The following is a 204829-nucleotide window of genomic DNA, read 5'->3' as shown; positions in this document are numbered from 1 at the left end:
TACTCGTGTTGAGAATACTCTTGAGTTTCTGAAATTCTAAATCAGCGTGAGGCATAGATATTCTGTCAATACTACAGGAATTACGAGGTTCGTCAAGGGTTTGGGAATATTCTAGGATCTGAAAATGGCAAAGTATAACTTGACATCGAAAGGAATTGAATCTGAAAAGAAACTTCCCGCGTTTTTTCCGGTCTTATTTAAGTAATGGAAAATCAGTTGTCTCGTTTTCTTATCTTTCTTTCCGTATTTACCCTCATCATCGCGTTGGGTTACACGTATACGGGTTTTCGTTTGATTCCGGCTTTAGGGACTCAAGCTTGGATTTCTTGGCTCGCCTGGGGTTTGATCTTATTATTCACCTTGAGCATTCCGGTCAGTTATTACATCAGCTTGACTTCGCGTCAGGAATCGGTTCAAACCGCGTTTTCCTATCTCGCCTTTACGGGGTTAGGTTTTTTTACGATCTTATTCAGTCTCGTTTTGTTGAAGGATATAACCGCAGCATCGATCGGAGGAATCACGACATTCCTTCCTATGTCCGAATCCGGAACGGAAGCGACCGGGGTCGACCTAATCGAAAGAAAAGAATTTTTAAACCGACTTCTCAGTTTTTCCGTGATCGGGCTTGCGGGCGGATTGACGGGGATCGGATTTTATCAGGCGCATCGCAAACTGAAGGTGATTTCCGTCGACGTCGTAGAGGAGAATCTGCATTCTTCCTTGGACGGTTTTCGGATCGTCCAAATCTCGGACATTCATATCGGACCTACGATCAAAAAGGGATTTCTCGAATCGGTGGTAAGAAGGGTCAACGAACTCGAACCGGATCTTGTCGCGATTACGGGGGATTTGGTCGACGGACCTGTGAGCAAACTCGGGCATCATATCACTCCGCTCGCGGATCTGAAATCCAAACACGGAACCTTCTTCGTAACCGGAAATCACGAATACTATTCGGGCGCTCTTTCCTGGATCCGAGAATTGCAGAAACACGGCATTCAAGTTTTGTTAAACGAAAATCAAATTCTCGAACATGGAAAGGCGAACGTGACTCTCGCGGGTGTGACCGATCTCAAAGCGGGAACGATCATCGCAGAACATAAAACCGATCCGCATCAAGCGATGAGAGGCGGAGAACGATCGGACTATAAGATTCTTCTTGCACACCAGCCGAACAGCGTCTTTGAAGGAGCGGCCGCCGGATTCAATCTTCAGCTTTCCGGTCATACGCACGGCGGACAATATTTTCCGGGAAATCTTCTGATCTATCTCGCGCAGAAGTTCGTCGCCGGTTTGCATAAGCACAAGGACACTTGGATTTACGTGAGCCGAGGCACCGGATATTGGGGACCGCCGATTCGACTCGGCGCACCATCCGAAATCAGCGTAATTCATTTGAAGAAGAATGCGTAACCGATTCTTTTTCCACTCGTAGTAAGATCGAAAAAAAACGAAACGCCGGGAAGGAATCCGATTCGGAAACTTTTCCGGAAGGCGTCTTCATCCGATATTCTAAACAAGAGCTTAGAATGGAGGGCGATGATGGTTTCGGGGCGAACCGGACAACAAAGAATTCTAACGTTAGGAATCGTTCTCCTTTTCGTCTTCACGTCCGTTGCCTGCGGAAAGAAGAATAAGAACGCTCCTAAAAAGGAAACTTCCAAAACGATCGGTTCCAAAAAGAAAGAAGATCTGGACTTGGAACCGGAATTGAAGGAAAGAAAGTTCTTTCAAGAAGACGCACAGGGGCAGCCGAAAAAATACGTCGAGTCCGAAGAATCGCACTCGGACGAAAATCACCCCTCATCTCCCAAAAAGGAAACGAAATCATTATCCGCATATGTAGGTTCGTCCCCCGGATGCAAAAGCGGCAATTGTAAGGACGGAAGCGGGATTTACGTCTACGATTCGGGCGAAGCGTATTCCGGAAGTTTCAAAAATGATAAGCGACATGGTTTCGGGAATATACACTACCGCGACGGCGACAAATATTCCGGTTATTTTCAAAATGACAAGAAGGTAGGGACCGGAACGTATCGATTCGCAAACGGCGCCGTTTTTAGCGGAAGGTTTTTCGACGACGGAGAAAGCGCCGAAGGTTTTTTAACGATCGGTAAAAAGAAAAAGGAATGTTCCATCATCCGCAATAAGATGAATTGCAATAGATAGAAAATATTCAGTTTTTATAAAGTTCTGAGTCCGAAATACGGTTAGGTCTGCTTTTTCCGCAGTTCGCAGATTTTGACGGTGAAGTGGCGTATATTTCTCTCCTCTGCCGAGTTTGTTGAACCTTAGGCTCGGCAAAGAGGAGAGAACGTCGAGATGTTATCCGAGTTGGTTTTGAAATTCCAATGCCATCGATTGTGAATCTGCGGCTCCTGTGAGAGCAGCCTTTTGAAGAATATGATTTCTGAATTCTTTTGGAGGTTTTCCCGCAAATTTCAAACAAGCTCTTCGAAAAGAGGAAGGCGAATTGAAACCGCTTGCGAGAGCTACTTCCAAAAGATTGATTTCAGGCCGTTGCTGGATCATTTTTCCGGCTTCTTCCAAACGATGAAAACTCAAGAAGTCCGTAAAGCTGAGATCCTTATAATTGTTCAGATAATAGGAAGCTTGATGAAGAGAAACTCCGATATACGCGGAAAAATCGGACAAACGAATTTCTTCGTCTAAATATTCGCGGTCTTCCACGAATTTCTGAATTCTAGTTTCGATTCGATCGATGTCGAGACGTTCCACTAAATTCTTAGAACCGGGCGTTTGCAGAGTTTGTGCCTTTGAATCCTCGGATTTAGCTTCCATCAACTCGCTGGAAAAGCCCACCTTCCAGAAATCGGGATGATTGTATTCCAGAATAAAGAAATAAACCACGAAGAATCCCGTAAATGAAAGCGCGGTCATCATCACCAAAGGAGATTGAATCGCCATTCCGTATGTGTGAATGAGAAGCGCGGTGCATAATATAAAGTTCTGAATCGGATAATTGAGATAAATCCGTTTCATCTTGTTTTTGATGATAAAGCTCAAAGTCAAAATTCCCGCGGACATCTGAAGAAGAAAAAGAACGGTTTTTCCGAAATAGACGATCGAAAGTATATCTCCCATCATAAACGAAGTAAGAAAGACGATCGGAAAAGACGCGAATGTAAAGAGGCAATAACGGAGAGGATTCCGGAGAACTCCGAAAAGATGCATCACATACAATGTGGAAACGATCGAAGCAGTTACCGCAAATCCGTAATAATAGGAGAAAAATATCCGATATTCGAGGTTGAGCGGACTGTTGATGAAGGTAGTCATCAGCGTAATCGCTTTGCCGTGACCTATAATCAAAAAACAAACACAGGTCAAAAAGATCCCGCGCACGAGGTTTAAACGATCCTTCTGGGCTTTGTAAATACCCTTGTAAAAACCGGAAAGTCCGGTTAAAAAGCTGATTACGATACTGGCTGAATACAGATATTCTAAATAGCGGTTAAAACCGTCCTTTAACAAAGTAATATAGACTAAAAGATTCGAATCTGCGAAAAAAATCATCCCTCACTCCTGCTCATCCTCTTCCTAATACCCAGATTTATTTGGACGTTTAGAAAGCTATTTCTAATGTGGTACGCTTAAAAATTTATTTCTTCATTTAGAAGCGACGCAACGAATTCCGAATGTGCCTGAATTTTGCCGATTTGGATTCGCAAGATTTGAACGACAAAGGAATAAGTTGTTGATAAGAAGTTACTTCGTTATAAAGCAAAAGTCTTTTCATGATATAAGTTGAATTAAATAGAAAAATCGGAATGTATATCGTATAAAATGTTATTTTAAAGAACGAAATAAATCATGAATTTTTTATGTCAAATTTTGTTAAACGAAATGGCTCCGCTTTCAAAAAGTCTTGTTTCAGTCCGATCTATAATCGTTCTAATCTTTAATAAAGAAGAAAAAGTCGCGTTGTGTGAAACCGTAACTCGAATTCTATTTTTATCGAATTCTTATTTTAAAAAAAATTTAATATCTATATTTAATATATTCGAAGTTATAAAAAAAGAAAATGGAAAATCCGGTCAAATTGACGGGTCCATTCTGCGGCAATCTTTGCCTGGTTTCGAGGATTTTGTTTCAATTTGACAATAAAAAGAAATGATCCGATGACATGTTTCCTCCGCCATCGGAAGCAGATGCCACTTTCAAAAAGCTGAATGTGTTTTTCGGCCAAAGCCTGAAAACAACCTCGTGAATATCTCGCAATCTATAGACTGAAAGGATGTTCAACATATATTCTGGTATTCTTTTTTTAACGAAGTCGTTGATCGATTCCGTAAAGAAGTCATGTAAGATCTTTATGATTATAGATCGAATACTGAATTCGGTTAACAATTTTAGCAAAAAATTATTTCGGGAGAAGCGATCCTTAAAAAGATGACCGTAGAATCAAGAAACGAACGTATCTATAAAAATAAACGTTCGTTCAAAATACAAACGGCGGTTTCTTATACGAAAAAAATCTCCCGGGGAATGAGTTCCCGCTAAAAAGCCGAATTCTCGGAAAAGTTGGAACATTTAAACAAAGATATTGGGCGCAAATCGTATCTCTTCATGTGAAAAGAATCCTTTCGACGATCGAAGTGAAATGTCGGAACACTGTGTGTTTCCAAGTAAAAATAAAACTATAGAAAGTTTGGATTTTAGAGTTTGTGCAGATGGATGTGTTTATGATGTTGTTTGACCTATTTAGGGATTTCGTTTTATTCAGCGATCAGGCTTCTCCGTATTTAATTTGTATCCACGCGGGTTCGATCGCTCTGAGTTTTATCACCGGTGTCTCCGAGATTTATAGATTCAAAAAGAGTGAAATGAATCTGACTCGCGGCCTTGTCGCGCTGAGTGTTTGCGGTTGTCTCATTTTAAACACGGCCGCTATCAACTTTCTTGTCTCTCCCGCTTTAGTAAATCCCGCCTTTTATCATCGTATTTATTTCGGTTTTTATTACGGAATCAACGTGCTTCCTTGTCTTTGGGGGATGTTTTATACGATCTATCTTTTGGGGCTTTTGAAAAAACCGGAAGTATATTGTATCCGTGCTACGATCAGTTTGCCGATCGTTTTGATTCTCGCTTTCGTTTTTCCCGATATGGATTCCTATACACGTTTTGGCGACATCCTCGGTTTCGCGATTCAAGGAACCACCGGTGTTTGGGGTCTTTATGCGATCTTCCGTTTAAAAAAATCAAAAATTTATTTCAATTACCCGGCTATGAACGCGATGATGTGTGTCACTTTCCTGCTCCACTATTACGGCGTTTCCATACGTTCGGCGGATCTGATGCTGATCGCTTGTATGATTCCAGGGCATATCGTGGTTTACTTCTTCGTTTTGGAATATAATTTCCCCGGATTTACCTGGAGAGAACAAGATCAACTCCGTAGTTTCGGTCTTAAGTCGTTTTCAAACGATCCGAGCGAAGAGATTATCGAAGAAAAGATTCAAAGAAGGAATCTGATGGAAGGCGTGAATCTACAAGTGATCGAAAACCGGATCGAAAAGTTTATTAAAGAAAGGGAATATACGGACGAGGATCTACGTCTACCCGATTTCGCGGCATATCTGGGTCTGACTGTCCATCAGACCTCCTTCTATCTGAATCAATACAGGAAACTCAATTTTCCCGAATTTATCAATTATCACCGTATGGAGGAGGCAAAGAAGATGATTCTCGATCAGACTCATTTGAATCTTTTGGAGATTGCGTTGGCCTGCGGATTTAATTCTCCTTCTTCGTTTCACCGTGCTTCGATTAAGTTTACGGGAATTCCTCCGCGGGATTTAAAAAAGGAAATTCAAAGAAAGGCTTTGACGGAAGTCGCGTTCGAACTTCAGGAAAACACCGGTTAAAATAGATTGGGATCGGGGAAGCTATGACTGTGATAGAATTTCTAAAAGGCTTCGTATGATTGCACGAAGCGGCGCCGACTTATTTGATCCGCGTTCACGCGACGCGATCGTTATGAGTTTTTTCGGGGGAATTTCCGATTTTATCGTTTCGAAGTAGCGAAACGAATGTTAGGGGAGACGGTGATTTAAGTTTGTTGGAAATCGTTTTGATGTGCGGTTTTAATTCCACCGCTTCCTTTCATCGAGCTTCGTTGAAGTTTGCCGGAATTACTCCGAAAGAACCGGGAAAGAAAGTCAAAAATCGATTGGAAACCGTTTCCGGATGATCTTTAAGAAAAATCAGGGAGAATTCAGATGCAAGTGATTTTACCGTTATGGGATACGTTTGAACGCATCATATTTTTAGATGCGAATGTATCCCCTTTCTCAGCTTCCATGCAGGCGGCCGCATTGATTTTGACGCTTTTTTCGGGTTTCTCCGATTTATACAGACATAGAAAGGTTCGCATGAATCTGGCGCGAGCCGCCACTTCTTTGAGCGTGTTTGCGACTTTGGTTTGTTATAATGTAGCGACTTATTTTATAATTTCCCCGGCTCTTTACGAGCCGAGTTTGGGACATCGGATTTTTTTCGGAATATACTTAAGTATTTCATTATATAACATCATCTCTAGTTTATTCTATTATTTGCATGTGGCGGATATGTTCGAAAAACCGGAAAAATATTCGAACCTTCTTTTAATAGTGTTTCCCGTTTTATTTTCCGTAACTTATTTCTCGAAAAATCTTGTCTTCCCTATCTGTTTTACGAATGTTTTGATCATTGTCGCTCTCGGGGTAATGTCCTATTTCGTGGTTCGAACCGTTTATTTAAAAAAGGTTTCTAAAATCAATCTGAATTACGTCCTTTTTTGTTCGGTTCTAATAGGCGCGTACGGTTCTCGAATTTACGGAATCCAGGTTTTTTCCAGTGATATTTTAGTATTCGCTTATATGGCGTGTGTTTACGCTTTAATATACTTGTTTTTTTTGCAGTTTTATTTTCCGGGATTTAGTTGGAAGAGTTCTTCATTTCACAATGGAGAAGCAAAATTTGATTCGATTATTTTAACCGAAGAGAGCTACGACGATCATCTTGAAGCCAAGAGTTTACAGAAAAAAAATCTGCTCGAAGGCGTGAATTTGCAAATGATCGAAAATCGCGTAGAAAGATTTCTACAGGAAAAAGTTTTTCTGGATGATGAAATTCGTTTGCCGGATTTTGCGGCGTATCTGGGTCTTACGGTGCATCAGACTTCTTACTTTATGAATCAGTATAAGAAGTCGAATTTTCCGGAATTCATCAACTATCATCGGTTTGAAGAAGCGAAGAATATGATTCTTAAGGAATCGAATTTGAATCTTCTGGAAATCGCGTTAGCCTGCGGGTTTAATTCCCCTTCTTCTTTTCATCGGGCTTCGGTCAAGTTTGCCGGCGTTCCTCCGCGTGATTTAAAAAAACAAATTTATAAAACTGAATTAGATATTTCTTATGAACTTACGGAAAGACTTAGCGATTAAAGACGTATACGGCTCCGGCTTTCGTTTTCGCATTGTCTCCGGTCGGTGCAAGCGGGGAGGAAACCGTTTGTGAGCCTTTTTCTTCCGCCGCGCCGAGCGCGATGAGATCTCCGTACATCGCTAGGCTTCCGTATTCTCCGATGGGAGTACTTGGCCCGCCAGTGGCGTTGGAAACTTGATCACTTGGATCCGCATTGGAAGTTTTGATAAAAGAGCGATACATCCAATTCGTATCTTTTTGAAAGACGTAAACCGCTCCCGAATTCAAGGAACCGTTGTCGAGCGGATCGGGAAGAACGCCCTTGTTTAGGATCGTTTGGCCGGAGTTCGATTCGCGAGGAGAGGCGATTGCCACGGTATCGCCGTAAATGGCGACGGCTTTTCCGAACTGATCGTTCGCTTCCGCGTTAGGCGCCTTTAAGATTGCGATTTCCGACCAGTTGTTACCCGTTCGTTCAAATATATAAGCGGCGCCTTCGTTAGCGGATTGCCCGAACGCTCCGACAATCACCGTGTTTCCTGAAATTCCGACGGAAACACCAAACTGATCGCTCGCGTTCGCGTTCGACGCCTTGAGAAAGGCTTCGCGGGTCCATGTAGTTCCGACTCGTGTGAAAATTTGGGCGGCTCCTGAATTCGCAAATCCCGCATCGTCTTGACTGATTCCTACGATGATCGTATCGCCGGAGATTCCGATTTCAGATCCGAATCGATCGTTTGCGGCGGGATTTTGTGCTTTGAGATACGCTTCCTGGGACCATGTAGTTCCGACTCTTCTGAAAACGTAAGCCGCTCCGACGTTTGTTCCGCTGTTATCGGAACTCGCGTTCGAACCGCTTTGAATTGTCGGATCCAAACTTGCTTCGCGCGGAGATCCGACTACGATTGTGTCTCCGTCAATCGCGACAAAACGACCGAAGGAATCGTTTGCGTCCGCGTTGGAAGGTTTGAGAAACGCTTCAAAATTCCAAGTCGCTCCCGATCTGCGAAAAACGTAGGCTGCTCCGGAGGAAACCAGGGATTCGTTGGAGGAGGCTGTCGTAGAAATGAAATTCTGATTACTGTCTTCAAGAGGCGCGCCGATTACGATTGTATCTCCGGAAATAGCGACGCTAATTCCGAATACGTCGCTATTCGTACGCAACGGGGCGGTTAGATACGCTTCTTGTGACCATGTAGTTCCGACTTTTCGAAAAACGTATGCGGCGCCAGAAAACGCCGTGTCTCCGTATGCACCCGCAACGATGGTATCGTTGGAGATTCCTACGCTTACGCCGAGCGAGTGATTGAGAAGAAGATTGGAACCTTTCAGAAAATACTGATTCTCCCAATTCAAAGCCTGAACTTCCAGAGCGAGAGAAATTGAAGAAGAATTTCCCTGAGAGTTATAGGCCGTGATTTGATACGAGGTCGGAGCTACGGAGGAGGAGGGAGTTCCCGCGATTTCACCGTTCAACGGATTGAAACTCATTCCGTTCGGCAGAGCCGGAGAAATTGAATAATGATCGATGAGATCCGACGTGGTCGGCGTAAAACTCGTGATCGCTTCATTCTTAACAAACCGAAACGAAGGGGAAGAATATTGAAATGCCGGCCCGGTTCCATTTGATGGGTTTGGCGTTCCAACGGAAAGATTAGTATTCAACAAAGGAAGAACGTAGGAACTACCACGATCTCCGGTTAAACAACCGGTAACGAACGTAAGCAGTAGGATCAATGGAGAATAGAATTTAACAATCAACCGCTTTTTCATTGATCCTCCTACAAATTTACGATAGGTTTTTCTTGAATTCTCTTGAGCCGCAAGGTTCAAGATTCGAATTTCCTTTCAAAGAAACAAATCGTTAAAAGAAGATACGCAAATCGGAAGGATTATTCTCCATGATTTATAATTGAGGAATTGCCTACTTACAATTATATAAACCAAGAGATGCTGGGGCGGAGAATCGCTTTTGTTTTTGGATTCTAAGAAAAGAAATCACATTCTCGAAACTAACTGCAATGATGCGATGCGGGATCAAATCTCAGGCAAATCCGATTCGTATTTAGCCTGAGATTTTCGGATCTCTCTTACGGAGCGGGGATCAATTTATCGCCGGAATAGATATATTTTCCCGAAATCAAATACTGATCGACGCTTCGGTAGAAATTCTCCACAAAGAGCGGGTAACCGCCAAAGTAATTATTACAATAGGATCTTCCCGTTTCTATCGTTACTCCGTGAATGATACAAGGGTTTGCCTCGTCCACGATGACCACCGCTGCGCCAAATATAAAGATCCTTTTTTGAATGTAAGTTCCTAACTGTGTCGGTCCTTTCTTGAGAATCTGCTCCCACACCTTAAATTCGGCGTTTTTGACCGCAGCAGGTTCCGGCGTCGGCTTTAAGTTATTCGGAACGTTATTCGGGTTTAACGTTGTGTCGTTGTAAGTAAAGGAGATCTGCATCGTTTCTTTTTTTCTTACCGGAATTTCCACAGAATCACGAGCGATCAAAGTCCCTCTACAGGGAGCCGAACCTTGCGTGAAACTCGATTCGAGAATCAGAGTCGCCGCGCTACTCGGCGCCTTGAGTTTTTGAGCGTTCGTAATCGTCGTATCGGAAGTGATCGCCAAAGGTTGAGGGGGAATTCCGTAATTCCCGGTCGCAGCAGCGGTTACGTTCGAGATTCCGGCAATTGGAGAACCGGCAACACAATCATTCCCGTCCGAGTCGTAGTAATTGTGTCGGAAAATCAAGTCCGAGTTTGCGGGGAAAAATCCGTATTTTAGATAATCAATATATCCTAAACTATCCAAAACGCGGATTTTGGAATAGCCGCCCACATTTCCGATTCCTTTTTCCTCCGATTTTGCGATCGAAAGTTGTAAATCGAATGATGGGCTCGAATTGAATGCGTTTCCTAAGTAAATAGGACCGTCGTCGCCGTTAATAAAAAGATTCACACTGGAATTTCCGTTCATCTTTCCAAAAAGATAACGTCCTGAAGAATCGATCTCGATCGATTGATATTCTCCGTAAGTTAAATCGGATGCATTGTTGAATGTTGCGACGGGAATTCCGGACGTCATGTCGATCTTAAAATTAAGCAGCCTGGTCAAAGGGCTTGTCGGATTGTTTCTCCCGAAAATTGAAAGACGATACTCCGGCTGACCCGACCAATTTAAGTACGAATAAAATTTAAGATCCTTTCCGACGAACGTGGCCGGAATCCCCGTCAATAAAAACGAATTGAGTTCTTTTCTTCCCGATTTTCGATAGAAAATTCTTACGGAAGTGGAAGTGGAAGTGGAAACGGAAAGCGTTGCAAAAACTTCTGCTTCTCCCTGCGGGTTATACCGGCTTAAGAAGGAACTTGCAATCGCGCCGCTTAAATCCGAATTCGTCGTAGCGCTGGTCACATGTTTATACAATGCGTTCGAATAACTATCCAACAGAAAGGTTTCCAATGCGGTTCCGACCACGATGCCTAAACTTTGTCCGTAATCAAAGGGGAGAATCGCGGAAGGAAAAACCCCCGTAGCTAAAGAAGAAAAAGTCGCGGTGTCTTTTGTTAAAACCCCCGTAGAAGTTTTAAAAACGTTACTTTGAGTTTTGCTTCCGTTAAAGGAAACCGCTCCCATCGCTTGATCCGTTCCAATTTTGATCGGGAACACTACCGGTTTTGGTCCGCTGGGCGAAGGAGAATATTCGATCCCCACTTCGTTGACCTTTGTAACGCCGAGGGTAGATCCTTGTTGGGAATAGAATGTCGCTTTGTTTTTGGAGAGGCTGAGAAAGCTCGGAATTCGAGTTATGCTTGATTCCAATTCTCCTTGTTCCGTTAGAAGAATGTGGGTAGATCCGCTTAAATCCACATCGCTTCCCGGAAAGATGGGGTAATAGTTACTAGTCAATTTTCCGTTGTTCCAATCCGGATTCGTTTTGATCGATCGAATCGCTTTCATCTGATGAACCGGATTATTGGAAGCATATGAGAAAGCATTGCCGGAAATCGTCTTTGTTTTTTTCGATTCCCACATTTTGAATTCAAAAACGGAAGGTCCCGTTATATTTCCCGCGTCATCTCTTCCCCAAACCGCAAATCTATCCGGAAGGTTGGAACCGGATTTTCCCAATTCGAAAGTTCCATAATTTGGAAAACATGCTCTCCAGCCGTCGCTCATCAAAGGACGATTCAAAGAATGAAAGACGCCGAAAGGTTTTTTTAGAAACTCTTCTTCAGTCATTCCGGGGTTGAATTGCCGTAAAAAGCAATATCTTTCGGAACCGGAAGCATCATCCACTTGAACTTGATAATCTAAATAACCCGAACTTGCGTTGTTGGCAAGAGGTCTGAATTGAAAAGTAGGAGGAATCGTATCCGGTTTTGTCGGGTCGGTTCCATTTGCAAGTTCTTGCATGTCGGCGGTTCCGTCTCCGTCCGTATCCGGGTTCATTTCGTCGGTTCGATAAAACGCCGCAGGATTTTCGAAAAGATTTCCTACGTTAAAGTTGATTTCAAAATCGTCGGTAAGACCGTCGCCGTCCGAGTCTTGCCCCGTGGTAACCATACCGATCGTTATTGAGTTGTAATATCCGTCTTTGTTAAGCGCAAAAACGGAATAATAGTATGTATGACCCTGAACTAATCCCGTGTCGATGAAGGAATAAGGAGTGACCTCCGTACCGGAAGGCGGTTCTCCCAACGCAGGCGACATCGGAGGTGCGATCTCGCTTCTTCGAATCACAATTTGTTTTGGCGAATTCGTATCCGGATAGAATAGATACAAAAGCGCCTTGTCCGCTCCCGGATAAACGGAGCCGACTACCGGTTGCGGAAAGTTCGGATCCGGACCGGAAGCACATAACGTGGACGAAGGCAATACGCTTCCTTCGGTGTTTGCGGGTTTTACGAGAACCCAATAATTCGAAGAAATGCCGGAAGCCGAAGTCCCTTTTTTGTTTCCACCCAAGACTACGCGCGATCCCTGCGTGTAACTTCGCTTATAAATTTTATAACCGGATGCTCCCGGTGTTTGCGACGGATCCAAACCCGGATCGGTAGTATAAATATATTTACCGCTTAAAAGAGTGAAATCACTTTGCAGCCAATCCGCGTCCTGCGAAGAATCCGCCGGAAGAGCGGCTCCTCTCGAATCATACATTACGTATACGTCGATATCCTTCACCGCGTTGAATGAAAGATATTCCGAAGTATTGGAGTCCGTGTGAAGCAAAGAGTTTCCGCAGGTTCCCGCACCGCCTTGACACGTTGGAAAAAGAAGGGACAGTTCCAATCCCAATTCGCGAAACGCGCCTTCATTGACCTTAACGAAATAGGGACGATCCTGCAAGTATTGATACCCTTCTCCAATGGTTCCGAACTTTGCGCGCGATGCCGAAGCGTCGTCCAAAATTCCTTGAGGATTCCAAGAAGCAGATTCGTTCGTAAAACAAGCAGGGGCGCCGGCAATACCCGTATCGGGTAGAACGGGCAGAGCCGTCAGAAGAAAGGGTGTGAAATGTCTCGTTTCAACCGAAACCGAAGATGAGATTTCGTCTAACGCTCCTTTTTGCAGAATTTTCCATTTCTGATCGGTAAAATCCCTATACCAAACGTAGAATTCTTTGGTAAAACCCTTAGCCTCTAATGCTTGCAAATCGACCGGAAATTCGAGCCGAACCGGTTTGGAAAAATATAAACTCTGATACGATAGTTTTTTACCGTCCTTTTTATCGGTGAGTTCGAGATGGATGTCGTAAATCTTACCGATCGGGACTTGGGATTTTCCCAAAAGTTGCGGAACGGAAGAATTTTCTTGAATTCGAAGCGATTCCGAAGGGATTTCCTGAGGGAGAATCACCTTTGGAATTCCGCTGACAAGAATCGGAAGCGGAAATGTATTTTGATTTTTATCGGAAAAATGAGAAAGAAAACCGTTGGAACAGCCAACAAACAATTGAATGCAAAAAATGAAAAAAATCAATCTACGCATCGAAAAACTCCAAAGTGCTATGGTATTTAGTTAATTTGTCATATCCGACTCCGCTTACACAAAAGTCATGAGATTTAAAAAAGAAATGAAAAAATTTGGAAATGGAGATGGCGAATGACGCAGAATCGAAAAGGAATGAACGGTTCGAGTTGAAACCTGAAACGTACGGCGGGTGTTGCCGCTTCAGCGGGTTTTAAAGAGAATCGAATGGAATATTGCTCCCGAAGTTCTTTCCGTAAAAAATAATCAAGGCAGCAGATAATTGATTCCTCCCGCCTCGATAAAGAAGCGCGGAATTGCGACGAGAATTGTACAGGAAAGGGCAAGAAATACGAAGTAAGCCGTCTTTCGATTCTTAAATTCTTCCGGTTCCGTTCGGAAAAAATACAACCAGAGAAAGAACCAAGAAGGATAAAAAAGATGAACGAACACCCGCGTGGTATCGTAAGTAAAAAATGTTACAAGCGCGGCTACGCTTGTCGGAATCAAAATCAAGTATTTCCGTTTAAAAAGTCTTTCTGCTAATAGGACAATGTTCCCGTTGAAAAAGGAAAAAAGCGCAAGATGAGGAACGATCGTATTGATCTCGATCCATTTGGAGAACGGGACTTCCGTTATCGTTGTAAGACGGGAATCTTCGTGAACGATTCCTTTCCATTGAAAAAGGAGAATCGAAAGGATTCGCGCAATCAAAAGAGTCCCGCCGATCGTAACAACCAGAGGAACGTCGAATTTCTTTTCCTGAATCGTTTGAACTAGAATCAATAACAATACGATCACAGAGAACTGATAAAAATGATTCCAAGCTCCTAAAAACAAAACGGGAACGAGGGATAAAATCCACATTCGTTTTTTTAGAATCGAATCCAATAGTATGACCGTTGCCGAAGAAAAGAAAAATGTAAGATGATCCGGAAACCCGATCCATGTTTTTTGAATCAGCACAATCGGAGAAAGTAAAATAAAAAATCCGATAAAGGTTCCCGCCCAAAGTCCGAATCGAACCGTATAGTAAGCAACTAACAAAAGACCGGCAAGAATCCAGATGGTTGAACAAAGACGTGAAAAATTCTCGGGCGATAAGTCGGCATCGAGTTTGTATAAAACGTAAGGAAATAAAAAAGAATCCGATTGGTGTTTTGGGGAAAGGTCTGTCTTTGTGAGAAAGTAAAGTCCCGTGTTATAGACTCGAACTTCTTCTTTGGATTTATAGAGGAGATTGGAGCCTTCTCTCAATATGAAGAAGAACGCGATCGTGAGGATGAGGGCGGGGAGATATTTTTTCACGGTAGGATGGTTGTAAGGAAACGGGTGGGGAAGTCAAGGAATTTGGACGGATGGATTGGCTATTGCAGCTTATGCGTCCGAGTGAACCGTATTTAGTTTCGGGGCGGCTTTCGGAGAAATGTCGTTTTGTCGTTTAGGGTTTGATTGTATTCTATTTCGTTCTTTTTGTCGCGTTTCTCCGAAACCGGGCTCTCCGCTTCAATCTGCAAAGCAACATGGAGTAATATCGTACATATTATGATCTTCTTAAGCGCATGTTGCATTGCAGTATTTCCGCTGCGATCCCTGCCGCGGTGAAAAAGTCGCTTCTGTGGTTTGAGCGCATTTTTCGTTTTTATTTAGTTTTTGCGAGGCTCAGTTAGACTTTTAACATCATTAATAAGTTTTCTATTGTTTGATGATAGAATTCTTTGTTACATAGGATGTTGATTGATTCGTTATTTCCATTATCTGCTGCATGGTATTTAATAAAGGCAGTTGTTTTTAATAAAGGCAAGTTTTGCATGACGATACTATAATCTAATCCTATTATTGAATTGTAATCTTTGGATAGCAATTGCTTGGCTATCTTAATTAGCTGGAAGTCGTCGAGATTCGTAAAAATTAATATGCTACTCCATCGATTTAAAATCCATTTTTCAGAATGATTAAACTGAAATTCTTTTAAATTAACGAGGGCGCCAAGGCGAGAATACCCACTATCGCTCATAATTTCGAATTCAGTGACGATTGATGTGCGTAATAATTCACTTCCCCATAAAACCCCTTTTTTTGAACGAACTCTTGTTGGAAGGGACATGTCTGGACTGGAAACCAATAAAAACAATTTGAATGCTGGTATACTAAATGTGCTAAAATATTTGAGTGCTGTTTTACTTGGGTCAGTATCCGAATCATATTGGGTTTCAGATCTTGTTTCTAATCGGGCAATAATTAACCCATCTTCTAAATTTAAATCAAAGATGGATATATAATCTGAGATAGTATGAGTATTGTTTTGATATATAATTATTTTCTGCATTATTTATCATAATAAAAATGTTCTTTCAGTTTGCTGTCACTTGCTTTTCCGCTATTAAAGTGTTCTGTTTGGTCTCCTTTTCCACCTTGTGAATATTTTGCTGCTTTATCTTGTCTTATATGTATTTTTTCTCCTTCTCTATTTGTATAAACATGTAGTTTTTTGTTTCTATCATCAAGCCCGTATTTTTCGCCCTCTTTAGTGTTTGGTTTTACTGTTTTATCCGGCTGTTGACTTCTGGGTATTTTATGGAATTCTTTCGCATCTTTTAATGCCTTGTTTTCGGTCTTTCCACTACCATTGTCATTGTTGTTCTTTCCATTTTTTGTTGTATTTCCTGATCCTTTAGAATCTCCTTGTCGAGAACGATTACTACTGGTTGAACCTGTATTCCCATTCGAACGGCTAGAGTTACCCATTCCGCTTCGAATAGGGCCTCCACCTCCTCCGGTCATAAGCTCAGTTTGAGTTTGGTGCTTTAAAAGTGCGTCAGAGATATGCCCGGTTGGATCCTTGTATTGGATCGGATTCCCCTTCACATACGAGAACCGGTTCCAGCCTTGCGTATCCGACTCGCCGTCGATGATCGCATCCGCGCTTGTAAATCTCGCGATCCCCGGATCATAGTAACGCGCGTTGTAAAAGTAAAACCCGGACTCGCGATCCAACTCTTGCGAATTGTATTTCGGAGCGAAGTTCGTATCTCCCTTGTGAACAAAGGTTTCCCCATACGGAAGATACTGCATTCTGGAAAGAGTCTTTCCTTCGTCGTCTAACACGTGTGAAACGGAATCGACTTGGTCTGTGAGGAAGTAGGCGAGTGCTCCCGCTTCGTTCAACGCAGCGATCCGCACACCGTTCAGATATACGTTGTTCACGCTTGTGATTACGTTCTCACTTTCGATGTATTCGAGTCCGTAGAATTTGCTTGGATACAGAATTTCTAAGTTTGTAAACTGATTGTTCTTTTGTTCGAGTGCGGATCTGCGGACTCGGAATCCGCCTTCGTCATACCAATACGTCCCGAGAGTGGCCCCGTTTCCGTCTTGGATGTTTCTGATTCTGCCTTGAGAATCTACGCCGATGTTTTTGGTGAGGTTGTTTTGGCTGGGGGAAGTCTCCCCCTCGCTTCAGCCACTTCGTGTCTTCCGCTACCCCCTCGCCGGGAAACTCGTTTCGTTTTCAAGCCCGGACCCCGGTTCTTTGAGTGTTGGAATATTAGGGCTTTGTTGTGTCTTTGCGAGGCTCAGTTAGATTTGTGAGGAAACGGGTGGGAATTTGGACGGATGGATTGGCTATTACACGTTATATTACTCAAATCCTTTGCAAGGTTCACCATATAATTGGAGGCTTTCCTTTCTGGTATAACTCCATCGCTTCAGGGCCATTATAATCTTTGTCGAGAAGGCTGATCGTAATTGTTAAATTATTCTTAAAATTTAAATCGATTTTCAAATTATTTTCAAAAATAGAAATTAACTCCTCGTGCTTTATGGAGTTTATATTGTCTCCATTAAATTTAAAATTATTATTAATATTGATAATGGTTTCATCGGTAAACTTAATTTGTAAATAATCTTCTACAAGATCAATTTCCTTCACTATACTTCCAACAAGTTGCTCTAATGGATTCATATTATTAATTTATCCCGAAATGACTTTGAGCATTTGGTAATGTTTTACCTGTATAAGGATCTACTCCTTGTTTAGCGTTATTCATATATTTAATATATCCGTTTGGATAACCGGGACTATTTCCCTTGGGCAATGTTGGATCCATTATTCTCATTGTACTTACCTGCCCATTTGCACCACCTTTTCCTCCAGTGTACGCTGAGCCAGTTATATTACCTGCTTTATTACTTACTGGTGTTGGTCCAGTCGCACCTTTCGGAACTGGGAATGTTGTGCCATCAGGAGAAACAATAAAGTCTGGCCTGTTACTTACTATCTTCCGATTAACTGGCGTACACTGACACCCATTCCCCGTGCTAATCCCAGTCTTGCCACCTGTATTGTATCCTGCACTTGTTTTTGTAAATGTTTTAGAAGTTTTTGGTCCACCTGCACCGTTTGAAACGGTAGGATTTGACTGTGTGTTTGGATGTGATTTCGGCGTAGATCCCTTTGCATTTGCAGCGCTCTTTGAAGAGATTTTACCTCCTACGATAGCGGTAACGACGCTTAGTAATACTCCTGCATGAAAACTTCCCGCGCGACTGGAAAATTCTTCTTTTGAAATCTCTCTTCCCTTAGAATCCTTTCCCGTAACTTCGATAATTGAAAGTTCTCTGTTTTCATCTGTTAATGAGATAACGCCCACAACGGCAATAGGAATTGCACAAGGTGGACAAGCTAAAGCGAGTAGTACTCCTTGTAATACGCTTGGTAAAGCCTGGGATACCGTATCATTGGCTCCTTGCCTGTATGCCTCTCCGTCGATTCCTCCGTAAGCGTTGTGCCCCGTCGGATCCTTGTATCGGATCGGATTCCCCTTCACATACGAGAACCGGTTCCAACCTTGCGTATCGTATTCCCCATCGATCACCGTATCGGCGCTTGTAAATCTCGCGATCCCCGGATCGTAGTAACGCGCGTTGTAAAAGTAAAACCCTGACTCGCGATCCAACTCTTGCGAATTGTATTTCGGAGCGAAGTTCGTGTCGCCCTTGTGAACAAAGGTTTCCCCATACGGAAGATACTGCATTCTGGAAAGAGTCTTTCCTTCGTCGTCTAACACATGTGAAACGGAATCGACTTGGTCTGTGAGGAAGTAGGCCATCGAACCGTTTTCGGCAACGGCAGCGATCCGAACACCGTTCAGATATACGTTGTTCACGCTTGTGATTACGTTCTCACTTTCGATGTATTCGAGACCGTAAAACTTGCTTGGATACAGAATTTCTACGTTTGTAAATTGATTGTTCTTTTGTTCGAGTGCGGATTTGCGGACTCGGAATCCGCCTTCGTCATACCAATACGTCCCGAGAGTGGCCCCGTTTCCGTCTTGGATGTTTCTGATTCTATCTTGAGAATCTACGCCGATTCTTTTTGTTAAATCTTTTGCGTTGTCGCGCTGACGAGTTAGGTTTCCGTTTGCGTCGTACTGTAAAGTAAACGTATCGGTTCCGGTTTTAGAAGAATCGATATTCGTGACTTGGTGGTTCGTGTATTGATACGTCCATTCGTCTTGAATTGCGCCGTTTGTCGGATCATGAATCCGTTTTGCGATCAAGTTCCCATTCTTCGCATAGGAATAACTTTGTTGAAAACGTTTGCTGAGGTTGTCTGCGGTGTCGACGTAACTTCCGATCGCGTTTGTTAAGCGACCGATTCCGTCATAGTCGTAATCGTATTGCGAGTTGAATTCGTTGGTCGCGTTTGTGATTCCGACAATATCGTTTTTATTGTTAAACGAATAGACCGCGTCTTGTAGAACTTTCGCCGACCCGTCAACGTTTCCGGAAGAATGGATTCTCACCATTCTCCCTTTGATATCGTAAATATAACTCGTACCGATTCCGTTCCCGAGAGTAAAACCTGCGGTTTGTCCGAACTCGTTGTAAGTGATGTTTTCTACGATGTCCTTGTTGCAATAGCCGGGTAGAATTCCGTTTGTATCCACCTGCACGGAAATATCCGTGATGTAACCGGCGGTTCCGTAGTTGTAACAAGCCCGCATTCTCGCATGAGAAATAGGATGTTCGGGATAATCGATGCGCGAAACTCTTCCCAATAAATCATATTTTGTTTCCGTAATATACGGACCTTGCGTTTCCGACACGGGCGAGCTGAGAATCATTCGGGTTTCTTTTTTGATTCTCCCCAACTTATCGTAGCTGAAGGTTTTGTTCTGAACCCCGTCTTCGATCCGAACGATTTTGCCGAACGCGTTTTCGCTTCCCGAATATGAATCGTATGTATAATGAATGTCTCCTTCGGGAATTTGTTTTACGGTAATTCTACCGATGGAGTCGTAGGCGAGATTCGTCGTGATCCCTCTCGCATTTGTGCTGGAAGTCAGATCGCCGAATGAATTGTAGGTGTAGGAACTCACACCGAGATCCGGGTCGCTTTCTCCCCGAAGTTTTCCGAATGCGTCGTAACTCCAGTAGGCTTGGTTGTTTCCGGAAACGTCTTTTGCGGGAACTCCAGCAGAAACATTCGGACAAGACAGCAGAGTTCCGTCATTTAGGTCGGACTTTTTGATTCTTTGCCCCGAGATGTCGTAACAAAAACCGATCTTGGCCTGAACTCCGTCCGAAGCAAAATCTTCCACATACAGAATTTGTCCTCTCGCGTCCTTGACGATCCGTTTGCTCTGGCCGCTTGAGTGATTTTCCGTGCTTTCGAACGGATCGTTGTAAACTGTCGTGATCGTTGTCGGTGAAGTTTCTCCTTGCGCCAAAGGAAGAATCGTCTTTTTGATTCTTCCGATCGGATCGTATTCGAACGATGTCGGATTTATTTCTTCTAAATGAAGAATAAACCTATCCATCTCTCCGGAAGTCGCCCAATTCGATTGGCTTTTTCGGATCAGTTTTCCGTTCCCATCGTAAACCAATCTTCCCGTAAGCACATAATTGCCGTTCGATGCAGTCTTAACCGTGTAGATGTTCCGACCGGTTCCGTCTGAGTACGTTTTGGAAGCGAAGTCCGGATCTCCAGTGCCCGACGGAAAAACAGTCTTTGCGCTCAGAGGAAAGGACGTGTTGAAAGAATATGTGGAGATCGTACGAGTTCCGTCATCGGTATCCGCGCTGGAACGGGTCATTCTTCCGTAAGAATCATATTCAAAATAACTTTTATTTCCGTTCGCATCCGTCTCTTCAGTCGGAGATCCGAAAGCCGAAGAATAGTCGATCTTGTACTGAGTCGGAAACTGGATCGAACCGCCGAACGAAACTTTTTGTATTACAAATTGGTTGAGTTCGTTGTCAAAAGTGTAGGATGTACCACGCGCAGGACTTCCGCTTGTATCCTTTTCAACCGTTTTGTTTCCAAAATTGTCATATTCAAACTCGGTTGTATGAGCTCCCGCGGCGGGAAGACCGCTTCCGGTGTAGGAACTCCCACGTTTTGTGAGATTTCCTTTTGTGTCGTACGAAAGAAGTGACGTAATCTCGTGGGAACTCCCACTGTTTGTCACAGAACGGGTTACTCTTCTCTGATTTGTAGTATCATCGGTTTCAAAATCCGTACTATTTGAAATCGTAACAGAACCGTGTGAAACATCGCTGAAATGATCGATCGTACTCTCCGTTCTTCCTGAAATCTTATAGCCGTGGAGGGTGGTATTAAAATTCTGAGTGGAAACCCGAGAACCATTTAGGAATTTCTCCACTTTTTTGGGAAGCGTGAGATAACTGACAATGCCCGAAGCGTTTTCTATTTTGTTGATTTCGTACGAGTTTTGGATGATTCCGTATTCTCGGTTGTCGCTTCCGATAATCCGGGTTTCTTTTATCGCGCCTCCGAGGGCACGATTCATTAGAAAATCAGAATATGGATTCGTATGATGCGTATGGATCGTTCTCGCACCGTACGCTTCTTTGATCGTAAATTCGGAAAACCCGAAAAAGTCGGTTTCCTTTTTGCCGTTGATAAAAGCGGAGAATGCGAAGCCGCTTTTGTATTCGTAATCTTTGCGAATCCGATTTGAGAAACCGTCGTCTACGGTAACCGATGTACAAACTCTGTAACTCGTCGGAAGATCGGGAACACCGTCTCCTCCCGTGTTATCGAACTTAGTCGAATGTTCGTATGTGAGTTCGTAAAAACCGCCGATCCCGTTCTTGATTCTTTCGATTACGTCCGGAACGGCACCGGTAGAAAGCGCGAAATACCAAGTGGGTTCTTTGAGATGAAAGATTCCTACGTCAGTGAGGCCGTCTCCGTTGTAATCGCCTTGAATCCATTGAAAAACGTAAACTTTGGAAATCAGGTCGGGTCTTTCCAAAGTTTTCACAAGAACGTTGGAAGGAAGAGAAACGATTTTGCTTTGAGAAAGATCGTAGAGTTTGTCTTCTCCGCCGGAAATGATAAGAGGGTTCCCGCCCGAATCAAAACGATCGCTAAAGCCGATCGTTCCCGCGTTGTAAATCGTTCTCGAAACCGAAGTCGCATTAATTTTAATTTTGTAAAATGAAGTTCCGTTATCGAGAATTTTTCCGAAAACGATCGAACCGTCGCTTGTCAATGCGTATTGAATTCCCGCGCTGCTCGCTGAGTTGTATTCGGAAGTCGTGAACGGAAGGGGAATGTCTCCCGTTAATCGTTTAAATTGGATCTGAGTTCCGCTGATCGTTCCCAAATACCATTTGTGCGTTGTGGCTCTTCGATCTACTAACGCGAGCTGGGCTTGGGTCGTTGTAAACTTACCGGAGAATAAGCTGAATTCTTTTCTGCGTTGACGATTTTCTCCCGTGCCCGCTTGAAAAAGATCGTTTAGATCGGTCACGTTCAAATCGCCGCTCGGAGTTAAAACCTTGACTCCGCCCAACCCGCTCAAAATAAAACGCGCGTTTCCGGACGAAGTTTGATCGTCTAAGATCAACGCCGATTGAGAACTGTTGGTTTCGAAATGATCGACCACATAACCGCTGTTCTTCGGGTCAAAGTTGGTTACGTCCGTATCGGAAAAGGTTGCTAAATTAGAAAGATCGAATGTAGTTCCGCTCGTGTTTTTGAGAACGAAGAATTGATTTATGTTTCCCTGTTTTTTGTGAAAAAGAACCTCGTCCTTAATCGCGTTTGTATATCGATCCGGCTTTCCGCCGAATAAGATCGAAACACCGGAAGCTTCCGGATTGACGGTCGTATTGACTCTTTCCGTAAAAGAGTTTCCTTGTCTGAGATCGAACGCGTTGTCCTCCTTACGATCGTAGATCAAGAGTTCGGGAGAAGACGAACAATCGTCTGTTGTAAAACAACCTGCGAAGGCGAGTTCACCTTTGCCTGCGTTTAAATTTCCGTCGTATTTGTATTTGAGTAGAATCGATTTCGTATTGGAAGCTGCGATAAAATTGGCAGCCGCTTGTTCGAGTTTCACCTCGTCCTTGGGAAGAGGGGTTTTCATGATTCTGTCCTGATCGGGGCCGTAGCTCATGTCGCTGTAAATTTTATAACGGAATCCGCTCTGCGTCGCTTCTCCGATCCAAAACTTACCGTCGTTCGCCGAAAAGAATCCGATGTCGCTTCTTCCGTCTCCGTTGAAATCGCCTTGAAGCCAGCGAGTGATCGGTTTGAACTGAGGCGTTTTGGACCAGATTCGAAAGTTGATCGTTCCGTCGCCGGTTTCGCCTAACGTCCATTCTCCCGACGAGCGATCGAATATTAGAAAATCCGAAAATCCATCCCCGTTGAAGTCTCCCGAAAAACGATCGTGTGAGAAAATTCCCTGTTCGGGCGCGGTAAAAACCTTATACAATTTCCATTGCATCTTGAAGTAGATCGGGTCGGTTTTGTTGTCGTTGCGATAATTCTCTCCAACGAGCCATTTCCCCGAACGCGAATCGTAAAGGGAAATATCGGTTCTTCCGTCTCCGTTGTAATCGCCGACTAAAAAGTTGATCTTATCGCGGTCCTTTCCTTGTTTGGAAGAATCGTTCGTAGACGCGCTGTCTAAGTTTCCATCGGGAGAATAATCTCCTCTGAAAACGTTTTGAAATTTTTTGGCAAAGCGGAGAAATTCGAAACTTCCTCCCTTGCTGAGCATGAGAGTCCATTGGCCTGTAGGCTCGTCGAATAAAACCGAATCGGAAAGACCGTTGCCGTCATAGTCGCCGGGAAACCATTCCATACGAAAGATGTCGGGAATACCGGCCATCAATCTTCCGTAAGACTTGAATTGAAAAACTCTCCCGTCGTGTTCTGCGACGACGAAGTCTCTTGTTTCGGGAAGATAAAATGCGATGTCAGAACGTCCGTCTCCGTTGTAATCGCCGCTGACGTTTCCCTTAAAAAATCGGATTTTTTCCGCGTTATCGTACCCTTGATAACGGTTCGCATAGATTTTAAAATTGTATCCGCCTTCTTTTCTTCCTTCCGCGGCTTTCCAGTTCCCGGACTTCGGATTAAAAAATAGAAGATCCGAAATCCCGTCACCGTTGAAGTCGCCTTCGAAGTATTGTGTTGATTCGGGATTGTCTTCCGATTCGGAGGAGGCTTGATTGACGACGTTCTGCCAAGTCAGAAGTCTACTCGAAGTCTGATATTGAAATTCGGGCGCAGTCGTATGTCTGCTGGATTGGATCGATTTGAGGATCGGTCTTCCCGAATCGGGAGAATTTTCATAGATCGGAACATAGTCCCAGAGTTTACCGCTTCCGTCCCAACCGACTTCGATGCGCTCGAGAATCTTATCCATTTTCATAAGAAATCCAGGAGTGTTGGAAACGTAAAAATCGTCTCTCTGTTTCGTATAAAAACGAACATATTGACGTGCGGATGCTCCGGTTCTGGAATTTCCCGTATAACGGATCTCTTTTAGATATAAATTTCGTTTATTATAATATTCGGAATTATCGTATTGGACTTGGAGATAGTTCCCATTTCTATCCTCCGTTTTTGAAAGATACCAGCTATACGTCTGGCTTGGATTTGCAGGATCGTAGATTCTACTCGCATTGCTTTCGCCGAAAGTGTTTTTCGTTCCGGAAGAATCCAGAACTTCCCAAACACCGCCGCTTTCTATATTCGTAAGTCTTAATACTACTAAGTCTTCGCCTGTGATTTCGGGTCTGTAGGTTCCATTTTCGTTTGTGGTGCTTCCCGAAACTTTTACGAGTCTCGTTCCATTCCAAGTGAACGAATCCCGATTGTCATAGTAGAGTGCCCCGTATTCCGGCGTTCGAGTGATGGAACCAAGTCCGAGATTCCAGCCAACCCCAAGCCATCCGTCTCCTCCCGTGGAAGAATAAGAAATTGCTAATTTAGGTTCGACGCCCGCTCGTCCTGACGGAGTTTCGATCGGATATGAAAGTGATACACCGCCGAAGTGGTTCGGTTCCGGCGGTGCGATAAAAACGGCGCCTTCTAAAGGATCCGCTTTGGTGGATGGATCGTCGATTGCGCTGCTGTAATTTGTGGAGATAGAGAAAAGGTCGCTGCCTTCTGGTGCAGGTGCAGATCCCGGTCCTATGCTTGAACCGGAAGAGGGTAGTCCAGCGCCGGAAGGGAGACCTAATAAAGCCCAAAGCCAATTTCCGTTCTTGCCTTTGCCTCCTCCGAAAAGTTTACAGGAGGATGAGGTTGTAAGAAAGAATGCGGTCATGAGTATGACCGCGATGGTTCTACCTTTCATTCTTTATCTCTATCTTTGCGAAAGATCAGTATTTGATTCGCGCACGAACCGTGTAATCTCTTTCGATCAGAGGAGCGACGAAAAAGTTGTTGAGCCCGTATTGGAGTGCGCCTGGGTTGTTGAGATCGATCTTTGCGCCTCGGATTCTCTGTTGGGTTTTGTCTTGCGAAACCCAAGTAGCAAATCCGATTCCGTTATTCACAACCGAAGTCGGATTGAATTGAATTCCTTCATTCGTTGTGCTTAATTGAAATTCTTTCGGACCGTCCACAGTGAAGGTGCTCAGATCGCTGATTCTTCCCCAAATGGTCTTTTTGGTTCCGTTTGTTTGATCCCAAGTGGTAAGAATTTTATTACCCGCTAAGATCGAAGATCCAGGTTTTCTCATATCCGCGCTTGCAATACCGAGATTGAGGGAACCCGGATAAAGAAGCTGGGAGGTTTGCAGATTGATTGCCTTCAAACGAATGTCTTTCACGTTCATTCGATATGTTAAAAGACTCGTATCACCGAATGTCGAAAGTTTCAGAAAATCAACTCCCCCTGATTCTAAGATTATGCTGTCGGTTCCGAGTAGATTTGAATTTGTCATATCGATTCCCCTACCCAATACAACTCCGTCGTTTCGACGCCAAACCAGCATTCCTTTGGCATTCGTAACTCCTACTTGTAAGAAATCCGTTGGGCGGGTGGTTTCATTCAACACCATTTTTTTCGATCCGATAATCGTCGCAGTATTTAAATCATAGACCGCGCTCTCAATCATATGCACTTCCGAATTCCTATGTTGATAAATCCAACCTATAACGGCTTGGTTGTTATCGTTTACATCGATAGCGGGTGTTACATTATAATAGGATATTTGATCATGTTGGTGCGTGAAAATATCCCAGACGCTTTCTTGCGTGGAATATACTCCGACGTTGAAACTGGAATTGATTGTAGCGCCCGTATCCAATCGAATTACTTTTGCATCGACCCTATAATTTCTTACGTCGTACCAAAGACAAGCGCCGCCTATCGCACAGACAGCTGCATATGTCGGATCCTGACTTGTTGTAGTATAAAGTTCAGACCAAACGATCATTGCTCGGTTATTTCCGATACCGATGTCAATGATAGAATCAAAATTATTTTTAGGAAATGGTGTGTAACGGTTTCCAAGGAACATTTCAGATACGAGAGTTCCGAACGTTGCGATATCTCGGATTGAAACATACAAACTTTGACCATTTTCCCAAACAATGACTGCTTTTCCGTTCTTTGCCTTAACCACATATTTCCCCGAAGTAGGGGCTGTAATCGTCGGGTTGATCGTAAACGGATTTCCGAGCGGTTGCCCGGTGCTGATCGCATAATATCTTCCTAATATGGTTGATCCTTGTCTCCAGACTGAAAGTGCGACATCTCCGTAACTAACGGTAGTCACATCACCCAAAGTCGGAGCATTGACGTCCGCACTCACGGTAAAATCCGTATTCGCACTTTCTAAACGGTACGTTTTTCCGGTTAAAGCGGTAAGACGAGAAAGGCCATTGTAAAGAAAATTCGTAAAATCTCCTCCATCGGCCCAAGAATTCCATAGGGCGACGCCTTCGTTATAGACTCCCATCCAGTTGATAGCATTCATATCGGGACTAAATCCTAAACAGGAAGCGGGATGAAACGGATTGGTAGAGCAACTCACGGAAGAGCTTTGTAAGAATGGGCGATACTGAACCTGATCGAAAGCGGTCGAATTGAAAGACGATGCCACAAAGTTATTCCAATCCGTGAGAAATCCTGTATCGTAAATCAGTTTTACATCCGGTGCGGTCAGGGTTCCAGAGATATAAAGAGGAGTGGTTTTTTGTGCGTTTGTCAAAACTGCGTTCTCTAACTGCACATCAAATGATCCGTCGCTCTGTGGAGAGAATACTTGGAGAATTCGATACGAAGAAGGATCTCCTTGAATGTAAAGTCGATCGCCCACGTTCGTGGGACCGTAAGAATTTGCGATCCGTATGGTGGTTGTTCCGGAGACAATCGGTAGGCCCGCTTCTCCTCTCATTTTTCTGACTTGAGAAAAGTGAAGAGGCCATACTGTTTTACGGTACGCGTTATTCAATGAAGGCCGAATATACAATTTTACTAAACTGATGGCGGGATCCACGTTCGCGCTGAGCGTAGGTAACTGGACGCAAAGATTGTATACTTGGTTGATGAAGTCGAGTGTCGTTCCACAATTTTTGAGTTTATACGGATCGCTCGTACTCAGGTCTTTTACTACATGAAACCAATCCGTGCGAGTTCCGCCGAATCCCATGCTGATTTCGAAATCGGCCGCTTGATTGATATTGTATCGATCTGTGGTTGTTTGTGGATTGTAATTGAAGTTTGTAAAATACTGATAAGTACCGGTGTCAGCGCTCGTACCAAAATTTGGATTTAAGTATTTCGTTTTATTTAATTGTATTTTTAATTCGATTTTTTCCCCAAATCCAACTTCTCCTAAGAAAAGCGAATTTGTGTCGGGATAATAAGGATGATTCCCTAAGGATTTAATATCCCATTGAGTATTAAAGGGATATCCGTTTCCTGTTTCCAAAGGATTTGTACCGAACTTTTGTTCAGCTTTAATAAAATCTTTGAAGGAAATGTAAACGATATCATAAAAATCGCCCGGCCAAATAATGGAATCCAAGCTTTTTAACATGTAAGCTGCTGATTGTCCTCTTTGAGGATCAAACCTTCGCGCTACATTTGAATCCTTCCAATAAGAATTGGGGCTAAAAAATCTTCCTTTAGAAAAGACTGCCCAGACACCGGATCTTTCCTTTTGGTCGTCTGTCCATTGGCTGTATGGTATTTGTATGCAGGCCGTTCTGGATATTCCGTCGCTTCCGACGCTCGTTTCCATATTACAGGGAAGCGATGTTTGAACTGCCCCGAAGGATTTTATCCCTTTAATGTGAACTCTAGATTCCGCTAGCGTCGGAGCCACTTCTGTAAAATCTAATACATAATCCCCGAATTCTATATTATTTCCTGAACAAGCAATTCTCTCTAACGCTTTTTTTAACGAGATGCCGGGAACAAACGTATCAGTGCTTTGAGTATTACAAGGATTTGATACGTTTGGAGTATCAAATGCGGCTACTCTGAACATCTCACGCACGTTTGGGGCAAAGAGTTTGAGTAAGGCGGTTCTTCCCTTTGCATTCTCTTCAATAATCTTAAGATTGTTTCCCGAAAAGTTAAGAAGGTTGGATTTATAATTAGAATCGGGAACATGAGTCATCGCGTAATCCACGATCATAATTTTCGGAGTATACCCGGCCGCGATTGCTTTTTCCACTTCTGCGGTATTCAAATTTGTTAATTCGACAACATAAGGACCGAAATCTGAACCTCCATAAACCTCTACTTCAAAAAGACTGTAATCATCGTTCCTAAGGCGAAACGATGATATCGGTACAAGTTCTCCGGCCGGGGTTTCGAACATCAATGAACAAAGAATGTTTGAGATTTTTACTGGCATATTGACGGACAGATTTTTGATATAAAGCGCCGCTCTCACTATGCCGGCATTCGGTTCAACAATCGATGTTTCGTTGATTCTTGCGGATTTGTCTAAGCGATATTTTCTTGCTTTATTGGTAGAGGTATCCGATTTTAAATTCCAAGCATCTCTATCTAAATTATTTTTGAAAGGTTTCGTATCCCATTTGGTAACGGTCTCGGAATAACCGTTTTTTTTACCCCAACTGTTGGAAGCGCTATCGCTTACATTAAAACCGGTGCTGTATAAACCCAAAATGTAACTTTGATTCATTCCGAAACTATGCGACGCAGATGTCGAAGTCGTATCTTCATCTTGTTTGCTGTATGAATCTTGGAACTGAACGGTTCTTTCATTCAACTCATTCTGATGAATTTTTTCAGAGCCTTCGTTTTTAGAAGCTTCGAAATCATTCGAATTGATTTCACTTACGATCTGATCGCTTTGATTGCTGGAATTCTTAAGAATTTGGATCTTTAACGTAACAGGCGGAGCGATCGTCGTTTCAATCTGCGGATAATCGGCGACCCAAACGTTGGACAACGTTTCATTCTGATTTAGAATCCCGTCTCCATCAAAGTCGTTTACGATCGTTGTTCCGGTTGGATCGATCGTTCCCATCAACGCCGTAGCCGCTACAGGTTTACCCGGAGGAAGATTGAAGAGTCCGCTCACGGGCGTGATTGGGGCAGAGGAGGAAGAACCTGGTTTTACCGGAACTCCTTCTTGGTTCACTTGTGTTTTCATTTGTTCCGCTACTAACCAAGTCGCGGCAGCGAGATCAACGTTATCCATGGTTCCTTGATCTTTACCGAACCAGCCGCAAGTAAATAATAATGGAAAAACTAAAAATACAATTCCATAAAACCGAATCTTACTGAATATCCAACTACTCTGAAACATGACCCACCTCTTCATTTTAGCTTTTGTTTTTAAAATCATGAAATCCGCATGTTATCTAAATGGATGCAAACTTAGCACGTTATACATCTTCGTTTAACAAAATAGACGCAATTCGTTCAAAATACAAAAGTTCAGTTCGACTATGAAAAAAATGAACGCTATTGTGGCGCTAGAAAAACTTGAAAAAAATATTTTTTTGGCTTAAGGATGGTTTGTTAAACGAAATTGTATTCGGATTCAATTGATTTTTCATCGAATCAAGGGTGTTATTTAAAATTAGTTTAAACAGTCATTATATTCTATATTTTTGAACTAATATAGTTCGAAAGGGCGCAACGAGAATTTATTTATAAATCGCAAATGATTTTAATGAATGAAAATAAAAACAACTAAGGCGCAATAAATAAAAGAAACTTGGAAATTATAAATCGGAAGGATTCTCAAGTGATGAATTTTGAGTGAGTTTATTGCCATCCATGCGTTTATTTTTGAGTAAGGTTGGATCGGCGGTCTACTTTATTGCCTTTTTGAAATAGAGAGTGGATCTTACGGTTGAATGAGGCTTTAGGTATATTACTGTTTTATGGTTAAGATTGCCGAGCCTTGCGGTTCTAGGGTTCTGAATGAAACTATTTCGCCTTTCTTTTCGTTAAGCAATCAAACATTTCAGTTTTTGAATTGACGCTGTGCCTTCCCTTAAAAAACGATTTTTTCAAAAGGAGAATTTAGTTTTTAATGACGACTAACGTTCGTAAATACGGAATGATTTTTGCTTTCATTTTGATCGCACTGTTTAACGTAACAAACTGTGTTACTGCATTGGGTAATGTGACGATTACAGGAAAGAATTACCCGCCTCTTGCCGAAACGGATCCTATCGACGTAATAATGAGGGCGGTTCCCGATTATAGAGTAGAACAAATCGGAATCGTAGAAGTTCGTTGCGGTCAGTTGAATCACTGTATCGAATATGTTAAGGGAAAGGCGAGAGAAAGTGGAGCGGATGTGATTATTCTCGCGGAATCCGGGAGCGTAACTTCGGTCAATTATCATGCCGGAACTCAGGCTGGTAATACTTCCACACCGGGACGTCTTTCGTCCAACACCCATCAAGTTCAAACTTGGGAACTTGCAAAAAAGATAAAGCCCGCGGCACCTTCACCCGCTTCTAAGGGCAAAAAGTCGGTTTCGGACGAAGTTTAAATAGTTCGAATACAATGGATCACTTATGAAAGTTTTTTCTAAGTGATCCGCGCACCGTAAAAAACATTCTTCTCGGTCGATTCTTTTTCAGTCCTTCGTATTTGGTCCGACAAACGACTTCTTGTTAAAAATTGCTTGAAAGAAAGCAGAACTTTGTCGATCCCCCGTCAACGGGCCGCACAAAGGTAGAAACGAATTTTGTGATAAAGTCGTCCGTTCGCTTCGGATAATAAAGAATATTCTTTTATTCTAATGTCGGATTGATTCTTTCGAAAACTCAAACGTATTCCAGCAGATAGTTCTTTCCTTTTAAATGACTCGGAAAGAAGATCGGGAATTTTTTTCCGGTTTTCGCACGGGATCTGCGATACGATTTGGATGAGTTCCAAAAGGTTTCGTATTCGGAATCCAAGCGAAACAGAAGTTTTTCCCAAAAAATAAAATGGGAGTCCACGAATTCCTGACGAATGTCTTTCGCTCGCAACGTCAACGGACATTTGCCGGTGAATTCTTTCATGAAAACTAAACCGATCAAAACCCCTCTCGTATCCAAGTAAGGTTCCAGCGGAAAGGTTCTGCAGCTGATGGAACGATTGTCTCTTTCACAAAATTGAATTCCTTTGCATTCGCAAAAGAGCGTTTCTTTGGAATCGTATTCCGCGAGCATCTTTTTGTCGACTTCCGTTTCGGGTTTCCACACTTTCCAGAGATCGGTTCTTTTTTTCAACATGGAGAATTCGGATCGATACAAGGTCGGAACTGCGTTATCCGCAATGCAGCAGAACGGAACTCCGTCGTTGTCGGGCTTACACAATTCTCCGCAATCAAAGTTCGTTAATTCTTCTTGAAGAAGGGAATAGTAGTAGGAGATTTCCTCTTCGGCGAGATGTTTCGGATCGTTCTTTTTCGGTGATGTTTTCAATGGATAGGTTCCCGACGTTTTTCGATTCTGTTCTTCTTCGGCGACAGGATCTTACGAAAGACCGCGTATCCCGAAAAGAGAATTCCCGCAGAACAAAGAATTCCCCACTTTCTGTAGAACAACTCGACGCCGGGCGAGAGAAAACCATTTTTCTGAGCCAAGGCCATTAAAAGGGCGAAAATCGTTAAGAGCGAAAATGCGCTTAAAAAGAATAACACAGTGATCCGAAGATTCTTCAACGTATTTTCCAAATCCTTTTTGAATTCTAAAAATCGTGAGTAGAATTCTCTGGTTTCTTCCCCTTCGGATAACTTTTGCACGTTATAAAACGATTCGAATTCTTCCGGAATCTTGGTCGTGTCCAAAAGTAGGAACTCATAGTCCAGGGTCTTATCGTATTCTTCTCTGGATTTGGGGGAACTGAGTATGAGATAAGCCCGTGTTCCTTCTTCCCGGTCCAATTCTCGGGAAGGATTCCATGGATCGGATTCCAGTTTTTCCAAATAATCCCGGTATGCGGTCTCGATTTTTCTCAGGTCGGAATTCCGAGAAACATCCAAAAGCCTATAATAATCCGGTTTGGTATTCACTGCCATAGGGCTCTTCCTATCTATGGAAAACCCCTTTACAGCCCGTCCTGCAAGCAGAAATTCAGTCCTATGAGCGTTCTGGAACTGGAAAAAAAGGCAGGAAAAGTCTATATCGAGACCTACGGCTGCCAGATGAATGAATATGATTCCGGTATTGTATCCAGTTTGATGAAAGACGCTGAATATTCCTCCTCCGTTGACCCCGAGGATTCCGACATCATCTTCTTAAATACCTGCGCGATCCGCGAAAACGCCCACGCAAAGATCTACAACCGTCTTCAATCTCTCGGTTATCTGAAAAAAAGGAATCCGAATCTCGTGATCGGCGTCCTCGGTTGTATGGCTCAGAATCTCGGAGACGATTTGTTCCATCAGGAACTTCCTCTAGACTTGGTCGTAGGACCGGACAATTACAGAAGTCTTCCCGAACTCATTCAAAGAATTCGAGGCGGTGAAAATTCCATCGCTCTCACCCGTCTTTCCAAGATCGAAACCTACGACGAAATCGAACCGAGGGTCGTCAACGGAATCCAAGCCTTCGTGACGATCATGAGAGGTTGCAATAATTTCTGCACTTTTTGTGTCGTACCTTATACGCGGGGAAGAGAACGCAGCCGCGATCCGAAAAGTATCGTGCGCGAAGTGCAGGATCTTGCGGAAAAGGGAATCCGTCAGGTAACGCTTCTTGGACAAAACGTAAATTCCTACAAAGAACAAGGAACCGACTTTGCCGGTCTGATCAAAATGCTTCTCGATGAAACGACCATCGAAAGAATCCGTTTTACTTCTCCGCACCCGAAGGATTTTCCGGTGCATCTCCTTCGGTTGATGGCGGAGAATCCCCGTTTTTGTCCGAACATTCATCTTCCTCTGCAAGCGGGAAACACGAGAGTTTTGGAAGAGATGAAACGTTCTTATTCCAAGGAAGAATTTTTGGATGTCGTCAAAGAAATCCGCAGCATCGTTCCCGATGTGGGAATTACGACCGATATCATCGTAGGATTTCCGAACGAAACCGACGAAGAATTCGAAGACACTCTCGCGGTCGTTCGCGAAGTTCAGTTCGACATGGCGTTCATGTTCAAGTATTCCGAGCGCGAAGGAACGATGGCGCAGAGAAAACTTCCGGACAACGTTCCCGAAGAAACGAAGTCCGCTCGGCTAACCAAACTCGTAGACTTACAAACTTCGATTTCTCACGAACAAAACCGCGCTCGTATCGGAAGAGTATATTCCATTTTGGTTGAGAACACTTCGCGTAAGTCGGAAAAACAACTCTGCGGAAGAACTCCTTGCGGAAGAATGACCGTGTTTCCCCTTCCGGAAGGAAAGAACGCGGCCGATCTAATCGGTACTACGGTTTCCGTTCAAATCGAGAGCGCGACCAGCGCGACTCTGAAAGGAAGGATCCTTGCTTGAAGAGTGGCGACAATCGGAAAAAGGCGTCCGCTAAGAAGTCCGCACGCGCGTCTTCGGGCCCGTCTGATTCTCAAAACGCCGAGTCGAAGTCAAAAAAATCTTCGTTGAACCAAAAGACTTCCTCTTCTCGAAAGAACACGGATTCTTCTTCTACGAAAAAAAACGCAAAGTTCGAAAGCGATCCATTCGATGCGCGGGAGAATTCTCCCTCTAAAAAGGGCGGTGCGCGTTCGGGTTCCGAATCGACGGCCGCATCCGATCGCGCGGGTTCCGGTTCCGGCGGAGCTTCGACGACTTCTTCGAGAGTTTCGAATTCGGGTAAGGATTTAAGGACCGTTCGTCTGAGTAGCGTCGAAGATCTTCCGCCGGACTTCAAGGTTCACACCGATAAACGTAAATTTTATATGATCATTCCGATCCTGGATCGGTATATCTTGAAGGAGATTCTTTCTCCGTTTTTGGTCGCGCTCGCGTTTTTCACCATGGTTTATATGGTTCTCGCGCTTCAAAAGATGATCGGTCTTTTTGTGGGGAAGGGGGTCGATCCTCTTCGTCTTCTGGATTACTTCGGTTATCTTCTCGCCAATACGCTTCCGATGACGATCCCCATGGCTTGTTTGATGAGCGGGATCATGGCCGCGGGAAGACTTTCCGGGGATTCGGAAATCACCGCGATCCGATCGGCGGGCGTAAGTTTTCCTCGAATCTATATTAACTTTCTTGCATTCGGTTTCGTGATGGCCCTGACGGTCGGATATCTGAACTTCTATCTTTCTCCCGAAAATACGAGAAAGATGAACGAGTTCAACAAATGGGTGCTCGCGTACAATCCTCTTCTCGCGATTACGCCCGGTCAATTCAGCGGAGATAAAACCCAAGACCTGTTTGAAAAACGCGCCCGCACGATGTACACGGAAGGAATGAATTCCGACACGGGCGAACTTCGAGGAGTTCAGATCCGGGAATGGGAAATCTTTCTCGAAGGAAACGAATACTTTCATATCGGCGGAAAGATGATTCCTATGGGCGGCTCGAGAATCATCCAAATCATCAACGCGGGCAAGGGAAACCTCGTAGAAAAACAAGGGCCGGACGGGGATTATGAAAAATCCATCCGTCTCAAAGACGGTTGGATCTTGGAATGGAGCGACGATCGTAAAAGTTTTTCCGTAACCGACTTTCGTAACGGAGAAATGGATTACAACATTCCCAAAGGAAAGGAAAAGAAAACTCTCGAGTTGAACGTGAAACCCGAAACCTTCTCCATGCCCGTGCTCTTTCAGATTCGCAACAACATGGAAAGCGAAGGTCTTGAAAAGATTCCCGGTTTGGAAACTCTCAAAGAGATGGGAGTCGAGATAAAAGGTTTAGTTGGACTAAAGCAAATGGTGGAGCAGATGAAGATCGATCTCGCCATGGGTGCTGCCAACGGAACTCTTACACCCGATCAGATGACTCAATCGTATTCGGTTTTAACGCAGCTGATGGCTTTGATGCAACAAGGGAAGAAAGTTTTAACGGATTTTAATGTGGAAATTCACAGAAGAATCGCGATGCCGATTTCCTGTCTGATTTTCTTCTTCATTTCATTCCCTCTGGGACTTGTGGTAAAGCGTTCCGGAAAAGGAATGAGTTTTACGCTTGCAGTCGTTTTCCTAATGATCTACTTTACATTTTTTACCCTGGGAAGTACGATTTCCTACAATGATAAGGTTCCGGATTGGATCGGTCCTTGGAGTGCGAACATACTTATCGCCCTTTTGAGTATCAATATCATGATCAAAAGAACCGATATGGATTTACCGAAACCCGTTCAAAAGGTTCTGGATAAGATCTCCGATCAAAAAGAAAAATTGACAGAGAGATTAGAAAGTTTAAATATATGGGGAAAAATAAAAAAGATCACGAAAAGAGGTTCCTGACCCGGGAAAATCCGCTGGTTAGTGTTACAATAAATACGATGAGTCAAAAAAACGCGATCATTTGGCATCTCACTTCAGGAAAGGAATTCCCGATTCAAATCTGGAAGCACCCTCGTGTAAACATCGAGCTGAGCAAGGTGTCACTCGACGGACTCGGGGCGATCGACCTTATGAAGGCCGATATTCATATTTTCTTTCTTTCCGTGAGTTTGCAGGAATGGAATCAAATCCGCGAATTCATCCGTAAATTCGAACTTCATCCCTATGTCAGTTTAATCATGGTTTATTCGGACGACGCCGAAAAGATCAACGGAATCGTTCCCGAAAGCGGTAAAATCGAAGTCCTCGAACATCCTGTTCATCCTAGAAATTTAAGACTCATTCTGGATAGAACGATCCAATCCGAATTTTATAAACTCGCCGCGAACGAAATCGGAAATAGTTGTCTGACCAATATCGGATTTTTCGAGGGAGTGTTCGAACTGGCCCAAAAGGAATACAAGGACGCAACCAAAGCGAACGAAGCCTTACAAGCCATTTTGGAATTCGAATCTAAGGTCAAAAAGAACAACGAAGAAATCAACAAGGCTCTCGAAAGAGTCAACGAACTCAAGAACAAGGAATTGCTCGCGTTGCACGAACGACTGAAGGTTTCCGAAATTCTCGATTCGATGAAAACGCAGGAATTGAAGGATGCGTTGGATTTCAAAAAGGCGACCGAACAAGCTCTGAACTATTCCCATATCGAAGAGATTCAACTCGATAAGATTCTCGAGGCGCAGGATCGCCTGTTCGCTTATACGGAAAAAGAGATCAAGGATCTGATCGAAGAAAACCGCAGTCTGAAAAAACGTCTCGGAATCTAATCAACCGCCGCGCTCCGCGTAAACGATTCGAATTTTGAAACCGGCATTTGCCGTGTTTGAAAATTCGATTTCGTTTAATCTTTAAAAAGTTCTCTGGAGAATTCCTTATAATCCGGAGAGTTCTTCCCGAACTTATACTCCGCATACAACAAACCGTGTTTCTTCCGGAGAATATCGTATTTCTCCCGAGCTTGATCGTCCCGATTCTTTTTGGAAAGACGATAGGCCCGTTCGTAACAGTTCGCGAGAAAACCCTGAGCCTCCGCATCTTCGTAATACTTGTTCCCGATTTGGATGTATCTTTCCAAAAGATCCATCGCTTGCATAAAATTTTTGAGAGCGAGTTGATGCTTGATGTATTCACGATAAATCCCGGCTTGCAATTCGCGGAACTGATCGCCATCTCTCACCTTCTCGTTCTGAATTTTTTCCAAAGAATATATCGCAGCGACGAGAAGATGAATCGCGTCCGACCTTGACTTGTTTAAGTCCCTTGCAAGAGCGCGTTCGAAATTCTCGCGTCGATTTTGTTTCTGCCAATCGTAACGATCCGCTTCGAACGTCCGTTGATCGAATTCTTTTCGTTTTGCGTCGGCGAGATCGCTCGATTTGCGAAAACGATCCACGGAACTTAAGAAACCTTCTTTTGCTTTTTCAAAAAGACTTTTGGAATTCTCCTCGCTTGCGTCTCCCAAAAGATCGATGTCCTCGAAGGGGAGAACGTCCTTTCCCCAATTTGAATCGCCGCTCGTGCCGTCGGGGATGAGAATCTCGATCTTCTTTTCGTTCGACGTTTGTCCGCTTTGCGGAGTCAAGGGAGAATGGAGAATAAAAAATGAAATCGTAAAGCACGCGAATCGAAAGTAAAACGAGGAAGGGTTCATTCGGATTATGCTCGAAACAAAGACGAACACGAAGAAACGCCGGTCCGACTTTGAAAAAAAATATCTTAGGTCAATTTAGGATTGGTCGCAGATGCCCGTCATCAAAAAATTAGATTGAAATCAACGAGAAAGAGTAACGAAGAATGAAAGAAGTTTCGGTTCCCGCGACAAAAAGAATCGCACTCGTCGCACACGACAATCGCAAAGAGGATTTGGTCGCATGGGTCAAAACCCATCGTGAGATATTATCCAGACATCATCTATTCGGAACGGGGACGACCGGAAAATTGATAAACGAAGAGGCCGAATTGCCCGTATATCGATTTCTTTCGGGACCGTTAGGAGGGGATCAGCAAATCGGGGCGAAAATCGCGGAAGGGGATTTGGATATCGTGATCTTCTTTTGGGACCCTTTGACCGCGCAGCCGCACGACCCGGATGTAAAAGCACTCTTAAGAATTGCAGTACTTTATAATATACCCATGGCTTGCAATCGATCGACCGCGGATTACATGATCAGTTCTCCCCAGTTCATCACATCGTATCAGAAAGTTCTGATGGACTACGGCACGAGAATTCGCAGGGATTAAACGAAGACGAATTTTGAATCGAGACGATTTTGCCCAAATACGAAATTTGCATCGGAATTTATTCGCATAATGCGAACGCTTTTGTTTGCATGAATCTCGTTTCGGATGTCTTGCATTAAATCGTAGTCTAATGCGATGAGAAAACCTTTTTTTGCTTTGATAAAGAGCGTTTAAAGCAAGAATTTTTTTGAATTCTTGTCGGGACAAAAAGAAATAGCGTTTATTTTGGAAGCGAAGACCGGTTTTGATTTCTATTTTTGCAGTAGTTCCTACAGATTTTGTCGTATTCCGTAGTTCCGACTTTTATAAAAGTGTTGTTCCCGGCTTTCTTGTATGAGTTCCTACACATGTTTACCGGTAAAATAAGCAACGATGAGATCGATTCTTAGTATTTTTAAAAAGATTCCCGGCAAAATTCTTCCCTTGCAGTTTTCGAAAGAAGCGGTCGCGGCGATCCGAGCGCATTTGGCGCATCGCCCGGAATCCGCGTTCCAGGTAAGAATCGAAAGGAAGGGAAAACATTCCAACGTTCAGGTCGGATACGATCGTAAGAAAAACATAAAAACCGCATATTCTTATCCGATTCCCGTCGAAATCGAAGCGGACGACGAGGTTTGTCTGGAAGGATCTCGGATGGAATGGGACGCGGAAGCCCGGGAATTTCGGATTCATCCGGATGTGGATTTGGATCTGGAATACGGAATTCTTTTCAACCGATTTACGATCCACGTCAATCGAAACACGTTCAAAAGCGATTCCGCTCGAATCTATCAAAAACAGTCCGATTATCCGACTTGGTTTCCGATCGAACCGGAAAGATTCATTCTTTCTAAAACGAAAATCCAAGGAAGAGTCTGGACTTTCGATTTGAAAGAACGATACGACGCCGAGGAAATTCTCAGATTGGAGCAGGGAATTGCCGAAGAGATTTTGGATTATTTCAGCGAGTTTCCGCGACTTCGCGATTGAGGTTTAAAGTTAACGATAAATTCGATCGTCTTCGGAAGATTCTGTTTCGTCTAACGTTTCCAGAGGACTCGATCGCCTTCGGAGATAGTTTTGAGTCCGTTGTTCCCGTTGTCCGGAACGGCTCTCGAAAGAAAGTAATCCGTTTCTACGATCGTAGCCTCTCCCGATTTCCCGGCGGTGTTGTAGATCTGGACCTTACTTCCTTTTTTTAAGCCGTCGAGAGTTCCCACATTGAGAATGATGTCTTCGTCTTTCACCTTTAAGACGGAACCGGAAGGCGGAATCGCCGCGAGAATTTTAGAAGCCGATCTTGCGGCCGCTTCGGGAAGAAAATCTCTTCCTTTCGCAAAAACGCGGAACGTTGAAAGAACTTTTTCGTGTTTCGAGTCCTTGATCGTCCAATCGATGTTTAAAGAATGATTTTCGTATTTTAGGGAACCGTAAATTAGGAATCTCGGTTTGATCCCGTTCTTGGCCGAATCCTTCACTTTCAAAAAGGTTGTTTCGTTATAAGGCACGATCCCCGTATATGCCTCCGAATTGATGTCGAAAGAACTTGGATTGTTTCGTGCCGTTTCCAAAACCCCGGAAAGGGCGATCGTAGGATTTAACGAAAGAATTTTCCGCACGGAAGAGGAAACTAAAAGCGCGAGATCGGGATAATCTCCTAAATAGGATTTGTCCGAAAGATCGAACATCAAAAGAACGGGCGGAGTTCTTCCGTAATTTTCCGAAAGATTGTCTCCGGTGATTTCCACCAAACCTTCTTTATATGCGATCGATTGTTTCATCGAACCTAAAAGATTCTCGATTTCGTACTGATACTTTTCGTTTTCCGGATATTTCTTTCTTAAAAATAAAAGAAGGTTCAAATATCGAGGGAAGAATGATGTTCGTTTGTATTCGGACAAGGTTTGAAACTGAACTTCGGGTTGCGCGGGAATCAATTCTCTCGCAGTCGCAAGATGATGGGACGCCATATCGTATAGAAGAGAATTTTTCGCGGATCGAAACCGCTGCATTCTGTAATCACCGAGTTTTCTTCGGAAAGAATGATTCTCGGGAAAATGATTCAGCGCCGCCGACTCCGCTTTTTGTCTCGAGACGGAATCTAAATCATCTAATTTTAATATTTCAACGAGGTCGTTTTTGAGCGCGTCTTTTAGGTTAGAATCTTTGTTCGCTTCTTTCTCTTCCGCAAACGCTTTGAGATACAGATAAGAAGGATTTTGAGGATATAAAGAAACGAGCTTTCGGGCGAGCGTAACCGCAGATGAATGGTCGCCTTGCCAAATTCGGATTCTTACGAGCGAATCGATCGCTTCCTCGAAATCCGGATACAGAGAAATCGCTCTTTCGAGTTTTTCGGAGGCCATCTCGAGCTTTTGTTTTCTTTCCTGGTGCGAACTTTTTTCGGACCAATCGATCAACAAAGAAGCCATATTAAAAAATAACTCCGGATCATCGGAGGAAGACGCGAGGACCGAGTTCCAAAGATGATAGGATTTGGAAAAGTTTCCCGTTTTACCGTTTACTTTCGCTTCCAAGATTTGAACTTCTTTCGAGCTTTGAAATTTTGTGCGCGAGGCTTCCAGCTTTTTCAGAGCGGATTCGTAACTTCCCATTTCCAGGAGGATTTGGATTTGGACGGGGGCTAAGACCGGATCGAACGGATCCGTTTCGAGAGACGGCTTCAGAAGCTTTAGAGAATTCTGATATTCTTTCTTGCGAACGTAAGCGAGGGCGGCTCCTTTGATTGCGGTCTTATTTTCCGGTTCGAGAGCGAGCGCTTTGTTATACGCTTCGAAGGATTCGTTATACTTATGCAGATGTTTTGCCGCTTCCGCCAATCCGAGGAGCGACCGAACGGACATCGAGTTCGCTCTCGATGCTTCGGAAAAAGATTGATATGCTGCGGCGTAATTTCTGTCTTTGAGAAAGGATTCTCCCTCTTGTATCTTTCGAATCGTTTCCTGCGATGAAATCGGTCTTAAGCAAAGTAGGATTGCTAAGAAGATTAAGGAGCGTTTTTGAATAAGGTCGAATTTCATTTTGTGAAGAATCCCGCTTCCGCTTTTCCTGAAGTGTTTCTGAAATTCGCTTCGACTGTCAGCGGAATATAGAAATCTTTTTTGTCAGCATCCATTCTGCTTTTGAAGGATACAATATATCTGCGGTCTTTATGTGTTAGAAAAGAATCATAGAGATTTTTTTCTAATCCTTCTCCCGGAACTAAGATGTATTTGCCGCCGGTCGATGCAGCGATCGTTTTGTAGGTTTCTACGGCCGGTCCGTTATCCGACAAGGATAGAAAATAAACCGGGATGGAGTGGGCTTTGGAGTAACGGATGATCTTTTCCGGAGAAATCTGCGTAAACGAGTCTGCGTGCGAATTTCCGGAAACCAAAATCAAAACGATCCGAGGACCGAGCCGGTCAAGTAGGTCGGATATCCCTCTGTAAATCGCCTTGCCGGTTTTCGAGGAGCTTTCGCTCGGAGAGGTTCTTAAGATTCGAAAGATTTCATGCATTGAGTAGTTGAAATCGGAAGCTTTGATGAGTTCCGACCCTGAACGGAGAACTTCAACGCCGTCGTATTGTCTCAAGGAGGTCAGAAGAGGTTTGAGCGATTTTTCGAATACAGGATAGGCCGCTTTTACTTCGGGAGTGTTCTCATAAACGAGGGAGACTGAAATTCGATTGTTGAATTGCTGCATATCGGCGAGCCCGATCAAGGGGGCCAAGTTGCCGTACTCGTAAACACGGAAAGAGTTCCTCGGTATTGCTTTGATGTCCCGGCCGGATCGATCACGGACTCGCATAAATACGGAAATATCCGGATATTCTCTGTTTAAAACCTTTTCAACTACGATGTCCAGGTTGGAAGACATCTGGTTGGAGGGGCTGAAAATCTCGACTCGATGGCGGTTGAAATCGGCAATATAATGAGTCCCGGTGTAATCGAATGCAGAAGAGAATGGTTGGTTTAACTTTCGAACCATATTCTTCGAATCTCGGAATGAATCGAGGGCTTTCCAAGTATTTTCGAGAGTGTTGTAGATGATGAGTCCCGACTTTTCATCCGAGATATAAAGTTCGTTCTTTCGAATCGTGAGATTTCGAGGTGACGATAATGTATTCGGGTTTGTAATTTCTCGAAGAAAGTTTCCTTCCGCATCGAATACTGCGATTCTTGAATTTCCGCGATCGGCTACGTAGATTTCTCCTTTGGAATTTACTTTGAGTCCGGATGGATTTCGCAGAATTCCGACTCCAATTTCCTGAATAAATGTGCCGTCCGTTTTTAGTTTTTGAACGCGATTGTTTCCGGAGTCAGAAACATACAGAAATCCGCTTTTTGTTAAAAATATTCCCGTCGGACCGTGAAATTCACCGTTCCCTTTTCCGGATATTCCGAAGCGATTTCTATATTCACCCCGTGTATTGAATTCATAGATCTTGTCAGACTTAAAATCAGCTACGAAAATCGAGGTTCCTCTCAAAGAGAAGAATAGAGGACCCGATAAATTCCGACCTAAGGATCCTTTGAAGTTATCAACGGGATTGCCATTGGGATCAAATTTTACTATATTCGCTGTATCAAAAGAGAGAACGTAGAGAAATCCATCATCGTCAATTGCTACGTCGGATGGATTTCGAAACCGAAAACGCCGAAGGTCGTCGCCTATAATTGCAGAGTAGTAACGAGGGGCAGAATCTTGGCTGCCACCAGCGAGGTTGATTCTGAGAGCATCGAGTCTTGCTTTTTGAATTTGATTTAGGCCGGTCGTACCCTCGATTTGTTCTAATTCCGACATGCTCTCTGGCCAATCACCGGACAAGTAGTAAGAATTGGAAAGTAAGAGTCTTGCTAAAGTAAAATCCGATTTAATAGAGAGTGCCTTTAAAAAGTTCTCCCGAGCGGAAGAATATCGAGAATTATTAAAATACGAAAAACCTCTCGAAAACTGGGTTCGAGCTTCTTTTTCTTGGATAGAAAAATTTGGAAGTCCGTCGGAATTCAACGTGAAAGTAATGAAAAGGAGGGGCAATAAAATTAAGAATCGATAGAAATACATAATTAGTCCGGAATTGAACCCCGATCTCTCTATGAGGGCCAAAAAGAGACATAATTTCAAGAATTTTTTAATCAAAGGAATTAATTACAGAAACCGAAGCGACGAGTTTGAAACTCGGAAATTCTAATCGTTAAAAGGAAGGGGTCGGAATTCCTGAATCGCGAAATTGTTTTTTAAAATCGATTTGTTCTCGTTGCTCGGAATCGGCCGAAAGGGGAGCGAAGTTCTCAGAAGAGAAGGTGATTCGATATTCTGAATCAGGTTCTGAAAGCTATTATTTTCAGGATGAACATGATGCAACTTCCAATTTTCGTTACGTTTATACCATGTTTCCCGCTTTGCACGATTCTGCGAGAGCTCGGTCCTCGTTTCGCGAAGAAGAAAATCTAAGATAAGAATATATTTTCTAAATCTCTTTTCTATATGATTTAACTCTTCCAAAGAGGTTTCCATTTCCTTATAAATATCGGATTATCCCGATAAAAAATCTGAAAATTATGCACTGTTCAACTCGAAATTTTTTCCTCGCACAAGTTTCTTCAAAATGAATTTTCGATTGGAAATAATCGTGAAATAAAAGTGCAAAGGACCGATTTCAATTTTTGTTAATTTTATGAGTTCCTCCCTTAAATTTTTACTTTGAGAATCGTCTTCTATATCCAAATCGACTAATCGAGAAAAAAATTTACACACCGATATTCCGAAGTAAAAACCGGCGAACTTGGCCTCATACCAATCTTGATGATCAGGACGGAAGGAATATCGAATCAATTGTAGATGTTTTGATTGATAGAGAGTTTTTCTAAAAGCAGTATCTGAAAACTTTGAAAAAAGATTTTCCTTCTGAAATTTAACAATTAAAAAATGAAAATAATTTCTTAGATTCTTGTGTTTCTTTATTTGTTTTAATACGTGACTTTCTAAATGCAGCGGAATCAATAAATCCGAGGGGCCCATGTTACGGTGTGATTGACCTTTATATTCGGTGAAACTTCTGATCGTTTGCTCTTGCATCGTAATCTCCATGCCATTTACGGTTCCGGAGAATTCTGGAAGAGTTACTCAAGCAAAAAAAATTAAGAAAAAGAATTCATAACGGCTAAGTGTGCTTCAACGGATTCTGACAATGCGGTTAAGTCGTAACCCCCTTCTAAGAAAGATAAAACTTTTCCTTGGCAGATTTTGTTGGCGCTTTCAAGTGTGATTCGAGTTAATTCCTCAAAGCCAGTTGTCGTAATATTCATACCTCCAAGGGGGTCATCTTTATGAGCGTCAAATCCGGCTGATATTAAGAGGATATCTGGTTCATAACTTTCTATTGTCGGAATTACTATTTCTTTGAATTTTCGAACGTAAGTTTGATTGTCTGAATTCGCTTGCATTGGAATATTTTTCGTTACACCAACACCAGGACCCTCGCCCATCTCGGACAATGAACCCGTCATCGGATAGAATGGGAACTGATGTATAGATAGGTAGTAAACTGTTGGATCTCTATAAAAGATTTCCTGAGTTCCATTTCCATGATGAACGTCCCAGTCGAGAATGAATATTTTTTTAAAACCGTTCTTCTGTAGGTAACGAGCTGCGATAGCAACATTGTTTAACATGCAAAATCCCATAATACGATTATGTTCTGCATGGTGTCCGGGAGGTCTTAAAAGAGAGAAACCATTTCGAATTTGACCGGAGATGATTGCATCGGCCAGGGCCAGGCCCGAATTTGCTGCCGAATATGCAGCAAGCCACGATTTTTCCGTGAATGGAGTATCGGAATCAAAGTATCCTCTCCGTTCTTTGGAATCTTCAATTTTTTGCAAGTGATAACTTGAATGAACTTCCTTTAGAAGGTCTTGAGGAAAGCCTTTCATTTCCGGCCTGAATAGAGAAGAAAAATAGCTGGTTTGATGCAATCGATTCAAGCATGCAAGAAGTCGGTCTGAATTCTCGAAATGTGAAATTCGAGGTCCTGAATTATGCTGCAGAAAATCTTCTGAAAAGATAAAACCCGTAGACATCACGCCTCCTAACCCTTTGCAAATGACATTTAAGTCATTTTTCGATATAACATTTCAAAAAGAATTTGATTATCAATCCGAATTCCAAACAGTTTCTTTTAGTTCGCCGGATTGAACTCCGACATTTAGTAAAGAACTGAAAAATATCTTTGAACTTTCCGAACATTTAAAACCTGTGAAAACGATTATTCCTTTTATATTTCTATTTTTCTTCTGGACTCCATCTTTATTTTCTGACTTCGATCTGCCTTTTCCAAAAAGGAATAATAAAAAACAAATACCGGAAGTGACTTTCCGCGAAACTATTGATTTAGAAGTCGGATCTACGCGAATTGAAAAGAAAAAAGTTGAAGATTCGAACGCTACGAATTCGGAAAGACTCCCAACTTCCGAGATATTATCAAAATCAAAAATCCGAAAGCCAGAACCGGATTTAAGAGCGAAGGTGGAAGTCGGAATCCCCCAGCAAAATGTCGAGAATTCGGTTAGAAACCCTGAGCCAAGAGCAATTTTGAGCGCTAAAGTTCCTGAATTCTCTCGGGGAATTTATATATCCCAAAGGACTTTAAAGAAGGAAAAGGAATTTCGGGACTTAAGAAGAAAAGGTAAAGAACATGGCGTGAATTTGCTTGTGATTGATGTGCAACCGTCGGCACCTTCCAAACGGGTTTTAGAAGGATTGGTCGAAGAGGGCTTCTATCCGGTTGCAAGAGTTGTTAATTTTGACGGAGGACTCCCGACCGAAAAACCCTCTAATCAAAGGATTACTTCTATTCTTAAATCAATTCGATCCGCCTGCGAATCCGGATTTCCGGAAATTCAATTAGATTACATTCGATATGCCGACAATCTTCAATTAAAATTAACATACGAGACGCGTTATAAGAATATCTCAGGCATTATAAAAGACATAAGAAATGAAACACTCAAATGCGAAAATCTTCCTTATATAGGAGCAGATATTTTTGGTCGGATCCCATTCAATCAGAACGATATGATCGGTCAGAAAGTGGAAGTCTTTGCACAAGTAGTCGATGTCATTTATCCTATGTTGTACCCTTCCCATTTTTATGGGATGCCTGCTCGCATCAAAGATCCTTATCAAACCGTTTATGACGGAACTCTTCTTACATTAAAACGATCGTTAAAGACGACACGCGTTATCCCATATATCCAAGGATTTAACATGTCCGTTGGAAAGTCGGGACTCACACTTCCCGATTATATTAAGGCACAAGTAAAAGCGTCGTACGATAGCGGCGGCCATGGGTTTGTGGTCTGGAATGCCTGGAATGATTACGAATCAACTTTCCAGGCCTTGAAGGATTACGATAAAGAGACAAAAAAGGACTAGTTATAAACCTTTAAAAACTGGTTTCCGTTTCTGTTCGATCGCCTTGATGGTTTCTTTAAAGTCCGCGGATATAAAGTTCCTTGCTTGAGATTCAGCTTCTTTTTTTAGAGCGGCTTCCAGTTTATCTTTGTCGTAAGTATTCTTTTTCAATTCAGCGAGCGCCAAAGGAGCGCTTTCGGATAAGGCGATCGCGATTTCTGTTGCTCTTCCCAGGACTTCTTTTTGAGGAACGGAATCGTTGCAAAGTCCAAGTCGGAACGCCTCTTCTCCGTTTAACGTTTCGGCCAAAAATAAAAGCCTGTTTGCGATATGAGTTCCGAACAATTCTTTAACGATATAACTGGAACCCATTCCAGGATGAATTCCGAGTTTTACAAAGTTGAATTGATATTTTGATTCGTTGGCAAATACGCGAATGTCGCACGCAAAAGCCAGAGAAAATCCGGCTCCGATTGCGTGACCGTTGGCCGCGCAGATAACCGGGATATCCAATCTTCTTACCGATAAAAATAGATTATAAAATTCGAACATAGTTTTCTTGTTCGTCTCGTAATCTTTTGTTGAGAAGGACTTAAGCAGTTCGAAATTTCCGCCCGCGGAAAAAATGTTATTTTTTCCGGTCAGAATGACAACTCTCGGCTTGTGTTTTTCCGAGGTTTCAATCAATCCATCGATGATCTTTTTGAATTCCAGTCCCATTTCGCGAGTCATAGAATTTCTAGTTTCCGGGTTGTTGAGGCTTAAAGTCAGGATTTTGTTTCCTGAACCCAGGTCGATTGTGTCTTGATCTATGAATCCCATTAAACTGCTTTTTTCTCCAAATCAAAACTTTCATACCAGATTCGATCGGATACGGTCAACGGTTTTTCTCCGATTCCCATCTGCGTATAATACTCGAGCAGTGTTTCTAAATGAACGGCTTCTTCATCTTCTAAGGTCCAAAAGGAAGAATCAATTGATTTCGAGATCAACGCTTGTCCTCTTACTGAATCTTGAAAATATTCCGGTTTTCCGGAGAAGATTAGGTGGGCTGATATTAAGTCGAAACGAATCGTTTCCATGATTTTTTTAAAATCGGCTTCGTTTTTTTCGAAATATCGGGAAGCGATTTCGGTTTGAAAGTAGTCGCCCCAAGTCAAAATGTCCGGTTCTACTCCGGTTTTCACTTTGATCTCTGCAAGTTTCTCCTCTTCTAAGAACGGAGTAACGGCAAATCTATCAACGAGTTCCTTTAGAGAGATCAAATCCAGGATTTTTCCGGCTGATAGCTTTCCCTGTTTCATCATATCGAACAATTCCGGGTTGAGTTCCGACTTTCTTGTATCCATACATTCTTTTTCGGGTTAATTCCAAACCTTCAGCGGGATTTTTTTTGGAGATTTCCGTTTCTCGATATTGTTCGTTACAAGGATCGCGACAAACTTCCGTTTAAAAAGTCGGATCTCCGTGTGCTTCTCCGATTCACAGAAAGAATGTCGAATCACGATTCATTCTCTTTTTTCTCGATCTTATGTCTCATAAGTTAACGCGACTGAATTCCGACTTCCCCCGAACCGATATTTACTATACACTTCTCCCTTACGCAAAAACGAAACAATGGCAGTCGGAAGATCGGACAGTTTACAGGAACTTATCACCATCCTCGAAACGATGTTTGGCGAAACGATCATCGGAACCGACATCAATCTCGTAAAACATCTATTCTACTATCTCAAGGCGGACGATGTGGAGTTTCCGTTCGACTACGACGGGCAAAGGTTTTTTGCCATCGTAGAGGACATCGAAGAAACCAGCGTAAAGCTGAGGATCCCCGGAGCGACACAAGGCTTGACCCTCCGCGCAAAAATCAGTTTTGAAATTATGAATATTCTCTATCAATTCGAGGTCGTAATTCTCGAATTTTTGGACGATTCCATCATACAAATCCGAATTCCGTCGGAATTACAGGCCGCATCCTTTCGAAAGAACGTCCGCGTCGCGGTGGACGACCTTTTCATGAACTACGTGATACTTTTCCGCTCTTTGACCGGAGGAGGTAGGGAGATCGGCCGGAATATTCAAGTGGAACAGAGATTCAACAATCTGATGCGGGAAATCAAAAAGGACAATCCGGATCTGAGACTAATCAATATTATGATATCCGAATATATTTCCACCGTATCCAGGGAATACGAAATCGTGTTCTTTTCGCAGGATCGGGAGGAAACGTTTTTGGATTCCTTTATCAAAAGGAACGACCGTCCGGTTTTTATACCGGACACTTCTCTGATCATAAATTATATCAAAGAAAACGCGACTTCTCCGGTAGGGAATTACAGGGAAGAATACATACGGATGGTGTTGGAAAGCGGTCAGGACTACGCCGATAAATTTTTCAGGGAACTTCAAAAGAAGGAAATCCGCGAATTCGTGATTTCCTATCTCGTTCTTCCGATTCGGCTGTTCAACGACGTGATCGGTTATATCCGGGTTTATACTTCCGCGATGGACCGTTATTCGATCACTCCTTCCCAAGTCGGATATCTGATCGAACTCTCGGAAATTTTCAGTTACTCGATGACAAAGATTTTTATCCGAGAGGATAATTATAGGAATGCAAAAGCCGGAACGAGGGTCGTGGATATCAGTATTAACGGACTTTTATTCGAGATCGACGAGCGGAGAATTTTTCAGTATTTAAAAAAACATAATATTATAAAAATCTTCATTCCCGTTTCAGAACGAACTTTGATTCTTCGGGGAGAAGTGGTTCGATATATCACCGTGGAAGAAGGTAAATATCATCTCGGAGTGAACTTTTTCGATTCCAATCCGGACGACATGCTCATTCTTCAGAAGTATATCTTTACCAGAACGCGTAAGATTCTTTCGGAATAAACGAATCGGCACTACAAAGCGGTTTGCTGTTTTTTGCGCGGTTCCTTTGAGCCTTTACTGGATCGGTTTTAAAACGTAAGGATCGCCGGGAACGGAAGCCGGTTTGAATGTTTTGTATTTTTCAAACGATTCCGCGAACTTACCTTTCAGAATTCCGACTTCTTCCGATTCGCCCAAACCGGTCTGTCCCGAGGGCGAAGTCAATTCCCTGATTTTATCCAGATAAAGTTTGCAAGCCAGCAAATGAATTCTATAATCGGAAGGATCGAGTCTGTCCGCGTCTTTGGTGAGTTTTTCCGCAATCGTATAATAGGTATCCGATCTTTTTCTGTTTTTGGAAGCGTAAATCGGAGATGAATCGGCTTTGGTCGGAGTCCGAGCGGCTTTCGATTCTTCCAGGTAAAGATAATAATACGTAAGAGCGGAGTTGATGAGAAGTTCGCTGTCCGATTTGGTCAACTTAAACGCTTCTTGAATCACTTCCATGGACTTGGAAAGGACGGTAGGATTTTTAAAACCTTCGGTTTCGTATTTACGATTCAGGTAATCGATGTATTCGACATAGAATTCCAATTCTTCCTGCGAGTTTCCGAAACGTTTTCGGTTTTTCCAAGCCATTGAAAATTCGGCGCCGGCGGAAACGTAAGCCTCACCCGTTCGTTTGTATAAAAGTCCCAAGCGGAAATGCCCCATCGGAGAAGAAGGGTCCAGGCTGATGGTATGTTTGTAAGAGCGGATCGATTCCGCGATTTCGTTTCTGGAAAGATAATAGTCGCCTTTCTTACGTTCTACGATCGCAGGTTCTATTTTTTCCGAAACGAGAGGGGCGGCCACCATGAGGTTTCTGTCCTTAACAAGTCCTAAGTTTCCGATTCCTCTGGCCCTTTTTCCGATGAACGACGTCTGAAAGATGGATTTGATTTCGATCTGCGCTACGATGTTTCCGTTTTTGTAATTCTTATGATCGAAATCCTTTTCGATAAGATATAAGATTTGCCCGACCCTGAGGCCCGGATCGTAGTTGATCTTGATCGTGACAAGGTCGGCTCTCGTATCGACGCCGATATCGAGATACTTGTTTTTTCCTTCCTCTTCGATCGGCTTTACCTTATCGTAAAGAACGGTCTCGCCTATGAGAATCATCTTTTCTTTTTCCGGTTTGCCGGGATCACGGAACGCGTAGACGAGCTCCCGCGCGTCCGTTGTTCCCAAAGGAAGAAGGTTCAGTAGAATCGACAATAGAAGAAGGAAAATTCGAAAGGATCTCACCTTCCAAAGATCGGCCGATCTTGCAATCCGGCCGGAAAAAAAGATCCGTTCCGGCCGCATTTCCCATCCGATTTCGCGGTGAGAATTCGGTTGAAAGGGCTTTCGTTTTTCCGGCGACTCAGTCGAACGAGATCGCCGAGACATTAAGGATTCAGATTTTGAAATGAGGGAATTCTCGGGTGAGAATGTGCCGCTTGCGCGTTGCTGCCAGGACGTTCCAGAACCGCCGCCTTGAGCCTGGCTTCCACGGCGGCGTCCGCCTCCTCTTTGATATCGGTAAAGAATAGGATTTTTTCGGGTGTGATCTTCAGTTGTTCGGCGATCTTCGTATAACTCGAAGATTCCCGTTTGCCTCCGACGGCCGTATCGAAATAACCGGAAAAATATCCGGTCAAGTTGCCGGAATTTGAATATTCGAAAATTAACTTCTGCGCTTGAACGCTTCCGGAAGAATATACGGCGGCGCGTTTGCCCGCGGTTTGAATTCGGTTTAAAAAATCGGACACGTCTTCGAACATGGAACTTTTCAATTCGCCGCTTTCGTAGCCTTGTTTCCAAATTCTCCCTTGAATCTCTTTGAGAGGACCGCTTTTACGATCCACGCTCACGAGATGTTTGCAGTAATCGCTTAAACTTTGGGGAGAATCGTCGATCTTCCCCTTGTAAGTCGGATCGTTTTTTCCTTCTTCAAGAAGTTTTTCGACCCATTCTTTCTCCAAAGAATTCGACCGGAAGAACTCGTCGAACTTCCCGACCGAGTACGGAAACAGAACCTTATGTACGAACTCGATGGGAGTCGTGGTTCCTTCGATATCGAATAGATATAAATCGAATTCCTTTATATTCAATTACGCGGCCCCTCTGATTTTTTCGGCTTCCGCTACCAGGTATTCATGGACGTCTTTCTCGTCTTTCTCGAAATTTTTCAGAACGATCAGCCAGGAAAGCGCGCAAGGAACCCAAAATAAAACCGAGATTGAAAGTCCGAGCGATCTGTCTCCCGGAGTCAAACCCAAAATCACGGCGCTCATCGCGGGGCCGAGTCCTTTTCCGAGGTCGTCCGTTAGGTTGTAGAGAGCGAACATACTACTTCTATTTTTTGGAATATTCACGTTAATCAATGTAGCTCTGACGTTCGGTCCCGTTACGGAGATGATGAATCCGGTAAGGATGTTGACGATGATGAACAATCCAGAGCCGGCGATATTGTCCGCTTTTAAAAGATAAATGCACGGAAGAATCCCGATGAGAATACTCGACATGCAAAAAATCGGAAGAAGCCGTTTGTTGCGGTTGTAGATTTTTTGTCCGATGATTCCTCCGAAAAAAGTTCCCGCAAAAACGCCGATCGCGGCATAAGTGAGAAGCATCGTCGCCGTTGCCTTGTCGAGATGATAGGAAGTTTCGTAGTAGTCGACTAAGAACACGAAGAACACTCCCCACGGAACACAGCCCGGAATTCCCTGTAAAAAGATCCCTATGTTCGTTTTGTTTTGAAAGAGAAGCCGTACGTCGCTCCAACGAAGATGAAAACTTTCCTCGGGAAATTTTTCGGCGATTCCTGCCCATTCCGATTCTCCGCCGCCTCGAATCGGTTCCTTGCAAAAGATCCAATAGATGAGCGCAAAGAAAAAGGAAGGAATGGAAAGATAAATAAAGCTGGTTCTCCATCCGTTGATCGGGTCTGCGTTCCCTAAAATTCCTCCGAAAAGCTGACCTACGCCGAGTCCGATTCCCATCGAAAGCGAAACGTAAGCGGCGGCGGTGGATCTGGATTTATCCGAAAAGTAATCGCCGAGAACTGTAAACAGGAGCGGAAAAATTCCTCCGAGCCCGAATCCGGTTAAGGTTCTATAAATCACGAACTCGGGGTAACTCGTCGCGAATCCGGAAAGAAAACAGGGGACTTCTCCCAGAAATACGGAGAATAGGATGAGCATTTTGCGGGAATACTTTTGCGAAAGGTAGCCCATGCTCACCGATACGGCCCCGCCTAAGATGAAGAATAAAATCGGAATTACGCCGCCGATATACCAATCCACTTCTTCCTGGCTGTTGAGTCCGAAAGAGGCACCGATGTTTTTCAGGTTCGGTGCGATGAGATTTTGATCCGCGAATAGGAAGAAAGCCATTCCCATAATCATCCAGAACGCCAAAATCGCGTTCCATCCGTGGTTCGCCAATTCTCCCAATCCGAAAAAGCGAAGAAGGCTTTTTTCCGAAGGTCTTTTTTCCATATTCTCTCCGATCCGATGTATAATTCTTTTTAGAAACGAATTCAAACAATGGGGAACGCGGACGAAAACTCAAGGAAACTTTAAATCCGATTTTAGAATTCGATCCCCCGTTCGAGCGTTCGTAACGAGACATAGAAAACGATCCGTTTTATTTCAAAAGCGTTTAACGATGAAAATATTCCGTTTTTAATCTGTTTTAGAATATTTAGTTGACCCCTATGATTTTAATGATTCTTTTCTTCCAAACAAATCGGATTTCGCAATGACCTTTCATCACAAAGAATTCTACATTCTCTCCAGTTCCGATAAATCAAAGTTATATTGTCAATCTTGGACAAAACCGAACGCAAACCGAGTGATGATCTTTCATCACGGTTTCGGAGAACATAGCGGGCGTTATGCGAACCTGCTTCGTTATTTTGCGAAAAGCGACATCAACTTCTATTCCTTCGATATGAGAGGTCACGGGAATTCGGAAGGAAAGCGAGGTCACGCGGACTCCTTCGATTTATACGTAAGGGATCTTTCCGATTTTGCGAACGAGGTTTTAAAGAGGGAACAAAGGGACCGGTTTTTTCTTTTGGGTCATTCTCTCGGTGGAGCGGTCGTGCTTCGTTACGCGCAGGAAGGAATCAATCAGGATAACATTCTGGGATTGATTTTAGGTTCTCCGGCGCTTAAAGTAAGGATGGACTTTCAAAAGAAACTGAAGAAGTTCGTGGGCGGTTTTTTAAGCAGGATTTCTCCCGCTACGCTTGTTGACGCGGAATTGGATCTTCATTTTCTTTCGCATGATCCGGATGTGATCGAAGCATATAAGCAAGATCCATTGGTTCACGGCAAGGTTTCTCTCAGGATGGGGACCGAACTTTTGGAATTAGGACCGAAGCTAATTAAAAAGGCGAACGTGATCCGTTGCCCTGTTTTGATTCTTCACGGTCAAGAGGACGGCCTAATCGATGTGAACGGTTCCATGGAACTTTATAAAAATCTAATTTATCGAAACAAAAGAATGAAGATTTATCCGGGTTTGTATCATGAAATCATGAATGAATTTCCGGAACACAGAGACGAGGTTCTCGGCGATATTCAGGCGTTTTTGGATACGATCCTTCGGGAAAAATCTCCCGGCGAGGAGAAGAATTCTTCCCTGAAAATGAAGAAGAAACAGAAGGATTCCGCTTCCAATAAGAAGAAAACCGCCGTTTGAGGACTCGGGATTTTTCGGGTTTTAGGGAATTCGTATTTTAGAATGGATTGAAAGACGCGCGCGCGAAGCGCGCGCGGGAAATTCGCCGATTACTCTTTTCTATAGATAAAAATAAAGGAAAGTGTGAATAGAAATCCCAAGATGGCAACCAATCCGAGTAACGAACGTTCGGTGGTCGGAAACCAGGTTCCGTTTTCGATCTTACGGTTGACCCGTTCCGTCTCCACGTCTGCGACCGGATTTCCACCCGATACGGAAATCGAAACTTCGTAACGAGGAGAGGGATAACCGATCTTAAACGCCTTCATATCGGAAGGAACGTCTTCTTGAATCCTTTCCTGTTTAGCCGCGCCGATAAAGGAAACTTCCATATCTTGCGGTTTGGAAAAAACGGCTCTGTAACCTTCTTCCTTCTCGGCAAGCATTCTATCCTTAAAAGTCACTGTGGAAAGATTATTCGCCGGAATCGTATAAGAAATTTGTAATTCGGAACTTCCGGGAAGAATAGCTCTGTCCAAAAGTTTACCGTTCGGTCCGTCTTGGAGAGAAAGAGGAATCGCCATTCTGGATTCTCCCTGAGTGAGCTGCCCCGCGATCTCGGTCGCTTCGGATGGGACGAAAATTTCGAACGGATTCTGCTCGTCCTGATAACTTTTAGGAGGAATCGTGTTGTTGGATATTAGGAAAATCTTAAATACTCTGAGAAAATCGCGGCCTCTCGAGATCTGCATCGCGGATCTCGTTCTTACGAGGGATTTATCTCTTGTCTTTTCGTAGACGATGATTTCCTGAACTCCAGAGCGCATAACGGGGACGGGAGGAACCATCTTGTTGTAATTGACTCCGCCGTATTTCGCCTGAAGAAGAATCGGAGTCTGATCGGGAACGGTGAGTTTAGAAACGACGAAAGAGCCGCGGGAGGGGCCGATTTCCTTGATCGGAATCATTCCTTGTTGGAGTGCGATAATACGAAGGGATTCGATGCTTCCTTCTTGACCGGTGGTTCCGTTTTTGATCCGTATTTTCAGCTCCAGTTCTTCCGAATAGACGGAGGTTTGTATCAGTAAAAGGGAGAATAGAATCGTAATTATATTTTTCATCTCAGGGCTCTAAGGTCATTTTTATTCTGCCTATTCAAAAAGAAAATCCTTTACACTCACTTTTCTTCCCGTAACGTGATTCTCTCCGAAACGGTGATTTTTTCCGTTTAGACGTTCCTTAGGAGATTAAAATGGGTTGGTTGCGAAGAATATTAGCGATATTGGGAATCCTATTCGGTTCTCTTCTGATTCTGATCTACTCGATCACGTTTCACCCCGATCAGGCTCAACCCGCGGACGTTGTATGCAACGAAAACGCTCCGCTATTAAAGGCGGATTCTAAGATCAAGATTCTCGTCTGGAATGTTCAATATCTTGCGGGAAAGAAACGAGTGTTTTGGTACGACGTTCCGAACGGGGACGGACCCGACACCGGCCCATCCCGTGAAGAAATCGAATCGACGCTCAAAAAAATCACCGAAACCGTTCGCGCCGAAAATCCGGATGTGATTCTGTTTCAGGAGTTACATGACGGCGCAAAGAATACGTTCCAAGAGGATCAATTGGAAAGAATTCTTTCGCAAATCGGTCCTGCTTACGCCTGTTCAAGCGAGGCTTTTTATTGGAAGTCGTTATTCGTTCCTCATCCTAAGATTTTGGGAAGCGTCGGAATGAAACTCGCGACGATCAGTAAATATAAAATTTCCGACGGGATTCGTCATTCTCTTCCTTTGATGCCGGCGGATCCGGTTTCGACTCAGTTCGGTTTAAAAAGGGCGATTCTTCAAAATGATTTTCCGGTGGAAGGCGGGGATAAGTTCACAGTTTTGAACACCCATCTTGATGCGTTCTCGCAAGGAACGGATACGATGCACAGGCAAGTCGAAACGATCGCGGGGCTTTTGAAGGAGCTGGATCTTGCGGGTCATTATTGGGTGTTAGGCGGGGACTTCAATTTGCTTCCTCCCGGATTCGATCGTAAGTCCATGCACCCGAACGGCGCGTTCTTTTATTCGGATGAACAGGAAATCAAACCTCTGTTTGATAAATGGAATTCTTCTGTTCCATTCAATATTTTGAATGGACCGGAAAAGTCGAAGTATTATACGCATTATTCGAACGATCCTGCGATCGGAAAACCGGATCGAACGATCGATTATATTTTCTACTCATCCAATTTGAAACAGACAAGTTATCGAGTGGATCAAGGCGAGATTCTTTGGACTGTGTCCGATCATTTTCCTATGATCGGAACATATCTTTTGAAGAAATGACGACTTAGCTTGACCTTCTTCGATGCGAAGGAGATTTTTTTGAACCTACGACTGCCGGGCTAGGTTGGCGGATAGGGACGGGCGTTATTTGAGCGCAGAAGGTTGAGTATGTCTGTTTTTTTAGTCGTTTCGTATTTTTTTATCGTTTTTGGTTTTTTCAAGCGGTTGTTTGCCCTGGAATTCTTTCTGCGGAACCGTTGGAGGCATGGGCGTACTGTTGCTATACTCCGATCATCGAATCGATTCTCGGCTTCAGGAAAGTAATACGAACGTTGTGACCTTGCTGATTCCTGAAGCCGTTTTGTTGCGTTATCCTGAACGCGACCGTAGGAATCTTCCCAAACGAATTCCGGAGCTGTTGAGAAGATACGGTAAATTTCTGACGGCGACAAAGAGACTTGGAAAAAAGGCTGGTCGGACTTTGTATCAACCGAGTCCGGGGAAGGAAAAGATGAAACGGATCAATGTTCGACTGAGCACCGGTAGCTGGACTTTGTTCGGGACTCTGGCGCAGGCTCATGGGGTTTCGCGCTGTTTTCTGTTTAATTATCTTCTGTGGTTGGAAGAAAACGAAATCGGGAATTCTATTGTGCAAACTATGAATGAAGGAGGTCCAACATTTCACAGAAAATACAGTTATATCCTGGACCTCGACCTGCTCAATAATCGCGTTTCAAGGCTCTTACAATGCGAACCGGAGGACAGTTTTTACGTTTTAGATTATCGCGATTGGTTCCGGACCGCGCCGTCCTAATACAAAAACCTTCTCGACATTCTCCCTAAAGTACTAAGCTCAGATTGAAGTTGCCAAAGAAATTGCAAAGAATTCTCTGGATGAAGATCCCATATTCACAAGCGATGTTCGGAAGAAAAATGGGATCGCATTTTACGGAACGGAAAGCTTATGAGACCTTTTAAAATATTAGGAATTCAGCAAATCGCGGTCGGCGGCGAAGACAAAAAGAAACTCGAAACATTTTGGGTCGACATACTCGGACTCGAAAAAACGGGAACGTTCAAGAGTGAAAAAGAAAACGTCGACGAAGATATTCTCAGAATGGGTAAGGGCGCATTTGCGGTAGAAGTCGACATCATGCAGCCGATCGACGTCAACAAAAGCCCCAAGGTTCACGAACCGAAACTCAATCACATCGGCCTTTGGGTTGACGACATTCATAAAGCGGTCGAATGGCTCACCGCCAAAGGAGTCCGTTTCACTCCGGGCGGAATCCGCAAAGGCGCAGCGGGATACGACGTATGTTTCATTCATCCTAAAGGAAACGAAGAATTTCCGTATTGTTCCGAAGGAGTTCTCGTCGAACTCGTTCAGGCTCCCGCCGACGTAATCCAAGCTCTCGCCTAAAATTTACGGGCGTGCCGCGGCTTTCGTTTCAATTAAAGAGACGGAAGCGAACAAAACGCGGCCGCGCTCTCAGCTCCGGTCAACAAATTGAAATTTTCTTTTTTTGAATATTCGATTTTTAGAAAGCCAATTTGTTGACCCCGCTTCGATCGCTCACGCGGTTCTCCACAAAAATTCAGCCGAAGATTGTCTCGAGCTTGAGACGTATTCCGATAGAAAAACCGCGTGCGGCCTCAGAGGACGTTCGAATTTTCAAATATTAGAAAAACAGAAAGCGGTTACTTTTTGCCTAAAAGAAAAAAGGTTCTCATCGGACCCTTTCCTTTGACTTCGATGATTCCGCGATCTTCGAATGTGAATAAATCTTTGAGTGCGTTGTAGGTCGCTTCGGAACAATTGATCTTTCCCGGTTCTCCGTGCGATTCCATTCTGGAAGCGGTATTTACCGAATCGCCCCACAAGTCGTATACGAATTTATTTTTACCGATCACACCGGCGACTACGTCGCCGGTGTGAATCCCGATTCTGATATTAAACTCGTATTTCCACGACTTCTGAAGATCCTTCAATCCTCGGATCATATCGATTCCGGCTAACGCGATTTTTTCCGCGTGGTCCGGCGTTGCGTTCGGAATTCCGCCCGCCATCATATAACAATCCCCGATGGTTTTGATCTTTTCGAGTTTGTATTTGCTCGCGATCTCGTCGAAACAGGTGAAGATCTGATTCAGGATTTCAACGAGCTGGTTGGGAGTGGGGATCTGGGTGGAAAGTTTGGAAAAACCGACGATGTCCGCGAATAAGACCGTGGAAGTCGGAATGTAATCCGCGATCACGCCTTCTCCGCCTTTCAATCGTTCGGCGATCGTCTTCGGGAGAATGTTCAGAAGAAGGCTTTCCGACTTCTGTCTTTCCTTTTCCAAACCTTCGTTTAACATATTGATTTTTTCCAATGAATCCTTGAGTTCCCGGTTTCTCTTGGAAAGCGTCTTATATGCGTCCGCGTTATCCACCCCGATCGCTACGTAGTTCGCTAGAGTTCTCAAGATGCTGAGCTGATTTTCGTTGAACGCGTTTTTCTCGTAGCTTTGGATTGTAAGCATTCCGATGAAACGTTCCTCCACCTTCAACGGAAGATAGACTACCGAACTCGTCTTTTCTCCGAAGTGTTTTTGGATCGTGGAAACGTATTGCGGAAAATCTTTTTCGAGATCGTTGGTGATGAGTTCCTGATTGTTGTGATAACAGAACGAGGAAGGATTCTCCTCCGCGAGGGAATCCACCGAAGGAGCCGGAGTATAACGACCTTCGATCAAGCTGAACTTATATTTGATTTCGTTTTTGCCTTCTTCAATGATACCGAATGCGAGGATGTCCATCGATACCATGGACTTCGTGTTCTCGTAAACGGAAGTCAGAATGATCTTCGGTTCTAAACTCGCGGTAATCATCTGACCGATTTCGCTCAACTGCTTGAGGTTCTGATAAGAAGATACGAGTCTTTGATTGGAGTCCTGCAATTCCGTCTGTGTTTTGATCAGACGGTTCTGCGTGGAATCCCCGATTTTCATCAGCTTCGAGGATTGTTTTAAAAGGGATTCGTAGGCTTCTCCGAGTTTCTTCAGCTCTTCGAAAACTTCCTCTTTGCCTAGGGATTCTTTCCTGTCGAGGGTTCCATTGACTTCGTTTAACAACTGAAATTCGTTTTCGAAAAAGGAATTAAAGTCCTTCTGAGCTGAAGATGCTGGTTCCATGCGTGGTTTCGATTACCGAGCCGTTTTATTTATAGGATTTTAATTCGAACGGCAGGGAAAGATCCGAGGAGAATTCCTCTCCGGTTTCCTGCATATCGTCGTCGTCCTCTTTGTACAACCAAAGTATCTTGACCTTGCCGCTCTGATCGTGATACTTCTGAAGAGAATCCAGAATATCCATGATCACTTTAGACGAACTCGTATTGAAATAATCCAACTGAAATTTCACTTGAATCGATGCCTTCGATCCCATCGCCGCGTTCAGCCAATCGAATACGGGTTTGTAAAAGGCGATCGCGTTTTCGGGATAGGATTCTCCGATGATTTCAACCACTCCCTTCTCTGTGTCTAAAATAACCTCCGGAGAAGTTTTTGTTTGTTGAATGTGTAATGATTCCATTCTCAATTTTCCTTTGTAAAGTATGCAGAAAGTGTAAAGAACGAATGTTTATCGTCCACCGGCGAGATATTATATGTAAGCGGTCCGTCGGACTTTCTAGCGATATCGATCAAACCGACTCCCGCGCCTTTGCTGTCGTCAGGTCTATCCGAGCGCAACTGCTGTTGGTAATAAGTTTTTAACTCATCCCTCGACATAGAATTTATTTTTTCGCATTTGGCTTTCAGGGATTCTATTTTGTCGTTTAGTACAAGGTTCCCGGACGAAACATTATAGCCAATCGATTTTTCGTCGACCATGATGATGCCGACGCCGCCCTCTCTGCCGTCTTCGAGAGCTTTTCTTTCCGCAGAATAGTGTAGCATATTCTGTGCGAGTTCGATGAAAACCGCGAAGATTTTTTTAATTTTCGACTCCGCACTCAGGGACGTCCGGATCATCGAACCGAATTCCGTCAGGACTTCTTGCGAGAGACGCCCTTTAAAGGAAACAATTAATTGATAATCGCAGGCCTCTTTATACTGCTTAAACAGGTCTACGGACTTGTTTTCCATCATTTCTTTTTAACATGCTCCTATAGTTTCGTTTCCCGGATCAGGTTCTAAAACCGATCAAAGTTATGTCATCTCTCTGAGCTTCCCCCGCTTGATGGCCGTCTAAAAAGGCGGCTAAGCGCTCTTTCTGTTCCGGCGCGGGCAGAGACAAGACGCTTTGCAGATAAGAGATCAATCCTTTGCTCGCGATCCTCTGTCTTTGAGGATTCGGCTGATCCATATAACCGTCCGTCGCGAGATAAAACATGGTCGGTTTTCCCTTTTCCAGTTTTACTTCGTGCGTGGTGTACGTTCTGGAATCTTCTTTTTGTCGTCCGCCGATCGAATGTCTGTCGCCTTTGATCTCTTCGATCATATCACCCTTTGAGAAGTAGAGCGGTCTTTTGGCGCCGGCGAACAGAACTTTATCACCGTCGATTCTGCAGAAGCAGACGTCCATGCCGTCCACCGAGTTGGCATCCATGGTATCCTGCTTTAAGGCTTGGCGAACATTTCGGTTTAAATGTTCCAAAACCTTGCCCGGGTCTTTGATCCCCGCCTCATTTACGATCTGGTTGAGTAAAGTGTTTCCTATCATTGACATTAATGCACCGGGGACTCCGTGTCCAGTACAATCGACCGCCGCAAGAAAAATTGATCCTTCTTTTTTACTGAACCAATAGAAGTCGCCCGATACGATGTCCTTGGGTCTGAATAATACGAATTGCTCATTTAGATTCTTTGCAAGTAGATCTTCGGAAGGAAGAATCGCTTGTTGAATATTCAAAGAATATTGAATACTATCCGTGATGTGCTGGTTCTTCAGTCCCAGGTCCGCGTTGGCCTGCGCCAATTCCCTCGTCCTCTCCCTTACTTTTTCCTCCATGTTCGCGTAGAGTAACGCGTTATCGATGGAGATCGCCGCTTGCGAGGAAAGAATGTTCATGATCTGAAGCCGGTCCGAAGTGAACGCCCCTTCCGAAAGATTGTTTTCAAGATATAAAATCCCGGAAATCTCCCCTTGTTTGATCACCGGCGCGCAGAGAACCGATTTCGTTTTGGAATTTTTGATATATTCGTCTTTGTTAAACTTCTCGTCCTGGTTCGCGTTTCGCAAAACCAGATTCTCCTTGGTCCGCTCCACGTAATAGATGAGGGAGATCGGAAGATTTTTGCTGTTGCCGAGAGGAATGCCGGTCAATACTTCGACGTCGTCCTTGGAAATCGAACCTTCGGCTTCCACGTAGAGTCTTCCTTCTTTTTTCAGAATAAGAACTCCGCGTTGAGCGCCCGCGTTCTCGATTACGATCTTCATCAGTTTATCGAGAAGATTTTCCAGTTTGATCTCTCCGGAAATCGCCGTCGAACTTTTTAAGACCGACTGAAGATCGAGAGTTTGGCCCGAGTAAACTTCCGTAGCGGCCGCGGTCGTGCTGGAAATCGTTCGATGTGTGCGTAACGTTCCGGTTCCCCGTTCGCGGATGAATTCAGGAAACTTGGACTTGAGCATGCTTTGTTTGAGGTTCGCGCCCCAAAGTCCGTAACGGTGATACGCTTCGTTGACGAATTCTCCCGCGATCTTGACGCTTCCCTTGGAAAGCCAGAACATCGCGGCGATCTCGCAGGCGAGTGCCTCGTCGTTTTGGAATTCGTTTTTTCTGGCCTCGCGGATCGCCGCTTCATACGTCCTTGCCGCCTTCCAGTTTTTGTATTCGAGTCTTGCAAGCTCCGCGTCCACGAGAAGATATTTGTGATAGAAGTTTTCCGGACAGCTTTCGGCTAACGTTAGTAGTTGTTTCTGATTCTCGCGGATCTTTTTTAAGTATTCCTTTTTGCGATCGGGAGAAACCTTTTTGTAATTCGCCGCGAGCGCGAGCGAATATAAAAAGTTGTGTTCGAGCGGGCCGTATTGACCTCCGAGATAGAGAATCATTCCGTTCGCTTCTTCGGCTTCCTGAAGGGCGAGTTGATATTCTCCGTACATCAAAAGGGAACGGACCTTCATCACCTTGAAAGTAACGATCGGAGCCGGGCTCTGATGATCGTTGCAGAGATCGATGTATTCCTTCTCCTGATATTCGGCGGAGGAAAAGTCCAGATGACTTCCGGTTTCTCCTCTGAGGTTGGAAAGAATCAAGGTCGTTCCGAGGATCGTGTCGATGGCGAGGTTGTTCTTCACCTTGCGTACGAACTTGAGAAGTTGATTGATCTTCGGTTTGAGAATCTCGAGATTCTTCCCTTGAAACATCACGTTAGACGCATCGTTCATCGCGGCGTAACTTCCGTGCAGAAATTCCCCCGAATCCAACGCGGACTGAACGCACTTGATGTTTACCTCTTCCGAAAATTTCAGATGTTTTACGAACGAAGAAGAGTAATTCGCTAGAATGTTCGCGGCTTTCGTATAACCGCCGGAGTTCATGTGTTTTTCGCTGAGTTTCACCGCGAGTTCGCAGAAGTCGTAAGCCCCTTTGTAGTCGGCGAGTTTTCCCACAAGAACCATTCCGTAACAGGAATATCCGTACGAATCGGAAAGATTCCCGTACTTCATCAGCAGGTTCGCCATCTTCAAACAGATGACGGGGAAGAGGGCGGGTTCCTTGTTGTATGCCATCGGAATTGCGCTGATCAAAAGATTGACCGCCCAGATATGATTCGGGTCGGTCATCAGAGGCTCGTCTAACAGCGCCGTTACGCTTCTGTTCTTGAGATTCTTCTTCGCTTCTTCGATTTCCTTGTCGACCACCTTATCGAAGTTGGAAGTGGGGATTTCGATTCCGAGAGGTTTGAGAGCTTTGATGACGGTCGGCATCGCGAGATCGTATTTTCCCTGCGCGGAGTATTCGATCATGAGAAGGTTATACGCTTCCGCCTGTTCCACGGGAGTTTTGGATTGTTTCAGAAGAATCTGAATGATCTCCTGCGATTCCTCGAAATTTCCGTTGAGATACAAGACTTCAGCGAGCTCCTTGTGAACCGCGTAACAGAGTTCGTATTCCTTGTTCCAGAGTTCCTTGTCTCCTTTGCCCGCTTCGGGAAGGGAGAATAGAAGTTCTCTCGATTTTTCGGAATACGCCTTTGCCGGTTTGTATGCGGCGGAGAGTTTCGCCTTTTGCGCGGCTTGAAGATTCAATTGTAATAATTTACGTTTTTCTAAATTATCCTGAATGAGAGCCGAACCGGTGTTCAAGTGGTTGACCACGTCGAAGATGGAATCTTCCAGGGATTTTTCGTTCAGGTTCTCGAGAAGAATTCTTCCGATCTGAAGTCGAACGGATTGTTTCTGGTTCTCGTCCAGAAGTTCGTAGCTCGCCTGCTGCACCCGGTCGTGTTGAAAACGGAATTGAATCGATTTGGCGGTTTGGAAATTCTTTTCCCGGTTGTCTTCGATTTCCTCCATCGAATCGACCAATCGATAGTTGTCTCCGATCGGAACGATCAATTCCTCTTCCATGGTTTCCATCAGCGCGGCCATGGTTTCCTTCAATGTCGCTCCGAGAATTTTGGATTGGATTCCGAGATCGAAGTTGCTTCCGATACAGGACGCGAGTTTCAGAGTTTCCTGCGTGCGCGGAGCGAGTTTTTTGATTCTTCGCACGAGAAGTTCGACTACGTTATCCGAAATATCCGTCTTTTTGATCTTTTCGAGATTCCAGATCCACTTTCCGGAAATCGTGGAGCTTCCTTTTTGATACGAGATGATTTCCTCTTTGGAGAGTTGTTTTAAAAGCTCGTTGATAAAGAACGGATTTCCTCTCGTTTTCGAATAAACGATTTCCGCGAAACTCTGCGTCTCGTCCTTGGGTCTGCGTAAACTGTCGGAAAGAAGTTCGTTTACGTTCTCCAGACTCAAGGGCTTTAGAAGAATTTTGTCCAAGCGAAATCCTTCCTTTTCCAAACCCGTTACGAGAGTCGAAAACGGATGGGTCGAATCGACTTCGTTATCCCTATAGGCTAACATTAGGAAAAGATAATTTACGGATACGTCCTCGATTAAGTTCTTCACGAGTTCGAGGGAAGGGGTGTCCGCCCACTGCAAATCGTCCAAAAAGATCGCGAGAGGATGTTCCGCGTTCGCGAAGATTTTGATGAAATTTTGAAATACCAAATAGAATCTGTTCGCGTTTTCCTGCGGACCGAGTTCGGTTACGGGCGCCTGTTCGCCGATGATGAACTCGAGTTCCGGCAACACGTCGGTCATCACCTTTCCGTTGACGCCTAACGTGTCGTGAATTAGATTTTTCCATTCCTCGATGCGTTCGGGAGATTCGGTGAGAATCTGTTCTATGAGGTTGGAGAACACTTGAATGATCGCGCTGAACGGAACGTTCCGGTTGTATTGATCGAATTTTCCGGAAATGAAATATCCCTTCGATTCCGTGAGGGGTTTATTGATCTCCTTTACGAGAGAGGATTTTCCGACGCCGGAATAACCCGCGATCAGAACGACGCTCGTTCTCCCCGTATCGGTTACGCGTTTGAATTCGCTTAACAACGCCGCGATGTATTCCTCTCTTCCGTAGAGTTTTTGAGGAATTTTGAATTCGTTGGAATAATCCTTGGAGCCTAGAGGGAAGGCGGGCGCGTCTCCGGATTCCAGCCATTTGTCCCGGATCGTTTCGAGATCGGCTTTGAGCCCTTCCGAGGTTTGATATCTGTCTTCCGCGGTTTTGGAAAGAAGTTTTAATACGACATGAGAAAGCGCTTCCGGAATTTCGTTGCGGAGTTTGCGCGGTTCGATCGGCGACTTTGCGAGATGAAAGTGAACGAGCTCCAAAAGATCTTCGCTTTCGAACGGAAGTTTGCCCGTAAGAAGTTCGTAGAACGTTACTCCCAAAGAATAGAAATCGCTTCTGTAATCCACGGAACGGTTCATTCTTCCGGTTTGTTCGGGAGAAACGTAATGAATGCTTCCTTCCAACCGGTTCGGATTGGACCAGGAGGTTTCTTCCTTGGAAAGTCGAGTGGAAATTCCGAAGTCCACGATCCGTAAGAGTTCGTTTGCCGGATTGAAAATGATATTGTCCGGTTTTAAATCCTTGTGTATTACCTTTTTATTATGGATTTCCCCGAGCTTTTCGGCGAGGTCGATCGCGATCTTAAAAAAGTCCTTCAGGTTTACCGGTTTTTTTTGGGAAAAATGTTTGAGCGTCGCACCGGGAACGAACTCCAAAATCAAGGTGAATCCTTCCGGAATCTTCTCCATTCCGAAGGCGTGGATCATTTTTTCGGAAGCGAGATAATTGAGAATTTCGTATTCGTTCCGCAAGTTGACGACCGCCGGATGCAGTTCGTCGAGGATCGGAATATATTTGATCACCACGTCGGCCCCGTCCTTCGTTCGGACGGCTTTGTAAACCTCCGTGGACGAATCCGCGTTCATTCTTTCTTTTAATTCGTAACCGTTTATTTTCATATAGTTCGATTGCCCCGATCCCGTTCAAAGACGGAACAAGAGTCCTCCCCAATAAAATCCGCCTCCGACGGCGGGTGTGAGGAATAAATCTCCTTTTTTAAACTTTCCTTTATAATAATATTCTGATAATACGATGGGGATCGAAGCGGCGGAAGTGTTTCCCACTCGTTCGAAGTTCATCAGGATTTTTTCCCTCGGAAACTTGGTCCGCTTGAGAACGTCCTGAACGACCACGTCCGTTCCCGGATGAGGAACGACCCAATCGATGTCGTCTACGGTCAGTCCGTTTTTTTCCAACAGAAGATCCATCGATTTGAGAGTAAGATCCGCCGCGTTGGTCACTAGTTCCGGATAACTTTTCACGTAACTCTGCGGCGGCGGTCCGGTTACGATGATCCCGGCCAAATCCCCGTCGTCCTGCAGAAAGGAATCGATGATTCCGAAATTTGGATCACCCGTATGTTCGAGAAAAACTCCCGCCGCCGCGTCTCCCGCCGTGAATTCTCCATAACCGCCCATGCGCGTTCTTACGGAAAACCGTTCGCTTCCGATCACGAGCGCGTTCTTAAATTTGCCCGAACCCAAATACGCGGAAGCGGTTTGAACTCCGTGAACGAATCCCGTGCAGGCGGTGCTTACGTCGAAAGCGAGTGCGTTTTTTGTTCCGGAAAGTTTGGACGCCTGAGGCGCGAGATCGGGTAGATAATAACGATCGGTCCAGTTCGCGAGAATGTAAAGATCCACCTCCTCCGGTTTTTTACCCGCGTCCTTCAGCGCCATTTCGGCGACTTGCGCCGCCATATACATGGCCGTTTCTTTTTCGTTCGCCCTTCTTCTTTCGTTGACTCCGATGTTTCCGATGACGGCTTTTTCTGCCGGATGCATTTCCGGAAATTTCAACCGCGAGCGGATCTCTTCGTTAGTCACGATCTGTTCGGGAAAGTAATGACCGAATCCGGTGATTCTTACTCCGTTCGACGTTAGATTTTTTCCGCTCATAAGGGTCCTCTAGTAAATTCAAATTTCATTTTATTATGGAAGTCTTGTATATACCATAAATTGTTCTATGTAAATCTTTTCCGGATCCAATTCCCTCAAAACAGTAAGTTCTTCCGCGGTTACGGGAGGTTCGTTTTTGAGAGGGACGTCCTCGTCCGGCGGAAGCCAGGAAGTAAAACGTAGCACCGCTTCTTCCGGTTCCATCTCCTCGTCCGAAGGAGGAGCGATCCAATGGGAGAATTCAAACACGTGATCCGAGTTCGGTTTTCTTTGGAATCTTCCGAACTGACAAACCGCTTCCATTACTCGATCTCCGACCGAAGTGATGTAGTTTACGTGTTTTACGAATCTTCCGCGGTTCGCTTTCGCGACTACGATACAATCCGCAACGGCAGCGATGTCGTTCGCGCCTCCCGAACCCACAAGAAATTTTCCCTTTGCGGTTTTCGTGGAGTTGATGTTGCCGAACCAATCCACTTCCGCCGCTCCTAACACTCCGAGACAATGATCGGGAACGACCGTGCCTAAGATGCTCGTGATGTCGGAAAGCATCGTACATTCTTTCGTATGCAATTGACTGAAAAGAAAAACGTCTCCCGTATGAGGTTTCATCGAATAGAAGCCGAGTTCCGTGATGACCTTTACGGAAATTCCTTCCTGTTCGAGAAAGCGGGCCGCTGTCCATGCGGAAATATGAGCCGCACCGATTCCCGCGAGAATCGTTTTGTAACCTTTGAGTTTGACGTATTCCTGAATCGCTCTCGCCGCAAGAATGATCATCTGCTCCGAGTCGTTGACCGTTTTCGGATCTTCGAGTTTGACCGCTTTGTTTTCTTCGGGAATCTGTTTTAACTTTCTGAGTCGTGTGCTTCCGAGACGATCCAGATATTCCTTATGACCGCCTTCGATGTTTACGAAATCCGAGTACCATTTTTCGGCGCGGGAAGGAACGTTGGCCGCTTCGTTGGCCTCGATCTGAAACTCGTAGTCGTCGAGATACGTGGAAAGACCTTCGAATGCGGAAACTCCCGGAAGATTATAAACGCGCAAAGATTGAGGATGTGCGCCGAATTCCGCGACGGAAATCGCCGTGACCCGATTGCCCGGAATCGTAACGAGTTCGGGGGGAATCGTTCCTTTCGGAACGATCTTTTCCACCGTCGCGACGACTCCTTTGGTTGCGGCAAGAGCTCCCCAGTATCCTTCTCCGCTCGGAGGACAAAGAACGAGATTTCCTTCTTCGTCGCCGACGACCGCGTGGATCAAAGTGAAGTCCGGGTTTAAGGGAAGAATATAAGCGAGATCGACTCCGCGTTTTCCTCTGTAGTTTTCCGCGGTAGAACCGTTCGGACCCGCCGAACGGTTTTGCGGATCGGGAAACAAGAACGCCGTTTTTCCGAGTTTGTCTAGAATGAGATCGCTTCCCAAAAGCGAGTTCGTGATAAAACCGGGAAGACGCATCGCGCCCGCCATCAATCTTTGAACGATGCTGAGCAGGGACCAAAGCTCCAGTTCGAACGGAGATCCTTCGAGTAAATTAGAATATAATGAATTAGGCGAGGGTTTCGGATAGTTGTCCCCCGCAAAACCGGTGATCATTCGCTTAACGATTTTCGCGATCGTAAGGGCGTGTGCGCTGGAATGAATTCCCGCCATACTGATGACGAACTCCGGATTCGTGTTTTGAAAACAACGTGCGAGAGAATAGATGAGAGCGTTGGGTCTGGACATGGTTGCGGAAAGATGCAAGTGCATGCCCGGACGCACGATTTCCCGGATCATCCCGTCCGGGTCGTTAAAGATCTTCGTATTTGCTTCCAATGATTCCAAGGTTTCCGATCAGCGTACGTTATGAGTTCTTTGTCATCCGTTCGGATCGTTTTCGCCTTCCGATCCGCATACGAGAAAAAGGGAAAAATCACAACCGGAAATGTTCCCTTTTTTCGAACTTCTGAATATTTTTATACGATCCGTTTTTCGACAAACAGCGCGTAGATCGTGACGCACGGCAATGGTGAAAGATCTTCTTTCAAGAATGTGCTCTAGCAAGAACTTTTTACCGAACAATTTAAAAACGGCGTCTTCTCAAAAAAGAAACTCGTCGACAACGGGAGAATTCTTCCGTTCGTCTCGAAGAAAAAAAATTCCGGAGCGAGGCTTTCGAAAACACAAACGGGAATTTCACTTCAAGACGGGCCTTTCGAAATCCGAAATTATAATGAGAAGGAAATTTATTTCCGTCGTCTTCGAATTTCCCTTATGTCGCAACGGGAGTTTTCGCGGCGGATTTCGAAATATCTATGACCGACATACAGATCGAATTTCCGGAGAAGTATTATTTCTCGACGGAGCTGGCGATCCGCAAAACGGATCTGGCTCTGGATATACACGTGTCCTTCGCTTCGATTCTGGACATCGTGATGGAGGCGCATCTCCAGTTCTTTCAGTATCTCGGATTTTCGGTAACGGATATTTACGGAAAGAGCATCATCTTTGCCAATGCGGGAATTCTCTATCAGGGAGAATTGCTTTACAACGACCGCGTCAAGATAGACGTCGTGTTGGACAATCTCGGCGAAAAATCCTTCGATCTGACGTTCCGTCTTTCCAAGGACGATCGAAGAGAAAAGGTTTCTCTTGTTAAGATTCGTGTTTTGTTTTTCGATTATTCCATCCGTAAAGTTGTGCCCGTTCCCGAAGGATTCCGTAAAATTTTTACGGAAGGAAAAATTCCTTCGTATACTTCTCCTCCCGTGGGAACCGATGCGGCGGAGAAGGAAAGCGCGAAATCTTCCGCAGCCGCGCAGATCCGCAGCTTTGACAAGTTGGAAGTGTTGCGTCTCGCTCACGATCTCATTTTGAAAGTATACTCGCTCGGAAACAGGATGGACGCGGTCAAACTCAAAGAACACGGACCTCTTCTCGAACACATCCGATCTGTTTCCGCTCTTCTTCCCGTGCGCATCGCAGGAGCTTGGGGAAGCAGAATCCTTTCCGAAAAGATCAAAAACATTCTCAAGGCGAAAGTCCATCTGGAAGAACTCCGTTATCTGCTCGTTCTCGTACAGGATCTGAAGGTTTCTTCGATCGAAAAGGAACTAGGCGATCTGGAAACGATCAACATACATCTGAAAAAATATCTTTCCCGGGTTCGCAACGGAAAGACGAGAAAGCTGATCTAAGTAAATTCTAAAATTTGAATATCATTTCGGAGAATTCCATGAGAGACAAAGTCGCGATGGTTACCGGAGGCAGCACCGGAATCGGAAAAGCAGTCGTACGGGAGTTTGTCTCGAAAGGCGTCAAAGTCGTGTTTTGCGGACGCAGACTCGACGAGGGAAAAAAACTCGAATCGGAAGTCCGTTCTCAAGGCGGGGACGTTCATTTCGTCGTTTGCGACGTGACTTCCGGGGAACAAGTGAAGAAGGTCGTCGATACCGCCGTGGAGAAATTCGGGAGATTGGATTTCGGAGTCAACAACGCGGGAATCATGGGAGTCAATCATCTCTTACACGAATATCCGGAAGACGTTTGGGATAACGTGGTGAACGTGAACCTCAAGGGCGCTTGGCTGTCGATGAAGTATCAAATCCCGGAAATCGTCAAGGCAGGGGGAGGGGCCGTCGTGAACGTTTCCTCCATCTCGGGAATCAACGGGGTCGTCGGAATCAATCCTTATTCGGCCGCCAAACACGGCGTTGTCGGATTAACAAAAAGCGCCGCTTTGGAATACGCAAAGAAGAATATTCGCATTAACGCGATTTGTCCGGGCGCGGTTAAAACCGAAATCCTGGACGAACTCTTTCATCTCGCCAAAGATCCGATCGAAGCGGAAAAGCAGTTGGTCAAGTTGCATCCCATGCACCGAATCGCAACGCCGGAAGAGATCGCAAAAACCGTACTCTGGCTCTGCGGAGAGGATTCCACTTTTATTACGGGGACGGCGATTCCGGTCGACGGCGGTTACTCCGCGAAATAGGGTTTTTTTGAAAACCTGTTGCAGAAAATTTTGGAATCAAAACATTAGAAACAGTCTATTTTCTAAAAAAAGAATTTGGCGAAGATTTGTTCTTGAAGTTCGCCGTTGACACATATTACTAATAGATTGTGGAGATTGTTTCAATTTCCAGTGTTTCTCCATGATTATTAACTACTTTGGAATAACGGAAAAGGGGAATTTTCGTTCGCATAACGAGGATTCTATGTACGTATCCGGTGAAATCGTAGCCGGGTCCGTATCGGGTTCTTTTTCCTCCGCAGGGATTCGTGATTCCGCGGCCTCTCCGTTGATTCTCGCGCTCGCAGACGGAATGGGCGGACATATCTCCGGTGAAATCGCAAGCCGCATGACGTTGGAAAAACTCGCGTGGATGGAACGGGCGATTCAGCCTTTGGAAGAACTGCCCCGCGCCGGTTGGCAGAACTTATTCCGCAAAATCAACCACGAGATCAACGATCACGCAAAGGCCACAGGAAGGCTGGGCATGGGAACCACGTTAGTCGGCGCTTTGTTCGGAAGAAGAAAGGTGCTCGTCTTCAATATGGGAGACAGCCGCGCCTATCATCTTTCCGCGCAAGGGGTTCACAAGATCACGGTGGATCATTCCTTTTCGGATACGGTCAAAGGACATTCTATTCCCCGAAGTTATATCACGAGTTGTATCGGAGGCGGTACTACCGACCTTCAGATGGATCTGTTCGACATCACCGGATCTCTGAACGAAGGAGATAGGATTCTTCTTTGTACGGACGGGCTGACCGATGTGATCAAGATCGACGATCTCGAAGAAATTCTGCGGAACGCGACGAACGCAAAAGAGGCTTGTTCTCATCTTTCGGAAGAAGCCAACCTAAGAATGACCAAGGACAATACTTCGGTCATCGTGATCGAAGTCAAAGAAATGGCGTTGTCGCACGCGGAACCTTGGAAGCTTACCCCAGGCGAAAGAAAACGGTAAGAGTAAAAAAGAAATCTCCGGTTTCCGTCGGCTCGAACGCGGAACGAAACGGAAAATCAGATTTTTTTAATATTTCCAAAAATCCCAAACCCGCACCTTTGCTGTCCTCCGGTCTTTCTCCTTTGATCTTTTCCTGATACAGTTCCTTTACTTCTTCTCCGGTCAGGGATAAAAAATGTTCCAGTTTGGTCCTCAGAACGGAAGCGGTTTCCGCGCTGAGAAAATTGGCGGTGGAGAGTTTGAGAATATGACTTTTTTCTTTTACGAGAATCAGTCCCACTCCGTAATCCCCTTCCTTTTCCAGAGAATAGTGACTGACGTTCTGCGCCATTTCCACGAACACATTGAGAATCTTGTTCTTTCGTTTTTCATTCGCGATCCTATCCTTGAGAATTTCCGTAAGACTTCCGAGGATTTCGTGCGTCACCGCGCCTTGGTAGTAAAGGACGGACTTTAACTTTTTGGAATGATCGTATTGTCTGTGCAGTCCGCCGTTTTTCATTCGGATTCCTTTAAAGAAGATCGGGAGCGGTGAGGCTTACGAAAGAAGACTGACTTCCGATCGCGAATGCCATCGAGATCGCGTTCCGCATCCGCACTTTTCTCGCTCCTTCGGTGATATGATCGTGGTCGCATTCGGGGTCCACGTCCTTGAGATTGATCGTAGGGCAGAGGGTCTGTTTTTCGAGCATGAGCGCGGTCGCCGCGACGTTGATGATTCCCGCCGCTCCGAACGTATGACCGAAAATCGGTTTGATCGAACCGAGAGGCGCCCATTTGTTTCGAGCGAGTCCGTTGTATAAAACCTTAAGAGCGCGGCTTTCCGCCATATCGTTGTTAATCGTCGCGGTTCCGTGTCCGCAGAAGTAGTCGATGTCTCCGAGACGAAGTCCGCTGATTTTCAAAAGACGATTCAAACCGGTCGCCGCTTTTTTACCGGTTAAGTCCATTCTCATCGCGTGATCGGCCTCGTTGTAACTGAAGGTTCCCAAGACTTCCGCGTAGATTTTCGCTCCTCTCGCGAGAGCGTGATCCATTCTTTCCATACAAAGAACGGCGGCGCCTTCTCCCAAGATAAAACCGTCCCGGTTGCGATCATACGGTTTGATCGCCGCCTTCGGATTGTCTTTTTCCGCAGACATGACCGAACTCGCCGGATCGGAATACATCATCATCAACGGTTTGATGAGAGGGAATTCGTGACCGCCCGCATACATCACTTCGGCTCTTCCTTTACGGATCGCCTGATAACAAAGACTGATTGCGTGATGACCTCCTACGCAAGCCGCGGTGATCGTTGTTACGAATCCTTGAATGTTTGCGTAGATCGCGGTGAGGTTGGTCGGATTGGAAGCCATAGAAGTCAAAACGGAATAACGATCGAAAACGCCGGAATTCTGTTCTTCGTGATAGAGTTTCCAGGCGTGTTCCCACCAAGCAAGAGACGCTCTTGAAGAAGAATCGATAAAGCCGACTTTGGATGGATCGACCGAATCCTTTTCGAGTTTTGCGTCTCTTCTCGCTTCCTCCATCGCAGCCATGATCGCGAAGGTTTCGCGGTTATAATTTTTTGCGTGTTTCTCGTTTAGATCGGGGAGAAATTTTTTCCAATCGAAGTTGTTCATCTCCGCGGCGACTTTGACGGGCATATCATCGGTGGGAAATCTCGTAATCCAATCGATTTGGGAATTCCCTTCGGAAAGATTTTTCCAAAACGTATCCACGGAATAGGTATTGGGGAGAACGACTCCGATCCCCGTAATCACAACCCTCGAATTTTTATTAACTTTCGTTTTGTCCATATTCTCTTTGTATTTCTCTCGGATCTTTAAACGCGCATAACGCTTTTTCGGGATGCGAATTTCCCGGGAACGGAATCCGAATTTCGTCAAGAAAGTATTCTTAGTTGTTCCGACAAACTTTTACCGCGTTTTAAGAAATTCACATTCGAATTTCATCGTTTCACTAAAAGGAAGGTTCCGATTTAGGAAAGAACTTTCAAGTACGACATTGGACGGTAAAAATCAAATCAAAAAAACCGTATATTCCTTTTTTGCCTCTTGGCTCGATGAAAGGCCGAGGGAGGGGAGTTCCCGCAAAAATCGACGTTCCCTCGTAAATCTTTCCGAAGGAGTTCCCACAATTTCAGAGAAGAATGCAAGAATATCCTAAAGTTCGATATTTCTCGAGAACGTGGGAACTCTTACAAAGCGTAAAATCGGTCGTCGATCGATCCGGAATTCGCGAAAGTGTGGGAACTCTTACGATGATCCGCCTGATTCGTGTTTTTCGGGAAATCCGGAAATCCCGACCGGGGACATATAAAGTCGGAACTCAGCGCCTCACTCCCTAAGCGCCGCCTCGTAAGAAGACGCTTGCTGAGTTCGGTCGTTCGGATAAACTCAATGCCTCGCTCCCTATGGGTCGTGAGGATAAACTCAATGCCTCACTCCCTATGGGTCGTGAGGATAAACTCAATGCCTCACTCCCTATGGGTCGTTCGGCAGGATCTTGGTTTTCTCAACTTTGTTGAGAGCCTTCGATAATACGCTCCGCTATCTCAGGCTATTTCGCTCCCTATGGGTCGCGAAATATGTAATAAAAAAAGTTACAAAATGCTTGCCAAATAATCGGAAGAGGAAAAGCTAGAGTCGTCGGATAAACTCAGTGCCTCGCTTCCTAAGCGCCGCCTTGCAAGAAGGCGCTTGCTGAGTTCGGTCGTGAGGATAAACTCAGTGCCTCACTCCCTATGGGTCGTGAGGCAGGATCGCGGAATTCCGGAGGAGAATGTCATGTGGAACGAAACTCTTTTCGAACAAAAGAAAAAAGCCTTGGAAGGGTTCGGGGTCTTATCAAAAAAATCGATTTCCCGATTTATGGAGAATTTAAGGACACAAGACGAATGGCAGCTGCACCGGATCAATCCGATCCGTTTCGCAAAGGACAATGGATTTGAAACCGGAGAAGCGTTGGATCTTTTTCTTCACGCGGGAAAGATCGGCCTTCTGGATTTCGCATACAACATGATTTGTCCTGCCTGCGGAGGAGTGACTTCTTCCCATACTTCTTTGGATCAGATCGAGGAAAAAAGTTTTCACTGTTATATTTGCAATCTCGACGTGCCGACCACTCTGGACGATCAGGTGGAAGTCAGTTTTTCGGTGAATTCTTCCCTGAGAAAACAGAATCTCAATCCGTTGACGGACGCACAGACTTATCTCAAATATCATATTTCGAGCAACTTTCATAAGTCGAAGGAACTTCTGGATTTTATTTCTTCAAACACGCGCGAACTTGTAGTGATCGAACCCGGAGCGACCCGCACGATTCTACTCGACGCGACGAACGTTCCCGCGTATCAATTCAGTTCGGTGGAGAATAATTCGGCGGTATTTTTGTATTTCGACGAGAAGGAAACGACTCCGGATCGAATCGTGGATCTGAGTCTGCTGCCGACCGGATTCACTCCGATCGAACTTCATCTTTCTCCCGGGGAATACGAAGTTAAGATTTCCAATCGTACGATCGCGAAGGCCGGATTCTTGGTCATTCGACCGAACTCCAAAAGAATATTAGAAATCATTGATAAACATCCCACGGTGATCGAACCGTTTTTGACGGCGAAGATGCTTTTGAACAACCAGACCTTCCGCGAATTGTTCCGCGTTCAACAGCTCAGCAACAAACTGAATCTGAACGTAAAAAGTCTTACGATCCTTTTTACGGATCTGAGAGGATCGACCGAGATGTACGACAAGGCCGGGGACATTCTCGCGTATCGATTGGTGCAGGAACATTTCCGTCTACTTTCCGAAACCGTGAAAAAACACAACGGGGCGATCGTAAAAACGATGGGAGACGCGATCATGGCGACCTTTTCCAGTCCGATCGAAGGATTGTTCGCGTCGCTGGAAATGATGTCGCGCATCGATCGCATGAACGAAGAATTCAAGGAACACGGACATGAGATCGGTTTAAAAGTCGGTTTAAACGAAGGACCGGCGCTTGCGGTCGTCAACGACGAACGACTGGATTACTTCGGACAAAGCGTGAACATCGCGGCTCGCGTGCAGGCGCTTGCGTCCGCCGGAGAAATCTGGGTGACGGAGCCGATTCTTTCCAGCCCCGGAATCCGCGAAGAATTGATTCAAAGAGGATACGAAGCCGAAAGACACGAAGCCTCTCTTAAGGGAGTGGGGCAAAAAGCAACCGTGCATAAACTTTTTAAAACCGAAGACCAAAGGGAGTTTGCGAACGCGATTTAGAAAAAATTTATTTTCAAAAAGAACGGGCGGTTCATTCTCTTGCTTTTAAAAAGGATAGGGTTATGAACCGTATAAAAAAGAGTTTGTTCGTTTCGATCGCGGCGTTGATTTTCGCAGCGAATTGCGGAAAAGGGTCCGGCGGGAATCTTGCGGCCGAAATGCAGGCGCTTGCTACTAAATCCAAGGAAATCACCTGCGCGAAAACCGTGGAATGCGCTCAGGAACAATTCAGTAAGATGCCCGAGTCTCAGAAGAAGTTTATTCCTCCCATGCTTCAAAGTAAAGAAGCCTGTCTGACTTCGATGGAAGAAAGCGCGGCGGCTCAAAGAGCGAAGACCGGAGCGAAAGAGGAAGACGAGTGGAAGAACGCGACTCCCGAAAAGATCCAAGCAGCTAAGGATTGTTTGGCGGTGATCGAAAAGACGAGCTGTGCGGAGATGATGTCTCCGAACAATCCGATCCAAAAATCGGAATCTTGTCAGTTTTTAGCTAAGAAGTAATTTCGTTGAATCGAAGTTCGGCGAAGAAATTCGTCCGGACTTCGCAGTTCTTTTATTGAATCGGTTTTTCGATCGGATCGGATTTTAGTTTTGTTTGCAGCAGAATTGAACCGCTTTGACTAGCTCGTCCGAGTTCCACGGTTTGGAAATGATCGTGAAAGTTCCCGCTTCTTCCTTTACCCGTTCCGAAACGCCTTCTTCGAGATGACCGGTCACTAAAATCGAACGGATATGCGGATACTTTCGATGAACCTGAATCAGAAAGTCGTCTCCGTTGACTCCCGGCATCAGCCAATCGGAAAGAATCAAAACCACCTTCGTTCCTTTCGAAATCAGATCGTCTATCACTTCCAGACCTTCGTCCGAGTCTTGTGCCGTTTCAAAGATGAATTCGTGTCCGAGTTTGTTTTTCAGTTCCTGCACTAAGGAAAGAAGAATGATCGGTTCGTCGTCCACGCAGAGAATCACGTTGGGTTCTTTTTCTAAAGTCAACTGAAAGTACCGTCCTTGGAATACGTTAGGCGCTCTTGAGCCATACGCTGAATTTTGTGCGGCCCGGCGAACTTTCGAATTCGATCCTTCCACCGAGATTATCGATTATTTTTTTGCAGATGTCAAGCCCCAGCCCCATTCCTTCTCCCTGTTTTTTGGTCGTAAAGAAAGGATCGAAAATCTTACCTTGAATCTCTTGAGGGATTCCCGCGCCGGAATCGGTCCAGGAGACCACGATCCAGGAATCCTCTTCGTGGATCGAGATTTCAATCTTTCCTTTGTAGTTCATGGCTTGAAGACCGTTGTTCAAAAGGTTGATCCAAACCTGGTTCAGTTTGTCCGCGTCCCCCAGACATTTTTTGGAAGTCCGGTAGTCCTTAACGATTTCGACTCCGTATCTTATTTTATTATGATATAGTACTAGAATATTTTCGATCTCGGTGTGAAGGTCCACGCTTTCCGGCCCGCCTTCCTTTTCCTCCTTGGAAGGACGCAGGTAATTCTTTAGGGCGTTTACGACTCGGGAAGCTTTGCTCGTCGCAATCGAGATGACGTTGCTCACTCGTACGATCGTGATAAACGAAGAGACCGCCGTTAAGATCTCGAGCGCTTTCGAAGTTTGGATGAGAGAAATCAGATCGTCGCCCATATCGTGAAGACCCAGATCCGCCGCGAGATTTGCGATCCTATACGAATTGGAAATTCCGGCGGCTTCCAAACGACGGGTTAATTCCTGACGAATTCCCCGATTGGAAAGAATCGCGGATTCGGAAACGTGTTTCAAAGCCTCTTCCAGGATGGCGCTGAACTTCTTTGTGTCTTCCTCGTCCAAATTGGAAAGAAGGCTCGGTATATTTTTCAGTTCGTTTTGAACCACTTCGAGTATGGATCGGGACGACGAAGAGATCGCGCCGAGAGGCGTGTTGAGTTCGTGCGTAATTCCGGCGGCTAATTGACCGAGCGCCGCGAGTTTTTCCGAAAGCAAAAGCTGGTTTTGTGTGTCCTTCAGATTTCGCATTAATTTTTCGAGTTCGTCCACGGCCTGCGTGAGGTCTTCGTTGGACTTGGCGAGTTCCGCCGTTCTCGTTTCGACTTTCTTTTCAAGATTCGAGTTGAGTTCGAGAATGATCGCTTCGTTTTGTTTGCTTCTCGTTTGATTGACGACGAAGATCGTTCCGAGTCCGATCAGGATCGCGATCGTGGAAAAGAGAATCATATCCGCGCCGCTTTCGGTCTGACTGACCGGGATGCTGACTTCTAGAACACCTCGAACGTCTCCGACTTTCCAATCTTTTTTAGGAGATTCCGGATGAGTATTGTGACATTGAACGCAGGAAGCCTGCATACGGTCCGCGAGCGCATAACGAATGTAAGGTTGTCCGTCGATTTCCCTAAAAACGTAGATCGGATTTCCGGGATTTCGTTTTAAACGGTATAAAGCTTCCCTTTGAAATTCGTCCAAGCCGTTCGGTTTTGACCGATTCGGAAACGGGTAATCGCTGAATAACTCGACTCGGATTCCTTCGAACCGATCGGTGAGATGTGCGCCGAATTCTTTGACGAAGGTCGCGGGAAGAGGAATACTTTTTGCGACGGCTTTGTATTTATAGGTGACTTCGGTATGTTCGCGCAAAGCCTTGCTGACGATGTTGTCCGAATAATATACGCGAAGCGCGAGCATTTGATCCGCGATCGATTTCACGTTTCGGATCGAAACGGTTTCCGTATTCTTTTTTTGATAATAAAAAAGAAGAACGCCTAACAGGACGATCAACAGAATACAACCTAGAACGAAAGGAAGAATGATCCGCGTTTCTATTTTAAAAAAGCGCACCGCGGACCAGGGAAAGGAAAGTTTTGTTTCGTTCATGTTTTTCGCCAATATTCTTCCCAGAATATATTATACGAAAAACGGGATACTTTCCCATTGGATTTCGGGTTTTTTATTCCTCGCTTTCTTCTTCGATGACTTCGGATTCCTTAAGGGAAAATTCCGCTTTTCCGAGTCCGCGTTTCCTTCTGTCCACGATCCAATACAAATAAAGAATCACGGCGAACACGCTCTGTAGAACGAATTGCGTAAGGTGGACGGTTGTCGCGTAGAACAAACCTTCCGAAGCTTTTCTTCCCATCAAAACGAAGGAGGAGGTGACCGAAGCGTGGAATACTCCCGCGCCGGAAGGCGCGGACGGAACCATCACACCGACCGCACCGGCGAACATGATGAATACGATTCCCGGATAACTCATTGGAATTCCCACAAGTTTAAGAAGAATTCCGTAACTGAGCGCGTATCCGATCAACCAGGTAAGCGCCGTTAAAATTGCGGGAACGATAAAACGTTTTAAAACTAAAAAGTTTCCGAGGTCTCGGATGTAATGCGCGAGTTTATGGAGAAACCAATCTTTCTTACCCGCAAGGCCCGCGATCCAAGCCAGAATGTCGATGATCGTCTCGTTTAAAAAACGAACCGCGATAAGTCCGACAAAAATTCCCACGATGACGAGGGAAGAAATGATAAAGAACGTATCGCTGCCTTCGTCTTTGATTCCCAGAAACATGAGCGCGCAGATTCCCGCGGAGAAGATAAACGAAAAATCCAGAACCTTTTCGATGAAGAGAGCGGTGACGAGCGTCGGATATTGAAGATCGGATTCTTTTTTGCAAAAATATAAACGGAAGATATCTCCGCCCCGCGCCGGCAGAAACATGTTCGCGCCGACTCCGATAAACGAGGAAAGAAGAGCGTAACGGAAACGGATTTGTTTTCCCATCAGAAGATGCCATCTCCAGGAAAAAAGGATCAAACCCCAAATCGAAGAGATACAAAAGGGAATCAGATAAAACGGTTCCCAGCGTTCCTGAATTCTTGCGAACTCGCCTAGATCCAGTTTGGAAAATAAAAATCCGAGAGCGACGACGCTGACGATCACTCCCAATAAAATTCGTTTCAATGTGTTGTTCCTTGTTTAAACTCTCAACCCGGAGGCCAGATCATCCGTCGTTCCGCCAAAAGATGAAAATGAATGTGAAAGACCGTCTGTCCTCCGTTTTTCCCCGTGTTGTTTACGATTCTGTAACCGTTTTCTGCGATTCCCAGTTCCTTTGCGGTGTCGCGCATTCTAAGAAGAATGTTTCCGAGCAAGGATGCGTCTTCGTTTTCGACGTGTGCGAGAGACGTTACGTGTTTTTTCGGGATAAAAACGATATGTACGGGCGCCTGCGGAGTTATATCATGAAATGCTAATATTTCCTCGTCTTCAAACGCGATTTTTGCGGGAATTTCCTTACGGACGATTTTGCAGAAGATACAATCGGGGTCGTTCATTCGTGATTCTCCATACAAAGCGCGGCGGCGCCTAAGGCTCCGGATACGTTTCCTCCGGGCAGGATTTGTGTGTATGTTCGAAAGATCGGAAAGATGATTTCCTGGATTCTTTGTCGAAGAGGATTCCCGAAAAGATCCCAGGATTTTACGAGCCCTCCGGTGAATACGATCTTTTCGGGATTGATCGTATGAATCAGTGTTCTGCACAGTTGGGCGAGGGCGTCGATTCCTTCGTTTAACAATGCCACGGCGGTCGCTTCTCCCTTGCGGCTTTTGTCGAAGAATTCCTCCGCGGAACCGAGCGTCTGTCCGGTTTGCTCCTTGTATCGATGTAAGAATCCGCTCGCGCTGAAATACGCTTCGGTGCAGCCTCTTTGTCCGCAGCCGCACAAGGAGCCGTTCGGGAAATAAGTGACGTGACCCGCTTCCATTCCGCTTCCTTTGTAGCCGCCGAACAATTTTCCCTGATACACCCAACCTCCGCCGAGTCCCGTTCCTAAGGTAAGAATGACGAGATTCGTGGAATTCTTACCCAATCCGAAACGATATTCGCCGAGGGCGGCAAGATTTGCGTCATTATTATAATATACCGGAATTTGAAAGTTCTTCTTGAGATGATCTACGAGAGCCACGTTTTTGAGAAGGGGAAGATTGGCTGATTCGATGAGAATTCCGCTATCGGAATCGATGGGTCCCGGACTTCCGATGCCTACCGCCGTAAGGGAATCGTCTTTCATTTCGGAAACGATATTGCAGAGAGAATCGAGGAATTGTTTTTCGTCCGTTTCCGCACCGGTTGCGCGCGACGTGCTTTTTAAAACCGTTCCTTGCGTATCGACGAGACTTGCCTTGATGCTTCCGGCTCCGATGTCGATTCCGAGATAGGATTTCATTTTACCACCCGGGTAAACGCTCCCTCTCTCATTTCGTAGATCGTTTTTGCGTCGAATGCGAGATTCATATCATGAGTCACTAATAGAATCGTAAGTCCTCTGGAATTGAAATCGTAGAGAAGATTGCGCACGAGTTCGCTGTTCTCCGGGTCCAAATCTCCCGAAGGTTCGTCCGCAAGAAGAAGTTCCGGTTCGTTGATAAGCGACCGTGCGATCGCGGTCATTTGGATTTGTCCGCCCGAAAGTTTACTCGGATAACTTTTGCGGATCGATTCGAGATGAAGACTGGAGATCAGATATTCGCATTTTTCCAAATATTCCTTTTGGCTGAACTTTCCCACGAGAAGCGCGGGAAGAAGAATGTTCTCCTCTACGTCTAGGTGAGGAAGCAATTCCGAAAACTGAAAGATGAGTCCTATGTTTCTCGCGCGGAAATTGGCGAGCGAGCCCTTTCCCATTTCGCTGACCTTGGTCGTGTCAAAGTAGACTTCTCCGCTGGAACTGGACAACATTCCGGTGATCATGGAAAGCAGAGTGGTTTTTCCGGAACCGGACGGGCCTACGATTGCGACATAGTCGGATTGGTTCATGTCGAAGGAAACTCCGTTGACGGCCTTCGATTTTCCGTATTCTCGCGAAAGATCGTTGATGCGAAGAATCATTTGCCCCTCCGAATCGACCGGTATGGATCTAAAAAGGTGAGAATCAAGGCGATCGCCGCTCCGATTCCCGAGATCAAGGCAATCAGAATCAGAAACGCTTTCAGGTAATCGAGGAGGCTCGAACCTTCGGAAACCCAGGGTGGAAAAAACACCGTAGCGATTACGCTTAGGAGAAATCCGAGTCCGTGAAGAATCCAGAGTTCCGCCACCAAAAGCCGTACGGTTCCGATCCGATTTCCCCCGACCGCCATCATAATCCCCGCGTCGGAAGTGCGTAGAAGGGTTCGGGTAATCGCCATAAATGTCAAAGCGGCCGCGCTCAGCAATAAAACCAACTGTGGATAATTCCGGAAGAGTTCGATACTAGAAGGGTTAGAGGGAACCTTATCCATCCGAAGCAGAAAGATCCCGAAGATCAGAAAAAAACAAAATAAAACGGAAAATCCTATATGAAGAATACTGATTGTAATATCGCGTTTTACAATAGAATACGCAAATCTGAAGTAGGTAAGTTTTCCCATCTGGTTTTCGTTTCTGTAAAAAGTAGGATTTTATCCCAAGTTCGGGCAAATCCCGGATCCATTCTCAGGATTTTATCCATTTACTAACCGGAACCTGAAAGAAAAACAAAAAAAATGATCTTCGTCATTCTTGTAGCAATTGGAATCATTCTGATCGTTGCGTTTGGATCCTTTCTGATCCAGACCAAGAAAGACGCTTACGAAAAGGCCCTAGCCCTCGCCGCCATGGGGAATTACGTGGATGCGCGAGTTATCATTCGGGACATTTTGGACAGTTCTCCCTCGAATGTACGAGCCCACTATGTGATCGCGAAAATCTACGCGATGGAAGGGGATACGACCAACGAGGCTCGGCATCTCGAGAAAATCAAAAAGATCGGAACCTACGAAAAGGGGATCAACGAGGTCGCGGTTTCCAACCGGATTGCGGATATTTATTACCAACAGGATTTATTCGAAGAAGCTCTCTTTCACTATTTGGATACCGTAACGATCGATCCGGAAAACGTGGAAGCGAATATTCGAATCGGATTTATGGCCTTGGGGCAAAAGGAATTTGCGATTGCCGATCGATTCTTAGGAAAGATTTCCAACGATAAGATTAAGAACGCTTCCATCTTTATCGGAAAGGGTGTGATTGCCGCGGTGTTGCGGAAAGGAAATCCGGTTGAATTCTTCGCGAAGGCGTATGAGTTGGACCCGGCTTCTCCCGTGGGCGGATTTTTATATGCGTTGAGTTTAGCGAGGGACGGGAAATATGAAGAAGCGGTTAAGGTCGCCAACTCGGTCGCGGATCTTATCGAAGACGATTATGTGCGTTATACGATCTTTCAGTTTTTGATGTGTTGTTTTATTCTCCAGAGAAATTTGGGAGAAGGTTTGAAACACGCGAGGCTTTGTATGGAGATGGCGCGGAACAGCGGTTGGAAACAGGAGATGATCGACTCGGACGTTTACTTTTCCCTGTTGGCCGTGAAACTCGGTAAGCTGGAAGAAGCCAGCGAATATCTCATCGAAGCCGAGTCCGAACGAATCGACGACAGAAGAATTTTGGAACTTGCGAACTATAAATTCCAGTTGGAGACGAAACGAACGGACCCCGCTAAGGCGCAGAGCGGATTCTCCTTGGACGAAGAGATCGGGAGAATTTTCGGAGAACTCTTTCCGGTCGAACGTTTTTACGAACTTTCGGGACTCAAGTCTTCCAAGTCCTTTCATATCAAAGGGATCTTGGACGACCAAGGCAACAAACTTCTTGCCGACGTTTCTAAGATCGGCGTCGGTGTGCTGGATCATTATAGACAATTGAAAGGCGTCGAGTTCAAGAATCTTTGCGTACGGATCGTGATGGCTCTGAATTATACGGTGAGCCGCGAGGTTCCGAATAAAGAAGGGGACGGTCTGAATCTTACCGGTTTAAATAAGACGGATAAGGAGACTCGTTCTTTGTTTAAGTTTCGCAAATGGAAGGACGCGAAGATCTCCGATATTTTTCTGCGGGATACGATCGGGCAGATCAAAGAGTTGGGCGTGGATAAAGCCTTTATCATCGGTGATGCGGAGTTCACCGAAGGTGCAAAACGTTTTCTTACGGATAATTCTTCGTTATTGAACGTGATTTACGGTAAGGACTTGGAAGAGCTTTTGAAGAAGGCTCTTCGTTTGGAAGCAAAGGGCGCTTAACGCGGGATGCGTTTAGGGCTTTTTGTTTTGTCGGTTTTGGGGTCGGGAGTCGACGGGTTCGTTTCCGATTTATGGTTTTGTTGTCGGGACATGTCTTCCCTCTTGTTCGCTGAGATTTTTTGAAAAACGTTTCGGATGATGTTTCGTTTTTAGTCGGGATACCAATCTCTGTAATCTAATGTGTAGAATAGGGAGTCGGGCTCGCAGTTGAGCTTTCGGATTACTTGGTTGTAGGCTAAATCGAGGTGCAGGATGTAACTGTAGTTCGTGTGAAATGTGGGAACTCCCGCATTCAAAGTATCAAAGACGGATCCGCCAACCCCGGCAAAATCTAACCACAACAAATAATTGAAAAGAAAACAACGCGATACTCCGTGAGCTTGCGCTAACGTTCCGAACAAGGTCCAGCTTCCGGGACTCAAACGAACATTCACTCGTTTCATTTTGGATTTTCCCGGACTCGGTTGATACAAGGTTCGTCCTGCATTCTTCCCCAAACGTTTTTGAGCAGCGAGATATTTCGCATACGTCCGTAACATCTGCGGAATTTTCTTCGGAAGTCTTCGAGCTTCATCTTCGGAAAAACGAAGCCACGTTTCTTCCGGAATCAACAACGTCACGGTTTCCATTCGATCTTTTTGAAGGGTTGAGCGAATCTCCCGATCCGCATCCAGCAATAAATATCCCATATCCGTTCGGTTCCGAAATGCGTAAACAAAGCGCATATCGACCCAAAAAAATTCGTATAGCGTAGAAAAACGCAAGACCCGGACCGAAGAACCCGATTGTAACCGTTCAAAATAGGTTCGAATAAAAAACAAAACTTGATTCGACTTTACGATCGATTCTCAGAGACTGGACCCGAGTCCCGATTTCTCATGTTCGCGAAGAAGACATATTTTGCAGTTCAACAAAACTCGGTGCAAAGACCGTTAGACCTTTCTCCAAGAATCTCCAATTCGTGGAACGCATCGAGCCGCGCACTAATGATCATCTCATTCATCGCAATCGTCTTATTCTCCTGCAAGACGACCGAGACAACCGCATCCGAAAGAGAGATTTTTCTTTCCAGAACCGACTTAAAAGCACCGGAAATTCGGGCCGGAAAAGTGTTTCTCGCGGGTCATACGGGCGATCATACGTTGGACACGCCGGAGATTCTTCAGTTGATGAAAACCCTCGTGGAAGATACGGTCCGGAAAGATTTTTCCAAACTCGGAGATCAGGTTTCTCCCAAGGACGGATTGCTTCTTGATCTGAAAGGAATTTGGACTCGTGAAGAAATTAGAAAGGAACTTCTAAAAAAAGGGAATTATTTCGAGACGTATTTTTTTGACCGGGAGCTTTTGAAAAAACAGAAGAATTCGGAGAACGTTCGAACGGTTCGGGATTTGTTTTTACTTTCCGGCGGAATCGAAGTCGAGTTCTATTACGAAAGTATGACCGAATGCGAATTAAAGCTTCGATTCAAAAATAACGTAGAACTGGAGAAGGAACTTCTCAATCCATACTTTAAGAAAGTGCAGGGGAAATGGTATCTTCACAGAATGTTTTAATCAGCCCTAAGCCCGCAGGAGCGCCGAAATTTCCTAAGAAATGGTTTCTCTTCGGATTGCTCGGACTCGCCGTCGTTTTGATTTTTCCGATTACTACGACTGCGGAGGTAATCCCGCTCGAGCCTAACCTCGCCGAGGAAGAAGACAAAAAGAAATCGAACGCGAGTTCCAATTCTCCCGAAGAAAAAAAATCGCAAGGGACAAAGGACGCGCAAAATCAAACGCAGATCGAGTCGCAAACGCAATCACAAGTTCAGCCGCAAAGTTCGACGACCTACGGCCAATCCGTTTTTTCCGGAAAGATCATCGACTGGGACGTGGAACGTCTGACGGAATACGCGGTCTCGAACAATCCGTTGTATCTCGCGGAAAAACAAAACATGGGAATCGAACGGGGAAGGGTGATTACAGCTTCTTTGTATAGAAACCCGATCGTACAATACCAACAACAATTCATTGGGGTTCCGGGCGGCGGTGGAAACTCCGGGCCGCAGATTCTCGGTGCAAACGGATCGCAAGGAGGAAGCACGGAGATTGCGCCTGCCCTCTATCAAGATGTGGACGTGTACGGAATCATTTCTCTCCGATCCAAGGTCGCTAAAAAATCCTTCGAAGCGGTTCTCGGAGAATTCGACAACTTCGACAGGCTTTTTAGGCTCAGACTGAGACAGAACTATTGGACTTATATCTTCCTAACTAATTTAGTAGATTATAATAAAGAATTTTACGAAAATTACAGCGACCTTCTGGAACTCACGAAGTTTCGCGTGGAAAAGGGCGACATTTCTCCTCTCGAATTCGAACGTCTCGAGTTGGAAAGAATTCAGGTCGAGAAGTTTTACCGCGACGCGCTCGTGCGCAGGCAGTTCGTCGAAAAAGAGCTGAGAATTCTTACCGGAATCAAGGAATCGGAAGGAATATTCGCTTTCAAATCGGAGATGAAATTCAAATCCTTAGAGGACTTAGGTCTTCGGCTTAAGGATTCCACGATCGCTTCGGTCAACCGTCCCGACATCGCCGCTCTGGAAGAACGCGTTAAAGAGAAGAAGCTCAACATCGATCTCCAAAGAAGGGAAGCCCTCGGCTATCTCCAGGTCGGAGGCGAATGGAGAATCAAGGGCAACGAACACTACGCTGGCGTATTCGCTACGATTCCTCTTCCGTTGAACGACCGAGGTCAGGGAAAGGTTCTTTCGGCTAAAGAAGAACATAAAAAGTTCGAACTCGCGCTCGAAGCCAAAAAGCGCGAGGTCAATGAGGAAATCGAAGCTTCCAAGAAGGAACTTCTCGCGCGAGAAGACCTTCTCGCCAAATACGAACGAATCAATCTATTACAGAAAAACAAACAGTTGGAACAAAAATCCAGGATAGCGTATGTCCGTGGTGCGTCCGATCAGGTGACCTTTCTCCAGGCCGAAAAGAATTATCTTACGGTCCTCAGAGATTATTACGAAGTATTGTATCTCTACTACAATGCGGTCGAAATTTACAAGGCGGCGGTCGGTAAAAAAACAGAGAGGGATTAAAAAGCCCCATCCCGGAGATTTGTATGATCAATTTCTTAAACCGTTATAGAACGACTCTTATCCTTCTTGCGATCGTAAGCGCGGGATACTTCGGTTACAAAAAATTCTTCTCCAAAAAAGCGGAAGAGAAAAAGCCCGTAGCGGTCAGTAAAAACAGATTCACCGTTTCCGAGGAGATTTTAAAACGACATCCTCTCACGTTAGTCGCTCTTAAAGAAGTTTCCGCCTTTGACGAGGTCGCTCTTCCGGGAAGAATTTCCTACGATCCGGAAAGTATGGCGAGAGCCGGTTCCACCGTGGAAGCGAGAATCAAAAAGGTTCTCGTACGCGAAGGGGATCGGGTTAGTCAAGGTTCTCCTCTTGCGATTCTTTCTTCGGTCGTTCTCGGAGAAGTGGAAGCTTCTTATGTGAAAGCAAGAGCGAGTCTCGAAGCGTTGAAACTTCAAGCGGACCGGGCCAAGGAACTCTTCGACATGAAAGTGACCTCCGCGAAGGACTACGAGTTCGCGAACATGCAGTATAAAACCGCAAAGACCGAAGTGGAAACGACTCGGATCAAACTGGAAAACTACGGTTTGACGCCGGGCGAAATCGCCGGAATCGAAAGAGGGGTTTACGTTTCCTCCAACCTCGTTCTCCGCAGTCCGATCAACGGAGAAGTCACCGAAAGAAAGGCCGTGCAGGGACAACAGGTCACAAGAAACGAGGATCTGTTTACGATCGCCAATCTCACCAATCTGATGGTTCTTCTCGAAGTGTATGAAAAGGATTTGGGCACGATCGCCGAAGGAGCCGACGCGATGATTTATCCTCTCGGTGATGAAAAATCTCCCGGGATTAAGGGCGAGGTTGCATACGTGGGAACGGTTCTGGATAATATCAAACGAACCGCCAAACTTCGAATCATGGTTTCCAACCGGAACGGAAAACTGAAACCGGGACAATCCGTGACCGCAAAGGTGAAAGGAATGGTCGTGAATACGGGCGAACCGAGACGCACGGTTCCTCTCGAAGCGGTACATGAGATCGAAGGAAAATCGATCGTCTTTCTCCAAAACGAAGACGGAAGTTTTGAGGCGACCGAAGTCATTACGGGTGATACGGTCGGAGACGAGGTTGTCATCAAAGCGGGTTTGAAAGAAGGAGCGCAGATCGTTTCCAAAGGTTCGTTCATTTTAAAAAGCGAATACTTGAAGTTGTAGTTGAAGTTTTCGATATTTAGGAAGTTGGGTAATGTTAAAATTTTATGATCATTCTTAAGAATTTCTAAAGGGTTGATAATTATTGACGATTAAATAACATAGGTGAATATTAGGACGGGTTTGTCTTTTTTATGCTCCAGTCAGATGAAATAATAAACAAATGTGTTGCTATTGGAAAAGCAATCATTTCAGCGCTAACAACGCACATTGAAGTTCCCGTTATCTTTACGATTGAAGATGATACGTATGTATATTCGTATTGTCCTAAGTTCGGAATTTTTGCATACGGGGATTCCATAGAAATTGCTAAAGATAATTTAGCCTCGGCGATTTCCGTTAATATGCAGGCTTTATTTAAGGAAAATCGAATTAAGGATATATTCGAAAATCAGCTTGATCAGGTTTATTTGAATGCCTATGAAAAGATCAAAGATAAATTGTCTTTGGAGGCTTTAGAAGTCATTTGTGCATATCATTATGATAAGGATCAGGTCGAGACGATCAGAGGGACAAAGAAGCAACCTCAGATATATGATTTGACCGAAGAGATTAAACTTAAAATCGATTTAATTGAAGTAAAACGCAATACAGTCGCCGCATAATATTAGCTATTTATTATGTCTTCTGTAAAAAAGATCAAATATTGCAATGCACTTGATTTTTTGCAGAATTATCTTCCTGAGGAATTTACTTTTATTGAAACTAAAATTTCCACGGGAGGAAAAAGAGTCCTCCTTTGTTGGAATGAAAATATCCAGCCTCTTCAAGACAATAAGCCCAGATTTTTTTCGGAATTCGGTAGGGAATATATGGGCGTCTCCAATACGAACGAACCGCATATCGAATATATTCGGAAACATTTAGAAAAAATGTATTATGCTTTATTAAAGTTAAAATCGGTTGGAAAGATTAAAGAGATATCCTTTACGGTCGACGAGATTTTGGGAAAGATCGATTGGAAAGAAAAGGAAAAGCCGAATCTATGGCAGCAGTTTTCTTGATTTAGTGAATGCGCTTGTACTACTCCGAATCGAAATGGTCCTTGAAACTTTTGACTGACTTAGAACCCGAACTCAACTACGAGCCTCGTCGATATAAAAAGCGACGATCATTCATGCGAAAGTTAGATATTTTCGCGACTCGATTACTGAACTCATAAATCACTATGAGAAACTAAATGCTGAAATCAATTGGGATGCGGATGGGTTCCCCGGAGGAACTAAACCCGCCGATCACAATCCCCCGACAAGTTTTACTATTTTTGTGTTGACTTAGCATTTATTCACTACTAAGTTGTTTAGTATGAAAGACCTGACAGACAAGCAACAGGCTGTCCTCACATTCATTACTGCAATCATTAAGGAACGCGGTTTTCCTCCAACGATCCGGGAAATCGGAGACGAGTTCGGAATCACCGCAAAAGGCGCTTACGATCACCTCAAGGCAATCGAAAAAAAGGGATATCTCAAGACCGCCAAGAACCAATCCCGTGCGATAGAACTCATCCGTCAAAGCCCGATGGAATCTCTTCCCGTACAAGCGACGAGTATTCCCGTAATCGGTCGAGTTGCGGCCGGTCTTCCGATCTTCGCGGAAGAAAACATCGAATCCTATATTCCCGTTCCCGACGAGATGGCAAAAGGTAACGTTCCCATGTATGCGCTTCGGGTTCAGGGAGATTCGATGGTGGAAGCGGGAATCAACGACGGCGATATCGCGATCATCGAAAAACGGGATATTGCACGCAACGGTGAAATCGTAGTCGCGCTCATTGAGGACGAGGCCACGTTGAAAGTATATTATAAAGAGCAGGATCAGATTCGACTCGAAGCGAGAAATCCGAAATACAAACCGATCAAAACCAAGAAAGCAACGGTGATGGGTAAGCTGATCGGATTGTATCGAATTTACTGATTGACAGAGGGAGAAACTCGACTGAAACTTCGGACAGAGTGTTTCAACGAAATTTCTTCCTCTGTATTCTCCTCCTTTTCGTTCTCCAGTGCAGTCCTCCTAAAAAAGATATCACCGACGGCGATCTGAAAAGGGTTCTGGAACGGGTCAGCATCGCGAGAATCAACGCGAACCTCAAGGCTTCTTCCGGGAAAGCCGCACCCAACGATCTCACATTTTTTCTCGAAGCCTGTTCCGTCTATCGACTGGACCCCGATCGTGTATTGGATCGACTGAAAGAAAAAAGTCCCGCGCTGCACGAGGCATTGATCAAACAATATGAAAAGTAAAGAAAGAATGGTCTGGATTGGAATCGTTTCCTTTCTCAGCTTCGCACTAATTCTCCCGACAGGAACCGTAAAAGGAATATCCAAAGCGGGAGAATCCTATCTCCAAATCTTCCACGAAGTATTGTCCGTCATTCATAGCGATTACGTGGAATCCGTGGACGAAGAAAAACTCTACGTCGGAGCAATCCGCGGATTGATTTCTTCGCTCGGCGATCCGCATTCCCGATTTATGGATAAGGATGATTTCTCCCAACTCCAAGAAGAAACCCGTGGAAGTTTCGGAGGACTCGGGATGGAAGTCTCTTTCGCAGACGGAGCCATCGTTGTCATATCGCCGATCGAAGACACACCCGCGATGAAAGCGGGAATTCTTCCACAGGATCGAATCGTCGAAATCGACGGAAAGAACACGCACGATCTATCTCTTTCCGATTCCATCAAACTCATGAGAGGAAAAGTCGGAACTTCGGTGTCGATCAAACTCGAACGAAAGAATCAGAAGGAACCGATTCTTCTCACGTTAGTCCGAGAAATGATCAAGATCCGTTATGTGCGTTCTTCGTATCTGGAAAAGGAAAAACTCGGTTATATCAAACTCAATCAGTTCATGGGAAAGGACAGCACGCTTTCCGAATTCAAAAAGGAACTGAATTCTCTCAAAGATAAGGGCGCGGAAGGATTGATCGTCGATCTCCGAATGAATCCGGGCGGACTTTTGGATCTTGCGATCACTCTTTCCGATCTTTTCTTAAAACCGGATCTCGATATCGTTTCCGTGCGGGGAAGAGGCGGGGAACTCGTTCGCGTGTTCCGTTCCACGACCGCAAACGATAAAATCACCAATTTGCCGTTGGTCGTTTTGATCAACGAAGGTTCCGCCAGCGCTTCCGAAATTTTTGCGGGAGCGATGCAGGATCATGGAAGAGGAAAAATTCTCGGGACGGTTTCTTTCGGAAAAGGTTCCGTTCAAAACATCTATCCTCTTTCGCATAACACGGGAATCGCGCTTACGATTCAGAAATATTATACTCCGAGCGGAAAGTCGATTCACGGAAAAGGAATCCAACCCGACGTTGTCGTAAAATCGGTGGAGCCTACGGAAGACGATCGATTTTACATCCGCAAAATGGCCGAAAAGAAAATGCTCGAAGCCTTTCTTGCAAAGAATCCGAATTATTCCGAAGCGAACTTTGTCCTCTTTGAAAAGTATCTCTCGGAAAAAGGAATCAAACTTTCCACCGACGTCGCCAAATTCTTATACAAAAGCAGAAGCCAACAAGACAGTCACAACGGAATCCCCGACGTGGAACTGGACCCGCAGCTTCGTAAAGCGATCGAAATTCTCAGTGCTCCGAAAGACGGAGAAAAGAAACCTACAAACGCATGATCGGAATGGGAATCGAAACCAGTTGCGACGAGACCTCCATCGGAATCGTCCGCGACGGGAAAGAGAACCTCAGTCTTAGAATTTTCAGTCAGATCGATCTGCACAAACCCTACGGAGGAATCGTTCCGGAAATCGCTTCGCGCGCTCATCTGGAAAAGATCAACCTTCTGCTCGAAGAAGCGATGGAAGAGGCAAAGATCGGGTTCGAGGACCTTTCCTACGTCGCTGTGACTTCTTCTCCCGGTTTGACCGGTTCTTTGATGGTCGGTGCGCAGATGGCTCGTTGCATTCACATGGTTTACGGGACTCCGATTTTACCGGTTTGTCATCTTCAATCGCACTTTGCCGTTTTACACTTGGAGGGAGTTCCCACGGAATTCCCCGTTCTCGGATTATTGCTCTCCGGTGGGAATTCCGCCATTTACACATTGAAAGAATTTGGTAGAATGGAACTTCTCGGCGATACGATGGACGACGCTTTGGGAGAAGCCTTTGATAAGGTTGCGGGACTTTTGGATCTGCCTTATCCGGGCGGGCCGTATATAGAAGCGAAAGCGAACGCCTATGTTCCCGCTCCGGACGAAAAACCGATTCTTCCTCCGCTGCTTCGGAATCTTCCTCACAACGAGGTTTCATTCTCTTTCAGCGGACTCAAGACGGCGGTGATGGTTCAACTGGAAAAACAAAAGGATCTTTCTCGGGAAAGGATCTGTTGGAACTTTCAGAATTCCGCGTTCGATCTTGTGGAACGGAATCTCAAACGGGCCGTCGCGAAAACGGGAATTCGTCGGGTCTTTGCCGCGGGGGGAGTGTTGGCAAACGGCACGCTTCAGAAACGATTGCAGTCTTGGGCTGAAAAGAATTCAGTGGAACTTTATACTCCCAAGAGAAAAATTTATTGTACCGATAACGGTGCCATGGTAGCGTCTTTGGGATACTATCTTTTTCAGAAAGGCTATCAGAGAGATATCGATTTTACGGTCAGTCCGTCCAGACAGGAGATTTTTACATGAAACTCAAACTCAGTTGGGTTCCTAACACTCTTACGCTCGGAAATCTCACGATGGGATTCAGCGCTATGCTCGTTGCGTCCGAAGCCGGTTCCCGGGGTGGAAGCGAGTTACAGGCATACACACTTGCAGGATTCTTTATATTGCTTGCGGCTCTCTGCGACGGACTCGACGGTATGGCCGCAAGAGCGCTCAACGCGACATCCGAATTGGGAGCCGATCTGGACAGTCTTGCGGATTTGACCGCTTTCGGAATCGCTCCGGGTTATCTAATGTATCAGATGGTTCTTTGCGAATACAAGATCGACGTCTTCGGTAAGGAAGATCTTTTTCCGATCGGAATGCTCGTTGCCGCGATCTTCCCGATCTGCGCCGCGTATCGACTCGCACGTTTCAACGTCGCACACGATCCGAAGTCCTTTACGGGGCTTCCTTCTCCTGTGGCGGGCGTAACCGTCGGATTTTTTCCGATCTTTTTGAATGCGAACTCCGCTCCTCATTGGATTACGATCACCGGATTCGTTTTGATCGCGATCTTGATGGTTTCCAACATACGTTATTCGAAACCGCAGGCCGCCATTCGATCCAAGCTCAATCCTACGAGATTGTTTTTGCTCGTGGCGGGAATCACGATTCTGCTCGCTCTTGTAGGACTCAACCGCTGGCCTTGGCTGATCTACGGATTGATTTTCTTTTACATCTTTTCCGGAATCATGACCTTTCTCATTCACTTGATCCAAGAATTCCGAGTGAAGTTGGACTAAAACGGAAACTGCACCTGCAAGTTGATCCAAATTCCGTCGCCTTTACTTTCCTTCTTTCGGGAATGACTCACCGTAAAAGCGATGGTCGGCGATAAAAGCCGCAGACGAAACGAAGAAGAACGATCCGTAAAGATCAGACTCGTTTCGTCTCGAGCGGTTCTCGCCTCGAATACCGAATCGGTTCGGTTTCCTTCTTTTTGAAACAGAAACGCGCCTTCTAAGTTCCAAGTTTCCGTGATTCGAAAGGACCATTTCCCTTCCGTGATCGCGTCTCCGTTGATTCTCCATTCTTGTCCCGCTTCGATCGTAAAACGATTTCGGTATAAACCGTAATAAAGTCCGCGGCCGATCGTTTCGTTCGTATAACTTCTCAAGGAAAGAAGAATTCCTCCGTAGAAAGGATCGTAAATCATCGGAGCCTTGCCTCCGATGATTTCCCAACGTTTTGAAGACGAGGCGGAAGGAATATTATAATTTTCGAATACAGAGGATCGTGTCGTTTCGTTTGCGAAAAAGGGATTCGATTTTGAAATCGCCTCGAACGGAGTTTCGGAAGTCGCGTAGTTTGCAGCCGGAAAAGAACGGTTCCACGCTCGAATCCATTCCATCGAGAACGCGGAGTGCGAAACGATCGCAAAACGTGCGAGTTCCGCCTTACCTTTCAGTTCGTTCCGATCCGGGTCGAGCGCGAAAAGATCCTCGCTTTTTCCGCGATACCCGGTCAGACGAAATTCGGAATCCAAACTTTCCGAAAACATCGAAGTATAAAACGTCCCGCCGATTTCCTTTTTCTCGCCGACGGTTTGAATTCTGGAAACGATCTTCGGACCGGGAAGATTCCAATTCTTCGATTGGAAATTGAGAGAAACGTAATGTTTAGAAATCTCGGGAGAATACGCGGCTTCGAATAACTTCTTCGGAGAAAGAAGATAATATCCGGCTCCGCGTTTCGCTTCTTGTTCGGAATAATACGCTCCGAACGACCAGTCCTTCCAGATCAGCTCGAAAAATCCAGAACGATGCACGGCTTGATCGATCTCCGGAAGCGCGGTGTAAAAATCGTTGTCCCTCAGGAAATAAAAATTCTCCAGAGGTCGAAACCGATGTCCGAAACTCGCACGAGCGTATTTGTGATCTACTTTGGCGGAGAAAAGCGGGGTTCCGTTTCGAGTTTCGAAAAAGCCGGTCCAACAAAACCGAGCCGGCTCTTTCTGAATCACGTTCTTAATGCCGGAAACGGATCGCGGATGTTCGACAGAATTTTTCCGAGCTGTTGTCTTCGAAACTCCATCTTCGAAGGTCGCTGAATTGACTGAGTCGACCGGGGCAGGCTGCGGAGATGTCATCGGGCAATTCGAAGTTTTCAAAAACCAATTCTCTTTTGCCGTATGAGTGTATCTCGATTCGTAGGTTTCCAGGGTCGCTCCTATCCGCGATTCAACCGCGGCGAGCGGAAACCGCACGCAAAGAAATGCGACTGAGGTTAGAAAGTAAAATGCGGATAGGAATGAAAACCGTGACGCGTAAAATTTCGAATACGAAAGAATCGTAAAAAATCGGAATATTCTAAAAAACGAATTCTCTCGCGAGCTCACGGATTTTCCTTTCGGACTTTTCTCCGTGAACGTTTGTCTCGATTTGCGCATTCGAACTTCACGGTTTTTCTCCGCGAATCTTCTTGTTCTTGCGCGCCTTGTTCTGCGCGGCCTGCGGCCGCGCCGCCTTCGGATTCTTCTTGTTTAAAAGGACGTAAATCTTCGTTTGTTCTTTTTCCGAAAGGGAACGGAAGAACTCCGCGAATTCGTTTCGAGAACGCGCGCTTTCTTTGGAGATTCGCAGCGCGGCCGCCAGCGCAAATCCCGCCGACAAAAGTTCCTGCAGTGTTAAAGAGACATTCGTATAACGATGAATCGACGATCTTCGGACAAAATCGGGCGTCTCGGAAATTTCCTTGTTTTTTCCGTAAGAGCGATCATACTCGACCGCCGGTTCGCGATCGACGCGATTCGCGGAGGAAATCCGAGTCGCTCGGGAATCGGATTCTTTTTCGAAAAGATCTCCGACGTCCGCACGCGCGGAAAACGAAACGTCTTGATCGATCGCGCTTTGATTTCCAAAAAACGAAACGGCGGCATTCCCCCAAGCAAATCCGATTCCGAGCGTAAAACGATCTTCGGTATGAGCCTCCGTCCAAGTTCTTGAAATTCCCGCCAACAACCGAAGTTCCCGGTTCAATGGAGAATGCAGTAAAAGAGAAACGTTTCGAAATTCTTCTCCGGTCTTTCCGAAAAGATGGATCGACTGTCGAGTCGGAATCTCCAATCGAAACCCGATCACACAAAGGTCTTTTTGTCCGCGTTCCCAACCGGCAAACAAAGAAGAAGAAAAAGAATTCTCCCTCGAAACGAAAGAATAACCGAAGCCCGCGTAGGTTTGATGAACGAGCGGAGAGATTTCCGTTGCGGTTCTATGATTCACATAAACGAACGAAGTCTTCCAAAGATGTTCGTTTCGTTTTGCGACAAAGAATTCTCCGGAAGCTCCGAACGAGGGAGGAAATTTCTTTTTTGCTTCGGTCAAAATTCCCAAAGCAAGGGAGGAATTCTTCGGAGAAAGAAAGAAGGCCGGATCGATATCCGATCGAAACCGTTCGTGTTCGTCGTCTTCCGCACGCAAACCGCTTGTGAAAACGCAAAGGAGGCAAACCCAAAACAAAATCCTTGTCGGTTTGGAAACTTTGGAACGGGAGAATTCTTTTTTCCGCACGTTCGAAGCGGTTCGCGTCAACGAAGCTCAAGCGTTCGCTTTGAAAAAAAATCGAAATTGCTTTCGAAAAAAAATTCAAACGAAACGTTTTTGTCCGGGGGAAACGTTAAGATAGGATTCAGAAACCGAGGAAAACACGGGGTTTTGGGACTCAAAAAGACTTCTGGATCGAAAATCGAGGATTTTCGAAAAAAAAGAGTGTTTTGAGTTGACATTTACTACTATTTTGATTAGTATATACATATCCGTTTAGTGGATTATCCTGTGGTTTTATCTGTTTATGTCGTCTAATTTATTAAGAATGGAGAGAAGACTATGATCATTCGATCTCTGCAAGAATCAGCAAATTACCAGAGAAAACGCGGTGGTCTCGCCGGTGCCGGTCCTAACTGGAAGGAACGGACTCGCGCGGGTGAGTCGAATCTTAAATCCTTCGCGGATTATCTGGAAGAAGCGTTTGAAGGGGAAGTAGTTCAAAAAGGAACCTGGTTTGCAGATTCACTTTCTGAGCTCAGCAAAAACAACCTGAAGCGGATTTGAAATCTAGCGGAAAACTCTCTGAAAGGTTGGGTCCTTTTCCCGATCCCAGAACGCGGATTGCGTATGAAGCCGAATCCCTGGAAGATTGGGAACTTTTGGCGGTACTTCTGGGAAGAGGGAATCGGGCTCAGCCGATCGAGGAATTGAGCCGCAATATCTTGCATCAAAGTAAGGGACTGGGCGGACTTCTTCAAAAACAAGTTTCGGATCTTCGCAGGATTCCCGGGATCGGCAACGCAAAGGCGACCGCCTTAATCGCCGCCATCGAATTTGCAAGACGCCTCAAATGGGAAGCGCTCAAAGGGAAACGTTATTCCAGCAAGCAGCTTCTGAACTTTTTATCCACAAGTTTAATCCCTAAAAACAGGGAATGTTTCGTTCTCATCACTCTTTCACCCGAAGGTTCCGTGTTACGCGCCGAAGTCGTTGCGACCGGAAGTCTGGAAGAAGTCGGAGTACAAAGCCGAGACCTATTGAAAATCATTTTGAACGACGCGGCTTCCGCAGTGATCATCGCGCACAATCATCCCGAATCCGGCTGCAAACCGAGCCGAGAAGATATTTGGATTTATAAGAATTTCGGCAAGTTGTTGGATTCTCTCGGAATCGACCTCTTGGACCAATGGATTTTTGGAATTGACGGGATCTATTCCTGTAAGGAAGGTAAGGTTCTTCAGGCGTAACGCAGTGTTGAAAAATTTGCCGATTCTTTGGATCTTAGTGCGGAGAGATTACGCCTTACAATTTGCGGGAAGTTCCTTGGGAATCTCGTGGATGCTGATTCAAAATCTGAGTTTGATCCTGATCTATACGATCGTCTTTTTATTTCTTCATTTAAAAGGAAATCCCGAATCCGCTTCCGACTTCATCGGATACGCGTTCAGCGGTCTTTTGTTTTGGATTCCTCTTCAGGAATACATGATCCGCGGGACTTCCATTCTTACCGAAAACAGACAACTCATCAAACGGTCTCCTTTGGGTCCCGAGATTTTTCTTTGGATTCCTTACGCGCAGATGCTCGTTCATTTCGCCGTGACGGCGGTTCCGATTCTGGCCGTTCTGATTGCATTAGATAAATTGAATGTTTATTTTTTCCCGTTCGGTATTTTGATCGTGGTCGTCACGGGATATCTGCTTTCTTTCGTGCAGGGTTATCTCGCGAGAGCCAACGTGATTCTCCGGGACATCACTCCTCTGATTCGACTGCTCTCCCAATTCTTCTTTTGGTCGCTGCCGATCCTATACGTTTCCTCCGGCTTTTTGCAGGAAGTCAACGTTTGGAATCCGTTGAACTTTCCTTTGGAAGTTTTCCGTTACGTTTTATTAAACGACTTCGTTCCCGTTTTCCATTGGAAAGAATTTCTTCCGTCCCTGATTCTTTTCCCTTTGGTAGGAATTCTCAGCCGTTCTAAATTTCATTCCGTCATTTTGGATCATCTTTGAGCTTAAAAGTAGAAAATCTGAATAAGGTTTACGCCGGTTTTAGCGGCCCTTCCAAGCGGATTTTAAACGTACTCACGCTCGGTTTTTTCGGGAACGACGTGCGTTACGACGCTCTGAAAAACGTAAGCTTTGAAATCGGTTCCGGAGAAATCGTCGGTTTAATCGGAAGAAACGGCGCGGGAAAGTCCACGTTGCTAAAAGTCCTCACGGGAGTTTCCTCGTACGCGTCGGGAAAAATTCTAAAAACGGGAACTCTTCGATCCATCCTCGAACTCGGAGTAGGATTCAACCCCGAACTTGACGGACGGGAAAATCTGTATTACAACGGTCTCGTTTGGGGACTCAGTCCGAAAGAAATCGAATCTTCGATGGAGGAGATTTTCGAGTTCTCCGGTTTACAAGAATTTAAGAATATTCCAATCAAACAATATTCTTCCGGGATGGTGATGCGTCTCGGTTTTGCGCTCGCGACGTTCGCGAGACCCGACATTCTCATCGTGGACGAGGCTCTTGCGGTGGGAGACGCGAGCTTTCAGCAAAAATGTCTGCAGCGTTTTCGTTCGTTTCAGGAAGAAGGAACTCTGACGCTCATCGTCAGTCACGATCTCGAACTTTTAAAGTCCGTCTGTTCCCGGGTTCTCATTTTGGAAAAAGGAAAACTGGTTTTTGACGGAGATCCCGTCGATGGATTTCGCGAATACATGCAGATCATCGCGGATGCGGGGAGCGAACAGGAAAACGTTCTTCCTTTGCAGAAGGATTCTCCCGTGGAAACTCTTTCGGTCGGAATTCAACACAAGGGCCGGATCAATCCGAAAATTCTTCCGGTCGGAGCGGAAGTGGAAATAACGGTCGGCGTAAAATTCAAAAAGGAAATCCCCGATTTGACGGTCGGTTTTCACATCGACGACGCTCGGGGAATCCGTGCTTTCGGGACGAACACGTTTCATCTCGGGAATTCGTTGAAAAACATCCGCGCGGGAGAATCGGTCCGGGCGCAGTTCCGACTTCCTCTGAATTTTTCCGCAGGAAAGTATTCGCTCGGGATCGCGTTGCACGAAGGAGACAATCACGTGGGAAGCAATTACCTTTGGAAGGACGGGATTCTTTCTTTTGAGTTGGAACGGCTCGATCTCCCGAAATTCGAAGGCGCGGCTTGGTTGCCGGTCGAGTGTCGCCTGGAAAAAGACGCTTCTTCCTGATTTATTTTTCTTTCTCACCCCGGAAAGCCCGGAATCCTGGTTCTCAATATGAAAGTTTGTGTGATTGGAAGCGGTTATGTCGGTCTTGTCGCTGGGGCTTGTTTTGCGGAATATGGAAATCACGTGATTTGCGTCGATAAAGACGAAACGAAAATCGCAAATCTTAAAAAAGGAATCATTCCCATCTATGAGCCGGGTCTTTCCGAATTGGTTTTGACCAATTGGAAGGAAAAACGGTTGGATTTTACGACTTCTCTCAAGGAAGGCGTGGAAAATTCGGAAATCATTTTTATCGCTGTGGGAACTCCCACACTCCCGGACGGATCTTCGGATCTTTCCGCGGTCTTTGCGGTCGCAAAGGAAATCGGTAAATCCATCAACGGATACAAGGTCATTGTGGATAAGTCCACCGTTCCGGTCGGAACTGCGGCTCAAGTCAAAGCGATTATCGCCAACGAAACGAAACAAGAATTCGACGTCGTTTCCAACCCGGAATTTTTGAAAGAAGGCGCGGCGATCGACGACTTTATGCGTCCGGAAAGAGTCGTGATCGGAGCGGAAACGCAAAAAGCCGGCGACCTCATCGCACAATTGTACGCGCCTTTCGTTCTCAACGGAAATCCGATTCTCCGTATGGGAGTGGTTTCCGCGGAACTTACCAAATACGCGTGTAACGCGTTCCTCGCGACGAAAATCTCATTTGCCAACGAGATCGCGAATCTTTGCGAAGCCGTCGGAGGAAATTACGAAGACGTGCGCAAAGGAATGGGAACCGACTCCAGAATCGGAAGACAGTTCTTGTACGCTGGAATCGGATACGGAGGTTCCTGCTTTCCGAAGGACGTCCGCGCCCTCATCAAAACGTCGGAAGACGAAGGCGCGCCCTTGCAGATCATCCGCAAAGTGGAAGAAGTCAACGAAGCGCAAAAACTCAGACTCTATGAGAAAATCGTAAAGTTTTACGGAGAATCCGGTCTTGCCGGAAAAACCTTCGCGGTTTGGGGGCTTTCCTTTAAACCGGGAACGGACGATATGAGAGAGGCTCCTTCGATTCCTCTTTTGCTCAAACTACATGATAAAAACGTAAAGTTACAGGTTTATGATCCGGTTTCTAAAGAGACTTCGGGTCATTATTTCGAAGGGAAGGTGCAATATGCGGACGACGCTTATTCCTCTCTCAAAGACGCGGACGCTCTTCTTCTTTTAACCGAATGGAGAGAATTCAGAGAACCCGATTTCGGGAAAATGAAGAGCTTGATGAAACAAAGCGTGATCTTCGACGGAAGAAATCAGTATTCTCCGGAATCGATGAAAAAACAAGGGTTTCAATATTTCTCGATCGGAAAACCGGCTGTATAAATTTTGTTAAGCGAATCCCTGCCGTCGCACGACAGCGGGGACGTAAGTTCGTTTACCGGCCGAACGGTTTTCTAAAATATTCTTCATAAGAAAAACGGAATGCGTTTAACAATCGACGCGTTCGAGTGATATTCCTCTTTGATTTCGGGGTTCATGTCTTTCTTCCGCTCTAAGGACCATCTGAGAAGAAATTCAATAGTTTAGCCAAGAAGAAATCGGACGTGCAGTTAAAAAATTGTTTATCGCATGCGAAGAAGCCGCGTTAGGTTATGTTGGTCGAGTGATCGGGGACAAACCTGAAATCGAAAACGCGGGCCGATGCCTGCCTTCAAAATTCATTTAGAGAATCGTATATTTCAATCCCAGTCTGCAAACGCGGATTCCGGATTCGGTCCCGAATAATTCCAGTGGCCCATCTTTCTTCCGTCGCGGACTTCCGTTTTTCCGTAAAGGTGGAGGTGATAATGAGGATTTTCTAATGCTCGATTCCAGAGAACGGAGCCGGGTTTGTAATCTTCGCCGAGAATGTTTTTCATAGTGACCGCTTTGACGGGGATGTGCGTCGGCGCGGGAAGATTACAAAGTGTTCTCATCTGAAGAGCAAATTGGGAAAGTGTTCCGCTGTCCTGGCTGAAATGTCCGGAATTATGCGGTCTGGGAGCGAATTCGTTGCAAAGAATTTCCTCTCCCTTGATAAAGAACTCGATTCCGAAGACTCCGATATAATCGATCGTTTCCGCGAGTTTTTTTGCATAGGCGACAAGATTGTCCTCCACGCTTTTCGGAAATTCTCCGGGATGAAAGGTAAGATCGAGAATGTGATTTTTATGAACGTTTCGAGACGGTCGAAAATGAGAAATCGTACCGTCTTCGAATCTCGCTAAGATTACGGAAGCCTCGTCCGTAAACGGAAAAAATTCCTCCACGATATGATTGAATTCTTTGAGATCGGCGAGCGCGGAAATCAATTCTTCCCGAGTTTTGCATTTCACCTGGCCCTTTCCATCGTAACCCATCGTGTTCGTTTTTAAGATGCAGGGAAATTTGACTTTGGGCGGAACCGAACGTTTATCCTCTTCCGTAAACACCGGAAAAAAGTTTACGGTAGGAATTCCGGCCTTTTGGAAGGAAGTTTTTTCTTTCCATCGGTTTTGCGCGATTCGGACGCAGTTCGGAGAAGGATGAACTTTAAGTCCCGTCTGTTTGGAAAAGTTTTCGACAGTGGAAAGTGCAATTTCCGGAATATTCTCAAATTCGAATGTAAGAGCGTCGATCTTGTTTAGGAAATCGGTCAGCGCGGTCACGTCTTCGTATGCTGCTACGAATTCGTTGGCACCCGCACCCGCCGCGGGAGAATTCTTTTCGGGAGAATAAACGGAAACTTCGTATCCGAACGGAATCACTTCCAAGCAGAACATTCTCGCGAGTTGCCCCGCGCCCATGACCCCGAGTTTGGCGCCGGGGAGAAGAACGTTTTCTCCGCTCACAGAAGATCCTTGTTTTTAGAAAGGGCCTCTTCTCGAATTTTGATACGATATTGTTCGAGTTTTTCCGAAAGTTCGGCGCTTTGTAAGGAAAGAATTCTCAGAGCGAGAAGGCCCGCATTCTTAGCACCCGCCGTTCCGATCGCGAGAGTTCCCACCGGAACTCCTCCCGGCATTTGAACGATGGAAAGAAGGCTGTCTAGTCCGTTGAGCGCTTTGCTTTGAACCGGAACTCCCAATACGGGAAGGGTGGTCATCGACGCAACCATACCGGGAAGGTGAGCGGCTCCGCCGGCTCCGGCGATGATTACAGAGTAACCGGCTTGTTTCGCGTTCTTGGAAAATTCCAACATAAGTTCGGGGGATCTGTGAGCCGAAACGATTTCTTTATCGGCCCTCACGCCGAAATCCTTCAGGATCAACTCGGCTTCCTTCATCGTTTCCCAATCGGAATGACTGCCCATGATGATTGCGACTTTTGCGTTCAAGTTGGATTCTCCTTCTGAAACTGTTTCTGTGCGTAAAGAGGTTTGCAAGAACTAAACCGGAAGCGCTTCTACGAAGCGTTCGAGTCGAATTCCTCGGGACGCTTTCGCTAAAACCACGGAACCCTCCGGGACCGAGTCCGTAAAGGTTCGAACGAGTTCCTTCAAACCTTCTTCCGTTTCCGGGAAATGTTCCGCAAACCGCGGCGACGAAGTTCGTTTAACAAATTCGTCCCGTATCAGACGAGCATCGTTTCCAAACGTAAATAGGCCTTTGAGATTCGGAAAGCCCGCGCAGAATTTGCCGAGTTTTTTATGGAATTCGGAGGAATGTTTTCCGAGTTCTTTCATATCGCCTAATACGACGAAGAATTCCTTTTTGTCCGCGAGTTGATCCGCTACTTCCAAGGAAGAAAGCATGGATTCGTAGTTCGCGTTATACGTATCGTTGATTACGTTGTATTTGCCGCTTTGAAAATCGAGTCGCTTATTTGCGGAACGAAACGAGGAGATTCCGTCTTGAATCCATTCGATCGGGGTTCCGATCGCTTCCAAACAGGAAACCGCGACGGCCACGTTTCCCAAAAGTTTTTCTCCGGGTAGATTCCATTCTATCTCTTTGTCTTTGTAATTTAATAAGAATCCGGACGGCCGTTTTTGGAGGACGGAAAACGTTTTCCCCGGTTCCGCAAGGACGAGTTTCCCGCCGTGTTTGCGGAGCTTTCGCTTTAGAACTTTAGAATATTCTCCCGAGCTTGGGTAAAAGAGTTTGCCGCCCTTTGTAAGACCTTCCGCGACTTCCGCTTTGGCCTTTGCGATTCCTTTTTGGCTGCCTAAGAATTCTATATGCGCGGTTCCGATCGTAGTTATAACGGCGTGATCCGGCTTTGCGATCCGGGTTAATCTGGAAATTTCCCCTTTGTGGTTCATACCGAGTTCGCAGACTACGATTCGAGTTCGATCCGTGATCCGGAATAGGGTGAACGGAAGGCCGATTTCGTTGTTATAATTTTTTTCCGTGACGACTAATGCTTGTTCGCCGATCGGTTTGAGACAATTCCCTAATAATTCTTTCGTGGTCGTTTTCCCGCTTGAACCGGTTACGGCAATTACGATCGGATTGTATCTCAGTCTGTGAAATTCCGCCAATCTTCCGAGAGCGATCAACGTGTCCTTTACGGGAATCGACTTGGCTGCCTCTTCTTCCGTAAACCCGTTTCGAATCGGATGATCTTCTTCCACTAAAAAATAGGACGCCCCGTTTGCGACCGCGTCGCGTATAAATTCGTGGCCGTCCCGATTTCCCCGAAGCGGGACAAAGAGGGAACCGGGTTCCGCTTCCGCAGAGGAAGTCGTAATCGTAACAATCTGTGATTCTTTTTGAAACCAAGTCCCGGATCGAAATCCCAAGGCTTTGCGGATCGTTTCGGGGTCGTAGGAGAAGGCTGCCTTCATGAATCCAAATTGTAGGGAGAGAATCTTTTGGAAATTCTAAAATTGAGGTAGGGTGGAGTCGCATTTATACGACATGCGTATAAATGGGGAGAAAATCTTTGTATGTCGTAGAAGCGCCGTCGGACCCATCTTTATCGTTCGGTATAATGCCGATGTTTTTATACCAACGCTACGTACGATATAAGCCGTTTTTCTCGATATAAGCTAAAATCTTTTCGGAAATCCGTTCGCGATTCAATGCGGCCGAAGCGGAACCGGACTTAGCAAAAGAAATTCTCAAATCCGTGGAACTTACCGGAATCAAAGGGTTGTTCAAAAAACGAAAACTACCTTGTTCGAAAAGACGGTCGTTGATCGGAATCGTTTCCGAAAAACGACGAAATACGTAAACCTCGCGGACGAGGCGCAAAATTTCCTTCCAATCCTTCCACTGATCAAAGTTCGAATAATTATCCTCTCCGATCAAAAGCACGAACTCCCGATCCGGATAAGAAGACTTTAGTTCCAAGATCGTTTGAATCGTAAAGCTCGGACCGGTTCGTTTGAGTTCTAAGTCCAGGATGCGGATCGTTTCGCCGAATTCGGAGGCGAAAATATGCAACATTTCTAATGTTTTTTCGGGGGAAGCCGTCTTCTCGTTTTTAAGGGGATTTTGCCGATTGGGAATCAGAAAGACCTCCCTACATTCGGGAACTACCCTAAAAAAAGACTTTAGGATTCCTGAATGTCCTATGTGGGGAGGATCGAAACTTCCTCCGAAGATTCCGGTGAGAATTTTGGATTCACCGGACAAGGATTAACCTCGGATTTGTCCGCTTCCGTTGACGTATGTGGTCGTGGTGGTGAGATGCACCAACCCCATCGGTCCTCGAACATGAAGTTTTCCGGTGGAAATTCCGACCTCCGCTCCGAGGCCGAATTCGCCTCCATCGTGAAACCGAGTGGAACAATTCACGAAAAGCGCGGCGGAATCCAACGAACTCGTAAACGTTTTTGCGGCGGTTAGGTCTTCCGTAACGATCGCTTCGGTATGACCCGAGGAAGTTTTTTCGATAAAGGCCAGCGCTTCTTCCAAAGAAGAAACCGTTTTTACGGAAAGTCTCAGATCTAAGAATTCTTCCATGTAGTCCGCTTCGCTTACGGGTTTTCCTTTCGGAAACAAAGATAGAGCGGGTGGATCGAGAAGAAGTTCTACACCTTCTTTTGCAAGAGCTTCTAAGAGTTCTTTGCGGAAGGGATATCCGTTATGAAGAATCAGATTCTCCGTCGCGTTACAAACTCCGGGTCTTTGCACCTTCGAGTTGATTACGATCGGAATCACTTTCCCGGGGTCCGCGTCCTGATCGATGTAAAGATTACAAACGCCTTTGTCGTGTTTAACGACGGGAATTTTGGAATTTTCGCTGACGAAGCGGATCAAACCTTCTCCGCCTCTCGGAACTACGATATCGATCGACGCGGTTTGTTGAAAGAAGGGAAGCATAAACGATCGATCCGTTTTGTCCACGAAAGTCACCGCTCCTGTGTCGATTCCTTCTTTATTTAGAATTTCATGAAATAGTTTTACGAGGATCGCGTTCGAGTGAAACGCTTCGCTTCCTCCTCTAAGAATGCACGCGTTGCCCGATTTAAAGGAAAGCGCACCCACGTCGATTGTGACGTTCGGACGCGATTCGTAGATCACCATTACGACCCCGAGCGGAACCCGTCTCGTAACGAGTTCTAGGCCGTTGGGAAGAGTCAAACCGCGCGTAACTTCTCCCACAGGATCGGGGAGGCTTACGATTTCTCGAACCGCGGAAGCCATCGCTGCGATTCTCTTGTCGTTTAACAAAAGACGGTCCATCAAGGCCGCGGAAAGATTTTTTTCCTTACCGTCTTTGAGATCCCGTTCGTTTGCCGCGAGAATTTCGGATTTTCTTTTTTCCAACAGATCAGCGAGATCAGCGAGAATCTTATTCTTTTTGGAAGAAGGAAGCGCCTTTAAACTTCTGGAAGCTTTTTTCGCGCGTAAACAAAGGTCTTCAACGTATTCGATTTCTTTCATGTATGATTTCCCCCGTTTCCGTTCGCGTTTCTATTCTTACGAATGATTTCCTTTACGTCCTCTTCCGAAAATACCCGGTTTCCGGAAGGAGCGACTAATGTTCCGATTTCGTTTTCGTTCAAAAACTCCCGGATCACGTGCATCTTCTTTCCGTTTAAGATCGCGGTCGGAATTCCGGCTTCGGATAATAAACCCGCCGATTTGAGCTTGGTAAACATGCCGCCGGTTCCGGGACCGCTCGGACCGCCGGCGAGATTCAAATCGTCTTTGGTGATTTTTCCCAAAAAGGATACGACCTTCTCTTCTTTCAAAAATCCGTCCACGCCGGTAAGAATGACGAGAAGATCCGCGCCTACGATCAGACTTACCAAAGCGGAGAGCATATCGTTGTCTCCGAATTTCACCTCTTCGGTCGCAACGGAATCGTTTTCGTTCACGATGGGAAGAATTCCCCATTCCAAAAGCTGAGTGAACGTATTCTTTAGATTTTTATAACCTTCTTTGGATTCGAGATCCAAAACGCCGAAAAGAATCTGCGCGATGCTCAGATTCACCTTGGAAAAAAAACTGTCGTATAGATTGACGAGGCGGTTTTGGCCCATGGCGGCTAACGCTTGTTTTTCGGAAAGGGAATCTCCCGAGGAGATGGAAGAGGGGAGTTCGCTTAACAAAAGTCTTCCCCTTGCGATCGCTCCGGAGGAAACGAGGATCACTTTTTTACCGAGATCTCGGAGATGACGGATGTCGCTTACCAATTGAAAGAGAAAGTCGTTCACTTCCGAGGAAGGACCGGACAATCTCGCGGAACCGACCTTGATTACGATCATCTCGGCGGAACGGATTTTTTCCGAAAGGACGGAGCGTTCTAAGATGGATGAATTCATTCTTGGAACTCCTTTTGACTGGAAGAAGGGGAATCTTCGGAAGAATCATCGAACTCCGCAGCGTTCGCAGAAGAATTCTCCGTGTTCGTATCGTTTCCATCCTCCGTAAAGTAGGCAAGTTTGGAATTTGGATTTAAAACCTTTTCGATTTCGTCTTTAAAAAAGGTTTCGTCCATGGCGATTAAAAGTTCTTCCAAGTTTATTTCCTTTTCCGCGGAGATCGCGATCACCTTGCCGAGATGGGAAACCTTTTGGATTACGTCCTTGGTGAATTCGGGATCGTCCCACACGTCGATTTTGTTCAATACGATCAAGTAAGGGCGTTTGAGAAGTTCCGGATTGTATGTGGAAAGTTCGTTTCTGAGCATCTTTAAATCCTCTTCGATATCCAAAGAGGACGCGTCGAACAGATATAAGATTCCTTTCACTCGTTCGATATGACGAAGAAACGAAAGTCCTAGACCGATTCCCATGCTCGCGCCTTCGATGATGCCCGGAATGTCCGCGATCGTAAAACGGAAGATATCTCCTCTTCGCTTAACAACACCGAGGTTCGGAGAAAGAGTCGTGAATGCGTAACCCGCGATCTTAGGATGTGCGTCCGTGATCTTTGAGATCAGTGTGGATTTGCCCGCGTTCGGAAGACCGACGATCCCGACGTCGGCCAAAAGTTTCAACGAAAGACGTAGAAATTTATATTCTCCCTCTTCTCCGGGTTGTGCGAAGCGGGGAGTTTGGTTCGTGGAAGATTTAAAGTGAGTGTTTCCTTTTCCGCCTCGGCCGCCTCGAACGACTACGAATTCCTGCGTGTCGGAAACGAAATCGAAAAGAAGATCGCCCGTTTCCTCGTCGTAGATTTGAGTTCCGAGAGGAACGAAAAGAATCAGGTCTTCTCCCTTTTTGCCGGAACAATTGTCGCCTACTCCGGGAAAACCGGCTTCCGCCTTGAACTTTCTTTTGGAAAGATATTTGTCCAGTGTGTACATGGAAAGATTCGGACGAATGATCACGTTTCCGCCGATTCCTCCGTCTCCGCCGTCGGGACCGCCGAACTCGACGTATTTTTCCCTGCGGAAATGAACGGAACCTGCTCCGCCGTGACCGGCGAACACTTCGATGGCGACTTCGTCTACAAAGGATTCCATGCTTTTAATCGAATATTCTAAATTCTTAAATTACCTAATAAAACAAAAAACCGCAGAGTCCGGACCCAGAAGCGGGCAGGAGACTGCGGTTCATCCGGTTTTTGTTGAAATATAGGGGTTTATTCCGGGTAAACGGAAACCTGCATTTTCAATTTGGATACCATCTCGAACTTTACTTTCCCGTGAACGAGAGCAAAGAGAGTGTGATCCTTTCCGAGACCAACGTTGTTGCCGGGGCGGAACTTTGTTCCTCTTTGGCGAACGAGGATGTTTCCTGCGAGAACGGATTCGCCGCCGAAACGTTTTACGCCGAGTCTCTGGGAATTTGAATCCCGGCCGTTTTTAGAAGATCCACCACCTTTCTTATGTGCCATTTTCAGGTACTCCTATCAGTTCAATTTCTGTCGGATATTGATTCTTGAGGTTTTTTAGCCCGGTAAGAACCAAATCAAAACTAGTTTGTATCAATGCGTCTTGCTCGAGAACCTCGAACCGAAGATATCCGTCGCGGATTTCTGCCGGTTTCACTTTGCCGGATTGGAGGAGGTGCAGATATAAGGTCTGAACCAGAACCGAGACGGCAGAGCAGAGAAGATTCTCGCCTTTTTTTCCAAGAGAAGCGGGAGAATGTCCCTCGCTTTCCAAGGAAGAATAAAATTCTCCTTTGCGAGTGATCCGAATGGCGATCAAACTGCGGAGAGAGAAACGACCTTAACTTTTTGGAGCTGTTGTCTGTGGCCCCAAGCTTTTTGATAATTCTTTCTTCTTTTGTAAACGTAAGCGTGAATTTTGTCACCTTTTACGTCTTCGAGAACTTTTAAGGAAACACGAGCCGTTTTCAGCTCAGGTTGTCCGATATGAACCTTATTGCTGGATTCCGCGAAAAGAAGAACTTTTGCGTCAAAGGATTCACCCGCGTTTTTGCCGGTTTTTTCGGTCAGAAATTCCTGATCCTGGGTTACCTTGTATTGTCTGTTTCCAACTGAAATAATAGCGTACATATCCGTCCGGCCTGTTTTAAGTCGTTTTCAACCAATCTGGTCGACGTCCCCCGACGGTCAAGGGGAAAATCGAAAAACGCTTGTACGGGAAGCGAGGTTTGCCCGTTTGACCGAATTTTGTGGGAACTCATACGCCCAAAATGGAGAATTGTGGTTGTCCACCGTTCTTTCCGGAGAATGTGGGAACTCATACGATCAAATCTGAGGACGCGGCCGCAATCGATGTTTTTTAGATTTGTAGGAACTCCTTCCTCTTTCTGGAATTCGAGGTTTTTCAGTCGGATCAACATCTGAAGGGAGAATTTCCGGTCAATGGGAGGATGTAAGAGTTCCCACAACCAACAAGAATCATTCCGTTCTTCGGAACACTTCCTTGGTTCGCGGGAGAATTCTCCCGAAGCAAAGATTTAAGATCCGGTTACGCACAGAAATCTCTAAGCCGGAGCCATGCTTAAAATTCTCCTGAGTCGGAACGACCTCTTTCGGAAAAAGGATTTATGAATTGAAAAATGCTTTCCCGATCCGCAGCGCCGAACTTCCGAACTTCAGCAAAATTCGAAGTCGGAACTCACAACGTTATGCGAACTCCCGTTTTGTAACTTGGAATCAACCCTGATAAAACCAAATCGTTTTGTATGCCAAGAATGAAAGCGTTCGCTGGAAGTATATTCATTGGGCAATAAGCTATATTTTGAATTATATATTCTTTATCATATTATAAGATCATTAGATAAATTTATGCGTCATTTTCAAAAAACCGATTTTTGTTTCCGAAAATGATTGAGAAATTGCTGATTCTTTTTTGGCGAAAGGTCGGTTGCGCTGAATGATCGTTCGATGATTTTCTTATAAAAAAAGAAAGAAAGTCCTAAAACGAGGAACAAAACCTAAAAAACGAGCAAAAAATGACTTAGGTAAGAGTTAATCGATCTGATAGATGCATACGATCTTTTTACGCAAAATGAAACAGTAAAAAGATTTTGAATCTAATTCAATTCAACAGGAGATACAAATGGTATCAGGAATTACACTCATCGTGCTCAGCATCCTTGCTGTGCCTTCCCTGCTTTTGGCAAAAAAACCGGACGCAAAAGAATTGCTTGCAAAGATTTCACCTTACCAAGGTTGGATCGGTCTGGTTTTCTGCTTCTGGGGAATCTACGGAATCGTATTCCAAGGACTTCTCGGTCTTGGATGGCTTCCAACTTGGCCGATTTACTGGGTGACTGCACTCGCGGGAAACATCGTTCAAGCGGTTCTCGGATTCATCCTCGGTTTCGGAACGATCTCCACTTACGTTCTTTCTAAAAACGAAGAAGCAAAGAAAAAAGGTGCCGAACTCTTAGCGAAATTGGCTCCGATCCAAGGTAAGTTGGGAATTTTTGGAATTGCAGTAGGGGTTTGGACTATCATCGCGTCCTTCCTTTTCTACGGAGTATAATTCCATTTTTCCGGGTGGGACTCTTCACCCGGAAACATTCCTTCCCGATTAAAGATTGCATTCTTATCAAAAAACGACTTCCTTTGTCGTTTAGAATGCAGGTTCTCACAGATCTCCGAAAAATTTCAGAACTCAAAAAAAGCCGATTTGCAAATCCGTTTCGGTTTCCCGAACATTTTCAAGACTCGAGATTGTCCGTCGATCGAAACGCTTCTTACACGATTCAAAAGCCCTTCGTTATAAACGGAATTTCGACGCTGGAAAACAAACCGACCCGAATTACCGTAAAACCTTCCGAAGGCACTTATTCCCGCTTTACTCATTCCGGAAAAAGTTACGAGCTGAATCCGTCTTTTTGTATAAAAGGAAATCATAATATACAACTCGGCGACGTGAAAATCATCGAACATCCGATCGCATTTCAATCCGCGTTCGGATTGTACTTGGATTTCGAATTGGAAGAATCCAGTTTTCCCACGTTCGATCATTGCAACCAGGTTTATTGGGACGGGGTTCTGGAGAATTTGCAAAAGATCGGAGACGTTCCGAAGATCACCGTAACCAAACCGTTCGTCACCCTTTGGGACAAAGGATATTGTATTTTAGAACCCGACGACGGAAGCGGAACCTTGTTTCTGGATCATCAGGTAAGTTATCCGGGAAATACGGTCGGCGACTCGAGAATTCAAACGGAAATGACTCCCGAAATTTTCGCGTATATCGCTTCCGCAAGAACCACCGCGTTTCGCTCCGGAGCGGAAGCGGAGAAGTTCTATCAAATCGGACTCGCTGGCGGTTTAAAGGATTATCCGTTCACGCTTGAAAACGTAATTTTGTTAAACGAAGAAAAGATCTTCAACCCGCGGGAAAAGTTCGTCCACGAAGGAAGGAATTACGAATTTATGGCGCACGAGCTGATCGATATTCTTGCTTGGATCCGTTTCGTGGAAGAGGAATACAAAGGAAGATGGATCGGAAAGATGACCACGTTCTTATTCGATCATCACAAACAGATCGACATCGCCCGGTTCGTTTGCGATCGAAAGAGATTCTCCGAGATCGGAATTTCCGTTCTTTGACCTCGGAAGATGTAGTTTGGAATTTCGTTCTTTTGATTCTTCCTTTGCGGGGAGGCGATCGCAGTTTGATTTTCGGCCGCGGCCGCTCTTCGAATTGGAAAAGCGGCTTCTATCGTTCCTTTTGATTTTAGATCGGTCTTTCGTTTAGAAGCCGATCATCATTCCCCCGTCCACACGAAGTGTCGCTCCCGTAATCCAATCCGCTTCCTCCGATGCAAAAAAGTGAATCGCGGAGGAAACGGCTTCTTCCGGATTCCGATCGATCTTTAGGGGAATCGTATCGAGAATCTTTTCCCGCGCTTCTTTCGGAACGTTTGCGGCAAAGTCGTTGTCGATAAAACCGGAAGCGACGCAGTTGACCGTGACGTTCCGGGAGGCGAGTTCCCTCGCGGAGGATTTCGTCAGAGTCATGAGGCCCGCTTTCGCGGACGAATAATTCGCTTGTCCTCCGTTACCGTAAAACCCGGACACCGAACCGATGTTTATGATTCTTCCATATTCCTGTTTTATCATATACTTTGCCGCGGCCTGTGTTCCGAAAAAAGCGCCTCTGAGATTTACGTCGAAGACTTCGTTCCATTTTTCCTCGCTCATCCGCAAAAGAAGATCGTCCTTTATGATGCCGGCGTTGTTGATCCAAACGTCCAATCTTCCCGTCGTTTGAAACGCAAATTCGGCGAGTTCCTTGACTTGGGCTTTGTCGCGCACGTCGCAGAGTTTTCCGAAAACCTTTCCTTTGCCGATCTGCAAAAGTTCGTGAACGGTTTTTTCCACTTGGATCGGGTCCAAGTCGGAGACGATTACGGTCGCTTCTTTGTTTAAAAAATTCTTTGCCGTGACTTTTCCGATTCCGCGCGCGGAACCGGTGATTACGATCGTTCTATTCCGAAACATACATTCCTCCATTTATTTCGATGTCGAAATAATTTGCAAAAATCGAAACAATTTCACTTTTCAAAATTCGAATGAATTCTTTCCAAAAGACGGATAAAGGTTTCCTTTTCTTCAGGGAGAAGACCTTTGTAGAGTTTTTGAGTCGTCGTTTGCGAAGCGCGTAACACGGCTTCCCGAGTCGATCTTCCCTTGGCCGTCAACACGGCCGTAAAAACCCGTTCGTCGTCGGCGGATTGAATTCGTTTCACGTATTTCAATTCCTCCATCTTGTCCAATAAGGCCGTGACCGTGGAGTTGGTCCGGTCCAACGTCGATGCGAGTTCGCTCATCGTCATTTCTCCCGCGGCTCCAAGAGCGTAAAGAACCCCTCCGTGTGCGGGAACGAGATCCTTGATTCCTTCCTTTTCGAATTCTTTCGTTAGGAATTTTTGGATTCTGTCTCTGGTTCTCGAAAGAAGATGGATTGCGAATTCTTGCTTCATTTATTTCGATGTCGAAATAAATGAAGTTTTCGTCAATCTAAAAATTTTTCATTCTTCCGAAAAAAGCGTTTCTGGTTCCGTTAGAAATTCTCCCTATAGCGTCTCTCTTGTTAAGAGACAGAAGGTCTAATTATCGGGATTTCCGAGAAATATTACGATTGAACGTTCTGATGTTCGCGCGTTTACGTTCGACGATCGTCCGTAATACCGTTTGACAACCTTCATTCTAATATTTTTGATTCCATTAAAGCCCGAAGATCTATGACCGCTAAGAAAAAAACTTTCAAAAAGAAATCATCCGATCAACTCGATAAGTGGTGGCAAAAGACCACGATCTATCAGATTTACCCCCGCTCTTTTGCGGACACCAACGGAGATGGAATCGGAGACATTCCGGGAATTATCTCCAAGTTGGATTATCTTCGCGATCTGGGTTTTGAAACGATCTGGGTTTCTCCGATGTATAAAAGTCCGCAGATGGATCACGGGTACGACGTTAGCGACTATTACTCGATGGCTCCCGAATACGGAACCGTTCAGGATGCGGAAAAGCTAATAAAGGAAGTTCACAAGCGGGGAATGAAGATCGTGTTCGATATGGTGATGAATCATACTTCCGATGAACACGATTGGTTTAAGGAATCCCGTTCAAGCCGCGACAATCCGAAACGGGATTGGTATATCTGGAGGGACGGAAAAGGGAAGAATAAACCGCCGAACAACTGGAGCTCGTTCGTCACTCCCAAGGCTTGGAACTACGATAAGAAAACGGATCAATGGTATCTCGCGAGCTTTTTGGATTTTCAACCCGACCTGAATTACTACAATCCTCAAGTCAAAAAGGCGATGTTCGACGTTCTACGTTTTTGGCTGAAGAAGGGCGTGGACGGCTTTCGTCTCGATATCTTTCACGCGATCTATAAAGACAGGCATTTTCGGGACAATCCGTTTCGGTTTAAATACATCGTTTCGGAAAACGATCACGACGGTTATTTTCAAAGCCGCGTTTATACGGTAAATCATCCGAATAACTTCGAATTTGCGAAAGAACTCCGTGCCGTTTTGGAAGAATTCAACGGGGATCGTTTTTCGGTCGGAGAGGTCGCGGGCGACGATCATATCATCAAACGATACTTAGGTGAAAAGAGGGACGGTCTCAACCTCATCTTTATGTTCGAAACGCTTCTATTGAAATTTAAGACGACTTTTTTCAAAGGTATCATCAAAAAAATGGAAGAGGTTTATCCGTATCCGTACATTCCGACCTACGTTTTCGGGAATCACGATCAAAGACGCTACATGCGCAAGATCAACAACAACCTCGAAAAAGGAAAGCTTGTCGCTTTGTTTCAGTTTACCGCCAGAGGTGTTCCCGTTACTTATTACGGGGAAGAGATCGGAATGACGAACGAAACGATCAAACTTACGGAGGCGCAGGATCCACTCGCGAGAATCTATCGCTGGTTGGGAGATACTCTTTCCGAATTTTTAGGTTTGGCGGATATCATCATTCGGGACCGCGCCCGCTCCCCGATGCAGTGGGACGATTCACCAAACGCCGGCTTTACGACGAAAAAGGCAAAACCTTGGATTCGCGTTCACGGAAATTACAAGGAACGGAATGTTTTAGTCGAATCGGAGGACAGGGATTCCCTTTTGAATACGTACAAAGGAATTCTTCATTTAAGAAATAAAAGCGACGCGCTGCGGGAAGGAAGACTGACCTTGATCGAGGAGAACGTTCCCAAAGACATGCTCGTGTATCTCCGGGAATTCGGCGCCGAACGAAAGCTGATCGTTTTTAATTTCGGTAAAAAGCCGAGATTCTTTTCCAATCCGACCGATTGCAGAAAGTATTTCTTTTCCACGACCCCGTTTGACCACAACGAATTCGATCAATTCAAGATTCCGGGTTGTTCGGGGATCGTATTAGGAAACGAGTATATTCGGAAAAAGCAATGAACTCCTTGTAAGAGGACGGCCATTGGGGCTCGTCCTCGGGGAAGCGGTGGTTCGGCGTTAGTCTCTGGATTTTCGGAAGGTTTCCGCAAAGAAGGTCAATAACTCGTTCCAAGAACGTTTGTCCGCCTTTGCGTTGTAAGCCGCTCCTTTTGAATTGTCGTTGCCCGCGTCCTTGATCGTGAACGAATGGACCGCTCCTCCGTAGGAAACGAATTGCCAGTCGATCTTTGCGTTTCGCATCTCTTCCTGAAACGCTTCCACTTCCTCTTTTTTGACGAACGGATCGTCCGCTCCGTGTAGAGCCAGTATTTTTCCTTTAATATTCTTTGCGTCGTCCGGATTCGGCGTCGCAAGTCCTCCGTGAAAACTGACCGTTCCCGAAACCGGCGCCCCGCTTCTCGCGAGTTCCAAAGCGACCGTTCCTCCGAAACAGTAGCCGATGGCCGCGATGTTTTGAACGTCGACTTCCGGCTGAGCTTTCAGAGTTTCAAAAGCCGCGAGAATTCTCGCGCGCATGAGTTTACGATCTTGTTTATAAGAATTCGCTAATTTAGCCGCTTCTTCCATTCCCTTCGGTTTCACGCCCTTTCCGTAGATGTCCACCGCGAGAGCCACGTATCCAAGTCCTGCGAGTTTATCCGCGCGCATCTTCGAATTCTCGCCGATTCCCATCCAATCGTGAACTACCAACACGCCGGGAACTTTCTTTTTCGCGTCGAGATCGGGATACGCGATGTATCCTTCCAAGGTCGTTTCTCCTTCCTGGTAGACGATGTTTTTGGATGTAGTTTTTGCCGCGAGAGAAACGGAGAATAAATGAATGACCGCTAATAGAGCGAACGCTTTTTTCATGCTGAATACCTCGATTTTGGAATACAGTATTTTCGTAAAAATACAAGCCTTTCCCTTTGTTCCGAATAAATTACGGAAATTTAAAGCGAAATCGGATCGAAAACCGTAGGATATATCTTGAAATTTTTTTCCGTCGAACGAGGATACGTTCTTTTCCGTCGCTGCCGTCTTCGATCGGCGGATATAAGGCAAGATATGAAGCAGAAATTTCCGTTCTTATTCGCGTTGGGAATTCTTTTTTTTTCGATTTTCTTCGTTCGTTGTCCCAATCCGATTTCCACAAAACTTGCACCTCACGCGGAGAAAGGCGTTTTGGATTTGCGAGAATGGAATTTCGATACGGACGGAATCGTTAAATTGGACGGCGAATGGTCCTTTGTCTGGAAGGAGCTAAGTCTTTCCAAACCGGAATCGAAGTCGACCGATTCGAAATCGTACTTCGTATCCGTTCCGGATAACTGGAACTCGTATTCGGAGATTCCGGATACGAATTCCTTATCGGTCTACGGATACGGCACTTTCACTTTGAAAGTTTTGTTAAGCGAAGATCAAAATCCTCTTTCGATCCGATTTCAGGATGTCGGCACTGCGGGGGCGCTTTGGGTGGACGGCGTAAAGCTGATTCGAAGCGGGGTCGTCGGAACGGACGAAAACACGTCCAGACCTCAGTATCTTCCACGTTATGCGGAGTTTAAGCCGGGCGGAAAGGAAATTCTGATTCAAGTGGAAGTGTCGAACTTTCATCACTTTAAGGGCGGAATTTGGGAAACGATCCGACTCGGAAGTAAAAAAGATATTTCCGGTTACAGAGAGGACCGATGGACCACCGAAATGTTCCTGTTCGGAAGCATTGCGATCATGGCCCTTTATCATTTCGGTTTATTTTCTTTGAGAAGAAAAGACAAATCGAGTTTATACTTCGGACTTTTTTGTTTCGTAATCGTGATCCGTTTGCTGATGACAGGTGAACGATTCATTCTTCAAAAGTTTCCGGAGATTCCCTGGGAGTTGGGAAGCAAGGTGGAATATCTTTCCTTTTATCTGGCTTGGCCGATCTTTCAGAAATATATGGATACGATTTTTCCGGAAGACATGAGTCCGATCGTTTGGAAGATCAGCGCGGCCGTAGTCGGCGTATTTTCGCTCGTAATTCTTTTCTTTCCGACCAAGATTTTCGCGCTCACTCTCATTCCTTATCAACTCGTTCTTCTGGTTTATACGCTGCTTTTTTTCTTTTGGCTCGGAAGATTCATCTATCGAAAGAGGGACGGAGCGATCATAGCGAGTTTGGGAGCGCTCGCATTGATTGCGGCCGCCGTCAACGACATTCTTCAGAGTCAAACGATGGTCAGCACGGGATATTATCTTCCTCTCGGATTGTTCACGTTTATCTTTGCGCAATCCTACATGCTTTCTCTGAAGTTTTCCGCGGCCTTCGTATCGATCGAGAATCTTTCTGCCGACTTGAAGGCGACGAACCGGTCCTATAGCCGTTTTGTTCCTTTGGAATTTCTGAATTTTTTAGGAAAAAAGAATATTACGGAAATTGAATTAGGTGATCAAACGCAAAGGGAGATGACGATTCTTTTTTCGGACATCCGTTCCTTTACGGAACTTTCCGAAAAAATGACTCCGAAGGATAACTTCGATTTCTTGAATTCGTATATGGGAAGAATGGGGCCCATCATCCGCAAACACGGCGGTTTTGTGGATAAATATCTCGGAGACGGGATCATGGCGCTTTTTCCGGATTCGCCGGACAACGCTCTCGAAGCCGCGCTCGAAATGAAGCAGGAATTGGATCGTCACAATCAGAGCCGATTGGAAAGAAATTACGAACCCATTCGAATCGGAATCGGAATACATACGGGAGTTTTGATGTTGGGTACGATCGGAGAAGCGGAACGAATGGACGGAACGGTGATTTCGGACGCGGTCAATCTCGCCTCCCGGATCGAAGGCCTTACGAAAAAATACGGAGTCGACATTCTTCTTTCGGACGATAGTTTCCGTAAGATTAGAAATCGTGTTAAATACGCCTTTAAGGAATTGGGAAAAGTCTCCGTGAAAGGTAAGGAAAATTTGGTGGGCGTGTATCAGGTCGAATAAGCCATCGACAATTTTTCGGCTTGGGAAAGAATTTCCTTTTTGAGTTCTTTCGGTTCGATCAGAATCGCGGAATCTCCCAGGCCGAGGATATGATGAAGCGCGAGTTCCTTGGTTTCGAGATCGGCCTTCACTTCGATCCAATCCTTGTTTATAGTTGAATATTCTAATATTCTACCGTACGAAATCATTCTGAAAAATTCGAATCGATCCGTTCGTACTTTGAGCCGGATCGGGTAGGTGGGAAGTTTGGAAAAGAAGTTGCGTGTGCTTTCCTGCCAGTATTTTTCGAGATCGAATTTTTTCGGTCGTTCGAAGGAATCCCCGAGTTTCGCTTCCAAAATTCTGGAAATGCGGAACGTCCTGAATTCTTTTCCGTATTTTGCGGCGAGATACCAGGTTTTTCCTTTTGCCACAAGTCCCAAAGGAAGAATGATTCTCTTTTTGGATTCCTCGTCCGATCGATACCGGAGAATCACTTTCTTTTCCTGCCAGACCGCTTCTTGAATCAAAGGCAAAAACGGAAACTCTTCTTCGGCGCAGCCCCAGCCCGCACCGTCGATGTGAATTCTTTGTCGAACCATCTCCGCTTCCTTTTGATACGCGGGGGGAAGCGAAGCCATGAATTTCATGAAGGCGGAGTCAAAATCTTTTTTCTTCCCGAGATCCGAAGCGATGCGTGTGGAGCTCGTCAAAATCATCGAAAAGATTTCTTCCTTTTTCATTCCGGTCAGATTGGTTCTATATCCTTCGGACAATTCCCAACCGCCTTTGGAACCGCGTTCCGCAAAAACGGGAACGCCCGAGGCGCTCAACGCTTCCATGTCCCTGTGTATCGTTCTTTCCGAAACTTCCAATTTTTTCGCTAAGTCACGGGATGAAATTCTCCCTTTGGCTTGGAGTTGGAGAAGAATGGAGAGCAATCGGTCGGCGCGCATATTTCAATCTTATTCCGGATACATGACAACAAATGACATATATAATTCTTCGGATCGTAACCGAAACCGATTTTTTTCGGATGGAAAAAAGATCCTTCGGAATATATGACAGAGTTTGTCAAATTGCCCGTGTTAAGATAGGCTCATGAAACCGAAAAGTTTGGAAGGCAAGGTCGCGCTTGTCGCCGGAGCCACAAGAGGCGCGGGTCGCGGAATCGCGATCGCATTGGGAGAAGCGGGTGCGACCGTTTACGTCACGGGTCGAAGCGTTCGAGGAAATCGTTCCGAGATGAATCGAAAGGAAACGATCGAAGAAACAGCGGAGCAAATCAACGGCTCGGGAGGAAAGGCGATCTGGGTGCGCACGGATCATACGAAACCCGAGGAAGTAAAATCACTGATCGAAAAAATCGATCGGGAACAAGGGAAGCTCGACATTCTTATCAACGACGTTTGGGGCGGCGATCCTTACATTCAATGGGAGAAAAAATTTTGGGAACATTCTCTGGAGAACGGTCTAAAGGTGCAACGGACTTGTATAGATTCCCATCTGATCACCAATTATTTCGCGGCTCCTCTGATGATTCGAAACGCTTCCGGTCTCGTGGTCGAGATCACGGACGGAACGGATTATCGGTATCGAGGGAACGTATATTATACTTTGGTTAAGTCTTCCGTAATCAATCTTGCTCGTTCCCTTTCGGAGGAATTAAAGCCGCACGGAATCGCCGTCGTCGCGATCACTCCCGGTTTTTTGAGATCGGAGGCGATGCTCGATTATTTCGGGGTCGGAGAATCGAATTGGAGGGACGCCGTTCTAAAAGAGCCGCATTTTATCGCTTCGGAAACTCCCGCTTACATCGGCCGAGCGGTCGCGTGTTTGGCCGCGGACGAGAACGTGTTTTCCAAAACGGGAACGGCTACGAGCTCTTGGCGACTTTCGGATGAATACGATTTCGAGGACAAGGACGGCACAAGACCGCACTGGGGCAGATATTTTAAGGAGAAATTCGGAGAAGATATATGAAAACTAAATTGTTAAGCGAACTCGACTCGAACGAAATGCAGGTGAGCATCGGAACGCTCAGTATGATTTCCAGACTGCTGTTCCCTTCTTCTTTGCTCAGCGCTTACAAAGCGGATCAGGAAATCGTTCCTCAGGACGGGGAAAACGGCGATTTGGAATTGAAAAAACCGGTGAATTTTTAATTCGATCGGTTTTCTTTTTCAAATTCGAGATTGAAGACTTTTATTACGGACGATACGGTGCCGTAATTCTTACGCATATATAGGAGATCCACGGTGAAACAATATTTAATTCGAATTTTTGCATACGGTTTTTTAGTTTGGCTGATCCCGTTTATGGTCGCGATTCCGTTCCATACGCCCGACGGACAGCTACTGACCGATATTTTTTTGTTTAAGTCGGTGATGATCCTCGTGGGAAATCTCACGGGTTGTATTTTGATCGCCGCTCTTGCTTTGAAAATTACGGGAAAGAAATTTTCGATTCTTTTGACGACCGGTTTGATATGGCTTGCGATCAACTGGGGTCTTGATTTCCTGATTCTGATTCCTATGTCGAAGATGAGTGTGAGCGATTATTTCATTAAAATCGGTCTCGGTTATTTGACGATGGTGATCATTCCGTCTGCGGTCGGTTACGTCGCGGATCGATCGACAAACGTGAATTAGACGAATCATAACCGATTATCGTTCGGAAGCGCTTGCGTAAAACGGATTGTTAAAGAGCGGTAAGGTATAAAATTTGAAGTCGAATTTCATAATTACAAGCGAAGGTTTCAATGATTCGAATATTCTTTCGCGAGTTTACGTTGAAATTATTACAATCGAAGAACGATCGTACGAGAACCCTGCGGAAAAATCCCGAACTACCGATCGTTTTCGAAAAATGCGCTCAAAAATTCCACTACGAACATTTGGAAACGGCGAGGTTATAGGTGAATACGGTTCTCGGATGAATCGTTTTTTGAGAGGCGATCAAATCCTCCATAGTATTCTTCGCCTTACACAAGACGCCCAAATATAAATTTTTCCGGGCTTGTTCTCTCCAATCGGGATAGAGGGGATTTTTTTCCGCATAATCCGAGCCTAAAAAGTCGGCGGCGTACAAGATTAGATCGAGAGGGCCGGGAGTTTCCGCTCCCAAAGTATGATTGCGCACGGCGGATAAAACTCCTTCGTGTTTGAGATCGTATTGCGATTTGAGATAGATGGAAGCGGAATAGGCGTGCCAAGCTGCGGAAGGAAGTTTTTCCAATTCTTCCTGTCCTACCTCCTTAAACAACGTTAGATGAAACTCTGGGGTCTTCTGTTTCGTAATGTCGTGAACGATTCCCGCCAGATACGCAAGTTCGGCTTCATCCTTGGAATGGATGAGTGCGAGTTCTTTCGCTATTTCCGCGACACGCAACGAATGTTCCCATCTCGTAACGGTAATTTCCGTGGGAACGATCTTTTTAAATTCCTGGGTTCTCGCTTCCAGTTCTCGGGAAGTCATCGGATTCTCCTTTTGCGATCTAACTTTCGGGAAAGATCGGAAATGTCCAGAGAGTTTCGATCGAGTTCAATTCTTCTTTTCCTCCAGAAACGTTTGGATTCGTTTTGAAACGTTGTCTCGAATGCTCTGATAAAAAATTCCGTAGTCGAAGATATGATAGTTTTCACCGATCCATCTTGAAAAACCGGGCGCATTCGGTTTAGAAATTCGTAAAATTCCTTTTAAACACCGAGTGCTACAAAGTTGACGTTCGATCGTTTTAAATTCCGCGTTGACTCCTCCCGGATGTTGGGCCGCTTCGACGAGAACTTCGTCTTCTTTCCAACTGATCGGATTGATGCAGACGGTTTCCACTTTCGGATCGTGCGGAAGTTTCGGAATTTCCGCTTTTTCGCCGAAGGTTCTCCAACTGACAAAACAACCGGTCTGCGAGGAGGTTTTGCAAGTCGGTATGGTTCGATACGAATCGATCGGAACGGCGCCTCCGATCAAATAGGCGGCCACGAATTTTTGCGAAAGGGCGTTGCCGTCGATTCTATCCTTTAAAAGCCGGATCGCGTGGTGCGTACCTTGGCTGTGAGACGCGATGATGAAGGGTCTTCCTCCGTTCCATTGTTTCAGATAATAATCGAAGGATGTGAGAATATCTTGATATGCTAATTCTAAAGAACGTTTTCCGTTGTCCGGATCGAGAAAGGAATACAAGGTGGCCTGTCTGTATCGGGGTGCGTAGATCTTTGCGCAGCAATTGAATACGCTCGCCTGTTTTTGAATCGTTCCCTCGTCCGTTCTTCGATTGACTCTTTCATTCCCTAATTTCGCGTTCCATTCTCTTCCGTAGAACGTAGTGGGGTGGACGAAGAAGACGTCGACAAGAGCCGTGCTCTGTTCGTTCTTGAGGTCCGATTCGGACGGAACGCGATCCGCGTCGTCGTCCGTTTGCGGAAGCGCAGCCCACGAAGAAAGAAGAGAATAGTCCGGTTTTTCCGGAGGATCGTATTCTTCAAAATTTCCCGAAGGTCGTATCAACCAAAGACAGGAAAGGAACAAAGGCATACATAGAATTGCGGAAGATCTGCGTAGAATTCGATTCATAACGTTCCCTTTGAGTATCCTTGTTCAATCGAAAAAGTCAATTGCTTTGTGTCGTTCGGCTCATTGGAGTCGAAAGACTTAAGGTAGGCTTGAAGGTTATTCGATCGATCCGAGTCGTTTCGATCGGTTGACATCGGGGCTTCGGATTTTAAGATCGGCTTCATGAAAATCACGGACGAAGTTTTTAAGAATGCGCTTTCTCATTTCCCGTCGGGCGTAACGGTCATAACGTATTCTCATCTCGGCAAACACGGCGGTTTGACCGTTAGCAGTTTTAGTTCCCTTTCCTTAAGTCCTCCTTTGATTCTTTTTTGTCTTCAGAAGAATATTTCAAGCCACGATCCGATCCGCAGTTCGGGAAAATTCGTCGTGAACATTCTTGCACAAGGTCAAGATTCCCTTTCCAATCAGTTCGCTTCGGGAAAGACGGATAAACACACTCTGATTGAAGAACTCGATTGCAAAACGGGAGAATTATCCTTACCGATTTTACCGGGAACGCTTTCTCATATCGAATGCGAAGTGGATCAATTCGTCGACGGAGGGGATCATTCGATCGTAATCGGCAGGGTGATTTCGGCCGGATCGGACGACGATCGTCGCCCTTTGTTGTATTATAGAAGAAACTATTATTCGATCTGAACGTAGAGTCTCGCTTCTCTGATAACTTAACGCTTAGCGAGGAAAGACGTTTCACCTTTTAAGAAAAAATTTCTTTCCTTGTTAAGCGAATCTACTTGAAATTAAATTCCTCATTTTTGTTTTCCTGTCCATTTTTATAGATTTGACTTTCTTTTTTTCTTATCGATTTGTTCGATTCTAAGCCGCAAAGCCGCTTGGTGATTTTATTTTTTCAAAAAATAGTTTTGTGTTCGTTAAACGAAATACCTACGTTTTTACATGAAATATGCTCCTGCTGTTATCAATTAATTATTGAATTCATGTTATAACGTGGGGGCGTATTGCTGAGAAAATTCTCTTTCCACGCTGTCTGCTTCTATGCGTTTGTTCGATCGGCATGAATCGAACAAACAAGGAGACAACATGATTCGTATTCTGTTGGCAATTTTGCTAATCAGCATAACCGTAAATTGTAAAAAAGATGAGGAACAACAAAATCCTCTGATGAATCTTTTAGTTACGACAGCGATCGTGAATGGAATTAACTCGAGTAACGGCTTTTCGAAAGCGGCTTGCGGTTTTTCCTCGATCGATCTTTCCGAAGGAAGCTATACGGCAAACCCGGGTTCTTCTGGTTCGACGACGAGTACGTTGGGACTTACGGCGGCCGGAAAGATCAGACACAACTCCTGGTATCAATGGGGTTTTCAGGAATTTCTAATGGATGCGAGCGGAACTTATACGGTTACGTCTAACGTGATCGGGAATCTTACCGCGGTTAACGGCGATGTCTTTCTTTGGAAAAACCGTTGTCCTCTTACGGAAGGGGCGACTATCGCATCGGTAAACGGAGGCAACGGGGACCAGGGTTCGGATGAGATCACTTTCGAAGCGGGACAAAACGATACCGTTTGGGTCGGATTCTTAAAAAGCGGAATGGGGAATTATACGGCTAACCACGCTTATACGGTAGGTTCCGTAAATTCTTGTTCCACACAAACAGACGGAACCTTGAGTTTGGGAGTTTCGACCGATGTTCTTACGATGAACTCGGGAGATCCGACCCGTCACTATCGATTCGTCGCTCCGAGTGATGGAAGTTATCGTTTTGCCGTGGATCTGGTCGATCTGACGAGTCAAGTGGACATCGCAATTTCGGTGAATCGATGCCCCGCAGTGAATGATACTTCTTACTTTTCCCCTTCGTCGGGAGGAAATGACGATCGGAATTTTACCAGAAAGCTGAGTGCGGGAGACGTGGTTTATTTTTCCTACTCGGACGTGACCGGAAACAACAACCGGTTTACGCTTCAAGTCTCTCAGGCAAACACGATCAGCAGCATTCAGAAGATGACTTCCGGTTTTGTATGCCCTTCCTTCAATGCGGAATCGATCAACGTAAATCAGGCTAAGGTTAAGAATGGTTCCTGCAACTCGACGAACAACATTTGCACTCAGTATTTTCAGTTCACCGCTCCGTCCACCAAGTCGTATTCGATTCAGTTGAACGCGCAAACGGCGGACTCCGATTTAGCGGCGTGGATTGGAACCTGTCCGGGAATCAATATCGGAAAGAATTATAAAACCGCTGAAGCCGTTGGCAACGATACGATTACGGAAACGATCGAACAGGGGAAAACCGTTACCGTAGGTGTGACCCCTCAATCCACAAATTTTGCGTACACTTTGACCGTTCAGTAATCTGAATTTTCTCGCCGTTTTCCTTTTGGGAAAACGGTGTTTCGGGTGGTTGTGGGAACTCCTGCGGATCGAATGTCTTTTCGGAAAATTGCGGGAACTCTTACCAACCCCAATATCAACGGCGCGAACACCGTAGAACTCCCATACAAAATTTCCGGGAATATTTGATTTTCAGAGGGCGACTTGGAAAAAATACTGACAATCGATGGAAAAAGACGCCGTCTCCTTACAAGACGCCCTGGAACACGGGCTAACAGCAGAAGAATTTCAAAAGATCCAGGAAATCCTGGGTGGTAGAATCCCGAACTCGACCGAACTCGGAATTTTCTCCGCGATGTGGTCGGAACATTGTTCTTATAAAAACTCGATTCTCAAGTTAAAAACATTACCCACGTCCTCCGACAAGCTGCTCGCAAAAGCGGGAGAAGAAAACGCGGGTGCGATGGACATCGGCGACGGACTGGCTGTCGTATTCAAAATCGAAAGTCACAATCACCCGACCGCCGTCGAACCGTATCAAGGCGCGGCGACCGGTGTCGGTGGAATTATGAGAGATATCTTTACGATGGGCGCTCGTCCGATCGTATCTCTTAACTCGCTTCGTTTCGGAAATCCGGACGAACCGCGAAACAAATATCTTCTTTCCCGCGCTGTAAAAGGAATCGGCGATTACGGCAACTCGCTCGGGATTGCGGTTTCCGGCGGAGAACTTTTTATCGACGAGTGTTTTTCTAAAAACCCTCTCGTGAACGCAATGACCGTCGGAATTGTTCGTCACGATCAGATGGCGAGCGCGACAACCGGCGGACAAATCGGCAACGCGGTTTATATCGTCGGAGCTACGACGGGAAGAGACGGAATTCACGGAGCTTCCTTCGCTTCGAAAGATCTTTCTAAAGAATCCGAATCCAAACGTTCGGCGGTTCAGGTAGGCGACCCGTTCATGGAAAAGCTTCTGATGGAAGCAAGTCTCGAAGCGATTCAAAAAGGATTGTTAGTCGGAATTCAGGACATGGGCGCTGCGGGAATTTCCTGCGCGACTTCTGAGATGAGCGCAAAGGGAAAGACCGGAATGAAGATCAACCTAGATCTCGTTCCGTTCCGTGAAACGGGAATGAACGCGTATGAAGCGATGCTTTCCGAATCGCAAGAAAGGATGCTCGTCGTGCCGAAACGAGGAAAAGAATCCGAACTCGTGGCTATATTCGAAAAATGGAATCTAAACGCGGTAAAAATCGGAGAAGTCACCGGAGACGGGATGATCGAGATTCATATGGGTGGTAAGCTCAAAGCGAAGATCCCCGCCGAATCACTCGTGTTAGGCGGAGGAGCCCCTCGTTACGAACGGGAAACCAAACGTCCCGCCTATCTCGATGCGGTAAAAACTTGGAAGCCGGACGGAATCGCGGACGTAACTCCGAACAACACAAACGAAACTCTTCTTAAGATTCTTTCCTCTTGGAACGTATGTTCCCGGAAGCCGATCACGGAACAATACGACAGCGAGGTCGGTTTAGTGAAATTGATCGGACCCGGATTGGACGGAGGACTTTCTTCCATTCCCGATACGAACAAGGCGCTTGCTACGGCGACCGACTGTAATTCCAGATATACCTATCTCGATCCGTATAAGGGAGCCGAGTTCGCGGTCTGTGAAGCGGCGCGTAACGTCTACGTGACCGGTGCGACTCCGTACGGAGTGACGAACAATTTGAATTTCGCAAATCCTTATATTCCGGAAAACTATTATATGTTTTCGGAATGTATTCGCGGGATGGGCGACGCATGCCGTTTTCTCGAACTTCCTGTAACCGGAGGGAACGTATCGTTTTACAACGAATCTCCCGAAGGTCCGATCTTCCCGACTCCTACGATCGGCATGGTGGGAATTCTTCAGGATAAAAAGAAACTTCTATCCAACTTTCCTAAAGCTGCGGGAATTTCGCTCGCCGTCCTCGGAAATTTCCGTCCTTCTCTGGGCGGAAGCGAATACCTGAAAAAGATTCACGGTCAGGTGAACGGAAACATTCCCGAACTCGACATCCGAGAAGAATTAGAACTTTGTAAACTGATTCTTTCTCTGAACGAAAAAGGAATGCTGAAATCCGCAAAAGATCTTTCTCTCGGGGGAATCTCGATCGCGCTTTCCAAAACCGTACTTTTTTCCGGGTTTGGCGTCGAAGCGGACCTAACGGCCTTCAAACAGAATCGTCTGGACTTGACCTTATTCGGCGAATCTTCCACTGCCGTATTGATCGGGTTCGAACCCTCGGCAAAAGAAGAAATCCGGAAACAAACCGAAGCGAAGGGACTCAAGTTTTATCCCGTGGGAAAAACGACCTCAAACGGAACCTTGGAAATCAAAGACGCGGGCGTGAAGCTGAGTTTGTCCGCGTTGAGCGAGCCTTATGAAACGGGATTGGAACACGTCTTTGCTTTATAAAGGAAACGAAAAAATGAATTCTCCCTTTAGAAATAAACTCATCGCGATCTGGTCTCTGATACTTGTATCGCTCCTTGCTACCGCTTGCAAGAAGAACGCGGCGGAAATTTTAGAAGAGGCAAAAGCAAAACCGGAATCTGTGCAGATCTTGGATTTGGGAATGCAGAAGTTGTCCGCCATCCCCGAAGGAGTCTGTGCGTATCCGAATCTGACGCGCCTTGATCTTCGGCTGAACAGCTTAACGACTCTTCCCGATTTCATCGGCGATTGCACAAAGCTCGAACAACTGAACGTTTTTGGAAATGATCTGAGCGGTTTCCCTTCCTCTTTTTCTAAATTAAAGAATTTGAAAGTGCTGCTCGCGGGGAGTAATGATCTGACGATTCTTCCTTCGGAGCTTTTGTTCCTTCCTTTGATCAAAACGCTTTATGTGGATCAAAATAAACTCACCCTGACGGAAACCGACGTTGAAATTCTCGCTTCGCTTTCCGTCTTGGAGGAATTGGATCTCAACCTGAATTCCAAAATTACGGCCCTGCCTTCCAATTATCAAAAACTCAAAAGTTTAACCCGTTTAAAAAGATTGAATATTAAGAAAACATCATTGAAAGGGGAGGACGCCGAAAAACTCCAGGCGATCCTTCCGAACACTAAAATCGATTATTGATACGACTATGAGCGAAACCCAAAAAGAAAACCCTTATTCCTCCACAGTTCTTCTCCCGAAGACCGATTTCCCGATGAAGGCCGATCTCGCCAAACGCGAACCGGCGCAGATCAAGTCCTGGAAAGAAGGTCAGATTTTCCGGAAAATGAAGGAACAAAGAAAAGGAAAAAAGGAGTTCGTTTTGCACGACGGTCCGCCGTATGCGAACGGGAATTTCCACCTGGGGCATTCGCTTAACAAAATCGTTAAAGACACGATCGTTAAATCGAAGGCTCTCGCGGGTTTTTACGCGGACATGATTCCGGGATGGGATTGTCACGGACTTCCGATCGAGGTTCAGGTCTTAAAAAATCTCGGCAAAAAAGCTCGCGAAACCGGACCCGAGGAACTCAGAAAACTTTGTAGAGATTATGCGGAAGAATTCGTGGGAAAACAGGGAGAGGATTTAAGCCGTTTTCTTTGTTTTTGGGAAGAGGGAAAAATCTACAAAACGATGTCTCCCGATTTCGAGGCGCGAATCGTGGAAGTGTTCGGGGAACTTTTTCAAAAGGGTTACGTTTACCGCGGCAAAAAACCCGTATATTGGTCGATCGATCTCGCTACCGCACACGCCGAAGCGGAAATCGAGTATTATCCTCACGTTTCCCCTTCGATCTACGTGAAGTTTCCCGTTATCGGAGCGGCGAACCGTTTTTGTCTGATCTGGACGACGACTCCGTGGACGCTTCCGGCCAACCTTGCGATCTGCTTTAACAAGAAAATTGAATATTCCATTTTTAAAACGGAGTCGGGCGACGAACTCATTCTCGCTGACGGTCTCGCTGAAAGCGTAACCAACGCGACCGGTGTGTCGCTTAACAAAATAAAGGCGATCACATCGGACGAACTCGCCGCTCTTAAATTCCAACATCCGTTCATCGATCGCGTATCGATTCCTCTTTTCGGGGAACACGTGACGCTGGAAGCCGGAACGGGTTGCGTTCACACCGCTCCGGGGCATGGACAAGACGACTATAAGGTCGGCTTAGCGGCGGGGTTGGAACCGTATTCGCCCGTGGACGACTACGGAAAATATACGGACGAATTTCCTTTGATGCAAGGAAAGAAAGTCTTCGACGCAAATCCTGAAATCGTCCAGCTCCTCAGAGATAAGGGTCTGCTTTTGCATTACAGCGAGTTCGAACATTCGTATCCGCATAGCTGGAGAAGTAAAAAACCTCTGATCTTCCGCGCGACTCCGCAGTGGTTCTTTAAGATGGATTTCAACGAACTGCGCGAAAAAACTTTGACCGCGATCGACGGGGTGCAGTGGATTCCTTCTTGGGGAATCACTAGAATCCGTTCGATGGTGGAAGCAAGACCGGATTGGTGTTTATCCCGCCAGCGAAACTGGGGAGTTCCGATTCCAGCGTTCACTTGCGAGTCTTGCGGACAAACTCATATCGACGACGCGTCGATTCAATTTTTCACGAAAATGGTCCGCGAGAAAGGAATCGAAATCTGGTATTCCGAACAGGCAAAGGATCTTCTTCCCCCCGGAACCAAATGCGGAAAGTGCGGAAGCGATTCGTTTAAAAAAGGAAACGATATTCTGGATGTCTGGTTCGACTCCGGTGTTTCCAGCTTTGCCGTGTTAGGCGAGCGCGACGGCCAACCACCCGCGGACTTATATTTCGAAGGTTCGGATCAGCACAGGGGATGGTTTCAGTCCTCTCTTTGGCCTTCGATGGCTCTTCGAGGAATTCCTCCTTACAAAGCCGTATTAACGCACGGTTACGTTTTGGACGAGAAGGGACATCCCATGTCCAAATCTCTCGGAAACGGAATCGATCCGACGACGGATATCATCCAAGTTTACGGAGCGGATATTCTCCGTTTGTGGGTCAGCTCTTTGGATTTCCGAGACGATATCAAGGTAGGAAAGGAATCCTTAAAGATCGTATCCGAACAATACCGCAAGATTCGGAACACGTTCCGTTATCTTCTCGGAAATTTGGACGGACATACGTCCGATCAAAATCTTCCGTACGAGGAACTGGAAGAAATCGATCGATTCTATCTTTCCAAACTCGCTCAGTTTGTGGAAGAGGCGATCGCAAGTTACGATACGTATCAGTTCCATCAGATTTATCAAAAGCTGATTCTCTTTTGCACCGTGACTTTGTCCCAGGATTATTTCGATATGATCCGGGATCGTATGTATTGCGACGCGAGGAATTCCAAAACGAGAAGATCCTCCGCGACCGCGTTGCAGCATATTCTGGAAACCTTATGCGTTTTGACGGCGCCGATCTTAAGTTTTACCGCCGAAGAGGTGTGGGCTTCCAACGGGAAAAAGGAATCCGTATTCCTGCAAACCTTTCCCGACTTGAAGTCTTGGAAGAATCAAACCCTCGAAGATAAGTTCGAGTCCGCGCTTTCCGCGAGAGAAGCCGTTCAAAAAGCTCTGGAGATCGCGAGACAGGAAGGCAAGCTCGGAAAATCACTCGAGGCCGGTTTGGAAATCGTTTCCAAAAACGGAACCGACATCGGAAAACTTCTCCCGAAGGAAACCTTGGAGCTTCTTTTTGTCGTTTCGCAAGTTCATGAGAAGAATCCGGGAATGGAAATTCTTTCCGCACACGAGAACGAAAAATTCTCCGTGAAGGTTTTAAAACCTTCGCAAGGCGAATGTCCTCGTTGCTGGAGACATACGGAAGACATTTCGAAAGAAGGGGATCTCTGCGGTCGTTGTAAGACTGTTGTAGGCTGAGTTTGTCGGTTCGTCGGAAGACCGATTTCACAATAAAATTTGAAAAGGTGGGGGAAGGCTCCCCCTCGCTACAAACGCGTTCGCGTTTTTCGCTACCCCCTCTCCGGGGAATTTATCCGGCCTTCGTGCCCGGACCCGATTTTCGTGTGGGAACTCCTTCGTTTTGTTCACAATGCAAACGACGTAGTCTTCGAAAACTGTGGGAACTCCTTCGTTTTGTTCAATCGTCACACAATTCGTTCGAACGATTCATTTAAACGAAGTCGCTTAACAAAAATTAGCCGCCGGGACGGTCGTTTTCGTCCGTGAGTCTGCGGATCTCGTTTCGTTTTCTCGGTTTGAACTTGTACTGATCCAAATGCGCGGTATCGAAGACGACCCACTTACGGTTCGGAATATTGCGTACCAATTGGAACTGCACGGTTCCGTTGTCGCCGATCTCCGTTCCGTCGGATACGTGTGTTAGGTGAATCTGTTTGATGTCCGTCCAAAGAGCAAAATCCAGCCCGACGGCCTTATCTACGATTTCGCGTTTGATCTTGCCGAAAACCAGATTGATCTTGTCCTTCTCCCCCCAAATCAGCGCGGAAGTCAGTTCTTCGTTGGAGATAACGGATTGGATGTCGTCGTATTTGGTAATCAAAACGAGAATCTTATTTTCGGGAAGAGACTTGAGAACGTAGGGAAGATCTCTCGCAATGATTTCCAACTCTCCATCCGAAAAAACGTGATCGGTAAAAAAACCGAGCGAGGATTTTTTGACGTATTTGAGATTTCCGAGCAAGTCTTTCCACTGTTCGGGAGTGAGCTGCGTAGGATGTGAGAAAGCGCCGGGAGCTACAAATTCGTCGAATTGATCCACTTTGGACGGACTAATCTTAAAATACGCGACTTCTTCCGAATTGTAGAGCAGGTTTTGATTTCTGGTCCAGAAGAAGAAGCTTCGCTCCTGGACCCAGGAACACTGAACGAAAAGAAAGACGAGGAATAAACTGAAAAATTTGAATGTTAGTTTCATTTGGAATTTTGATCTACGAACTCTTGAAAAACCGGATACTTGTTTAGAAACTCATCATTGGTATAAAGGTTCACAATTTTATCCAGTCCCGATAGTCGAAACACCGAGTTTAGGGATTTATTGAGGCCGAAAATATTGACGGTTCCGTTTTTTTCGCGGATTTGATTTCTAACTTTGATGATGATGCCGATTCCGGAAGAGTCAATGAATTTGACCTTTCCTAGAAAAAAACTGATGATTTCCGGATTTCCGGTTTTTACGGATTCTTCGAATTCGTAGTAGAAATCCCGCGAATTATCCATAAGAATATCTTCAAGAACGCTAAGAACGATGTGGTTCTCCCGTATCTCGCTGCGGATTATCATCAGATCGAAAAAACACCTGGAAGAAAGGTCTGTCAAGAAGTAAAATGAATCAGTATCTTTCTTGATTTATTTCTCAGAACTGCAAATTTGAACAGAGACGCGGGATTGCAAGGGTTGCATTATGGCTGAGTTCGATAAGACGAAACGCTCCATCGGAGTGAACAACCTGGATGATAAGGCCAGGAAAGAAATGTTTGATAAATTCCAATCGGCTGGCGGGAAAGTCGTCAACGAAAAGGATAAAAAGAAAGAAGAAGCCGCGTCCAGAAATCAACCCAACATTCGTCAAGGTCAGAGAAGCCAAGCCGGAGGACGAGATTCTACATCCCGAGGCGGAAGCGGGGCGTCTTCGCGCGGGGGCGTCGCTTCCGGCGGAAAGGGCGGCGGTTCGGTCGCTCCCAAAGGTCCGAGTCCGAGGGATAGAAAGGCTCTCGAAGACGAGATGGGCAATTTCATCAACCGTCTATCCGTTCGGATTAAATGCTGGCTGGGAAGAGTCACCGGATTCTCCTCTTCCGAATTGCTTCCCGGTTTTCTATCGGAGTTCAATCTCTCCGGAAAAAAATCACTTCTCGAACTCAACTTCGTAGGAAACGATATTCTCGGAAATCCCGCGTATGCCGGAAAAATCGCGAAGGAACTCGACGCGCAAAACCCTCTCTACATCGAACTTTTAGGGAGGATGCACAAGATCTACGATAACGGAGAAGTGAACCAGGTGCTGGAACCGCATAACGCGGCGCCCGATCTTCCCGTGTCGATTTCGAGAGTTAAAGATCCGTTATATTCGATTTTTAGAAAATTATACTATGTTTATCCGTTTCAGGGAAGTTACGTCAAGGCGATCACCCTCGGATACGCGGCCCTGGAAAAACTCGAAGGAAAACCTTCCAGCATTTATAATACGAAGAAGAAAAGAGCGCTGCAGGAATTCGATTATCTGTTCGGAACTCTCTTTGAAAAACTCTACCTTGTGGTTCTCCGCAACGAGAATAAGAATATCCCGCTTTTGAGTAATACGATGGAGGCGATTCTCGGAATCGTTCCCGAGGAAAAACCGGGTCATAGACAACAGGGAGAGGAGTTGGATGAAATCTCCGGAGGCGCGGCGCCCGAAGAGGAGGCTCCCGTCGAAGAAAAAAAGGAAGAAACCAATCCGGAGGATTCTCTCAGCAAGGAACTCAAATACGGTTTGAAACTGATGAGAATGCTTCCGCTCGATCAGCTTCGAAAAAAGCACGATCCGAGAGGGGAATACGAGATGATTCCTTCGGGGGACAAGGCCTTTCTTACTTGGCTTTTTTTCAAGGAGTTCGACTCGGAATATTCCTTCGTAATGACCACGAAGAAGATCGAAATCAAACCTACGATCGTGAACGGTTCCAAAGTGGATTATCGCGAAAAGATGATCGACCTTTACGAAACGACGAGAGCTTCGATCGAGCAGTTCCGAATCTACGATCAATATTATAAAGAACTAAAGAACCATCTTAAAAATCCCGGAGCCAATTACATCGAGGCTTCCAAAAAGACGACTTCTTTGGAAACGAAACGAAGCCAACAGTCCCGGAATGTTCGCGTGACCGTGAAGGAATTTGTGGAAAAGACTTCCGAAATTCTGGAAAAGCTGATCGCGGATATGAAATCGAAAAAAGAGATCGTGACCAATATGGACGAGCTCATGACATTCGATTTGATGGAATCGAGAAGAAGGCTGAATAAGAAACCGATCAAACAATGTATCATGGAAGCATACTGTTTTGCGATCGCGTTTGCCGGTCGTCTGGAAAGCGGAGATCTTTTCGGAGGCGTCACGGAGCTTTCTCCCGAGGAGATGGAAAAAGAATTCGGAATTAAGGCGGAACAACCGGCAGGCGGAGAATCCGATCTCGGAATTCCGGGCGGCGGAGCGGGAGCGGCCGAAGGAAATACGGAAAACATAGACGCGGATTCATTGGGCGTCGATCCTTCTATTTTAGGCGATTAGAGGTCGATTTTGGCATCCGCAAAGGTTACGCTTTTTCAAAAACAGATTCATAAACCCGTTTTGAACGATCAGAAATCCAAACTCTCCAAGGAGAAGTCGGACTTTCTTCTTTTACCGGAATATTTTCCCTTTTACGATTCTTCGGCGGCTCCGGAAAAACTTTCCGAATACGCGAAACGTTATTCGGACGAGTTGTTACAGATTTCCGAATATTATAAAGGTGTAATTATCGGCGGTTCTATGTTCCGCAAGGACGAAGGCGGAAAACCGAAGATCAGCATCCCGATCGTTCAAAACGTGGTCGTGGTGGATTGGTACGACAAACGGGAGCTTTTTCCGGAAGAATCGGCGGCGGTCGCGGGGGATGGGGAAACGATCTTTATCATGGGAGGTTTTCGTTTCGGGATCGTAGCCGGAAAGGAAATCTTCAACGAGGCCCGTTTCGAAGAACTGAAATCGCAAAACGTAAATCTTCTGTTTCATATCGATTCCGTTTTGGAATCGGATTCCACACACGCGCAAGACCTGGAACGTTATGCGAAACTATCTTCGCGTCACGGAATCTTTATCGCGAGAGTGAGCGGAGTCGGTTCCGCGCTTGGTCGTAACGGCGTGGGTAGAAGTCTTTTGTCCACTTCATCGGGTGTAAACTGGAAGGTCGCCGAATCCGAAAAAGATAAGGAAGTCATCAAAACGGTTACGATCAACGGCGTGAACGGTTTGTTCTGATAGATTTTATTCCCTAATATCCTATTAAATTCATATAACATTTCCTCGGCAGGTATTGACTTGACGGATTCCCTGCAATTTTTCTTGACGACGCACATTTTGTGCGTCTAAATTGAGTTATGAAAGAGGCCAATATCCGGGATATTCAGCATAACTTTTCCAAAATATTGGATTGGGTGGAGGACGGTGAAGAAGTCTACGTTTTGCGCCGAAAGAAAGTGGTCGCAAAAATTACTTCGTTTCATTCGCAAGAGTTTAAAAAAAGTTTCGTTCCCGATTTTTATAAACGCGCTAAGACTCGGATCAGTTCTGCAAAGGGAAAGTCTCTAAGCGATTTAATCCGATCGGACCGGGACGGCCGTGCTTAGTGGACTACCTCGACACGGGCGTATTGGTAAAACTTTACTTTCCCGAAATCAATTCCGAGCAGGTTTCTAGATTTTTTGAAAGAAAAGGAACTTCGATTCCTATTACGAATTTACATATTCTGGAATGGGAAAACGCAATTAATCTCAAGTTGTTCCGTAAAGAAATCAACACAAAAGAAGTGGCGCTTTTACGAAAAGATTTCGAGAGCGATCTTTCGGAAGGAGTTTTAGAACTCAAAATCGTTTCGGGATCGGAGTCTCTGAAAATCGCCGCGGAACTTTCGAGAAAGCACACTCACAAGTTAGGAGTTCGTTCATTAGATATTTTGCACGTAGCTCAGGCGATTTCTTTAAAAGTGAAAGAATTTTATTCTTTAGATATGAAGCAGATCGCTTTGGCAAAGGCCGCTCGTTTGAAAGTGGTAAAACCCTTGGCTTAATCGTTATTTAGAAAATGGATTTTTCAAATTCGATTCCTAAATCGCGCAAACTAAACGAGACACAAATGTTTTTAAAAAGACGAACAAAATTCGTCCGAACTCGGAGCACCCCTTTATGAAACTTTCTTTCCCGTTAAACGAGCAGGATATTATCAATTTCAACGTTTATCATTTTCGAAATTCGAAGTTTACACAAAGAAGGCTTTTGCTTTTGCGCTGGCTGATTCCTATATGGGCGATCGCTGTTTTTTTCTTTCTTAACCGGGAACATTTGGATCTCATTTCGATCCTATGGAATTCTCCTTTGTTTGCGATCGGAATCCTTTGGTTTCTTTTTGCGGACAAAATCTACTATTGGCGATTGAAGAATAACGTAAAAAATCTTTTAAAAGAAGGTCGTAACAACGGGATGATCGGAGTTCAAAACTTGGAACTCACCGACGACGCGATCCTTACGGAAAACGATTCGGGATCGTTTCGTTATTCTCTCGAAAAGATTCATCGTTGTGAAGAAGGTGACGGTTATTTGTTTTTATACGTGACTTCGTTATCGGCGTTGATCATTCCAACGAATGTCTTTCAGAATTCTGACAAGGACGTCTTCTTGCAAAAGGTGCGAAACTCTTCCACAAATTCCTGAGTCCGCTCAGTCCGAATTCGAAGCGGATAAATGCTGTAACAAAATTGAGTTGTTAAAAGAGAATCAGGATAGGCTGAAAGCGGTTCTTTCTAAGTTCTTTTCATTTGGAATCGATTCACAAACCTTCTTTAAAGAAGGTTGTGGTCCTTCATTCCGCTGTATAAGGTCTGAATCGTCACTTTCAAAATCGCCGCCATCGGAACCGCGATCAGCATTCCCACAAGCCCCAAAGCGGCGCCGCCTACCGTGACCGCGCCGACCACTACGATCGGATGTAAGGAAACCGAACCCGAAATCACAATCGGCTGGATAAAGAAGTTATCGATGATCTGCGCGATCAAAACCACGATTAAAATCGAAGTCATCAGCTCCGTCGTTCCGGTTCCTCCGATGACGAGCGCGAAGAACAAAGGAGGAATCGCTCCCATGATCGGTCCGAGATACGGAACCGAGTTCGCCACTCCCAAAAATAAACCGAAAATGTAAAAATACGGAAGACCGATAAAATAGAAACCGAGTCCGGAAACTCCGCAGATGATCGCTCCTTGAATCATGAGGCTTTTCAAATAGTTGGTCAACTGTTCGTTGATTTTATACGTTACCATCAAGGCCATCTCGAAATAACGGTTCGGAATCAGAGCGATCAAATTCTTATACATCCCGTTTCCGTTTAACAAAAATAAAAACGCGAATAGGGGGGTGATGATCATATAACCGATCAAAGTCGGAACGTAGGACACGAAACCCTTGACTTGTTCGTGCATCAGCTCCGCGATCCGTTTGATGAGTTCGTCGGGACGGATCGTTTCGTTCCATCCCGCCGGAAATTCGTTGAATTGAAGATTGACGGTCACGGTTAAGTATTTGAACTTCGCTTCGTCCAGATCCTGTTTCCAGTTTTTCAAAAGAGGATTCAACGTGGAAACGATCGGAGGTGCGACCGAGTTGATGAAGAGATAAATCGGAATGCTGATGACTAACATCAATACCGCGATCGAAAGAATTCTCGGGACGCCCAAACTTTCCAAATTGTTGATCGTTCCGTTGAACGCATAAAAGATCAATAAAGCCATGACCATCGGAACCGCAAGAAGCTGCAGTCCCCAAAGCGACACGACTACGGTAAAGGCTACGATGAGAAAGAAACTCGTCCGGATGAAATATTCGGAGAGTTCTTTTCTTGCGGGATCACGCATTCTTTTGTTTTCCTCGGAAGTAAGCCTTTTCCAACAATCCGTTGGTTCTATGAAGTCGTTCCACGATTACCGTGGAAAGGCTCATGAGAATTTCGATTCCGATCCTCGGTTTGGTTTCGATGATCTCTTTGAGATCGGGTTGAAAAAATCCGAGCAACGTCGTTTGTTCGAGAGCGATCGCGCTCGCGGTTCTTCGTTCCTCCGTAAAGAGGGAAAGTTCGCCGAAGAACGCGTGCTGATCGAGATGTGCGAGATCGAGTTCGATTCCGTCGCGCACGGAACGGATCACGACGGAGCCGTCGTAGACGAGATAAAATCCCGCTCCGACTTCTCCCTGACGAAAGATCGTCTCCCCTTCCTGATATTCCCGAACGTGCACCATCCTTGCGATTTCGATCAGGGTTCTTTTTTTCATTCTGCCGAAGACGGAAGTTTCCCTTAGAAAATGAATGATTTCCTTGTTGTTCGCCTCTTTGCGATTGAACAATTTTCTCCAGATGGGCAGGTCGAGCGCTTTCAAGAAATTATTTCTCCTCTTCCAGCTTCATCGTGAAGATGAGAATCGTCAATCCGATCGTCACGCAGGAATCGGCCACGTTGAACGCGGGCCATCTGGAAAATAAAAGGAAGTCGGGCCAGTCGAAGTCGAGAAAGTCCACGACTCCGATGTATTCTCCGAGGTTGGGTTGAAATCCGAAACGGAATCCCGTGCCCGGAATTTTTACGAAGAATTTATCGAGGAAGTTTCCGAAGGCTCCGGCCATCACGAGGTTCCATCCCCAGGGATTTCCGAGATCGAAATTCTTCCATCTGTATCCGATGAGAAACACGATCGCGACTCCGGTCGCAACGAGAGAAGGAATCGCGTTGTCCTGAAACGCGCCGAATACGAATCCTGTGTTGAAAGTCAGAGTAATCCGGAAGAAGCTGCCCATTACTTCCAGATAACGATGAGGCTGAAAGTAAAGAATGACGACGAACTTCGTCACAAGATCCAATACGATTCCGATAAAGATGACTCCTAGATAAAGAGGGCGGTAGACGTCTAAAAATCTTTTTTCAAAATACTTCACGAAGAGGTTCCTTTCTTTTTAAGTTTGTTTTTCCAAAATGAATATAAAAGTATAAGTCCGAAAAATCCGGAGGTTCCGAAGGCGCTCCAACTTTGGATTTCCATTCCTTTTTCGAGATAATAATTTCCGAAATGAATTCCCGCAATCAAGAATCCGGAATACAAAATCTGATGTCCGAGAACATACATCTTCCGAGTGTGGCGTTCCACTTCCCGGAGCTGGATTCCCTGTCTGCCCCGATTGATGTTCTGGAGTACTTTATAAAATTCTCCCGGAATGGAAAGTGTGTTTCCCAATAGATTCTTATCTTCGTTTAACAAAAGAGACTCCAGTCCGCCTTCTTTTCCGGCGGCGACGTTCCGGAACGGTTTTTCTCCGTAGTCTAAAACGGTTCTATAGGGGTCCAGGATCGCGGTAATCCCTACCAGTAAACCCAGAACCCGTTCCAGGAAAATGAAATTTTCCGGAATCTGGATCATTCTAAAAATTTCCTTGAGGCTGGAGTTGATCTCTTTTAGAAAGAGACGGTCTTCCCGCGTATGAATCTGATCCAGGGAAAGATTGCGGAAGTAATCCGTGTCCGCCACAAAACGGCCTAATTTTTCCAGAGAATAGCGAACGACTTCCTCGAGTTTGTCGCGATCCGCCGAGGCGGATAACGCGCCTATGTCTTCGAGACCCGAAACGACTCCGTAGTAGTCCTTTGCGATCGCCGAAAGAAAAATCTTTTTTAATGCGAACACGCCTCCCGTTCCGATTTCGCCCACCGCGCCGAAGTCGATAAAGCAGAGTTTTTCATCGGGAGTATAAATGAGATTTCCGGGATGAGGGTCCGCGTGATAAAAACGATATTGAAAGATCATCAGAACGTACGCGCGCACGAGAAGTTCCACCGGTCTCGACTTGGCCTGTCCTTTTAACACGGGGATCGCTCGCGTGATTTTTACTCCCTCGATGAACTCGGTGACGAGAACGCTCTTGCCCGAAAATTGACGGATGACTTTCGGAAAAACGTAATCGGGTTCTTCGGCAAAGAGTTGTCTCATCCGATCATACGAATCCGCTTCGAGTTGCAGATCGGTTTCTCTCGTCACGAGATGAGTGATCTCGTCGTGGATCTTCTTGTATTCGAAACGGAAAAGATAGCGGTTGATTCTTTTTAAGAAGGAGCGGATATTTTTCAGATCGTTTGCGATGAGAGTTTCGATTCCAGGATACAAAACCTTGACGGCGACTTTTTGTCCGCCGATGGAAGCGACATGGACCTGAGCCGTGGACGCGCTCGCTTCGGGAGAACTCTGAATGTCCGGAAACACTTTCGTGATTTCTTTTCCGAACTCGGAACGAAACCGTTCTTCGATTTCGGAGAACGGATGCGGAGGAACCCGATCCTGTAAGTCCTGCAGAGACTCGGTGAACGAATCGGGAAAAATATGGGAAAGATTTCCGAGATACTGACCGAGTTTGATATACACTCCGCCCATCGATAAAAAGAAGTTTCGGGAATCTTCTCCCAACGCGCGGAAAAATTTTTCCTGAACGGCGGGGTCTCGAAAGGAAGGGAAAAGAATCCTTCCTAATTTAAAAAACCAGAATATAGCCCAGATCTTTTTCCAGACGAAGGAACTCGCGTTCCAAAATCTCCAGGCGCTGCTATGCCGTTTGTAGGATTGGGTTTCCTGAGGTTCGGCGTTTCCGGTTGACACGAGCATAGATGAAACTTCTAAACCTCTAGGATTCTTTTTTCGGCTCCTTTCCGGATCGCGTCCAGCAGGGTGAGAATTTGCAGATTCTCTTCCATATCTCCCGTGATGTCGGAAGATTTTCCGGACAAATGCCGGTGCAGAGAATCGTATAGATTGAGAAACGGATTCGAGCCTGCGGAAGATTTTTCGGAAATTGAAACCGGAGTCAAACTTTTAAATCCCTTGTATTTCCGGGAAGGTTTGGATTTCCAATAGCGGACCTCGTCGTTCCCCACGAGAAAGCGGGCCGATTCCGTTTGAATGTCCAACTCGAACTGGAAGTAATTCCGCATTCCTCCAGCCTCCAGAAAAACGGTTTCTCCGTTCGGATAGGTCATAAGAGCAAGGGCTTGTTCTTCCACGGGAGAATTTGGATACGACCGCAAAACGGAAACTACACGGTCGGGCATTCCCAAATACCAAACGAGTAGATCGACCGCATGAGTTCCGTCATGGAAGAGCGGGCCCGTTTTATCCAGGACCGCGCGGCCCGGATTGCGTGCGGACGTAAGAACGGATGCGCGGATCGTGCGCACGGGACCGTAGGTTTCCTCTTGGATCCAGCGGCGGACTTGTTTGTAAACGGGATGATATCTTCTCTCGTGGTTTACCCGAAGATCGGTTTTCGTATCACGGCAAAGTTTTGCGAGTTTACGCGCAAGAGGCAAGGAATGGCAAACCGGTTTTTCGACGAGTAGCCTGCGGAATCCGAAGTCGATCGCGGCCTTTGCGAGTTCGTAGTGCGTTTCGGAAGGAGTTGCGATCACGACGAGACAAGAGGAGAGATCGGTGTTTTGTGTGCGGGAGTTCCTACGTTTCTGTGGATCGTTTTCGTATGAGTTCCCACGTTTCTGTCTTTTGTAGGCGTTCGACGAAAAACGTGCGTTCGTCACGGCCTGAATCGTTTCTTGTGAAATGAAAGAATCGAATCGGATTTCCGATTTCGATTCTCGGTTTTTCGTCGTATCGTTCCGTTTTTGAGAAGAATGGAACGAGACCGACCAATCCTTAAAGTCGGAAAAACATGCTTCTTTTGGAATATTCCAATCTTTGCAAAAAGTTTTTCGTCGTTCTTCCGACGGATCGATCGCTCCGATCAGGGAGAATTTATTTTTTCCCCAGGGAGAAAAGATCGTTCCCGCGTGCGTGCAGGGACGATTGCGCAACGTATCCTTCTCTAAGAGAGACGCGATTCGTCCGAGGCCGATGAGTAAGACGGGGATCATTGATGAATCTATCGATTATTGAACGGGAATTTCTTTTTTAAGGGTTCCCTTGATTGTATGAGCTACCTTGTTCTCATCCAAGGATACCGCGTCGTATTCTATAGGGACGACCACTTCTCCTTTTTTGTTTATGATTCCGTAATTTCCGCCTTGTATCATGGAATGTTCGTCCGTTTTTACGGATCTGCATCCGTTGCAGACAATCGAAAATCCGTTTTCAAAAGGATACGCGAAATCGTATTCAGCTTGAATCGTTTTTTTACAACCTGGGTCGTGGAATCCGATTTTTTTGTTTTCTACGAATCTCGCCAGTCCTTCCGAAAGGTAGTCGGGTCCGTTGTCAAAAATAAAAGAATTTAATAGAATCTTATTGTCCGAATTTATACAACTCCATCCTTTTTCTCCGGCCACGAACGCAACACCGTTTTCATCGAAGTCGGTCGCATTCAAATATTGAGGCGCGATGACTACCTTCCCATTTTTATCTTTAAAGCCGTAAACCCCATTTTCTTCGAACGATGTCGCAGGTCGATTTTTGCAATTCAACTGAAAATGAAAAAGAATCGTCAATAAGATAAGTCTCCGAAACTTTCGATTCATTAGAACTCTCCAATATACGTTTCGCTATTTATGCTTCGACCAAGGAACGGCCTTTTCCAATTGAGCGCTGAGACGAAAGAGGATATCTTCCCTTCTTCTCGCGGCGGTAAACTGTAAACCTAACGGAAGTTGATCGCTCGTCTGACCGATCGGAAGTGAAACCGAAGGTTGTCCCGTAAGATTGGCGAGCTGTGTAAACGGAGTTCTGGAAAGACTCGTTTCCACGAGCTCGTCCACAAGACCGGAAGCGAGTAACATTCTTCCCAAGCCGAGACGACCCACGACTTGCATCGCGATCTTTTCTCCGAGTTTGGGTTCCAGTTCACCGATCTTTGCGGGAGGCATCGCGGTCGTAGGAGTGAGATATACGTCGTAGGTTTCGTGAAACGTTTCCATCGCGAGAGCCGCCTTGTCCCATTCCTGCAAATTGAGGACGAATTCTCCGGCAGAAACCGTTTTACCGAGTAAGGCCAAAATCCAAGTGACCGACTCGACGTCTCCCATTCTCGCTTTTCTTCCGAGGATCGGTTCTAGGTTTTTCATCTGAGCCGCCATCTCACCGAAATACATCGTGATAAACGCGCGACCGATCGCCTTACCGTCCACGGGTGCGTCTTTTTCCTCGACCTTATGACCGAGAGAATGCAAAAGTTTCGCCGTATGAACCACCGATTCCACACAATCGGGATGAACCGGAGTTCCGATCGGAGATTGAGTGGAGAATGCGATCCGCAGTTTGCCGGGAGGTTTTTTGATCTCCGCCATATAACCGGTCTTAGGCGAATCAAAGGAGAACGCGCCCGCGTTCTCGATTCCGCCTAACGCGTCCAGAAATGCCGCGCTGTCTCGGACCGTTCTCGAAAGAACGTGATCCACCGAAGCTCCCTGCCAAAATCTTCCGAAATACGGACCGACGGGAGTTCTTCCCCGAGTCGGTTTTAAACCGAATAACCCGCAATAGGCGGCGGGGATTCGGATCGAACCGCCTCCGTCAGAAGCGGTCGCAACGGGAACCATTCCTGCGGCAACTGCGGCGGCGGAACCTCCGGAAGAACCTCCCGGAGTTCTTTCCAAGTTCCAAGGATTTCTAGTAGGACCGTGAAACTTCGGTTCCGTAATACCCATGAGTGCGAATTCGGGAACGTTTGTCTGACCGAGAAAGATCGTTCCCGCTGTCCGCAGTCGTTTTACGAATTCGGAATCTACAGGAGAAATATAATTTCGAAACGATTTGGAGCCGGATGTAAGAGGCGCGCCCGCGATCGAATGAACGATGTCTTTGACGAGAATCGGAAGACCTTTGAACGGACCGTCCGGAAGCTTTGATTTCGCGTTCTTCTTCGCTTCGTCATAAAACTTGGTGATAACCGCATTGAGTCCGGGATTTACGGATTCGATCCGTTCGATCGCCGATTCGACGAGTTCGCTCGGATGAACGGATTTTTTTCGAACCAATTCGGCAAGACCGATAGCGTCATAATACGTATATTCTTTAAAGGATTGTGGCATAGGAGAACTCCGAAAAGAAGTAGGAACCCCGAGAACGGGAAAGGGTCAAGATAAAAAGACGTTTTTAGGATTCCTGGAAAATCGGGATTCTAAAAATGTGGATATACACTTCCTATAAAAACCGATTGAATAGTATAAAGATGGTCCTTTGATACCCGATGATTTCCAGAATTCATAAAATACCCTGTTTCTTAATGATTTTCCCGTTTTTCCTTTTCGGAGATTCGGCTTTGGACAGCGAATTTCTAAGAGCCATTCAGGAAGGAGATCCGAAGAAAGCGCAGATTCTCATTCAAGCGGGAGCCAATGTGGATGCGACGGATTCCAGAGGAAAGACCGCGCTTATGATCGCCGATCACAGACCGGAAGTCGCCGAAGTGTTGATTCGTTCGGGCGCAAACGTAAATGCGCAGGATGAGGACGGAAGTTCGGTTCTTCTGGAAAGTCTTTCCGGGCTTTTGGACGTCAAGGTTTTGGACATAGACGACCTGGCCGTTCCGAAACGATTGATCGAGTCGGGCGCAAAGTTGGAATATCTTTCCAAAGTCGACGCGACGAAAACGATTCCGGTTTCCATCTTAAACGTTGCGATCCGTCATGGAAATCTCGTATTGGTTCAGTTTCTGGTTGAAAATCATGCCGAGGTCAATTTCGACAAGGGAAATCCGGAAGAATTTCCTCTCTTCCTCGCATGCGGAGCCGGAACATCCCAAGCAAATTTCTCGATCGTGGAATATCTTTTAAAGCACAACGCTAAGCCGGATTATACGAGCCGCCTTCATGAGAAGATTGTGGAAGGAAAATCGATTCAAGTAGGAGTCGACAATGCGCTTCATTTTCTTACCGAAGAATCCGAAGTTGATCCTCGGATTCCCGAACTTCTCGTCAAATCCGGAACGAATATCAATCATCGTAACGCGGAAGGGATCACTCCTTTGCTCCAAGCGATTCTCAAAAAAAGAATTTCGTTGGCGGAAAAGTTTTTAGAACTCGGAGCCGATCCGAACCATTCGGATGTTCACGGGAGAAGTCCTTTGGAAGAAGTGCGTAAACAAAAACTCGACGCTCTTGAAACGCTCATATTGAAAAAGGGCGGAGGAAAAGAAAACGGAGAACGATCTCCTCAGTAACGCTCCGATTTTCCACAAGCCGGTCGAACGTTCCGCTTGAAACCGGATTCGGATCCTCTCTTTAAACTCTCCGTTTTTGGCCCGAGTATTTTCCTAGAATTTCAACGCGTTATTTTTTTATCATGTCGCATTAACTGATTTATTGCTAATCGGAAATTGCTCCGGTATACTCCGCCTCCTAATTTCATAAACTCCGTATAAAACCCTAGAATAGTAGGAAACGATCATATTCTCGCCTCTATTGTCGTATTCGAAGTCTTTTGAAACCGGAGTATACGTTATCTCATATCGGACGTAGATAAAACGTACGTCCGTAAAAGATCTTATATCGGCGGAAAAAGACGAAAACAAAAAAGGCTAGGATCGTTGTAAGTATGGAAACCTATACGAGATCCTATTTACGATTATCATAGACGCGTATTCTTTTAACAAAATCGAAAGCTAAAACGACTAACTGGAAAAATGAGAGGCGTATACGCGCAAAAGAAACATCGTTCTCACTTTGTCGCCGTATACGCGTATACGCTTTTACGATGTCCTCTTAAAAAAAGTTTCTGTGCTTAGAAAACGGTCAGTGATAGTATACTGATGAGTCGCCTAACAGCGCGAAACTCGATGAAATAATTTACTGGTTGTTAGGTTCTCCCGTTCTGAAAGTTTTGTCTTTAACTGATGTTAACTTGCGGAACGAATAAGCATAAAAAATTGATTTCGTTTGAACGGCGAATGATTGGAATTGCACGGTTTAAATGTCACCAGAGGTAAGACGGAAAAACAAAAGTAAATATCTAGGACAGTTTTTTACGCCCGAAAGGGTCGCGGATTTCCTGGTTGATTGGGTTCTGGGAGCGGAACGAATCGCTTCTCCGGAAGGACAAAAGCGTATACTGGATCCCGCGATCGGGAACGGAGTTTTTTTCGAAAGTATTCTCGATAAGAAACCGGATTTGAATGCGGAGTGGGTCGGTTACGACTTGGATTCGCAATGTCTTCTGTCCAGCCGATCCGCTCTCGAAAATAGAGTCTCTAAAACTAGTATACTGAATTTCTACGATCGTGATTTTCTCCTTCGAGAAGAAGAACGGAAATACGACGTCATCCTCTGCAATCCTCCGTATCGCAAGATCAGCGATAAAAATTATTCCAAAGAACTGATTCAACAGTTCGGAGGAAGATCGGACCGGAGACTTCCGGGAACCGCCAATCTATACGTATTCTTTCTATTAAAATGTTTGAATATGATAAACGAAGGAGGGCGCGCAGCCTTTCTCGTTCCCCAGGACTTTTTCAATTCGGGTTACGGAGTTTTCATCAAATCGGCTCTTCAGGAATCCGCTCTTCTGCATTCCTTGTTCCTTTTATCTCCTCAGGACAGTCTTTTCGACGAAGCGGTGACGAGTTCGTGTATTCTTTTATTAGAAAATTCTGATAAAGTTAAGAAATCGGGATTTTGCTGGACCAGACTCAAGCCGGGATTCTTTTCCGAAAAAACGGAGATCGTTGCCGGTTCCGTTGAGTCGATCCAAAGGGAATGGATTCCCTTTCCGGACCCCGAAGCGAAGTGGAGTCCTATCTTTCATCGTATGGAAAAGAAGATTCAAGTGAGCGAGCGAAAACCCGATTTTGAAAACGAAAAAGGGGAAAACTACGTTCCTCTTATCGAGTTCGGAAAGTTCACAAGAGGAATCGCTACCGGAGACAACGACTTCTTTCTTTTTACGAAGGAAATGGTGGAACATTCCGGAATCCACGAAAAGTATTTCAAAGCCTGTATTCCAAAATCACAATATGCAAGAAATCGAATATTCTTAAGCGGGGATTGGGAAGAGCTCAGCCGCAAAGGGGCGAAGGTCTGGCTTTTGGACGTAAAACTCGAATTGGACCCGAACGATTCTCTCGCTTTGCAGAATCATCTTCAATCGGGAATCACGAGAGGAGTTCATCAGAGATTTCTTCCTTCCCGAAGAAAGAATTGGTATACGCAGGAATCCAAAACCGCGGCTCCGATTCTTGCTTCGAGTTTTCACAGAACCGAAGTTAGAATCGTCCGGAACTTCAGCAGCGTGGTTCACTTGACTTGTTTTCACGGATTCAATCCGGCTCCGCATCAAGAGGAGTGGGTGGACGCCGTTTATGCGTATCTGATTTCCTCGAATTCCAAAAAGGATCTCGAAACACGGAGAAGGGAATACGCGAGAGGTTTGTGGAAAGCCGAGCCCGGCGATCTGAATTCTCTTTGGGTCCCCGATTTCAGAAAACTTTCCGCGCAGATCCAACAAGAATTAAAAACCCTCGTTGCGGGTTTGGAACAAGCGCGTTCCTCCTCCGAAAAAGAAGCCGCGATTCTCCATCGAATCGACACGATCTTTAAAGAAGCTTCCATTTAATCCGCTTTCATTCGATGAGTTTGCCGTCCGTTGCGCGCAAATTCGAATTTCCCCGTAATATTAAAAATACGAACAGAAGTGCGGGAACTCCTGCATTTACGATAGAATCGGAAATTTCTTTCCGGCGCTCTTTAGCAAGTATTCGATTCTATCGGCTCAGAGTTCCAGAAGCGAACGTCGATTCGAGAGCGCTTGCGATTTTGACTTGATCCTCCGCGGAAGACATAGAATTCTTATGCGGAGGTTTTCATGCTGCAACAATCCACTTTAGATTTTCTTAAAAAATTAGCGAAGAATAACAACAAGATTTGGCTCGACGGTCATAAGGACTTGTTCACTTCCGCAAAGAACGATTTCGAAGCCCTGATCACGGAGCTGATCATCGGACTTGCAAAAGTCAATCCTGCGCTCGCGGGAGTGGATCCTAAGAAGTGCATTTTTCGTATCTACAGGGACGTTCGTTTTTCCAAAAATAAGGAACCGTATAAGACCAATTTCGGCGCGAGCATCGGGGCGCGGGGTAAGGATTTGGGAAGACCTCTTTTTTACGTCCACGTTCAACCGGGCAACGAATCCTTTATCGCGGGAGGTTTGTATATGCCCGATACCAAGATCCTTCGCGGAGTGCGAGAGGCTATTTTAGAAGATTCTAAAATTCTTAAAAAGATCGTTCAGGATAAGAAGTTTGTCAAGGAGTTCGGCGGTCTTTCGGATATGAAGCTCAAAACAGCTCCGAAAGGTTTTTCAAAGGATCATCCCGATCTGGAATGGATTCAATACACGAGTTATATCGTGGAACGAAAGGTTTCCGACTCGGATCTTTTATCGAAAAACTTCGTAAAGAATACGATCGAATCGTATCGGATTCTTCAGCCGTTTTTGAACTATCTGGACATGCCGAATGATTCATAAAGAATGAGGCAGCCAAAAGCCGCGGATTGATTTCTAATTTGTTAAGCGAACTGCGCCGCGTATCTTACCGCGTTTCTTGGCAGAAGGTTTTCCAAGTTAATAAATGAGTAGGGTCTTGTCGTATCGCGGCTCGACATTCTTCTTGAGTGTTGAATTCTCCGAGGGAGATGTTTCCTCTTACGGAATGTAACCAAAGGATCCAGATGCTTAAAAGTGCCAGACTCGTTTTCATTTTTTAAACCCTCCCGGAATCTGCAGTTTCGCGCCGATCCAGGAATTAAGGATTGTAACATTGTACGGCGGAAAAACCGATACAAAATTATCGGAAATATTTTATTTCTTGTTTAACCGAAAGATTGCGCATACGACCGAATTCGTTGCGTTTTTCCGGCAGTACATTCCCGAAGTCGATTTTTCTTCGAAAACGTCCTTAATGAAACGATCGTAGCGGTTTCTTCGGCCTTTCCTGTAACGTACGGGCGGGTTCGGTTTCAGTTCTAAGTTATTCGGATTCCTTGCAATGTGTTTTCCACACCAACAGATGGGTTTGGTCCTGACGAATCGCGGTTCTGCATTCTTCCTCTGTGCTGAATTCTCCGAGGGAGATGTTTCCCCTTACCGAATTTAACCAAAGAACCCAAACGCTTGCGATCATTAGAAACTGTTTCATGTCGAAAATCTCCTCGAAATCTTAAACTCGAAAACGAATTCTGAGATTTTTAGACAAATAAATCCGCTCGATCCCTCATAAACCTTTGGAAATTTATTATTTATAAAGGATATAAAGAGTTACCGCCAAAGGGGTAGTTTCGTTAATGCGAAGAAGGGTTTATTGCTACTGCCCGGTTCCGTAGATCTTGTTAGCGGTGATTTTTGCCGGCTCCAATGTGCAATCTTCCTTTAAAAGTGCGATTCTTCCGGTTTCATAAACTCCTCTGTTGATTTCACAAGTGGAAAAGCTTTGATTGTAAGAGGCGATCGCATAGACTACGCCGGCGGTTCGAATTGCATCGATACAACGATCCACGGAATGTCCGGAATAGGTTTTCGATTTTGAAATTCCCATCGCTTCGATAAAAAATAAGTGCGAGGTCGTAAGGCTTACGATTGCGGCGGAATACGCGGTCGAACTTACGCCGGCGCCGTTTTCATACGCGTTGTAATCCCGCTTGCAGAACATAACTTTGTGCGGTAGTTCCGTCACACGCTATATGGACGGCTTCCCAGGGGTTCGGTCCTATCGTAAAGGTAGTCTCTAATCCCGGTGTCAGCGAAAAATTAACACCGAAGGGAATGAAACTATTGTTCGAACTTTCATCCGCTCCGTAACTGAGTTTGCAGGCCGCTTGCGCCCGAGAGCATGGTAAATTTCGTGGAAAGGATCTGAGCGCTGGTGAATCGAAAGACGTCCTTATCGGCCGGACTCGAAATGATACCATTCACCTGCATTCTTGGAAATTGAGGATACGGGGCCTGTATGATTTGCGCGGTCGAATAGGTTTCGTTCGGTTCGCTATCGATCCCGATTCCTTACGGAGGAGACGTTGTTCCTATAGTGTTGCAGCGAGCCGGATTCGTACCGTATCCGCCCATCGTTTCGAAAACGGATACGACGGAGATCTCCTTCGAGATTCGTTTGATTGCTTCCTCTCCGTCGATTTGTTCGTTGTTTATACTTTGGCAATCGGCCGCAAATAGGGTAAGAATGAATATGATTTTCGCTTGGTTCATGTCCCGTCCTTCCTGAATCTTTTACGCTCCGTAATTTTTTGAACGGACAGAAAGGACGGATTTTTTAATCCGAAATGCGTTTATTTCTGAACTTCGCTCAGAGCCGCTCGCAACGTTCCACTGCTCGCTGGCTAAAACGCTCTTTACGAATCGCGTCAACTCAGCAGAACGCTCCCTGAACTCAGCGTCTCGCTTCTACGTTCGCTCGACAGGTCGCGTTAACTCAGCAGAACGCTCCCTATGGGTCGCGTTCTATGTTTGATCTTCCGCGAGGACGATCAAACTATCTTCCGGATGGATCGAAAAGGCAGTATCCTTCAACGGGATCAAATGCACGCCGTATCCTTTACTCTCGTCTTTTTCCTCCGAAGCGATCCGAATCCCGAAACAGGTTTCTCCCCGTTTTAAGGCTGCGCCTACGCAATCCGCAAAACTAAGCGTTTGAGGGAGGTGTTCGAAGTAAAGAGAAGCCGGTTTCAGATAGATTTCGCTTCCTTCGGGGCTGAACAGATTTTCGTAGATCCGCATCACGTCGGGTTCCTGCGAAACCTGAGCCATCATCTTGGACACGAACTGATTGGAAATCAGGAAGTCCTTCACGCCCGTTTCGAGAACGATCTCCGTATTTTCCGAGTTCATGATTTCGGTGATCAGCTGCGTGGAAGGTTGGTTTCCCGTCTTAAACGCGTATCGTTTGAAATATTGTCTGAATCGAAGCAATAGCGAGATCGTTTGCGCGTCGACTTCTTCGATGTTTTCCTTTTCCTCGGCTAAGAATATTACGGAATCGTAAGATTCGGGCGCGAGCCGTTTCATCACGGATTCCTGGGAAAGATCGGCTTGGAAGGATCTAAGAGTGATTTTCGGATATTTTTTCTTGAGACGTATTACGGTTCCCTTAAATTCTTCGTCGATCTGTTTGACGAGAATGTCTATGGTCGATCCGGGAGAAACGAACTTCGCGTATTCCTCCACGATCAGAGGACTTTTGGAATTCCAACCTACGATGAGTTGTTTGTCGACCGGATTGGATCGTTTCTTTTTCGGAAGTTGGAAGTCTCTGGGACTCGATACCGCCGTTTCCGAGTAGCGGATTTTGGAATCGTCTTCCGCTAAAAGCACGGCGTCCTCTTTGTCGTCGGGCGTGTAATCGCTGGGCGGATTGAGTATGATTTCTCCGTCTTCCCTTCTGAAACCGAGAGGAACGGATTCGTTAAACCGAAATGCGATCTCTTTGTAGTTGAGCCCTTTCCAACCGGAGGAAGGTTTGTAAAAATAGATCTCGTCCCCTTCGAATCCGACTAAGTTGGAATAGACGACCGCAAGTCCGGAAGTTCTCGAAGTCTGCACGAGCAATTTTGCGAGAATATTTCTTTCGTCCATCACCTGGATCGAAGAGGAAAGTTCCTGCGCGATCAGACGGTTTTCCTCGTTGTAGAGTTCCGCGACGATGGGGGGAAGTTCGTTATCATGACCGAGCGCGACTAACGCCATCAGAGACTTTAATACCTTCGCGTCGCCGATGTTTCTTCCGTCCTTGCCGTCCTCTTCTCCCGAGGAATTCAAAACCAGCACCGACTTCGCTTCTCCCGCGTTGACTTTCCGCAGCGAATGGAGGCTGGAAGGAGTTCCCGAACGCGTGATGATCTTAGTCGTTTTGCGTTCTTCCAAATTCTCCGCCAAGTAATCGTCCATAACTTCCTTGTCTTCTTCCGCGAGGATGACTACCACGGCTCTCGACTCGGAGGAATTCGCTTCGATGAGTTCCTTGATGATTTCCACGACCCGAACGCCGAATCCCAGAATGATCGTATGATCTTTTTCTAATACGTCGCTCTTTCCCTTTCTTAGATCCTGGATCTTCTGATCGAACTGATTGGTGATAAAAGCCACTAAGCTCGAAAATAACACGAGTCCGAGAAATACCGTGAGAATCCCGGTCGTTTTATTGAACCAATTCGATTCTCCGTCTTCCGCGACGGCGCCCGCGTCCGAGATCTGCAGAAACACTCTCCAGAAAAATTCTCCGTTTCCTTGTATCGATTCGTCCGGCGCGACAAGTCCGCCTAACAACCGTAGGATGGAAAGAAACACGAATGCGATTATGAATAACGTGATCAATGCGGCAAAAACCGATCCGCCGCCTCGGGACATGAAGTTGTCGAAGTGATACCGAAATTTATCCGAAAATGTATGTTTTGATTTCATGAGAGGAGAATGGAATCCAAACCCTCGTTTTTATCAAATGGAAAATAAATTCTTTCTGAAAAATCCGCGTGGATTTAGGGAAGATTCCCGGAGAAAATGCGGACGATCCGTTCGTGATTGCTAACTTCAGAATACGGAAGAAACGTATAATAAAAGGGAAAGAAAAAGACAAAGGGGAGAATAATAAGCCGTATCGTTTTGCGCGAACGTCGTGCCTTTGATTTTTTTAAAGAAGCCGACCAATCGAAAATCTCCGATCGCTCGAAGCAAAAATACGAAGGACAAAAAGACCGTTCCATATCGACATACTTCTTGTAAAATTCCGAGCGGAAACTGCATTCTGAGTCCGATCGGTAACAAGGCTGCCAGGAACAACAGGATTCCCACCGCGGCGGTGGCGAGTCTTCCGGGTCGGAAGGCCGGTTTCCCCTGTATTTCCGGAACTACACGATTTTTTCCCAACGCTCCTCCCAACATCCAGTAAAAGTGAAATCCGGATAGAATCAGAAGGATCAAACCGGAAGTCCAGGACGTTATTTGGGCGATAAGAAACATGTCCGTTTATTGTAGAAGTTCCACCGTGGCGGATTCCGGGTTTTGGTTCTGATAGAGTTTCATCAGCAATCGAACCAATTCCTGTTTTTCTTCCTCCGTAAATCCCCGATAGAGATTGTTCACTAAGGATCTGGAGATTCCGAGCAATACCGGTCTTACCGAATAGGCTTTCGGAGTCAGTTCCAAATGAACGATTCTCTGATCCTCGGGATCTCTCGTTCTCTCGACGAATCCCAACGCTTCCAACTTGTCTACAAGAGCGGTTAACGTGGATTTGTCTCGATTGATCATCTTGGCGATTTCCTGCATCTGCGCCTTTTTCTTTTTGACGAGTGCGAACAGGATATCCGCGTGAGTGGTCGTTAACGGACCCAAACCTTTTTCTTTCAACTCCAGGTTCAGGTGTCTGTGAAATTCGTCTCGAATTCTCGAGATCATATAGATGATCAGTCTAGGACTCATATTTTACCTAATCTTAGAAATTTTTTTTCTTATCAGGCAAATTGATATAGATAGATTACCTCTCCTACCGCGGCGGCTTTCGTGGATCCTTCGGTTTCAAAAGTCATCTTCAGAGTCATTCGCGCCGTACCTCTCAGGTCTTTCAGCTCGACTAGCTCCGCTCTAATTCTCAACTTGCTTCCTACTTTTACGGGCTCTAAAAACCGAAGTTTTTCCATCCCGTAATTGATCCCCATCTTAATATTCTTTAATTCTAATATTTGAGATAAGAGGTAGGGGGCCATGGACAAGGTAAGATATCCGTGAGCGATCGTTCCTCCGAACGGAGATTCCTTAGCGGCTCTATCCGGGTCCGTGTGAATCCACTGATGATCCAGGGTCGCGTCGGCGAACTTATTCACCTGCTCCTGCGTCACCGTGTGATACTCGGAAACCCCGATTTCCTTTCCGGTATAGGCTTCTAATTCGGCAAAACTGGACAATACTACCTTAGCCATGTTTTTCTCCTTTTACTCCGTTTTGTTTTTTAATTTTTCAGTAAGATGTTCAAAAATTTCGGATTCTAAAATCGACAAGTCGATGTTGTCCTGAAGTCCCGGCGCTTTTCCCGAATAGATCGCCTTCCAGACGATTTCTCCGCTGTCCGTGTCCATCGCTTTGACGGTCACTTCCATGACGGAATTTCCGGAAGCGGTTCCGTAATCGGTGACGTCCGTAAATACGACGACGTCGCCTTTGAGTTGTTTTGCGATTTTGATTCCCTTTTCTTCGCTCAGGGAATTGTCCGCTTCGAACGCGGTTCGGAATTGTTTTTCCGCGTTGTATTTTTCCTGGATCTTTCCTCCGTATCCGAGGATCGCCAGTTCCAGTTTTTCAAAACTTCTGGATTCTAAGAATTTTTTCTGTTCGACGTTTGCTTCTTTCGACAACCAACCCGATCGAATCTGAACCGGGAAGACTACATGTTTCACTTTTTTTTCGGGAGTAAAACCCCTTCGAACGAACACGGTTCCGAAGATCGAGTTTTTGGAGGACGCACAATCGGCGAACATGAAAAGGAATAAGAGCAGGGTAAGAATTCGCCCGATGCGGGAAAGGTTTCCCGTCCGGGAAAAGTAAAATGCGGTGCGAGCGGCGGACAAATCGTTTTCCCTTTCGTTCCATTACTACCAGTCGTCACTCAACCCATTTGTCCATCCGTTTTTTGCCAAACTATTCGGCAGATTCGGGCGTTCTATGCAAAATTCTAATTTAGGATATTTTTATTTTCCGCTTGGACCTGTGTGAACGTAGATTTCTTTTTCGGTGTGAAATTCTCTTCGTTCGGAAACGGGGAAAGCATAGGGCATTTCCTTTTGAATTTGCGTTGACAGGCTATATGCAAACGGGAGTCTAATAGTAGCTATGGATAGCGCTCCCGAGCACCTTGGCCCACTACTGATTCAATTCTTACTCGGAGTCGGATTCTCCGCTCTGATTCTTACCCTTGCCATACTCATCGGTCCTAAAAAGAAATCCAAACCTCAGGACACGTTCGAATGCGGCGTACAATACTACGGAGACGCGAGAGGACTTTTCAACATCAAGTTTTATCTCGTCGCGGTACTCTTTATCCTGTTCGACATCGAAGCGGTGTTCCTGTTTCCCTACGCGGTCAACCTGATCGGATTTAAGAACGCGGGAATCGGACTTTTTCTCGTGATAGAAATGTTTGTGTTTGTCCTGACGTTGGTCGTAGGTTTATACTATATCTGGAAGAAAGGAGCCTTGGAATGGGATTGAGTGACTTGAGTAAAGCCCCGGGCCAAGCCCTGGGAGATATGGTTCAACTCGGAAGCATCGAGTCCGTGATCCAATGGGGGAGAAGTTATTCTCTTTGGCCTTATCCGTTCGCGACCGCGTGCTGCGGAATCGAATATATGAGCACCGCTTGTTCCGATTACGACATCGCCCGTTTCGGAGCGGAACGTCCTTCTTTTTCTCCGCGTCAGGCGGATATGATTTTGGTTCTCGGTACGATCACGTACAAGATGGCTCCCGTTCTTCGTCAGATCTACGATCAGATGGCGGAGCCTAAGTTCGTCATCAGCGTCGGGGCCTGCGCTTCTTCCGGAGGAATGTTCAACACCTACGGAGTTTTGCAAGGCGTGGATCGGATTCTTCCCGTGGACGTTTATGTTCCCGGTTGTCCTCCTAGACCCGAAGCGATCTTAGACGCTCTCTTGAAATTACAGGCAAAACTGAAAACCCAGGGGCTGGAAGCAAGACGTCAGGAAGTGATGCAGAAAATCCAGGAATTGAACGAAAGAAATAAACCCCTGGTTGTACGATGAAAGAAGAAGTAGAACGTTTCCTCAAAGAAAAATTTTCCCATTTTTTGGATGCGCAGGAAGAGGTCGTCTCGAACGTTCCCGTTTTCTTTTTGAAAGCGGAAGGAATCGTTCCGGTTCTCGCCGCGTTGAAAAACGATCCATCACTGAATTATAATTTTCTAAACGACTTAACCGCGATCGATTGGCTCGGAAAAAAAGAACCTCGTTTCGAAGTCTGTTATCTGCTCCGATCGGGAAGCAAGGGTTCGAGCAGGATTCGAATTAAGGTTCGGCTCGAAGACGGAGAATCCGTGCCGAGCGTCACTTCCGTGTTCAAGGGTGCGAACTGGCCCGAACGCGAAGTCTACGATCTTTTCGGAATATCATTCGTAGGTCATCCGGGTTTGGACCGCATTCTTATGCCGGACAACTTTCAAGGACATCCTCTTCGTAAGGATTTTCCTTTGGAAGGATTCGGACAGGATTATCTCATCGAAGACCTTCTTCATATCCACGTGAACGAAGACATCACCAAGGAAGGAGGAAAGTAGAATGATGTACGAAAAAACGGCCGAACATTTCGGAAAGAAGTTCGCCAATCTTCCCGAAGGACATCTCCTCGTAAACCTCGGACCTTCTCACCCGGCGACTCACGGAATTTTACAGAATGTGATCCAACTCGATGGAGAAAGAATCGTCGAAGCCGAATCGGTCATCGGTTACGTTCACCGTTGTTTCGAAAAATTAGGGGAACGTTATACATACAACCAATTCCTCGTCTGCACGGACCGGATGAATTACGTTTCGACTCCGCTCAACAACATCGGATGGATTCTCGCGGTGGAAAAGATGATGCAGGTGGAAGTGCCGGACCGCGTAACCTACGTGAGAATGATCATCTCCGAACTTTCGAGAATCATGGATCATATCATCTGCACGGGAATTCTCGGAGTGGATTTAGGCGCGTTCTCGGGAATGCTCCACCTCTTTCATCACAGAGAGAACATCTATCAAGTCATCGAAAAGTTGACGGGCGCACGATTGACCACGACGTTTTGCAGAATCGGCGGACTCGAAAAGGACATTTATCCCGAGTTCGAAACCGAAGTGAAACTGATCTGCAAGGGATTAAAACCCGCGATCGAAGAATTCAACAGCCTTCTTCTGAAAAATAAAATCTTTCTCGGACGCACCGAAGGAATCGGCGGAATTTCCGCGGAAAACGCGATCGCCTACGGATTCAGCGGACCGAATCTCCGCGCGGCGGGTGTGGATTGGGACGTCCGTAAAGACGAACCGTATATGCTGTATGATAAAGTGGACTTCGACGTTCCGATCGGAGAGGACGGTTCCGTTCTTCACAGAAGTTTGGTGAGAATGGAAGAAATGCGTCAGTCGATTCGGATCATCGAACAGCTCGTGGACGGAATTCCGAGCGGAGCCTGGCACGCCGATCTTCCTCACGCGTATCTTCCCGAAAAGAACAAAGTCTACAACAACATGGAAGAATTGATCTATCACTTCAAGATCATCATGCACGGCGTGAAGGTTCCTCCCGGAGAACACTACATGGCAACCGAAGCGGCCAACGGAGAACTCGGATTCTACATCGTATCCGAAGGGGAAAAATCTCCTTGGAGGGTTCACGTTAGACGTCCTTGTTTCTGGTATTATCAATCGTTTGCGGAATTGGTTCGCGGAGGACTTCTGGCGGATTCCGTCGCGACGATGAGTTCTTTGAACGTGATCGCAGGAGAGTTGGACTGCTGATGAGTTACAAGTTCAGTGAAGAATCCGAAAAAAGATTCCAAAAGATGCTGGAAGTATTTCCGGACAAACGTTCCCTGATTCTCCCTTGTTTGTATATTTTACAGAGAGAACACGGTTTTGTGGACCAGGAAGGAATGAACTACATCGCGGACCGTCTCGGAGATCCGATTTCTCTCGCGCAAGTCTACGGGGTCGCGACGTTTTATACTCTTTACAATAAGAAACCGGTCGGCAAATATCATATCCAAATCTGCGGAACCTCGAGCTGTTATCTGCAGGGAAACGATACGATCGAAAAACATCTCTGCGATCGACTCGGGATTCATCTCGGACAAACCACACCGGATCAAAAATTCACGTTGGAAGAAGTGGAATGTTTGGGCGCTTGCGGTTACGCTCCGATGGTCCAGATCAACGACGATTTTTACGAACAGCTGACACCCGAAAAAGTAGATCAGATTCTAAGCGGCCTGAACTGACAAAGGAACTCCTTATGGCAGAAATGAAACTTCTCACGAAATACATCGATAACCCCAAGTCCGCCGAACTCGAGTTTTACGAATCGGTTCACGGATACGACGGACTGAAAAAAGCCCTTCAGATGAAACCGGACGACATCATCGCCGAAGTGAAAAAATCCGGACTCAGAGGAAGGGGCGGGGCAGGATTTCCGACCGGACTCAAGTGGTCCTTTATCCCGAAAGACATTCCAAAACCGAAATACATCATCTGCAACGCGGACGAAGGCGAACCGGGAACATTCAAAGATCGTAAACTGATCGAAAACCTTCCGCATCAGATCATCGAAGGAATGATCATCGGAGCCAAGGCGATCGGTTCGAACAAGGGATTCTTTTACATCCGCGGAGAATTTCAAAAAGGCGCAAGAACCATGCAGAAGGCGATCGACGAAGCCTATGCGAAAGGGTATCTCGGAAAGAACATTCTCGGAAGCGGATTCGACTTCGATCTGATTTTGTACGAAGGCGCGGGCGCTTATATCTGCGGAGAAGAAACCGCACTCATCAATTCTCTCGAAGGCAGGAGGGGGCATCCAAGATTGAAACCTCCTTTTCCGGCCGTGTCGGGACTTTATCGTTCCCCGACCGTGGTGAATAACGTGGAAACGTTTTCGGCGGTTCCTCATATTCTCGACAAAGGAGCGGATTGGTATTCCAAAATCGGAACCGAAAAATCTCCTGGTACGAGACTCTTCAGCGTTTCCGGTCACGTAAAACGTCCGGGCGTTTACGAAATCGAATTAGGAACTCCTTTATTAGAACTTGTGAATGATCTTTGCGGAGGAATCGTAGACGATAAACCTTTGAAGGCGATCATTCCCGGCGGATCTTCCGTTCCGATTCTCACGGCGGAAGAATGCAAAACCGCGAATATGGATTTCGAATCGATGGCGGCACACAAAACCATGCTCGGTTCGGGCGCGGTGATCGTTCTCGCGGAAGGCACGGACATCGTGGAAACCACGTATCGGTTCGCGAGATTCTACGCTCACGAATCCTGCGGTCAATGCACACCCTGCCGCGAAGGAACTCATTGGGTTCGCGACATTCTTTATAAGATCCGCGAAGGAGAAGGAACCACCCAGGACATCGACTTGATTCTTTCCCTATCCAGAAACATGGAAGGGGGAACTACGATTTGTCCTCTTTCCGACGCATGCGTGGGGGCGGTTCGTCCCGCTCTGCAGAAGTTTCGCGCGGAGTTCGACGCCAGATTGAAGGACAAGCCGGAACCCGTTCCCGATCATCCCAGAAGAAGAAAAGAAGATAGAATCGGAGAAACCGCGGGGGGACAAAGAACTCCATGAATTGGAATGAAGTTTTATTTTGGCTTTTGAAAAGCGGACTTTTCTTTTTCATTCTCATCACCGCCTGCGCGTATTACACGCTCGCGGAAAGAAGAGTGGCCGGTTTTATTCAGGATCGTAAGGGTCCGAACCGCGCGGGGATCTGGGGACTTCTCCAACCTCTTGCGGATGGAATTAAATTCTTAACCAAAGAAGAAGTTTTCCCGATGCAGGTCAATCGAGTGATGTATCTCGTTGCGCCCGCGATTTCGATGACGTGCGCGATCATGGCTTGGTCCGTGGTTCCTTTGGGCGGTCAGATTCCTCTTCCTTCTTGGCTGGCGGAAAAAACCGGTCTGACCTTTTTGGATCTGCAGATCGCAAATCCTGACACTGGAATTCTCTTTTTATTCGCGATCTCTTCTCTTGCGGTGTACGGAATCATCATCGCGGGTTGGGCGAGTAACAACAAATATTCGTTGTTAGGTGCGATCCGTTCCACGGCACAGATGATCAGCTACGAACTTCCTTTGGGAATGAGCGTGGTCTCGATCGTGATTCTTACGGGTTCTTTGAAACTTTCGGATATAAGCGCGTCTCAGGCGGGACTTTGGAACATCTTCAAACTTCCTGGGTTCATCGCGTTTTGCCTGTTCGTCGTAGCGATGTTCGCCGAAACCAACAGGCTCCCTTTCGACTTGGCGGAAGCCGAGTCCGAACTCGTCGTCGGGTTTCACACGGAATACGGAGCGTTTAAGTTCGCATTATTTTTTATCGCGGAATACATGAACATGATCACAATGAGCTGCGTGGTGACTCTTCTTTTTTTCGGAGGGTATCAGGTGCCTTTCGGATTGTTGGAAGGAAACGTTCTTCAGCCCGCACTCGGACTGGTTTTGTTTTTGGGTAAGGTTCTCTTTTTCGCATTCTTGTTTATGTGGGTGAGATGGACCCTTCCGCGTTTTCGATACGATCAACTCATGAGCCTGGGATGGAAAAAACTCATCCCTTGGGCGATTTTGAACATCGTGATAGCAAGCATCTATATACAATTTTAAGAAACTAAGAATATGCCATATACGGATCAACCTCAACTGCTTCTATTCTTTCTGTTTTCGGCGGTGATGATACTCAGTTCTTTGGGGGTGATCTTTCATCCCAACGCGATCACGGCCGCGGTTTTGCTCGTATTGAGTTTTTTCTCGCTCGCCGCAATCTATGCGGTGATGAATGCGATCTTTATCGCGACGATGCAGCTTCTCGTTTACGCGGGAGCGATCATGGTTTTGGTCGTGTTCGTGTTGATGCTTTTGTCGTTGCGCGAGGACGATACGAAACTCTTTATTTTCGAAAAACCCATTAAGAAATTATTATATTTAGGATTGGTAATGTTCTTGGGCGTTTTGCTCGTCACTGCGGTTCAAGACGGAATCCCTTCGGATACGACGTCGCCGATCGGATATGCCAGGACCAAAGAAGGGCAATTTGCGGGTTATTCCTTTCGGCTTTCTAAGAACGAGATCGTAGGAAATCAAGCGGGCGAGAAAAAAAACGACTCGAATGGGACTGCCGCCGAGAATGCGCCCGTTCCCGATACTTTGTCCGGAAATACCGTAAACCCCGAACCGGTCCACGTTAGCGGAAATACCGCCGTGGTCGGAAGCGCCATGTTTTTACGATACCTTCTTCCGTTCGAGCTGATTTCCTTGTTATTGCTCGCGGCTGTGCTCGGTGCGGTCGTTCTCGGAAAAAAGAATTTAGGGAAGGACGCGGAAGGAGGAAACCTATGAGTCTTTGGATTTCCGGAATTCCGATGCACTACTTTCTGATTCTTGCGATGATCATCTTCACGATCGGAGTCGCGGGAGTGATGGTGCGAAGAAGCGCGGTTTTGATCTTTATGTCGGTGGAGTTGATCTTGAACTCCGTGAACCTCGTATTCGTGACTTTCTCAAAGGCGCTTCACCAAGTCGACGGAGAAGTGGTCGTCTTTTTCGTAATGGCGATTGCGGCCGCGGAAGCCGCGATCGGACTCGCGATCGTGATCGCGATTCATAGGCTTAAAAAGACGAGCTATGTGGACGAAATGAATCTGATGAAATGGTAGGAATAGGAAGAATGGAAATTGCAAATCTTATCCCTGCGTTAGTCGCTCTTCCGTTGATCGGATTTTTAATCTCCGGTCTTTTCGGCAAGTGGTTAAAGGGACTAACCGGAATCATTTCTACGGCCGTCGTATTTTTATCTTTCGCGCTGGCTTTGTTGTCTTTCGTTCTATTTCACCCAATGGAACGCGCGATTCCCGAAATCGTAACCGTAATGCCTTGGATCGAAACCGGGAACCTAAACGTATCTCTCGCGTATCAAGTCGATCAGCTTTCGCTCTATATGATTTTGATCATCACCGGAATCGGGGCGCTCATTCATCTTTACAGCATCGGTTATATGAAGGACGATCCAGGCTTTACGCGTTATTTTGCGTATTTAAACCTGTTTATCTTTGCGATGTTGAATCTGGTACTTGCAGAAAACTTAATTCTTCTTTTTCTCGGATGGGAAGGAGTGGGGCTTTGTTCGTATCTCTTGATCGGATTCGATTATCACAAAGAATCCGCCGCCAACGCGGGAATGAAGGCATTTATCACGAATCGGATCGGCGATTTGGGAATGCTTCTCGGAATCGCGCTCGTGTTTTGGTATACGGGCAGCGTTTCCTTTACGCAAATCGCTGAATCGATTCCGGAAATCCCTTCCTTTCGATATGTGATTCCATTGGCGGCGATCTGCTTTTTTATCGGAGCGATCGGAAAATCGGCGCAGTTGCCCTTGCACGTGTGGCTTCCCGATGCGATGGCGGGACCGACTCCCGTTTCCGCGTTGATTCACGCGGCGACGATGGTGACAGCCGGAATCTTTTTGATCGCAAGGCTCAATCCTATCTTTTTATCCGCGCCGCAAGTGGGACATTGGATCGTAATCATCGGATCGATCACCGCCTTTTTTGCGGCGACGATCGGACTTTTTCAAAACGACATCAAGAAGGTGCTCGCGTATTCCACCGTGTCGCAGCTCGGATATATGTTCGTCGCGATGGGCGCCGGCGCTTACGTCGCGGGGCTCTTTCACTTGATGACGCACGCGTTCTTTAAAGCGCTTCTCTTTTTGGGATCGGGTTCCGTGATTTATGCGCTTCATCACGAACAGGATCTGCGGAACATGGGCGGACTGAAAAATCAGATGAAGATCACCTGGTTGACCTTTTTGATCGGATCGCTTGCTATTTCCGGAATTCCTCCGTTCAGCGGGTTCTTTTCCAAAGATCTAATATTAGAAAAAAGTTATGCGTATGGAACGCTCTTTTACGGACTCGGAATCGTTACCGCGCTCTTAACCGCGTTCTACATGTTCCGCATGACGTATCTTGCCTTTTACGGAGAATCTCGAGTCTCTTCCCACAAGGCTGGCCACTTGCACGAATCTCCGCTCGTGATGACGATTCCTCTCGTGATTCTTTCCATAGGCGCGGTCGTTGCCGGATTTTTGGAAGTGCCTCACTTTTTGTTCGGAGGAGCGGACGCTCTTACGCGTTACTTCGCTCCCGTCTTTGTCCGAGGAACCGAAATTTCCGAAATGATCGTCAAACACTCCGTAGACGGTCACGAAACGGGAGCCGCGATCGAATTGATCTTGGTGGCCGTATCGGTAGCCGTTGCGATTTCCGGAATCTTTATCGCGAGAACGATCTTTTTGACGGGAAAAAACGTTCCGGAAGCGGAAGAATCGCACACGGGCTTAAAACGGATTCTTTCGCAGAAATACTACGTGGACGAGTTTTATAAGAACTTCATCGTGGAACCGATACTGCTGCTCGGAAAGTTTTTAGCGGGATACGTGGAAAGAAATTTCTTGGATCTGATGCTGCGCGGAACGGGAAGAATCGCGGTCGCGATCTCCCTTGTGTTGCGAAGGGTTCAGACCGGAATCATCGTCGACTACGCGATCCTGATCGTATTCGGAACCGTGGTCATTCTTTCCTTTTTTCTATTGAGGGGGCTGTAACTTGGATTTCCCGCCGTATATATTGAGTATTTTTTTGTTTCTGCCACTGATCGGAGTGCCGTTCTTATTTTTTTCCAATAGCGTCTATTGGTTGCGGACCGTCGCGGGATCGTTCACTCTCGTTCCGTTTTTGATCATCGTCGGATTGTATTTCCAATACGATCCTTCTAACTCGGCTCTTCAATTCGTGGATCGCATCTGGGGAATCGTAGTTTCCGGAAATCTCCGTGTCGATTATCATATCGGACTCGACGGATTCAGTCTTCTGCTTTGCGGAATGTCTTCTTTGCTTTTCTTTCTTTCCACGCTCGCCACTTGGTCGAGCATCACGAATCGTATCCGCGAATTTTATGTTTATCTAATGATCGTGGAGATGAGCGTTCACGGAGTGTTCTTGTCCGGGAACCTCGTTTTGTTTTACATCTTCTGGGAAGCGATGGTTTCTCCGATGGTTCTGATGGTCGGAATCTGGGGAGAGGATCAGCGCGTAAAGGCAGCGATCAAATATCTGATCTTCTCGTTCACCGGATCGGTGTTGATGCTTGCGGGAATTCTAATCCTGTATTTCAAAACCGGAACGATCGTGATCGAAGAGTTGTCCACGGGACTTCTACCCGAAATTCCGAAGAACATCCGATTGTTTATGTTCTTTGCGTTCGTTCTTGCGTTCGCGATCAAAGTGCCTTTGTTTCCGCTTCATACTTGGATGCCGGACGTTCACTCGCAGGCGCCTACTGTCGGTTCGGTGGATCTTTCCGGAATCTTATTGAAGATCGGTTTATACGGATTTGTTCGACTTGCGATTCCGCTCTTCCCCGAAGAAATGTTGGAATACAGGGAACTTCTCGGAGGACTTTGTATCGCGGGAATCATCTACGGCGCGGTCATTGCGATGGCTCAGGAGAATTCCAAACGAGTCGTCGCGTTTTCATCCTTGTCGCACATGAGTTTTTGTATGCTCGGTATTTTGAGTTTTACGGAAGAAGGGATGGCCGGAGGAATGCTTCAGATGTTGAACCACGGATTCACCGCGGGGATGCTCTTCTTTATGCTCGGAATGTTGCATGAAAGAATCGGCAACAACGACATCGCAAAGGCGGGCGGTTTGTCCAAACTCCTGCCGGTTTTTTCCGTGTTTTTTGCGATCGCTGTATTTTCCTCGCTCGGAGTTCCCGGAACCAACAGCTTTATCGGAGAATTTTTAATCATACTCGGAAGCATCAAAGCAAACGTCGTATACGGTGCGTTAGCCGCCACCGGAGTCGTGTTCGCCGCGGGTTATCTTTTGTTGTTCGCAAAAAGGATGATTTTCGGAGAGCCTTCCAAAAATCTGATCGAACATCACGATCTCAGTTTGAAAGAATGGATCATTCTGATCCCTACGGTCGTAATGATTTTCTGGATCGGAGTTTATCCAAAACCGTTTTTAAAAGTATTGGAACCGTCGGTTAAAGTCGCATTAAATTCGGCGTCCGCAAAAGCGATTCAGGATCGTACGGCGAGTTCGTTTAAAGAAACGGATCTAAACGGAAAGACGGTGGATAACGCGAGAAAATACGTTTCCTACCGTTCTCTCGGCGAAGAACCGGGCGATTACGAAGAGCGTCTGAACGGTTTTCAAAGTAAATATTCTCTGCCAAAATCAATCCGCAAAGGAAAGGAAACTTCTCCGCCAGGGGACGAGGAGGCTCAAAAATGAATCTAATCCCGAACGTCCTCGATCTATTTTCCATTCTTCCCGCGTTGATTCTCGCTACGGGCGGGGTAGTGCTCATCTGTCTTTCCGTAATATTTAAAACGAAAGAATTCCTCTTCGTGCGATACGTGTCCGGTTTGATTCTTTTGATAGCGCTCGCGAGCGTCTTTTATACGGCGTTTCGTTTTCCGGGAAACGGGGTCTATTTCGGCGGTCAGATCGAAAACTCGGTCTTGTCCTTTTGGCTGAATCTGATCTACATCTCGATGGCGATCGGAACAGCGGCGGTCGTACCGAGAATATTAAAGAATCATAAAATAGAATTTCCCGAGTTTTATCCGCTCTTGCTTTTCGCAACGTGCGGGATGATGTTGATGACGAGCGGACAGGACTTTATTCTCGTTTTTGTCGCCCTCGAACTCATGAGCATTTGCTTATACATTCTGATCGGGATGGCGAGAAGCGATCTGTTTTCCTTGGAAGCTACGTTGAAATACTTTCTGCTCGGAAGTTTTTCCTCCGGGTTTATGTTGATGGGAATCGCGTTTCTTTTCGGAGGAAGCGGTTCTACCAATATGACTGCGGCGTTAAAACCGCTCCTCATCGCAGGGTATCAAGGAAACTTCGCAAAGATCGGACTCGTGTTGTTCATCACGGGAGTCGCGTTTAAGATCGCGCTTTTTCCGTATCACGCGTGGACCCCGGACGCGTACGAAGGAGCGTTGACTCCGGTAACGGGTTATATGTCCACCGCCGCAAAGGCCGCGTCGATCGGACTTCTTCTTGTGCTCTATACGAAGCTACCGCTGCCTTTGGAAGACAGCACCTGGGCTTGGTTGCCTGGAATTCTTGCGTTGTTGTCGATGGTCTACGGAAACCTGCTCGCATTAAAACAGGAAAATTTAAAGCGAATGCTCGCATATTCTTCGATCGCACACGCGGGTTACGTTGTGGCGGGAATTTCCGCGGGAATCAAGGAAGAAGTTCTTTTTTATCTCATCGTATATTCGTTCATGAGTTTGGGAGCGTTTGCGATTCTCGCGTATTTGGAGGAAGGAACCAGACAAGTGACGTTCTTTTCCGTTCAATCCTTATCGGGAGCGAAACCGTTTACTGCGATCGCAATCAACATATTCTTTATGTCCTTGGCGGGAGTTCCTCCGTTCGGAGGATTTTGGGCGAAGTTGTTTCTTTTTCAAAAACTCGCCGAATCCGAACATCTGATGAACCGCATTCTTTTGATCGGTGGCGTGACCAACTCTGCGCTTGCGCTCTATTACTATCTGCGGATCGGAATCGCGACTTTTATGAGCAGCGACGAGGGAGAAATTTCCCGCAATCATGCCGCACCGTTTAGCGTCGGAGTGACCGCAGTCGTTGTGGTTTGTTTCTTTATGGTCGCGCTCGGTTGGTTTTTACTCGTTCCGGGAAATCTTCTCGCGATCGGCGCTTTGCAATATCTGAGCTATTGAGCGATCCATAGCGAGCGAAATAGCCAAACGCCGCGAAGCGACAGCGTTGGCTCCCGACGACGTCGGGAAAGAGAGCGATCCATTTGGGCGCCTCCTTTTGACCTTCGGTCAAAAGGACCACGCTCTTCCGCGACTACGCGTTCGCTACGGCCGCAAGCGGCTGCCTTCGGCATCGCTCCGATCGTTGGCGCGAATTGTGAGAGGCGATTTTGTTGTAGTTCCTACAAATCTGTCGTAATACGAAAAAGCCCCCACCCGAGTTAGGGTGGAGGTGGCGGGCTTGCGGGAACCCTCGACAAATTTTCCTCTAACAGAAAATTCAACTTTTGTAAACTAAAATCCTCACTCACAATCACCGTAGGAACTCCTACAAATCCCCCAGTGCGTCCGAAAGTTCTTGAAGAGTCGCTTCTTTCGGATAAACTCAAAAAATCCATGAAGCGGCTCATTCTACTTTGGATTCTCATCGGATTTTTACCCTATTGTAAAGAATCCGTTCCACCGTCCGCAATCGCGACTCCTACCGATCCGCGGGAGCGCTTCCGTTCGTATTGGGAAGCGGGAACCGCCGAGATTTCGACTTACAATCTGAGCCAGGTTCGTTACGGAGAAAATCATGCGGGCAAGGCGATTCTTGTGTTCGTTACGGAAGACTTCTCCAAAACGAAACAAGTCAAACTCGATCAACCCGAACTCGCCGAAAACGATCGCGCCAAAGTATTAAAGCTCAACTTCGTAAAGAATTTCGTGACGGGGATTTACGCGTATTCGATGACCCTTTCCGTTTTTACGCCGTTGGAAGCGGACAAATATCCGCATACGTTGAAGGAGTCCATGTCCTCTCAGGAATGGTGCGGAAACGCATTCGCACAATTGAATTTAGATAAGGATCAATTCAGAATCGAATCGTATTCTTATTTCGAGTCGGAAGGGGATACGAAGTTCTTTTTAAAAATCGAAATTCTCGAAGACGAACTCTGGAACCGAATCCGTTTGGATCCGGAGTCCGTACCTACCGGAGAAGTCACGTTGATACCCGGGTTATTTCACGTACGACTCAATCATAAGGAATTAAAACCACTCAAAGCGGTCGTTACGAAGCAGAACCAGGAAAACGATTTTATCTATACGATCTGGTATCCGGAAGAGGAAAGGACTCTGAAGATCAGAACGGATTCTTCATTTCCGTTTAAAATTCTCGCATGGGAGGAAACCTTTTTGGATTTCAACGGACATTTAATGACTACCTATGCGGTGTTGGACGCGAGCATCCAGAGCGATTATTGGAATCGAAACAAGAACGAATTCCGGGATTTGAGGAAAAAACTCAAACTTACCGAAGACTCTTTGTTTTAAGAGGTTGTCAGCCTTCTGCCTCTCAAAGAGCCTGTGTTTTTAATCGTATATTCGAAAAATCGAAAAGAGTCTAAAACTCGCGGGAGGAATCGTGAACATCGAAATCGGCAAAGGATTAAACGGTCTTTATTTTGGAATGTCCAAGGAAGACGTAACGTCGAAGTTGGGAGAGCCCGACGAAATCTACGACTATGATTACGAAGGTTCTCTCTCGACCGGGTTCGAATATTTTTCTCAGGAATCGGAATACGAATTCGATAAGGACGAAGGCGATCGTTTGTATTCGATCACGATTTCCAATCCTTCCATCCGTTTATTCGGAAAACCGATCATCGGAGAATCGATCGAAACCATCCGCGAACTCCTGAGTAAAAACGGGATCGACGATTTCGAAGAGGACGATGAGGAACACGATCACGATGATCATGACCACGACGAGGATCATGTCCACGGAGTGACCGCGTTCTCCGATAAACTCAACGCGATTTTTCAGTTCGAAGAAAACGAACTGATCTTTTTCGGATTTAGCCCGCTCTTCAAAGACGACGAGATCGACTGGCCGAAATACTAATCCGAGTCCGGCAAATGGCCGATCCGAAAATCGTTTGACTTTGTCTTTTTAAACGAGAAGCTAAAAGGTCGAATCTCGATTTTATCCGCGGGGTTGTGGTTATGATGGTTCGTATTCGGATCGATCGGTTTTTATCGTTCGTTTTGTTTCTAACGTTCAGCTGCGCCTATTTGAACGTGAATCCCAGTCTTGTCACCGGAGCGGAAGCGAAAGAAATCATCAACGATCGACTTCTCTTAAGTCGAATCGTTTACTTTATGGCTTTGGGCGAACCGGAGCCGGTTCGTTCGAACGCCGCGGCCGGATTGACGCTCACCGTCTTGATTCCCGACGGTATCGGGATCGACGAAAAGAAAATGTATCAGAAAGATGCGGTGGACGAATGCGCGGATCAGATCTTCTTCGTATCCCTGATCTCTACCGGACTTTCGACGTTCGTTTGCAAAGCGACCAACCCTCCGATCAGTATTCCCGTTATCAGTAGAAAATTATAATATTTTAAAATTTTGCCGCGATGAACGTTTCGCTCAGCTCCACTGGAGAGTTTCCGCCGAAGCTGCGTAGATCGCCTTAAAAACTTCTTCCCAACTGTCCTCGACTTCGTGCGTATACCAAGGCCCGAGCCATTCCTCAAGCGCAAAGATCCAAGCTTTTTCCAAAAGAGGAAGCTCTTCCGCTCGGTTGCAGATTTTAATACATTCCATTCCGAAAGAATGAATCGCCTTCTCGAATTGTATTTGTTGGGAACTGGAAAGGACGATATTTCTCGCCGAGTTCATAAAGGATCGAACTTCTTCGAGCTGAAGTCTGCTGAATATATCCTCGTATTTCGAGTTATTTTCTTTCAGATAAAAGAAAAACAATTCGGCGAATTTAATTCGATCCAAGTTGATGATGTCAAATGAAGCGATTAAACTCTTGAGTTGATTTTCCGTCATATTCATATCCGATCTCCGTGAACGATCCCGTTGAAAGATGCGGATAGGATAATCGATGTTCGAGTAAAAAGCTTCTTACTTTATAAGCCAGTGAAGATCAGAATATAAAATGGTATCACGGAACGCCTCATTCATGAAACAGTTCCAACTCCAACACCTCGGTTTTGTCGATTCTCGTTACGTTTCCTTTCGAGTCGGTTAGAACATAAATTTTTTCCTCTTCTTCCAAGGTGCCTAAATACGCCTTTTTATCCTTTAAGACGATTTTGTATACGGGTTCGGACGACGGATTTTTACCGGAGAATTCTTTCTGAACTAAGGTCATCGTTTCGCGGTTATGATTCGTCTCGTCTCCGTTTACCGTTTTCCGGGAATCCTGCGAAAGTTTTTTGTATCGATCGAGTTCGATCGATTGAATTTTTTCGACCTCGATTCGAATCTCCGAAGACGATCCGGCTTTTTCTTTTTCGAAGACGGAATACTCGGCATAGATATCCGCGGTGATTTTGAGTTTCTGCTCGATTCCGCGAGCTCGAACCGCGCCTTCCAGAACGAGGATTCTATCTTTTTCCTGGTTGCGTTTTGCGGTTAATACGAGTGTCGTTCCTAACAACTCGGAATATAGGGAATGAACCCGGGCGGTAACTTTTAAGGAAGGATTTTTCTTATATGTCGTAAATATTACAATTCCTGAATTTAGTTCCAGATCGATTTCGGATTCTCCCGAAAAAATTTTGAATTCCGAGTCTGGAAGAAGACGGACGACCAAACCCAATTCTCCCTCGATCTTGTAATCGCATAAGGATTCTTTTCCGGATTTGAGAAGAAGGGAACGTTTTTCGTTTTTCATCTCGCAGGAGCCGGTTGTAACGGATTTTACGGTTTCAAAGCGCGTTTCCTCACGGAAGAAAAAGAGAAAGTAGAACCCGAGAATTCCGAGTAAAAACAGGCACGCGGCGGCCAATATTCCATTTTTAGAATATTCAGAGAATTGAAAATTCCTGATTGAGGAAACGTTTTCCTCTTTCCCTGAGTTCGGTTCGAGTGATCCGATTTTATTTTTTAATTTCATCAACTCGAAGAATTCTTTTTTGGATCGGGGATCGTTTAAAAATTCCAAGAGCTCTTTTCTTGTCATTTCGTTTGCCAACGCGCGCTGCATTTGGGTTCTTCGGCTTTGATTTTGATTCGTTGACATGATATTTCTCCTAATCACCTTCAAAAGCGAAATCTGCGCGTTGCAGTTTCAATCTTAATACTTGTAACGAAGCGTAAGTCTTGCGATTTACCGTACGCACCGATATTCCCAATGAGTTTGCCGTTTCCTGAATCGTGCATTTCTGCATAAACCGAAATCGGATGATTTTCCTTTCCAATTCCGGTAATTGTTCGATCTCTTTTCGAAGAAGATCCAATTGTTCGTCTTCTTCTTCCGATTTTTTTTCCGTAGTTGCGATCGCTTCCAAATACAACTGCGAATTATCGATTTCCTTATTTTGAACCGTATTCTTCTTTTTAACCGAGTCCAAGAAATGATTCTTCGCGATCGTCAGTATCCAGGAGGTTTCATTTCCTTTTTCGGGGTCGTAATTCCCCCAATAACGCAGTACCTTGATAAAGGTTTCTTGGCAAACTTCTTCGGCTTCTTCAACGGATGCTCCTTTGCTTATAATGAATCTATAAATTATTTCGTAATTTCTCGAATACAATCCGTCGAAATCAAAAGTTTGCTCTTCGAAACTTCGGCTCATCTATTTTTATTAACGAGTTGACCTTTTGAAAAGCGCCAACGAAATCGGAAAAAAATAAAATGTTGAATCGATTCCTGATTTTTTTTCTGATCCTGATCCCCTTTTTTGTTCCTATCTTTACGCTGAATGCGAAGTCGGTTTTGCTTAAAAACGGCAGAAAGATCGAGAATGTGAACGTAAAAATCATCTCTTCGGGATTTGAAGTTCGTTATAAAGACGGGAAAATCGAACGATTCTCCCTGCAAGAAGTGCAGAAGGTTCATTTTTCGGATTCGATTCCGGAAAAAAACTCGCCCGTTGTTTCGAATCAAGATAAGTCAAAAAATTCTTTCCAAAAAACGAAAAACGAAAATCCGAAAGAAAAAGAAGAACTCGTAAATCCGCTTTCACCGAATCCGAACGAAGAATCGGCGAGTCCGTCCGAACCCAAACAAAAGTCGAAGGCCGCCGTCGTTGCCGAAGGTCTGATTCCCGGTTGGTCTCGTTTGGTTCGTTCCGATTCGTATTCTTGGAAAGGGGTAGGTTTCTTTTTGATGGCGGCGGAACTCTTTCTCGCTTATAAAAGTTACGTATATCTCAAAGCACCGACTCCGGGGCAAGAGGCGGATCTTCCTCCCTCTTCTCAGATGTTGATCGCTATCGCGCTGAATGATAATAACCTGATCAACGTGGCCTTTGCGAATTCTACCTATTCAAATTCTCAGAAAGTCGTTCTTTCGGATGGAACGGTGATGGAGAGGGACCGTTATTTTCAAGATAGACAAATGTATGTTTCAGCGTTCGTTTTCGTTTTATTGCTCGATGCGTTTTTGGGTTACCGTCAAGAATTCAGAAACGTTGTTCCTTCTTTCAGCGTTTCCTTCCAACATAAGGAAGTATCGGGAGGAATCACGATTCGTTTTTAAATACGGCGTGGCACAATTTTTTTTTTGAATCGTTGGCTTGATTAGAATCCATCAGGAGGACTCAAACCAATGTTTCAAAAAATATTCTTTACGCTGACGACCGTCTTGCTCGTGATCCAATGCGGAGGCAAAGGCGGAGACGATTCGAACGAACAAGCCGCGCTTCTTTTGGCGCTGATGCCTAAGGACCAGGGAATTTCCGGTGTGTATGCGATCTTAGCCAAACAAAACGGCGGAGGAGGAGGCGGTGCGGGAGCGTATTCCAAAGGAAACGTTTCTCCCTTTCAAGCATATAGCGGTACGTATCCTTGTCCGAGAGGCGGTAGCGATACGGCCAACGGAGATATAACTATGGGTATGGCGGGAGGCGTCTTTACCGCGACTTTGACCGCAATCAAACACACCTACACGGCCTGTTCTTTCCTCGCTCCTCGTATCGACGGATCCAGTCAGGATTCTTCGTTGCTGGTTCTGAACGGAGACGTTTTACAGTCTGGAACGATCTCTCAGACCATGGATCCGGCAAATACGTCGACTTTGATTAAAGTTACTCAGAGCGGAAGTTACAATCTTTCTTCCAGTAATTATACGGTGAACGGTTATCTTTATCCGAAGTTCGATCTTACGTTTTCCACGAACAATTCCAAACTTACGATCGAGAACGCGAACGATCTGGATAAAGCGACTGTGACCGTAGACGAAACGACTCACGTTACGGGTACGATCGGCGATAAGTCGATCGATACCACTTACACCTTAAAAACCACTTTTAAGATGAAGTAACCGCCGTTTCGACCCGTCGATCGATTCCTTTTGCGAGAACCGAATCGGCGGGTTAAGAACTTCTTCTTTGAAACAATGTTCCTTTCGATTTCGCTTAACATTTTCTGCCGTCCATTCGCTTCGAAAAATTTTATTTCCAAATTAAGTGCGAAAATTCCCTCATTTTTTTTTCGGATTTCTGTCTCAGAATGTGGCCGTGACTTCCATATTTAGATCGTTCCTTAGGAGGATCCAAGTATGAAACTTAAAAAACTGATTCTATCGTTTACTCTTTTGCTGTTTATTTCCAATTGCGGGGAAAAGAAAGACGATTCGCAGAATAACGCTCTTTTGCTGTTGGCTTTACAGAATCAAAACCCGGGTATCTCCGGTTTGTATGCTTCGTTGATGGCGCGCAGCAATAACGGAGGCGGCGGAAATTACTCGACCGGAAGCGTTTCTCCCTTCGCTTTGATCACCCAGTCGCAAGATTGTCCCAGAGGCGGAAACATGACCCTCGCCGGAGATCTTACGCAAGCCATGAACGGCGCTTCGATGAACGCTCAATTTACGGGAATCAAAATCACTTATACCGCTTGTTCTCTGATGGCGCCGAACGTGGAGTCCGCCGGTAATTCTTCGCAAATGCTTTTGGAAGGAGAGCTGGAACAAAACGGAACGATGACCGTGACCGTCGATCCTTCCTCGACTCAGAGTTTGCTCAAAACGACCGGGAACAGTTCGATGACGATCAGCTCCAGTTCTTATAAAGTGAACGGTTATCTGTATCCTAAGTTTGAAGTCACGTTTACGACTACCGGCTCGAAAACCACGATCGAAAATGCGAACGATATGGACAAGGCGGTTATGACGATCGAAGAAACGGTGAACATTTCCGGATATGTCGGGAGCGAAAAAGTATCCGGTTCTCATAGTTACAAAACACAGCTTAAATTGAAATGAGTCCTATTTCGCCGAGGGACTCGAATCCCCCGGCGTTTCCCGTCTTAGAATTTCATTCCCTTCGCATCTCGAAACTTCTTTCCGTTCGAATCGAAAGTTCCCGTAAAAATTTAAAAATTTTGAATATTTATAAATTGGAATGTATTTCGAGCAAAGGGACGGCTTTTTTATCCTTCGATTTCTTATAAAAATAGAGTTGAGCGAAATCGAGACCGATGACAAAAAAGTCCCCGGTGAATCTTATGAACAAATACGTTCTTCTTTTGGTCGCAATCGTTTCCCTATTCTGCGGCCATTTCGTTTGGTCGTTTACGGGCCGTTCCCATTCGATGAGAAAACCCGATCTTCGTTTGGAGCGGATCGAAAGTTTCGGCAAGGACGTAAAAAAAGGAAATCTTTTGGGCGTTCAGCCTTGGATGATTCCGAACGATTATTCCAAAGAGGAGAATTTTCGGGAAAAGATCGAATCGTATCTCGAGACAGCCCACAAAAGAGGATTCTTAAATTCGAAAACGATCGTCGTTTTCCCGGAATATTTGGGAACTTGGTTGGTGGTTGCGGAGGAAAAAGAATCCGTGATTTCCGCTACGAAAATCGAAGAAGCGATGCGGACTCTTGTTTTGAGCAACGCCTATTCGTTCATCTGGAATTTACTCAAGGCCAAAGGAAAGGATTCCGTAAGGGACGCTTTGTTTCGAATGAAATCAAAAGAAATGTCCTCGATTTACGTTCGCACGTTTTCCGAATTGGCCCGTAAATACAAGATCACCATCGTTGCCGGGTCGATTCTTCTTCCCGAACCTTCGGTCGTAGACGGAACCTTACGCGTCGGGCACGGGGCGTTAAAGAACGGATCCTTCGTATTTTCGAGCGACGGTAAAGTCGTGGAGAATTCTCCCTTGAAGATTTATCCGATCGAGGACGAAAAAACCTTCGTCGAAGCGGCTCCGATCGTAGACCTCAAGGTTTCGTCCGTTCCGGCGGGAAGGATCGGGGTTCTGGTCTGTGCGGATTCCTGGTTTCCGGAAGTCTACGATACATTCAAAAAACAGAATGTAGATTTCGTAGTGGTTCCTTCGTATGTGGCGCCGGATAACGCCATGGCTGCGGTTTGGAAGGGTTATAACGGAGCTTCCAATCCGAAGGACGTTTCTGCTCTTGACGTCGATCGGATCACGGAAGGGGAGGCTTGGTTGAAATACGCGCTTGGGGGAAGAATGTCGAAGTCGGGCGCGACTCACGGGATCAACGTGTTCCTCAGAGGTTCTCTTTGGGATTTGGGTTCGGACGGAGAGACCATTTGGGTGAAACGTTCGATCGCTAAGACCTTTCCCCGTATTCACGGAGCAAGCATCGTAAACCTCTGGATCGATTGAGGAAAAGATTTATTTCTTGAAAACTCTTTGAAAAGGAATCTCCTTGGCGCATGTCACTATTTCTTTTTGAAACCTTTGCAGATAATTTTCAAACCAAGCACAAAGACGTAACCTCCGGAAAATGGTTCGGATTAAATTCTTTGAATCTAGATGGAAAACCCTTTGTTACCTTTTTTCAAGGCGAACTCGTTTTGAAACTCGGAGCGGATAAGATCGCCGAGATCATTTCCCGTTATCCGGGCGCAAAACTTTTCGATCCGTCCGGAAACGACCGAGCGATGAAGGATTGGCTTCAGGTTCCCGTGGAATTCCAGGAAGACTGGCCTTCTTTGGGCGAAAGCGCTTACGATCTCGCCGTGTTGAATCAGGAAGCTTCCCCCGCTCCGAAAAAAGCCGCCGTAAAAACGGCTAAGAAGAAGGCTCCGGCTAAAAAGAAAAAGGCCGCTCCGAAAAAGAAGACCAAAGCCAAAAAGGTTTCACCGAAAAAAGCGAAACCTAAAACAAAGGTGAAGGTGAAGGCGAAGCCGAAAGCCAAGAAGAAGGTCGCGAAGAAAAAGACCGCGGCTAAAAAGAAAAAGAAGAAGTAGGTAATCGGTAGGCCGTAAACCTCTTTTCTGTAAGGAGGTTTACGGAGGATCGGTTCGAAGCGATACGGAGCAATGCGTACCCGAAACGTTATTTCTTCGGTTCGAACACCTTTTTCAAAAATTCTTCCTCCTCCTTGAGGATCAACGTCTTATCGCTCTTCATGTATTTGGAAAACAACACGTGATCTCCGAGTTCTATCCTTACCGCCTTATTCAACGGACTCGCTTTCCCATTCGCATTCAATTTTTTGAATGCGTTTAACATCGATTGAACGGAAGCCGACGCGTCCTGTTCCTTATCGTTCTTATAATAATAGAACAAAAGAACGGGAGAAGAAATCTTGGAGAACGGATCGGTTCCTAAAATGAATTCGCGCAGATCCGAAAGATTTTGAACCGCTGCGAGATATTGATCCCTATACCAGAATGCGCTTGCAGGATCGCGCTTTTGAGCTTCCGTGGATTTGCGGATCTTTCCCATTACGAGATGTGCGAAATCCTTTCCCCAGGAGAATTGATAGATTCCTCCGAGGGCGCTCGTGAAATCGTAAAAGGGAGATCCTAAGATCAAAGCGTGAACCCGTTCCGGATACTTCGCGGCCAAATACGTCGAAATCAGACCGCCCATGCTCGTTCCGATTAGAATCGTTTTGTTTCCGAGTTTTTCCGTTTCCAAAAGTGCCGTCTCGGAATCCTGAAGAATCTCTTGAAACGTGGTGTCTCTGTGATCTTCCAGATTGGTTCCGTGTCCCGGAAGACGAACGTAATAAAGATTCGCTTTTAAATCCTTTGCGAGTTGGTCCGTGACTTCTTCCCCTTCCGCGCGGGAAGCTCCGAAGCCGTGGATATAAAGAATGGCGTATTCCGTTTTACCGGGAGAATAACGAACCAGCTTTTCTTCGTTATTCGGTCTGGCCTTTTTCTCCTGACTGATTTTAAGTTTCTCTTTGTAATACGCGTCGAAGTCGGAATGTAACGGAACCGTTTTGTATTCGTATTTCGGCGTTCCCGCATAAAACGTGACGACGAGAAAAAGGGCGAACGTTCCAAAAATCCCCAGGGCCCACTTGAGTATCTTCATCTTTTTATGTTTCCTCACTACTCGAATGGAACAATTCAATCCTTCGGATTTGATCCTGCAAGAAAAATTGTTTGGAAGGATTTGCGGTCTTTGTTAAGATGACTTCGTTTTAGGATCGTTCCGCAAAACGCCGATCGAACGGCTCGGGTGGGAAGAATTCCCCCGAATTCAATACAGAAGCGGACGTCCGGTGTTTCGGGTTCGGATTTTCATTTTAAAAGGAATTCTTTTTTAAGGAGAATCGTATGAATTCAGTTGCCTCTTCCATGCGGGAGAATCCCAAAAAACTAATCGCGTTAGTTTTCCTCGGCGGGATCGGTCTTGCTCTTTGCGATCAAATCCACGTACAGTTCAACGTGCTGAGATACTTTCATTTCGGAGTATTCGGTCAGGCTTGGTGGGTGGCTCCTCAATTCGTACTTGCAACTTTACTAATGTATCTCGGGGCTTCTTTTTTTAGGAAAGAAGCGGAAGCCTTCGATGTTCGTGATTTCGTTTTAAGTCTTATCTGGTTCGTTGCGGCGTATCTTGCCAGCGGAATCTTTGCGGGCAGTGCCTATACGCTTGCAGCAATCTACTTAGGCGCTTGGCTTTTCCGGATGATCTTTTCGATGGAAGCGAAGTCTTTGACTGTCTTTTCGATTCTTCTTGCGATCGGAGGAACCGGCGCCGAAGCGATCATTTCCGGCGCGGGACTGTTTGTGTATAAGCGGCCGGACTTTTTATTCGTTCCGATCTGGCTCCCCGGTTTGTATCTGCACGGAGCGCCTTTGATCTGGAATCTGATCTCTTGGGTCAAACAGGAAAGTCGTTCGTAAATTTTACCGTAGGAAGTATAACATCCAAATAGAATATTCTCATTGTCGAATGTTCTATTCGGATAGGGAATCACACTTTTGAAACTCGGGCTAATCGGCGATATTTCCCCTAAAAATGCTCGAATCCCCTGTAGTTGAACTCGGATTCCGTCCCGTTCGCATTAAAATATCGGACACCTTTCCATTCTCCCGTTGCTCTTCCGATCTTTGTAAGGGCGATTCCGCATAACGTAGCGGGGAGTTCCTGCGGACTCAAAAACAAAAGTTCCAATTCTTCCCCGGAACCGAGCGCCTCGTTCAAACTTAAAAAAGCCTTCGCGTTTGCGGGAAGAGGAACCGCGTCCAAATCGATTTTCAGACCGAGTTCCGACGATGACGCGAGTTTCGGGAGATCCTGCAGAAGACCGTCGGTCAAATCCATACAACAAGAAACTGGATATTGTCGCGAAAGTTCGCGAGCGACGTTCAAACGAGCTTTCGGTGTCAGATGTTTTTCTAAAGCGAGCGTGCGAAGAGGTTCCGTCACATCCAAATGTTCGCTGAGAATCTTATATCCCAATTGAGAAAGTCCGACCGAACCGGTGAGATACAAAAAGTCTTCCTTCTTACCGCCCGAACGTTTCCAAGGGGTGGCCGTAACTCCGATCAAAGTCAAAGTCAGATTCAAAGAAGAAGAGCGATACGTATCCCCTCCGCACAGCTCGATTCCGTAAGAGGAAAGCGTTTCCTGCAAGGCCGATGAAAACGGAAGAATCCATTCTTCTTTTGAAGCTTTTGCGCTGAGTCCTAAATTCAAAAATGCTTTTGTGGGAACTCCACCGCCTGCGGCGATATCGGAGACGTTCACTTCGACGAGTTTTCGGGCGATTTCTTTCGGACCGCTCCATTCGTTTCTAAAATGAGTTCCTTCGCAGATCGTATCGGTGGTGAAGATCCGACCTTCGTCGTCCAGATAACAGTCGTCAGTCTGAACGCTGCCGGGAGGATACAGAACGCGGATGATTTCAGATTCTTTCAAAATGGAAATTTCCTTCAAAAACCTTGACTTTCTTCGATTTCGGGGCAGTCTGAAAGACTATGAAACGAATCATTCTATTCTATTGTTTGATCCTACTCCCATTTGTCGCCGGATTTTCAGAAGCTCCGACCAAAAACCAAAGCTGTAATTATTCGTATGATCACGCGAGTACGAAGTTCGGCTGGAAGGCGTTCAAGTTTACGGAGAAGACAGGCGTCGGCGGTTCTTTCGACAAGATTTCAGTGGACGGAACTCCGTCCGGAACTTCCGTCGAAAAAGTCTTGAAAGGAATCAAATTCACCATCGATCCGAACACGGTCAACTCGGGGAACAACGACCGTGATGCGAAGATCAAATCCGCATTCTTCTATCCGCTGAAACAAAACGGGAAAATCGAAGGGAAGGTCGTAACCGTAGAATTGAATTCCGACAAAACATCGGGGAAGGGCGCGATTGAACTTAAGTTCAACGGGGTTTCCAAAAAGTTGGATGTAACATTCGACCTACACGAAGGGGCACATCTCAGCGCGAACGCGAAGTTGGATCTTGCAACTTGGAAGGCTCTCGGAGCGGTCGAGGCTCTCAACAAAGTCTGTCTGGATCTGCATAAGGGAAAGGACGGCGTTTCCAAACTTTGGCCGGAAGTGGAACTTACGATTTCCACAATGCTGAAGGCGGATTGCAAGTAATCGAAATTTTGTGGGAACTCCTGCGGGCGCCTCGTTCCGATTCTCGGAACGATCGGGCTTCTGCGCGGCTTCGCTTTCGCTTCGGCTCCCGACTCGTCGGGGAGCCGCTTCGCGCCGCTCCGATCCCTGGCGCGGGGATTCTTCCGAAAAAGTTGTCCTTTCCTTTTTTAAGTAGGAACTCACACGAATTCCGAGGTCGGCCAACGACTTATATCGTGAAACCGGATGTATGAGTTCCCACAAATTCAACGGATTGTAAATTGGAACTGATTCGTACTTCCAAAAAATGTAGGAACTCATACAAATTCAAAAAAATTGTCCTAAGAACGAAAGAGTTCCCGCGTTTTTAAATTCGGATCCGTCGATTCCGATTGGAGTTCCCACATTTCGCGAATTCGAGCCTGAATGAAATTTCGTAAAGAAAACTGGATGCCCGTTCGGATGGAGTTCCGTCCACTTCCTTCTTTGTAGCTCCGACTTCGATTTACAAAATCCCCCGCGATAGCGATTGCAGCGGAAATCCCCGAACCGAAAAACGAAAACTTGATTGGCATTTTTACGATGGATCGGTTCGGTGAGGGATTGGAGCGAAAAGCGCGTTCGCTCGCCTCGAAAACGGAGAGAATGCGCGAGCGAATCGCCCAAACCGCGTACTTTGGCTCTTTTTTCTTGACTTTGGGGGTCAAAGCGAAACTCTGGCACCTACAGGACGATTTTTCATGTCAGTATTATCAAAAGCGCATAAAACTCCTTCTCTTACGAAAGAAAATGCCGTTAAAGGCTGGTTCGTTGTAGACGCGGAAGGAAAAACCCTGGGAAGACTCGCTTCCGGGATCGCCGCAAGACTTCGCGGAAAACACAAAGCAACTTTTACTCCGAACCAAGATTGCGGAGACAATATCATCGTTATCAACGCTTCCAAAGTGAAAGTGACCGGTAACAAAGAAACTCAGAAACTATATTATCATCACTCTCGTTATCCGGGCGGGATGACCGAAACCGTTTTCAAAGACTTAATCGCAAAACAACCTGAAAAGGTGATCTACGAGGCCGTAAAAGGAATGCTTCCCAAAAGCAAACTCGGAGATAAGATGCTCACCCATTGCAAAATTTTCTCGGGTGCTGAACACAACCTCCAGGCACAAAAGCCTGTGAAACTGGAAATCTAAGGAGACCTGAATGGCACCCGCTAAAGAAATCTGGGCTGTAGGAAGAAGAAAAACCTCCGTTGCCCGTGCAAAAATCAAAGAAGGTTCCGGTAAAATCACCGTAAACCACAAAGATATCAAAGATTATCTTCAAAACCGCAAAGCAATCATCGAAGAGGCGGTTCGTCCTCTTTCTCTTCTGAACGTTCAAGACAAGTATGATCTGAATCTGAACGTGACCGGAGGGGGAATCACCGGACAAGTCGGAGCAATCCGTCACGCAGTTGCAAGAGCGATCTGCAGAATTAAGCCGGAGTTCCGTCCAGCCGTGAAAAAAGAAGGATTCTTAACCAGAGATCCAAGAATGGTGGAAAGAAAGAAATACGGTCTACACAAAGCGAGAAGAGGAACTCAGTTCTCCAAACGTTAAGTTTCTTTTTCATTTCATTTCGTTTTTTGAAATGCCTGAATCTCTTTCGTCCGAGAGCTTCAGGCATTTTTTGATTTTAGAGGTATCATGAAATTCCAATCCGTAGCGGAAATCCGCGAAATCTTTTTAAACTACTTCAAAGATAAGGCTCACAGCGTAGTTCCGTCTTCTTCTCTTCTGCCTGCGGGAGATCCCACACTTCTTTTTACGACAGCCGGAATGGTTCAGTTCAAACCGCTTTTTACCGGCGCGGTGGAACTCCCTTATACGAGAGCCACTTCCTGTCAAAAATGCCTGCGGACCACCGACCTTGAGGTCGTAGGTAGAACGGAACGCCATTGCACTTTTTTCGAAATGCTCGGGAACTTCAGCTTCGGGGATTATTTCAAGGAAGAAGCGATTTCCTATGCGCTCGATTGTTCCGTCAATCACCTGGGCTTTGACAAAGAAAAAATTTGGGTCACCGTTTATACGGACGACGACGAGGCGGAAAAAATCTGGTTGTCCAAAGGAATTCCTAAAGAGCGCATAACGCGTCTCGGAAAAAAAGACAACTTCTGGGGACCGGCCGGGGACAGCGGAGCCTGCGGACCTTGTTCGGAGCTGTATCTCGATCGCGGAGTGGAAAAGGGCGGACCGGATTGTGCGACGAGCGGAACCTGTAGACCTGGTTGCGACTGCGATCGTTTTTTAGAATTTTGGAATATAGTTTTCAATCAGTTCAACCAGGACACCGAAGGGAATCTGCATCCTCTCAAACAAACCGGAATCGACACGGGTTCCGGACTCGAACGGGTCGCCTTATTGCTGCAAGGCGTCGACTCGGTTTATGACACCGACGAACTCCGCAAGATCATTTCCTTTTACGAAGAATTATCCGGAATCGAATACACGAACGAAAACAAAACGCCGTTTCGAGTCGTAACCGATCATATCCGTTCCGTTCTTTTTTCGATCGGAGACGGAATTTATCCGGATAGAACGGGAAGAGGTTACGTGATCCGTCGTTTGATCCGCCGCGCGACCCTTTTCGGAAGAAAATTGAATTTCAGAGAACCTTTCCTTTACAAACTCGTGGATAAGGTGGTCGAGATTTATAAATCCCGTTATCCTGAACTCGGTAAAAACGCGAAGGCGATTCAAAAAACGATTCTCGCGGAAGAGGAACTTTTCTTAAAAACCCTCGAACTCGGTCTCGAAAAGATCGAAACCCTCGTAGAAAGAACGAAAGCAAACGGAAGAACGATCTTTTCCGGAGCGGACGCATTCTTACTTTACGGAACGTACGGTTTTCCCGCCGAGATGACCGAGGAAATCGTCGCCGAACAAGGACTCGACTTCGACAAACAAGGATTTCAAGAAGAACTCGAAAAAGACAGACAGGTTTCCAGAGAATCTTGGAAGGCCCACAAGGTTTCCTTGATGACCGGCCAATCCGTAGAAAAAACGGAATTTCTCGGTTATTCTTCTTTATCAGGAAAAGGGAATATTACACATTTATTTAGTGATAATAAACCTGCGATCGTTTTGAAAGCGGGACAAGCGGGGGCGATCGTTTTAAACCGAACTCCTTTTTATCCCGAAGGAGGAGGTCAGGTCGGCGATACTGGTTTCTTGCGTCAGGGCAAAAGTGTATTCAAGGTTTTGGACACACAGAAGGAAAACGACGTCATTCTTCATTTTGGAGAAATGCTCAGCGGTGAATTTTCCATCGCGCAGGAACTCGAAGCCGAAGTGGAAGCGGTCCGCAGAGAACGTTTGCGTTTTCACCACTCCGGAACGCATCTTTTGAACGGGGCGCTCCGCAATTTACTCGGGGATCACGTCCTGCAAAAAGGTTCGATCGTATCGCCGGAATATCTTCGTTTCGATTTTTCTCATCCTTCCGCGTTGACGGGAGAAGAGATCCGTAAGATCGAATCCCGGGTCAACGAATCGATCCGTAAGGATTTCCAAGTTTCTACCAAGGAACTCGGAATCGACGAGGCGAAAAAAACCGGAGCCGTTGCGACCTTCGGAGAAAAATACGGAGATCAGGTTCGAGTCGTCCAGATGGGAGATGCGTCCGTCGAATTCTGCGGCGGAACGCACGTTTCTCATACGGGCGAGATCGGTTACTTCTTTATCAAAAAAGAATCTTCTCCCGGCGCCGGAAACCGTCGTATCGAAGGGGTCTGCGGTCCCGCGGTGATCGAAACGTTCCAGAACCGTTTTGCGGAACTCACCGAATCCGTGCAGAACTTAAACTTAAAAATCAAATCGGAGTTAGGCGAAGAAGGAGCCAAACTTCTCATCACTTCTCCCGTGCCCGGGCCGGATGAGATTCGGGAAAAACTCGAAAAAGAAGGCGCAACCGCCGTAACATTCTTCCGTGATCTTTCCGAAAGCATCGCCGCGAAGATCGAAGAAGGCACTTCTTCCTTTTTGAAAACGAAGAAGAGCTTGGAATCCCGCGACTTCGAGAACAACGCGTCGGTGATCGAGAGAGTGTTCGCTTCTTCCGTCGAGACCGGAACAGGTAAAATCGTATCCGCGATTTTCGAAGACAAGGACCCGAATTCTCTCAAAGGTCTTTCCGACAATCTCAAAGTCCGCGAAAAAAATCTTCTCGTGATTCTCGGCAGCAAAAATGCGGAGAACGCAAGCATCGTAATCACCTGCTCTTCCGAACTCGTTTCCAAAGGGATTCATTGCGGAAATCTCGTTAAGGTCGCCTGCGAAGTGTTAGGCGGAAAGGGCGGCGGAAAACCCGATATGGCGCAAGGCGGAGGTAAGGAAAAACAAAATCTCGAATCCGCGATCGCGGGCGCCGTGAACGAAGCAAAACAAATCTTAACCGGAGAAAGAGTATGAGTGATCCTTCCTTTGACGTGGTTTCCGAAATCAGCAGACCCGAGTTGACGAACGCGGTCACTCAGGCTCTCGGTGAAATCAAGAATCGTTTCGACTTCAAGGGTTCCAAATCCGACATTCAACTCGAAGACGAACAACTCGTTTTGACTTCGGACAACGAAGCGAAGTTGGAAAGTGTGATCGACGTTCTCGTTTCTAAAATGGCGAAACGCGGAATCGGCTTAAAGAATTTCGACTTCAAATCCAAGATCGAACCAGCGACCGGCGGCACCGTTCGGATGAAGGTGAAGATCCGCAAAGGGATGGAAAAGGAACAGACCAAAGAAGTGACGAAACTCATCAAGGATTCCAAGCTGAAAGTCAACGTCACGATCATGGGAGAATCCGTGCGCGTAACCGGCAAAAAAAAGGACGATCTTCAGGAAGTGATTCATCTTCTGAAAACTTCCGATCTTCCCTTCGACGTTCAGTTTACGAACTACAAATAACCCCGCCAGAACGCCGGTTGTCTTATCGAGCGGCGTTTCACTTTTTCTTTTCGAGCAAGTTTCTTGACAGGATTTCTTTTCTCTGTCAAAATCTGCTTTCACACAGAAACGATAGATAAGTTCCACTATGCCTATGACCGATTTAAAAACGGATAAAGACTTCGCCCTGCTTCCGGAAGGAACCTTGGCGGAGCTTTTGGATGGTGAGATAATTATGGTTCCAGCTCCGATCCCCGAGCATCAGAGAGTTTCCGGTAAGTTGTTTACTCTGCTTCTGCAGTGTGTTGAACGTAAAAAACTCGGTGAAATTTTCTTTTCACCCATCGACGTATTCCTCGACGAACACAACGTGGTTCAACCCGATCTCGTCTATATTTCCAAAGCTAAAAATTCCATCATCGGAGAAAAGAGAATCGAAGGCGCACCCGATTGGGTCGCGGAAATTCTTTCCGAAGGAAACGCCTATCACGACTTAAAGACTAAAAAGAAACTCTATGAAAAACATGGAGTCCGTGAATACTGGATCGTCGATCCGATGGAACGTTCCGTAGACGTATATTCCAACGGTGAAGGCGGTTTTAAGCTGATCGCGTCCGCGAGTTCAGGAAAAATCGCTTCGACAGTTTTAGAGGGATTTTCCGTGGAGATAGAATCCCTTTTTACAAAACCACATTAAATCATCGTAGGTGACCCGGAAACCGTTCGATTCTTCGAAAAGAAGAATCCTTTTCTTAAACAAATCGCCGCGTAATTTGGTCAAACTAGTATGAAAAAGAAGTTACTCATCGGTGTTTTAGTATGTTTTGTTACCTTCGGAATTTCAGCGGAAGACGAAAGTCCCGTAAAATTCAAATTGGAAAAAAGTTTCGGAAATTCATATCTCTTAAAAATCGTTCATCCCACCAATTACGGAATTCAAAAAGACGCTCCTCATAAGATTCTCTTGAATGCGGGTCAAGGCCTGAAGGTGGAAAAAGCGGATCTGAAAGTGAAAGGGAAAACTTCCGAAAAGAAAAAGGAATATCTCGCTTCCGTAGATCCGATTCAGTTAACGGTCACCGGCAAGGGCTCCTTGGAAATTCACGGTAAGATTTATTACTGCAACTTCGACAAGAATATCTGCATTCCCGGCAAAATCCAACAAGTAGAAACGATTCAGTAGCGGGTTCGCGCTTCCGAATAAGAATCACCGTTCTCAGATTATCTCTTCGATTGAAAATCGTATTTTGAATTCAAGAGATTTGCGCGACGTTTCGATCGCCGTTTCTGAAATCGACCCTATTTCGTCTAACGTTCAAACTCTAACGTTTGAGCGAAGATTTCAATCCGGGAGAACTGACTTGAAACAAAAAGTAAGTTTTCCCTTGGATGGAACCGGAATGTTTTACGATCTTTCCTTTTGATTCCACGAGTTCTTTCAAGATCGTTTTGTCGGCTGGACGGAAGGTTTCTCCCTTTTCCGCGATCAACAGATTGAGGGCGCGTTTGCGCGCCAAGTCTTGCGCGACGTCCGCGTTTCCTTCCAAAGAAGATATGACGACTTGAAACGTATCCGAATTCAAAAAACCTTCGGGGGCTTTGATGAACTCGTCCGCGGGATTATCGTTCGATTCTTCCCGAACGGTCGTGGTTTCCTGTTGACCCGGAGGAACTTCGGCTTTCTTTCCGGAAGAAGTGCATTGGCTCAGGAACAATAAGGACAGGGTACATAAGAAAAGTTGAATCGACTTCATGGAGCCTCCGGAGTTTCTTCTTTGGAGATGGGTTGAATGCCCTTTCGGATAACGTTCGCATACAAATCTTTCTGAATATTTCTGTAAATGAAAGTACAATTCGCGGAGTCCGTATAATCTTCCCTAAAAAGAAACATCGAATTTAAGAACCAAGCAAAGGCCCCGCGATACGCAAGCACGTCCTGCGCGAGCTGCTTTGCCTTCTCCTTATCTTTTTTCTCGGCTTGGGGATCGGGAATCGACGAAGCCGTTCGCGTTTGGGAAGAATTCGGATCGTTCGTAGCGGACTGATTGGAACCGGCGGTGCTGGAAGAACTTCCCGAAACCGCGATTCCTCCCGGAGTTGTGGAAGCGGCGGACGTCGTGCTGGAAATCTGACTGGGAAGCGCGGGTGCGGAGCTGCTCGAAAGATCGGCGGGAATCGCTCCTCCGTAAATTCGATCGTTCTCCCGAATCTCTCTGATCAAAATGGAAACCGCGATCTCGTCCCGTTTCGTTTCCGCGATCTTTCTACACTGGGTTCGCAATTCCTTAATTCCTGCGTCCTTTGCGGGAAGGGGAACCTTGACTAAGATCTGAAAGAATTCCCTGGAAATAAAACCAGTGTCCCGCACATTCTCCAAAACTTTTTGTCTGTATTCCGGATCGGCGGGCACGCAGGAGAAAAGGAAGAATAAAATCGAAATTTCTAAGATTCCAAAACGCAACCGCCGCATGAGACAAGCATTTCCGAAACCACGCCGAAAAGGAAGCAGGATTTTTCCGGGAACTTTCTGGACACCAGGTTCCGAACGGGAAAGACTGTAAGCTATGCGTTTCACGAAACCGATTCTTAAACCCCTTGTGATTTTCGGAATCTGCGTCTTACTTTCGAGCGCGTCTTTGTTTGCGGACGCTTCGATTTTTTCCGGACTCAAGAAGTCTTTGGAAGAAAAGACAAGAACCTTTCAAATGGAAAACGGACTGAGGGTCCTTATGATGAAACGGGAGGATTCTCCCACCATCGCGGTTTATACGAAATTTTTAGTAGGTTCCGCGGACGAAACTCCGGAGATTGCGGGAACCGCCCATCTCTTGGAACATATGTTGTTCAAAGGAACCAAGAACATCGGAACCACGAACTACGAAAAAGAAAAACCGTATCTGGAGCAGATCGCCGTTTGGGGAAAAAGATTGGATTCTCTTCGCATTCAAGAATTGGAATTAAAATCCAGAGGCGAAGAACCTTCGGCGGAATTTAAGAATCAAATCGAAACCCTGAAAAAAAGATTCACCGCGCTGCTGGAACTTCATCGTAAATTCGTAATCTCTAATGAAGACAATTATATCTATTCGAGAAACGGCGGAGTCGGTTTTAACGCATACACTTCGAACGACGTTACGAACTATCAGATTCTTCTTCCCGCGAACCGATTGGAAATCTGGGCCAAGCTCGAATCGGATCGTTTGAAAAATCCTATATTACGAGAATATTATACGGAACGGGAAGTCGTTCTCGAAGAAAGAAGAATGCGCGTCGAAAACAGAGGTCTCGGAATTCTCCGCGAGAAATATATGGACGCTGCGTTTCCGGCGGGTCATCCGTATCGAATGCCAGTGATCGGCTATGAAAAGAATCTAGGTTTTCTCGATCTCGAAAAAACCGAAACGTTCTTTAAAAACTATTATGATCCGCAAAGAATGGTGATCGCCGTCGTGGGCTCCTTGGATTTCGAAAAGACGGAAACGATTCTCCGCGGCTATTTCGGAGATTTGAAAAAAGGAAAACCGCAACCTCTCAAGAAAGCGGCCGAAGCGGGATTCGGCGGACCGAAATTCGTTTCGGTCGTTCATCCGAGCACACCCTCCAAAATCATCGGCTTTAACAAACCCGCGTTTCCTCATCCGGACGACGCGGTGTTCAGCATCATCGATACGCTTCTTGCGGAAGGGGAATCGGGACGGTTGTTTAAAAAACTCGTTCTCGAAGAGCAGGTCGCGCAGGGAGTATATTGTTGGAACGGAGATCCCGGCGATCGTTTGTCCAATCTGTTTTCGATCTACATCACCAACAATCAAAACGCCGATCAAAAGAAAGTGGAGAATCTCGTTCAAGAGGAATTGGATCGTTTAAAAACCGAACCTGTGACCGCGGAAGAACTCTTTAAAATTAAAAATCAAATCCTAGGCGGTTATCTCCGGGCCTTGGACGACAACGGAAAACTCGCCGACGTTCTTTCCCTCTATCAACTTTTATACGGGGATTGGAAGGAACTTCTCAAAGGATACGAAGAATTGGATACGGTGACTCCGGAAGACATTCAGCGTGTCGCCAAAAAATACTTCGTAGCCGAAAACAGAACGATCGCGGAATTGAATCCGCCCGTTAAGGAAACAAAATTATCCGGGAACCGATGATGCCGAACTTAGAACAGAACATGATATTTAACAGGAAAACTTCAAAAGAACGTTTCGCTTTCGGCCTTCCGTCCGAATTTGCGGCAAAGGACCGAGTTCGTTCGAACGAACGGAGCTTGGCGGTTTCGAATCCGCGTTTTACGGTTTCAAAAAAGAATTCGTACATGAGAATATTTTGTTATTCTTTTGTATTGCTTCTCGCAACCGTTCTGCCCGTCTCTTCGGCGCCGGGAGACTTCGTCAAAAACGTAAAGGTTCCGCCTCTCAGTTTCGAGTTTCCCGAAGTACAGACCTTTTCGTCCGGAAAAGGAACCGAAGTGTATTTTTTACCGGGGGAAGAATTCCCTCTGAGAAACATTGAGATTCATATCTACGCGGGCGTTTTGTACAATCCGAATCTTCCGTCCGAAGTTCCCGAGCTGTTCGTTCAAGCTTGGAAACACGGAGGAATTCCTTCCGCTCCGGGAAGCGCGTTTCTCGAAACGCTGGAAGGTTACGGAGCCAAGATCGACACGGACGCGAACTCGGAAAAAATCGTATTCACGATTTCTTATCTTTCCCGATTCGAAAAGGAGATTCTTCCTTTCGTGAAGGAATTCCTTTCCAATCCTTTGTTAAGCGAAGAAGGTTTCACAGTCGCCAAACTCAATCTGGAAGAGGCGATCAAACGGAGAAACGATAAGATCCCCGATATCGCCTACCGTAAAACCGCGGAACTCGTTTATAAAGGAACCGTTCTCGGAAAAAGCGCGCAACTCGATTCTCTTTCCAAAATTCGATCCGGGGATTTGCGCGATTACTTTGAACAGGTTCTTTCCAAATCCAGAAGGGTTGTTTTATTCACAGGGGATCTTCAGAGAAAGGAAGCCGAACCGTTGGTCGCTTCGTTGCTGCCTCCGAGAGAAACAGTGCTTGCGGAAAAGCCGGTCGTGTTGAATACGCAATCTCTCAAAAAGAATCTGGATTCTCTTTCGTTTCAGATTCTCGGAGTGGATAAGGAAGCTACACAGAGCATCGTGATGATGGCGGGGATTCTTCCCGCGCACAAGGACCCGGATTTTTACGCGATCCAACTCGCGAACTATATTATCGGTGGAGGCGGTTTTAGTTCGTACTTTATGCAGAGGATCCGTTCGGACCGAGGACTTGCGTATTCCTCCAATAGTTCCACGTATTTTGAAAAGGATTACGGAGTCGTTTACTTTACGACGCAGACCAAAACCTCAACGACCAAGGAAGTCTACGATCTGATGCGCGAAATATTAAGCGAAGAGACGATCGACAAGATTACGGGAGACGAGCTGGAATCCGCCAAACAATCCATCGTAAACCGATTCATCTTTCAATTCGCCGATAAGATGGGAATTCTTCATAACTTTCTCCGATTTAAAGAACACGATATGCCGAACGATTATCTGAAAACCTACCGCGACAAGATCCAAGCCGTAAGTTTGAACGATCTAAAAAGAGTAGGAAAAAAATATTTCGTAAATTCTTCCGTGAAAACGGTTCTTACCGGGCCGAAGGATATTACGAAAGGATTGAATGAAACCGTTAAACACATCGCGCCGGAAGAAAGGATTCCTTAGTGTATTGTAAGTTTTATCATAAACAGTATCAGTTCGAGGGAATTTCCGAAGGAGGAATCCGGACTTCTTTGTATCTTCCTTCTCTGAGTCTGATGTTCGATATCGGCGCGCAGAATCCGAATCGAATTCATCTTGATACCCTTCTTCTTACGCATTCTCATCTGGATCATTCCGCGGGTTTGCCGTATTATATTTCGCAGAGGTCGTTGAAAAAGTTAAAACCTCCTAAGATTTTCGTTCCGGTTCCGCTCGAAGAACCGATGCGTAAGATTCTCGATCTTTATTCTCAGATCGAAGATTTTCCCTATTCGTACGAGATGAAAGGAGTAAGCGACGGGGAAAAGATAGACCTCGATCCGCATCATTTTTTTTCTCCGCATAAAACCTTTCATCGTGTTCCTTCGCAGGGTTATACGATTTATCAAAGAAGAAAAAAGCTCAAAAAGGAATTCCAATCCTTATCCAAAGAGGAATTGAACCGGGTCTTGAAGGAAAAGACGGAAGTTTCCGAACACAGCGAAGCTCCCGTCATCAGTTTTTCCGGCGACACAAAGATCGAATTCGTTCTCGAACACGAAGACGTCGCCAATTCGAGTATTCTATTTATTGAATGTACTTATATCGATAAGGAACGAAACACGGCACAGGCGAGGGAATGGGGTCATATCCATCTCGACGAAATTCTCGGCAACCTTTCCTCGTTCAAAAACGAAAAGATCGTTTTGATACATTTTTCGAAACGTTATACCGTTCCTTATATCCGCGAAGTTTTGGACAAACGAATTCCGAAAGAGGAAAGACACCGCTTCCACGCGTTTCTGCCATGAGCAAAGGAAGTCCCCCGGGGAAATACGGAACCTCCGTTTTTTTAAACGGACTTGAGGAGCGGATCGATTCCGAACTCGTTCCGCGTCCCGTCGACATTCTTTTTCAAATGGAAGAAGACGCGGCTGAGCTCGGTGTTCCCGTGTTGACTCCCGCGTCCGGCGCGGTGTTGCGTTTTCTCGTGGAGACGGCGCAGCCCGAAGAAATTCTCGAGCTCGGAACCGGTTACGGCATTTCGCTTTTTTGGATGGCTTCGGGTTTGAAACGGATCGCGAAAATCATTTCCCTGGAACGGGAGATCGATTATATCGCGAGGGTTCGGTCTTATCTAGAAAAACATCCCTTCGGTGATCTCGACATTCATCTTTTAAAAACTCATTGTTTGCAATACATGAGGGATTCGCTCGAAGTTCCGAACGCGGATTGGTCCGGCAAATTCGTATTTATAGATTGTGATAAGGTTTTATATCCGGAGATCTTTCGGATTCTTTCCCGATTGAAACCGACAACGGCTGTGTTCGATAACGTTCTCTGGCACGGAAGAATTTTCGATTCCGAAAGACAGGCTCCTTCGGACAAGGCAGTTCGTGAGTTTTGGGACGAAGTGAGAAATTCCGATTTCGTTTATACTCTGTTCCCGGTCGGAGACGGTCTGCTTCAGATTCGTTTTCGGGAAAACCGATAATTCGCCCCGCAAAGCAAGCTTCAAAAATAGGAGTTGCGTTTTAAAACCCTGTGCTATACTTCCGCGTAGGAGATTCGCATGTCATTAAAAAGTTTCCGAATTTCGATCGTGATTTTATTCTTAACCGCCGCTTCCGTTTCGGCTCAATCCGGAACGACCAAAGACGAAGGCAAAGGAAGCGAACTTGCAAACGCGGCTAACGATCCCAAGTATCAAGGCGATTATTTGGAAGAATTCCATTATGCAAGAACCTTGGATTCTCTCAAAGAAAAAGTAAAAAACGACATCCACGCACTCGCGACAGTTACGAAAAATTTCGGTTCCAGCGTTCAGGGTTCCAACGAGGATTTGAATTCGATCTGGAAACAATATAACGACGCTCTTCATTATTATTATAGAAGGCAATACGTCGTGGCCGGAAGAAAAATGCGCGAGACTACGGAGAGTATGGACAAACTCTACAACAAGTTCTCCGATCAATACAACAAAAGAACGGATCAGCTTTTGGGAGAATGTGCGGATACGATCGTAAGCGTCGAGCAGACTCAAAACGGACCGGCCCAATCCGTCACGGCGCGCAGCCGTGAAATTTCCGCAAATCACCACAAACTTCAGATCGCGTATTACCAGATGATCCAAGCGGATCGTATGAGAAGGGATTCGAGATATAAGGATTCTCTCATACACTTTCGGTTGGCAAAAGAATACGGGATCTCCATTTTGAGCAAACTCAAACCGGAAGAAGAAAGCAAAAACGTCCGCGAAAAATATAAGATAGACCTGAGCGACAATCGGAATATGGTGTATTCCGAAAGCTCGGATAAGGAATCGCAGAAAAAATAGTGAGGCATTTTCAAAACTTCTCTTCGTTTAACAATTTTCTTCTTTTTTACATCTTGTTCTCGGGGGCGGTCCTTCTGGCCGGTCCCGAAAAGGAAGCGCCTGAAACCGCTTCTTCCCCGCCGATTCCCGCTCAAACCTTCAAAGTGGTGATCGATCCCGGACACGGGGGAGTCGATCTCAAACCCAAAGAGGATCACGGCGATAAATACGATCCGATCGCGGATAAATATCTGGAACTCTATAAAGCCGGAGCTTCTTCCAAAGGAAGAAAGGAACGTGTAGTCGTATTAGAACTTGCTAAAGAACTCAAGGAGATTCTCGACTTAACGAAAACTCCGGAAGGGTTCGAGACGTTCAAGTCGTATATGAAGTCGTTTACGAACGACGATCTTCCTTGGATTAAAATCGATTCGGTGATGACACGTACGGGAAACGCGGAGGAACGGGAATATTCCGTCAACGAAGATCCGAATGCTCCGTATCGTCTTTTCGATTATCCGGATAAAAAAACGAAAAAGATGAAACAAGGGAGAATTTCGTTTATCAATCGGGAAAAGCCGAATCTTGTCGTGTCGCTTCATCTCAATCCGAGTTACAAGGAACATCCCGGCGGAATGGCCGCGGTTCTTTCTCCTTCGTATAGAACCTTCTATGTTTTGAAAGGAATTTCGGAAGGAAGATACTCTCCGGATAAGTTCAACGATTCTCCTTGGGCGGAGTGGATGGTCTTTAAAGAAGGTTGGTCCAAACTCGAAAACGCGGTGGCCGACGCGTGGATTTACTTTCACGGTTATTGGCCGAACAAGTCCGGTAAAAAAACCGATCTTTCCGCGTTCGAAGGGTATCGCCAAAACATGATTAGCTGGAAATACAAGGACATTCCCGGTTGGGAAGAATTGGCGAAGGCCGGCGGTAAAGGGCCGTATTCGAAAAGTCATAAGAGCTTTGTCGCGGAAGGAAAATTCTGGGAAAGGGAAAAGGCAGAGCCCGAACTCTGGAGAAGAGAGGACGGAAGAGAAGGATTCGGCGGCGATAATCATTATGCTTCCGCGGAGCTGATGCGTTTTGTCCAATACGGTTTGCGAAAACGAAAAACGGACGAAGACTTTCCCGATCCGGGTCCTATCAACAAGCCTTATTTGTCCACTTATGCGCTTCCTACGTTTATCAACGCGATTTCGGCTTATTTAGAAATCGGTTATATAGACAAGGAAAAGGATATGACCCTGATGACCAAACGGAAGAAGGATGTCGCGATTTCGCTTGCGGCGGGAATTTATTCTTTGGTTCACGGTGTCAAAATCAAACAACAGGAATATCCCTACGTTCCGGTCGGCAAGAAGATCAACTGGAAGCGTTACGAAAATTATAAAAGTGGAAACTATTTTCAGATCGTGAGCGAATAAGAATTCTATTGAATTCAATAAACATTATTCTCGATAGGTAAAATGACTTTAGACATTTTCTATGCTCGCGCAATGCAGCACATCGCATCCGTTTGACTCTTTTTTATATTACTTGGCAGTGCCGTAAAACTCTCAGTTTTCTGAGAGTCATTTATCCTTGCAACGTGTCTTGAAAAAAAGTCTTAAGAAACATTATAACTTTCTAAATTATGAAAAAAGGAAACCCTGCTCCGCTTCTTAAAAAGAAAATTCAATTTTAGAGGATTTCTTTCCTGAAATTATAAGAGCCTGTCCCAAAACCGGGACAGGCTCTTGCAGCTGATCTTTCCGGTAAAGTAAAATTAGGTTTTGGGACAGGCTGTAAGTTACGTTGTGAGGTCGGAAATGGCACGATGTTCGTATTCTATTAAGAATTGCTCTTCAAATTGGCGAATTTCAAATGCGATGGGCCGGAAAAGCGGGCTGAATTCTATTTTCTCTCCATTGATAACGGCTTCACGATACTTGCTCGGCGAAGTATTTGTCGCATAGAGAAAAAATCTTTGGAAAGTGGACATTCCATTGAATCCAACGGCCATGCAGATCGACAAAATGGATCTTGAGGGTTCTTCAATCAACATAGACATCGCTTCCTTTAGGCGGAAGTAATTCACGAAAGTATTGAAATTAGTCCGAAGATGACGATTTATGAATGCCGATAGTTGATGCACGCTGAGGCCCATTTCTTCCGACAAAGTAGGAAGTCTCAAATCTTCGTCCAAGAAAATTCGCTCATGGACGAATAGATCATACAGTTTAAACATAATTTTTTCATTGTCTAAGTTAACAAGGAGATCGATACTGGTCGCTTTTTTGAAATCGAAAGATTTCGGTAATGACTCGAATTCCTTTTTCGGAGGAGTGATTATAAGTAAATTGCTGAAAAGAAAAATCGGCAGAACAATGTAGATAATGCCTCCGACAAGAGTAATCGCGTTAGAATACGGATACGGAATGATCGGTTTGAGTTTTTCGAAAGCTATTAAAGTTATAAGAAAATACATCAAATTTAAAGCTTTTCGGGCATAATGATTCTTTAAATAAACTTGAATGTATAAGCAGTATAAGATTAGAAAGGCGATCGAAAAACCGTTTAAAGACGAAAAAAGATTCGGAAATATTTTTGGTTCGGTGTAATACCATAAATATACGAATGCCGCACTTAACGCCGAAGAAATAGAGCCGATTAAAGCAAGTTCCTGATTGAAATCCGATCGCGTCTTTTTTCTTCTTTTGGATTCGGAATATTCGAACGATTCTTTGCAAACAGTGTAAATCAAAATCGTTCCCGAAACCGTAGAAAATGAATAAAGAAAGTTTAATATGGCAGAAAGCATTTCGTTGGAAAACATCGACTGACTCGAAAAAATAATCAGGTTTAATCCGATGAATATTACTATCAAAGCTTGTTTCTTTTGGAACGGCTTTTGTTTCTTGAAATAATAAATTGAACCTAACGTAATATATTGAATCGCACTTGCATAATAAATATCGCAGGGCATGGAAACCTCTCAAACAAAAAAGTAAATCTGGATTCTTTTGAATCCTGTTATGAAATATTTCGAGTAAATCGAAAATATGGATCGTAAAACTCTACCCGCTTCCGATCTCGGATTGGATCTATCGATAAATATTTCTGAATTTATCGAGTATCTTGTCGCAATGTGATCCTCTTCGATCGAACCGAAGTAGAGGGTCTTTAGTTTATAGTAATTTCTTAGATAATTAACATACGTTTTCCCTTTTTCAAATCATGATTCATCATTTTAACGCGCAAACACATAGGCTGCGCCGCTTCCGCTGGCCCCTTCGTTATCGGTGGCGCCAGTCGGTATATTGGCTGCACCGTTGCAAATAATCGCATTGGCCGAATCCTCTCCCAATGCTCCGACCGCTATAAGTTCACCTGAGATACCGATGGATTCGCCGAAACGGTCGTTTCCTTCCGTGTTCTTGCCTTTTACGTAGGACTGCCAGACCCAAACGTTCGCATCCCAGCGAAAAACATAGACTGCGCCCGCGTTCACTGCTGAATCGTTGTCGTTTGCCGGAGTAAAAGCGGGTTGCGGATTGTGAAGACTGATCGCCCCTCCACCCCGTTCCATTATTGCGGAGATCGCTATAAAGCCGTTATCGATTGCAACTTTGTATCCGAATAGATCGCCGCTTTCCGCATTGGGAGCTTTTAAATAGGCTTCAAAGGCCCAAGTCGCTCCTGTACGGCGATAAACATAGGCCGCTCCCGAATTGCTTGCCGAGTCGTTGTCTCCTGCTGGAGTTAAATTTGGTCCCAGAGAATTCGAAATGGAAGTCTGATTGCTATCTTCGTTACAAGCTCCTACAACGAGCGTGTTGCCATCGATTGCGATACTAGATCCAAAACTATCCCCGGCTTCCGCATTGGGAGCTTTCAAGTAGGATTCGAAAGACCAAAGAGTTCCCGTGCGCCGAAAAATATAAACGGCTCCCGAGCCATTGGCTGAGTCGTTATCCCCGGCAGGAGTCAAGTTTGGACCGAGAATATTCGAAATGGATGTTTGATTGCTGTCCTCACTAGCGGAAGCAACAGCGATTGTATCTCCGTCGATGGCTACGGCGCTTCCAAAGAAATCATTCCCTTCCGCATTGGGAGCCTTTAAATAGGCTTCGAAAGCCCAAGTCGCTCCCGTACGGCGAAAAACATAGGCGGCTCCCGAATTGCCTGCTGAGTCGTCGTCTCCCGCGGGAGTTAAATTTGGTCCCAGAGAATTCGAAATGGAAGTCTGATTACTATCTTCGGCATTTGCTCCGATTACGACTGTATCTCCATCCACCGCAATACTCTTGGCGAATAGGTCATTGACTTCTATATTGGGGGGCTTCAAATACGCTTCGAAAGCCCAAGTGCTACCTGTGCGGCGAAAAACATAGGCGGCTCCTGCGTTGCCTATGGAGTCGTCGTCTCCCGCGGGAGTTAAATTTGGTCCTAGAGAATTCGAAATGGAAGTCTGATTACTAGTTTCAAAGAATGATCCGACCACGATTGTGTCCCTATCGATTGCAACGACTTCGCCGAATTGATCGTTAACTTCCGCATTGGGAGCCTTCAAATAGGCTTCAAAGGCCCAGGTCGCTCCCGTACGGCGAAAAACATAGGCGGCCCCGGAGAAAGTTGCCGCATCGTTGTCTCCCGCAGGAGTTAAATTTGGTCCGAGCGAGTTGGAAATTGAAGTTTGATTACTATCTTCGATAGGAGCTCCTACAACAAGCGTGTCCCCGTCGATTGCGATCCATTTTCCGAATTGATCGGAAACTTCTGCATTTGGAGCTTTGATATAAGATTCAATTTCGGCGTTCAATGCGTCGGCCGAAAGATTTAATGAAACCGAAAACGATTTGGATGAATTCGATGCGGTTACTTGATACGACGTTACCGGCAATGGGGAGGCTGGGCTTCCGGTAATCGTACCGGTCGCCGGATTTATAACTAATCCTGCCGGTAAGGGCGGGGTTATCGAAAAATTCGACAAATCACCTTGGATGTCAGGACAAATCGGAACGACCGGAACATTCTTTATAAGACGATACGATGAAGTCGGATAACTAAACGAAAGTTGCGGAGGTTCGTCGTCGTTGGGCGACTCTCCCGAAGTTCGCGGAACTCCCAAAATCATCAATGCGGGATCGTTATCTTTTTCATTCGGAAGACATTCGCTAAAAACGATCCCGAATAATAAAAGATGTATAAGAAATAAAAACCCGGATGGCGAACAAAAGCGTAAGAGGAAATATTTTCGATGTTTACGCGAGATCGTTGTAATTTCCTCGAGTTGAAGACTCGAACGATTTGCCATCCTAAAATTTGATTTTGTTTCTTTTAATCGGTCCTTCATGCAACACCCTTCTTTTTATTTAATATACGATTTATATTGCTTAAAATATTGTTGCTCAGGCAATAAAATTTAAAATTCAATCTTTTTCTCAAATCGGAATGTGTTTCTTTTAAGGTACGCATGTGCCGTCGTATTCGTAAGCTCCAATGGAATAACCGAATGATCCGGATGGAACCGGAGTGGGCAGGGCATTTGTAGATCTAGTTAACGCTCGAATGTCGCGTAAGTAGACTTGGGAAAGCGGAAGAGGATAACCTGGATCGACTCCGCCGTAAACCGAATTGCATCTTGAATTTGAATTCAAAAACATAACATCCAGATTGCCCGTTGGAATCGTGAAAATGGGATCATGATTAAAATTCAAAGCGGTTAAATTAGTTATCGGGGTTATGCAAAAGATCGAATCTCTTAAACTTGACGGCTCCGGACCGCAAAAGCGGAAGTTGCCGGCCGAAGTCGCAACGGGTATATTGCAGCCGAAAAGATTATTCCCGCGGATGTCAGATAGTGTATTTACACTATTTGTGCCATAATTTAGGCAAATCTGATTGCTCGCCGCCGAATTGGAAATGACCTGATTGTTGACGACATTTATATTTAGAAAGCCAGAGGATTGCTGTTGAATGCCGTAAGAGCGAGTAACTCCGTTTCCTCCATAGATAGTATTGTGCAAAATGTAAAAATTGGGCGAGTTGATAGACAGAGCTTGAATTCCCATTGAAGTTGTAGCGGAAACGGCCGGTGTTCCGTTCAAATGAAATGCGTTGATGATATTATTCGCGATCACCAAAGACTGAGTGGTATTGTTCACTGTATTGTTAATTAGAATTCCTATGGAAGAATCTAAGGCGTCGTTGATATTTATATGCGAACCGCCGCTAATCCGGTTATTTTGTATGAGTCCTTGCGTTCCATTTAATATTCGCATGCCGACCGACATAGAATTACCGCTACCCCCCAAAACATAATTTCCGGTAGCGCGAAAAGAAGGAGATACATTTGAAGCGTAGATGCCCGACCTAACAATCATGAGTGCATAGGGCGCCGTTGAATTCGTACCTAAAATGATATTATTATCGATCGTGATCGAATTCGGTCCCGTAGCCACATTGTTTAGATTTATTCCGGTCGAAACTCTGTTATTCGAATTGGTGATGATCGTAAATCCTTGGACAAGCACGTCGGAATTGAGAGTCATGGCGCTACCTGAAATCGGTGTGCAGGATGTCGCATCATTAGAACCGCATCCGCCAACTCCTATATCGTCCCGAATTATCGTTTGAAATGTTGTAGTATTTCGAGATTGAAAATCGGTACTAAATCCGCCTAGGAGTTGTAACCTATCGATTAAAAGAATCCTGTCGGGAACGGTTGCTATCGAATAAGTTCCCTGAGAAACCAGGACGAAACAAGAGGATAGAACGTTGCACTGTGAAACTGCGTATTGTATATTAGCGCAAGCGGTTGCAACGGAATTACAAGCGCCCGCGACGGCGCCTCCTGCGCTTACGTATTTTATCTGATTCGTAACCGCGTAACTGTTCGATCGCGGAAGGTTGAAAACGCGGTTTGTTCCGGCTTCCGTACAACCGGCAAGTTGTATACACCGCCTGAGGCCTGCGTTCCAGTTAACATTTGGTCGAACGGTAAGTCTATTACCGCTATAGTCCGCTGCGACTATAGGTAGGGCCGAAGCGCTTAAATCCGCCGAACAAGTTCCGGGTGGGGCTACGAAAGAACAGCTCATGGGTGTAAGCGGTTTCGAAAAAGTGATAATCAGGTTATCGGTCGGTCCTATTGCAGTTTGGTCGATAGGGAAAGAATGGATTTGACTTAAGCAGTTTACATTTAATGTAACCGGCGCACCGTTGATTGTTCCGATTGAAGCTGGAAGCGGTTCTAGGATGCAATCATGCATATTTGGTCTCGATAAGATCGTTGCGGAATATGAGCCCAAATCCGGAACCTGCGCCGAAAATTCATATGTCCCGTCGGAGGAAATATTCAGTGTGTCGACCGGCCCATTTCGAACCGAAAGAATTCCTGTTGAGCCGGTAGCAATTCCAAATACGTTAAGATTTAACGGAAAAAATTTCGTTCCACAATTTATCTCGACGGTATTGTTATTGGGACTAAGAATTCCGGCAGGATTGGTAATTACGCAAGTTTGGCTTGGTGTTGCAACGGGTTGGGAGAGAATTGAAATTGAAAATTCGGAATATTTCGTTTTCATTTTTGGAAATTCGAAGTCCCCGTTCTTGCTAATGGTTAAGCTTTCCGAATCTTGATTTGAGATCGTAAAATTCGCACCGCTTGCAAGACCTTTTACTTGAACTCTAAGTTTGATTGGAGTTAAAGCGTTTGTCAGGAAGTTAGAGAAAACCATAGTATCTATAAAAAGATTTCCATCGGGTTTTCTGATACAATCGGAAACTGTAAGTAAACTTAGAGTTAAAAGCAAAATGCCGGAACGTTTATGCTTATTAGACTTATACATTGTTATTATGTTCAGCTATCTTTGGAATATAAACTTGATGACTTCAGCTTAGTTTAATTTTAAGAATTTGGATTCACTCTTTATAGATTAGGATGCCTTAAATTATCGAGCAAAGGGGAAATTGGTTTCCTAAGAGTAAGGGCAGCCTGACAATCCTTCTAAATCGTCTAAAAGTGCATACAGAATCCTCGGTTTGATTTCCTAGGAAAAGATAAAGGAATTCATGCGTTGGAGGTATTCATCCGATGGTTTATAGATTGTAAGATTCGTAAAGCGCGCTCAAAGTATGAGTTTCGGTCTTTCCGAAATTCAAAACCGGTGAGTCTTTGGAAATACAAAAGTCGCGCATGCTTGGACGTTCAAAAGTTTGCATCAACTCTTCTGAAAGCTGAAGTAATCAAAATCATTGAATTGCAGAAAACGGCAGCGACGCCCGAAGTTCTCGCTCACAAATGCCAAAGCGATCATCGACCGAATTACAGATTCTAAAAACACTTTCGAACGAAATTGATTTAGAATAACGATTTTCACTACACAGATTTTCTTTCTGATTTTTGGGAATCTTCATAAAGAAATCTGAAAGTTGATTCCAAAGATCTGCGACAAACCTTCTATATTTAGAGGTGCATAATAATGATAACCTTGAAGAAAGTCTGCTCCTGCTTCGGAAGCTATTTTTTCACACTCTTCGTTTTCGACACCTTCGATAACGACTCTCTTACGCATGGTGCGCATCATTTCGACGATGGAACCGAGCAGTCTTTTTTTGGAGGGACATCGTAAGGCTCCGCTCAAAAGATTCTTATCGATTTTGATGATGTCGGATTGAATTTGATCCAATCTCGAAAAATTTGAATGTCCTTTCCCAAAATCATCGATTGCAATCTTAAACCCGTGAAAATGAAGATTTTCAGCTTGTTCGCAAAATCTGCGAAATTCTCCGCCGTTCATGTTTACTGAGGTTTCCGTAATTTCGATTAAGATCTGATCCGGTTTGATTCCGTATTGGTCAACGGTCTCCATGAATACTTCGCTGATGTCTTTGTGAATCAATTGAATTGGAGAAAGATTGACCGTCAGTTTACAATTTTCTTGAATGACTGCAAATTTGAAAAGATTCGAAAATTCTCTGACTGCGTTCCTGATTACCCATTCGCCTAATTTTAGAATTAGGAGGGATTGCTCGGCCAATGGAACAAAAAAATCAGGACTAATATTTCCTTTGATCGGATGATTCCATCTTGTTAACGTTTCTAAATATTCGATTTTTTTGGTTCTTGCATCCAATATAGGTTGGTAATTTAAGGAAAATTCTTTCTTGAAGTTTGCAATTTTCAAAGCGAAAATCACCTGAATTTCTTTTTCGAGTCCGTTCACGATATAGTGACTGTGGGGATATTTGCTGGCATTCATTAAAGAGTCCGCTAATTTATTCCGGATTTCGATAAAGGGTTCGTTCTTTTCCCGTATCGAACATGATCCAATCGAAATTTTAAAGAAAAAGTCATTTTCCTTATAACGAATTGGATGGTTCATCATGGAAAGTAGCTGAGAAGGTAGAAGGCTTAAATCGGATTCTTCAACATCCATAGGTAGAAGGAGTAGGATTCTACTTTTGGAAAATTGAAACATTTGCATTTCCGCTTTCGTTAGAAAATGTATCGATTCTAAAATGAACCTAAGTGCTTCGCAATAGAGTTCTTTATCTTGTTTTTCGGGTAACTGATGATCACTGAATTGAACTTCAATCAAATAAGCAGCGATAAGCGAGCTTTCCAAATGGCTCTGCAATTCTTTTATGCAATCGTCTATTTCTTTATTTGATAAGGCATCGCGACTTGGATCCGTTAGGGAATGACAGATTATGCGAGGGCAATTGCATTGAATTTTCTGATTAAAGGGTGTTTTGTTTATCTCTAATACTACTGTCTCTTGTTCCACGCTTTCAATAACTCCCCATTTAAACTTCTGCAATTCTGAATATTTCGAATACGCATCCGTTCAAGAAATCTTTTGTTGAGGTTTATGATACAGTAAGTTTTCTTATAAATGGCTGAATTTTATAATTTAAGGCCAACAATATTATTATGAAAGCTTCTTTTTACAATAAGGTATGACGTACGCTTTCTATCCGATTGCGCAGGTATGGACGAACCTATTCTTCAATAGATCTTGCCTTTGGTATTGAGCATGCTCGTGCAGGCTTGATACCCGATGCTGAACGCAAAGTTTACATCCGAAGTGGTTTCGCATGGACTTAATATGATTTCGCTAACGCACGATTCAAGGTTATCCTTTGAAACATAGCTATACTCGTTCTTACAGCTTCGAAGATTTTTACTGTTATCCGTATCAAATGGCGGCTTATAACCATAACAAATATTATCACTGACTGTCATGAATACTCGCGCTAATATACCTTTTTGGCTCACTTCGCCGCAAATAGCCGCTTTGAGCGCCGCGGTTGCGAATATTTTTTCTTCGGCCTCCTGACGTGATACTTTAGAAGGGTCGTTTCGGTCTTTCGCCGAATAAAAAGGATCTAAAATACAATTGGAATAAAACCAAACCGATAGGATCAAAGTTAAAATAATTTTCATTGAATCTCTCCCTAAGAAGGCACTCGTAATTTTAGACTTTTGTGATTCTATTCCGATTTTCGCCTTATGTCCAGCGTATTTCACTTCAGGCAAAGCGTGTTCTGTTTCTTGTTTCGCATTTTTTGACTTCGAAAAATAATACGAAACAATTTTTCGATAAGAGATAGAACTTAACAATAAAGATTCAATTATCCGCCAACTTAGAGAATGACGAGAATCTTAGTTCTACGTTTAGTCTGCAAAAAGCATAACCCAACTTGTTCCATCGAAATTCCCGGTTCGAAATAAACGGGTTTTCGACGGAACGGAACTGGATGTTTAATCTAAGAACACTTGCAGATGGGAAACAAGATTTGTTTTACGATCGATCGTGATGGAAATTTATTCGGTTCGAACAGCCCGACTAAATTCGCGTCCATTTCATTTTGCGGAAGATAATACGAACCGAAAAGAATATCCCAAAAGACGAACGCACCCGAACTATAGTTGTTATTTCCTTCGGCGGGAACTTTTGAATGGTGCCATCTGTGAAGCTCATTCATGTTGAAGATTCGATTTAAAATTCCTAAACGGAAATCTATGTTCATGTGGTTATAGATCGACACGAAATTATTCAGCATTCCCACGATCAAAACCGCGTCGGGATGTAAGCCCAATAACAGAGCCGGAAGCAAAGCCCCTCCTATATTTAAGATCGTATTGATGGGGTGCGATCGAAACGCATTCATCCAATACAACCTTTTCGGAGAATGGTGGATCGAGTGAACTCTCCAGAGAAAACCGTCTCTTGCATGAGAGAATCGATGAATCCAATACGGAATTAAACCCGAAAAAAACATTCCAATCAGAATTTGAAACCACAGGGACGAGTCCCCTAAACGTGCCGCAGATCCGCCGAACGCTGACATAGATAGATGAACGATTCCCGCAACTGCCGTACCCGCTAAAGGCGCCACGATCGGCTGGATTGCGAAGAAGAATAAATCGGATTTCGAATCGGCATCCGATTCGTTCCAAGTCTTTTCAAAAGGGATGAATCTTTCGAGCATCATTCCGATCAAAACAGAAAGGGAAAGAGTTGTGTAAGCGATCCATAGATTTCCCGAATTTCGAATGAGAATTACCGAAAACGAAAGAAAAAGGATCGGGAATCCGACGTATCGAATGCCTTGTTTCAAGATTTTCATATTTGTATACTCCTAAATATCTAGATTTAACGATATATAAAACAGAAAAAAAAATCAGCAACAACCTCGAAGATAAGAAGTTAATTTGGAAATATGTTCCAAGATCCGTTCGCGGTCGGGTTTATAATAGACTTCTTTACCGGATTTTCTGCGAATTAAGATCCCGCCTTTTTTTAACTGATTTAAATGAGTAGAAATCGTGGATTGTCCCAATCCGGAAAGTTCGACCAATTCTCCGACTGTCTTTTCTTTGCCATCCGCAAAAGAAAGAAGAAGATTGAGGCGCGTTTCGCTTGCTAAAGCCGCGAGAAATTCCCGGATACGAGGGTCTATTCCCTGATTCTTCCTCATATTTATATATCTGAAATTAACGATATGTATTTGTCAAGAGCAAATCAACGATTTTTGGTTCCGATCGGCTTATTTCGAGAAATCATCTTCTTAAATTCCCATACGAAGCTTGCGGCTAATCCGACCGCGATCGCGCAAAGCGCATCCCCGAACGGAATCACTTCGAAACCGAATAGTTTTCTAAGAGATTCGAACTGAAAGATGATCGTAAATAGGAGAATCGTGAGCGATATGATCCAATAGGCGACGGAATTGTTCCGAAACGGAATTTTATAAAAAGGGAGTTCTTCCGAAAGATGGATCAGAATCATTCCCAAATTCGAGGAGACTAAACCGATAAAGCCAAGCGTACGGATCTTTTCGTAAGTCCAATGTTCGTGTTTCCCCCAAAAAGTAAATAGAGCGAGTACGGCAAAAATCAACCCTCCTCGGAAGATGCTGAGCGATACGCCGTGAAAGCTGATTAGGTTTTCCTTTCTTTTGCGCGGAGGCGAATCGAAGATATGGCTTTCCGCTTCCACCCCTTCGAACACGAGAGTACATGCAGGATCTATAATTAATTCCAATAATAAGACATGAGCGGGAAAAAAATAAATCGGATCTCCCGTAAACACGGGAAGGATGGACATTCCGATGATCGGGATATGAA

178 protein-coding genes and 6 pseudogenes (2 of these 184 running past the window's edge) are annotated in these 204829 nt (G+C 45.5%); 92 read left to right on the top strand and 92 right to left on the bottom strand.

What is annotated here, in order from left to right; genetic code table 11:
- Positions 1-55 carry the start of a GAF domain-containing SpoIIE family protein phosphatase gene (locus LFX25_RS13905; protein ID WP_238730772.1) on the bottom strand. It extends 1709 nt beyond the left edge of the window, so only the first 55 of its 1764 coding nucleotides appear in the window; its start codon is at positions 53-55; its stop codon lies off the left edge, out of view.
- Positions 56-204: 149 nt separating this feature from the next.
- Between LFX25_RS13905 and LFX25_RS13900 the strand changes: the two genes are divergently transcribed.
- Positions 205-1413 (top strand): metallophosphoesterase, encoded by a 1209-nt coding sequence (locus LFX25_RS13900; RefSeq protein ID WP_238730771.1) that lies wholly within the window; start codon positions 205-207, stop codon positions 1411-1413.
- Between the two features lie 129 nt (positions 1414-1542).
- Positions 1543-2169, top strand: a complete 627-nt coding sequence (locus LFX25_RS13895) for an MORN repeat-containing protein (protein WP_238731607.1) — start codon at positions 1543-1545, stop codon at positions 2167-2169.
- Between the two features lie 156 nt (positions 2170-2325).
- Here the strand turns inward: LFX25_RS13895 and LFX25_RS13890 are convergent, their stop codons facing one another.
- Positions 2326-3537, bottom strand: a complete 1212-nt coding sequence (locus LFX25_RS13890) for an AraC family transcriptional regulator (RefSeq protein ID WP_238730770.1) — start codon at positions 3535-3537, stop codon at positions 2326-2328.
- 1169 nt (positions 3538-4706) lie between these two features.
- Between LFX25_RS13890 and LFX25_RS13885 the strand changes: the two genes are divergently transcribed.
- The 3 genes from LFX25_RS13885 (at position 4707) to LFX25_RS13875 (ending at position 7448) form a co-directional block, all read left to right on the top strand.
- Entirely contained in the window at positions 4707-5888 is a 1182-nt protein-coding gene (locus LFX25_RS13885) for an AraC family transcriptional regulator (protein ID WP_238730769.1), read from the top strand.
- Positions 5889-6079: 191 nt separating this feature from the next.
- The gene (locus LFX25_RS13880; RefSeq protein WP_238730768.1) at positions 6080-6214 is read left to right on the top strand and encodes a helix-turn-helix domain-containing protein; all 135 of its coding nucleotides are present in this window, start codon (positions 6080-6082) and stop codon (positions 6212-6214) included.
- Between the two features lie 28 nt (positions 6215-6242).
- Positions 6243-7448, top strand: coding sequence for a helix-turn-helix domain-containing protein (locus LFX25_RS13875; protein WP_238730767.1), 1206 nt, complete (start codon positions 6243-6245; stop codon positions 7446-7448).
- Here LFX25_RS13875 and LFX25_RS13870 read toward each other — a convergent pair.
- The 8 genes and pseudogenes from LFX25_RS13870 to LFX25_RS13830 all read right to left on the bottom strand — a co-directional run bounded on the left by LFX25_RS13870 (position 7438) and on the right by LFX25_RS13830 (position 29483).
- Entirely contained in the window at positions 7438-9201 is a 1764-nt protein-coding gene (locus LFX25_RS13870; RefSeq protein ID WP_238730766.1) for a putative Ig domain-containing protein, read from the bottom strand. The two genes, LFX25_RS13875 and LFX25_RS13870, sit on opposite strands and share 11 nt — an antisense overlap.
- Positions 9202-9518: 317 nt before the next feature.
- Positions 9519-13295, bottom strand: coding sequence for a thrombospondin type 3 repeat-containing protein (locus LFX25_RS13865; RefSeq protein WP_238730765.1), 3777 nt, complete (start codon positions 13293-13295; stop codon positions 9519-9521).
- 378 nt (positions 13296-13673) lie between these two features.
- Positions 13674-14714: a hypothetical protein gene (locus LFX25_RS13860; RefSeq protein ID WP_238730764.1), complete on the bottom strand. Its 1041-nt coding sequence runs from the start codon at positions 14712-14714 to the stop codon at positions 13674-13676.
- A 358-nt stretch (positions 14715-15072) separates the two neighbouring features.
- Positions 15073-15735, bottom strand: a complete 663-nt coding sequence (locus LFX25_RS13850; protein ID WP_238730763.1) for a hypothetical protein — start codon at positions 15733-15735, stop codon at positions 15073-15075.
- Positions 15735-16835 (bottom strand): annotated as a pseudogene (locus LFX25_RS21035) (RHS repeat-associated core domain-containing protein); the annotation flags it as partial. The pseudogene LFX25_RS21035 and the gene LFX25_RS13850, both read right to left, overlap by 1 nt.
- Before the next feature lie 232 nt (positions 16836-17067).
- The gene (locus LFX25_RS13840) at positions 17068-17370 is read right to left on the bottom strand and encodes a hypothetical protein (RefSeq protein ID WP_238730762.1); all 303 of its coding nucleotides are present in this window, start codon (positions 17368-17370) and stop codon (positions 17068-17070) included.
- 4 nt (positions 17371-17374) lie between these two features.
- A complete protein-coding gene (locus LFX25_RS13835) occupies positions 17375-25009 on the bottom strand; it encodes a SpvB/TcaC N-terminal domain-containing protein (protein ID WP_406600534.1) in 7635 nt (2544 codons plus the stop codon).
- Between the two features lie 55 nt (positions 25010-25064).
- Positions 25065-29483, bottom strand: a complete 4419-nt coding sequence (locus tag LFX25_RS13830; protein ID WP_238730760.1) for an LIC12048 family lipoprotein — start codon at positions 29481-29483, stop codon at positions 25065-25067.
- Between the two features lie 735 nt (positions 29484-30218).
- Here LFX25_RS13830 and LFX25_RS13825 point away from each other — a divergent pair.
- A complete protein-coding gene (locus tag LFX25_RS13825) occupies positions 30219-30686 on the top strand; it encodes an LA_1841 family salt-regulated protein (RefSeq protein WP_406600501.1) in 468 nt (155 codons plus the stop codon).
- A gap of 277 nt (positions 30687-30963) precedes the next feature.
- On the opposite strand, the gene LFX25_RS13820 is transcribed toward LFX25_RS13825, so the two are convergent.
- Together LFX25_RS13820 and LFX25_RS13815 are read right to left on the bottom strand one after the other, a co-directional pair.
- Entirely contained in the window at positions 30964-31608 is a 645-nt protein-coding gene (locus LFX25_RS13820; protein ID WP_238730759.1) for a hypothetical protein, read from the bottom strand.
- Positions 31605-32204, bottom strand: a complete 600-nt coding sequence (locus tag LFX25_RS13815; RefSeq protein ID WP_238730758.1) for a J domain-containing protein — start codon at positions 32202-32204, stop codon at positions 31605-31607. The genes LFX25_RS13820 and LFX25_RS13815 overlap by 4 nt, the downstream gene beginning before the upstream one ends.
- Positions 32205-32267: 63 nt before the next feature.
- Here LFX25_RS13815 and miaB point away from each other — a divergent pair, with 63 nt between their 5' ends.
- From miaB to LFX25_RS13800, 3 genes are read left to right on the top strand one after another with little or no spacing between them, the layout of a single operon-like run.
- Entirely contained in the window at positions 32268-33617 is a 1350-nt protein-coding gene (gene miaB, locus LFX25_RS13810) for a tRNA (N6-isopentenyl adenosine(37)-C2)-methylthiotransferase MiaB (protein ID WP_238730757.1), read from the top strand.
- Positions 33614-35539 carry an LptF/LptG family permease gene (locus LFX25_RS13805; protein ID WP_238730756.1) on the top strand — a complete coding sequence of 642 codons (1926 nt, stop codon included), beginning with the start codon at positions 33614-33616 and terminating at the stop codon, positions 35537-35539. The genes miaB and LFX25_RS13805 overlap by 4 nt, the downstream gene beginning before the upstream one ends.
- Positions 35540-35577: 38 nt before the next feature.
- A complete protein-coding gene (locus LFX25_RS13800; protein WP_238730755.1) occupies positions 35578-36405 on the top strand; it encodes a hypothetical protein in 828 nt (275 codons plus the stop codon).
- Positions 36406-36479: 74 nt separating this feature from the next.
- Here the strand turns inward: LFX25_RS13800 and LFX25_RS13795 are convergent, their stop codons facing one another.
- Positions 36480-37289: an FcpA-related putative periplasmic flagellar protein gene (locus tag LFX25_RS13795; protein ID WP_238730754.1), complete on the bottom strand. Its 810-nt coding sequence runs from the start codon at positions 37287-37289 to the stop codon at positions 36480-36482.
- A 143-nt stretch (positions 37290-37432) separates the two neighbouring features.
- Between LFX25_RS13795 and LFX25_RS13790 the strand changes: the two genes are divergently transcribed.
- Together LFX25_RS13790 and LFX25_RS13785 are read left to right on the top strand one after the other, a co-directional pair.
- Positions 37433-37879 (top strand): methylglyoxal synthase, encoded by a 447-nt coding sequence (locus LFX25_RS13790; RefSeq protein WP_238730753.1) that lies wholly within the window; start codon positions 37433-37435, stop codon positions 37877-37879.
- Positions 37880-38251: 372 nt separating this feature from the next.
- On the top strand, positions 38252-38848 hold the full coding sequence (locus tag LFX25_RS13785) for a hypothetical protein (RefSeq protein WP_238730752.1): 597 nt from the start codon (positions 38252-38254) through the stop codon (positions 38846-38848).
- Positions 38849-38898: 50 nt separating this feature from the next.
- Here LFX25_RS13785 and LFX25_RS13780 read toward each other — a convergent pair whose 3' ends face one another.
- The 4 genes from LFX25_RS13780 to LFX25_RS13765 all read right to left on the bottom strand — a co-directional run bounded on the left by LFX25_RS13780 (position 38899) and on the right by LFX25_RS13765 (position 44944).
- On the bottom strand, positions 38899-40899 hold the full coding sequence (locus LFX25_RS13780; RefSeq protein ID WP_238730751.1) for a tetratricopeptide repeat protein: 2001 nt from the start codon (positions 40897-40899) through the stop codon (positions 38899-38901).
- Positions 40896-42926 carry an NHL repeat-containing protein gene (locus tag LFX25_RS13775; RefSeq protein WP_238730750.1) on the bottom strand — a complete coding sequence of 677 codons (2031 nt, stop codon included), beginning with the start codon at positions 42924-42926 and terminating at the stop codon, positions 40896-40898. Before LFX25_RS13775 ends, LFX25_RS13780 begins: the two co-directional genes overlap by 4 nt.
- A 495-nt stretch (positions 42927-43421) precedes the next feature.
- Positions 43422-43940 carry a DUF1564 family protein gene (locus LFX25_RS13770; protein WP_238730749.1) on the bottom strand — a complete coding sequence of 173 codons (519 nt, stop codon included), beginning with the start codon at positions 43938-43940 and terminating at the stop codon, positions 43422-43424.
- 62 nt (positions 43941-44002) lie between these two features.
- On the bottom strand, positions 44003-44944 hold the full coding sequence (locus tag LFX25_RS13765; RefSeq protein ID WP_238730748.1) for a histone deacetylase family protein: 942 nt from the start codon (positions 44942-44944) through the stop codon (positions 44003-44005).
- Positions 44945-45119: 175 nt separating this feature from the next.
- On the opposite strand from LFX25_RS13765, the gene LFX25_RS13760 reads away from it, so the two are divergent.
- The gene (locus LFX25_RS13760) at positions 45120-46298 is read left to right on the top strand and encodes a putative glycoside hydrolase (RefSeq protein ID WP_238730747.1); all 1179 of its coding nucleotides are present in this window, start codon (positions 45120-45122) and stop codon (positions 46296-46298) included.
- Here LFX25_RS13760 and LFX25_RS13755 read toward each other — a convergent pair whose 3' ends face one another.
- Both LFX25_RS13755 and LFX25_RS13750 read right to left on the bottom strand, forming a co-directional pair.
- Positions 46299-47099 (bottom strand): enoyl-CoA hydratase/isomerase family protein, encoded by an 801-nt coding sequence (locus LFX25_RS13755; RefSeq protein ID WP_238730746.1) that lies wholly within the window; start codon positions 47097-47099, stop codon positions 46299-46301.
- Entirely contained in the window at positions 47099-47626 is a 528-nt protein-coding gene (locus LFX25_RS13750) for a hypothetical protein (protein WP_238730745.1), read from the bottom strand. Before LFX25_RS13750 ends, LFX25_RS13755 begins: the two co-directional genes overlap by 1 nt.
- Before the next feature lie 268 nt (positions 47627-47894).
- Here LFX25_RS13750 and LFX25_RS13745 point away from each other — a divergent pair, with 268 nt between their 5' ends.
- Positions 47895-49175 carry a DUF1577 domain-containing protein gene (locus tag LFX25_RS13745; protein WP_238730744.1) on the top strand — a complete coding sequence of 427 codons (1281 nt, stop codon included), beginning with the start codon at positions 47895-47897 and terminating at the stop codon, positions 49173-49175.
- A 54-nt stretch (positions 49176-49229) separates the two neighbouring features.
- On the opposite strand, the gene LFX25_RS13740 is transcribed toward LFX25_RS13745, so the two are convergent.
- The 3 genes from LFX25_RS13740 to LFX25_RS13730 form a co-directional block, all read right to left on the bottom strand.
- Positions 49230-50504 (bottom strand): tetratricopeptide repeat protein, encoded by a 1275-nt coding sequence (locus LFX25_RS13740; RefSeq protein ID WP_240009052.1) that lies wholly within the window; start codon positions 50502-50504, stop codon positions 49230-49232.
- 83 nt (positions 50505-50587) lie between these two features.
- Complete coding sequence (mtnC, locus tag LFX25_RS13735) at positions 50588-51292, bottom strand: acireductone synthase (RefSeq protein WP_238730743.1); 705 nt, start codon at positions 51290-51292, stop codon at positions 50588-50590.
- Complete coding sequence (locus LFX25_RS13730; protein ID WP_238730742.1) at positions 51293-52681, bottom strand: MFS transporter; 1389 nt, start codon at positions 52679-52681, stop codon at positions 51293-51295. It abuts the gene before it with no gap.
- 262 nt (positions 52682-52943) lie between these two features.
- Here LFX25_RS13730 and LFX25_RS13725 point away from each other — a divergent pair, with 262 nt between their 5' ends.
- Positions 52944-53891, top strand: coding sequence for an alpha/beta hydrolase (locus LFX25_RS13725; protein ID WP_238730741.1), 948 nt, complete (start codon positions 52944-52946; stop codon positions 53889-53891).
- An 89-nt stretch (positions 53892-53980) separates the two neighbouring features.
- Here the strand turns inward: LFX25_RS13725 and LFX25_RS13720 are convergent, their stop codons facing one another.
- Positions 53981-54991 (bottom strand): hypothetical protein, encoded by a 1011-nt coding sequence (locus LFX25_RS13720; protein ID WP_238730740.1) that lies wholly within the window; start codon positions 54989-54991, stop codon positions 53981-53983.
- A 131-nt stretch (positions 54992-55122) separates the two neighbouring features.
- Between LFX25_RS13720 and LFX25_RS13715 the strand changes: the two genes are divergently transcribed.
- From LFX25_RS13715 to LFX25_RS13705, 3 genes are all read left to right on the top strand, one after another.
- A complete protein-coding gene (locus LFX25_RS13715) occupies positions 55123-56205 on the top strand; it encodes an endonuclease/exonuclease/phosphatase family protein (protein WP_238730739.1) in 1083 nt (360 codons plus the stop codon).
- 205 nt (positions 56206-56410) lie between these two features.
- Positions 56411-56959, top strand: coding sequence for a DUF1564 domain-containing protein (locus LFX25_RS13710; RefSeq protein WP_238730738.1), 549 nt, complete (start codon positions 56411-56413; stop codon positions 56957-56959).
- A 150-nt stretch (positions 56960-57109) separates the two neighbouring features.
- Entirely contained in the window at positions 57110-57568 is a 459-nt protein-coding gene (locus LFX25_RS13705) for a VOC family protein (RefSeq protein ID WP_238730737.1), read from the top strand.
- A gap of 278 nt (positions 57569-57846) precedes the next feature.
- Here LFX25_RS13705 and LFX25_RS13700 read toward each other — a convergent pair whose 3' ends face one another.
- The 6 genes from LFX25_RS13700 to LFX25_RS13675 are packed head-to-tail and all read right to left on the bottom strand — an operon-like array spanning position 57847 to position 68491.
- Positions 57847-59322 (bottom strand): adenylate/guanylate cyclase domain-containing protein, encoded by a 1476-nt coding sequence (locus LFX25_RS13700; protein ID WP_238730736.1) that lies wholly within the window; start codon positions 59320-59322, stop codon positions 57847-57849.
- Between the two features lie 25 nt (positions 59323-59347).
- Positions 59348-59722 (bottom strand): DUF1987 domain-containing protein, encoded by a 375-nt coding sequence (locus LFX25_RS13695; protein WP_118956256.1) that lies wholly within the window; start codon positions 59720-59722, stop codon positions 59348-59350.
- A gap of 2 nt (positions 59723-59724) precedes the next feature.
- On the bottom strand, positions 59725-60279 hold the full coding sequence (locus LFX25_RS13690) for a SiaB family protein kinase (RefSeq protein WP_238730735.1): 555 nt from the start codon (positions 60277-60279) through the stop codon (positions 59725-59727).
- A 37-nt stretch (positions 60280-60316) separates the two neighbouring features.
- Positions 60317-65671 (bottom strand): AAA family ATPase, encoded by a 5355-nt coding sequence (locus LFX25_RS13685; protein WP_238730734.1) that lies wholly within the window; start codon positions 65669-65671, stop codon positions 60317-60319.
- A gap of 24 nt (positions 65672-65695) precedes the next feature.
- On the bottom strand, positions 65696-66670 hold the full coding sequence (locus LFX25_RS13680) for a ketoacyl-ACP synthase III (protein ID WP_238730733.1): 975 nt from the start codon (positions 66668-66670) through the stop codon (positions 65696-65698).
- A gap of 33 nt (positions 66671-66703) precedes the next feature.
- Positions 66704-68491, bottom strand: coding sequence for a CoA-transferase (locus tag LFX25_RS13675; protein ID WP_238731604.1), 1788 nt, complete (start codon positions 68489-68491; stop codon positions 66704-66706).
- A 479-nt stretch (positions 68492-68970) separates the two neighbouring features.
- On the opposite strand from LFX25_RS13675, the gene LFX25_RS13670 reads away from it, so the two are divergent.
- From LFX25_RS13670 to LFX25_RS13660, 3 genes are all read left to right on the top strand, one after another.
- A complete protein-coding gene (locus LFX25_RS13670) occupies positions 68971-69852 on the top strand; it encodes an acyl-CoA thioesterase (RefSeq protein ID WP_238730732.1) in 882 nt (293 codons plus the stop codon).
- A 38-nt stretch (positions 69853-69890) separates the two neighbouring features.
- Complete coding sequence (locus tag LFX25_RS13665) at positions 69891-70649, top strand: SDR family NAD(P)-dependent oxidoreductase (RefSeq protein ID WP_238730731.1); 759 nt, start codon at positions 69891-69893, stop codon at positions 70647-70649.
- A gap of 160 nt (positions 70650-70809) precedes the next feature.
- On the top strand, positions 70810-71628 hold the full coding sequence (locus LFX25_RS13660; RefSeq protein WP_238730730.1) for a PP2C family protein-serine/threonine phosphatase: 819 nt from the start codon (positions 70810-70812) through the stop codon (positions 71626-71628).
- Here the strand turns inward: LFX25_RS13660 and LFX25_RS13655 are convergent.
- Positions 71603-72130 carry a SiaB family protein kinase gene (locus LFX25_RS13655; RefSeq protein ID WP_238730729.1) on the bottom strand — a complete coding sequence of 176 codons (528 nt, stop codon included), beginning with the start codon at positions 72128-72130 and terminating at the stop codon, positions 71603-71605. The two genes, LFX25_RS13660 and LFX25_RS13655, sit on opposite strands and share 26 nt — an antisense overlap.
- Before the next feature lie 10 nt (positions 72131-72140).
- On the bottom strand, positions 72141-73430 hold the full coding sequence (locus tag LFX25_RS13650; RefSeq protein ID WP_238730728.1) for a beta-ketoacyl-[acyl-carrier-protein] synthase family protein: 1290 nt from the start codon (positions 73428-73430) through the stop codon (positions 72141-72143).
- Positions 73431-74420: 990 nt separating this feature from the next.
- On the opposite strand from LFX25_RS13650, the gene LFX25_RS13645 reads away from it, so the two are divergent.
- Both LFX25_RS13645 and LFX25_RS13640 read left to right on the top strand, forming a co-directional pair.
- Positions 74421-75893 carry an adenylate/guanylate cyclase domain-containing protein gene (locus LFX25_RS13645; RefSeq protein WP_238731603.1) on the top strand — a complete coding sequence of 491 codons (1473 nt, stop codon included), beginning with the start codon at positions 74421-74423 and terminating at the stop codon, positions 75891-75893.
- Positions 75894-75955: 62 nt separating this feature from the next.
- Positions 75956-76393, top strand: a complete 438-nt coding sequence (locus tag LFX25_RS13640) for an LA_2478/LA_2722/LA_4182 family protein (protein ID WP_238730727.1) — start codon at positions 75956-75958, stop codon at positions 76391-76393.
- An 84-nt stretch (positions 76394-76477) separates the two neighbouring features.
- Here LFX25_RS13640 and LFX25_RS13635 read toward each other — a convergent pair whose 3' ends face one another.
- The 7 genes from LFX25_RS13635 to LFX25_RS13605 form a co-directional block, all read right to left on the bottom strand.
- A complete protein-coding gene (locus LFX25_RS13635; protein WP_238730726.1) occupies positions 76478-76885 on the bottom strand; it encodes a response regulator in 408 nt (135 codons plus the stop codon).
- A gap of 25 nt (positions 76886-76910) precedes the next feature.
- Positions 76911-78755 carry an ATP-binding protein gene (locus LFX25_RS13630; RefSeq protein WP_238730725.1) on the bottom strand — a complete coding sequence of 615 codons (1845 nt, stop codon included), beginning with the start codon at positions 78753-78755 and terminating at the stop codon, positions 76911-76913.
- A 73-nt stretch (positions 78756-78828) separates the two neighbouring features.
- Positions 78829-79839, bottom strand: a complete 1011-nt coding sequence (locus tag LFX25_RS13625; RefSeq protein WP_238730724.1) for a lysylphosphatidylglycerol synthase transmembrane domain-containing protein — start codon at positions 79837-79839, stop codon at positions 78829-78831.
- 23 nt (positions 79840-79862) lie between these two features.
- On the bottom strand, positions 79863-80213 hold the full coding sequence (locus tag LFX25_RS13620) for a histidine triad nucleotide-binding protein (protein ID WP_238730723.1): 351 nt from the start codon (positions 80211-80213) through the stop codon (positions 79863-79865).
- The gene (locus LFX25_RS13615; protein WP_238730722.1) at positions 80210-81106 is read right to left on the bottom strand and encodes an ROK family protein; all 897 of its coding nucleotides are present in this window, start codon (positions 81104-81106) and stop codon (positions 80210-80212) included. The genes LFX25_RS13620 and LFX25_RS13615 overlap by 4 nt, the downstream gene beginning before the upstream one ends.
- Entirely contained in the window at positions 81103-81768 is a 666-nt protein-coding gene (locus LFX25_RS13610; RefSeq protein WP_238730721.1) for an ABC transporter ATP-binding protein, read from the bottom strand. Before LFX25_RS13610 ends, LFX25_RS13615 begins: the two co-directional genes overlap by 4 nt.
- The gene (locus LFX25_RS13605; protein ID WP_238730720.1) at positions 81765-82289 is read right to left on the bottom strand and encodes an ABC transporter permease; all 525 of its coding nucleotides are present in this window, start codon (positions 82287-82289) and stop codon (positions 81765-81767) included. Before LFX25_RS13605 ends, LFX25_RS13610 begins: the two co-directional genes overlap by 4 nt.
- Before the next feature lie 114 nt (positions 82290-82403).
- Here LFX25_RS13605 and LFX25_RS13600 point away from each other — a divergent pair, with 114 nt between their 5' ends.
- On the top strand, positions 82404-83972 hold the full coding sequence (locus LFX25_RS13600; RefSeq protein WP_238730719.1) for a tetratricopeptide repeat protein: 1569 nt from the start codon (positions 82404-82406) through the stop codon (positions 83970-83972).
- Between the two features lie 149 nt (positions 83973-84121).
- Here LFX25_RS13600 and LFX25_RS13595 read toward each other — a convergent pair whose 3' ends face one another.
- On the bottom strand, positions 84122-84661 hold the full coding sequence (locus tag LFX25_RS13595) for a DUF1564 domain-containing protein (RefSeq protein WP_238730718.1): 540 nt from the start codon (positions 84659-84661) through the stop codon (positions 84122-84124).
- Between the two features lie 297 nt (positions 84662-84958).
- Between LFX25_RS13595 and LFX25_RS13590 the strand changes: the two genes are divergently transcribed.
- From LFX25_RS13590 to pssA, 10 genes are all read left to right on the top strand, one after another.
- Entirely contained in the window at positions 84959-85528 is a 570-nt protein-coding gene (locus LFX25_RS13590) for a hypothetical protein (RefSeq protein ID WP_238730717.1), read from the top strand.
- Entirely contained in the window at positions 85504-87054 is a 1551-nt protein-coding gene (locus LFX25_RS13585; protein ID WP_238730716.1) for a TolC family protein, read from the top strand. The genes LFX25_RS13590 and LFX25_RS13585 overlap by 25 nt, the downstream gene beginning before the upstream one ends.
- A 23-nt stretch (positions 87055-87077) precedes the next feature.
- Positions 87078-88256, top strand: coding sequence for an efflux RND transporter periplasmic adaptor subunit (locus LFX25_RS13580; protein WP_238730715.1), 1179 nt, complete (start codon positions 87078-87080; stop codon positions 88254-88256).
- 131 nt (positions 88257-88387) lie between these two features.
- On the top strand, positions 88388-88858 hold the full coding sequence (locus LFX25_RS13575; protein ID WP_238730714.1) for a type II toxin-antitoxin system HicB family antitoxin: 471 nt from the start codon (positions 88388-88390) through the stop codon (positions 88856-88858).
- A gap of 207 nt (positions 88859-89065) precedes the next feature.
- Positions 89066-89257 carry a hypothetical protein gene (locus tag LFX25_RS13570; protein WP_238730713.1) on the top strand — a complete coding sequence of 64 codons (192 nt, stop codon included), beginning with the start codon at positions 89066-89068 and terminating at the stop codon, positions 89255-89257.
- A 301-nt stretch (positions 89258-89558) separates the two neighbouring features.
- A complete protein-coding gene (gene lexA / locus LFX25_RS13565; RefSeq protein ID WP_118956277.1) occupies positions 89559-90170 on the top strand; it encodes a transcriptional repressor LexA in 612 nt (203 codons plus the stop codon).
- A 38-nt stretch (positions 90171-90208) separates the two neighbouring features.
- Entirely contained in the window at positions 90209-90499 is a 291-nt protein-coding gene (locus tag LFX25_RS13560) for an LA_1448 family UV-C exposure upregulated protein (RefSeq protein ID WP_238730712.1), read from the top strand.
- A complete protein-coding gene (locus LFX25_RS13555; RefSeq protein ID WP_238730711.1) occupies positions 90489-91886 on the top strand; it encodes a S41 family peptidase in 1398 nt (465 codons plus the stop codon). Before LFX25_RS13560 ends, LFX25_RS13555 begins: the two co-directional genes overlap by 11 nt.
- On the top strand, positions 91883-92899 hold the full coding sequence (tsaD, locus tag LFX25_RS13550; RefSeq protein WP_238730710.1) for a tRNA (adenosine(37)-N6)-threonylcarbamoyltransferase complex transferase subunit TsaD: 1017 nt from the start codon (positions 91883-91885) through the stop codon (positions 92897-92899). Before LFX25_RS13555 ends, tsaD begins: the two co-directional genes overlap by 4 nt.
- A complete protein-coding gene (pssA, locus tag LFX25_RS13545) occupies positions 92896-93660 on the top strand; it encodes a CDP-diacylglycerol--serine O-phosphatidyltransferase (RefSeq protein WP_238730709.1) in 765 nt (254 codons plus the stop codon). The genes tsaD and pssA overlap by 4 nt, the downstream gene beginning before the upstream one ends.
- Here pssA and LFX25_RS13540 read toward each other — a convergent pair.
- Positions 93657-95306 (bottom strand): hypothetical protein, encoded by a 1650-nt coding sequence (locus tag LFX25_RS13540; RefSeq protein ID WP_406600500.1) that lies wholly within the window; start codon positions 95304-95306, stop codon positions 93657-93659. The genes pssA and LFX25_RS13540 overlap by 4 nt on opposite strands.
- Before the next feature lie 7 nt (positions 95307-95313).
- A complete protein-coding gene (locus LFX25_RS13535; RefSeq protein ID WP_238730707.1) occupies positions 95314-96426 on the bottom strand; it encodes a hypothetical protein in 1113 nt (370 codons plus the stop codon).
- Between the two features lie 315 nt (positions 96427-96741).
- Between LFX25_RS13535 and LFX25_RS13530 the strand changes: the two genes are divergently transcribed.
- The 5 genes from LFX25_RS13530 to LFX25_RS13510 are packed head-to-tail and all read left to right on the top strand — an operon-like array spanning position 96742 to position 100970.
- A complete protein-coding gene (locus LFX25_RS13530) occupies positions 96742-96966 on the top strand; it encodes an LIC12298 family protein (protein WP_010573985.1) in 225 nt (74 codons plus the stop codon).
- Positions 96963-97649, top strand: coding sequence for a JAB domain-containing protein (locus LFX25_RS13525; RefSeq protein ID WP_238730706.1), 687 nt, complete (start codon positions 96963-96965; stop codon positions 97647-97649). The genes LFX25_RS13530 and LFX25_RS13525 overlap by 4 nt, the downstream gene beginning before the upstream one ends.
- A gap of 4 nt (positions 97650-97653) precedes the next feature.
- Positions 97654-98409, top strand: coding sequence for an ABC transporter permease (locus LFX25_RS13520; protein WP_238730705.1), 756 nt, complete (start codon positions 97654-97656; stop codon positions 98407-98409).
- A complete protein-coding gene (locus LFX25_RS13515) occupies positions 98406-99611 on the top strand; it encodes an ABC transporter ATP-binding protein (protein ID WP_238730704.1) in 1206 nt (401 codons plus the stop codon). Before LFX25_RS13520 ends, LFX25_RS13515 begins: the two co-directional genes overlap by 4 nt.
- Before the next feature lie 48 nt (positions 99612-99659).
- Complete coding sequence (locus LFX25_RS13510) at positions 99660-100970, top strand: UDP-glucose dehydrogenase family protein (RefSeq protein ID WP_238730703.1); 1311 nt, start codon at positions 99660-99662, stop codon at positions 100968-100970.
- A 356-nt stretch (positions 100971-101326) separates the two neighbouring features.
- Here LFX25_RS13510 and LFX25_RS13505 read toward each other — a convergent pair whose 3' ends face one another.
- The 10 genes from LFX25_RS13505 to rplU all read right to left on the bottom strand — a co-directional run bounded on the left by LFX25_RS13505 (position 101327) and on the right by rplU (position 109471).
- Positions 101327-102457 carry a 5-(carboxyamino)imidazole ribonucleotide synthase gene (locus tag LFX25_RS13505; RefSeq protein WP_238730702.1) on the bottom strand — a complete coding sequence of 377 codons (1131 nt, stop codon included), beginning with the start codon at positions 102455-102457 and terminating at the stop codon, positions 101327-101329.
- On the bottom strand, positions 102454-102942 hold the full coding sequence (gene purE, locus LFX25_RS13500; protein ID WP_238730701.1) for a 5-(carboxyamino)imidazole ribonucleotide mutase: 489 nt from the start codon (positions 102940-102942) through the stop codon (positions 102454-102456). The genes LFX25_RS13505 and purE overlap by 4 nt, the downstream gene beginning before the upstream one ends.
- Before the next feature lie 51 nt (positions 102943-102993).
- Positions 102994-104394: a UDP-N-acetylmuramoyl-tripeptide--D-alanyl-D-alanine ligase gene (locus LFX25_RS13495; RefSeq protein ID WP_238730700.1), complete on the bottom strand. Its 1401-nt coding sequence runs from the start codon at positions 104392-104394 to the stop codon at positions 102994-102996.
- A 169-nt stretch (positions 104395-104563) separates the two neighbouring features.
- A complete protein-coding gene (nadD, locus tag LFX25_RS13490) occupies positions 104564-105187 on the bottom strand; it encodes a nicotinate (nicotinamide) nucleotide adenylyltransferase (RefSeq protein ID WP_238730699.1) in 624 nt (207 codons plus the stop codon).
- A gap of 3 nt (positions 105188-105190) precedes the next feature.
- The gene (locus LFX25_RS13485; protein WP_238730698.1) at positions 105191-106441 is read right to left on the bottom strand and encodes a glutamate-5-semialdehyde dehydrogenase; all 1251 of its coding nucleotides are present in this window, start codon (positions 106439-106441) and stop codon (positions 105191-105193) included.
- Complete coding sequence (gene proB, locus LFX25_RS13480; RefSeq protein ID WP_238730697.1) at positions 106438-107325, bottom strand: glutamate 5-kinase; 888 nt, start codon at positions 107323-107325, stop codon at positions 106438-106440. The genes LFX25_RS13485 and proB overlap by 4 nt, the downstream gene beginning before the upstream one ends.
- On the bottom strand, positions 107322-108470 hold the full coding sequence (gene obgE / locus LFX25_RS13475; protein ID WP_238730696.1) for a GTPase ObgE: 1149 nt from the start codon (positions 108468-108470) through the stop codon (positions 107322-107324). Before obgE ends, proB begins: the two co-directional genes overlap by 4 nt.
- Before the next feature lie 119 nt (positions 108471-108589).
- Positions 108590-108844 (bottom strand): 50S ribosomal protein L27, encoded by a 255-nt coding sequence (gene rpmA, locus LFX25_RS13470; protein ID WP_002629808.1) that lies wholly within the window; start codon positions 108842-108844, stop codon positions 108590-108592.
- Positions 108834-109160: a ribosomal-processing cysteine protease Prp gene (locus tag LFX25_RS13465; RefSeq protein WP_238730695.1), complete on the bottom strand. Its 327-nt coding sequence runs from the start codon at positions 109158-109160 to the stop codon at positions 108834-108836. The genes rpmA and LFX25_RS13465 overlap by 11 nt, the downstream gene beginning before the upstream one ends.
- Positions 109157-109471 carry a 50S ribosomal protein L21 gene (gene rplU / locus LFX25_RS13460; protein ID WP_118956292.1) on the bottom strand — a complete coding sequence of 105 codons (315 nt, stop codon included), beginning with the start codon at positions 109469-109471 and terminating at the stop codon, positions 109157-109159. Before rplU ends, LFX25_RS13465 begins: the two co-directional genes overlap by 4 nt.
- A gap of 1012 nt (positions 109472-110483) precedes the next feature.
- Here rplU and LFX25_RS13455 point away from each other — a divergent pair.
- The gene (locus LFX25_RS13455) at positions 110484-110912 is read left to right on the top strand and encodes a hypothetical protein (RefSeq protein ID WP_118956294.1); all 429 of its coding nucleotides are present in this window, start codon (positions 110484-110486) and stop codon (positions 110910-110912) included.
- A 95-nt stretch (positions 110913-111007) separates the two neighbouring features.
- A complete protein-coding gene (locus LFX25_RS13450; protein ID WP_238730694.1) occupies positions 111008-111991 on the top strand; it encodes a UDP-3-O-acyl-N-acetylglucosamine deacetylase in 984 nt (327 codons plus the stop codon).
- A 144-nt stretch (positions 111992-112135) separates the two neighbouring features.
- Here LFX25_RS13450 and fabG read toward each other — a convergent pair whose 3' ends face one another.
- Positions 112136-112885, bottom strand: coding sequence for a 3-oxoacyl-ACP reductase FabG (fabG, locus tag LFX25_RS13445; protein WP_238730693.1), 750 nt, complete (start codon positions 112883-112885; stop codon positions 112136-112138).
- Between the two features lie 53 nt (positions 112886-112938).
- Positions 112939-113367 carry a MarR family winged helix-turn-helix transcriptional regulator gene (locus LFX25_RS13440; RefSeq protein WP_238730692.1) on the bottom strand — a complete coding sequence of 143 codons (429 nt, stop codon included), beginning with the start codon at positions 113365-113367 and terminating at the stop codon, positions 112939-112941.
- Positions 113368-113628: 261 nt separating this feature from the next.
- Between LFX25_RS13440 and LFX25_RS13435 the strand changes: the two genes are divergently transcribed.
- Complete coding sequence (locus tag LFX25_RS13435) at positions 113629-115329, top strand: alpha-glucosidase (RefSeq protein ID WP_238730691.1); 1701 nt, start codon at positions 113629-113631, stop codon at positions 115327-115329.
- A 57-nt stretch (positions 115330-115386) separates the two neighbouring features.
- Here LFX25_RS13435 and LFX25_RS13430 read toward each other — a convergent pair whose 3' ends face one another.
- Entirely contained in the window at positions 115387-116181 is a 795-nt protein-coding gene (locus LFX25_RS13430) for a dienelactone hydrolase family protein (protein WP_238730690.1), read from the bottom strand.
- A gap of 195 nt (positions 116182-116376) precedes the next feature.
- Here LFX25_RS13430 and LFX25_RS13425 point away from each other — a divergent pair, with 195 nt between their 5' ends.
- Positions 116377-118290: a 7TM diverse intracellular signaling domain-containing protein gene (locus LFX25_RS13425; protein ID WP_238730689.1), complete on the top strand. Its 1914-nt coding sequence runs from the start codon at positions 116377-116379 to the stop codon at positions 118288-118290.
- Here LFX25_RS13425 and LFX25_RS13420 read toward each other — a convergent pair.
- Entirely contained in the window at positions 118278-119225 is a 948-nt protein-coding gene (locus tag LFX25_RS13420) for a helix-turn-helix transcriptional regulator (protein ID WP_238730688.1), read from the bottom strand. The two genes, LFX25_RS13425 and LFX25_RS13420, sit on opposite strands and share 13 nt — an antisense overlap.
- Before the next feature lie 145 nt (positions 119226-119370).
- On the opposite strand from LFX25_RS13420, the gene LFX25_RS13415 reads away from it, so the two are divergent.
- From LFX25_RS13415 to LFX25_RS13405, 3 genes are all read left to right on the top strand, one after another.
- The gene (locus LFX25_RS13415) at positions 119371-120252 is read left to right on the top strand and encodes an SDR family oxidoreductase (protein ID WP_238730687.1); all 882 of its coding nucleotides are present in this window, start codon (positions 119371-119373) and stop codon (positions 120250-120252) included.
- Positions 120249-120434: a hypothetical protein gene (locus tag LFX25_RS13410; RefSeq protein ID WP_238730686.1), complete on the top strand. Its 186-nt coding sequence runs from the start codon at positions 120249-120251 to the stop codon at positions 120432-120434. Before LFX25_RS13415 ends, LFX25_RS13410 begins: the two co-directional genes overlap by 4 nt.
- A gap of 93 nt (positions 120435-120527) precedes the next feature.
- On the top strand, positions 120528-120920 hold the full coding sequence (locus tag LFX25_RS13405) for a hypothetical protein (protein WP_238730685.1): 393 nt from the start codon (positions 120528-120530) through the stop codon (positions 120918-120920).
- 235 nt (positions 120921-121155) lie between these two features.
- On the opposite strand, the gene yqeK is transcribed toward LFX25_RS13405, so the two are convergent.
- The gene (gene yqeK, locus LFX25_RS13400) at positions 121156-121746 is read right to left on the bottom strand and encodes a bis(5'-nucleosyl)-tetraphosphatase (symmetrical) YqeK (RefSeq protein ID WP_238730684.1); all 591 of its coding nucleotides are present in this window, start codon (positions 121744-121746) and stop codon (positions 121156-121158) included.
- Positions 121747-121812: 66 nt separating this feature from the next.
- Positions 121813-122841, bottom strand: a complete 1029-nt coding sequence (locus tag LFX25_RS13395) for a DUF3089 domain-containing protein (RefSeq protein WP_238730683.1) — start codon at positions 122839-122841, stop codon at positions 121813-121815.
- Between the two features lie 162 nt (positions 122842-123003).
- Between LFX25_RS13395 and LFX25_RS13390 the strand changes: the two genes are divergently transcribed.
- From LFX25_RS13390 to ileS, 5 genes are all read left to right on the top strand, one after another.
- Positions 123004-123483: a flavin reductase family protein gene (locus LFX25_RS13390; protein ID WP_238730682.1), complete on the top strand. Its 480-nt coding sequence runs from the start codon at positions 123004-123006 to the stop codon at positions 123481-123483.
- A gap of 402 nt (positions 123484-123885) precedes the next feature.
- Complete coding sequence (locus LFX25_RS13385) at positions 123886-125163, top strand: hypothetical protein (RefSeq protein WP_238730681.1); 1278 nt, start codon at positions 123886-123888, stop codon at positions 125161-125163.
- A 205-nt stretch (positions 125164-125368) separates the two neighbouring features.
- Entirely contained in the window at positions 125369-127606 is a 2238-nt protein-coding gene (purL, locus tag LFX25_RS13380; RefSeq protein WP_238730680.1) for a phosphoribosylformylglycinamidine synthase subunit PurL, read from the top strand.
- 13 nt (positions 127607-127619) lie between these two features.
- Positions 127620-128273, top strand: coding sequence for a leucine-rich repeat domain-containing protein (locus LFX25_RS13375; protein ID WP_238730679.1), 654 nt, complete (start codon positions 127620-127622; stop codon positions 128271-128273).
- 7 nt (positions 128274-128280) lie between these two features.
- Positions 128281-131025, top strand: a complete 2745-nt coding sequence (ileS, locus tag LFX25_RS13370; RefSeq protein ID WP_238730678.1) for an isoleucine--tRNA ligase — start codon at positions 128281-128283, stop codon at positions 131023-131025.
- 277 nt (positions 131026-131302) lie between these two features.
- Here ileS and LFX25_RS13365 read toward each other — a convergent pair whose 3' ends face one another.
- On the bottom strand, positions 131303-132043 hold the full coding sequence (locus tag LFX25_RS13365) for an LA_1326/LA_4305 family lipoprotein (protein ID WP_238730677.1): 741 nt from the start codon (positions 132041-132043) through the stop codon (positions 131303-131305).
- Positions 132040-132408, bottom strand: a complete 369-nt coding sequence (locus LFX25_RS13360; RefSeq protein WP_118956313.1) for an STAS domain-containing protein — start codon at positions 132406-132408, stop codon at positions 132040-132042. Before LFX25_RS13360 ends, LFX25_RS13365 begins: the two co-directional genes overlap by 4 nt.
- A 121-nt stretch (positions 132409-132529) precedes the next feature.
- Between LFX25_RS13360 and LFX25_RS13355 the strand changes: the two genes are divergently transcribed.
- The 5 genes from LFX25_RS13355 to LFX25_RS13335 all read left to right on the top strand — a co-directional run bounded on the left by LFX25_RS13355 (position 132530) and on the right by LFX25_RS13335 (position 136572).
- Entirely contained in the window at positions 132530-134395 is a 1866-nt protein-coding gene (locus LFX25_RS13355; RefSeq protein ID WP_238730676.1) for a hypothetical protein, read from the top strand.
- A gap of 9 nt (positions 134396-134404) precedes the next feature.
- A complete protein-coding gene (locus LFX25_RS13350) occupies positions 134405-135124 on the top strand; it encodes a carbon-nitrogen hydrolase family protein (RefSeq protein ID WP_238730675.1) in 720 nt (239 codons plus the stop codon).
- Between the two features lie 119 nt (positions 135125-135243).
- Positions 135244-135492, top strand: coding sequence for a type II toxin-antitoxin system Phd/YefM family antitoxin (locus LFX25_RS13345; RefSeq protein WP_238730674.1), 249 nt, complete (start codon positions 135244-135246; stop codon positions 135490-135492).
- Entirely contained in the window at positions 135492-135932 is a 441-nt protein-coding gene (locus LFX25_RS13340) for a type II toxin-antitoxin system VapC family toxin (protein ID WP_238730673.1), read from the top strand. Before LFX25_RS13345 ends, LFX25_RS13340 begins: the two co-directional genes overlap by 1 nt.
- Positions 135933-136047: 115 nt before the next feature.
- Positions 136048-136572 carry a YcxB family protein gene (locus tag LFX25_RS13335; protein WP_238730672.1) on the top strand — a complete coding sequence of 175 codons (525 nt, stop codon included), beginning with the start codon at positions 136048-136050 and terminating at the stop codon, positions 136570-136572.
- 128 nt (positions 136573-136700) lie between these two features.
- On the opposite strand, the gene LFX25_RS13330 is transcribed toward LFX25_RS13335, so the two are convergent.
- The 8 genes and pseudogenes from LFX25_RS13330 to LFX25_RS13300 all read right to left on the bottom strand — a co-directional run bounded on the left by LFX25_RS13330 (position 136701) and on the right by LFX25_RS13300 (position 143921).
- Complete coding sequence (locus LFX25_RS13330; RefSeq protein ID WP_238730671.1) at positions 136701-137768, bottom strand: AI-2E family transporter; 1068 nt, start codon at positions 137766-137768, stop codon at positions 136701-136703.
- Positions 137761-138288, bottom strand: a complete 528-nt coding sequence (locus LFX25_RS13325; RefSeq protein ID WP_118956319.1) for a cyclic nucleotide-binding domain-containing protein — start codon at positions 138286-138288, stop codon at positions 137761-137763. The genes LFX25_RS13330 and LFX25_RS13325 overlap by 8 nt, the downstream gene beginning before the upstream one ends.
- 4 nt (positions 138289-138292) lie before the next feature.
- On the bottom strand, positions 138293-138841 hold the full coding sequence (locus LFX25_RS13320) for a lipoprotein signal peptidase (protein WP_238730670.1): 549 nt from the start codon (positions 138839-138841) through the stop codon (positions 138293-138295).
- Complete coding sequence (locus LFX25_RS13315; protein WP_238730669.1) at positions 138838-140553, bottom strand: ABC1 kinase family protein; 1716 nt, start codon at positions 140551-140553, stop codon at positions 138838-138840. Before LFX25_RS13315 ends, LFX25_RS13320 begins: the two co-directional genes overlap by 4 nt.
- An 11-nt stretch (positions 140554-140564) precedes the next feature.
- Positions 140565-141377, bottom strand: a pseudogene (locus tag LFX25_RS13310) (Gfo/Idh/MocA family protein); the annotation flags it as partial.
- A gap of 192 nt (positions 141378-141569) precedes the next feature.
- A pseudogene (locus LFX25_RS20985) lies at positions 141570-141812 on the bottom strand (Gfo/Idh/MocA family protein); the annotation flags it as partial.
- 15 nt (positions 141813-141827) lie between these two features.
- Positions 141828-142412 (bottom strand): WG repeat-containing protein, encoded by a 585-nt coding sequence (locus LFX25_RS13305; protein WP_238730667.1) that lies wholly within the window; start codon positions 142410-142412, stop codon positions 141828-141830.
- Between the two features lie 24 nt (positions 142413-142436).
- The gene (locus LFX25_RS13300; protein ID WP_238730666.1) at positions 142437-143921 is read right to left on the bottom strand and encodes an amidase; all 1485 of its coding nucleotides are present in this window, start codon (positions 143919-143921) and stop codon (positions 142437-142439) included.
- Positions 143922-144079: 158 nt separating this feature from the next.
- On the opposite strand from LFX25_RS13300, the gene LFX25_RS13295 reads away from it, so the two are divergent.
- The 3 genes from LFX25_RS13295 to LFX25_RS13285 all read left to right on the top strand — a co-directional run bounded on the left by LFX25_RS13295 (position 144080) and on the right by LFX25_RS13285 (position 148350).
- Positions 144080-145051: an ankyrin repeat domain-containing protein gene (locus tag LFX25_RS13295; RefSeq protein WP_238730665.1), complete on the top strand. Its 972-nt coding sequence runs from the start codon at positions 144080-144082 to the stop codon at positions 145049-145051.
- A gap of 749 nt (positions 145052-145800) precedes the next feature.
- Positions 145801-147438, top strand: coding sequence for an HsdM family class I SAM-dependent methyltransferase (locus tag LFX25_RS13290; protein WP_238730664.1), 1638 nt, complete (start codon positions 145801-145803; stop codon positions 147436-147438).
- A gap of 249 nt (positions 147439-147687) precedes the next feature.
- Positions 147688-148350, top strand: a complete 663-nt coding sequence (locus tag LFX25_RS13285) for a DUF2461 domain-containing protein (protein WP_238730663.1) — start codon at positions 147688-147690, stop codon at positions 148348-148350.
- A gap of 502 nt (positions 148351-148852) precedes the next feature.
- Here LFX25_RS13285 and LFX25_RS13280 read toward each other — a convergent pair.
- The 9 genes from LFX25_RS13280 to LFX25_RS13245 form a co-directional block, all read right to left on the bottom strand.
- Positions 148853-149020 carry a hypothetical protein gene (locus LFX25_RS13280; protein WP_238730662.1) on the bottom strand — a complete coding sequence of 56 codons (168 nt, stop codon included), beginning with the start codon at positions 149018-149020 and terminating at the stop codon, positions 148853-148855.
- Between the two features lie 165 nt (positions 149021-149185).
- Positions 149186-149530: a hypothetical protein gene (locus LFX25_RS13275; protein ID WP_238730661.1), complete on the bottom strand. Its 345-nt coding sequence runs from the start codon at positions 149528-149530 to the stop codon at positions 149186-149188.
- A gap of 134 nt (positions 149531-149664) precedes the next feature.
- Positions 149665-149793, bottom strand: coding sequence for a hypothetical protein (locus LFX25_RS20815; RefSeq protein ID WP_255717823.1), 129 nt, complete (start codon positions 149791-149793; stop codon positions 149665-149667).
- An 87-nt stretch (positions 149794-149880) separates the two neighbouring features.
- Positions 149881-150081 (bottom strand): hypothetical protein, encoded by a 201-nt coding sequence (locus tag LFX25_RS13270; RefSeq protein ID WP_238730660.1) that lies wholly within the window; start codon positions 150079-150081, stop codon positions 149881-149883.
- Between the two features lie 252 nt (positions 150082-150333).
- Complete coding sequence (locus LFX25_RS13265; protein ID WP_238730659.1) at positions 150334-152289, bottom strand: CASTOR/POLLUX-related putative ion channel; 1956 nt, start codon at positions 152287-152289, stop codon at positions 150334-150336.
- Between the two features lie 126 nt (positions 152290-152415).
- Positions 152416-152844 (bottom strand): DUF3995 domain-containing protein, encoded by a 429-nt coding sequence (locus LFX25_RS13260; RefSeq protein ID WP_238730658.1) that lies wholly within the window; start codon positions 152842-152844, stop codon positions 152416-152418.
- Positions 152845-152850: 6 nt separating this feature from the next.
- Positions 152851-153306 carry a MarR family winged helix-turn-helix transcriptional regulator gene (locus LFX25_RS13255; RefSeq protein WP_135569804.1) on the bottom strand — a complete coding sequence of 152 codons (456 nt, stop codon included), beginning with the start codon at positions 153304-153306 and terminating at the stop codon, positions 152851-152853.
- A gap of 32 nt (positions 153307-153338) precedes the next feature.
- Entirely contained in the window at positions 153339-153803 is a 465-nt protein-coding gene (locus tag LFX25_RS13250; protein WP_238730657.1) for a MaoC family dehydratase, read from the bottom strand.
- 12 nt (positions 153804-153815) lie between these two features.
- Positions 153816-154358 (bottom strand): hypothetical protein, encoded by a 543-nt coding sequence (locus LFX25_RS13245; RefSeq protein WP_238731602.1) that lies wholly within the window; start codon positions 154356-154358, stop codon positions 153816-153818.
- A 352-nt stretch (positions 154359-154710) separates the two neighbouring features.
- Between LFX25_RS13245 and LFX25_RS13240 the strand changes: the two genes are divergently transcribed.
- The 15 genes from LFX25_RS13240 (at position 154711) to LFX25_RS13170 (ending at position 168843) form a co-directional block, all read left to right on the top strand.
- Entirely contained in the window at positions 154711-155088 is a 378-nt protein-coding gene (locus LFX25_RS13240) for an NADH-quinone oxidoreductase subunit A (protein WP_118956333.1), read from the top strand.
- A complete protein-coding gene (locus LFX25_RS13235) occupies positions 155079-155639 on the top strand; it encodes an NADH-quinone oxidoreductase subunit B (protein ID WP_118956334.1) in 561 nt (186 codons plus the stop codon). Before LFX25_RS13240 ends, LFX25_RS13235 begins: the two co-directional genes overlap by 10 nt.
- Positions 155636-156169, top strand: coding sequence for an NADH-quinone oxidoreductase subunit C (locus LFX25_RS13230; protein ID WP_238730656.1), 534 nt, complete (start codon positions 155636-155638; stop codon positions 156167-156169). The genes LFX25_RS13235 and LFX25_RS13230 overlap by 4 nt, the downstream gene beginning before the upstream one ends.
- Position 156170: 1 nt before the next feature.
- A complete protein-coding gene (locus LFX25_RS13225; RefSeq protein WP_238730655.1) occupies positions 156171-157388 on the top strand; it encodes an NADH-quinone oxidoreductase subunit D in 1218 nt (405 codons plus the stop codon).
- On the top strand, positions 157388-157867 hold the full coding sequence (nuoE, locus tag LFX25_RS13220) for an NADH-quinone oxidoreductase subunit NuoE (protein WP_238730654.1): 480 nt from the start codon (positions 157388-157390) through the stop codon (positions 157865-157867). Before LFX25_RS13225 ends, nuoE begins: the two co-directional genes overlap by 1 nt.
- Positions 157868-157881: 14 nt before the next feature.
- Entirely contained in the window at positions 157882-159216 is a 1335-nt protein-coding gene (gene nuoF / locus LFX25_RS13215) for an NADH-quinone oxidoreductase subunit NuoF (protein WP_238730653.1), read from the top strand.
- Positions 159213-160253: an NADH-quinone oxidoreductase subunit NuoH gene (nuoH, locus tag LFX25_RS13210; protein WP_238730652.1), complete on the top strand. Its 1041-nt coding sequence runs from the start codon at positions 159213-159215 to the stop codon at positions 160251-160253. The genes nuoF and nuoH overlap by 4 nt, the downstream gene beginning before the upstream one ends.
- Before the next feature lie 12 nt (positions 160254-160265).
- On the top strand, positions 160266-160985 hold the full coding sequence (locus LFX25_RS13205) for an NADH-quinone oxidoreductase subunit J (RefSeq protein ID WP_238730651.1): 720 nt from the start codon (positions 160266-160268) through the stop codon (positions 160983-160985).
- On the top strand, positions 160982-161302 hold the full coding sequence (gene nuoK, locus LFX25_RS13200) for an NADH-quinone oxidoreductase subunit NuoK (protein WP_118956341.1): 321 nt from the start codon (positions 160982-160984) through the stop codon (positions 161300-161302). Before LFX25_RS13205 ends, nuoK begins: the two co-directional genes overlap by 4 nt.
- An 11-nt stretch (positions 161303-161313) precedes the next feature.
- On the top strand, positions 161314-163254 hold the full coding sequence (nuoL, locus tag LFX25_RS13195; RefSeq protein WP_238730650.1) for an NADH-quinone oxidoreductase subunit L: 1941 nt from the start codon (positions 161314-161316) through the stop codon (positions 163252-163254).
- Between the two features lies 1 nt (position 163255).
- Positions 163256-164953, top strand: coding sequence for an NADH-quinone oxidoreductase subunit M (locus LFX25_RS13190; protein WP_238730649.1), 1698 nt, complete (start codon positions 163256-163258; stop codon positions 164951-164953).
- Positions 164950-166422 (top strand): NADH-quinone oxidoreductase subunit N, encoded by a 1473-nt coding sequence (locus LFX25_RS13185; RefSeq protein WP_238730648.1) that lies wholly within the window; start codon positions 164950-164952, stop codon positions 166420-166422. The genes LFX25_RS13190 and LFX25_RS13185 overlap by 4 nt, the downstream gene beginning before the upstream one ends.
- 435 nt (positions 166423-166857) lie before the next feature.
- Positions 166858-167778, top strand: a complete 921-nt coding sequence (locus LFX25_RS13180; protein ID WP_238730647.1) for a septum formation inhibitor Maf — start codon at positions 166858-166860, stop codon at positions 167776-167778.
- 91 nt (positions 167779-167869) lie between these two features.
- Positions 167870-168349 (top strand): hypothetical protein, encoded by a 480-nt coding sequence (locus LFX25_RS13175; RefSeq protein WP_238730646.1) that lies wholly within the window; start codon positions 167870-167872, stop codon positions 168347-168349.
- Between the two features lie 101 nt (positions 168350-168450).
- Complete coding sequence (locus tag LFX25_RS13170; protein WP_238730645.1) at positions 168451-168843, top strand: TIGR04452 family lipoprotein; 393 nt, start codon at positions 168451-168453, stop codon at positions 168841-168843.
- A gap of 33 nt (positions 168844-168876) precedes the next feature.
- Here LFX25_RS13170 and LFX25_RS13165 read toward each other — a convergent pair whose 3' ends face one another.
- From LFX25_RS13165 to LFX25_RS13155, 3 genes are all read right to left on the bottom strand, one after another.
- Positions 168877-169293 (bottom strand): globin family protein, encoded by a 417-nt coding sequence (locus tag LFX25_RS13165; protein WP_238730644.1) that lies wholly within the window; start codon positions 169291-169293, stop codon positions 168877-168879.
- A gap of 121 nt (positions 169294-169414) precedes the next feature.
- A complete protein-coding gene (rsx, locus tag LFX25_RS13160; protein WP_238730643.1) occupies positions 169415-170485 on the bottom strand; it encodes an LIMLP_03685 family anti-sigma factor in 1071 nt (356 codons plus the stop codon).
- A gap of 10 nt (positions 170486-170495) precedes the next feature.
- Complete coding sequence (locus LFX25_RS13155) at positions 170496-171038, bottom strand: RNA polymerase sigma factor (protein ID WP_238730642.1); 543 nt, start codon at positions 171036-171038, stop codon at positions 170496-170498.
- A gap of 59 nt (positions 171039-171097) precedes the next feature.
- Here LFX25_RS13155 and LFX25_RS13150 point away from each other — a divergent pair, with 59 nt between their 5' ends.
- The 5 genes from LFX25_RS13150 to LFX25_RS13130 all read left to right on the top strand — a co-directional run bounded on the left by LFX25_RS13150 (position 171098) and on the right by LFX25_RS13130 (position 175631).
- Positions 171098-171943: an LA_0442/LA_0875 N-terminal domain-containing protein gene (locus tag LFX25_RS13150; protein ID WP_238730641.1), complete on the top strand. Its 846-nt coding sequence runs from the start codon at positions 171098-171100 to the stop codon at positions 171941-171943.
- Positions 171944-172012: 69 nt separating this feature from the next.
- Positions 172013-172726, top strand: coding sequence for a sigma factor SigX-regulated lipoprotein (gene srp / locus LFX25_RS13145; RefSeq protein ID WP_238730640.1), 714 nt, complete (start codon positions 172013-172015; stop codon positions 172724-172726).
- 237 nt (positions 172727-172963) lie between these two features.
- Positions 172964-173668, top strand: a complete 705-nt coding sequence (gene srp / locus LFX25_RS13140) for a sigma factor SigX-regulated lipoprotein (RefSeq protein ID WP_238730639.1) — start codon at positions 172964-172966, stop codon at positions 173666-173668.
- A gap of 233 nt (positions 173669-173901) precedes the next feature.
- The gene (locus tag LFX25_RS13135; RefSeq protein ID WP_406600533.1) at positions 173902-175044 is read left to right on the top strand and encodes a carbon-nitrogen hydrolase family protein; all 1143 of its coding nucleotides are present in this window, start codon (positions 173902-173904) and stop codon (positions 175042-175044) included.
- Between the two features lie 50 nt (positions 175045-175094).
- Positions 175095-175631 carry a DUF773 domain-containing protein gene (locus LFX25_RS13130; protein ID WP_238730638.1) on the top strand — a complete coding sequence of 179 codons (537 nt, stop codon included), beginning with the start codon at positions 175095-175097 and terminating at the stop codon, positions 175629-175631.
- An 88-nt stretch (positions 175632-175719) separates the two neighbouring features.
- On the opposite strand, the gene LFX25_RS13125 is transcribed toward LFX25_RS13130, so the two are convergent.
- A complete protein-coding gene (locus LFX25_RS13125; protein WP_238730637.1) occupies positions 175720-176712 on the bottom strand; it encodes an alpha/beta hydrolase in 993 nt (330 codons plus the stop codon).
- A 245-nt stretch (positions 176713-176957) separates the two neighbouring features.
- On the opposite strand from LFX25_RS13125, the gene LFX25_RS13120 reads away from it, so the two are divergent.
- Positions 176958-177530, top strand: coding sequence for a hypothetical protein (locus LFX25_RS13120; protein ID WP_238730636.1), 573 nt, complete (start codon positions 176958-176960; stop codon positions 177528-177530).
- Between the two features lie 109 nt (positions 177531-177639).
- On the opposite strand, the gene thiL is transcribed toward LFX25_RS13120, so the two are convergent.
- Complete coding sequence (gene thiL / locus LFX25_RS13115) at positions 177640-178566, bottom strand: thiamine-phosphate kinase (RefSeq protein ID WP_238730635.1); 927 nt, start codon at positions 178564-178566, stop codon at positions 177640-177642.
- Positions 178567-178607: 41 nt separating this feature from the next.
- Between thiL and LFX25_RS13110 the strand changes: the two genes are divergently transcribed.
- The 7 genes from LFX25_RS13110 (at position 178608) to mpl17 (ending at position 185318) form a co-directional block, all read left to right on the top strand.
- On the top strand, positions 178608-179237 hold the full coding sequence (locus tag LFX25_RS13110; RefSeq protein WP_238730634.1) for a YceI family protein: 630 nt from the start codon (positions 178608-178610) through the stop codon (positions 179235-179237).
- Positions 179238-179956: 719 nt separating this feature from the next.
- Positions 179957-180406 carry a 50S ribosomal protein L13 gene (gene rplM / locus LFX25_RS13105; RefSeq protein WP_238730633.1) on the top strand — a complete coding sequence of 150 codons (450 nt, stop codon included), beginning with the start codon at positions 179957-179959 and terminating at the stop codon, positions 180404-180406.
- Between the two features lie 10 nt (positions 180407-180416).
- Positions 180417-180815: a 30S ribosomal protein S9 gene (rpsI, locus tag LFX25_RS13100; RefSeq protein WP_100747449.1), complete on the top strand. Its 399-nt coding sequence runs from the start codon at positions 180417-180419 to the stop codon at positions 180813-180815.
- An 87-nt stretch (positions 180816-180902) separates the two neighbouring features.
- A complete protein-coding gene (gene alaS / locus LFX25_RS13095) occupies positions 180903-183668 on the top strand; it encodes an alanine--tRNA ligase (protein ID WP_238730632.1) in 2766 nt (921 codons plus the stop codon).
- Positions 183665-184156, top strand: coding sequence for a YajQ family cyclic di-GMP-binding protein (locus LFX25_RS13090; protein WP_020986223.1), 492 nt, complete (start codon positions 183665-183667; stop codon positions 184154-184156). The genes alaS and LFX25_RS13090 overlap by 4 nt, the downstream gene beginning before the upstream one ends.
- 127 nt (positions 184157-184283) lie before the next feature.
- Positions 184284-184832, top strand: a complete 549-nt coding sequence (locus LFX25_RS13085; protein ID WP_238730631.1) for a Uma2 family endonuclease — start codon at positions 184284-184286, stop codon at positions 184830-184832.
- 90 nt (positions 184833-184922) lie between these two features.
- Complete coding sequence (gene mpl17, locus LFX25_RS13080; protein WP_238730630.1) at positions 184923-185318, top strand: cell surface protein MPL17; 396 nt, start codon at positions 184923-184925, stop codon at positions 185316-185318.
- Between the two features lie 139 nt (positions 185319-185457).
- Here the strand turns inward: mpl17 and LFX25_RS13075 are convergent, their stop codons facing one another.
- Complete coding sequence (locus LFX25_RS13075) at positions 185458-185889, bottom strand: lipoprotein (protein WP_238730629.1); 432 nt, start codon at positions 185887-185889, stop codon at positions 185458-185460.
- Positions 185886-186670 (bottom strand): annotated as a pseudogene (locus LFX25_RS13070) (hypothetical protein). Before LFX25_RS13070 ends, LFX25_RS13075 begins: the two are co-directional and overlap by 4 nt.
- A 29-nt stretch (positions 186671-186699) precedes the next feature.
- On the opposite strand from LFX25_RS13070, the gene LFX25_RS13065 reads away from it, so the two are divergent.
- The 6 genes and pseudogenes from LFX25_RS13065 to LFX25_RS13040 all read left to right on the top strand — a co-directional run bounded on the left by LFX25_RS13065 (position 186700) and on the right by LFX25_RS13040 (position 193634).
- Positions 186700-188286: a M16 family metallopeptidase gene (locus LFX25_RS13065; protein WP_238730628.1), complete on the top strand. Its 1587-nt coding sequence runs from the start codon at positions 186700-186702 to the stop codon at positions 188284-188286.
- Between the two features lie 146 nt (positions 188287-188432).
- Positions 188433-189875 (top strand): annotated as a pseudogene (locus tag LFX25_RS13060) (M16 family metallopeptidase); the annotation flags it as partial.
- Positions 189875-190702, top strand: coding sequence for an MBL fold metallo-hydrolase (locus tag LFX25_RS13055; RefSeq protein ID WP_238730626.1), 828 nt, complete (start codon positions 189875-189877; stop codon positions 190700-190702). The pseudogene LFX25_RS13060 and the gene LFX25_RS13055, both read left to right, overlap by 1 nt.
- Positions 190699-191385, top strand: a complete 687-nt coding sequence (locus LFX25_RS13050) for an O-methyltransferase (protein ID WP_238730625.1) — start codon at positions 190699-190701, stop codon at positions 191383-191385. Before LFX25_RS13055 ends, LFX25_RS13050 begins: the two co-directional genes overlap by 4 nt.
- 78 nt (positions 191386-191463) lie before the next feature.
- A complete protein-coding gene (locus LFX25_RS13045) occupies positions 191464-192228 on the top strand; it encodes a hypothetical protein (protein ID WP_238730624.1) in 765 nt (254 codons plus the stop codon).
- On the top strand, positions 192228-193634 hold the full coding sequence (locus LFX25_RS13040; protein ID WP_238730623.1) for an N-acetylmuramoyl-L-alanine amidase: 1407 nt from the start codon (positions 192228-192230) through the stop codon (positions 193632-193634). Before LFX25_RS13045 ends, LFX25_RS13040 begins: the two co-directional genes overlap by 1 nt.
- 365 nt (positions 193635-193999) lie before the next feature.
- Here the strand turns inward: LFX25_RS13040 and LFX25_RS13035 are convergent, their stop codons facing one another.
- The 9 genes and pseudogenes from LFX25_RS13035 to LFX25_RS13000 form a co-directional block, all read right to left on the bottom strand.
- Entirely contained in the window at positions 194000-194677 is a 678-nt protein-coding gene (locus LFX25_RS13035) for an AraC family transcriptional regulator (RefSeq protein WP_238731600.1), read from the bottom strand.
- 762 nt (positions 194678-195439) lie between these two features.
- On the bottom strand, positions 195440-197011 hold the full coding sequence (locus tag LFX25_RS13030; protein ID WP_406600532.1) for an FG-GAP repeat protein: 1572 nt from the start codon (positions 197009-197011) through the stop codon (positions 195440-195442).
- Positions 197012-197041: 30 nt separating this feature from the next.
- Positions 197042-197326: pseudogene (locus LFX25_RS20980) on the bottom strand (Ig domain-containing protein); the annotation flags it as partial.
- A 328-nt stretch (positions 197327-197654) separates the two neighbouring features.
- Positions 197655-200042, bottom strand: a complete 2388-nt coding sequence (locus LFX25_RS13025) for a right-handed parallel beta-helix repeat-containing protein (protein WP_238730622.1) — start codon at positions 200040-200042, stop codon at positions 197655-197657.
- Positions 200043-200606: 564 nt separating this feature from the next.
- Positions 200607-202016 (bottom strand): EAL domain-containing protein, encoded by a 1410-nt coding sequence (locus LFX25_RS13020; RefSeq protein ID WP_238730621.1) that lies wholly within the window; start codon positions 202014-202016, stop codon positions 200607-200609.
- A gap of 188 nt (positions 202017-202204) precedes the next feature.
- Positions 202205-202819 carry a hypothetical protein gene (locus tag LFX25_RS13015; RefSeq protein WP_238730620.1) on the bottom strand — a complete coding sequence of 205 codons (615 nt, stop codon included), beginning with the start codon at positions 202817-202819 and terminating at the stop codon, positions 202205-202207.
- Positions 202820-202965: 146 nt separating this feature from the next.
- Positions 202966-203829 (bottom strand): sterol desaturase family protein, encoded by an 864-nt coding sequence (locus LFX25_RS13010; RefSeq protein ID WP_238730619.1) that lies wholly within the window; start codon positions 203827-203829, stop codon positions 202966-202968.
- Between the two features lie 54 nt (positions 203830-203883).
- Entirely contained in the window at positions 203884-204180 is a 297-nt protein-coding gene (locus tag LFX25_RS13005; RefSeq protein WP_238730618.1) for an ArsR/SmtB family transcription factor, read from the bottom strand.
- A gap of 44 nt (positions 204181-204224) precedes the next feature.
- Positions 204225-204829: the 3' end of a cation-translocating P-type ATPase gene (locus LFX25_RS13000; protein ID WP_238730617.1), read on the bottom strand. Its footprint extends 1954 nt past the window's final position; only the last 605 of its 2559 coding nucleotides appear in the window; its start codon lies off the right edge, out of view; its stop codon occupies positions 204225-204227.

Origin of the sequence: Leptospira sanjuanensis (assembly GCF_022267325.1) — a bacterium.
GTDB lineage: Bacteria > Spirochaetota > Leptospiria > Leptospirales > Leptospiraceae > Leptospira > Leptospira sanjuanensis.
Note: the sequence above shows the minus strand (reverse complement) of the source record. Positions and strands in the feature narration are given on the sequence as shown.

Coding starts and splice junctions, on each gene's coding strand:
- LFX25_RS13900 (WP_238730771.1), top strand. CDS start 205: ATGGAAAATCAGTTGTCTCGTTTTCTTATCTTTCTTTCCGTATTTACC.
- LFX25_RS13895 (WP_238731607.1), top strand. CDS start 1,543: ATGGTTTCGGGGCGAACCGGACAACAAAGAATTCTAACGTTAGGAATC.
- LFX25_RS13890 (WP_238730770.1), bottom strand. CDS start 3,537: ATGATTTTTTTCGCAGATTCGAATCTTTTAGTCTATATTACTTTGTTA.
- LFX25_RS13885 (WP_238730769.1), top strand. CDS start 4,707: ATGATGTTGTTTGACCTATTTAGGGATTTCGTTTTATTCAGCGATCAG.
- LFX25_RS13875 (WP_238730767.1), top strand. CDS start 6,243: ATGCAAGTGATTTTACCGTTATGGGATACGTTTGAACGCATCATATTT.
- LFX25_RS13870 (WP_238730766.1), bottom strand. CDS start 9,201: ATGAAAAAGCGGTTGATTGTTAAATTCTATTCTCCATTGATCCTACTG.
- LFX25_RS13850 (WP_238730763.1), bottom strand. CDS start 15,735: ATGCAGAAAATAATTATATATCAAAACAATACTCATACTATCTCAGAT.
- LFX25_RS13840 (WP_238730762.1), bottom strand. CDS start 17,370: ATGAATCCATTAGAGCAACTTGTTGGAAGTATAGTGAAGGAAATTGAT.
- LFX25_RS13835 (WP_406600534.1), bottom strand. CDS start 25,009: ATGACCGCATTCTTTCTTACAACCTCATCCTCCTGTAAACTTTTCGGA.
- LFX25_RS13830 (WP_238730760.1), bottom strand. CDS start 29,483: ATGTTTCAGAGTAGTTGGATATTCAGTAAGATTCGGTTTTATGGAATT.
- LFX25_RS13825 (WP_406600501.1), top strand. CDS start 30,219: ATGACGACTAACGTTCGTAAATACGGAATGATTTTTGCTTTCATTTTG.
- LFX25_RS13815 (WP_238730758.1), bottom strand. CDS start 32,204: ATGGCAGTGAATACCAAACCGGATTATTATAGGCTTTTGGATGTTTCT.
- miaB (WP_238730757.1), top strand. CDS start 32,268: ATGAGCGTTCTGGAACTGGAAAAAAAGGCAGGAAAAGTCTATATCGAG.
- LFX25_RS13800 (WP_238730755.1), top strand. CDS start 35,578: ATGAGTCAAAAAAACGCGATCATTTGGCATCTCACTTCAGGAAAGGAA.
- LFX25_RS13795 (WP_238730754.1), bottom strand. CDS start 37,289: ATGAACCCTTCCTCGTTTTACTTTCGATTCGCGTGCTTTACGATTTCA.
- LFX25_RS13790 (WP_238730753.1), top strand. CDS start 37,433: ATGAAAGAAGTTTCGGTTCCCGCGACAAAAAGAATCGCACTCGTCGCA.
- LFX25_RS13785 (WP_238730752.1), top strand. CDS start 38,252: ATGAGATCGATTCTTAGTATTTTTAAAAAGATTCCCGGCAAAATTCTT.
- LFX25_RS13780 (WP_238730751.1), bottom strand. CDS start 40,899: ATGAAATTCGACCTTATTCAAAAACGCTCCTTAATCTTCTTAGCAATC.
- LFX25_RS13775 (WP_238730750.1), bottom strand. CDS start 42,926: ATGTATTTCTATCGATTCTTAATTTTATTGCCCCTCCTTTTCATTACT.
- LFX25_RS13770 (WP_238730749.1), bottom strand. CDS start 43,940: ATGCAAGAGCAAACGATCAGAAGTTTCACCGAATATAAAGGTCAATCA.
- LFX25_RS13765 (WP_238730748.1), bottom strand. CDS start 44,944: ATGTCTACGGGTTTTATCTTTTCAGAAGATTTTCTGCAGCATAATTCA.
- LFX25_RS13755 (WP_238730746.1), bottom strand. CDS start 47,099: ATGGGATTCATAGATCAAGACACAATCGACCTGGGTTCAGGAAACAAA.
- LFX25_RS13750 (WP_238730745.1), bottom strand. CDS start 47,626: ATGGATACAAGAAAGTCGGAACTCAACCCGGAATTGTTCGATATGATG.
- LFX25_RS13745 (WP_238730744.1), top strand. CDS start 47,895: ATGGCAGTCGGAAGATCGGACAGTTTACAGGAACTTATCACCATCCTC.
- LFX25_RS13740 (WP_240009052.1), bottom strand. CDS start 50,504: ATGCGGCCGGAACGGATCTTTTTTTCCGGCCGGATTGCAAGATCGGCC.
- LFX25_RS13730 (WP_238730742.1), bottom strand. CDS start 52,681: ATGGAAAAAAGACCTTCGGAAAAAAGCCTTCTTCGCTTTTTCGGATTG.
- LFX25_RS13725 (WP_238730741.1), top strand. CDS start 52,944: ATGACCTTTCATCACAAAGAATTCTACATTCTCTCCAGTTCCGATAAA.
- LFX25_RS13720 (WP_238730740.1), bottom strand. CDS start 54,991: ATGAAAAATATAATTACGATTCTATTCTCCCTTTTACTGATACAAACC.
- LFX25_RS13715 (WP_238730739.1), top strand. CDS start 55,123: ATGGGTTGGTTGCGAAGAATATTAGCGATATTGGGAATCCTATTCGGT.
- LFX25_RS13710 (WP_238730738.1), top strand. CDS start 56,411: ATGGGCGTACTGTTGCTATACTCCGATCATCGAATCGATTCTCGGCTT.
- LFX25_RS13705 (WP_238730737.1), top strand. CDS start 57,110: ATGAGACCTTTTAAAATATTAGGAATTCAGCAAATCGCGGTCGGCGGC.
- LFX25_RS13700 (WP_238730736.1), bottom strand. CDS start 59,322: ATGGAACCAGCATCTTCAGCTCAGAAGGACTTTAATTCCTTTTTCGAA.
- LFX25_RS13695 (WP_118956256.1), bottom strand. CDS start 59,722: ATGGAATCATTACACATTCAACAAACAAAAACTTCTCCGGAGGTTATT.
- LFX25_RS13690 (WP_238730735.1), bottom strand. CDS start 60,279: ATGATGGAAAACAAGTCCGTAGACCTGTTTAAGCAGTATAAAGAGGCC.
- LFX25_RS13685 (WP_238730734.1), bottom strand. CDS start 65,671: ATGAAAATAAACGGTTACGAATTAAAAGAAAGAATGAACGCGGATTCG.
- LFX25_RS13680 (WP_238730733.1), bottom strand. CDS start 66,670: ATGAGCGGAAAAAATCTAACGTCGAACGGAGTAAGAATCACCGGATTC.
- LFX25_RS13670 (WP_238730732.1), top strand. CDS start 68,971: ATGACCGACATACAGATCGAATTTCCGGAGAAGTATTATTTCTCGACG.
- LFX25_RS13665 (WP_238730731.1), top strand. CDS start 69,891: ATGAGAGACAAAGTCGCGATGGTTACCGGAGGCAGCACCGGAATCGGA.
- LFX25_RS13660 (WP_238730730.1), top strand. CDS start 70,810: ATGATTATTAACTACTTTGGAATAACGGAAAAGGGGAATTTTCGTTCG.
- LFX25_RS13655 (WP_238730729.1), bottom strand. CDS start 72,130: ATGAAAAACGGCGGACTGCACAGACAATACGATCATTCCAAAAAGTTA.
- LFX25_RS13650 (WP_238730728.1), bottom strand. CDS start 73,430: ATGGACAAAACGAAAGTTAATAAAAATTCGAGGGTTGTGATTACGGGG.
- LFX25_RS13645 (WP_238731603.1), top strand. CDS start 74,421: ATGTGGAACGAAACTCTTTTCGAACAAAAGAAAAAAGCCTTGGAAGGG.
- LFX25_RS13640 (WP_238730727.1), top strand. CDS start 75,956: ATGAACCGTATAAAAAAGAGTTTGTTCGTTTCGATCGCGGCGTTGATT.
- LFX25_RS13630 (WP_238730725.1), bottom strand. CDS start 78,755: ATGAACGAAACAAAACTTTCCTTTCCCTGGTCCGCGGTGCGCTTTTTT.
- LFX25_RS13620 (WP_238730723.1), bottom strand. CDS start 80,213: ATGAACGACCCCGATTGTATCTTCTGCAAAATCGTCCGTAAGGAAATT.
- LFX25_RS13615 (WP_238730722.1), bottom strand. CDS start 81,106: ATGAAATCCTATCTCGGAATCGACATCGGAGCCGGAAGCATCAAGGCA.
- LFX25_RS13610 (WP_238730721.1), bottom strand. CDS start 81,768: ATGATTCTTCGCATCAACGATCTTTCGCGAGAATACGGAAAATCGAAG.
- LFX25_RS13605 (WP_238730720.1), bottom strand. CDS start 82,289: ATGGGAAAACTTACCTACTTCAGATTTGCGTATTCTATTGTAAAACGC.
- LFX25_RS13600 (WP_238730719.1), top strand. CDS start 82,404: ATGATCTTCGTCATTCTTGTAGCAATTGGAATCATTCTGATCGTTGCG.
- LFX25_RS13595 (WP_238730718.1), bottom strand. CDS start 84,661: ATGGGATATTTATTGCTGGATGCGGATCGGGAGATTCGCTCAACCCTT.
- LFX25_RS13590 (WP_238730717.1), top strand. CDS start 84,959: ATGATCATCTCATTCATCGCAATCGTCTTATTCTCCTGCAAGACGACC.
- LFX25_RS13585 (WP_238730716.1), top strand. CDS start 85,504: ATGGTATCTTCACAGAATGTTTTAATCAGCCCTAAGCCCGCAGGAGCG.
- LFX25_RS13580 (WP_238730715.1), top strand. CDS start 87,078: ATGATCAATTTCTTAAACCGTTATAGAACGACTCTTATCCTTCTTGCG.
- LFX25_RS13575 (WP_238730714.1), top strand. CDS start 88,388: ATGCTCCAGTCAGATGAAATAATAAACAAATGTGTTGCTATTGGAAAA.
- LFX25_RS13570 (WP_238730713.1), top strand. CDS start 89,066: ATGGGCGTCTCCAATACGAACGAACCGCATATCGAATATATTCGGAAA.
- lexA (WP_118956277.1), top strand. CDS start 89,559: ATGAAAGACCTGACAGACAAGCAACAGGCTGTCCTCACATTCATTACT.
- LFX25_RS13555 (WP_238730711.1), top strand. CDS start 90,489: ATGAAAAGTAAAGAAAGAATGGTCTGGATTGGAATCGTTTCCTTTCTC.
- tsaD (WP_238730710.1), top strand. CDS start 91,883: ATGATCGGAATGGGAATCGAAACCAGTTGCGACGAGACCTCCATCGGA.
- pssA (WP_238730709.1), top strand. CDS start 92,896: ATGAAACTCAAACTCAGTTGGGTTCCTAACACTCTTACGCTCGGAAAT.
- LFX25_RS13540 (WP_406600500.1), bottom strand. CDS start 95,306: ATGCGCAAATCGAGACAAACGTTCACGGAGAAAAGTCCGAAAGGAAAA.
- LFX25_RS13530 (WP_010573985.1), top strand. CDS start 96,742: ATGATCATTCGATCTCTGCAAGAATCAGCAAATTACCAGAGAAAACGC.
- LFX25_RS13510 (WP_238730703.1), top strand. CDS start 99,660: ATGAAAGTTTGTGTGATTGGAAGCGGTTATGTCGGTCTTGTCGCTGGG.
- LFX25_RS13495 (WP_238730700.1), bottom strand. CDS start 104,394: ATGAAGGCAGCCTTCTCCTACGACCCCGAAACGATCCGCAAAGCCTTG.
- LFX25_RS13485 (WP_238730698.1), bottom strand. CDS start 106,441: ATGAAAGAAATCGAATACGTTGAAGACCTTTGTTTACGCGCGAAAAAA.
- proB (WP_238730697.1), bottom strand. CDS start 107,325: ATGAATTCATCCATCTTAGAACGCTCCGTCCTTTCGGAAAAAATCCGT.
- obgE (WP_238730696.1), bottom strand. CDS start 108,470: ATGGAATCCTTTGTAGACGAAGTCGCCATCGAAGTGTTCGCCGGTCAC.
- rpmA (WP_002629808.1), bottom strand. CDS start 108,844: ATGGCACATAAGAAAGGTGGTGGATCTTCTAAAAACGGCCGGGATTCA.
- rplU (WP_118956292.1), bottom strand. CDS start 109,471: ATGTACGCTATTATTTCAGTTGGAAACAGACAATACAAGGTAACCCAG.
- LFX25_RS13455 (WP_118956294.1), top strand. CDS start 110,484: ATGGTATCAGGAATTACACTCATCGTGCTCAGCATCCTTGCTGTGCCT.
- LFX25_RS13450 (WP_238730694.1), top strand. CDS start 111,008: ATGCAGGTTCTCACAGATCTCCGAAAAATTTCAGAACTCAAAAAAAGC.
- fabG (WP_238730693.1), bottom strand. CDS start 112,885: ATGTTTCGGAATAGAACGATCGTAATCACCGGTTCCGCGCGCGGAATC.
- LFX25_RS13440 (WP_238730692.1), bottom strand. CDS start 113,367: ATGAAGCAAGAATTCGCAATCCATCTTCTTTCGAGAACCAGAGACAGA.
- LFX25_RS13435 (WP_238730691.1), top strand. CDS start 113,629: ATGACCGCTAAGAAAAAAACTTTCAAAAAGAAATCATCCGATCAACTC.
- LFX25_RS13430 (WP_238730690.1), bottom strand. CDS start 116,181: ATGAAAAAAGCGTTCGCTCTATTAGCGGTCATTCATTTATTCTCCGTT.
- LFX25_RS13425 (WP_238730689.1), top strand. CDS start 116,377: ATGAAGCAGAAATTTCCGTTCTTATTCGCGTTGGGAATTCTTTTTTTT.
- LFX25_RS13420 (WP_238730688.1), bottom strand. CDS start 119,225: ATGCGCGCCGACCGATTGCTCTCCATTCTTCTCCAACTCCAAGCCAAA.
- LFX25_RS13415 (WP_238730687.1), top strand. CDS start 119,371: ATGAAACCGAAAAGTTTGGAAGGCAAGGTCGCGCTTGTCGCCGGAGCC.
- LFX25_RS13410 (WP_238730686.1), top strand. CDS start 120,249: ATGAAAACTAAATTGTTAAGCGAACTCGACTCGAACGAAATGCAGGTG.
- yqeK (WP_238730684.1), bottom strand. CDS start 121,746: ATGACTTCCCGAGAACTGGAAGCGAGAACCCAGGAATTTAAAAAGATC.
- LFX25_RS13395 (WP_238730683.1), bottom strand. CDS start 122,841: ATGAATCGAATTCTACGCAGATCTTCCGCAATTCTATGTATGCCTTTG.
- LFX25_RS13390 (WP_238730682.1), top strand. CDS start 123,004: ATGAAAATCACGGACGAAGTTTTTAAGAATGCGCTTTCTCATTTCCCG.
- LFX25_RS13385 (WP_238730681.1), top strand. CDS start 123,886: ATGATTCGTATTCTGTTGGCAATTTTGCTAATCAGCATAACCGTAAAT.
- purL (WP_238730680.1), top strand. CDS start 125,369: ATGGAAAAAGACGCCGTCTCCTTACAAGACGCCCTGGAACACGGGCTA.
- LFX25_RS13375 (WP_238730679.1), top strand. CDS start 127,620: ATGAATTCTCCCTTTAGAAATAAACTCATCGCGATCTGGTCTCTGATA.
- ileS (WP_238730678.1), top strand. CDS start 128,281: ATGAGCGAAACCCAAAAAGAAAACCCTTATTCCTCCACAGTTCTTCTC.
- LFX25_RS13365 (WP_238730677.1), bottom strand. CDS start 132,043: ATGAAACTAACATTCAAATTTTTCAGTTTATTCCTCGTCTTTCTTTTC.
- LFX25_RS13360 (WP_118956313.1), bottom strand. CDS start 132,408: ATGATAATCCGCAGCGAGATACGGGAGAACCACATCGTTCTTAGCGTT.
- LFX25_RS13355 (WP_238730676.1), top strand. CDS start 132,530: ATGGCTGAGTTCGATAAGACGAAACGCTCCATCGGAGTGAACAACCTG.
- LFX25_RS13345 (WP_238730674.1), top strand. CDS start 135,244: ATGAAAGAGGCCAATATCCGGGATATTCAGCATAACTTTTCCAAAATA.
- LFX25_RS13335 (WP_238730672.1), top strand. CDS start 136,048: ATGAAACTTTCTTTCCCGTTAAACGAGCAGGATATTATCAATTTCAAC.
- LFX25_RS13330 (WP_238730671.1), bottom strand. CDS start 137,768: ATGCGTGATCCCGCAAGAAAAGAACTCTCCGAATATTTCATCCGGACG.
- LFX25_RS13315 (WP_238730669.1), bottom strand. CDS start 140,553: ATGCTCGTGTCAACCGGAAACGCCGAACCTCAGGAAACCCAATCCTAC.
- LFX25_RS13305 (WP_238730667.1), bottom strand. CDS start 142,412: ATGAATCGAAAGTTTCGGAGACTTATCTTATTGACGATTCTTTTTCAT.
- LFX25_RS13300 (WP_238730666.1), bottom strand. CDS start 143,921: ATGCCACAATCCTTTAAAGAATATACGTATTATGACGCTATCGGTCTT.
- LFX25_RS13295 (WP_238730665.1), top strand. CDS start 144,080: ATGATTTCCAGAATTCATAAAATACCCTGTTTCTTAATGATTTTCCCG.
- LFX25_RS13290 (WP_238730664.1), top strand. CDS start 145,801: ATGTCACCAGAGGTAAGACGGAAAAACAAAAGTAAATATCTAGGACAG.
- LFX25_RS13285 (WP_238730663.1), top strand. CDS start 147,688: ATGCTGCAACAATCCACTTTAGATTTTCTTAAAAAATTAGCGAAGAAT.
- LFX25_RS13280 (WP_238730662.1), bottom strand. CDS start 149,020: ATGAAACAGTTTCTAATGATCGCAAGCGTTTGGGTTCTTTGGTTAAAT.
- LFX25_RS13275 (WP_238730661.1), bottom strand. CDS start 149,530: ATGTTCTGCAAGCGGGATTACAACGCGTATGAAAACGGCGCCGGCGTA.
- LFX25_RS13270 (WP_238730660.1), bottom strand. CDS start 150,081: ATGAACCAAGCGAAAATCATATTCATTCTTACCCTATTTGCGGCCGAT.
- LFX25_RS13265 (WP_238730659.1), bottom strand. CDS start 152,289: ATGAAATCAAAACATACATTTTCGGATAAATTTCGGTATCACTTCGAC.
- LFX25_RS13260 (WP_238730658.1), bottom strand. CDS start 152,844: ATGTTTCTTATCGCCCAAATAACGTCCTGGACTTCCGGTTTGATCCTT.
- LFX25_RS13255 (WP_135569804.1), bottom strand. CDS start 153,306: ATGAGTCCTAGACTGATCATCTATATGATCTCGAGAATTCGAGACGAA.
- LFX25_RS13250 (WP_238730657.1), bottom strand. CDS start 153,803: ATGGCTAAGGTAGTATTGTCCAGTTTTGCCGAATTAGAAGCCTATACC.
- LFX25_RS13245 (WP_238731602.1), bottom strand. CDS start 154,358: ATGTTCGCCGATTGTGCGTCCTCCAAAAACTCGATCTTCGGAACCGTG.
- LFX25_RS13240 (WP_118956333.1), top strand. CDS start 154,711: ATGGATAGCGCTCCCGAGCACCTTGGCCCACTACTGATTCAATTCTTA.
- LFX25_RS13235 (WP_118956334.1), top strand. CDS start 155,079: ATGGGATTGAGTGACTTGAGTAAAGCCCCGGGCCAAGCCCTGGGAGAT.
- LFX25_RS13230 (WP_238730656.1), top strand. CDS start 155,636: ATGAAAGAAGAAGTAGAACGTTTCCTCAAAGAAAAATTTTCCCATTTT.
- LFX25_RS13225 (WP_238730655.1), top strand. CDS start 156,171: ATGATGTACGAAAAAACGGCCGAACATTTCGGAAAGAAGTTCGCCAAT.
- nuoE (WP_238730654.1), top strand. CDS start 157,388: ATGAGTTACAAGTTCAGTGAAGAATCCGAAAAAAGATTCCAAAAGATG.
- nuoF (WP_238730653.1), top strand. CDS start 157,882: ATGGCAGAAATGAAACTTCTCACGAAATACATCGATAACCCCAAGTCC.
- nuoH (WP_238730652.1), top strand. CDS start 159,213: ATGAATTGGAATGAAGTTTTATTTTGGCTTTTGAAAAGCGGACTTTTC.
- LFX25_RS13205 (WP_238730651.1), top strand. CDS start 160,266: ATGCCATATACGGATCAACCTCAACTGCTTCTATTCTTTCTGTTTTCG.
- nuoK (WP_118956341.1), top strand. CDS start 160,982: ATGAGTCTTTGGATTTCCGGAATTCCGATGCACTACTTTCTGATTCTT.
- nuoL (WP_238730650.1), top strand. CDS start 161,314: ATGGAAATTGCAAATCTTATCCCTGCGTTAGTCGCTCTTCCGTTGATC.
- LFX25_RS13185 (WP_238730648.1), top strand. CDS start 164,950: ATGAATCTAATCCCGAACGTCCTCGATCTATTTTCCATTCTTCCCGCG.
- LFX25_RS13180 (WP_238730647.1), top strand. CDS start 166,858: ATGAAGCGGCTCATTCTACTTTGGATTCTCATCGGATTTTTACCCTAT.
- LFX25_RS13170 (WP_238730645.1), top strand. CDS start 168,451: ATGATGGTTCGTATTCGGATCGATCGGTTTTTATCGTTCGTTTTGTTT.
- LFX25_RS13165 (WP_238730644.1), bottom strand. CDS start 169,293: ATGAATATGACGGAAAATCAACTCAAGAGTTTAATCGCTTCATTTGAC.
- rsx (WP_238730643.1), bottom strand. CDS start 170,485: ATGTCAACGAATCAAAATCAAAGCCGAAGAACCCAAATGCAGCGCGCG.
- LFX25_RS13155 (WP_238730642.1), bottom strand. CDS start 171,038: ATGAGCCGAAGTTTCGAAGAGCAAACTTTTGATTTCGACGGATTGTAT.
- LFX25_RS13150 (WP_238730641.1), top strand. CDS start 171,098: ATGTTGAATCGATTCCTGATTTTTTTTCTGATCCTGATCCCCTTTTTT.
- srp (WP_238730640.1), top strand. CDS start 172,013: ATGTTTCAAAAAATATTCTTTACGCTGACGACCGTCTTGCTCGTGATC.
- srp (WP_238730639.1), top strand. CDS start 172,964: ATGAAACTTAAAAAACTGATTCTATCGTTTACTCTTTTGCTGTTTATT.
- LFX25_RS13130 (WP_238730638.1), top strand. CDS start 175,095: ATGTCACTATTTCTTTTTGAAACCTTTGCAGATAATTTTCAAACCAAG.
- LFX25_RS13125 (WP_238730637.1), bottom strand. CDS start 176,712: ATGAAGATACTCAAGTGGGCCCTGGGGATTTTTGGAACGTTCGCCCTT.
- LFX25_RS13120 (WP_238730636.1), top strand. CDS start 176,958: ATGAATTCAGTTGCCTCTTCCATGCGGGAGAATCCCAAAAAACTAATC.
- LFX25_RS13110 (WP_238730634.1), top strand. CDS start 178,608: ATGAAACGAATCATTCTATTCTATTGTTTGATCCTACTCCCATTTGTC.
- rplM (WP_238730633.1), top strand. CDS start 179,957: ATGTCAGTATTATCAAAAGCGCATAAAACTCCTTCTCTTACGAAAGAA.
- rpsI (WP_100747449.1), top strand. CDS start 180,417: ATGGCACCCGCTAAAGAAATCTGGGCTGTAGGAAGAAGAAAAACCTCC.
- alaS (WP_238730632.1), top strand. CDS start 180,903: ATGAAATTCCAATCCGTAGCGGAAATCCGCGAAATCTTTTTAAACTAC.
- LFX25_RS13090 (WP_020986223.1), top strand. CDS start 183,665: ATGAGTGATCCTTCCTTTGACGTGGTTTCCGAAATCAGCAGACCCGAG.
- LFX25_RS13085 (WP_238730631.1), top strand. CDS start 184,284: ATGCCTATGACCGATTTAAAAACGGATAAAGACTTCGCCCTGCTTCCG.
- mpl17 (WP_238730630.1), top strand. CDS start 184,923: ATGAAAAAGAAGTTACTCATCGGTGTTTTAGTATGTTTTGTTACCTTC.
- LFX25_RS13075 (WP_238730629.1), bottom strand. CDS start 185,889: ATGAAGTCGATTCAACTTTTCTTATGTACCCTGTCCTTATTGTTCCTG.
- LFX25_RS13065 (WP_238730628.1), top strand. CDS start 186,700: ATGCGTTTCACGAAACCGATTCTTAAACCCCTTGTGATTTTCGGAATC.
- LFX25_RS13050 (WP_238730625.1), top strand. CDS start 190,699: ATGAGCAAAGGAAGTCCCCCGGGGAAATACGGAACCTCCGTTTTTTTA.
- LFX25_RS13045 (WP_238730624.1), top strand. CDS start 191,464: ATGTCATTAAAAAGTTTCCGAATTTCGATCGTGATTTTATTCTTAACC.
- LFX25_RS13035 (WP_238731600.1), bottom strand. CDS start 194,677: ATGTATTTTCTTATAACTTTAATAGCTTTCGAAAAACTCAAACCGATC.
- LFX25_RS13025 (WP_238730622.1), bottom strand. CDS start 200,042: ATGTATAAGTCTAATAAGCATAAACGTTCCGGCATTTTGCTTTTAACT.
- LFX25_RS13010 (WP_238730619.1), bottom strand. CDS start 203,829: ATGAAAATCTTGAAACAAGGCATTCGATACGTCGGATTCCCGATCCTT.
- LFX25_RS13005 (WP_238730618.1), bottom strand. CDS start 204,180: ATGAGGAAGAATCAGGGAATAGACCCTCGTATCCGGGAATTTCTCGCG.